The 227,490-nt window shown below is 63.9% G+C and carries 207 protein-coding genes, 2 tRNA genes and 1 pseudogene (1 of these 210 only partly in view); 96 read left to right on the top strand and 114 right to left on the bottom strand.

From position 1 onward, the window contains the following. A protein-coding gene (locus JQ591_RS09840) for a D-alanyl-D-alanine carboxypeptidase family protein (protein WP_211395810.1) crosses the window boundary here: on the bottom strand, positions 1-547 show its 5' end (the start). It extends 716 nt beyond the left edge of the window; the window shows 547 of its 1,263 coding nt (coding positions 1-547); it begins with the start codon at positions 545-547; its stop codon lies off the left edge, out of view. Between the two features lie 151 nt (positions 548-698). Here JQ591_RS09840 and JQ591_RS09835 point away from each other — a divergent pair, with 151 nt between their 5' ends. Further along, positions 699-1,649, top strand: a complete 951-nt coding sequence (locus JQ591_RS09835) for an alpha/beta fold hydrolase (RefSeq protein WP_211395809.1) — start codon at positions 699-701, stop codon at positions 1,647-1,649. A gap of 2 nt (positions 1,650-1,651) precedes the next feature. On the opposite strand, the gene JQ591_RS09830 is transcribed toward JQ591_RS09835, so the two are convergent. The 4 genes from JQ591_RS09830 to JQ591_RS09815 form a co-directional block, all read right to left on the bottom strand. Next, positions 1,652-2,176: a GNAT family N-acetyltransferase gene (locus JQ591_RS09830; RefSeq protein WP_211395808.1), complete on the bottom strand. Its 525-nt coding sequence runs from the start codon at positions 2,174-2,176 to the stop codon at positions 1,652-1,654. A 4-nt stretch (positions 2,177-2,180) separates the two neighbouring features. Then, complete coding sequence (locus tag JQ591_RS09825) at positions 2,181-2,723, bottom strand: phage tail protein (protein WP_211395807.1); 543 nt, start codon at positions 2,721-2,723, stop codon at positions 2,181-2,183. 39 nt (positions 2,724-2,762) lie between these two features. Then, positions 2,763-3,290: a phage tail protein gene (locus tag JQ591_RS09820; protein ID WP_211395806.1), complete on the bottom strand. Its 528-nt coding sequence runs from the start codon at positions 3,288-3,290 to the stop codon at positions 2,763-2,765. A 105-nt stretch (positions 3,291-3,395) separates the two neighbouring features. Then, a complete protein-coding gene (locus JQ591_RS09815; protein ID WP_211395805.1) occupies positions 3,396-3,932 on the bottom strand; it encodes a phage tail protein in 537 nt (178 codons plus the stop codon). Positions 3,933-4,546: 614 nt separating this feature from the next. On the opposite strand from JQ591_RS09815, the gene JQ591_RS09810 reads away from it, so the two are divergent. Next, positions 4,547-8,938 carry a beta strand repeat-containing protein gene (locus JQ591_RS09810; protein WP_249136734.1) on the top strand — a complete coding sequence of 1,464 codons (4,392 nt, stop codon included), beginning with the start codon at positions 4,547-4,549 and terminating at the stop codon, positions 8,936-8,938. 43 nt (positions 8,939-8,981) lie between these two features. On the opposite strand, the gene JQ591_RS09805 is transcribed toward JQ591_RS09810, so the two are convergent. Together JQ591_RS09805 and JQ591_RS09800 are read right to left on the bottom strand one after the other, a co-directional pair. Beyond that, positions 8,982-9,914, bottom strand: a complete 933-nt coding sequence (locus tag JQ591_RS09805; protein WP_211395804.1) for a septal ring lytic transglycosylase RlpA family protein — start codon at positions 9,912-9,914, stop codon at positions 8,982-8,984. A gap of 971 nt (positions 9,915-10,885) precedes the next feature. Continuing rightward, positions 10,886-11,182: a hypothetical protein gene (locus tag JQ591_RS09800; protein WP_349630375.1), complete on the bottom strand. Its 297-nt coding sequence runs from the start codon at positions 11,180-11,182 to the stop codon at positions 10,886-10,888. A 159-nt stretch (positions 11,183-11,341) separates the two neighbouring features. Between JQ591_RS09800 and JQ591_RS09795 the strand changes: the two genes are divergently transcribed. Further along, on the top strand, positions 11,342-11,932 hold the full coding sequence (locus tag JQ591_RS09795) for a TIGR00645 family protein (protein ID WP_211395803.1): 591 nt from the start codon (positions 11,342-11,344) through the stop codon (positions 11,930-11,932). Between the two features lie 21 nt (positions 11,933-11,953). On the opposite strand, the gene JQ591_RS09790 is transcribed toward JQ591_RS09795, so the two are convergent. Next, complete coding sequence (locus JQ591_RS09790) at positions 11,954-12,271, bottom strand: DUF1476 domain-containing protein (RefSeq protein WP_211395802.1); 318 nt, start codon at positions 12,269-12,271, stop codon at positions 11,954-11,956. 252 nt (positions 12,272-12,523) lie between these two features. On the opposite strand from JQ591_RS09790, the gene JQ591_RS09785 reads away from it, so the two are divergent. After that, on the top strand, positions 12,524-12,748 hold the full coding sequence (locus JQ591_RS09785) for a hypothetical protein (RefSeq protein WP_211395801.1): 225 nt from the start codon (positions 12,524-12,526) through the stop codon (positions 12,746-12,748). A 45-nt stretch (positions 12,749-12,793) separates the two neighbouring features. Here JQ591_RS09785 and JQ591_RS09780 read toward each other — a convergent pair whose 3' ends face one another. The 3 genes from JQ591_RS09780 to JQ591_RS09770 all read right to left on the bottom strand — a co-directional run bounded on the left by JQ591_RS09780 (position 12,794) and on the right by JQ591_RS09770 (position 15,050). Further along, on the bottom strand, positions 12,794-12,985 hold the full coding sequence (locus tag JQ591_RS09780; RefSeq protein WP_211395800.1) for a hypothetical protein: 192 nt from the start codon (positions 12,983-12,985) through the stop codon (positions 12,794-12,796). 117 nt (positions 12,986-13,102) lie between these two features. Further along, on the bottom strand, positions 13,103-13,768 hold the full coding sequence (locus JQ591_RS09775) for a DJ-1/PfpI family protein (RefSeq protein ID WP_211395799.1): 666 nt from the start codon (positions 13,766-13,768) through the stop codon (positions 13,103-13,105). Between the two features lie 31 nt (positions 13,769-13,799). Next, entirely contained in the window at positions 13,800-15,050 is a 1,251-nt protein-coding gene (locus tag JQ591_RS09770; protein ID WP_349630374.1) for a multicopper oxidase domain-containing protein, read from the bottom strand. A 339-nt stretch (positions 15,051-15,389) separates the two neighbouring features. Here JQ591_RS09770 and JQ591_RS35730 point away from each other — a divergent pair, with 339 nt between their 5' ends. After that, entirely contained in the window at positions 15,390-15,473 is an 84-nt protein-coding gene (locus tag JQ591_RS35730; protein WP_433995201.1) for a DUF3309 family protein, read from the top strand. A 201-nt stretch (positions 15,474-15,674) separates the two neighbouring features. Here JQ591_RS35730 and JQ591_RS09765 read toward each other — a convergent pair whose 3' ends face one another. Further along, positions 15,675-15,905, bottom strand: coding sequence for a DUF6894 family protein (locus JQ591_RS09765; RefSeq protein ID WP_211395798.1), 231 nt, complete (start codon positions 15,903-15,905; stop codon positions 15,675-15,677). 994 nt (positions 15,906-16,899) lie between these two features. Beyond that, the gene (locus JQ591_RS09760; RefSeq protein ID WP_211395797.1) at positions 16,900-17,643 is read right to left on the bottom strand and encodes a DUF7168 domain-containing protein; all 744 of its coding nucleotides are present in this window, start codon (positions 17,641-17,643) and stop codon (positions 16,900-16,902) included. A 1,376-nt stretch (positions 17,644-19,019) separates the two neighbouring features. Here JQ591_RS09760 and JQ591_RS35725 point away from each other — a divergent pair. The 7 genes from JQ591_RS35725 to JQ591_RS09725 all read left to right on the top strand — a co-directional run bounded on the left by JQ591_RS35725 (position 19,020) and on the right by JQ591_RS09725 (position 35,269). Next, positions 19,020-19,157: a hypothetical protein gene (locus JQ591_RS35725; RefSeq protein ID WP_433995199.1), complete on the top strand. Its 138-nt coding sequence runs from the start codon at positions 19,020-19,022 to the stop codon at positions 19,155-19,157. Positions 19,158-19,260: 103 nt separating this feature from the next. Further along, positions 19,261-19,473 (top strand): hypothetical protein, encoded by a 213-nt coding sequence (locus tag JQ591_RS09750; protein ID WP_211395796.1) that lies wholly within the window; start codon positions 19,261-19,263, stop codon positions 19,471-19,473. Between the two features lie 1,377 nt (positions 19,474-20,850). After that, positions 20,851-21,018 carry a hypothetical protein gene (locus JQ591_RS09745; RefSeq protein WP_211395795.1) on the top strand — a complete coding sequence of 56 codons (168 nt, stop codon included), beginning with the start codon at positions 20,851-20,853 and terminating at the stop codon, positions 21,016-21,018. Between the two features lie 176 nt (positions 21,019-21,194). Then, on the top strand, positions 21,195-21,353 hold the full coding sequence (locus tag JQ591_RS09740) for a hypothetical protein (RefSeq protein ID WP_211395794.1): 159 nt from the start codon (positions 21,195-21,197) through the stop codon (positions 21,351-21,353). 18 nt (positions 21,354-21,371) lie between these two features. Further along, positions 21,372-21,509: a hypothetical protein gene (locus tag JQ591_RS09735; protein ID WP_211395793.1), complete on the top strand. Its 138-nt coding sequence runs from the start codon at positions 21,372-21,374 to the stop codon at positions 21,507-21,509. 789 nt (positions 21,510-22,298) lie between these two features. Then, positions 22,299-34,412: a VCBS domain-containing protein gene (locus tag JQ591_RS09730; RefSeq protein ID WP_211395792.1), complete on the top strand. Its 12,114-nt coding sequence runs from the start codon at positions 22,299-22,301 to the stop codon at positions 34,410-34,412. A gap of 659 nt (positions 34,413-35,071) precedes the next feature. After that, positions 35,072-35,269, top strand: a complete 198-nt coding sequence (locus tag JQ591_RS09725) for a hypothetical protein (RefSeq protein ID WP_211395791.1) — start codon at positions 35,072-35,074, stop codon at positions 35,267-35,269. 1,036 nt (positions 35,270-36,305) lie between these two features. On the opposite strand, the gene JQ591_RS09720 is transcribed toward JQ591_RS09725, so the two are convergent. The 12 genes from JQ591_RS09720 to pncA form a co-directional block, all read right to left on the bottom strand. Beyond that, positions 36,306-36,395 (bottom strand) — tRNA-Ser (locus tag JQ591_RS09720). Positions 36,396-36,687: 292 nt separating this feature from the next. After that, positions 36,688-37,014: a hypothetical protein gene (locus JQ591_RS09715; protein WP_211395790.1), complete on the bottom strand. Its 327-nt coding sequence runs from the start codon at positions 37,012-37,014 to the stop codon at positions 36,688-36,690. A 234-nt stretch (positions 37,015-37,248) separates the two neighbouring features. Continuing rightward, positions 37,249-39,099, bottom strand: coding sequence for a dihydroxy-acid dehydratase (ilvD, locus tag JQ591_RS09710; RefSeq protein ID WP_211395789.1), 1,851 nt, complete (start codon positions 39,097-39,099; stop codon positions 37,249-37,251). Positions 39,100-39,261: 162 nt separating this feature from the next. After that, a complete protein-coding gene (locus JQ591_RS09705) occupies positions 39,262-40,185 on the bottom strand; it encodes an ABC transporter permease (RefSeq protein WP_249136727.1) in 924 nt (307 codons plus the stop codon). Next, the gene (locus JQ591_RS09700) at positions 40,182-41,111 is read right to left on the bottom strand and encodes an ABC transporter permease (protein WP_211395788.1); all 930 of its coding nucleotides are present in this window, start codon (positions 41,109-41,111) and stop codon (positions 40,182-40,184) included. The genes JQ591_RS09705 and JQ591_RS09700 overlap by 4 nt, the downstream gene beginning before the upstream one ends. Then, positions 41,111-42,103, bottom strand: coding sequence for an ABC transporter ATP-binding protein (locus tag JQ591_RS09695; RefSeq protein ID WP_211395787.1), 993 nt, complete (start codon positions 42,101-42,103; stop codon positions 41,111-41,113). The genes JQ591_RS09700 and JQ591_RS09695 overlap by 1 nt, the downstream gene beginning before the upstream one ends. Next, positions 42,100-43,083, bottom strand: coding sequence for an ABC transporter ATP-binding protein (locus tag JQ591_RS09690; RefSeq protein WP_211395786.1), 984 nt, complete (start codon positions 43,081-43,083; stop codon positions 42,100-42,102). The genes JQ591_RS09695 and JQ591_RS09690 overlap by 4 nt, the downstream gene beginning before the upstream one ends. A gap of 3 nt (positions 43,084-43,086) precedes the next feature. Further along, a complete protein-coding gene (locus JQ591_RS09685; protein WP_211395785.1) occupies positions 43,087-44,724 on the bottom strand; it encodes an ABC transporter substrate-binding protein in 1,638 nt (545 codons plus the stop codon). Positions 44,725-44,753: 29 nt separating this feature from the next. Next, positions 44,754-45,569 carry a sugar phosphate isomerase/epimerase family protein gene (locus tag JQ591_RS09680; RefSeq protein ID WP_211395784.1) on the bottom strand — a complete coding sequence of 272 codons (816 nt, stop codon included), beginning with the start codon at positions 45,567-45,569 and terminating at the stop codon, positions 44,754-44,756. A gap of 561 nt (positions 45,570-46,130) precedes the next feature. Further along, positions 46,131-48,164 (bottom strand): NAD(+) synthase, encoded by a 2,034-nt coding sequence (locus tag JQ591_RS09675; protein WP_211395783.1) that lies wholly within the window; start codon positions 48,162-48,164, stop codon positions 46,131-46,133. 150 nt (positions 48,165-48,314) lie between these two features. Further along, positions 48,315-49,430 carry an alpha/beta fold hydrolase gene (locus tag JQ591_RS09670; protein WP_211395782.1) on the bottom strand — a complete coding sequence of 372 codons (1,116 nt, stop codon included), beginning with the start codon at positions 49,428-49,430 and terminating at the stop codon, positions 48,315-48,317. Between the two features lie 16 nt (positions 49,431-49,446). Further along, the gene (gene pncA, locus JQ591_RS09665; RefSeq protein ID WP_211396417.1) at positions 49,447-50,073 is read right to left on the bottom strand and encodes a bifunctional nicotinamidase/pyrazinamidase; all 627 of its coding nucleotides are present in this window, start codon (positions 50,071-50,073) and stop codon (positions 49,447-49,449) included. Between the two features lie 271 nt (positions 50,074-50,344). Here pncA and glk point away from each other — a divergent pair, with 271 nt between their 5' ends. The 3 genes from glk to JQ591_RS09650 all read left to right on the top strand — a co-directional run bounded on the left by glk (position 50,345) and on the right by JQ591_RS09650 (position 51,958). Further along, positions 50,345-51,313, top strand: coding sequence for a glucokinase (gene glk, locus JQ591_RS09660; RefSeq protein WP_211395781.1), 969 nt, complete (start codon positions 50,345-50,347; stop codon positions 51,311-51,313). 143 nt (positions 51,314-51,456) lie between these two features. Next, positions 51,457-51,660 carry a hypothetical protein gene (locus tag JQ591_RS09655; protein ID WP_018457896.1) on the top strand — a complete coding sequence of 68 codons (204 nt, stop codon included), beginning with the start codon at positions 51,457-51,459 and terminating at the stop codon, positions 51,658-51,660. A 142-nt stretch (positions 51,661-51,802) separates the two neighbouring features. Then, a complete protein-coding gene (locus JQ591_RS09650) occupies positions 51,803-51,958 on the top strand; it encodes a hypothetical protein (protein WP_007590942.1) in 156 nt (51 codons plus the stop codon). Positions 51,959-52,040: 82 nt separating this feature from the next. Here the strand turns inward: JQ591_RS09650 and JQ591_RS09645 are convergent, their stop codons facing one another. Together JQ591_RS09645 and JQ591_RS09640 are read right to left on the bottom strand one after the other, a co-directional pair. Continuing rightward, positions 52,041-52,418 carry a response regulator gene (locus JQ591_RS09645; RefSeq protein ID WP_211395780.1) on the bottom strand — a complete coding sequence of 126 codons (378 nt, stop codon included), beginning with the start codon at positions 52,416-52,418 and terminating at the stop codon, positions 52,041-52,043. Positions 52,419-52,529: 111 nt separating this feature from the next. Continuing rightward, positions 52,530-53,321: a Spy/CpxP family protein refolding chaperone gene (locus JQ591_RS09640; RefSeq protein ID WP_211396416.1), complete on the bottom strand. Its 792-nt coding sequence runs from the start codon at positions 53,319-53,321 to the stop codon at positions 52,530-52,532. Positions 53,322-53,795: 474 nt separating this feature from the next. On the opposite strand from JQ591_RS09640, the gene JQ591_RS09635 reads away from it, so the two are divergent. The 6 genes from JQ591_RS09635 to JQ591_RS09610 all read left to right on the top strand — a co-directional run bounded on the left by JQ591_RS09635 (position 53,796) and on the right by JQ591_RS09610 (position 59,928). Beyond that, positions 53,796-55,136 (top strand): ABC transporter substrate-binding protein, encoded by a 1,341-nt coding sequence (locus JQ591_RS09635; protein ID WP_027566973.1) that lies wholly within the window; start codon positions 53,796-53,798, stop codon positions 55,134-55,136. A gap of 145 nt (positions 55,137-55,281) precedes the next feature. After that, complete coding sequence (locus JQ591_RS09630; RefSeq protein WP_211395779.1) at positions 55,282-56,220, top strand: carbohydrate ABC transporter permease; 939 nt, start codon at positions 55,282-55,284, stop codon at positions 56,218-56,220. Continuing rightward, complete coding sequence (locus JQ591_RS09625; RefSeq protein ID WP_211395778.1) at positions 56,220-57,131, top strand: carbohydrate ABC transporter permease; 912 nt, start codon at positions 56,220-56,222, stop codon at positions 57,129-57,131. Before JQ591_RS09630 ends, JQ591_RS09625 begins: the two co-directional genes overlap by 1 nt. A gap of 6 nt (positions 57,132-57,137) precedes the next feature. Beyond that, a complete protein-coding gene (locus tag JQ591_RS09620) occupies positions 57,138-58,238 on the top strand; it encodes an ABC transporter ATP-binding protein (protein ID WP_211395777.1) in 1,101 nt (366 codons plus the stop codon). A 33-nt stretch (positions 58,239-58,271) separates the two neighbouring features. Then, positions 58,272-59,261 (top strand): hydroxyacid dehydrogenase, encoded by a 990-nt coding sequence (locus JQ591_RS09615; RefSeq protein WP_211395776.1) that lies wholly within the window; start codon positions 58,272-58,274, stop codon positions 59,259-59,261. 187 nt (positions 59,262-59,448) lie between these two features. Further along, entirely contained in the window at positions 59,449-59,928 is a 480-nt protein-coding gene (locus tag JQ591_RS09610; protein WP_211395775.1) for a hypothetical protein, read from the top strand. Positions 59,929-60,030: 102 nt separating this feature from the next. On the opposite strand, the gene JQ591_RS09605 is transcribed toward JQ591_RS09610, so the two are convergent. Next, positions 60,031-60,528 carry a DUF1993 domain-containing protein gene (locus tag JQ591_RS09605; RefSeq protein WP_211396415.1) on the bottom strand — a complete coding sequence of 166 codons (498 nt, stop codon included), beginning with the start codon at positions 60,526-60,528 and terminating at the stop codon, positions 60,031-60,033. A 126-nt stretch (positions 60,529-60,654) separates the two neighbouring features. On the opposite strand from JQ591_RS09605, the gene JQ591_RS09600 reads away from it, so the two are divergent. The 6 genes from JQ591_RS09600 to JQ591_RS09575 all read left to right on the top strand — a co-directional run bounded on the left by JQ591_RS09600 (position 60,655) and on the right by JQ591_RS09575 (position 69,149). Next, the gene (locus tag JQ591_RS09600; RefSeq protein ID WP_211395774.1) at positions 60,655-61,437 is read left to right on the top strand and encodes a transporter substrate-binding domain-containing protein; all 783 of its coding nucleotides are present in this window, start codon (positions 60,655-60,657) and stop codon (positions 61,435-61,437) included. Between the two features lie 172 nt (positions 61,438-61,609). Continuing rightward, the gene (locus JQ591_RS09595; protein ID WP_211395773.1) at positions 61,610-62,509 is read left to right on the top strand and encodes a DUF2147 domain-containing protein; all 900 of its coding nucleotides are present in this window, start codon (positions 61,610-61,612) and stop codon (positions 62,507-62,509) included. 324 nt (positions 62,510-62,833) lie between these two features. Continuing rightward, a complete protein-coding gene (locus tag JQ591_RS09590) occupies positions 62,834-65,746 on the top strand; it encodes a PAS domain-containing protein (RefSeq protein WP_211395772.1) in 2,913 nt (970 codons plus the stop codon). Further along, positions 65,743-67,371 carry a CHAT domain-containing protein gene (locus JQ591_RS09585; RefSeq protein WP_211395771.1) on the top strand — a complete coding sequence of 543 codons (1,629 nt, stop codon included), beginning with the start codon at positions 65,743-65,745 and terminating at the stop codon, positions 67,369-67,371. Before JQ591_RS09590 ends, JQ591_RS09585 begins: the two co-directional genes overlap by 4 nt. Positions 67,372-67,390: 19 nt before the next feature. Further along, complete coding sequence (locus JQ591_RS09580) at positions 67,391-68,629, top strand: hypothetical protein (protein WP_211395770.1); 1,239 nt, start codon at positions 67,391-67,393, stop codon at positions 68,627-68,629. 163 nt (positions 68,630-68,792) lie between these two features. After that, positions 68,793-69,149, top strand: a complete 357-nt coding sequence (locus JQ591_RS09575) for a hypothetical protein (protein ID WP_211395769.1) — start codon at positions 68,793-68,795, stop codon at positions 69,147-69,149. Between the two features lie 63 nt (positions 69,150-69,212). Here the strand turns inward: JQ591_RS09575 and JQ591_RS09570 are convergent, their stop codons facing one another. After that, positions 69,213-69,617 carry a (R)-mandelonitrile lyase gene (locus JQ591_RS09570; RefSeq protein WP_211395768.1) on the bottom strand — a complete coding sequence of 135 codons (405 nt, stop codon included), beginning with the start codon at positions 69,615-69,617 and terminating at the stop codon, positions 69,213-69,215. A 25-nt stretch (positions 69,618-69,642) separates the two neighbouring features. After that, positions 69,643-70,341: a ribonuclease activity regulator RraA gene (locus JQ591_RS09565; protein ID WP_007590912.1), complete on the bottom strand. Its 699-nt coding sequence runs from the start codon at positions 70,339-70,341 to the stop codon at positions 69,643-69,645. Between the two features lie 247 nt (positions 70,342-70,588). On the opposite strand from JQ591_RS09565, the gene pxpB reads away from it, so the two are divergent. Genes pxpB through JQ591_RS09550 form a run of 3 tightly spaced genes read left to right on the top strand, consistent with a single transcriptional unit; the run spans position 70,589 to position 73,152 of the window. Beyond that, positions 70,589-71,320, top strand: a complete 732-nt coding sequence (gene pxpB / locus JQ591_RS09560; protein ID WP_211395767.1) for a 5-oxoprolinase subunit PxpB — start codon at positions 70,589-70,591, stop codon at positions 71,318-71,320. After that, complete coding sequence (locus tag JQ591_RS09555; protein ID WP_211395766.1) at positions 71,317-72,354, top strand: biotin-dependent carboxyltransferase family protein; 1,038 nt, start codon at positions 71,317-71,319, stop codon at positions 72,352-72,354. Before pxpB ends, JQ591_RS09555 begins: the two co-directional genes overlap by 4 nt. 30 nt (positions 72,355-72,384) lie before the next feature. After that, positions 72,385-73,152, top strand: coding sequence for a LamB/YcsF family protein (locus JQ591_RS09550; protein WP_211395765.1), 768 nt, complete (start codon positions 72,385-72,387; stop codon positions 73,150-73,152). Positions 73,153-73,268: 116 nt separating this feature from the next. Here the strand turns inward: JQ591_RS09550 and JQ591_RS09545 are convergent, their stop codons facing one another. The 5 genes from JQ591_RS09545 to JQ591_RS09525 all read right to left on the bottom strand — a co-directional run bounded on the left by JQ591_RS09545 (position 73,269) and on the right by JQ591_RS09525 (position 79,234). Continuing rightward, positions 73,269-73,421: a hypothetical protein gene (locus JQ591_RS09545; protein ID WP_211395764.1), complete on the bottom strand. Its 153-nt coding sequence runs from the start codon at positions 73,419-73,421 to the stop codon at positions 73,269-73,271. A 331-nt stretch (positions 73,422-73,752) separates the two neighbouring features. Beyond that, on the bottom strand, positions 73,753-75,372 hold the full coding sequence (locus JQ591_RS09540) for a sulfite reductase subunit alpha (RefSeq protein WP_211395763.1): 1,620 nt from the start codon (positions 75,370-75,372) through the stop codon (positions 73,753-73,755). After that, positions 75,369-77,150 carry a NirA family protein gene (locus tag JQ591_RS09535; RefSeq protein ID WP_211395762.1) on the bottom strand — a complete coding sequence of 594 codons (1,782 nt, stop codon included), beginning with the start codon at positions 77,148-77,150 and terminating at the stop codon, positions 75,369-75,371. Before JQ591_RS09535 ends, JQ591_RS09540 begins: the two co-directional genes overlap by 4 nt. Before the next feature lie 333 nt (positions 77,151-77,483). Further along, positions 77,484-78,647 (bottom strand): CmpA/NrtA family ABC transporter substrate-binding protein, encoded by a 1,164-nt coding sequence (locus JQ591_RS09530; protein WP_211395761.1) that lies wholly within the window; start codon positions 78,645-78,647, stop codon positions 77,484-77,486. Continuing rightward, positions 78,644-79,234, bottom strand: coding sequence for an ANTAR domain-containing response regulator (locus tag JQ591_RS09525; protein ID WP_211395760.1), 591 nt, complete (start codon positions 79,232-79,234; stop codon positions 78,644-78,646). The genes JQ591_RS09530 and JQ591_RS09525 overlap by 4 nt, the downstream gene beginning before the upstream one ends. A gap of 111 nt (positions 79,235-79,345) precedes the next feature. Between JQ591_RS09525 and rimO the strand changes: the two genes are divergently transcribed. Beyond that, entirely contained in the window at positions 79,346-80,671 is a 1,326-nt protein-coding gene (gene rimO, locus JQ591_RS09520; RefSeq protein ID WP_211395759.1) for a 30S ribosomal protein S12 methylthiotransferase RimO, read from the top strand. A gap of 59 nt (positions 80,672-80,730) precedes the next feature. On the opposite strand, the gene JQ591_RS09515 is transcribed toward rimO, so the two are convergent. From JQ591_RS09515 to JQ591_RS09505, 3 genes are all read right to left on the bottom strand, one after another. Beyond that, positions 80,731-81,150, bottom strand: a complete 420-nt coding sequence (locus tag JQ591_RS09515; RefSeq protein ID WP_211395758.1) for a carboxymuconolactone decarboxylase family protein — start codon at positions 81,148-81,150, stop codon at positions 80,731-80,733. Further along, positions 81,083-81,514 carry a MerR family transcriptional regulator gene (locus JQ591_RS09510; protein WP_211395757.1) on the bottom strand — a complete coding sequence of 144 codons (432 nt, stop codon included), beginning with the start codon at positions 81,512-81,514 and terminating at the stop codon, positions 81,083-81,085. Before JQ591_RS09510 ends, JQ591_RS09515 begins: the two co-directional genes overlap by 68 nt. Before the next feature lie 157 nt (positions 81,515-81,671). After that, positions 81,672-82,619, bottom strand: coding sequence for a hypothetical protein (locus JQ591_RS09505; protein WP_211395756.1), 948 nt, complete (start codon positions 82,617-82,619; stop codon positions 81,672-81,674). A 541-nt stretch (positions 82,620-83,160) separates the two neighbouring features. Between JQ591_RS09505 and JQ591_RS09500 the strand changes: the two genes are divergently transcribed. Continuing rightward, positions 83,161-84,357, top strand: a complete 1,197-nt coding sequence (locus JQ591_RS09500; protein ID WP_211395755.1) for an acetylornithine transaminase — start codon at positions 83,161-83,163, stop codon at positions 84,355-84,357. 166 nt (positions 84,358-84,523) lie between these two features. Here JQ591_RS09500 and JQ591_RS09495 read toward each other — a convergent pair whose 3' ends face one another. From JQ591_RS09495 to pcsA, 3 genes are all read right to left on the bottom strand, one after another. Next, complete coding sequence (locus tag JQ591_RS09495; RefSeq protein WP_211395754.1) at positions 84,524-85,498, bottom strand: quinone oxidoreductase family protein; 975 nt, start codon at positions 85,496-85,498, stop codon at positions 84,524-84,526. Positions 85,499-85,573: 75 nt separating this feature from the next. Further along, positions 85,574-86,308, bottom strand: a complete 735-nt coding sequence (locus JQ591_RS09490; protein ID WP_211395753.1) for a TerC family protein — start codon at positions 86,306-86,308, stop codon at positions 85,574-85,576. After that, positions 86,305-87,030, bottom strand: coding sequence for a phosphatidylcholine synthase (gene pcsA, locus JQ591_RS09485; protein WP_211395752.1), 726 nt, complete (start codon positions 87,028-87,030; stop codon positions 86,305-86,307). The genes JQ591_RS09490 and pcsA overlap by 4 nt, the downstream gene beginning before the upstream one ends. 129 nt (positions 87,031-87,159) lie before the next feature. Between pcsA and JQ591_RS09480 the strand changes: the two genes are divergently transcribed. Then, on the top strand, positions 87,160-88,344 hold the full coding sequence (locus JQ591_RS09480; RefSeq protein ID WP_211395751.1) for a UbiH/UbiF family hydroxylase: 1,185 nt from the start codon (positions 87,160-87,162) through the stop codon (positions 88,342-88,344). A 49-nt stretch (positions 88,345-88,393) separates the two neighbouring features. Here the strand turns inward: JQ591_RS09480 and JQ591_RS09475 are convergent, their stop codons facing one another. Next, on the bottom strand, positions 88,394-89,347 hold the full coding sequence (locus JQ591_RS09475) for an AEC family transporter (RefSeq protein ID WP_211395750.1): 954 nt from the start codon (positions 89,345-89,347) through the stop codon (positions 88,394-88,396). 106 nt (positions 89,348-89,453) lie between these two features. On the opposite strand from JQ591_RS09475, the gene hspQ reads away from it, so the two are divergent. Then, positions 89,454-89,786 (top strand): heat shock protein HspQ, encoded by a 333-nt coding sequence (gene hspQ, locus JQ591_RS09470; protein WP_211395749.1) that lies wholly within the window; start codon positions 89,454-89,456, stop codon positions 89,784-89,786. Between the two features lie 110 nt (positions 89,787-89,896). On the opposite strand, the gene JQ591_RS09465 is transcribed toward hspQ, so the two are convergent. Beyond that, positions 89,897-90,715, bottom strand: a complete 819-nt coding sequence (locus JQ591_RS09465; RefSeq protein ID WP_211395748.1) for an invasion associated locus B family protein — start codon at positions 90,713-90,715, stop codon at positions 89,897-89,899. 262 nt (positions 90,716-90,977) lie between these two features. Here JQ591_RS09465 and JQ591_RS09460 point away from each other — a divergent pair, with 262 nt between their 5' ends. The 3 genes from JQ591_RS09460 to JQ591_RS09450 all read left to right on the top strand — a co-directional run bounded on the left by JQ591_RS09460 (position 90,978) and on the right by JQ591_RS09450 (position 95,665). Next, entirely contained in the window at positions 90,978-92,846 is a 1,869-nt protein-coding gene (locus JQ591_RS09460) for an extracellular solute-binding protein (protein WP_211395747.1), read from the top strand. Positions 92,847-92,850: 4 nt separating this feature from the next. Beyond that, the gene (locus tag JQ591_RS09455) at positions 92,851-94,353 is read left to right on the top strand and encodes an AMP-binding protein (RefSeq protein ID WP_211395746.1); all 1,503 of its coding nucleotides are present in this window, start codon (positions 92,851-92,853) and stop codon (positions 94,351-94,353) included. A gap of 85 nt (positions 94,354-94,438) precedes the next feature. After that, a complete protein-coding gene (locus tag JQ591_RS09450; RefSeq protein WP_211395745.1) occupies positions 94,439-95,665 on the top strand; it encodes a GGDEF domain-containing protein in 1,227 nt (408 codons plus the stop codon). 38 nt (positions 95,666-95,703) lie between these two features. Here the strand turns inward: JQ591_RS09450 and JQ591_RS09445 are convergent, their stop codons facing one another. From JQ591_RS09445 to JQ591_RS09430, 4 genes are all read right to left on the bottom strand, one after another. Next, on the bottom strand, positions 95,704-95,940 hold the full coding sequence (locus JQ591_RS09445) for a hypothetical protein (RefSeq protein WP_211395744.1): 237 nt from the start codon (positions 95,938-95,940) through the stop codon (positions 95,704-95,706). A 379-nt stretch (positions 95,941-96,319) separates the two neighbouring features. Continuing rightward, on the bottom strand, positions 96,320-96,529 hold the full coding sequence (locus tag JQ591_RS09440) for a cold-shock protein (protein ID WP_211395743.1): 210 nt from the start codon (positions 96,527-96,529) through the stop codon (positions 96,320-96,322). Positions 96,530-96,777: 248 nt separating this feature from the next. Next, positions 96,778-100,296: a transcription-repair coupling factor gene (gene mfd / locus JQ591_RS09435; protein WP_211395742.1), complete on the bottom strand. Its 3,519-nt coding sequence runs from the start codon at positions 100,294-100,296 to the stop codon at positions 96,778-96,780. After that, positions 100,293-100,583 carry a succinate dehydrogenase assembly factor 2 gene (locus tag JQ591_RS09430; RefSeq protein WP_211395741.1) on the bottom strand — a complete coding sequence of 97 codons (291 nt, stop codon included), beginning with the start codon at positions 100,581-100,583 and terminating at the stop codon, positions 100,293-100,295. The genes mfd and JQ591_RS09430 overlap by 4 nt, the downstream gene beginning before the upstream one ends. A 184-nt stretch (positions 100,584-100,767) precedes the next feature. On the opposite strand from JQ591_RS09430, the gene recG reads away from it, so the two are divergent. Further along, positions 100,768-102,876 (top strand): ATP-dependent DNA helicase RecG, encoded by a 2,109-nt coding sequence (gene recG / locus JQ591_RS09425; protein ID WP_211395740.1) that lies wholly within the window; start codon positions 100,768-100,770, stop codon positions 102,874-102,876. On the opposite strand, the gene panE is transcribed toward recG, so the two are convergent. Next, on the bottom strand, positions 102,873-103,802 hold the full coding sequence (panE, locus tag JQ591_RS09420; protein WP_211395739.1) for a 2-dehydropantoate 2-reductase: 930 nt from the start codon (positions 103,800-103,802) through the stop codon (positions 102,873-102,875). The genes recG and panE overlap by 4 nt on opposite strands. A 299-nt stretch (positions 103,803-104,101) precedes the next feature. Between panE and JQ591_RS09415 the strand changes: the two genes are divergently transcribed. After that, positions 104,102-104,542, top strand: a complete 441-nt coding sequence (locus tag JQ591_RS09415; RefSeq protein WP_349630373.1) for an AAA family ATPase — start codon at positions 104,102-104,104, stop codon at positions 104,540-104,542. Here JQ591_RS09415 and JQ591_RS09410 read toward each other — a convergent pair. From JQ591_RS09410 to glmS, 3 genes are all read right to left on the bottom strand, one after another. Beyond that, on the bottom strand, positions 104,539-105,396 hold the full coding sequence (locus JQ591_RS09410; protein WP_211395737.1) for an NAD(P)-dependent oxidoreductase: 858 nt from the start codon (positions 105,394-105,396) through the stop codon (positions 104,539-104,541). The two genes, JQ591_RS09415 and JQ591_RS09410, sit on opposite strands and share 4 nt — an antisense overlap. A 104-nt stretch (positions 105,397-105,500) precedes the next feature. Beyond that, positions 105,501-106,271, bottom strand: coding sequence for a DUF502 domain-containing protein (locus JQ591_RS09405; protein ID WP_211395736.1), 771 nt, complete (start codon positions 106,269-106,271; stop codon positions 105,501-105,503). Between the two features lie 88 nt (positions 106,272-106,359). Then, positions 106,360-108,186 carry a glutamine--fructose-6-phosphate transaminase (isomerizing) gene (glmS, locus tag JQ591_RS09400; RefSeq protein ID WP_211395735.1) on the bottom strand — a complete coding sequence of 609 codons (1,827 nt, stop codon included), beginning with the start codon at positions 108,184-108,186 and terminating at the stop codon, positions 106,360-106,362. A 217-nt stretch (positions 108,187-108,403) separates the two neighbouring features. Here glmS and JQ591_RS09395 point away from each other — a divergent pair, with 217 nt between their 5' ends. Beyond that, complete coding sequence (locus tag JQ591_RS09395) at positions 108,404-108,622, top strand: hypothetical protein (protein WP_211395734.1); 219 nt, start codon at positions 108,404-108,406, stop codon at positions 108,620-108,622. A 6-nt stretch (positions 108,623-108,628) separates the two neighbouring features. On the opposite strand, the gene glmU is transcribed toward JQ591_RS09395, so the two are convergent. After that, positions 108,629-109,984: a bifunctional UDP-N-acetylglucosamine diphosphorylase/glucosamine-1-phosphate N-acetyltransferase GlmU gene (gene glmU / locus JQ591_RS09390; RefSeq protein ID WP_211395733.1), complete on the bottom strand. Its 1,356-nt coding sequence runs from the start codon at positions 109,982-109,984 to the stop codon at positions 108,629-108,631. A gap of 174 nt (positions 109,985-110,158) precedes the next feature. Here glmU and JQ591_RS09385 point away from each other — a divergent pair, with 174 nt between their 5' ends. Then, positions 110,159-111,556: a hypothetical protein gene (locus tag JQ591_RS09385; protein ID WP_211395732.1), complete on the top strand. Its 1,398-nt coding sequence runs from the start codon at positions 110,159-110,161 to the stop codon at positions 111,554-111,556. A 112-nt stretch (positions 111,557-111,668) separates the two neighbouring features. Next, positions 111,669-112,049, top strand: coding sequence for a hypothetical protein (locus JQ591_RS09380; protein WP_211395731.1), 381 nt, complete (start codon positions 111,669-111,671; stop codon positions 112,047-112,049). Here the strand turns inward: JQ591_RS09380 and JQ591_RS09375 are convergent. After that, positions 112,009-113,673, bottom strand: coding sequence for a beta-(1-6) glucans synthase (locus JQ591_RS09375; RefSeq protein ID WP_211395730.1), 1,665 nt, complete (start codon positions 113,671-113,673; stop codon positions 112,009-112,011). The genes JQ591_RS09380 and JQ591_RS09375 overlap by 41 nt on opposite strands. 223 nt (positions 113,674-113,896) lie before the next feature. On the opposite strand from JQ591_RS09375, the gene JQ591_RS09370 reads away from it, so the two are divergent. From JQ591_RS09370 to JQ591_RS09360, 3 genes are all read left to right on the top strand, one after another. Then, a complete protein-coding gene (locus JQ591_RS09370) occupies positions 113,897-114,487 on the top strand; it encodes a beta-1-3, beta-1-6-glucan biosynthesis protein (RefSeq protein WP_211396414.1) in 591 nt (196 codons plus the stop codon). 215 nt (positions 114,488-114,702) lie between these two features. Beyond that, a complete protein-coding gene (locus JQ591_RS09365) occupies positions 114,703-117,378 on the top strand; it encodes a glycosyltransferase (protein ID WP_211395729.1) in 2,676 nt (891 codons plus the stop codon). 325 nt (positions 117,379-117,703) lie between these two features. Continuing rightward, positions 117,704-117,779 (top strand) — tRNA-Lys (locus JQ591_RS09360). A gap of 396 nt (positions 117,780-118,175) precedes the next feature. On the opposite strand, the gene JQ591_RS09355 is transcribed toward JQ591_RS09360, so the two are convergent. Then, a complete protein-coding gene (locus JQ591_RS09355; protein ID WP_249136724.1) occupies positions 118,176-118,331 on the bottom strand; it encodes a hypothetical protein in 156 nt (51 codons plus the stop codon). A 444-nt stretch (positions 118,332-118,775) separates the two neighbouring features. Here JQ591_RS09355 and JQ591_RS09350 point away from each other — a divergent pair, with 444 nt between their 5' ends. After that, positions 118,776-119,159 carry a hypothetical protein gene (locus tag JQ591_RS09350; protein ID WP_211395727.1) on the top strand — a complete coding sequence of 128 codons (384 nt, stop codon included), beginning with the start codon at positions 118,776-118,778 and terminating at the stop codon, positions 119,157-119,159. Positions 119,160-120,020: 861 nt separating this feature from the next. Here the strand turns inward: JQ591_RS09350 and JQ591_RS09345 are convergent. Then, complete coding sequence (locus tag JQ591_RS09345; RefSeq protein WP_211395726.1) at positions 120,021-120,227, bottom strand: hypothetical protein; 207 nt, start codon at positions 120,225-120,227, stop codon at positions 120,021-120,023. Between the two features lie 601 nt (positions 120,228-120,828). Here JQ591_RS09345 and JQ591_RS09340 point away from each other — a divergent pair. After that, positions 120,829-123,081 (top strand): hypothetical protein, encoded by a 2,253-nt coding sequence (locus tag JQ591_RS09340; protein WP_211395725.1) that lies wholly within the window; start codon positions 120,829-120,831, stop codon positions 123,079-123,081. Between the two features lie 655 nt (positions 123,082-123,736). Here JQ591_RS09340 and JQ591_RS09335 read toward each other — a convergent pair. Next, complete coding sequence (locus JQ591_RS09335) at positions 123,737-124,399, bottom strand: hypothetical protein (RefSeq protein ID WP_211395724.1); 663 nt, start codon at positions 124,397-124,399, stop codon at positions 123,737-123,739. Positions 124,400-124,895: 496 nt separating this feature from the next. On the opposite strand from JQ591_RS09335, the gene JQ591_RS09330 reads away from it, so the two are divergent. From JQ591_RS09330 to JQ591_RS09315, 4 genes are all read left to right on the top strand, one after another. Next, positions 124,896-125,066 (top strand): hypothetical protein, encoded by a 171-nt coding sequence (locus JQ591_RS09330; RefSeq protein ID WP_211395723.1) that lies wholly within the window; start codon positions 124,896-124,898, stop codon positions 125,064-125,066. Between the two features lie 315 nt (positions 125,067-125,381). Beyond that, positions 125,382-125,624, top strand: a complete 243-nt coding sequence (locus tag JQ591_RS09325; protein WP_211395722.1) for a hypothetical protein — start codon at positions 125,382-125,384, stop codon at positions 125,622-125,624. Between the two features lie 156 nt (positions 125,625-125,780). Then, positions 125,781-126,020, top strand: a complete 240-nt coding sequence (locus JQ591_RS09320; protein ID WP_211395721.1) for a hypothetical protein — start codon at positions 125,781-125,783, stop codon at positions 126,018-126,020. Positions 126,021-126,258: 238 nt separating this feature from the next. Continuing rightward, on the top strand, positions 126,259-126,546 hold the full coding sequence (locus JQ591_RS09315; protein WP_211395720.1) for a hypothetical protein: 288 nt from the start codon (positions 126,259-126,261) through the stop codon (positions 126,544-126,546). Position 126,547: 1 nt separating this feature from the next. On the opposite strand, the gene JQ591_RS09310 is transcribed toward JQ591_RS09315, so the two are convergent. The 3 genes from JQ591_RS09310 to JQ591_RS09300 all read right to left on the bottom strand — a co-directional run bounded on the left by JQ591_RS09310 (position 126,548) and on the right by JQ591_RS09300 (position 129,049). Beyond that, positions 126,548-126,943, bottom strand: coding sequence for an NUDIX hydrolase (locus tag JQ591_RS09310; RefSeq protein ID WP_211395719.1), 396 nt, complete (start codon positions 126,941-126,943; stop codon positions 126,548-126,550). 144 nt (positions 126,944-127,087) lie between these two features. After that, positions 127,088-128,197 (bottom strand): AI-2E family transporter, encoded by a 1,110-nt coding sequence (locus JQ591_RS09305; RefSeq protein ID WP_211395718.1) that lies wholly within the window; start codon positions 128,195-128,197, stop codon positions 127,088-127,090. A gap of 132 nt (positions 128,198-128,329) precedes the next feature. Beyond that, positions 128,330-129,049, bottom strand: a complete 720-nt coding sequence (locus tag JQ591_RS09300) for an outer membrane protein (protein WP_211395717.1) — start codon at positions 129,047-129,049, stop codon at positions 128,330-128,332. Positions 129,050-129,307: 258 nt separating this feature from the next. On the opposite strand from JQ591_RS09300, the gene JQ591_RS09295 reads away from it, so the two are divergent. Together JQ591_RS09295 and JQ591_RS09290 are read left to right on the top strand one after the other, a co-directional pair. Then, positions 129,308-129,535 (top strand): hypothetical protein, encoded by a 228-nt coding sequence (locus JQ591_RS09295; protein ID WP_211395716.1) that lies wholly within the window; start codon positions 129,308-129,310, stop codon positions 129,533-129,535. Between the two features lie 331 nt (positions 129,536-129,866). After that, positions 129,867-131,900 (top strand): acetoacetate--CoA ligase, encoded by a 2,034-nt coding sequence (locus JQ591_RS09290; RefSeq protein ID WP_211395715.1) that lies wholly within the window; start codon positions 129,867-129,869, stop codon positions 131,898-131,900. A 7-nt stretch (positions 131,901-131,907) separates the two neighbouring features. Here JQ591_RS09290 and JQ591_RS09285 read toward each other — a convergent pair whose 3' ends face one another. After that, positions 131,908-132,120 carry a hypothetical protein gene (locus JQ591_RS09285; RefSeq protein WP_211395714.1) on the bottom strand — a complete coding sequence of 71 codons (213 nt, stop codon included), beginning with the start codon at positions 132,118-132,120 and terminating at the stop codon, positions 131,908-131,910. Between the two features lie 208 nt (positions 132,121-132,328). Between JQ591_RS09285 and JQ591_RS09280 the strand changes: the two genes are divergently transcribed. Continuing rightward, positions 132,329-132,631 carry a hypothetical protein gene (locus JQ591_RS09280; protein ID WP_211395713.1) on the top strand — a complete coding sequence of 101 codons (303 nt, stop codon included), beginning with the start codon at positions 132,329-132,331 and terminating at the stop codon, positions 132,629-132,631. A gap of 3 nt (positions 132,632-132,634) precedes the next feature. Here JQ591_RS09280 and JQ591_RS09275 read toward each other — a convergent pair whose 3' ends face one another. Together JQ591_RS09275 and JQ591_RS09270 are read right to left on the bottom strand one after the other, a co-directional pair. Beyond that, complete coding sequence (locus tag JQ591_RS09275; RefSeq protein ID WP_211395712.1) at positions 132,635-132,871, bottom strand: hypothetical protein; 237 nt, start codon at positions 132,869-132,871, stop codon at positions 132,635-132,637. A 337-nt stretch (positions 132,872-133,208) separates the two neighbouring features. After that, the gene (locus tag JQ591_RS09270) at positions 133,209-133,496 is read right to left on the bottom strand and encodes a hypothetical protein (RefSeq protein WP_211395711.1); all 288 of its coding nucleotides are present in this window, start codon (positions 133,494-133,496) and stop codon (positions 133,209-133,211) included. Positions 133,497-133,696: 200 nt separating this feature from the next. Here JQ591_RS09270 and JQ591_RS09265 point away from each other — a divergent pair, with 200 nt between their 5' ends. The 3 genes from JQ591_RS09265 (at position 133,697) to JQ591_RS09255 (ending at position 135,316) form a co-directional block, all read left to right on the top strand. Continuing rightward, positions 133,697-134,284, top strand: coding sequence for a formyltransferase family protein (locus JQ591_RS09265; RefSeq protein ID WP_211395710.1), 588 nt, complete (start codon positions 133,697-133,699; stop codon positions 134,282-134,284). Positions 134,285-134,481: 197 nt separating this feature from the next. Then, positions 134,482-134,826 carry a hypothetical protein gene (locus tag JQ591_RS09260; protein WP_211395709.1) on the top strand — a complete coding sequence of 115 codons (345 nt, stop codon included), beginning with the start codon at positions 134,482-134,484 and terminating at the stop codon, positions 134,824-134,826. Continuing rightward, complete coding sequence (locus JQ591_RS09255; RefSeq protein WP_211395708.1) at positions 134,771-135,316, top strand: hypothetical protein; 546 nt, start codon at positions 134,771-134,773, stop codon at positions 135,314-135,316. The genes JQ591_RS09260 and JQ591_RS09255 overlap by 56 nt, the downstream gene beginning before the upstream one ends. Positions 135,317-135,368: 52 nt before the next feature. On the opposite strand, the gene JQ591_RS09250 is transcribed toward JQ591_RS09255, so the two are convergent. Then, positions 135,369-135,767 carry a RidA family protein gene (locus JQ591_RS09250; protein ID WP_211395707.1) on the bottom strand — a complete coding sequence of 133 codons (399 nt, stop codon included), beginning with the start codon at positions 135,765-135,767 and terminating at the stop codon, positions 135,369-135,371. Positions 135,768-135,919: 152 nt separating this feature from the next. Between JQ591_RS09250 and JQ591_RS09245 the strand changes: the two genes are divergently transcribed. Further along, positions 135,920-136,795: a DMT family transporter gene (locus JQ591_RS09245; RefSeq protein ID WP_211395706.1), complete on the top strand. Its 876-nt coding sequence runs from the start codon at positions 135,920-135,922 to the stop codon at positions 136,793-136,795. 194 nt (positions 136,796-136,989) lie between these two features. Next, the gene (locus JQ591_RS09240; RefSeq protein ID WP_211395705.1) at positions 136,990-138,411 is read left to right on the top strand and encodes a caspase family protein; all 1,422 of its coding nucleotides are present in this window, start codon (positions 136,990-136,992) and stop codon (positions 138,409-138,411) included. A gap of 52 nt (positions 138,412-138,463) precedes the next feature. Here the strand turns inward: JQ591_RS09240 and JQ591_RS09235 are convergent, their stop codons facing one another. Then, complete coding sequence (locus tag JQ591_RS09235; protein ID WP_249136722.1) at positions 138,464-139,429, bottom strand: LysR family transcriptional regulator; 966 nt, start codon at positions 139,427-139,429, stop codon at positions 138,464-138,466. Positions 139,430-139,548: 119 nt separating this feature from the next. On the opposite strand from JQ591_RS09235, the gene solA reads away from it, so the two are divergent. The 5 genes from solA to JQ591_RS09210 all read left to right on the top strand — a co-directional run bounded on the left by solA (position 139,549) and on the right by JQ591_RS09210 (position 144,052). Continuing rightward, positions 139,549-140,718, top strand: coding sequence for an N-methyl-L-tryptophan oxidase (gene solA, locus JQ591_RS09230; RefSeq protein WP_211395704.1), 1,170 nt, complete (start codon positions 139,549-139,551; stop codon positions 140,716-140,718). 75 nt (positions 140,719-140,793) lie between these two features. Next, positions 140,794-141,606, top strand: a complete 813-nt coding sequence (locus JQ591_RS09225; RefSeq protein WP_211396412.1) for a transporter substrate-binding domain-containing protein — start codon at positions 140,794-140,796, stop codon at positions 141,604-141,606. A gap of 99 nt (positions 141,607-141,705) precedes the next feature. Then, entirely contained in the window at positions 141,706-142,449 is a 744-nt protein-coding gene (locus tag JQ591_RS09220) for an amino acid ABC transporter permease (protein ID WP_211395703.1), read from the top strand. Next, positions 142,446-143,288, top strand: coding sequence for an amino acid ABC transporter permease (locus JQ591_RS09215; RefSeq protein ID WP_211395702.1), 843 nt, complete (start codon positions 142,446-142,448; stop codon positions 143,286-143,288). The genes JQ591_RS09220 and JQ591_RS09215 overlap by 4 nt, the downstream gene beginning before the upstream one ends. Positions 143,289-143,299: 11 nt before the next feature. Next, positions 143,300-144,052 (top strand): amino acid ABC transporter ATP-binding protein, encoded by a 753-nt coding sequence (locus JQ591_RS09210; RefSeq protein WP_211395701.1) that lies wholly within the window; start codon positions 143,300-143,302, stop codon positions 144,050-144,052. A 68-nt stretch (positions 144,053-144,120) separates the two neighbouring features. Here the strand turns inward: JQ591_RS09210 and JQ591_RS09205 are convergent, their stop codons facing one another. Next, complete coding sequence (locus tag JQ591_RS09205) at positions 144,121-144,363, bottom strand: BrnA antitoxin family protein (RefSeq protein ID WP_211395700.1); 243 nt, start codon at positions 144,361-144,363, stop codon at positions 144,121-144,123. Between the two features lie 3 nt (positions 144,364-144,366). After that, positions 144,367-145,344 carry a cysteine synthase A gene (gene cysK, locus JQ591_RS09200; RefSeq protein WP_211395699.1) on the bottom strand — a complete coding sequence of 326 codons (978 nt, stop codon included), beginning with the start codon at positions 145,342-145,344 and terminating at the stop codon, positions 144,367-144,369. Between the two features lie 222 nt (positions 145,345-145,566). Here cysK and JQ591_RS09195 point away from each other — a divergent pair, with 222 nt between their 5' ends. After that, positions 145,567-145,785, top strand: a complete 219-nt coding sequence (locus JQ591_RS09195; RefSeq protein ID WP_211395698.1) for a hypothetical protein — start codon at positions 145,567-145,569, stop codon at positions 145,783-145,785. A 32-nt stretch (positions 145,786-145,817) separates the two neighbouring features. Here JQ591_RS09195 and tgt read toward each other — a convergent pair whose 3' ends face one another. After that, positions 145,818-146,966 carry a tRNA guanosine(34) transglycosylase Tgt gene (gene tgt / locus JQ591_RS09190; RefSeq protein WP_211395697.1) on the bottom strand — a complete coding sequence of 383 codons (1,149 nt, stop codon included), beginning with the start codon at positions 146,964-146,966 and terminating at the stop codon, positions 145,818-145,820. A gap of 205 nt (positions 146,967-147,171) precedes the next feature. Here tgt and JQ591_RS09185 point away from each other — a divergent pair, with 205 nt between their 5' ends. Together JQ591_RS09185 and JQ591_RS09180 are read left to right on the top strand one after the other, a co-directional pair. Then, positions 147,172-148,380 (top strand): patatin-like phospholipase family protein, encoded by a 1,209-nt coding sequence (locus JQ591_RS09185; protein WP_211395696.1) that lies wholly within the window; start codon positions 147,172-147,174, stop codon positions 148,378-148,380. 135 nt (positions 148,381-148,515) lie between these two features. Continuing rightward, complete coding sequence (locus JQ591_RS09180; protein ID WP_211396411.1) at positions 148,516-149,262, top strand: TetR/AcrR family transcriptional regulator; 747 nt, start codon at positions 148,516-148,518, stop codon at positions 149,260-149,262. A gap of 78 nt (positions 149,263-149,340) precedes the next feature. Here JQ591_RS09180 and JQ591_RS09175 read toward each other — a convergent pair whose 3' ends face one another. Continuing rightward, a complete protein-coding gene (locus JQ591_RS09175; protein WP_211395695.1) occupies positions 149,341-149,514 on the bottom strand; it encodes a hypothetical protein in 174 nt (57 codons plus the stop codon). On the opposite strand from JQ591_RS09175, the gene JQ591_RS09170 reads away from it, so the two are divergent. After that, complete coding sequence (locus tag JQ591_RS09170; protein ID WP_211395694.1) at positions 149,513-150,115, top strand: PepSY domain-containing protein; 603 nt, start codon at positions 149,513-149,515, stop codon at positions 150,113-150,115. The two genes, JQ591_RS09175 and JQ591_RS09170, sit on opposite strands and share 2 nt — an antisense overlap. A gap of 278 nt (positions 150,116-150,393) precedes the next feature. Further along, the gene (locus JQ591_RS09165) at positions 150,394-151,431 is read left to right on the top strand and encodes an aspartate-semialdehyde dehydrogenase (RefSeq protein ID WP_211395693.1); all 1,038 of its coding nucleotides are present in this window, start codon (positions 150,394-150,396) and stop codon (positions 151,429-151,431) included. A 173-nt stretch (positions 151,432-151,604) separates the two neighbouring features. Here JQ591_RS09165 and queA read toward each other — a convergent pair whose 3' ends face one another. From queA to coaD, 5 genes are read right to left on the bottom strand one after another with little or no spacing between them, the layout of a single operon-like run. Beyond that, entirely contained in the window at positions 151,605-152,678 is a 1,074-nt protein-coding gene (gene queA / locus JQ591_RS09160; RefSeq protein WP_211395692.1) for a tRNA preQ1(34) S-adenosylmethionine ribosyltransferase-isomerase QueA, read from the bottom strand. A gap of 48 nt (positions 152,679-152,726) precedes the next feature. Continuing rightward, positions 152,727-153,191, bottom strand: coding sequence for a peptidylprolyl isomerase (locus tag JQ591_RS09155; protein WP_018457987.1), 465 nt, complete (start codon positions 153,189-153,191; stop codon positions 152,727-152,729). Continuing rightward, a complete protein-coding gene (locus tag JQ591_RS09150; RefSeq protein ID WP_211395691.1) occupies positions 153,188-153,613 on the bottom strand; it encodes a hypothetical protein in 426 nt (141 codons plus the stop codon). The genes JQ591_RS09155 and JQ591_RS09150 overlap by 4 nt, the downstream gene beginning before the upstream one ends. Positions 153,614-153,621: 8 nt before the next feature. Further along, a complete protein-coding gene (locus JQ591_RS09145) occupies positions 153,622-154,185 on the bottom strand; it encodes a peptidylprolyl isomerase (protein WP_211395690.1) in 564 nt (187 codons plus the stop codon). 41 nt (positions 154,186-154,226) lie between these two features. Continuing rightward, on the bottom strand, positions 154,227-154,721 hold the full coding sequence (coaD, locus tag JQ591_RS09140; RefSeq protein ID WP_211395689.1) for a pantetheine-phosphate adenylyltransferase: 495 nt from the start codon (positions 154,719-154,721) through the stop codon (positions 154,227-154,229). Positions 154,722-154,970: 249 nt separating this feature from the next. Here coaD and JQ591_RS09135 point away from each other — a divergent pair, with 249 nt between their 5' ends. The 3 genes from JQ591_RS09135 to JQ591_RS09125 all read left to right on the top strand — a co-directional run bounded on the left by JQ591_RS09135 (position 154,971) and on the right by JQ591_RS09125 (position 159,830). Beyond that, positions 154,971-155,228, top strand: a complete 258-nt coding sequence (locus tag JQ591_RS09135) for a hypothetical protein (RefSeq protein ID WP_211395688.1) — start codon at positions 154,971-154,973, stop codon at positions 155,226-155,228. A 191-nt stretch (positions 155,229-155,419) separates the two neighbouring features. Further along, a complete protein-coding gene (locus tag JQ591_RS09130; protein WP_211396410.1) occupies positions 155,420-157,273 on the top strand; it encodes a potassium transporter Kup in 1,854 nt (617 codons plus the stop codon). An 808-nt stretch (positions 157,274-158,081) separates the two neighbouring features. Then, positions 158,082-159,830, top strand: coding sequence for a GAF domain-containing hybrid sensor histidine kinase/response regulator (locus JQ591_RS09125; RefSeq protein ID WP_211395687.1), 1,749 nt, complete (start codon positions 158,082-158,084; stop codon positions 159,828-159,830). A gap of 89 nt (positions 159,831-159,919) precedes the next feature. Here JQ591_RS09125 and gyrA read toward each other — a convergent pair whose 3' ends face one another. Continuing rightward, positions 159,920-162,652 (bottom strand): DNA gyrase subunit A, encoded by a 2,733-nt coding sequence (gene gyrA, locus JQ591_RS09120; RefSeq protein WP_211395686.1) that lies wholly within the window; start codon positions 162,650-162,652, stop codon positions 159,920-159,922. A gap of 378 nt (positions 162,653-163,030) precedes the next feature. Next, entirely contained in the window at positions 163,031-163,528 is a 498-nt protein-coding gene (locus JQ591_RS09115) for a single-stranded DNA-binding protein (RefSeq protein WP_045007493.1), read from the bottom strand. A gap of 202 nt (positions 163,529-163,730) precedes the next feature. Between JQ591_RS09115 and JQ591_RS09110 the strand changes: the two genes are divergently transcribed. The 6 genes from JQ591_RS09110 to JQ591_RS09085 all read left to right on the top strand — a co-directional run bounded on the left by JQ591_RS09110 (position 163,731) and on the right by JQ591_RS09085 (position 170,333). Next, on the top strand, positions 163,731-163,913 hold the full coding sequence (locus JQ591_RS09110; RefSeq protein ID WP_211396465.1) for a hypothetical protein: 183 nt from the start codon (positions 163,731-163,733) through the stop codon (positions 163,911-163,913). Positions 163,914-164,158: 245 nt separating this feature from the next. Next, the gene (locus JQ591_RS09105; protein ID WP_211395685.1) at positions 164,159-164,845 is read left to right on the top strand and encodes an outer membrane protein; all 687 of its coding nucleotides are present in this window, start codon (positions 164,159-164,161) and stop codon (positions 164,843-164,845) included. A 276-nt stretch (positions 164,846-165,121) separates the two neighbouring features. After that, entirely contained in the window at positions 165,122-168,106 is a 2,985-nt protein-coding gene (gene uvrA / locus JQ591_RS09100) for an excinuclease ABC subunit UvrA (protein ID WP_211395684.1), read from the top strand. Between the two features lie 47 nt (positions 168,107-168,153). Continuing rightward, positions 168,154-168,717 (top strand): DinB family protein, encoded by a 564-nt coding sequence (locus JQ591_RS09095; protein ID WP_211395683.1) that lies wholly within the window; start codon positions 168,154-168,156, stop codon positions 168,715-168,717. 18 nt (positions 168,718-168,735) lie between these two features. After that, positions 168,736-169,377, top strand: coding sequence for an HAD-IA family hydrolase (locus JQ591_RS09090; protein ID WP_211395682.1), 642 nt, complete (start codon positions 168,736-168,738; stop codon positions 169,375-169,377). A gap of 35 nt (positions 169,378-169,412) precedes the next feature. Next, a complete protein-coding gene (locus JQ591_RS09085; protein ID WP_211395681.1) occupies positions 169,413-170,333 on the top strand; it encodes a nucleoside hydrolase in 921 nt (306 codons plus the stop codon). A gap of 14 nt (positions 170,334-170,347) precedes the next feature. Here JQ591_RS09085 and JQ591_RS09080 read toward each other — a convergent pair whose 3' ends face one another. Beyond that, the gene (locus tag JQ591_RS09080) at positions 170,348-171,301 is read right to left on the bottom strand and encodes a cytochrome D1 domain-containing protein (RefSeq protein WP_211395680.1); all 954 of its coding nucleotides are present in this window, start codon (positions 171,299-171,301) and stop codon (positions 170,348-170,350) included. A gap of 2 nt (positions 171,302-171,303) precedes the next feature. Continuing rightward, positions 171,304-171,885, bottom strand: coding sequence for an SRPBCC family protein (locus JQ591_RS09075; protein ID WP_211395679.1), 582 nt, complete (start codon positions 171,883-171,885; stop codon positions 171,304-171,306). Positions 171,886-172,045: 160 nt separating this feature from the next. On the opposite strand from JQ591_RS09075, the gene JQ591_RS35265 reads away from it, so the two are divergent. Both JQ591_RS35265 and JQ591_RS09065 read left to right on the top strand, forming a co-directional pair. Next, positions 172,046-172,225 carry a hypothetical protein gene (locus JQ591_RS35265; protein ID WP_249136720.1) on the top strand — a complete coding sequence of 60 codons (180 nt, stop codon included), beginning with the start codon at positions 172,046-172,048 and terminating at the stop codon, positions 172,223-172,225. Between the two features lie 923 nt (positions 172,226-173,148). Then, entirely contained in the window at positions 173,149-175,215 is a 2,067-nt protein-coding gene (locus tag JQ591_RS09065; RefSeq protein ID WP_211395678.1) for a DUF1217 domain-containing protein, read from the top strand. Between the two features lie 16 nt (positions 175,216-175,231). Here the strand turns inward: JQ591_RS09065 and JQ591_RS09060 are convergent, their stop codons facing one another. The 3 genes from JQ591_RS09060 to JQ591_RS09050 all read right to left on the bottom strand — a co-directional run bounded on the left by JQ591_RS09060 (position 175,232) and on the right by JQ591_RS09050 (position 178,312). Next, positions 175,232-176,092 (bottom strand): PCC domain-containing protein, encoded by an 861-nt coding sequence (locus JQ591_RS09060; protein ID WP_211395677.1) that lies wholly within the window; start codon positions 176,090-176,092, stop codon positions 175,232-175,234. 9 nt (positions 176,093-176,101) lie between these two features. Further along, entirely contained in the window at positions 176,102-177,709 is a 1,608-nt protein-coding gene (locus JQ591_RS09055) for an acyl-CoA synthetase (protein WP_211395676.1), read from the bottom strand. Positions 177,710-177,814: 105 nt separating this feature from the next. Continuing rightward, positions 177,815-178,312, bottom strand: coding sequence for a hypothetical protein (locus JQ591_RS09050; protein ID WP_211395675.1), 498 nt, complete (start codon positions 178,310-178,312; stop codon positions 177,815-177,817). Positions 178,313-178,406: 94 nt separating this feature from the next. Between JQ591_RS09050 and JQ591_RS09045 the strand changes: the two genes are divergently transcribed. After that, positions 178,407-178,766, top strand: coding sequence for a hypothetical protein (locus tag JQ591_RS09045; RefSeq protein ID WP_211395674.1), 360 nt, complete (start codon positions 178,407-178,409; stop codon positions 178,764-178,766). 10 nt (positions 178,767-178,776) lie between these two features. Next, positions 178,777-179,052 carry a GNAT family N-acetyltransferase gene (locus JQ591_RS09040; protein WP_211395673.1) on the top strand — a complete coding sequence of 92 codons (276 nt, stop codon included), beginning with the start codon at positions 178,777-178,779 and terminating at the stop codon, positions 179,050-179,052. 49 nt (positions 179,053-179,101) lie between these two features. Here the strand turns inward: JQ591_RS09040 and JQ591_RS09035 are convergent, their stop codons facing one another. Further along, positions 179,102-179,500 (bottom strand): SPW repeat protein, encoded by a 399-nt coding sequence (locus JQ591_RS09035; protein WP_211395672.1) that lies wholly within the window; start codon positions 179,498-179,500, stop codon positions 179,102-179,104. Positions 179,501-179,867: 367 nt separating this feature from the next. Between JQ591_RS09035 and JQ591_RS09030 the strand changes: the two genes are divergently transcribed. Next, positions 179,868-180,143, top strand: a complete 276-nt coding sequence (locus JQ591_RS09030; RefSeq protein WP_211395671.1) for a GNAT family N-acetyltransferase — start codon at positions 179,868-179,870, stop codon at positions 180,141-180,143. 53 nt (positions 180,144-180,196) lie between these two features. Here JQ591_RS09030 and JQ591_RS09025 read toward each other — a convergent pair whose 3' ends face one another. After that, positions 180,197-180,580 (bottom strand): DUF3597 domain-containing protein, encoded by a 384-nt coding sequence (locus tag JQ591_RS09025; RefSeq protein ID WP_211395670.1) that lies wholly within the window; start codon positions 180,578-180,580, stop codon positions 180,197-180,199. A 333-nt stretch (positions 180,581-180,913) separates the two neighbouring features. On the opposite strand from JQ591_RS09025, the gene JQ591_RS09020 reads away from it, so the two are divergent. Together JQ591_RS09020 and JQ591_RS09015 are read left to right on the top strand one after the other, a co-directional pair. Next, entirely contained in the window at positions 180,914-181,822 is a 909-nt protein-coding gene (locus JQ591_RS09020; RefSeq protein WP_211395669.1) for a DUF2189 domain-containing protein, read from the top strand. Positions 181,823-181,952: 130 nt separating this feature from the next. Continuing rightward, a complete protein-coding gene (locus tag JQ591_RS09015; protein WP_211395668.1) occupies positions 181,953-182,777 on the top strand; it encodes a lytic murein transglycosylase in 825 nt (274 codons plus the stop codon). A gap of 72 nt (positions 182,778-182,849) precedes the next feature. On the opposite strand, the gene JQ591_RS09010 is transcribed toward JQ591_RS09015, so the two are convergent. Beyond that, entirely contained in the window at positions 182,850-183,176 is a 327-nt protein-coding gene (locus JQ591_RS09010) for a hypothetical protein (RefSeq protein WP_211396409.1), read from the bottom strand. Positions 183,177-183,812: 636 nt separating this feature from the next. Here JQ591_RS09010 and JQ591_RS09005 point away from each other — a divergent pair. From JQ591_RS09005 to JQ591_RS08985, 5 genes and pseudogenes are all read left to right on the top strand, one after another. Further along, a complete protein-coding gene (locus JQ591_RS09005) occupies positions 183,813-183,965 on the top strand; it encodes a DUF1127 domain-containing protein (RefSeq protein WP_007590701.1) in 153 nt (50 codons plus the stop codon). A 126-nt stretch (positions 183,966-184,091) separates the two neighbouring features. Beyond that, positions 184,092-185,447 (top strand): annotated as a pseudogene (gene trmFO, locus JQ591_RS09000) (methylenetetrahydrofolate--tRNA-(uracil(54)-C(5))-methyltransferase (FADH(2)-oxidizing) TrmFO); the annotation flags it as partial. Positions 185,448-185,459: 12 nt separating this feature from the next. Beyond that, complete coding sequence (locus JQ591_RS08995) at positions 185,460-186,554, top strand: serine/threonine protein kinase (RefSeq protein ID WP_211396408.1); 1,095 nt, start codon at positions 185,460-185,462, stop codon at positions 186,552-186,554. A gap of 84 nt (positions 186,555-186,638) precedes the next feature. Continuing rightward, on the top strand, positions 186,639-187,217 hold the full coding sequence (locus JQ591_RS08990) for a CAP domain-containing protein (protein WP_211395667.1): 579 nt from the start codon (positions 186,639-186,641) through the stop codon (positions 187,215-187,217). Positions 187,218-187,295: 78 nt separating this feature from the next. Further along, the gene (locus JQ591_RS08985; protein WP_211395666.1) at positions 187,296-188,474 is read left to right on the top strand and encodes an aminotransferase class V-fold PLP-dependent enzyme; all 1,179 of its coding nucleotides are present in this window, start codon (positions 187,296-187,298) and stop codon (positions 188,472-188,474) included. Between the two features lie 69 nt (positions 188,475-188,543). On the opposite strand, the gene JQ591_RS08980 is transcribed toward JQ591_RS08985, so the two are convergent. Then, complete coding sequence (locus tag JQ591_RS08980; protein ID WP_211395665.1) at positions 188,544-189,005, bottom strand: cupin domain-containing protein; 462 nt, start codon at positions 189,003-189,005, stop codon at positions 188,544-188,546. A gap of 124 nt (positions 189,006-189,129) precedes the next feature. Here JQ591_RS08980 and JQ591_RS08975 point away from each other — a divergent pair, with 124 nt between their 5' ends. Further along, positions 189,130-190,683, top strand: a complete 1,554-nt coding sequence (locus tag JQ591_RS08975; RefSeq protein ID WP_211395664.1) for a winged helix-turn-helix domain-containing tetratricopeptide repeat protein — start codon at positions 189,130-189,132, stop codon at positions 190,681-190,683. 12 nt (positions 190,684-190,695) lie between these two features. Here JQ591_RS08975 and JQ591_RS08970 read toward each other — a convergent pair whose 3' ends face one another. The 6 genes from JQ591_RS08970 to yajC are packed head-to-tail and all read right to left on the bottom strand — an operon-like array spanning position 190,696 to position 196,360. Continuing rightward, entirely contained in the window at positions 190,696-191,940 is a 1,245-nt protein-coding gene (locus JQ591_RS08970) for a threonine ammonia-lyase (RefSeq protein WP_211395663.1), read from the bottom strand. Between the two features lie 45 nt (positions 191,941-191,985). Beyond that, positions 191,986-192,849: a phytoene/squalene synthase family protein gene (locus JQ591_RS08965; RefSeq protein ID WP_211395662.1), complete on the bottom strand. Its 864-nt coding sequence runs from the start codon at positions 192,847-192,849 to the stop codon at positions 191,986-191,988. A gap of 8 nt (positions 192,850-192,857) precedes the next feature. Then, on the bottom strand, positions 192,858-193,241 hold the full coding sequence (locus tag JQ591_RS08960; protein ID WP_211395661.1) for an Mth938-like domain-containing protein: 384 nt from the start codon (positions 193,239-193,241) through the stop codon (positions 192,858-192,860). A gap of 59 nt (positions 193,242-193,300) precedes the next feature. Continuing rightward, on the bottom strand, positions 193,301-194,320 hold the full coding sequence (secF, locus tag JQ591_RS08955) for a protein translocase subunit SecF (RefSeq protein WP_211395660.1): 1,020 nt from the start codon (positions 194,318-194,320) through the stop codon (positions 193,301-193,303). Positions 194,321-194,330: 10 nt separating this feature from the next. Continuing rightward, on the bottom strand, positions 194,331-195,935 hold the full coding sequence (gene secD, locus JQ591_RS08950) for a protein translocase subunit SecD (protein WP_211395659.1): 1,605 nt from the start codon (positions 195,933-195,935) through the stop codon (positions 194,331-194,333). A gap of 47 nt (positions 195,936-195,982) precedes the next feature. Next, positions 195,983-196,360, bottom strand: a complete 378-nt coding sequence (gene yajC / locus JQ591_RS08945) for a preprotein translocase subunit YajC (protein WP_211395658.1) — start codon at positions 196,358-196,360, stop codon at positions 195,983-195,985. A gap of 180 nt (positions 196,361-196,540) precedes the next feature. Between yajC and JQ591_RS08940 the strand changes: the two genes are divergently transcribed. Continuing rightward, positions 196,541-197,557: an ATP-binding protein gene (locus JQ591_RS08940; protein WP_211395657.1), complete on the top strand. Its 1,017-nt coding sequence runs from the start codon at positions 196,541-196,543 to the stop codon at positions 197,555-197,557. A 166-nt stretch (positions 197,558-197,723) separates the two neighbouring features. Here JQ591_RS08940 and JQ591_RS08935 read toward each other — a convergent pair whose 3' ends face one another. After that, a complete protein-coding gene (locus tag JQ591_RS08935) occupies positions 197,724-199,118 on the bottom strand; it encodes a LysM peptidoglycan-binding domain-containing M23 family metallopeptidase (protein ID WP_211395656.1) in 1,395 nt (464 codons plus the stop codon). A gap of 109 nt (positions 199,119-199,227) precedes the next feature. Beyond that, the gene (locus JQ591_RS08930) at positions 199,228-199,878 is read right to left on the bottom strand and encodes a protein-L-isoaspartate(D-aspartate) O-methyltransferase (RefSeq protein ID WP_211395655.1); all 651 of its coding nucleotides are present in this window, start codon (positions 199,876-199,878) and stop codon (positions 199,228-199,230) included. Positions 199,879-200,102: 224 nt separating this feature from the next. Between JQ591_RS08930 and JQ591_RS08925 the strand changes: the two genes are divergently transcribed. Next, the gene (locus tag JQ591_RS08925; protein WP_211395654.1) at positions 200,103-200,474 is read left to right on the top strand and encodes a response regulator; all 372 of its coding nucleotides are present in this window, start codon (positions 200,103-200,105) and stop codon (positions 200,472-200,474) included. A gap of 35 nt (positions 200,475-200,509) precedes the next feature. On the opposite strand, the gene surE is transcribed toward JQ591_RS08925, so the two are convergent. From surE to JQ591_RS08865, 12 genes are all read right to left on the bottom strand, one after another. Further along, positions 200,510-201,277, bottom strand: a complete 768-nt coding sequence (gene surE, locus JQ591_RS08920) for a 5'/3'-nucleotidase SurE (protein WP_211395653.1) — start codon at positions 201,275-201,277, stop codon at positions 200,510-200,512. A gap of 103 nt (positions 201,278-201,380) precedes the next feature. After that, the gene (locus JQ591_RS08915) at positions 201,381-201,743 is read right to left on the bottom strand and encodes a hypothetical protein (protein WP_211395652.1); all 363 of its coding nucleotides are present in this window, start codon (positions 201,741-201,743) and stop codon (positions 201,381-201,383) included. A gap of 94 nt (positions 201,744-201,837) precedes the next feature. Continuing rightward, complete coding sequence (gene serS, locus JQ591_RS08910) at positions 201,838-203,169, bottom strand: serine--tRNA ligase (RefSeq protein ID WP_211395651.1); 1,332 nt, start codon at positions 203,167-203,169, stop codon at positions 201,838-201,840. 165 nt (positions 203,170-203,334) lie between these two features. After that, complete coding sequence (tatC, locus tag JQ591_RS08905; protein ID WP_211395650.1) at positions 203,335-204,147, bottom strand: twin-arginine translocase subunit TatC; 813 nt, start codon at positions 204,145-204,147, stop codon at positions 203,335-203,337. Beyond that, a complete protein-coding gene (gene tatB, locus JQ591_RS08900; RefSeq protein ID WP_211395649.1) occupies positions 204,144-204,683 on the bottom strand; it encodes a Sec-independent protein translocase protein TatB in 540 nt (179 codons plus the stop codon). Before tatB ends, tatC begins: the two co-directional genes overlap by 4 nt. A gap of 88 nt (positions 204,684-204,771) precedes the next feature. Further along, complete coding sequence (locus JQ591_RS08895) at positions 204,772-205,005, bottom strand: twin-arginine translocase TatA/TatE family subunit (protein ID WP_211395648.1); 234 nt, start codon at positions 205,003-205,005, stop codon at positions 204,772-204,774. A 165-nt stretch (positions 205,006-205,170) separates the two neighbouring features. Further along, the gene (gene scpB / locus JQ591_RS08890; RefSeq protein WP_211395647.1) at positions 205,171-205,923 is read right to left on the bottom strand and encodes an SMC-Scp complex subunit ScpB; all 753 of its coding nucleotides are present in this window, start codon (positions 205,921-205,923) and stop codon (positions 205,171-205,173) included. Between the two features lie 21 nt (positions 205,924-205,944). Then, the gene (locus JQ591_RS08885) at positions 205,945-206,784 is read right to left on the bottom strand and encodes a segregation and condensation protein A (protein ID WP_211395646.1); all 840 of its coding nucleotides are present in this window, start codon (positions 206,782-206,784) and stop codon (positions 205,945-205,947) included. Continuing rightward, positions 206,781-207,809, bottom strand: a complete 1,029-nt coding sequence (gene nagZ / locus JQ591_RS08880) for a beta-N-acetylhexosaminidase (RefSeq protein ID WP_211395645.1) — start codon at positions 207,807-207,809, stop codon at positions 206,781-206,783. Before nagZ ends, JQ591_RS08885 begins: the two co-directional genes overlap by 4 nt. 45 nt (positions 207,810-207,854) lie before the next feature. After that, positions 207,855-209,393 carry an SPOR domain-containing protein gene (locus JQ591_RS08875; protein ID WP_211395644.1) on the bottom strand — a complete coding sequence of 513 codons (1,539 nt, stop codon included), beginning with the start codon at positions 209,391-209,393 and terminating at the stop codon, positions 207,855-207,857. 140 nt (positions 209,394-209,533) lie between these two features. Beyond that, positions 209,534-211,324 (bottom strand): arginine--tRNA ligase, encoded by a 1,791-nt coding sequence (argS, locus tag JQ591_RS08870; protein ID WP_211395643.1) that lies wholly within the window; start codon positions 211,322-211,324, stop codon positions 209,534-209,536. A 9-nt stretch (positions 211,325-211,333) separates the two neighbouring features. Continuing rightward, positions 211,334-212,542 (bottom strand): deoxyguanosinetriphosphate triphosphohydrolase, encoded by a 1,209-nt coding sequence (locus tag JQ591_RS08865; RefSeq protein WP_211395642.1) that lies wholly within the window; start codon positions 212,540-212,542, stop codon positions 211,334-211,336. 134 nt (positions 212,543-212,676) lie between these two features. Here JQ591_RS08865 and erpA point away from each other — a divergent pair, with 134 nt between their 5' ends. After that, positions 212,677-213,006 carry an iron-sulfur cluster insertion protein ErpA gene (erpA, locus tag JQ591_RS08860; protein ID WP_007610737.1) on the top strand — a complete coding sequence of 110 codons (330 nt, stop codon included), beginning with the start codon at positions 212,677-212,679 and terminating at the stop codon, positions 213,004-213,006. Between the two features lie 9 nt (positions 213,007-213,015). On the opposite strand, the gene JQ591_RS08855 is transcribed toward erpA, so the two are convergent. Then, the gene (locus JQ591_RS08855) at positions 213,016-215,346 is read right to left on the bottom strand and encodes a hybrid sensor histidine kinase/response regulator (RefSeq protein WP_211395641.1); all 2,331 of its coding nucleotides are present in this window, start codon (positions 215,344-215,346) and stop codon (positions 213,016-213,018) included. A 449-nt stretch (positions 215,347-215,795) separates the two neighbouring features. Beyond that, positions 215,796-216,062, bottom strand: coding sequence for a hypothetical protein (locus JQ591_RS08850; RefSeq protein ID WP_211395640.1), 267 nt, complete (start codon positions 216,060-216,062; stop codon positions 215,796-215,798). Between the two features lie 296 nt (positions 216,063-216,358). Here JQ591_RS08850 and xth point away from each other — a divergent pair, with 296 nt between their 5' ends. After that, positions 216,359-217,156, top strand: coding sequence for an exodeoxyribonuclease III (xth, locus tag JQ591_RS08845; protein ID WP_211395639.1), 798 nt, complete (start codon positions 216,359-216,361; stop codon positions 217,154-217,156). Positions 217,157-217,171: 15 nt separating this feature from the next. Here the strand turns inward: xth and JQ591_RS08840 are convergent, their stop codons facing one another. The 8 genes from JQ591_RS08840 to JQ591_RS08805 form a co-directional block, all read right to left on the bottom strand. Further along, entirely contained in the window at positions 217,172-217,996 is an 825-nt protein-coding gene (locus JQ591_RS08840) for a tetratricopeptide repeat protein (protein WP_211395638.1), read from the bottom strand. After that, positions 217,983-219,707: a dihydroxy-acid dehydratase gene (gene ilvD / locus JQ591_RS08835; RefSeq protein WP_211395637.1), complete on the bottom strand. Its 1,725-nt coding sequence runs from the start codon at positions 219,705-219,707 to the stop codon at positions 217,983-217,985. The genes JQ591_RS08840 and ilvD (JQ591_RS08835) overlap by 14 nt, the downstream gene beginning before the upstream one ends. Before the next feature lie 1,369 nt (positions 219,708-221,076). Continuing rightward, positions 221,077-221,676: a hypothetical protein gene (locus tag JQ591_RS08830; RefSeq protein WP_211395636.1), complete on the bottom strand. Its 600-nt coding sequence runs from the start codon at positions 221,674-221,676 to the stop codon at positions 221,077-221,079. A 68-nt stretch (positions 221,677-221,744) separates the two neighbouring features. Then, positions 221,745-221,966, bottom strand: a complete 222-nt coding sequence (locus tag JQ591_RS08825; RefSeq protein ID WP_211395635.1) for a hypothetical protein — start codon at positions 221,964-221,966, stop codon at positions 221,745-221,747. A 131-nt stretch (positions 221,967-222,097) separates the two neighbouring features. Continuing rightward, the gene (locus tag JQ591_RS08820) at positions 222,098-222,355 is read right to left on the bottom strand and encodes a hypothetical protein (RefSeq protein ID WP_211395634.1); all 258 of its coding nucleotides are present in this window, start codon (positions 222,353-222,355) and stop codon (positions 222,098-222,100) included. Positions 222,356-222,475: 120 nt separating this feature from the next. Next, positions 222,476-222,688, bottom strand: a complete 213-nt coding sequence (locus JQ591_RS08815; protein WP_211395633.1) for a hypothetical protein — start codon at positions 222,686-222,688, stop codon at positions 222,476-222,478. 153 nt (positions 222,689-222,841) lie between these two features. Next, the gene (locus JQ591_RS08810) at positions 222,842-223,018 is read right to left on the bottom strand and encodes a hypothetical protein (protein ID WP_211395632.1); all 177 of its coding nucleotides are present in this window, start codon (positions 223,016-223,018) and stop codon (positions 222,842-222,844) included. Positions 223,019-223,123: 105 nt separating this feature from the next. After that, a complete protein-coding gene (locus tag JQ591_RS08805; RefSeq protein ID WP_211395631.1) occupies positions 223,124-224,860 on the bottom strand; it encodes an adenylate/guanylate cyclase domain-containing protein in 1,737 nt (578 codons plus the stop codon). Between the two features lie 329 nt (positions 224,861-225,189). On the opposite strand from JQ591_RS08805, the gene JQ591_RS08800 reads away from it, so the two are divergent. Continuing rightward, a complete protein-coding gene (locus tag JQ591_RS08800) occupies positions 225,190-227,379 on the top strand; it encodes a lytic transglycosylase domain-containing protein (RefSeq protein WP_211395630.1) in 2,190 nt (729 codons plus the stop codon). Positions 227,380-227,490 lie beyond the last annotated feature (111 nt).

The raw sequence follows: 227,490 nt of genomic DNA, 5'->3' as shown, positions 1-227,490 counted from the left end.
CAAGCTCGCGGGCACGCTTGGTCATGAAGTCGGCGGCGAAAATCCGCTCGTTGCCCGCCATGGCTTCGGCGAGCGCAATGCAGGCGTCGTTGCCGCTCTGGATGATTGCCCCATGCAGGAGGTCGTCGACCGAGACCTTGCTGTTGATCGCGGCAAACATGGTCGAGCCACCGGAGGGGGCGCCGCCCCTGCGCCAGGCGTTCTCACTGATCCGGTATTCGTCGGTCAGCTTGATGTCGCCCTTCTTGATGGCGTTGAAAACGACCTCCGCGGTCATCAGCTTCATCATGCTGGAGGGGGCGCGCAGCTCGTCGGCGTTCTTCTCGAACAGCACGCTGCCGCTGGAGGCTTCGATCAGGATCGCGGTCGGGGCGTCGCCGTCGAAGCCGGAATCGTCTGTTTTCTTGGCGCCCTGGACGCTCTGGTTGGCGGCGTAGAGCGCCCCGCCCCAGCCAATGCCCGCCACCAGAGCCGTCGCGATCAGCCCGCGCGCCAACGCTCCGGCGGTGAACCGGGTGCGACCAAACGAAGAAAGACGAAATGCCATGGCCAAGCCCTGAGAGCGGCGTTCTAACAGTTGGAACCGGTGCGAACAACACGGGGTAGCCGCTTGTCCCGAGATTGCACGATTCTCGTCCCGCCCCTATCGTGGCACCTCAGATTTTCTGACCAAACCCCTGAAACAAGGCGGAAAAGCGATGTCCTCCACCCGCATGATCAAGGCCAACGGGATCGACCTGTTCATCCGCGAAGCCGGTCAGGGTCCGCTGGTGGTGCTGTGCCATGGCTGGCCGGAACTCTCCTACTCCTGGCGCCACCAGATCCCGGCGCTGGCGCAGGCCGGGTTTCGCGTCGTCGCCCCCGATATGCGCGGCTATGGCCAAAGCTCAGCGCCGCCCGACGCGACGGCCTATTCGATCTTCGACACGGTCGGCGACGTCGTCGGCCTCGTGCAGGCACTCGGCGAGAACAAGGCCATGGTGGTCGGCCACGACTGGGGTGCACCGGTGGCCTGGCACGCGGCGCTGTTCCGGCCCGACATCTTCACGGCGGTCGCCGGCCTGAGCGTGCCGCCGCCGTTCCGCGGCCGCGGCAAGCCGCTCGACCTTCTGCGCCAGGGCGGCATCACCAATTTCTATTGGCAGTATTTCCAGGCGCCCGGCGTCGCCGAAGCCGAGTTCGAGCATGACGTCGCACGCACCATGCGCGTCGTGCTCGGCGGGCGCGGCCTTGCCGATCCTTCCGCGGCCATGTTCGTGCAGGAGGGCAAGGGCTTTCTCGGCCATGCGACCGCCGAGGAGCCGCTGCCGGACTGGCTCAGCGAGGCCGACCTCGCCTGTTTCACCGAAACCTTCCGCAAGTCCGGTTTTCGTGGCGGGCTGAACTGGTATCGCAACCTCGACCGCAATTGGGAGCTGACGGCGCCCTGGCAGGATGCGCAAATCCACCAGCCCTCGCTCTTCATTGCCGGTTCGAAAGACGCCGTCATCACCGGGCTGATCGGGGCCAAGCGCGTCAACGAGCTCGAGCGCGTGCTGCCCAATCTGAAGCGGAAGCTGATCATCGAGGGCGCCGGCCATTGGGTGCAGCAGGAGCGGCCCGAGGAGGTGAATGCGGCGCTGGTGAAGTTTCTGCGCGAACATGCGTAACGCTAGCGCGTAATGTGCTTCCGCATTTCGATATGCGCAGGACTGCTTTCGCCGTCCTCGACAAAGCCGAGCCGGGAATAGAGACGCCGCGCCGCCGTGTTGCTCGCCAGGACCATCAACGTGAGCAACACTGCGGACCGTTCTCGCGCAGCCGCTTCGACGGCGTCGATGACCTTGGTCCCGATCCCCTGACCGCGATCGGACGGCAGCAAGCCGATGTCGATCACATGCCAACGCTGACCCGCGCAATGCAGCAGTAGCCGTCCGATCGCCTCGTTCCCTCTGACAATGATGAGTGAAACGGCATCGGGATACTGCGTGGAATAACCGCTGCTCTGGGCGCGAAACTGCTGGTCGAGCACGCGATCGAGCATGGGGCCGGTCAAGCCCGCAGCGCCGAATGTGTCCCCGCGTACCCGGCCGAACAGATGGCGGAGGAAAGCCTGGTCGGCTGGCGATGCCGGTCGAAGCTGCAGGCTTGCGTCGTCGGGAAGGATGCGAAGCGCTGAGCCCTGCCCTGTCGCCATTTGCTCAACTGAAAGACGGAAAGATGCCGGAGTAGGCGATGCACCACACGATGGCCAGGGTCGGCTGCATGTTGTCGTGCGGAAGTCCTTGTCCGGTCATCGTGACGGTGCTGAACGTCAAGTTGAGAGTGGCCGGCGGAGCCACGAAACCGTTGAAGCCAGGATCGATCGCCGCCATGTTCGAACTCGTTCCGGGCCCAGCCACCGCATTCTGCGCCGTTCTGCTGCCCAGTTGCAGGGCGTGGGTATGTCTTGCCATCTGATCGCTGCTCAAGCTCACAGCGGCACTGCCGAGCGCCTCGCCGACGACCCGCTGTGTCAACCCGGGTCCTTGCCCCTGGCTGATCGTGACCGAGCCGTTCAAATTCGGCAGCGCGAAATTGGTCGTGCCGTTTCCGCCGTAAGATGTGCCGATCAGCGCGTACAGCGGGGTGAAGGCCTGGACGGCGAGCAGCTGCCCGAGGCACGGCAACCACATGTTGTTGAAGCCGCCGGTCGCCCAGGAAAATGGAAACGCCTGGATTTCCCCGATAAAGGGATCTGACATGATGTCTCTCCTTGAGACTGAAGGACTGGCGCTGGCGGACTAACCTGTCGAGGGGAAGATACCCGAATAGCAGATGCAGTAGTTGGCGACGACGGTCGGCATCATGTTGTCGTGCCCAAGGCTGCTGCCTGCCGTGGTCACGCAAGCCGCCATCGTCTCATACGGAGCAGCGTTCGCGATCGGCGCGTAAAGTGTGCCGGATGACGCAGTCGCCAGATGCACGGTCGGTCCTGGCGTTGCCATCGTGGCTGTCGTGGTCGAAGACAGCAGTGCATGACTATGCGTCGGCATTTCCGCCTCGGTCAGCGTATGGGCTTCTTCGCCCGCGATCTGGCCCAGTGGGAAATTCGGAAGATTGGGGCCAGCGCCCTGCCCGATCGGAACACGACCGCGAAGATCAGGCAGATTGAAGGTCTGCGTTCCGTCTCCGCCATAGGTTGTGCCAATCACGGCGTAAAGGACGTCGTATGACGAGATCGGCAAAGATGATCCGTCGCAGGCCAACCAGCCGTTGGGTACCCGCGGAAAACCGAACAGCCGAATCTCGCCAATAAACGGATCTGCCATCGCGTTGGATCCTTCTGTCTCGCACGCTGTGGACGAGCCGGGTGCGCAAATGCCTGAAATTTCGAGGCGTCGTATTTCGGTCGCGAAAAACTCTTCGGAGAGCGCTTAGTTTCGCGATGGATACGTTCCCTGCATCGCAATCAGATAGTTGATGACCAGGTATGGCTGAAGATTGTTGTGCGCCTGGCCGTTACCCTCGTTCGCCAGATTTGTACCCGCAGCCAACGGCGTCTCGGTGACATTGGCTGGCAGGAAAATATATCTGTCCGCCGGCGCAGTGGTCGTTGCGAAGATGTTGTTGGCGGGAGCGGCGCCACGTCCCTGTCCGTTCGCAGCCGTCGCCTGAACGAGGTGATTGTGCTGTGGGAGCTGAAGCCCCGTCATGTTGACCGACACCGAGCCGCCGGTCATGCCGACAGGATATTGCCCGCTCTGGCCGCTCGAACCGAGAACCGCGCGCCCGCGAAGATCGGGAAGCGCGAATGTCCTCATCCCGTCGCCGCCATAGTAGGTGCCAAGCAGCGAGAACAGCGCCGAATTGGTCTGGATCGCCAGCAGCGCGCCGTTACAAAGCGCCCAGCCTCTCGGCACGTTGACGCCAGCAAAGGGCATGATCTGCCCCAAAATAGGCTGGTACGGCATGGCCCCTCCCCAAGGACACGCGGCTCATCGCGTGGTGATGTGTCAAATATCCACCGCGGCGAGTCATGAAATTATAGGATGAATTCGTTTTAGTACGCGCGCACAGATTGTCAGACAATACATTGTCCGAGTCAAGCGCAACGCGAGCCATTATACTTTTGATCGCCGTTGGGTTGAACTCTGGAGGTTCTCCGTTTGCTCGCTTCGGAGTTACGCTCAAACCCAGGATTGTTGCACGTATGCAACGAGCCAGACGAAAACACGCGTGATGGTGGCACAACGGCAGGTTTCATCGGTCTTGTAGCTTGCCGCACGATAGGCCCCGTGGCTTAAGTGGTGGCACTGCAAAATAACAACCATTACGCAACAACACTTCATGCAGCATTTGAGACAGGGATTGGCGGCAAGGGCGCTCCGCAGAGCGTCCGTTGCGAGGAGGACTAGTGGCATATTTTGCCGCGATGGGTCTTGGCTGGCGTTCGAAGGGTATCCGCGCGGTTACGCGTAGTGCCTTGCAGCTGATATGCGTGGTTGCCGCCCTCGTATTTGGGGTGACGGCAGCGCAAGCAGCCTGCAATTTCACGAGCAGCTCGGCCTCTGGCGCAACGATCACGATGACCGGGACCGGCGCGGGGAACGCGGTCGGTCTCTGCGTGACCAGCTCGGCCGTGTTGTTTGGCCTCTACGGCTCCTCGAACGGCTCCAATCCGAACATCGACGCCTTCAACAACTATCCGATGACCGCCGGCAGTTTGAGTTTAACGAATCTGAGCTACACGTCGGCCAAGGCCACCTACACGCTGGTTCCCGTCAATAACGGGGATAACGCAAACCACACGGATGAATACGACATCCAGATCAACTCACTGTCGGGAGGCGGCTCCGACACGATCACACTCTGGTACGCGAGCGGGTGCAATCCAGGCAACACCTGTAATTTCACGCCGACGTTCACCGACACCTCGTTCACAATCACGGTCAACCTGCCCGCGCCTTCGGTGACGTCAATTTCACCCACGGCTGGGCCGACGGCAGGTGGCACCAGCGTCGTCATCACCGGCACCAATTTCACCGGAACGACCGGCGCCGCCGGCGTGAAATTCGGCGCCACCAATGCAACGAGCTACACGGTCAACTCCGGCACCCAGATCACCGCGACTGCACCGGCCGGCTCCGCCGGCACCGTCGATGTCACCGTCACCACCAACGGCGTGACGTCCGCACCTTCAGCGGCCGATCAATACACTTATGTCGCTCCGCCCACAGTGACCTCGATCTCGCCAACCGCCGGCCCAACCGGCGGCGGCACAACGGTGATCATCACCGGTACGAACCTCAGCACGACGACCGGTGCCGCCGGCGTGAAATTCGGCGCCACCAATGCCACCGGCTACACGGTCAATTCCAATACCCAGATTACGGCGACGTCGCCGGCAGGCACCGGCACGGTCGACGTCACGGTGACGACAGCAGGCGGGACGTCGGCAACCTCGGCTGCCGAACAATTCACTTACGTGCCCGCACCGACCGTCACCTCGATCTCGCCGACGTCAGGCCCGGGTGCGGGCGGCACGACCGTCATCATCACCGGCACGAATCTGTCGGCGGCCTCAGCCGTGACATTTGGCGCGACGCCGGCGACAGGATTTACAGTCAATTCTGTGACCCAGATCACCGCAACGTCGCCAACCGGCACCAGCACGGTCGACGTCAGGGTCACGACCACAGGCGGCACGTCCGCGACTTCGGCGGCGGACCAGTTCACCTATATCCCCGCCCCCACCGTCACCTCGATCTCGCCCACGGCCGGCCCCTCAGCCGGCGGGACTTCGGTGACAATCACGGGCACCAACTTCACCGGCGTCACGGCCGTGACATTCGGTGCGACGGCGGCCAGTTTCACGTTCAATTCCGCGACGTCGATCACCGCGACATCGCCGGCCGGGACCGGCGTCCAGGACGTCAAAGTGACAACCCCTGGAGGGACGTCCGCGACGTCGGCGGCGGATCAGTTCACCTATGTTGGCCCCCCGGCCGTCACCTCGATCTCGCCGACATCGGGTCCGCAGACCGGCGGCACGACGGTGGTGATCACCGGCACGAACCTATCCGGCGCGACTGCGGTCACGTTCGGCGCAACCGCGGCAACCGGGTTCAGCGTCAATTCGGCCACCCAGATCACGGCGACGTCGCCCGCAGGCACTGGCACGGTCGACGTCACCGTGACGACAGCAGGCGGGACGTCGGCAACCTCAGCCGCCGATCAGTTCACCTACGTCCCCGCGCCGACCGTCACCTCAATCTCACCAACGTCTGGTCCGGGTGCAGGCGGCACCGTCGTCACCATCACCGGCACCAATCTCACAAGCGCAACGGCCGTGACGTTCGGGGCAACCGCTGCAACGGGCTACACAGTGAATTCAGCCACGCAGATCACAGCCACCTCGCCGGCGGGGACTGGTACGATCGACGTCAGGGTGACGACATCAGGCGGCACTTCTGCAACATCCGCGGCGGACCAGTTCACCTATATCCCCTCGCCGACCGTCACCTCGATCTCGCCGACATCGGGCCCGGCGGTGGGCGGCACTGCGGTGACGATCACAGGGACCAATTTCACGGGCGTCACGGCCGTAACCTTTGGCGCGGCGGCTGCGACGGGCTTCACTGTCAATTCGGCGACCCAGATCACCGCGACCTCGCCGGCCGGGACCGGTGTCGTGGACGTCAAGGTGACGACGGCGGGCGGCACCTCCGCAACTTCGGGCGCGGACCAGTTCACCTATTTCGGCACGCCGACGGTGGCGTCGATCTCGCCAACGGGCGGTCCGCTCGCCGGCGGAACGTCGGTGACGGTCACCGGCACCAATTTCACCGGCGCGACGGCCGTGAAGTTCGGAGCGACCAGCGCTACGGGATTCACGGTCAATTCGGCGACCTCGATCACGGCAACCTCGCCCGCCGGAACCGGCACGGTTGACGTCACGGTGACGACGCCCGGCGGAACGACGGCCACCTCGGCCGCGGACCAGTTCAGCTACGCCGCGACGCCAGCAGTGACATCGATTGCACCGAATGCGGGTCCAGCGACGGGAGGCACATCGGTTGCGATCACCGGCACAGGGTTGTCGGGTGCGACCGTTGTGAAATTCGGGCTGACCAATGCCACCAGCTTCACAGTCAATTCGGCGACCTCGATCACCGCGACCTCGCCAGCCGGTGCCGGCACGGTCGACGTGACCGTGACGACACCAGGTGGAACATCTGCGACATCGGCATCGGATCAATTCAGCTACACGCCCGCACCGTCAGTCAGCTCGATCTCGCCGACCACCGGCCCCGCGGTTGGCGGCATGTCGGTAGCGATCACCGGTGCCGGCTTCACAGGCGCCACCGCGGTGAAATTCGGCGCCAACAATGCGACCAGCTTCACGGTGAACTCGACAACGTCGATCACGGCGATATCGCCGGCCGGCGCCGGCACGGTCGACGTGACCGTGACGACGGTCGGGGGCACGTCGCCCACTTCGGCCGCAGACAGATTCACCTATCTGTCCGCCACGACGACGACGACGCTCACCTCCTCGAAGAACCCGAGCAGCTACGGCGAGTCGGTGACGTTCACGGCCAACGTGCACAGCACCGGCGGGACGCCGACGGGCACGGTGACCTTCAATGACGGCGGCACGCCGATCGGTACCTCCGCGCTAGCGACCGGCGTCGCCACCTTTGCAACGACAATGCTCACCGTCGGCAATCACACGATCACGGCGACCTATAGCGGCAGCCCCTCCTTCAACGCCTCGACCTCGCCGGCCCTGAACCAGACGGTCGACATTCCCGCCGACAGCGCCAAGCTGCGCGCGCTCCAGGTCAACGTCACCAAGATCGTGGCGCAGAATTCGGGACAGGCGATCTCTGGTTCGATCGACACCGCGATCTCCGAAGGGTTCAGCGACGGCGGGCAATACATCACGCCGGGCGCGGGCGGCATGCGCGTCAACTTTGCCGCCGCACCCGACGGCGATGAGGGCGACAAGCCCAAATCCGATCAACAGTCCGCCTCGCAAGGCTCCAACGCCTATGTCGGCGGCCGCGGGCGCGGCTCCTCGCGGGTCGACGACGCGTTCGCCGCGATCGATCGGGCGGCACCAGCCAAGGCCCCGTCGATGGCACGCTTCAAGGAGCAGAAGGATTGGCTGTTCTGGGTCGACATGCGCGGCACCGGCATCGACCGCTGGGGCTCGTCCGGCAACATCGGTCAGGGAGCAACCCAGGCCACGCTCTACGGCCAGCAGCTCAACCTGCTCTCGGGCCTGACCTACCGGGCCCGGCCCAACCTGCTGGTCGGCGTGGTCGGCGGCTACGAGACTTTCAGCTACACCGAGACCGACATCAACGGAAAGCTGAAGGGCGACGGCTGGACCGTCGGCGCCTATCTCGGCTGGAAGATCATCCCGACGCTGCGCTACGACGCGGCGGTGACCTATTCCGGCATCGGCTATGACGGCACCGCCGGGACGGCCCAAGGCAATTTCAACGGCAATCGCTGGATGTTCGCGACCGGCTTCACCGGCAGCTACCGCTTGGCCAATTTCAGCATCGAGCCGTCGGCCAAGGTCTACGCGTTGTGGGAGCGGGAAAACGCCTATGTCGACTCGCTCGGCACCCAGCAGGCCGCCCGCACCTTCTCGAGCGGCCGCGCTTCTGCGGGCAACAGGGTCTCCTATCCCGTGCCGTGGCTCGATAGCGTGCTGCTGGCGCCCTACGCCGGCGTCTATGCCGACTACTACTTCACCCAGGACGACGCCGCCGCGATCGTCGCCGCAGGCGGTGTGCCGCTGGCCTCCACCCCACTGCTCCAGGGCTGGTCGGCGCGTGTCACCGGCGGCATCGGCGCAAGGCTTGCGGGTGGCACCACGGTCGGCTTCGGCGCCGAACTCGGCGGCATCGGTGGCAACACGCAGATTTGGACCTTCACGGGACGCGCGCGCATCCCGTTCTGAACCGCAGCGCAGCAATGCTGCGCGGCTTGCCGGATTTGCCTGCTCAGTAGAGGCCGCGGCCGCTCAGGATGCCGCGGGCCTCGGCAGCGCCGTCCGAGGCGTAGGCGCCGGACGCGCTCTCGGGCGCATAGCGGCCGTCCTCGTCATAGGACACGGCGCGCGCGTTCTGGAGCGCCCGGCCCCGGTTGCGGCTCGAGGCCGACATTTCCGAGGTCGCATTAAGCGAAGCCATGTCGGCGGAGGTGTTGCCGAGATTGTAGGGTCGTCCCTCCGGCGTCGGAACCTCGCCGCGAATGGCGCCGCGGCTCGACGACGGCAGCTCCGGCACGAAGGGTCTCGCCGAGGCGACCCGGACCATCGAGGGTGACGGCGCCGGGATCCCGGTACGCAAGGTGGCCATCAGCTGGCGGTCGTCGGAGCCTTCCAACGGCGCCCGGCCGACATATTCCACACGGACCTTGGCGACCCCATTGCCTTTGAATTCAAGGAGTTCGGCGGCTTTGTTCGAGACGTCGATGAGCCGGTTGCCGTGATAGGGCCCGCGGTCATTGACGCGGACGATCAGCGACTTGCCGTTCGATACGTTGGTCACCCGCGCATAGGACGGCATCGGCAGGGTCGGATGTGCCGCGGTCAGCGAGCCCATGTCGAACACTTCGCCATTGGCGGTCAGGCGGCCGTGGAAATCGTCGCCGTACCAGGACGCCATGCCCTCGGCACGGTAGTTGACGTCCTCTTCGGGCACATAGGTCCGGCCACCTACCACATAGGGCTTGCCGACGCGGTAGGTGCCGCCGCCCTTGGGGACCGGGTCGCCCAAGGCCACGACCCGGGGGCTCGAAGACACGCCGTACTTCGGATCGACACGGCTGGCGAATTTGTTGGAGGAGGCGCAATTGGCGAGCGCAAGGCAGGTCGCGGCCGCCGCAACACCGCGCGCGACCCGCAAAACCGAATCTGACCGTCGGATCCCCATTCGCCCCAAATACCATTCCGCCGGAGGCGCACCCAACCCGCTTTGGCTACGGGGGACGCGCCGTCCGGTCCTTTAATCCGAGGCGGCCCACCACCGCGTCGGAAGAGGTAACGATAACGCAACCCGATCACGGCGGAAATGGGGAGCACAGCGTTCACGCCGGGATGGTAAACGGGACGTTCGCTTCTGCCCGTTGAACTACGGGGCGCGGGCACCCTGCTCTGTGCCACTGCTGGACATTCTGTTGCGCCAAATCCTCACTCCACCCCATTGTCGAGCCGCTCACTGGAATTCTTTTGACTGTGCAAGGCCGCCCGCGTTTTCTCGCGTGCAGGGCGGAATGGAATGAGACGATGATCGAGACGGTTTCGGCACTGATGGGTTTGGTAAGCGCGGGGATCTTCCTGGCCCATGCGTTTGAAGGTTACCGCACGAGGGCCTGAGGCGCTCGCGCGGGCGGCAAGCATCACCTCTTTCAAGACGGCGCGTTCGGACGTTCTTAATCGATCCGATCGGGCATCGAAGACGAGAGCGGCAGGTGTCCCATGCGCAACCATGACCTCGTATCCGATGGCTTCCTGGCATTGACCGCAGGCGGTTTGGTCCTGCTGTGCTCGAGCCTCGTGGCATTGGCCTTCGGCTGATCACGACCATCACTTTCCTTTTTTCTAACTACAACTACACCGTGTTGCAGCGCGCGATCTGTTTTGGATTGCCCTGCTCCCGCTTAGTTGATTGAATTTCTGCGTTCGACGCCTCGACTAAATTTCAAGAGGCCATCACCAACGAAGGTGACGCAAATGCTTGCCGAGAAATTTTTCCTCGTTCTGGAATCGTTGATCCGTGGCGACCGCACCTATCCGGACGGAAGCCCCCGTGTCATCAGCACTTCCCCGCACGTCCCGGTGACGTTGCCGGGCCAGAAATAGCCGGCCCGCCCACAGCCCCGCCAGGTACGCTTACAGGTACGCTTAGCGCAACCCAAACAGCGAGCGGCGATAGAAGCTGTCGCGGGCTTCGCTCAGGCAGACGAAGCTGCCGTCAGGGCCCTGGCCGTACCGCTTCTGGCCTTTGCCGTAGTAGACGCCTTTGCTGAAATCGAGCCAGACGACCTGGTCGTGCGGGCAATGACGTTGCGCCTGCGCCTCGTAGCGAAACGGCGTCAGCGGCGTGGCCGACACCTCGGCGCCGCTGCAGCCGAGCAGGATCGCAGCAGCGATCGCGCCGGGCCATTTGCCGAAGCAGCTCCAAGTCACTCCGCAAGTCACTACCCGCCTCCCGATCCTGGCCGTCGCACGATGGCCGCTCGGCACGGTAGCACGAAACGGCATGGTCCTCGGAAGACGACAGGCGCCTCGCGTCTTCCGTCGGCCATCTTGTCGGGTTACATGCAAGCGAGATGATCTCGGTGCGAGGATACTGCCTGAATGTCGGTTGAGCCTGGACCCAAATCCGAACTCCGCACCGAACCCCGACCGCCCTTGCCGCGTCTGGGCTTGATCCCGATGGTCATCTTCGGTTCGCGCTGGCTGCAACTGCCGCTCTATTTCGGGCTGATCGTGGCGCAATGCGTCTACATCGTGCTGTTCCTCAAGGAGCTCTGGCATCTCTCCTGGCACGCGATCGACCTCACCGAGCAGCAGATCATGATGAGCGTGCTGGCGCTGATCGACGTCGTGATGATCTCCAACCTGCTCGTGATGGTGATCGTCGGCGGCTATGAGACATTCGTCTCGCGGCTCGATCTCCAGGGCCACCCCGACGAGCCGGAATGGCTCGGCCACGTCAACGCAAGCGTCCTGAAGATCAAGCTCGCCATGGCCATCATCGGCATCTCCTCGATCGCGCTGCTGCGCACCTTCATCGAGGCCGGCAATCTCGGCTCGAACCGAGCCGGCTACAGCGAGACTGGTGTGATGTGGCAGGTGCTGATCCACCTCACCTTCGTCGTCTCGGCGATCGGCATTGCCTACGTCGACAGACTGAGCGACTCCGGGGCGCGCAAGCATGCGGAGTGAGGCTCGAGGGCCGGCTTTCTTTCACTTGTCCGCTTCGAGCTGCTGCAACGCCTGGTGCAAGCATTCCTGAAGCTTGGCTGCGACCTGCTCGGGGGCGACGCCCCTGGCGGCAAGGTCGCCTGACACCTTGTCCAGGATCTCGTCCATCGTCTGGTTCTCCAGATGGTCCGTCACCAACGCCGTCGCGTAACTGGCCGCGGCATCGCCGCCGAGGCCGAGCTGGCCTGCGGCCCAGAGCCCGAGCAGCTTGTTGGACCGGGCCGTGGCTTTGAACATGAGCTCCTCGTCGTGGACGAATTTGGCCTCAAAGCCCTGCTCGCGCTTGTCGAACGTGGTCATGGTCAGCTCCATTCTCGTTTTCGCTGATCGGGATCGGACTGGCTGGAAGCGAACGTTCTCCGTGGTTCACGTCAGGATCATTTGAAGCTTCCGGCGGACGCCTAACGCCGTCAAGCCCGGTGGGCTACGCCCAGGCGGGCGTGTGCAGGGCACGCACCAGCTCTACGCCAGCCGGCCCGTCTAGGCAGGGACGTTTACCAATCATTAAGCAGACTCAGCGCCGCATGGCCCGGGGACATCGAGATCTGACGCATGAACAAAGAGCTGCGGGAGTTTCGACGGCTTGAACGGGTCTGCCTGGAGCAGGCAGCCCTCTCCACCATGGACCTCGCGCGAAGCGGGTTGCTCAAGGTCGCTGACGATTGTCGCGTCGCAGCCGAAGCGATCGAGGCGCAATCGCCTCGGAGACCTTTCGCAAGCGCCGTTCAGGCGCTGAAGCAGGCGTTGAGCGTGACGCGCGTCCCTAACCGGCACTAAACGCCGAAGTCGGTCGAGAAATTTTCGGCACGGTGGGAGTGCCGGTCAGCCCTTCGACTCCGCCTCCTCACGTGCGAGACGTTCGGCTCTGAGCCGCTCCCGGTTGGCGTAAAACGCCTTCTGTGCCGCTTCGTGATCGCGCATGGCTTTCTCGGCTTCGATACGGCGTGTCGCATCGCGCGCCTGGCGCTGTTCGGGGGTCAGGGGCTTGCGCCGGTAGGAAACATCTTCCGTCATGGCGAGATAACGCGAAGGCGGCCAAATTGTTCCAGAATTCGAACCGGACGGACGGCCAAACCGACTAAACTCACAAAATATCAAATAGTTAGACGAATACTCGACGGCTGACCTGACCTATTGCTTCGCCCCGACAGCTTTACCCCGACGAGAGGGCATTGCGGCGCCGGCGGAATCGCGCTGCGAACGGGCGGGTCTGGATAGTACAACGGGCGGGTCTGGATAGTACTGGGTGTTTTGCTGAACCGCACGCGCCAGCTCCGTGCCGCCGAGCAGCGTGATCAGCATCAGCGCCTCGTCCAGCCCGGCCGAGATTCCGCCGCCGGTCAGGCGATTGCGATCGAGCACGAAACGCGGGTGTCCGTCGGCAACCTTCACCTTCGGGAAGAGCGTCGGGAAGCATTCCAGAAACGCCCAGTGCGTCGTCGCAAAGTAGCCGTCGAGCAGGCCAGACGCCGCGAACAGCATCGCTCCCTCGCAGACCGAGCACATGTACTTCGCACCGGCGGCCTGCTTGGTCAGAAAATGGATGTAGGTCCGGTGCGGATCGTTGATGATCTCAGTGAGCGCGGGCGGATCGCCGCCGGGCACCCAGATGGCATCGTACTGGGTACATTCCGCGAAGGACTTTGTGACCTCAAACCGAAATCCCCCGCGAAACCGTTTCAATCCCGGCTCCGCGGCGACGATCTCGACCTCGAACTTGGCCCAGGCGAACATCTCGAAAGGGCCGGCGACGTCGAGCATGTCGACGCCATCGTAGACGGGGATGCCGATCTTCATCGCGCGCGATCCTCTCAGCTGACTTCGGCCTTCAATGCTTGTGGCTTGCCGGCGCTGCTGCCGGTGTCATCATGGGCTGCTTGGCGTGGCGCATGCCCGCCATCCCGAGGCCCCCGCCTGGCGCGTTGAGGTCGGGAACGATCGCGATGTTGGCCATCATGCCCGCATCCTCATGGTCCAGGATGTGGCAATGCAGGACGTACTCGCCGATGTAGCGGTCATACCGCGTCCTGACGCGGATCTGATAGTTGTTCTCGACGATGATCGTGTCGCGGAAGGTGTGCCACATGCCGCAATACTGGTTGGCCAGTTGCTGCTTGTCGGCATACACGATGTCGGGCTTGCAGGTGCCGTCGGCATTGTAGATCGATATCTGCTGGCCGTTGGCGTTCGTCGTAACGACGTCGACGACCTCAAACGGATTGACGTGGATATGGAAGATGTGCGGCTCGCCTTGCGCGGAAAGCAGCCAGTCGTCCGTCGTGTTGACCTCGCGCGTGAAGTTCACCACGTCGGGATCGTACGAGTTGTTATTGACGGTGAAGGCCGGGAAATTGATCGCGAATGCGGCCTGCTGCTCCTGGCTGCCGGCAGCCGGCGGCGCGAGGTTCTCGAACGGCGCCCACGGCCGCAGGTCGCCGTCACGCAGTCCGGCGCGGACGGGGTCCGGCAGCGTCGGATTGGCATCGTACAGCGCCTTGCCGACATAGGCCTGCAGATCGCCGCTCACGGGCTGGCCGCCGCGCACATGGACGTAAGCCAGCAATTGCGGCGTCGAGGGCCCCTGCCCGCCGCCGCCGTTGGAGACACGCTCGGCCCGCGGGGCGGCCTGGTTGAGCAGGCAGTAGTCGCCGTCCGAGGGGAATACCACGAGGACGTCGCTGCGATAGCCGGGCTGCATGTAGTTCGATTCAAGGACACCGCCGACCTGGGAGGCGTGCACGGTCCGCAGCCTGGTCCGGGTCAGACCATCGGATGCGATCTCGAACTGCGGGATCAGCGTCGAGGGCGAGGCATTGCAGGCGGCGAGAAGGTCGGCCTTCTGCTGCTGGCGGTTGCCGCTCAGCGCCGAAGCCGCGATCAGATTGGTTGCGCCCGCCGGCGTCGCGCGCACGATCTGAACGTTGACCGTGTCGTGAATGCCGGCATGCACGAAGCGCCAGCGCTGGATTTCACCTGCCGGCAAGGTAAGCGTCGGTTGCACGACGCCATTGACGCTTGTGAAGCGGCCGTTGGTGTCCCAGATCGACGCGTCGTCCGTTGCCCGTCCCTTGCCCGTCACTTGCCCCAAAAGGCTCGCGGACTTCGATGGCCTAGCGGAACGCGAAGGGACCAGACATCGAATTCGGCCGGCCAGCTCTTTCCGCTCGGAAAACGGCCTCCACTCTGGAGGCCGTCAAGATCCGACTACTGCCTGTCGATAACGACGGCTTGGCGATCATGGTCAACGTCTCTGTCGTGATCACCCCCTGTTGATGATGACGGCAACTGGCAGCCATCTTCGTTCCGACAGTAACGCCTCGCACAGCGGCCCTCCCGGTATCGGGAACAATACTTTCAAGACGCGGTTGAATGCTTGCTACGCGGCGACTCATGCCGTCGCCGTCAACGGAGAATTCCCATGGAAACAATCCTGATTATCGTTTTGGTCGTGCTCTTGTTCGGTGGTGGCGGATACTGGGGTCGCAGTCGAGGCCACTGGTGACGTCCAACCGTCGAAAACGCCGTTCGAGCTGGATAACCTCGTTCGCTCGCCCTTGATTTGGACAATCAGAGGAATGACCTGCCGAGCAGCCAACTTAGGCAGGCCGAGCGAGCGATCAATACAATCCGAGATCAAGCCTAGCTACCGCCTTGCCGCTTGCGGCGTCGAACTGAACGTCACTGCACTCGCGCTTGCGAGCGTCTACGTGGTGCTCATCGACGGCTTGGAATAAACCGGCACCCTGAAGATTTCCTCCCTTGAATTATTTAGAACAGCAATGTGCCGCTCCGGATCAATCGCCGGCTGGTCGAGAGACACTCCGATAGCGATCACACCTGCCTTCGCAATGGCGTCGTCATCGTCCCTGAAGTCCAGTCCCGATGGGTCGACCAGCCTGTGGCCGTCTTTGATATCAAAATAGTAATGTGGCATCGGCCGCCTCCAACTGCTTCAATGTTGGACACGCATAAGCGTTCCTCTGCGAATGAGTGCGTCTTGGTTGGTGACTCTTAGATCTTCGAGAGTGAGCACTAGTGAGCAGCGAGTCGTGATAGACCTTTCATCATGTCGACCAGCACGTGCATCTCAACAGGGCGGCGGAGGATGTAAAGGCGCAAAGGAGCGAGGCTGCGTAACTCAGGTCGTGGGCTAGGAACTTAGTTGTAGACCGGCACGTTGCCTGTTGGAGCGCGGCGCTTTCATGCTGAAAGCGCGCATGTCTCACTCGGAGTACACCATGAACATTTTCTACATCATCGGCGTCATCGTAGTCATCGTCTTTGTCGCAGGCTTTTTTGGATTGCACGCCTGAGATATTCGGCCGAGCCTGCAAGATCGCGAACTCATGTCCAAAAGCATAGGCTGCCGAAAGTCAGCATTGTCAGCAATAGATCGGATGTGCAGTTTCGCAGCACCGCATTCTGAAACCGAGGCAGGAGCGAGGTCAGCGCTGCCGAACGGCTCGGCAAGTCCTCAGCCACGACACGCTCGAAATTCTGATCCTGGCTCTTGATGCGGTACCGAGGACGCCGTCCCCCCTGCGAGAGGCAGGAGTGCCAGGGCAGGAGTGCGAGGATCGTGTAGCCATACGACAACTTCAACCTTGCGGTCCCTGCAACTGAGTGGCGACGCCGAAGTGTCGTGCACGGCGCATTGCCAGCTTGTCGATGATTGATGAATCGGTTGGGAACGACGCTGCAGCGTCTTTTCAGCGTGCGGGTTACCAAGGTTGCCAGATTTCTCCGCCCGACCTCGCCATAGCTTGATGGCCGTAGTCCACGCTGCCCGTCCGAAGCTTTTGCACAACCTCGTCGGTTGTCACAGATCCAACAGACCAATGAGACGATTGTTCCCGGCATCCTCATCGGCGACAAATCCGGCATTGATTTGCCAAACAGAGCAATGTTGGGCAGTCACGCCGATGCGCTCAGCTCCCTTTGCGCGTGGACCCTGCCCGCCCCTCGCCAAGGCCGGGATTGATGGCCAGCGACGCGCCGGCGGCGCCGCCGGCTTCATAGGCCGTCATCGACACCATCCGGCTGGTGCCGCGCTGGGTCCGGATCTTGAGGTCGAGCTTGTCGAATTCCGCATCGACCACCGAGGTCTTGAGGACCACCAGCCCGCGGCCGGTGCTTTCGTTGACCTGATCGCGACTGGCCTTGATCGCCAGCAGCCTGTCCGCGATTGACGCGACCATCCCGAGCGCGAAGGAGGCATTGGCCAGATGCCGCTCCTGGTGCCGGAACAGGGCGTAGTCGAGCGAGGTCTTGAAGCGGCCAAGTTCAGCGCGCACGGCGCCGTCGATCAATTCGGCCAGATAATGCGCGACCTCGACATCCGCGCCGAGGCCGAAGAACACATAGTGGTTCTCGCCGGCCGCGTTCCTCTCGCGCCAGACCCGACAATCGCAGAAATGAGCAATCGCGCCGATGCAGTCGTCCAGAGGAATTCGCTTCTTGCGATGGGTCTCAAAGACCCTCCGTTCGCACGGCGATGCGCGCAGTTCGACGTCGGACAGCGACAAATCGTGGCGATCCAGCAGCTCGGCGACCTTGGCGGCGGCAGACAGCGCCTCGTCCTCGGTGCAGCCATTGGCGATGGTCTTGGCACGCAACGCCTGAATGCGGAGCTTCAGCTTGTCGAGCACGGCCGGATTGGACGTCTGGTTCACTGATCACCTGCCCGGAAAAGCCTGACGGGCAGACCCGGTCGGATAGACTGGCGGAACGGGTGTCCTGTCAACCCTACTGATTTTGATCGCAGTGTTCGCCTGCGTCGCGAGCAATCCACGGTCTTAGCCATGGTCAGTTTGGCGGCCTCACGACCGTAGTTTGCGGCCATCTCCCGCAGCGCGCCGGCCTCGCCAGGCACTCTGCTTTCCTCCGCCAGATCCAAGCAGATGCGTTCCATGCGCGCGAGATCGTCGATGTCGTGCTGATGTTACCCCATGCGGCCGATCTGACTCCCGCCGCGTGGTCGCCGTCAAGTCTACGGAGTCCGCCCATGGCCCCGGGCCGCACAGGCAGTCGGCTGTCAGCGATCGATTTTCCGGAGGGTGGGCGGGGGTTTCTAAGGCGCTAGGGATGGTTTTTGGTTTGTATTTCCCTGCCACGGCTTAGAGTGCTCGTGCTCAGCAATCCACTTGACTGCGTCACCTTCGGTAATAAAGCCCTTGATTGCTTCCGTTTCGCCATCGGGCCACAGAATATCGACGCCCCAGCCAAGTCCGGGATTTTTCCGAGCCATGAAAGTTGGTCGCTGCTCGAGCATCCGCCGAATATGCGCCTATGGCGCTCAGGTTCAAGCCAGCCTTCCTGCCGCAATAAACTATCCCATACTGACCCCGCGTCCGCCTGCCAGGTCGGGCCGGTTCAAATCATGTGCACTGTCTAACCCACGACGTGCAGTAGATCGCGCGCGAGCCGGGTTCCAATACGCTTTTGCTACATGAAATAGATGCTCAAAATCGCCACCGCGATGAGCGCTACGCCACCGATAACGGCAACGCCAAAACAGATGCGTGCTAACACTGAGTAAGCGTCGAAATGAGGTTGTTCGATCACGGCACCGCCCTTGCTGGGCAAGCGGGAAGGCAGCCGATTTACCAAGCGCCGACCACACGCAACGACCCCGCCTCGCTGATAGCGTGGTAGGGCCGCCTGCCTTTCCGTGCTGAAGCTTGGAAGGGCAAAGTCAGCACGGTCGGCGACTTCAATTTATGCCGGTGAAGTGGCGGAATGAACTGCCCAAAAGGGGCACTCCGTCCGAGCCGGAGGGTCTGCGCAAACCACACGGACCCGCCTTTTGGGAGTGCAACTTGCGGCGGTGCCGACATGCCTTGATCACTGACGACGTGCCGGAGATGCCAGAGGAAAGTTTGTTCCTGACGTGACGCGGAAAGAATGACCGATCGGGGCTGGGGGCGGCCTTTCGAGGAGCCAATCGAGGTCGACGGTCGCTGCCTGCCTAGCCACGCTGCGCGAGGCCGGCGAGTACATCGCTGGGCTGCCGAAGAGAGAGCATGACGCGCCCGAGTGGCGCGCAGCGATGGAAGCCTTGCTCCTGGTGGCCGAGCGAGGCGGCCCGACGATGTTCGCCCGTATCGGGGGCATGCGGGCGCTGAACCGACATTACGCCCCGGAGCTCAATCCCAAGGGCAAGGAACCGCATTGGGGACGACGCTAACTGAAGCGGGATCAATGATCGTCTTTCTCTGGGAAGACGCCACACGATTTTCATCTTGTCGGAATCAAATTGAGCCGTAGTTTCAATTATAGGGACGTCATTCATGACTAAGGAAAATTGCCTGATCGTCCACGTTGCTGGAAAAAAGTTGGATCTGCTACGAGGAGAAGCCTCGCGCATTGCAAAGGACTGTAAAATTGATTGGTGGATCGATCGCGCGGATGTCGGCACGCGCTTCTGCTTTGAAGATGCGAAGGCGAAAGAAACCTTCGCTCTCACCTGCGACGACTTCGGCGTTCCGTGCCGCGACGGCTAGGAACTAAGCCCAATGGGAAAAGCCGCAGCGTGGTTCCAGCCCGCCTGCGGCCCATCCCGGAACAACTTAAAAATTGGTGCTCAAATCTCGCCGGTGTTCCTTCGGTAGGACACCCCGTTCCGGAAATGGCGTCCGGACAACTACCGGAGTTCGACGTCTCACGGATTGCAGCTTAAGAGCGCCGGGAGTGCTGGGCCCGACAGCGTGACGGCGGGTGATGTTCTTAGCGGCGGCGTTCGAGCGCTCAATCCGAGCAGGTGAAAGACAGTCGCAGCCGTTGCTGACGATCAATCCTGTCCAATCTCCCCCAGCCCTGCTTCGATCAGCTTGACGTCCTCCTGCAGAGCCAGAACCGCTCGCCTTGGATCGACCCCCATCCTGCTTTGAACATCAGCTAGTAGCTGGCGCCGGTGTATGCGCATGTCTTCCAATGCAGGTCTATTCTTCAACCGAACGTAGGCGGAAACAATCTGTGCAATAGACGAGGGCATGGAAACTTCCTTCGAATAAGAGTTCCAAGTCCCGGAGGAACTAGCAAAATCCCGGATGCGAACTAGCCTGCACGGTCTATGCCAAGGATCGAGGACACTTTCGCAGGGACGCGCCGCGGGCGGTTGTGCCGCTAGTCCCTAAAAGATACGCCGCCGGGCTCGAAATACAGTGTTCCGGCGACGCCCTGTTCCAAACTGGGTCCAGCAACCCAGCCACCTAGATATGAGCAACGCCCGTGCCACAGGAAACTTCCTTGGCCGCCATCAGCCGCTGCCGTCGCGCTTCCTGAGAATTCGTGTCGACGGCCTCCGGATAACGCCTTGGTGAACGAAGCCGTTTGCCGCCTCACGCGAAGCATTCCCGAAATAGTTCGGGTCCAGCCTCCTCTCACTAACGAGGGGATTTCAAGGTGATGACGCTCAAAGCAATTGCGCTTGTTCTTGGTGCCGGGTTTATCTTTGCGGTGTATTCGGGTGATCTGGGCGCCGACGTGGTTCTCGCCATCATCGCTTGCCTTTCATAACGAGAAGGCCCGCCAGCGTGAACCGGCGGGTCTCGTCGTCACCGCCGCAGCCATCGGCGCTTCATTTGCCTCCAGACGGACCAGAAACAGCGCGCTCGCGAAACGGCTGGCAGCGCGATCGACAAGATAGCCGAAGCCTCGGTCAATCCGGACGACCAAGCCAGCCGCAAGCGGCGCCTCGTCAAAGGCCCGAGGAATTCCAGAACATCCGCCGCGACCGGCCAAACCGGAAATGATCAATGGCCACTGCCTAGTGTCGAGCCCCCCCCTTTCGGGGTGCCCCAGCGCGGCAATATTGAGCCACCCCGAGCCCGCGCTGCGTGTACTACTCTGCAGGAAATAAACCATGGGGAATGCGCGCCATGATCCAAAAGCTTGTTATTACCGACGTTGTAGCTGCCGCAGAACTCGAGCCGTCGTTGGTAGAGGTGGATGTGATCCTTATGGATGACTCACGGGCAACGCTGCGAATGAATGTATTTGTTGCTCAAAAACTACTTGGGCTGCTTCATGACGCGACGGCTGCTTAGGCCAGATCGCGATCGGGGGCTCGGATCTAGGATCGCTTCGCCGATCGTGCGGAACGGTGGAGCGTAGGCCGCAGGTGCCGGCAATCTCGGTGCCTGCGGCCTTTCGGGCGCCTCCGCGCGCAGGAACGTTTGACCTCGCCCGGCGTCTTAGAGGCGACGTGCTTGTGAGGCGACCAATGGAAAAAGCGGTTGCCTATGCGATCTCATTTGGAATTATTGGCTTCGGCGCCTGCATCCTTGTTGCCGGCCTCTACTCCAGCGCACCCACTTTTTGGGTTTGCGTCGCCTTCGTCCCCCTTGCAGTCGGCGTCTGGAGCGCTTGCAGCGACATGTAAACGAGGTTGGTCCCGATCATGGACCTGACGGCGACCGAACGCGACTTCCTGAACCGCCTGGCTTCGGAATCCTGGACCAGCCCGCCGTTGTTTGACCATGAGCTCGTCGCCCGCTTGGTCGAGCTTGGGCTCGTCCGATTGCACCGGCATTCGTGAAGCTCCTTGCCGCTGCGTCGACAACAGCTGCCATCGTGTTGCGCTTCCTAATCTCCACGCCTTGCCACACCAACGAAGCAGTCGAAGAGTGTTGGAAATGAACTTGGCCGCGGGAACGCGCTTGAATAACGAACCGCGAGCTCCCGTGATCAGTCGATCTCGCAGTGCGATCCGTATTGTCGCCTGCAACGCGATCGAGGGCTGGTCTCGCGATCGACCAACGAAGTCGCTGATGAGCTGGCCGAGCGCGTCACGGGTCGCGCCGAGATCACGTCGGCCTCGCACGCCTTCATCCGAGCGAACCGAGGTGACTGAACCGCAGCCTAGGCACAGTGAAGGTGCTTACGCTGAACGCCATCCCTCCGCAGTCGCGATATTCTATAGCAGCCTCCCGAGAGGATGATCACCACGTCGGAACGTCCAAACGTCTGATATCCGTAATTCTACGGAACGAGAGTGACGTGTCTTCACGCCGGACGCTTTCGTGGCAAGCCAATGCGTTCTACCGACGACAACCAATTTCTGTTTCGCAATTGCGATGCAGCAATTAATCGTACTTCATCACGATGAATCCGATTGCGACCAACTTCGCACATGCTTCTCGTGCTTGGCGCTTGACGCGAATGTTCCGCTGCTCATACAAGCGTCGAGTACCTATTTTATAACTATCCAGTTGCGTCGCGAATTAAGTCTGGGGGAAGCCCCGATCAATCATTTCTGGTCGCTACGGCCTGTCGGCACAGCCTGCCAATAATCAGTCGACCAAGCTCTTTTTGGGGGGGATTTTTCATGCCTAATTCACCGGCCGTCATTGGTGCGCCCACGGTTCAAGTTGTTGTCGAGGATACCAGCCTGCAGACGCTCACCGCACAGGGGGCGATCTCAATTACGGATACCAATGCAGGCCAGGCCTTCTTCAAGACCTCGGTCCTCGCATCAAGCGGAGATCTCGGTTCGCTCTCCATCGCCGCGAACGGCTCCTACGTCTACTCCGTCGCCGACAGCAAGGTACAGTATCTCGGCGCCGGCGAGACCAAGGTGGACACTTTCACCGTCACCTCCCTGGACGGCACCACCAAGCAGGTCGCCTTCACGATCATCGGCGTCAACGATACTGCCGTGATCGGCGTGCCGACCGTCGTCGACGTCACCGAAGACGCCGCCAGCCCGACGCTGAAGGCCACCGGCTCCATCTCGATCACCGACGCCGACCAGAGCCAAGCCGCCTTCAAGACCGTCGTCTCCTCCGCTCCCGGAAATCTCGGCACCCTGGTGCTGCAGAGCAACGGCAGCTACACCTATTCCGTGGCCAACAGCGCGGTTCAGTATCTCGGCGCCGGCCAGGTCAAGACCGACACGTTCACCGTGACGTCCCTCGACGGCACCACCAAGCAGATTTCCTTCAACGTGCACGGCACCAACGACGCCGCCGTGATCGGTACCCCGACCCAGCGCGACGTCACCGAGGACGCATCCAGCCCGACGCTGTCGGCAACGGGATCCATCTCGATCACCGACGCCGACCAGGGCCAGGCGTTCTTCAAGGCTTCTGTCAATGCAGCCTCCGGCAATCTCGGCAGCCTCATGCTCGCCGCCAACGGCACCTACACCTATTCCGTCGCCAATTCGGCCACCCAATATCTCGGAGCCGGCGACACCAAGGTGGATACCTTCACGGTCACCTCGTTGGACGGAACGACCAAGCAGGTTTCCTTCACCATCCACGGCATCAACGACGCCGCCGTCATCGGCGTACCGACGGTCCACGACGTCACCGAGGATGCCACCAATCCGGTGATCTACGCGACCGGAACCGTCTCGATCAACGACGCCGACCAGGGAGAATCCGCCTTCCAGCCGACGATACAGGCCGGGAGCGGCAACCTTGGCGTGCTCATCATGGGCAGCAACGGCGCCTATGTCTACGCGGTGCTCGATAGTGCCGTGCAGTATCTCGGCATGGGCAACACCAAGGTCGACACCTTCACCCTGACGGCGCTTGACGGCACGCAAAAGCAGGTCACTTTCACCATCCACGGCACCAACGACGCCGCCGCCATCGGTGCCCCCGTCGTCCACGACGTCACCGAAGACGTCGGCGTTTCCATCACGGGCAATTTGACCGCGGCGGGTACCCTCTCGGTCAGCGACGCAGACCAGAACCAGTCCTCGTTCCAGACCGTTGTCACTGCGGCATCCGGTACGCTCGGGCATCTGAGCATCGCCGCAAATGGCGCCTATTCCTACACGGTCGCGAACAGCGCCGTGCAGTATCTCGGCGCCAATGACTCCAAGACTGAAACCTTCACCGTCACCTCCCTTGACGGCACGCAAAAGCAGGTCGCCTTCACCATCCACGGCACCAACGACGCCGCTGTGATCGGCACGCCAGACCAGCATGACGTGACGAAGAATGCCTCGCCGGTCACCCTGACCGCCATCGGCGTGCTCTCGATCACTGACGCCGACCAAAACCAGTCCTCGTTCCAGACGGCCGTGGGTTCGGCCGCAGGCAACCTCGGGCACCTCACCATCGCGGCGAGTGGCGCCTACAGCTATTCGGTCGCCAACTCGGCCACCCAGTACTTGGGCACTGCCGACATCAAGACCGACACCTTCACCGTGACCTCTCTCGATGGCACCCAGAAGCAGGTCACCTTCACCATCCACGGCGGCAGCGGAGCGAACACGCCGGCGACAATCGGCAATCCGAGCAACGCCGTCGTGACCGAGGACGTCGGCGGGGCCACGCTGACGGCTACCGGCACCATCCTGGTCACAGATCCGGACGCCGGCCAGGCCGCCTTCCAGACCGGTGTAACGCCGGGATCGGGCAACCTCGGCAACCTCGTCCTGCAGAGCGGCGGCAGCTACACCTATTCGGTCGCCGACAGCGCGGTTCAGTACCTCGGCCTGGGCCAAAGCAAGGTCGATACCTTCACCGTCTCCTCGATCGACGGCACCCAGAAGGTCGTCTCCTTCACCATCCAAGGCGCCAACGACACCGCGGTCATCAGCGACCCGGTCGTCCACGCGGTGACGGAGGATGCCGGCGGTGCGACACTCACCGCCACCGGCCAATTGACCGCCACGGATCCCGACGCGGGCCAGTCCTCGTTCCAGGCCGGCACGCTGACGGGCGCGGGCAACCTCGGCACGCTGTCTCTCGCCGCCGACGGTACCTACACCTATTCCGTTGCAAACTCGGCGACTCAGTCGCTGGGCGCCGGCCAGATACACACTGACACTTTCACGATCCACTCGCTGGACGGCACCCCGAAAACGGTCACCTTCGACGTCATCGGTGCCAATGACGCCGCCGTCATCAGCGATCCGATCCAGCACGATGTGACCGAAGACGGAGCCGCGACCTTGTCCGTGTCGGGCCAGATCACCGCCACCGATCCCGACCAGGGCCAGTCGCAGTTCAACACCACGACGGTCCCGACGCCGGGCAATCTCGGGCATCTGACGATCACCTCCGACGGCCATTACACCTACACCGTCGATAATGCGCTGGTGCAGAGCCTCGCCGCGGGAGAGGTGAGGATCGAGACCTTCACGGTCTCCTCGATCGACGGCACGCAGAAGCCGGTTTCCTTCACCATCCACGGCACCCAGGATGCGCCGGTCCTGACCGCAAGCAACGTGTCCGGCGCCGACGACGGCCTGATCCCGCTTTCGATCTCGGCCCACATGGTCGACGACAGCGGCGCCCTCAGCGCAGTCAGCATCACCGGGATTCCGTCCACCTACGCGCTCAACCACGGCACCCCGTTCGAAGACGGTCACTGGGAAGTGGCGGCATCCGATCTCGGCACGCTGGCCCTAGTCCCCGGCGAGCAAGCGCACGCCGACACCCTGGTTCTGCAGTTGTCGGTCGCCTCGATCGAAGGCGGACAACAGTCCGTTACCGCGACGACCGTGACGATCGACGTCACGGCGGGTCTTCACGACACCAGCAATCGCGCGGTCGACGGCTACATCGCCGGCGCCTTCGTGTTTGCCGATACCAACAATAACGGCACCTTTGACGCCGGCGAGGCCTCGGCGGTCACCAATGCCGACGGCAGCTTCACGCTGCACAACCCCTCCGGCACCCTGATCATGACAGGCGGCACGGACGTTTCCACGGGGTTGGCCTTCACCGGAACGCTCAAGGCGCCGGAAGGCTCCACCGTCGTCACCCCGCTGACCACCCTCATCACCTCGCTGGCGGTCGGCGACGTGACGGCGGCCGATGCCACCCTTCTGGTCGCAGCCGCATTCCACCTGGACGGCGTCGAGCTCACGACCTTCGACCCGGTCCCGTTCGCCATCGGCGGCGACGCGACTGCGACTGCCGTGCTTTCGGCCGGCGTCCAGGTCCAGAGCACGGTCGCACAGATTTCCGCCGTGGGCGGCTCCCAGGATGCCGTGTTCGGCGCGATCGCCGACGCCATCACCGCAGCCGGCAACAACCCGGTGGATCTAAGTGACACCGCCACCGGCGGCGCCCTGGAGACGATTGCGACCGCCTCCGGCGTCAGCCAGGACGCGCTGTCAACGGTGGTATCCGTCGTCTCCGCCTCGAATACCGTCATCCAGAATGCCGCCGACGTCACCGCCATCGCGCAGGCCGGCCAGGTCGCGCAAGGCGATGCGGCGACCTCGCTGGGCGCCATCACCGACTTCAACGATACCGCCCAGACGGGCGCGGTGACCGCCGTCTATGTCGATGACCTTCAGGCCCAAGTCGATGCCGCCCAGGTCGCCGCCCCCGGCATCGCCGTGCTCGGCACGTCGGGCAACGACGTCCTGACGGGCACGGCCGCCATCGACACCATCGACGGTCTCGAAGGCAACGACCAGATCTCGGGCGGCGACGGCGCCGACCTGCTGTTCGGTGGTGCTGGCAACGACAAGATCGCCGGAAATGCCGGCAACGACAAGATCGACGGCGGCACCGGCTTTGACCGCGCGACCTACACCGAGGCGACCGGCGGCATTACCGTCAACATGGCCGCCGGAACGGCTTCCGGCGCTGGCGTCGACAGCGACACGCTGGTCAATGTCGAAGGCATCATCGGCTCCGATTTCGCCGACACCTATGATGCGACCGGCTTTGCCGGCGTCACCGGCGTAGCCGGTGCGGTCGTCGGTTACAACGAATTCGAAGGCGGAAAAGGCGACGACCAGATCACCGGCCTTCTCAATGGACCGGGCCAGGCCCTGACCCGCGTCAGCTATCTCCACGCCACCGACAGCGTTACGGTGGATATCCAGGCCCACTCAGCGCATGCAACCAACGGAACCGTTGCGGAAGATCTCGCTTCCATCGGCCAGGATAGCTTCACCAACGTGTCCGGGGTTATTGGCTCTGCCTTCAACGACACCCTGCGCGGCAGCAACAATGGAACGGGGACATTCGAGAGCTATGAGGGACGCGCCGGCAATGATCTGATCGACGGCCGGGGCGGCTACGACATCGCCGTCTATTCGAACGATGCGGCGACCACGGCCGGCATCACCGTCAATTTGGCCGCCGGCACCGTCGTCGGCGATTCCACGGTGGGCACCGATACGCTCGTAGCAGTGGAAGCCGTTCGCGGAACCAATTTCAACGACGTGTTCGACGCGACGGGCTTCGGCGCCGGGGGCGCGAACATCGGCTCGCTGGGCACCTTCAACGACTTCCAGGGAGCCGGCGGCGACGACACCATCATCGGCAACGGCGCCACGCGTCTCAACTACACCAACGCGGCCGGCGCCGTGACCGTCGATCTTCAAGGAACGACGGTATCGACCAATCCGCTTCTGGTCGCCGGCACCGCTACGGCCCTTGGCGAAGGAATCGACAGGTTTACGGGCGTGAATGCGGTTCAGGGATCCTCTTTCGGCGACACGCTGCTGGGAAGCAATCTCAACAATACCTTCACCGGCCTCGGCGGAGACGACTACATCGATGGCCGTGGCGGCTTCGACGTGGCCAGCTACAACAGCCTGACCACGGCGACCACCGGCGTCAACGTGAATATGGCCTTGGGAACGGCGACAGGCATTAGCGACGGTTCGATCGGTCACGATACGCTGCGCTCGATCGAAGGCGTTCAAGGCACATTCTTTGCCGACAAATTCGACGCCACGGGATATGGCCAGGCGGGCGCGGCCAACATCGGCAACAACGGCAACTTCAACCAGTTCGAAGGCCTTGCCGGTGACGACCTCATCACCGGCAACGGCAACACCCGCGTCATCTACGGCAACGCGTCGGCCGCGGTCACGGTCGACCTCTCGCTCGGAACCGCCCACGGCACGGCCGCGGGAGATGCCGCGGCGATCGGCACCGACACCATCACCGGCGGCGTCAACAGCATCACGGGATCGGGCTTCGGCGACACGCTGATCGGCGACGGCAACAGCAACACCTTCACCGGCGGCGGCGGCAGCGACGCCATCGAGGGCGGCGACAAGGGCGACATCGCGATCTTCTCGGGAACGCGGGCCCAGTACACCATCACCGTCAACGGCAATCAGGTCACCGTCCAGGACAACAACGTCACAGCCCGCGACGGCACCGACACCCTCACCAACGTCGAGATCCTGCAGTTCACCAACGTCAACGTGCTGGTCGCCTCCGGCACCCAGGCAAATCCCGTCGATCTTTCCGACCCCCTCCTGTTCTTCAATGGAACGGGCGCTGCGCTGTCGTCCCTCGTGACGTCTTCAGCCAACGACTACGTCAAGATCAACCAGGCCCTTTCGGGACATCTGATCGACCTCGGGGCGGGAACGGACGACACCGTCACCCTCGGCATAACCGGCGGCTACAACCTCAACCTCGCCAATGTCGAGCATCTGGTCGGCACCGGGGGCGACGACTTCGTCGGCTTCCTCTCCAACGTCAACGGCCTGACCATCGACATGGGCGGCGGCAATGACAATGTCGTGCTCGTCAACGGCTCCAACTCGCTCAGCGTGACCGGCACCGAGATACTCACCGGCAACGACTTCACGGTCGGCGGCTTCGCCTCCAACGACACGCTGACGCTGCAGAACACTGTCAGCGGCCTCTCCGTCAATCTCGGCAACGGCAACAACACGCTCAACCTCGCCGCGGGCGCCAACTCGTTCACCAACATCTTCAGCATCGCCACCATCAACGGCACCGCGTCCGACGACACGCTCACGGTCGCCAACGGGATCGGGACCCCCGGACTGTCGATCGACCTCGGAATCGGCAACGATACGCTCGCTGTCGGATCGACCTTCCTCAACGGCGCGCTCCACGGCGTCGAGCACCTCGTCGGCAGCACCGGCAACGATTTCTACTCGCTGACCAACGACCAGACCGGCCTCACCGTCGACCTCGGCGCCGGCAACAATTCCCTGCAGATCGCCGCAGGCGCCAACACGCTCTCCGTGACCAACGTCCAGAGCATCGGAACCAGCGACTACAACGGTATCGGAGGCACTCCGGCGTCCGACGACACCCTGACCCTTCTCAGCAACGTCACCGGCGTCACGATCAACCTGCAGCAGGGCGACAACACCCTCAAACTGGCGGCCGGCACCAACTCGGTCACGACCTACCGCGTCCAGCACATCAACGGCAGCGCTTCCGACGACACCCTGACCATGCTCAACGACCCGGGTCCGGTCACGATCGACCTCGGCGGCGGAAGCGACATCCTGAACCTCACCCAGTTCACCGGCGCCGTCAGCGTCGCCAACATCGAACATGTCAACGGCAGCGCCTTTACCGACTTCATCACCGACGCCGGCGTCCTCGGCACCACGACCATCACCGGTGGCGGCGGCGCGGACATCATCACCGCAGGCGCTGCGACCGACGTCATCCGCTACACCGACGCTTCGGACTCCTCGCAGATCACCGGCCTGGATACCGTCAACAATTTCGACGCAACCCAGGACCAGTTCCTGCTCGACGGCGTCGTCGGTACGGCGGGGGCGATCCACTTCATGGCTTCCGGCGCACTCGACGGCTCTCCGTCAACGCCCCATGCCGAAGCCATCCTCGTCGATGTCGGCGGTCAGAAGCAGCTCCAGATCGACGTCAACGGCGACGGCGTGATCGGCGCGGGCGACATCACGGTCGTCATGAACGGCCTTGCCGGCACCCTGAGCGACGCCAACTTCGCGGTCGTCACGCCGAACCACGCTCCGACCGATATCGCGCTTGGTCCGATCGTCCCGGCGCTTGTCCCGGAAAACAGCGCGCCGGGTTCTGTGGTCGGCGTGCTCTCTGACATGGATCCTGACGCCGGCGACACCGCGAGCTACATGCTGACCGATGACGCCGGAGGTTTGTTTGCGATCTCGAACGGCGCCGTCGTCACCACCGCCCTGCTCGACTTCGAGCAGGCAGCTACCCATCAGATCACGGTCCAGGTCACGGACCATGCCGGCGCCACCTTCAGCAAGAACTTCCAGATCAACGTCACCAACGTCAACGAGGCGCCGACCGACGTCACGATGTCGAACGCTTCGGTGGCAGAGAACAGCGCCGCCAACACCGTCGTCGGCTTCCTCACCGCCGTCGATCCGGACGCGGGAAGCACGGCGACCTACACCCTGATCGACGATGCCGGCGGGCTGTTCAGCCTGGTCGCCAACCAGGTCGTCACCACGGCTCCCCTCGACTTCGAGCAGGCGGCCTCCCACCAGATCACGGTGCGCGCCACCGACGGTGGCGGGCTCACAGTCGACAAGATCTTCACCATCGCCACCGCCAACGTCAACGAGGCCCCGACGGCGGTCCTGCTGTCGAATTCCTCGGTCGCCGAGAACAGCGCGGCAAACACTGTCGTCGGCGCTCTTTCCGCGCTCGACCCCGACGCCAACGACACCGCGACCTTCACGCTGACCAACGACGCCGGCGGCCTGTTCACGATCTCGAACGGCAACCTGGTCACCACCGCGCCCCTGAACTTCGAGCAGGCGACGTCCCATTCCGTCACGGTGCACGCCACCGATGTCGGCGGGCTCACCCACGACACGACCTTCGCGATCGCGACCAGCAACGTCAACGAAGCCCCGACCGACATCTCGCTGTCGAACACGGTCATTCAGCAAGGGACGGCCAACGGTACCGTTGTCGGCGCCCTCTCCGCGCTCGATCCGGACACGGGAGACACCTTCACCTACACGCTCGCCGACAACGCCGGCGGACAGTTCGCCGTCAGCGGCGGCAACATCGTCGTTGCAGGCTCGCTGACCACGGGAACCGAGCAGATCACGGTCGTCGCCACCGACGCCGGCGGCCTGTCGTTCCAGAAGACCATCGGGATCACCGTCAACGGCGGCGCCCTCGTGGTCGGCACCGCCGGCCCCGACACGCTACCCGGCACCACCAGCGACGACACCATCCAGGGCCTCGCCGGCAACGACAAGCTGCAGGGCCTTGCCGGCAACGACATCATCGACGGCGGCACGGGATTCGATCGCGCGATCTACACCGATGCAACCTCCGCCATCACCGTCAATTTGGCGGCCGGCACCGTAACCGGCGGATCCGGCACGGACACCCTGCTCGGCATCGAGTCCATCGTCGGCAGCAGCTTCAACGACATCATCAATGCCGCGGGGTTTGCCGGCGATTCCGGCATTGCCGGCAATCCGATCGGCCTCAACGAGATCGAAGGCGGCGGCGGCAACGACACCATCACCAGCGCCGTGAACAGCCAAGGCGCCCTGCTCACCCGGGTCTCCTACATCAGCGCGACGGCCGGCGTCACCGTTGACCTGGCCGCACACACCGCGTCTGCCAGCGACGGCTCGGTCGGCACCGACAACCTCGTCGGCGCCGGGTTCGCCACGGTGATCGGTTCGCAGTTCGCAGACACGCTGCTCGGCACCGCCAACGCCGGCGGCACCGTCGAGATCTTTGACGGCCGTGCCGGCAACGACACGATCAATGGTCGCGGCGGCTTTGATCGCGCCGACTACGCCCTCGACCCCGCGACCAATTCGGGCATCACCGTGAATCTCCTTGCTGGCACCGTCGTCGGCGACCGGCAAGGGACCGGCGATGTTACGATCGGCACCGACACCTTGATCTCCGTCGAATCCGTGCGCGGCACCAACTTCGCCGATAGCTTCAATGCGGCCGGCTTCAACGGCGGCGGCGTCAACCCAGGCTCCAACGGCACCTTCAACGAATTCAACGGAATGGGCGGCAACGATACCATCACAGGTAACGGAAATACCCGCCTCGCATTCGTCAACGCGACCGGCGCCGTGACCGTGGATATCGCGGCCGGCACCGACTCCGGCGACGCGTCGACCGGCAACGACACCTTCTCGAACGTCAACGCCATCCAGGCCTCGATGTTCAACGACACCCTGCTCGGAAGCAACAACGCCACCGGGACCACGGAAACCTTCGCGGGCCTGGGCGGCGACGACCTCATCGACGGCCGCGGCGGGTTCGACCTCGCGACCTATAACAACATCTACTTCTCCACCGGACCGGTGACCGTCAACATGGGCGCCGGCACCGCCACCGGCGACGCCTCGATCGGCACCGACACGCTCCGCTCGATCGAGGCCGTCCAGGGCACCAACTTCAACGACGTGTTCGACGCATCGACGTTCGGCACCGGCGCCGCCCTCAACCTCGGCAACAACGGCACCTTCAGCCAGTTCGAGGGCATCGGCGGCAACGACACCATCACCGGCAACGGCAACACCCGGATCATCTATTCAAGCGCCGCTGCCGGCGTGACCATTCACATGGCCGCGGGCTCAGCCACCGGCGACGGCTCGGTCGGAACCGACAGCTTCACCGGCGTCAACAGCGCGACCGGAAGCCAGCTCGCCGACACCTACGACGCCTCAGGCTTCGTGGGCGGCGTCGGAGCCTTCAACACCGGCTCCTTCAATCTATTCGAAGGTATCGGCGGCAACGACTCCATCACCGGCAACGGCAACACGCGCATCGCCTACACCCAGGCCGCGTCCGCCGTCTCGGTCGACCTGTCGGGCGCAACTGGAAACGCCCACAGCATCGCGGCTTCGGACGGCGCCGCGATCGGCATCGACACCATCCTCGGCGGGGTCAACTCGGTGCAGGGGTCCAACTTCAACGACGTCATCACCGGCGGCACCGGCAACGAATTCTTCTTCGGCGGTGCCGGCGCCGACACGCTCAATGGTGGCGGTGGCAACGACACGCTCACCGGCCAGGGCGGTAACGACGGCCTTGACGGCGGGACGGGCACCGACATGGCGTCCTTCACCGGCGCACGGGCCGGTTACGCCGTCAATTTCAACACGCCGGGAGCAGGACAGATCCAGGTTGTCGACTCCCAGGGCGCCGCGCGCGACGGCACCGACACCCTCTCCAACATCGAGGTGCTGCAGTTCAACGACGCCACCGTTCTCCTGACCGCCGGAACGGCCTTGAACCCGGTGGACATCTCGGCCTTCAACCTCGGCGCAGGCGGGATCATCGGAACGGCCGCCGACGACTTCCTGGTGGTCGGAGGCAACGTGTTCGGCCATCAGATCGACCTCGGAGCCGGCCTCAACGACACCGTAAGCCTCGCTTCCCAGAACTTCTACCAGTTGAACCTTCTGAACGTAGAACACGTCACGGGGTCCACCGGAAATGACAATGTCAACCTGGTCAGCAATGCCGCAGGCCTCACGGTGGACCTTGGCGACGGCACCGACAACATGACGCTGGCTGGAGGCGTCAACTCGCTGAGCGTGGCGAACGTCGAAATCCTTACCACCAACGACTTCTCCGGGCTCGCCGTCAACGACACCCTGGCGCTGCAGAACAATGCCAGCGGCGGCATGAACGTCAACCTGGCCCAGGGTGACAACACCCTGAACCTCGCCGCCGGCAGCAACACGTTCGTCGACCTCTTCAACATCCAGCACATCAACGGCACGGCGTCCAACGATGTACTGACAGTGACCGACGGCATATTCACGCTCGGCAACAACGCGATCGTCGACCTCGCCGGCGGCGACAACACGCTGAATTTCGGCGGCGGCGGCTTCACCATGACCGCGCTGAACATCCAGCACGTCGTCGGCAATAGTCTCGACAACTTCGTGACCTTCAACAACAACCTTACCGGAGTCTCGATCGACCTCGGCACCGGTACCGACCACGTCAACCTCGCAGGCGGATTCAACTCGGTATCGCTCACGGGCGTCGACAGCGTCAGCGGCAGCGACTTCTCGGGTCCCGCCTCCGACGACACCTTGATGCTTCTCACCGACGTCACCGGGCTGACGATCGACCTCGGACCGGGCATCAACACCGTCACCCTGGCCGCGGGAACGAACTCGCTGGACGGCCTGTTCAACATCAACCAGATCAACGGCTCGTCGACCGGCGATGTCCTGACGCTGACCCAGCAGACGTTCAGCACCATCGACATGGGCGACGGCATCGACACCGTCAACTTTGTCGGCACCGCCGGAACGGTCACCGTAGTCAACGCCGAGACCGTCAACGGCAGCATCGGCAACGACTTCATCACCATCGGCAACACCGCGGGAACAACGACGGTAACCGGCGGAACGGGCGCGGACAACATCACGGCAAGCGCTGCGGCTGACAACTTCAACTTCAACAGCGCCGCCGAGTCGCAGACCGGCAACGGCGACACCGTCGTCAACTTCAACGCCTCAAGCGACACCTTCACGTTCACGAACATGACGGGTCTGAACGGATTCACCGGACCGGTTCATTTCGTGGACACGGCGGCATTCGACGGATCGGCCGGATCGCCGCACTCCGAGGCGAGAGTCGACGGAACAGGAACCAACGCGATGCTGCAGATTGACGTGAACGGCGATGGGCAGTTCGGCGCCGGCGACATGGAGATCAGTCTCGTCAACTACGCGGGGACGTTGACCGACAGCAACTTCCTACTCCATTGACGCGGCTCGATCCTTTCCCTCCGCCGTCTTGCTCAAGGGGGGAAGGGCCATCCCCAGTGGGTACAAAGCCCCCGCGCAGATCGCGCCCGACTAGGACTTCATTCGAGCTGCAACGGGCACTTTAAAACGGTCGAACTGAATTCCCCGCGCGACCGCGTCGTCACTACGGTGCGACCGAACCAGGGAGAACATTGTCGAACTGCCAAAGAAGCCGTTCATTGACGGGCTACCAAAATAGGCGCGGCGCCAGACTTTGCGACCACACCTGTCCACACCCACGACGCGCAGTAGCTCGCACTCTCCCGGACCTACTAGGAATCGATAATTTGCGAGGTCCTTACGATGCCGCTTTGATGCCGGCATGCGTGCTCACCGTCGATACACAAAATGGGCCGGTCACTATCCGCCCCGCAGCCCCGTGGAATGGTTGGCTGATGGCCATGTCTCCTGCAGCATCCAGTGCCTGAACGGCCGTTGCGATCGCAGGGTCGACGTGCGGCTTGACACACTCCCGCAAGATCAGCCCTGGTCGCGCGTCGGCTTGCGCCTGGTCTGCTCGGCGTGCGGCGCCGCAGGATCTGTGCATATCGTCCCGAACTGGCATGACAGTCGCGGGCAACTCAGGCCAAGCATGGGCGCTTGAGGTTTTGATCCCAGCGATGAAGCACGTCACCGAACGCCCTTTTGCCGATCCACAAGCCGCAGCCCGCAAGCTGAACGAGCTCGCCGCCAGCATCGAGCCGGTCCAGGATGGCCGCATCCACATTGAGAAGATCAACTACCCTTTCCTCTTCACGCTCGAGGGAAGCGGCACGGAGTTCCGCGCCGGCATCAGGCGCGCTGTCGAGAAGGGCTAGCTGGAGCTGCACGAGAGCGGTACCTACGTGCGACTGCTGACAACTGATGATCTGCTCGGTCAATAGATCAGCGTGAAGGAGAACCACGCCGCGAGTGACGCGCAGAGACAAATTCCGAGATAAGGCAATGCAAGGCGCATCGGGCTTCTCCCTCCGAAACGCAAATATGAATCACCATCTCATGCTGGGGCGACGACCACCAGGAATCAGAGGTTGCAATCGGGCCCCTGCGGCAAACTGTCGATGAGGACGAGGCCGAATGCGCGGACAGCAATTCCAAACCGGGCGGCGCGTTCCCATCCTGGAACGCAATGCACGATAGACACATTTCGGTTCCGCCGAACTCAACGCTTGCAATCGAGAAAAAGTAGGCGCTAAATTTTGTTACCGGGGCTGGCTGCATATTTTACTTGGTTGATTTTACCCGGGCTTGTTTTGACGGTGCGCGGGCCGCAGCGATTTAACCTCCCGCTGCGGCCCATTTCCGTCGAGCGGCCAGCAGCTTGCTGATAACGCCTTGGTGAACGAAACCGTTTACTGCCTTGCGCGAAGCGCTCCCGAAATAGTCCGGGTCCAACCTTCGGTCACTAACGAGGGGATTTGAAGATGATCACGCTTAAGGCAATTGCGCTTGTTGTTGGTGCCGGATTTATCTTCGCTGCGTATTCGGGTGATCTAGGCGCTGACGTGGTTCTTGCGATCGTGGCTTGCCTCTCATAACGGTAAGGCCCGCCAGCGTAGTCCGGCGGGCCCGTTCTTCATCTGCTCTCGTGATCGGACATCGCGATCAACCGCACGAAGGCGGCCCGGCCGTCCCCGGCCTTGTCGAGCCGGTCGCGGTCGACATCGAGTGCCTTCAGTCTGCCTGTCATGTGTTCCCCTCCGTGAAAACCATCCTCCGAACCCACGGGCGAAATCTACGGTCACGGCTCGAATTGAGGAGAACACTTGCGAACACGCAAGTATAGCACTCCGGAGCAGACCTTTGATTTTGCTGTGAATTCCGAACAGATGCGAACAATGGAGAACAGCATACTGGCGGAAGGGGTGGGATTCGAACCCACGGTACCCTTGCGGGCACGCCGGTTTTCAAGACCGGTGCCTTAAACCACTCGGCCACCCTTCCAAGTCCGGAATGGCTGTCGCTTAACGCAGTCGACGGTCCAAGGCAACGCGAAGTTGGCGCCCGACCCGAAACCGCTCCGCCGCATACGATCTGTCAGGCGAGCGTCAGCCTGTTCCCTTAGCCTGTACACCTCAGCAATCCCGAATACTGGCGACATCTCCCAGGGCGTCGCCGGTTGCGAGGCCCGGTTTGGATTCGCCTCCGTTTCCGGGCCTCGTTTGCTGCCAGCCCAAAAGAAAACGCGGCGCCCCCGACGGAGCGCCGCGCGAAGTCCGTTCTTAGCTGCGTTGGCTCAGTAGCCGCCGCAGGACGCGCAGCCCATCTGCACCGGGGCGTAATAGGAATAACCCGGCTGGACCATCTCGACGCGCTGACGCGTGGCGTATTGGGGCGGGATGCGCTCGTACTGGACGCTCGGGGGCGCCACCATCACGGTCTGCGGCACCATCACGGTGCGGTACTGCGCCGGTGCGCGATGCGCCACGACGGAGCCGGGCGAAACCATCACGGTCTCGTCGACGGTGCGGTATTGCGGCTGCACGTATTGCTGCTGGTAGCAGGTCGTGCACGGCGGCGGTGCGTAGCAATTGTAGCAGCCGGCGGAAGCCGCGCCGGTCATCGAAATCGCAGCGACGACCGTTGAGAAAACGACAGCAAGAGTGCGAGACATTATTGTGGTGCCCCAGTTGCCCGAAATGGATTTGCGAAGGTCGCAACAGTATACGCCGCAAAACCTTGCTTTGCCGAAGTTCGTCGGGGCATCCTTAACGCGAACGGCCGGCTTGCGCCGGCCGTTCAGAACCTGTTGACCATGTGCGATGCGCGACGTTTGCGACACGCGCGCAAGACGCTGTTACTTCGAGCGGCGCTTCACCTCGCGCACCGCGCCGCGCGCGGCGCTGGTGGTGAGCGCGGCGTAGGCCTGGAGCGCGGTCGAGACGTTGCGCTTGCGCCCCGTCGCCTGCCAGGCGGCATCGCCCTTCGCCTCTTCCGCGGCGCGGCGCTGGGCCAGCTCCTCGTCGGAGACCTCGAGGCTGATGCTACGGTTCGGGATGTCGATGGCGATGCGATCGCCGGTCCGGACCAGACCGATGTTGCCGCCTTCGGCCGCTTCCGGCGACAGATGACCGATCGACAGGCCAGACGAGCCGCCCGAGAAGCGACCGTCGGTGACGAGCGCGCAGGCTTTGCCGAGGCCCATCGATTTCAGATAGCTGGTCGGATACAGCATCTCCTGCATGCCCGGGCCGCCGCGCGGGCCTTCATAGATGATGACGACGATCTCGCCGGCCACGACCTTGCCGCCCAAAATGCCTTCCACCGCCGCGTCCTGGCTTTCGAACACGCGGGCGGGGCCTGCGAATTTCAGGATCGAGGCGTCGACGCCGGCGGTCTTCACGATGCAGCCGTCCTGCGCGAGATTGCCGTAGAGCACGGCGAGGCCGCCGTCCTTGCTGAAGGCGTGCTCGAGGTTGCGGACCACACCCTTCTCGCGGTCGGTATCGAGCTCCTCGTAGCGGCGCTCCTGGCTGAACGCGACCTGGGTCGGGATGCCACCGGGCGAAGCGCGGAAGAAGGTGCGGACAGACTCGCTCTTGGAGCGCTTGATGTCCCAGCGTTCCAGCGCGTCGCTCATGGTCGGCGCGTGCACGGTCGAGACCGACGTGTCGATCAGGCCGGCGCGATCGAGCTCGCCCAGGATGCCCATGATGCCGCCGGCGCGATGCACGTCCTCGACATGCACGTCGGCGACCGACGGCGCGACCTTGCACAGCACGGGCACGCGGCGCGACAGCCGGTCGATGTCCTGCATGGTGAACTCGACCTGCCCTTCATGGGCGGCGGCGAGCAGATGCAGCACCGTGTTGGTCGAGCCGCCCATCGCGATATCCAGCGTCATCGCGTTCTCGAACGCCTTGAAGTTGGCGACGTTGCGCGGCAGCACGGAGGCGTCGTCCTGTTCGTAATAGCGGCGCACGATATCGACGATGGTGTGGCCGGCCTCGACGAACAGTCGCTTGCGATCGGCATGGGTCGCGACCACCGTGCCGTTGCCGGGGAGCGCAAGTCCAAGTGCTTCAGTGAGGCAGTTCATCGAATTGGCCGTGAACATGCCCGAGCACGAGCCGCAGGTCGGGCACGCCGAGCGCTCGATCACCTTGACGTCCTCGTCGCTGACCTTGGAGTCGGCGGCTGCGACCATGGCATCGATCAGGTCGACCGCCTTGGTCTTGCCCTGCAGCGTGACCTTGCCGGCCTCCATCGGTCCGCCCGAGACGAACACGGCGGGGATGTTGAGCCGTAGCGCGGCCATCAGCATGCCGGGCGTGATCTTGTCGCAATTCGAGATGCAGACCATGCCGTCGGCGCAATGCGCGTTGACCATATATTCGACGCTGTCGGCGATCAGCTCGCGCGACGGCAGGCTGTAGAGCATGCCGTCATGGCCCATCGCGATACCGTCGTCGACCGCGATGGTGTTGAACTCCTTGGCGACGCCGCCGGCCTGCTCGATCTCGCGGGCGACGAGCTGGCCGAGGTCCTTCAGATGGACGTGGCCGGGCACGAACTGGGTGAAGGAATTGACCACCGCGATGATCGGCTTGCCGAAATCGCCGTCCTTCATCCCGGTCGCGCGCCAGAGGCCGCGGGCGCCGGCCATGTTGCGGCCGTGGGTGGTGGTGCGGGAGCGATAGGCTGGCATGGCGGTTTCCGTCCTCGGGTTTGACTGGCCGGGCGGCAAAATTCGGAAGCCGGCTCAGGCCTTTCCGGCCGGATAGCGCACGGGGGGAACGCGCGCAACGGGAACTTGGGCCGGAAGCGGCCGGATCGGCCTTTCGCAGGCCTCCCCTGCTCCGGGCGCGGTCTATTGCAGGGTCGGATCGAGCCGGTCGCGCAGCCAGTCGCCGATCACGGAGACCGCCAGCGTGGTCACCACGATGGTGGTGGCCGGCGCCAGCATGATCCAGGGTGCCCGGGTCAGGTACTCGCGGCCATAGCCGACCATGTTGCCGAGGCTGGTCATCGGCGGCTGCACGCCGAGGCCGAGGAAAGACAGGCCGGATTCCATCAGGATCACCTCGGGAAAGACCAGCGTGGTCGAGACGATCAGGGTCGAGGCGATGTTGGGCAGGATATGCCGGAGGTAAATTCGCGCCGGCGTCGCGCCGAGCTGGCGGACCGCGGCCGCGTAGCCTTGCGCATTGGCCGAGATGGCAAGGCCCCGCGCGATGCGGGCGTAGCGCTCCCAGCCGAAAAATCCCATCAGGCCGATCAGGAGCGGCAGCGAATTGCCGAAGAAGGCGAGCACCGCGAGCGCCATGATCAGGAAGGGCATGCTGGCTTGGAAGTCGGACAGCATCAGGACAAGCTGCTCGACGGGCCCGCGGAAATGCGCGGCGAGGAAGCCGAGCGTGGTGCCGACGATGGCTGAAATGGCCGTCGCGCCGAAGGCGATCAGGAGCGAGATGCGGATCGAGACGAGCAGCCGCGACAGCACGTCGCGGCCGAGCTCGTCGGTGCCGAGCCAGTGCGCGACATTGCCGGGCGCCGCCAGCCGGTTGCGCAGGTCGAGCTGGGTATAGCCGTAGGGGGCGATCTTCTCGGCGAAGGCCGCGATCATCAGCATCGCGACGATCCAGCCGATCGCGAGCACGACCGACACCGGGATCGCCGGGAGGCTGACGCGGCGGCGGACGTTAGATTCTAGTTTTAACGCGTTTTCTTTACGCGAACCGGAATCCGCTTCGCTTGAAAACGCTTTGGTGTCCTTCAGCGTCGCGTCGGTCATGCATGCGCTCCTTTGGCGCGCAGGCGCGGGTCGAGGAAGCCGTAGAGGAAGTCGACGATCAGGTTGGATGTCACCATGGTCAGCGCGACCAGCAGAAGAATGCATTGCACGACGGCGAGGTCGCGGTTGGCGACGGCGACGACGAGCAGGCGCCCTACCCCGGGCCACGAAAACACACTCTCGACGACCACTGCGCCCGCGATCAGCGTGCCCACCATGAAGCCCAGTATGGTGACTGTCGGGATCGCCGCGTTCGGCAGCGCATGCGACGTCACGACTTTTCGCCACGGCACGCCCTTCGCCGAGGCGGTGCGGATATAGGGCTGGCCGAGCACCTCCAGCATCGCGCTGCGGGTGAAGCGCGCCAGCACCGCGGCGCCGCCAAGGCTGAGTGTCGCGATCGGCAGGATGGCGTGACGCCAGCTGTCCTGCCCGCCCGACGGCAGCCAGCCGAGCTGCACGGCGAAGACGAGGACAAGGATCAGCGCAAGCACAAAGCTCGGCACGGTGAAGCCGGCGACCGCCGTCACCATCACCGCGCGATCGATTCCCGAGCCCCGGTGCAGCGCCGCGTAGATGCCGGCGGGAATGCCGAGCGCGACCTTGAATGCGAAGGCCGGCAGCGTCAGCGCCAGGGTTGCCGGAATCCGTTCCAGCACCAGCTCGATCGCAGGCCGCCCGTCACGCATGGAACGGCCGAGTTCGCCTTTGGCGATGGCGCCAAAATAATCGAGATACTGAAACCAGATGGGATCATCGAGGCCCCACGCCTTGCGGAACGCGGCGAGGACTTCCGGCGGCGCTTCCGGTCCCAAAATCATCAGCGCGGGATCGCCCGAGAGACGCAGCACCACGAAGGCGAAGGTGACGACGAGCACGATCGTCAGGGCTGCGCGTCCGATGCGAATGGCGAAATAGCGTCCCATCAGGCCGCGTCCCGCGTCTCGGCCTGCGGCCCGGTCACGAGGTGGCAGGCGACTTGCCTGTTGCCGCCGACGTGCGACAGCGCCGGCACCTCGCTTGCACAACGCGCGACCGCGCGCGGGCAGCGCGGATGGAAGGCGCAGCCTTGGGGACGGGCTGCCGGGTTCGGCGGATCGCCTGCCAGCACGATGCGGCCTGCGCTGCGGCGACCCGGCGCGGGCGATGCAGAAACCAGTGCCTGGGTATACGGGTGCTCCGGCCGCGCGAACAGATCATCGGCGCTCCCGATCTCGACTATGCGGCCGAGATACATCACGGCCACCACATTGCTGATCTGCCGGACCACCCGCAAATCGTGGCTGATGAACAGCAAGGTCAGCGCAAGCTGCGCCTGGAGGTCGGCGAGCAAATTCACCACCTGCGCCTGGATCGAGACGTCGAGCGCGCTGACCGGCTCGTCGCAGACGAGGAAATCCGGCTTTGTCGCCAGCGCTCGCGCCAGCACGATGCGCTGGCGCTGTCCGCCGGAGAGCGCGCCCGGATAGCGCACACCATGTGCGGGTGTCAGTTCGACCGCGCGCAGCAATTCGCGGACACGCTCCTCGCGCTCGAGGGGCGTACCGAGGCCGTGAATGTCCAGGGGCTCGCGGATTTGAGCGGCGACCGGCAACCGCCGGTCCAGCGCCCCCAGCGGATCCTGAAAGATCATCTGCATGTGCGCGCGTTGCGCACGCCATGCGGGCGTTCCGGGCGTGGCCATCGGCTTGCCGTCGAACCGTACTTCGCCGTGGTCCGGCGGCTCGAGGCCAAGCACGATGCGGCCGGTGGTCGACTTTCCCGAGCCGGATTCGCCGACGAGGCCCAGCGTCTCTCCCTTGCGCATCGTCAGCGACACGCGATCGACCGCATGAACGGCGGTGCTTCGGCCGAACATCCCGGAGCGCATGCTATAACTGCGCGAGATCGAGGACACTTCGACGAGAGGACCGCTCATTCGGCAGCGATCCCGAGCAGCGCGCGACGCGAAGCCTCGGCGCGGACGCAGGCGACAGCGCGATCCTCCGCGATCGGCGCGAGGGTTGGGGCCATACGGCCGCACGGCTCTTCTGCCAGCGCGCAACGCGGCGCGAACGCGCAGCCGCTGGGCATCCTCGCGGAATCGGGGACCGTTCCGGGAATGGCGGTCAGGCGGCGCCTCGGCCCGTCGAGCGGCGGCAGCGCGCCGATCAGACCCTGCGCATAGGGATGGACGGGATCGGCGAAGAGCTGGTTCGCCGGCGCCTCCTCGACAATGCGGCCGGCATACATCACGGCCACGCGGTCGCAGTTTTCCGCGACCACGCCGAGATCGTGGCTGATCAGGACCATCGCCATGCTCATCTCGCGACGGATGGTCGAGAGCAGTTCCAGGATCTGCGCCTGAATGGTAGCGTCCAGCGCCGTGGTCGGTTCATCCGCGATCAGCAGGTCGGGATTTCCGGCGAGCGCCATCGCGATCATGATGCGCTGGACCTGGCCGCCGGAAAATTCGTGCGGATAGGCGGAGAGCCGGCGCGCCGCGTCGGGGATGCCGACGAGATCAAGCAGCCGCCGCGCTTCGGCTTTCACCGCGTCGCCCGAGAGATGGCGATGCAGCGCCAAGGCCTCGCAGAGCTGCCTGCGGATGGTCAGCACGGGATTCAGTGCGCTCGCAGGATCCTGGAAGATCATGGCGACGCGCCCGCCCCTGATACGGTCGAGTTCGGCGGCCGGCGCACCAAGGAGCTCGCGACCGTCGAGACGAACGGAGCCCGAGACGCGGGCATTCCGCGGCAAGAGGCCGAGTGCCGCAAGCCACGTCACCGACTTGCCCGACCCGGACTCGCCGACGAGGCCGAGGGCCTCGCCCTTCCGCAAGGCGAGATCGACACCGCGCACGACCGGCACGCCGTGGAAGGCGACGCCGAGGTCCTTGATGGTGATCAGCGGCGCCACCGATCAAGCCTCGAAATTGCCGGCGCGGAAATCCATCGCGAAGGCCGGCGACGCCTTCCACTTGATCGACTTCGGCTTGGCCGTGAAGGTCGCGTTCTGGTGCAGCACCGTATAGGCCGGGTCTTCGCGCTCGGCGATCTCCAGCATGCGGCGGAACGCCTTCTTGCGGGCGGCGCGGTCGATCGAGGTTTCCAGGAACTCCGAGAGCGTGTTCAGCTCGGCATTGGTCCACTCGCCGATCTGCTGCTGCTGGCCGTTCGGGCCGTGCTGGGCAACCAGCGACGACACCGGATCGTTGAAGGCGGCCGAGTTCGACCAGTCGCGCACCGCGCGGGTCGGCGCACGCTCCATGATCTGCGACCAGTTCTCCTTGGTTTCGATCTGGACGTTGAGGCCGACCGACTTCCACATCTCGACCAGCACCTGCGCGGTCGCGACCTGGTTGGTGTAGTAATTGTTGAGCAGGCGATAGGGAATGGGATCGCCCTTGTAGTTGGCCTGCTTCAGCAGGTCCTGCGCAAGCTTGGGATCGTAGGCCGGCACGTTCCAGTCGGCATTGAACATGTCGCCGTAGAACTCCCACTGCAGGCCCTTCGGGACGCGGGTGCGGCCGGCCCACAGGCTGTCGACGATCGCCTGGCGGTCGATCGCGTGGGTGAAGGCGCGCCTTACCAGCGGATTGGCGAGCTGGGCGTGGTTCTTGTCGAATACGGTCAGGCGATGATTGAGGATGGTGCCGCCCTGCACTTCGAAGGCTGAATTCTTCTCGATGCCGGCGATCTGGTCTGGCGGGATGTCGCAGGCGAACTGGTATTCGCCCGACAACAGGCCGTTGATGCGGCTCGCGACCTCCGGGACTTCGAGGAAGCGAATGCGCTTGAGCGGTGGACGGCCGCCCCAATATTCGTCATGCGCTTCGAGCGTCAGCGACACGTCGGGCTTGAGTTCGACGACCTTGTAGGGGCCGGTGGTCACAGGCTTGCGCGCCCAGTCGAGATAGCTCGCGGATTCAGCCCAGGCGCGACGGTTCGCGATGTCGGAGCCGTAGCGCGACAGCCGGCCCTCGATCGTGACGTCGGGCGTCGCGTTGTAGAAGCGCACCGTGTACTTGTCGACGGCATCGACGCGGACGAGATCCGGCCAGATCCGGCGCGCGACCGCGGGAACGTCCGGCGGCAACTCCTTGCCCGGCCGCGGCGTCGGGATCTTCTCGAAAGCCTGGATGGTGCTGCGGCTCTTGGCTTCGGTGTCGCCGAACATGCGCTCGCGGCTGAAGGTGAAGACGACGTCTTCAGCAGTGAGTTCGTCGCCATTGTGGAATTTGACGCCCTGGCGCAGCTTCACCTCGACGGTCTGGTCGTCGATGCGGCGCCACTCGGTGGCAAGCCCCGGCACAGCTTCAAGGCTGCCACGCCAGTTCTTCGAGATCAGGCCTTCCCAGATCGAGGAGAAGAACACCCGCTCGCCGACATTGGACTGCTCGCGCAGCACGTCGAGCACGTTCGCATTGGTCACCTTCTGGACGGCAATCGTCACCGAAGGACGGTTGTCGGACTGCGCGATGGCAAAGCGCGGCAGAAGCAGTGTGCTTGCGGCAACGCCGCCGGATTTCAGGATGGTGCGACGGGTAAGCTTGCTCATGACGGGAACCCCTGCCCTGGATGATGCGGTTATTCGGCGAGACCAAGCGCGGCGAGATGGGCTGCACCGGCGCGGACGTTGTCGTGGTTGCGAAGTTCGAGGATCAGCCGGGGATTGGACGTCAGCCGGCCCAGCGCGCGGAACACGGCGACCCACGGGATATTGCCTTCGCCCGGGGCCCAGTGCCGGTCGGCAAAGCCGTCGGTGTCCTGCAGGTGGACGTGCGTCAGCATGTCGCCGGCGGTTTCGACATAGTAGTCGACCGGCGGCGCGCCGGTGGAGATGTGAGCGTAGTTGGCGTGGCCAGCGTCGAGGGAGACGCGCACCTTGCTGCTTTCGAGCGCCTTGGCGAGACGCACGCGATCGCGCGGATCCTTGTCCTCGATGTTCTCGATGACGATCTCGCAGCCGATGGTTTCAGCGCGCACAATCACCTCGGCGAGTGTCGCCTTGACGCGTTCGACGAGATTGCCGCGATTATCGGGATAGAGGTCGAGATTGTTGTGGTCCCAGGTCGTGAACGGCGAGTGGATCACCATCTGCGTCGCGCCGAGGAATTCGGCGGCATCCAACCCCTGAAGCAGGCGCCTGGTCACCGCCTGACGGATCATGGGATCGTGGCTGTCGATCGTGAAGCCCCAAAACGGGCCGTGAATGCCGAGCCGACCGGTATGGCCCGAAAGCATCTGCTTGATCTCGCCGGCCGTGCTCCGCCAATCGCTGTCGAGAAGATCCGCGCGAAAGAAATCCTGGATTTCGAGATCACGCTGCCGTTCGAGAAGCCAGTCGCGATGCGCAGGGATCGATTTGATGGACAATGCGGCGCCCAGTACCGGCTTCGACATGGCTTGCTCCTCGGCCGTCAACAATGACGGGAGCAGCGCTAGACCAATTCAATGACAGGCCGGTGAAAGGCAGGTTCCGAAGCGCTGACGAGATGTGGACATCCCAAGTGCGCTGCCAAGTGCGCGACCAAGCGCGCTACCAAGAGCGCTGCACATGAGCGCGTGCATCGAATTCAGGCAGCAACGATCGAAGCGAATGCGAACGAACGCATGAGCCTGCAGAATCAAGCACGTTCGTCTCCGTAGTGACCCGGAATGGAATCCTATTCCGATCTCGCGTACATCGCGGGACATCGATCGGCGGCCACTTCCAAGGGCATCACCCTCTGATCGCGCTACATGGGGTTGGGGGACCACATGGGGCGGGGGATTGAAGGCTGGGGCAAGGTGACGAGGTCCGGACTCCTAGGCACTCCGGACCTCGGTACTTTCTAGATTGAACGCAATTTCGCGCCGCCGGCTTTCTGAGCCGCGCGGCGCGAAGTCGTTTTGGGCACCTGCCCGATCAGCCCTTGCCCATCAGCCCTTGTCGGTCGGCCCTGGCCCATCAGCCCTTGCCGATCAGTTCGGCACATTCCGTTCGAGATCTTCCAGCCACGCCGCCGCGCTCGAATCCGACGGTGCGCGCCAGTCGCCGCGCGGCGACAACGAGCCGCCGGCCGAAACCTTGGGTCCGTTCGGCATCGCCGAGCGCTTGAACTGGCTGAAAGCGAAGAAGCGGCGCAGGAACACCTCCAGCCAGCGGCGGATCTCCTTGAGATCATAGGCCTTGCGCTTATCGGTCGGAAATGCCGGCGGCCATTCGCCCTTGGCGACGTCCTTCCAGGCCTGCAGCGCCATGAAGGCGATCTTGGACGGCCGCATGCCGAACCGCAGGGTGTAGAACAGGTTGAAATCCTGCAGCTCGTAGGGACCGACCGAGGCTTCCGTGCTCTGCGGCTTCTCGCCCGGCTTGACTGGAACCAGCTCCGGCGAGATTTCGGCCGACAGGATCGATCCAAGCGTTTGGTTGACGTCGTCGCTGAACTGCTTCGAGGCGATCACCCAGCGGATCAGATGCTGGATCAGCGTCTTCGGCACCCCGGCGTTGACATTGTAATGCGCCATCTGGTCGCCGACGCCGTAGGTGCACCAGCCCAGTGCGAGCTCCGAGAGATCGCCGGTTCCGATGACGATGCCGCCGTGATGGTTGGCGAGCCGGAACAGATAGTCCGTACGCAGGCCCGCCTGCACATTCTCGAATGTGATGTCGTAGACCTTCTCGCCCTTGCCGAAGGGATGGCCGATGTCCTTCAGCATTTGCGTCGCCGTGGTGCGAATGTCGAGTTCCTGCCAGTTCGTCTGCAACGCCTTCATCAGCGCCAGCGCATTGGTCTTGCTCTCGCTGCCGGTGGCAAAGCCGGGCATGGTGTAGGCGAGAATGTTCTCGCGCGGCAGGCCGAGCAGATCGACCGCCTTGGCGGCGACGATCAGGGCGTGGGTGGAATCGAGCCCGCCCGATACGCCGATGACGACGCGCTTGGTGCCGGTTGCGCGCATGCGCTGGACGAGGCCCGCGACCTGAATGTTGTAGGCCTCGTAGCAGTCCTGCTCGAGCAGGCTCTCGTCGCTCGGCACGAACGGAAAGCGCTCGACCTTGCGCAGGAAGCCGATATCGGCAGTCGGCGGGTTCAGGACGAAAGTCACCTTGCGGAAGAAGGCCTCACGCTGGCGGCGATTGTCGTCGAACGTCCCCATCGAGGCGCGTTCCTGCCTGAGCAGGTCGAGATCGACGTCGGCCAGCGTGATCTGGCCGCCTTGGCGGAACCGCTCGCCTTCGGCCAGCAACACCCCGTTCTCGTAGATCGAGGTCTGGCCGTCCCAGGCAAGATCGGTCGTCGATTCCCCTGCCCCGGCCGCGGAATAGACGTAGGCCGCCAGGCAGCGCGCCGAAGTCGATTGGCACAAGAGGGCGCGCGAGCGGGCTCGGCCGATTGTGATCGGGCTGCCCGAAAGGTTGAACAGCACGCTCGCGCCGGCGAGCGCGAGCTCGGAGGCCGGGGTCACAGGGATCCACATGTCCTCGCAGATCTCGACGCCGATGGTCAGGCCCGGAACGTCCTCGGCTGCGAACAAGAGGTCGACGCCGAACGGGACATGCAGTCCGCCAAAGGCGACCATCTCTCCGACGATGCCGGCGCCGGAGGCGAAATGCCGTCCCTCGTAGAATTCGCGATAGGTCGGCAGGTAGCTCTTGGGCACGACGCCGAGAACTTTGCCGCGATGGATGACGACCGCGCAATTGTAGATGCGATTGCCAAAGCGCAGCGGCGCGCCAACGATCAGGACGGTCATCAGGGCCGAGGATGCCTCAACGATGGCCGCGAGCCCGCGCTCGACCGCATCGAGCAGCGGATCCTGCTTCACGAGATCTTCGATCGCATAGCCGGACAGGCACAGCTCGGGAAACACGGCAACCGCCACCGACTGCTCGTGGCAGTCCTTCGCCGCCGCCAGAACCGCTTTCGCATTGGCCGTGGGATCGGCCACATGAGAAGTGGTGACGCAGGCCGCCACGCGCGCAAATCCGTGGGCATAGATCGAGTGGAAACTCATCGAGCGCAGTACCTTTATCTGGCCGCGACCGGCCGCCGCCGGCTCCGGGCCCTGTTTAACCCATCGACATACCCCGGTGCAGGCCATTCAACGTCATGCATAACGGATTTGCAGCTTCGCTGCCCGGCCTTGCCCGGCCCCTTGGCGGCGTCAGGCTCGGCGCGCCAGCACGCCGGTCAGATCGTCGCGCAGCCATTCGGCGATCCGGGGCCAGGCATGGGCGTGGGTCCGCGCGCCCATGAACAAGCCGAGATGGTTGCAGGGCTCGGAGGCCGCCGCAATGAAGGCCGGTGGCGTGCCGAGCAAACCGGCGGTGGCGAGCGCCTGCGCAGCCGGCACGACGTCATCATCGAGCCCGGCCAGCAGGAAGACCGGCGCCTTGACGTCCTTCAGATCAATCACGCGGCCGAGTGCCGTGAATTGGCCGCTCGCGATCCGGTTCTCCCGGAAAATCCAGTTGACGATCTCGAGATAATAGGTGCCGGGCAGATTGAGAGTCTCGGCGTTCCAGCGCTCGAAGCGTGCCAGCAGCGCCGCACCCTCCTCGCCGGAGAGTTCGCTTTGCAGCGCCGTCGCGATGTCGTCGCGACTCGGCGCCTTGGACCAGACACGCAGCATCTCCTCGCCGCTGACATTGCCGCCGCCGCGCGCGACGAGCTGGTCGTAGACCATTTCGGGCGTGTTGCGGGCGAGCTGCGACAGCGTGGAGTCGATCGAGAGGTCGACGGGCGCGCCGACCAGGACCAGCCGCCGCACCTTGGCTGGAAAGCGCGCCGCATAGAGCAGCGACAGCCAGCCGCCCTGGCACAGGCCGACGAGGTCGACCGGCGCGCCGATCTCGTCGATGGCGACGTTGAGATCACCGAGATAGCTGTCGATCGAGAGATAGCGCATGTTAGGTGCAGCCGAGCGCCAGTCGGCGAGATAGATCCGGTCGATGCCGCCATCTTGCAGGGACTGCACCACGCTGTGGCCGGGGGCGAAGTCGGCGATCAGGGCCCGATGCAGCGCATAGGGCGCGCAGACCAGTGCCGGCTGGCCGGACCCCGTCCGCGTGCAATCGCGCAGCCGCATGGTCGCAAGCTCCAGCGCGACGGAGTTGGGCGTGGTCCACGGCAGGCTGCTGTCGGCCTGCTCCGGCGGACCGCGCTCAAGCCATCCGAAACAGGCGTCCATGGCAAGCCGAGCCGCCGCGAACGGCCACAGCAGCGGGTCATCCGGGACCGGCCCCGGTGTGCGCGACTGTTTGCCGGTCTTCTCCGCCATGGCTATCTCACGATCCTCACAGCAATGCCTCGAGGCTGACGCCTGAAATGCCGCGCTCCCGAAAACTCTGATGGGCCGTGGCTACCGAGCCGTCGAGGTCGATGCCGCGGCAGGCGTCCTCGATGACGGCAACCTCGAACCCCGCCTTGCGCGCATCCTCCGCCGAAAAGCGCACGCAGAAGTCGAACGCGAGGCCAGCGACGAAGACGGTGTTCAACTCGCGTTCGCGCAAATACCCGAGCAGGCCGGTCGGCGTTTTCCTGTCGTTTTCGAACAGCGCCGAATAGGAATCGATGCCGCGCCGAAACCCCTTCCGCACCACCAGACTTGCGCGGGTGACGTCGAGCTCGCGATGAAATTCCGCGCCCGCCGTACCCTGCACGCAATGGCTCGGCCAGAGCACCTGCGCGCCGTAGTCAAGCGCGATGGTCTGGAACGGCTGTTTGCCCGCATGGTTCGGGGCAAAGGAGACATGATCCCGGGGATGCCAGTCCTGGGTCAGCACCACATTGGCGAATTTTTGGGCGATTTGATTGATGGCCGGGACGACCTTCTCGCCCCCGGGAACGGCGAGCGCTCCGCCGGTGCAAAAATCGTTCTGCACGTCGATGACCAGCAGCACGTCGCGGTCGGAAATCTTCATCGCAGGTCCCGTTCCATCGGCCTGGCGCGACAGACGCCGGCCGTTCTCTTCAGTGTCGATCTTCCCGCGCTGCTTCGCAACCACCGACATCCTGCAACAATGTCGCGCAAATCGCGCGCCCCTCGTCCCCAGCATGCAACGCTTTGGCGTCGACCGTGTTGACTAGCGGCATCCAAGGGCGGATTCTGGGATATCCGCGACATGCGGATCGGATCGAAGGAGCGGAGGAAAAGGTTCCCGCAGCCGGCAAGGCCGCGGTAGCCAGATGGTCATGAGTATCGGCAAGACAGGAACGATTCTTCTCGCCGACATCGGCGGTACCAATGCGCGCTTCGCGCTGAGCCAGGACGATCAGATCGGACCGATCGACTATGTGAAGGTCGCCGATCACCCGACAGTTCGGGAGGCCATCACTGACGTCCTCCAACGGGCCGGCCATGAGAAGCCTGTGAGGGCCGTGCTGGCCGTCGCGGGTCCGGTGACCAACAACCGCTGCGTCATGACCAACAGCCCGTGGGTCATCGACGGCAACGAGCTTCAGCCGGCCCTCGGCTTCGACAGCGTTCATGTTCTCAACGATTTCGAGGTGGTGGCCTGGTCCCTGCCCGCCCTGCAGCCCGCCGACCTGATCCCGCTCGGCGGACAAGATGGCCTTCCCGGAGAGCCGTTGCTGGTGGTCGGGCCTGGAACCGGCTTTGGCGTTTCCTGCCTGGTCGAGCGCCATGGCGCGCGGCTGGCCGTCGTCACCGAGGCCGGCCACGCAACCCTGCCGGCGGAGAACGAGCGCGAGGACCGCGTGATCGCGTCTATGCGCCGACGCCTCGGCCATGTCTCCATTGAGCGCGGCGCGCTGTCCGGTTCCGGCCTGCAAAGCCTGTACGAGGCGCTGGCCGAGGTAGACGGCGCTCAGGTGCCGCATCGCGATGCTGCCGCCATCACGAAGGCGGCTTTGGAGGGCAGTTGCGAGGTCAGCCACGCGACGCTGGACATGTTTTGCGCCATCCTCGGCTCGATCGCGGGCAATCTCGCGGTGACCTTCGGCGCCCGCGGCGGCGTGTATATTGCCGGCGGAATCGTGCCGCGCTTTCCGAAGTTCCTCGCAGCCTCCGCATTCCGGGCGCGTTTCGAAGCCAAAGGACGCTTCCAGGACTATCTGCGCAACATCCCAACCAGGCTGGTCACGAAACCTGATGCGAGTTTCGTCGGCCTGAAGATGTTTGCCGAGCACATCCAGCCATAAGGTGCGCCCCTCGCTCCGCGCGGGTGCCGTAATTCACAGCTGATTGCACCGCACGCGCGGTTCCATGCGGGATCGTGCTTGCGCGCATGTTTCGGATGAGAAACAATCCAGGCTTGTGTGTGGCGTAGTTGCGGGGGCGTGACATGCGTAAACAGGATTTGGGTTTCGACTATCACCGCTATCACCGCCTGCTGCTCGAGGCGGACGACGAGGGCAAGCGGCTGGCCCTGATCGAGCTCCTGATCGAGGAAAAGGCGCGGGACCGGCTCGCCGCCCAGCGTGCTTCGGACCGCGCCGCCATGACAGCCCATACCATCGCCACGGTGCTGAAGAACGGGCGCCACTGAGGCACGTGATCCCGCTTCGGCACGCGCAAACGCGGGATCAATCGCGATTCGTTAACGATCCCTCGAAAGCTCGTGTCAAACTTTTTGCTCTATGAGTTCCCTCACCTGATGCAATTCAGGGGCAACAAAGGGGGGAATGAACATGAGCATGATTTCGATCGCCGCGATGCCGGCCACCATCGAAACGCGTTTGGCCGATTCTTCGTTCAAGACCATCTTGCTGTTTTGCTGCACGGGCCTCGTTGCCTCGTTCGGCCTGATGGCGCGCGGCATCGATCTCGGCGCCGGCCTGATGTGAGACCACGGCGAATTCCGTTGCCAAATGGCCGCCCCTGACGGCGGCCATTTTCGTTGGGATCTCGGCGCGGCTTCGCCGTCGCTCAGTGCGGCGTCTTCGCCGCCGCTTCCGGAAACAGCGAATCGATCATCGCCTTGAGCTGATCGATCGAAATCGGCTTGCGCAGGATCGGCCGGCGCCGGAGCAAGGACGGCAGCAGCTCCGGACCGTACCCCGTCGCAAACAGAAACGGCTTGCCGCGGCGCTCGATCAGGTCGGCGACTGGATCGACGTAGACGCCCTTGAGATTGATGTCGAGGATCGCAAGATCGTACTGCGCGGTCATGGCGAAAGCGCTGGCGTCCCGGACATTGTCCGCTTCCGCGACGACGTGGTGGCCGAGTTCCTCCACCATGTCCGCCATCATCATCCGGATCAACGTCTCGTCTTCGACCAGGAAAACGGAGAGTCCGTCCGCCATATCAACCCCGCAATCAGCTTACGAAGCTAATCATAACCGAATTGCGAAGAGGATTCACGAATTCGTGGCGGGCGCCGTTAATTCAGACGCGACCGATCCGATTCAACTTGATCAATCCAATCCTCGTTCGTGGCTGAGCCGCACCATCTCCTGTACGAAGACCTGCTTCTGCTTGTCATCGAGGCTCGAATAGAGTGGCTCGGCGGCGTCGGCGACATTGCGCTGGTCGGCGGCGCGGTCGATCAGGAATTGCGCCTCGTTGCGCATCTGCTCGACGATGTCGTCCGGCGGATCCCGCTTGGCGCGTGCAACCCGCAGGTTGAGTCGCTCGGCACCGTTATGCCCGAGGTAGTGCATGGCGCTCGAGAAGCCGTACCAATGCTTCTCCTGGTCGGGCGTGAGGTTCAGTTCGGTCTTGATCCGCTCGATATAGGAATCGCTGTTGGTGACGATCTGGTCGGCGGTCAGCTGCGGCGCGCCGCTCTGGGTGAGGACCGTGACATCCTTGTCCTGCGGCGCGTTCTTCGCCTCCTTGCTCGCCTTGGCGCCCTTGCCTGCCTTGGCGCTCTTGGCATCCTTGTCCTTGCCGGAGCCCTGCTTGGCGTCCTTGGCCGCATCCTTGCTTGCGTCCTTGCTTCCATCCTTGGCGGCTGGCGCCTGATTGCCATTATTGCCAACGCCGAGCACGCCGGTGAAGACGCCGACCACACCGCCGATCGCGCCGCCGAGCACGCCACCGACCGGACCTGCCGCCTTGTTCCCGGCCGCCGCTCCTTCCTGAACCCCTTTGACCAGACCTTGAGCGTTCGCCACCGCGGCTGCGCCGAGCAGCAACACGAAAACGGATCCCAGCGCGAACCATCGTCGCAGGTAAAGCCGCGCGGGCGGCGCCGGGTTGATCATTCTGGTCTCCATGCTCGATCTCATTGGCCTGTTGGGGTGAGAGCCACCTGCCAGCTGCAACTCTATCGTTTTCACCGCTTCGAGGTCTAGGCGCCGACAAATGCTATCCACGCCCGAAAAGTGTTTGGCGCGAGGTGCTTATGCAGGCTCATTGGAAACTGCGGCGTAATTGCGCACATATCGGGCCGGCAGGTCTGCGCAAAGTGTGCATCGCAAAACGACCGACCGTGGTTCACGGCCGGCGCATGACATCGAGGCACTGCCGCGTTCCCGGACACAACGTTAGTTCTAGGCGCAAGCCGTTCGGTTTTCTCGACAGACGCGGTCAATCATGATCTGATCGCGCTACCAATTTGCAAGAACGTCCCTACAAGAACGTCCTACAAGAAACTCCCAACAAGAAAATCAAAAGCAAAACTCGGAAGAGTTCAGAGGAAACACCAGAACAATAAAACACCCAAGCGAGGAAACGAGATGTCACGCAAGACACTGACGCGACGTCAATTTGTGGCTGCCACTGCAATGTCCTCCGCGGCGCTGATCACGGCGCCCTATGTCCGAGGCGCCTACGCCGCCGGCAAGCTCTCGATCGGCTTCTGGGACCACTGGGTGCCCGGCGCCAACGATGCCTCCACCGCCCTCGTCAAGGAATGGGGCGAGAAGGAGAAGGTCGAGGTCTCGATCGACTACATCACCAGCAACAACAAAAAGATCGAGCTGACGGCGGCGGCCGAAGCCCAGGCCAAGTCCGGCCACGACATTCTCCAGATGCCGAGCTGGTGGCCGCACGCCTATTCCGAGAATCTCGAACCGCTCAACGACGTCATGGAGCCGCTCATCAAGCAGAACGGCGAGGTGAACGACACCGTCAAATATCTCGGGCGGTCGGGCGGCAAATGGCTCGCAGTGCCGGCGACGCCGGGAAGCCAGATCAAAGGCCCCTGCTCCCGCATAGACCTGATGAAGAAGCACGCCGGCATCGACGTGCAGGAGATGTATCCGGCCGGTGGCCCGCCAAAGGCGGACAACTGGACCATGGAGACGTTCCTGAAGGCAGCCGAGGCCTGCCACAAGGCCGGCTTCCCCTTCGGCATCGGTCTCGGCGAGACCACCGACAGCGTCGACACCGCCGGCGCGATCTTCCAGTCATTCGGCGCCGAGCTCGTCAACGCCAAGGGCGATATCACCGTCAAGACCGACGCGGTGCGGCAGGCGCTCGAATTCTACAAGAAGCTGATCGCCGTTCTGCCCACCGACGCACCGTCGTGGGACGATGCGTCCAACAACAAATGGCTGATCTCGGGCCGCGGCGCGATGATCCTGAATCCGCCGAGTGCCTGGGCGGTCGCCAAGCGCGACGCACCGCAGGTCGCCGAACAGTGCTGGACGCACGGCTTCCCGTCCGGTCCGAAGGGACGTTTTGCGCCCTTCTTGCCGTACTTCTGGGGCGTCTGGGCCTTTGGCAAGAACAAGGAAGCGGCCAAGAGCTTGCTCGTTCACCTGTCCTCGCCGGCGGCGATCGAGAAGTTCGTCGCGGCGAGCGGCGGGTACGATCTCCCGGCCTACGCGAACATGACGAAGTTCAAGACCTGGGCCGAGGAAGGGCCGCCGAAGGGCACGCTCTTCCACTATCCGGATCCCTACAAGCAGCAGACGATGTCGATCGCCGCGTCTCCAGCGCCGCCGAAGATCGCCCAGCAGATCTACTTCCAGGCGACGCTGACCAAGATGGCGCTGCGCTTTGCGCAAGGAGAGAAGCTGGAAACGGCGCTCGCCTGGGCCGAGGGCGAGTGCGAGGGCTTCATGCGGACCTGAGCCGGGCATGTGCCATGGCGGTTCACGCTTCGCGTGAGCCGCCATGGCACCCCTCGATCGATCCGCGTGCCGAATGGAGCCGACTGCTGCGCCGGCTTCGGCGTTTTACATGTCCTGCTACATGTCCTGCAAAGAGGCTCACGTCATGGCCGATGTCGTCGTAGAGCAAGGCCGTCTCGCTCGTGCTGCGAGCCCGCGCAAACGGGCGAGTCTGCGCCATGCAATGGGGCGAAAATCGACCGTGGCGTTCTTCCTGACGCTGCCGCTGATCCTCCTGATCGCCCTGCTCGTGCTCTACCCCGCCTTCTATTCGGTCTACCTGGCGACGCTGAACAAGGCGATGACGAAGTTCGTCGGCCTCAGCAATTTCACCTTTCTGTTCAAGCGCGAGACGTTCTGGATGGTGGTGAGACAGTCCTGCATTTTTGCGATTACCGCCGTCGTCTTCAAGGCTCTGATCGGCTTCATCGTCGCGCATTTCGTCCACAACATTCCCGGCAAAAAGCAACGTAAATGGCGCGGCATGCTGCTGGTGCCCTGGGTGATCCCGCCGGCGATGAGCACGCTGGCATGGCTATGGCTGTTCGACCCCTCCTACAGCGCCTTCAACTATACGCTCTCGTTCTTCGGCATCGGGCCCATCCCGTGGCTCGGTGATACCTTCTGGGCGCGTTTCTCCGTCATCCTCGTCAATGTCTGGTACGGCGCGCCGTTCTTCCTGATCATGTACCTGGCCGCGCTGAAATCCGTACCCGACCAGCTCTACGAAGCCGCAGCGATCGACGGCGCCAATTGGTGGCAGAAGATCTGGCACATCACCTTGCCGATGATGCGCAACATCATCGCCATCACCACGCTGTTCTCGCTGATCGTCACTTTCGCCAATTTCGACATCGTGCGTATCCTCACCTCCGGCGGTCCGCTGGACCGGACGCATCTGTTCGCTACCTGGGCGTTCCAGGTCGGCATCCAGAGCAGCGACATTCCGCTCGGCGCCTGCGTCTCGCTGTTCATGGTGCCGATCCTCGCCGTCGCAGCGGTCTTCATCCTGCGTGATGTCAACAAACGCGGGAACGAAGCCTGATGAGCACGCTTGCGATCGACAAGACCGGACCGACACGTAAGGTCAAGCTTGGCAGCATGAGCCGCGACCGTACCTGGGCGCTGCGCTGGTCCTACTTCTTCCTGGTGCTGTTTGCGATCTTCTTCCTGATACCGCCGGTCTACATGCTGATCACCTCGCTCAAGAGCAGCGCGGAGATCTCGGCCGCCACCAATCCGTGGTGGGTATTTCATCCGACCCTGTCGAACTATGTCGAGCTATTGACCTCGAACCAGTTCCTGCGATTCTTCTGGAATTCGTCGATGATCTCGATCGTGGTCGTGATCGTGACGATGCTGATCAGCATTCCGGCGGCGTTTGCATTGGCGCGGATGAAGTTCTGGGGCTCGGCAACGCTCGCGACCGGCGTCTTTCTCACCTATTTGATCCCGGACAGCCTCCTGTTCATTCCCTTGTTCAAGATGCTCGCGGTGGTTCAGGAGTTCACCGGCATCACTCTTCTCAACCGCTGGTACGTGCTGGTGTTCATTTATCCGACGCTGACCGTGCCGTTCTGCACCTGGATCATGATCGGTTATTTCGCCTCGATCCCGAAGGAGCTGGACGAGGCTGCTCTCATCGACGGCGCCTCCTGGCTCCAGACCCTGACGCGGATTTTCATCCCCGTAGCGCTGCCCGGCCTGATTGCAGCGACCATCTTCGCCTTCACCGTGTCCTGGGCGCAGTTCCTCTATCCCCTGGTGTTCACGACATCCATCGACCAGCTCGTGCTGCCGGTCGGCATCACCACAACGCTGATCAAGGGCGACGTCTTCAACTGGGGTCAGATCATGACCGGCGCGCTGCTTGGCGCAGCCCCGCCGCTGGTGATCTACGCATTCCTGATGGACTATTACATTGCCGGCCTGACCGCCGGCGCGACGAAGGGTTGATGGCTTATGGCTGAGGTTGCGTTGCGGAAGGTGATCAAGCGTTACGACGACGTCGAGGCGGTGCGCGGCATCGATCTCGACATCTCCGACCATGAGTTCATCGTGCTGGTGGGGCCATCGGGCTGCGGCAAGTCGACGACGTTGCGGATGATCGCAGGGCTCGAGGACATCACCGACGGCGACATCATGATCGGCGGCGACGTCGTCAACGACGTGCCGCCGAAGGACCGCGACATCGCGATGGTGTTTCAGAACTACGCGCTCTATCCGCACATGACGGTCGCGGAGAACATGTCGTTCGGGCTGCGGCTGAAACACTACCCGAAGGCCGAGATCAAGGCGCGGGTGACGGAAGCCGCCCGCCTCCTCGACATCACCGACCTGATCGATCGCAAGCCGAAGCAGCTCTCCGGCGGGCAGCGCCAGCGCGTCGCCATGGGGCGGGCCATCGTGCGCAACCCAAAAGTCTTCCTGTTCGACGAGCCGTTGTCCAATCTCGATGCCAAGCTGCGCGTGCAGATGCGGATCGAGATCAAGAAGGTGCACCAGAAGGTGCGCACCACGACGGTCTACGTCACCCACGACCAGGTCGAGGCGATGACGCTGGCCGATCGCGTGGTGGTGATGAACAAGGGCCGCATCGAGCAGATCGGCACGCCGAACGAACTCTACCACAAGCCGGCGACGCGCTTCGTCGCGGGCTTCATCGGGTCGCCCGCGATGAACTTCATTCCGTGCCGGCTCGAGGACGTCGGCGGCAAGCTCAACGTCCGCCTGACGGACCGCATCTCATTCCCGTTGCCGCCGGCCCGCGCCGCCCGTTACAGCGTGCTGCCCCGGACTGAAAACCTGTTGCTCGGCATCCGTCCCGAACATCTGACAGAATCGAATGCGCATCTGGAGCCGGGTGTCGAGACCTTCGACACCGTGCTTGATGTCACCGAGCCGATGGGAATGGAGACGCTGGTCTATTTCGGCCTGGAAGGCACGCCGATCTGCGGCCGTGTCGATCCCAATGCGGGCGCCAAGGACGGGGCACCCATGCGTTTGGCGATGGACCTCAACAATATGCACCTGCTAAACGAGGCGACCGGCGCCGTATTGTGACGGCCGGGCAAGAAACTCGCGCAGGTAGGGACGATGTCGACCAACAAGAAGAAAATCTTTGTCACGCAAACTTTGTCGCAAGGGGCGCGCGCCCTCCTCACCCAGCGAGATGACATCGAGCTCATCGAGTTTCCGAACCTGATCTCCGCCAAGGATTTCGAGGCCTTGCTCGCGAGCCATGCGCCGGTCCACGGCGTGGCGCTTGGTGCCACCGCCTTCGGCGAGACCGAGCTCGAAGCGTCGAAGGACATGAAAGTGGTGACGCGGATCGGCGTCGGCTACGACGCCGTCGACGTCCCCGCTCTTTCCCGCCGCAAGGTGCCGCTGATGGTCGCGGGCAGCGCGAACTCGCCCTCGGTCGCAGAGCACGCGCTATTCATGATGCTGACACTGGCAAAACGCGCGCAGGAGATGCACGCCTGCGTCAAGGACGGCAAATGGGCCGACCGGCTCGGCATGCTGCCGTTCGATCTCTACGGCAAGACCGTCCTTGTCATCGGCTTCGGCCGCATCGGCACCCGTACCGCCAAGCGCTGCCTGGCAATGGACATGAATGTGCAGGTCTACGATCCCTACAAGGGAGCCGCAGATATCAAAGCTGCAGGCTGCGAGCCGGTCGCCGACCTCGATGCCGCGCTGCCTCACGCCGATTTCGTCACCATCCACTGCCCGAAGACGCCGGAAACGGTCGGCCTGTTCGACGCGGCGCGGATTGGCCGGATGAAGCCGAAATCCTATCTCATCAACACCGCCCGCGGCGGCATCGTGAAGGAAACGGCGCTGTACGATGCACTGGTCTCGGGCAAGCTCGCCGGTGCCGGCATCGACGTGTTCGAGGTAGAACCGCCGCCGGTCAGCAACGCGTTGTTCGCGCTGCCCAACGTCATCATGGCCCCGCATGTCGCCGGCGTCACGGTCGAGGCGGTGAGCCGGATGAGCGAGCAGACCGCGCGCAACATCCTGAGTGTGCTGGACGGCGATCCCATCCGGCAGAACATCATCAATCAGGATGTCCTGGGCTGAGCCGATCTCGTGGGCGGGCGGTCCTCCTGGCCGGGCGGTCGACCCGCCCGCCTCCGGAAGGACAGAATGCGTCCCATTTTGGTGCAGATCGAGCCCAAACTCAGCCTTAATCAAACCCGCGTAATAAGCTTGGCCGCGGCGGCAGTGGGACAGACTTGCCGGCCGCGGCGAGTTGGAGGATGGACCCTTGTCAGAGATCGACCCGACCGACCACGCGCTGGCGACCATCGCCAGCATTTTGGAGCACCCCGAGCCCGTTCTCGTGGTCCGCGAGACCGAGACCGTGACCGTGACGGAAATGGTGGTTGCTGGTGAGCATGGGGTCGCCGACGAGCCCCCTGTTGTCGACGAGCATCCGGTGGTCGAGGAGCAGCCGCTGGTGCCGGAGCACACCGACGCCGACGGCTATAGCAAGGTCGGTCCGGGGCCAATGGTGGCGATCCGCCTGAAATGGACGGTCCATCGCGGCGACGACGGCCAGTTCTACGTCCACGAAACCATCGGCGAACAGTCCGTGCCGGTGGTCAACGGCCCGATGACGAGCGAAGCCGCGGTGCATTTCGTCGACGCGCACGAGGACGAGGCACATCGGCGCTTCGAAGAGCTGCGCAGCGAGATCGCCGGCCGCAGCTCGCTCGCCGATTACGAGCGCAGGGGCGAAGCCTAGCGCGTTTTCGAGCGAAGTGGATACCAGTTCGCGTGAAGAAAACGCGTCAAAACAACAATCTAGAGTATCGGTTCTGATTCAATCAGAACCGATACTCTAGGCTTATCGTCGCCCGAGATAATCCTTCTTCACGAGCTCGACGCCTGCGTGCCGCAGCAGGTCGTAGGTCGTCGTCACGTGAAAGAAGAACTGCGGGACACTGAAGGTCAGCAGCAGCGTCCGCCCGGTGAAGGGTAACTCGGTCCCGTTCTTCAGCCTGAAGAAGACATTCCGTTCCGCCGCAGCGTCGATCTCCGCGCGCGGCAGGCTCTCGATGAACTCGATGGACGTCGCAATGCGGGCCTGGAGCCCCGCCATGTCGTGCTCCAGTACCGGCAGCGTCACCGGCTCGCGCTCGGCCAGCAAGGCTGATGCGACCGTGGCATGGCGGCAGGCCTCCCCGATCTGCTGCGCCAGATCGTACATGTCGGGCGCCATGCGCATGCCGAGCAGGACGGCCGGATTGAACTTCCGGGTTTCGGCATAGGCGACGCCCTTGTCGAGCAATGCGGACAGGTTGCGCAGATACGGCACGAAGACTCCGACCGAGGCGTCATACATCGAGATCGTCACTTCAAAATTCCCTTCAATTCCGCCTCGCCAGCGACGGGCATCTGGTCTAAATCCAACCCTCACGAGCTGCACAATGACAGCTCGGACATGGGTGGAAAAGAGATGATCGTTCGAATGACCATTCGAATTTTGGCGACTTTGGCCGTGGTCCTGCTGGCAAACCTTTCGGCTCACGCCCAGCAGGCGGCGCCGTCCCGCCTCGACGAGATCGTCAAGCGCGGCACTTTGCGCGTCGGCATGACCGGCGACTACAAGCCCTTCACCTATCTCGACAAGACGACGCAGCAGTTCAACGGCTTCGATGTCGACATGGCGGAGGCACTCGGCAAGGCGCTCGGCGTCAAGGTTGAATTCGTGCCGACGGCCTGGCCGAAGCTGATGAAGGATTTCGAGGCCGATCAGTTCGACATCGCCATGGGCGGCGTCTCGGTCACGCTCGACCGGCAGAGGAAGGGCTTCTTCTCCACGCCGATCATGCGCGAGGGCAAGACGCCGATCGCGCGCTGTGCCGATGTCGGCAAATACCAGAGCATCACCGACATCGACAAGAAGGGCACCCGCGTGATCGTCAATCCCGGCGGCACCAACGAGCGCTTCGCGCGCGCCAACATCAAGGACGCCGACATCACCGTCTTCCCGGACAACACCGTGATCTTCGACGAGATCGCCAAGGGCAATGCCGACCTGATGATGACGGACGCCTCCGAGACGCGCTACCAGCAAAAGCAGCATCAAGGCGTACTCTGCGCGGTGCATCCAGAAAAGCCGTTCGACTTCTCCGAGAAGGCGTATTGGCTCCAGCGGGACATGGCGCTGAAGGCGTTCGTCGACCAATGGCTCCACATTTCCATGGAGGACGGCAGCTACAAGAAGATCTACGCCGCCTGGTTCGATTAGGGCCGCGTCCTCCTGTCGCTTGCCTCGGCCAAACTTTGGACCGGCTCCGGCGTTATTGAACCCGGAACCGCCGAAGCACGACTCATACGGTGACAGTGATCTAGATCACTTTTTGCGATCGAACCGGGGCGTAAGCGTCGGTGCGGGGACCACCTGTTTCAGGAGATGCGAAATGAGGAAGCTGTTGGCCACGGCCGCATTCCTTTTGGCGAGCACCGCTGCGCAGGCGCAGTACACCTTCGACTATGGCGGGCGTACCATCCGCATCGATCCCGACCGCGGCACGGTGCAAATCCCCGGCGTCTACGACAACACCGGCCAGGGCAAGGCGAAGAAGGCCAAGAACGATGCCAAGGGGGCTCCCAAAGCGGACCCGCAGGCACCGCAACAAGCCAAGGCTGACCCGCAGCCGCCAGCCAATCCAGCGCCGGCCCCCGCACCTGTCGCGGCGCCGCCGGCGGCCGAGCAGGCCCCTGTCCAAGCTCCCATCCAAGCTCCAGCGGCCGTGGCGCCTCCTGCTCCTCCCGCCACGACGGCTAACAATGCTCCGCCCGAAGAGGCGCTTGTGCCGCCGCCTCAGCCGGCTCCAAGCGCTGCCCCAACGGCGGCCGCAGTACCACCCGCACCGCCTCCACCGCCCGCCCCGACCGTCGCAGCCGTGCCTCCGGCGCCGTCTCCGCCTCCCGTCCCGGCGCCTGCCCCCGTTCAGGCCGCTGCCGTCGCGCCGCCAGCTCCCGCAGCCGCGCCCGCGCGCGATCTCAATTCACCGCTCGGCGTCTGGCTCACCGAGGAGAAGGAAGGCAAGGTCCGGATCGAGCAATGCGGCAACAATCTCTGCGGCTACTCGGTCGATTCGAAATCGAACCAGAATGGTGAGCAGGTTCTGATTAACATGAAGCCCGGCAAGGACCAGAACAAGGACCAGAAATGGTCCGGCCGCATCCTCGATCCGAACTCCGGCTCGACCTACGATTCAACCATCGCGCTGAAGGGCACCGATCGCCTGCGCGTGCAGGGCTGCGCCTTCGGCGGCATGCTCTGCGGCGGCCAGACCTGGACGCGTGCGAACTGAGGGTCCTATCACGCGCGCGTGATGCGGTGGGATTGAGCGTTACCCTGCTCCAGCGGGCAACGGCGATTGCCGCTGCGCCCGTGCTTGCCCGGCAAAGCCACAGCGTCGGATCCGATCGCTGAAATTCAGGGCGTTTCTGTGAACTAGTTAATACTAGGACGGCCGCGATCGCCTCTAGCTTAGGTTGAACGACGAATTTGCGCGGTCAAAAGTCGCCTTGGCGCCTCTCGTCCCGCCGATGCGCTCAGACCGGCAGCACTCGAATTTTTGTGCCGGCTCAAGCACCTTAGCGTTTCGCTCCACAGTTGCGTTAGCGAGGTTGTTATGGAGGAACTCCGTGCAGCGCCATCGCTCATCTCAGGTGACTGGGACCAGGATTTCTTGAAGACTGAGCGAGGCATCCGGCGCCATGTGATCGGCGCGCTCAGGAGCAGGCAGAACGGCCTGAAGACCGCGCTCAAGCCCCTCGTCGACGAGCTGGCCCGAATGCTCGTTTCGGAGTTTGGTCTGGCTGCCGAAGCCGTCGACAAGATCCTTCAATCGCAAACCGCGCTCCTGAGTGTGCTTTCCGATCGGTACGACGCGCTCGACGAGGCCGCGCATCACAGCGACATCCCGTTCGTCGAACTGGCAGGCGATGGCCGCATCGTCTATGCGAATGCGGCGTTCGACAAGCTCATTCCCGACGGTCGCAACGCTCCGTTTCCCCGGCTGTTCGGGTCCCGTGCGGCCGACGTGGGCGCTGCCCTCAAGGCAAACCACAACACAAGCCTGCGCGTAGACATCCGGACCAATAAGTTGATCCGCCAGGTCAGGGTCGAGATCGGCCCGCTGCGCGACGAAGACGGGCAGCAAGGCAATTACGCCCTCCTCCTGGATCAGAGCGCCGAACGGAGCCGCCTTGACGCCTTGCAGGACGGCGTGCTCAGGACCGATCGGGCGGGCAAGATCCGGTTCGCAAACGAGCGGGCCGTGCAGATTCTCGGCTTCGCCGAGGCGACCCTCAAGGAGATGTCGCTGTCCGATGTCTTCGCGCCCGACGACGAAGGCACGACGAGCCGGTTTGACGAATGGATCGGCACACAAACGGGATTTACGGATTTCGTGCGGCTTCGTCCGATGGATGGCCGCTCCGTCCTGGCGAGAGTCAGTGCAGCGCCGTACATGGAGGAACAGAATAGCTCGACCGGGCTGTTGTTGTTGTTCGCTCCCCTCAACGAGGATTTGGCGCGCCAGCAGCTGAAGACCGTTCTTGCCGAGCACGCAGACCCGCAAGAGATCATCGAGGCCATGCTGCGGGTCGTCGAAAAGGTCATTCCGTTCGAGATGTCCGCATTCGGGGTCTACAACGACCTCAGCGACTATTGGCGAGCGCTCACCGTCTTTCCTAAACCTCGCTGGGAGTGGAGTACACGCTGGTTCAAGGTAACGGCTGATGTGATTCAATGGCTCGAACAGGGCAAGACGTGGAATAACGACCTGAGCAAATTCGTCGAGCAGCTCAACCCGGAGGAAAAGGACAACCCCGTCAGCAAGGCGATCCTCTCCGACGATTTCAAATCGATGGTTGTGTTGCCGATTCGGAAGGCGGGCGGCCGGTTCGGAAGCTCGCTGGCTCTCATGTCCCGTAACCACAAATATACGGCCGCCGACCTCCGGACCCTGCAGAATCTCGGAGTCGAGGAAATCTTGCAGGCTGCGGACGCGGCCATCGAGCACGCTCAGGCGCGCGCCTTGCGCGAGCTCAAGGACAATTTGAACAAGGCGCCGAGCGCCCGCACCATTGCCACACTGCTGGCGACAGGCACCACACAATGCTTCGGCTGGGAGTACGTCGGTGTATTCCGGGTGGACCGCGCGCGCGGCAAGTTCGTGCTGGTCGCCGAGCACGTCAAGAACGACCGAAACCTGCTCGTGAAGTCCGCCGCCCAGAAGTCCGAATACACCCAGGACCTATCCAGCGGAATGCTCGGCAGCTGTCTCGCCCAGCGGTCCATTCTTGTCGTTCCAGACATCAGCGATTCCAAGCGGAACTACGGCTTCATTCAGACCGCGCCGGATCAGCGATCCGCGATGACCGTCCCCCTCTTCGTGAATGGCAAGATCGAGATGATCCTCGATATGGAATCTTCGGAATCCAACGCCTTTCTCGGACCCGATCGCGAAGCGGCCCGCGGACTCGCCGCCGACTGCGAGCAGATTTTTGCGGCGCGCTGGCACGAAGCGATCGAGTTGGCGCTCATGAACAGGATTGAGCAGGCGGCCGTCATCGTCGACGCGGTCGGCAAGATCTGTCACATGAATGGCGCGGCCGAGAGTATTTTCGGTCAGGCACGAGACCGCGAACTCGTGTCGTTCGGGGCACGAGACGAAGATATCGAGGAACTGTCCCAATCCGGTATCCAGCACCGACTTCACATTCACCTGACGATCGGCGACGCACCGCGCACCGAGGTGACCACCCTTGCAAACCGCGAGCCGTTGAATGACGACTATGGCCACCACCTGTGGCTGTTCACGAGCCTCGCCGATCAAAGCCGAGAAAGCGACTGGGGATATCTGGAGGAGACGGTCACGGCTGTTGCGCGCGAGACCCGGGCTCCCCTGCTCATGGCCGATGGTTTGTTGCGCAGCGCCCAGTCCCTTCTAAGCAAACCCGAACTGATGAGAAATTGCGCCAACATGCTGGAGCAGGCGGCCAATCATCTCCTGAAGGCTGATCTCACCTTCGAACGTCTGTCCGAACGTTTGACCGTGCAGCAGACGCCGCAGGAAGCACCGACCCCATTCAACGTATTGGAAGCGCTCTATCACGAGATCGAGGGACTTCCCGTCGAAGATCGTGACGCGATCGATATAGAGGACGAAATCACGGACGCAGCTCGTCTGATCGTCAGCGGCTGGTTGGAGCGATTGAGCTTCGCATTTCGCTCGGCGCTCAGCTCGCTTCTATCGCTCCGCGTCACCCCGACCGATCGGCTCACGGTGACCGTCGCGGAACGACCACCGCATCGTCTGTTCGTATCCATGCGCATCCCTGCGGTCACCGCGCAGCCGCTGGATCCGTCGGCCGCCGATCTGATCGAGCGGAGTCAGTCCCGGGCCCGGCAAATGGCCAGCGTTGCCGTAGAGGCGATACAGAAAGCCGTCGAGCAGCATGATGGGAGCTTGACCGAACTGGACGGCATGGGATTCGAATTCGACTTGCCATTATGTGCGCAGGAGGCATCAGCATGACCGCAAGGATAGCGATAGCCACGGCCGAACCGGGCATGTTCGAAACACTGCGCACGCATCTGCTCGCGGCAGGCGTCGATCCGGAGAACCTGCACGACAAGCAGCTGATGACGACGGACCAGACCAACGAGTGGCTCATTGCGAACGACACCGAGTTGCTCGTCCTCGATGCCGGATTGCCGATGGACCCGCGCGTCCATCGCGACACGCGAACGACGGTCGCCGCGCAGGATTTGCTCAGCACCGTCGTGCAGGCCCGAGACCCTCACACGTCCGTCCTCGTCATCGCTCCGTCGTTCGGGGCCTGCCCTGATCTCGAGCAGGAGTGCAGCAGAGCCGACAACGCCCTGATCCTGCCCATGGACGCCCTGCAGCTCCACCGGCATCGAATCCTTAAGCCGTTCATTGCGATGCTGACCGGGCATCCCGATGAGAAGGGCGCCATTCCTGGCGCGTTCCGGGTGATCGAAACGGAAATCCATAGCGCCAAGGTGGAATGCCGTCTCGGAACCGGCGACGACGGCTCTCCAATGCTGCGCTGGAACACAGTCAGCGATCTGGATGATCTGAAGTCTGCCGCCCGGGATTATGGGCGGGACGAGATACCCCAGGACCGCGCGGATGCGGATCACTGGATCGGCACCAGCCTGCCCAAGAACTGGCTCGCCCAGACGCGGGGTGTCGGAACACGGCTGTTCAAGAGCTTCGTCGTCAAGGCGATCGGCGAGCACCTGTTTTCGCAGATCGAGAGGGCGGCCGGTGGGCTGGCAGGACTATCGTTCCGCTTCGTGATCAACGATGCCGGATACTATCCTGTGCCCTTCGAGGCGAGCGTACGATATCTCGCTGAAGAGAACGGGCCATTCGTGCTTCTTCACGCCCCTATCGTCCGACGCGTGCCGTCGGCTATTCGGCTGCAGAGAGGGGCGAGAGCCGAGCGCGGGCGCATCGAGCCAGGCTCGAGGCTCATGTTCGTTCGCTCGCAGGTCGGCGAGCACCCGGACCGCAAGCTCGAACGGGTGATCTGCGACGGCAAGACGTTCGATAAGCTCGGCAATATCGACGTTGAACTGCAATACCTGAAGGAATTGGCCGGCGCCGGCTGCTTCGAGCTGGAGGTTGTCGACCTATCCGGCACCCCCAGCAACGAGGCCGTGCCCCATTTGCTGCAGCGGCTTGCTCATTTTCGGCCGTCGATCCTCCACTACGCCGGCCATGCCTGGAGTGACGGCCAGAAAACCGTGTCTCTCGTCCTTCCCGGCACAAGGCCGGAAGAAGCGATCGGGCTGAAGCTCGACAGAATGGTCGCATCCGAAGGTCTTTCGACGGCTACGCTGGTCTATCTCTCCGCTTGCCGCGGCATCTCCAGGGGCAGCGTGCAACAGCTGGTGATGAACGGAATCCCCTATGCCTTGGGATTCCGCTGGAACGTGGAGGATGACCGCGCCCCTCATTTCGCCAAGGCGTTCTACAGCGAACTGCATGAAACGCGGTCCGTTTGCCTTGCGTTCCGGAAGGCCTGCCGAGCTTCTTGGGAGCGTCTGGCCGACGACGAGGACAGCCCGATCTGGCTTTCGCCCATCTTGCTCGCGCAGTCCACGGATTGGGCAACACGCTGCAATTGAGCCGGGATCGGATCCTGTCATGACTGTCTGGACCACATTCAAGAATACTGTCGAACATTGGGCGAGCCGCGAATTGAAGCGTCCCTATGTCGGCTATGTGCCGGCTTCCGGCGACAACGCGATTTCGACCGGAGCAGCCTTCATTCCCGAAGCAAGCTACTTCGGACTCCGCATGGTCGAGATGGGCCTGAGCGAAGGCGGCCAGTTCTTCAGTTCATTCCTGCCGCTTGGCGTCGTCCTGACGGAGTTCAGCTTCGGCGACGGCCGGCAGCGCAAGCCGACGATCTTGAGCAATGACGAGATCGCCGCCCAACTCAAGTCCGCAGGGGCAGCTGCTCCGGGCTATATCGAGTTCAGGAATATCTACGCCGTCAGGCGCGCGCCCATGAAGGAGGACAATCTGTCCCTGTTCGTGGGCTTGTTCCGCCTGCCCTACCATGACGTCGCCCAGCAAATCCTGCAGCTTGCGGCCGACCTGACGACGCAGACCGGGCTGGTGCCCGGCGTGTCGGAGGGCGTGCGTGTCGCGGAAAAAGTCTACGACCGCATCGCCGGCTTGTTCGGACTCAACATCGTCACGCCACTGTTGTCCTATGCGGACGGAAACGCGCTCGGCCGCAGCGGCTATCTCCTGGTCGCAGGCCCCGAACTCGACGAGGCCACGGCAAAGCGATTGGTCGTCACCGACGACCAGCTGTTATCGGACGGCAAGCGTGTCGCCGGATTGAACTACTGTCTGCTCGCCGTCGAGTTTACGGGCACTCTGTTCGCCGACGGACCGGACACGATCAATCCGCTGACGCAGCTGGGCTTCCATCGGCGCTGGCAAGACGTCGCGCGCGTCGTCATGACGCGAGATTTCGACCGTGCAGAGGAGCAGATGCTGGCGCTGCGCTCCGAAGTCATCACGTCGCCCGAATTGGCTGAAAACGATCGCCTCATCGCCATCGGCGCCTACCAGACGAGCTTCGACAAGCTCGTTGAGCGAATGACGCCGAAAAGCGCCCACCGCGGTTCGCGGGGACCTCTCTTGAACGGAGCCCTCGGCAAGAGCGCAACGCCGGCCGTGGCGCAGGTTCTGGGAGGGATGCAGCTCAGCCTCCTCTCCGGCGTCACCGGAGCCCCGGACGACCCGGACAGACTTTTCGCATCCGAGGCGTCCGAATTGAGGAAAACGATCGCCAAGGTGGCGCGGGTCGATGCGAACTCCGCCGTTGCGCTAGCGCGCGTGCTCGATCGCACTTCGACGTCGAAATGACCGTTCATGGCAGGCCCGTCCGGGCTTGCCATCGCGGAGAGGAACCCTAGCAAAACACTTCCGACACGCCGGAGCGGTGCTCCGGTGAGGTGCGTGACCCCCCTCACATCGTCCGCCCGCCGCGTCTGCCATGGTGCCCCCGGATCAACCCAAGGGGCGTGTCATGAACGGATTTCGCAAGGGTCTCTTCGTCACCATTGTCGCCATCGCCTTCCCGCTGACGCAGGCAGGCGCGGCCACCTCCACCTTTGACGGCGCATGGAATGTCCGCATCTCGTCATCGAGCGAGACCTGCGGCAACGGCGCAACGGTCGCGATCGGGATCAGCAACGGCCAGATCGCATCGAGCAGCGCCGTGGTGTCGGCGTCCGGCCGCGTCGCGGACGCCGGCAGCATCAACGTCACCTTGAGCACCGGCATCAAGCGCGCAGTCGGCTTCGGCCGGCTCAGCGGTACATCGGGCTCCGGCACATGGCGCGGCACAATGTGCACGGGCACCTGGACGGCGGAGCGGATGTAGGGTGTCGTGTCCCGGACAAGCAGCGACGCATCGCGGTACGCGATGCGTCTTGTCGGGGCGGAGCTAGCCGATCGCCGCCCCGTACTCCGCGTCGGTCACCGGCTCCAGCCAGGTCGAGAACACGCCGTCGAGCGCTTCCTGCATGGCGATATGGGTCATGCCGTTGGTCGGCGAAGCCCCGTGCCAGTGCAACTCGCCCGGCGGAATCCACACGGTGTCGCCTGGACGGATCTCCCTGACAGGGCCGCCCTTGGACTGGACCTGGCCGACTCCGGAAATCACATAGAGCGTCTGCCCGAGCGGATGGTGATGCCAGTTGGTGCGCGCGCCGGGCTCGAACGAGACGCGCGAGCAGTTCAGCCGCGCCGGCGCGGGCGCCATGATCACGGGGTCCTGCCACACGGTGCCGGTGAAGTGTTCCTTGGGCGCACGGCGTGTCGGCCGCGTGCCCGCAATAGTGATCTCCATTGGATTTACCTCGTTTCCTTCCCGGTTACTTCTTGCTTGCGGCGTAGCGCGCCTTGGTCTCGGCATTCATGGGATAGAGGCCCGGGAGCACCGCGCCATTGTTCACCTCGTTGACGATCCAGGCTTCCATCCGCTCCTGCTCGACACCCTCATTGAGCACGTGTTCGAGCATTGCCTGCGGGATCAGCACGCAGCCGTCCTGGTCGGCGACCACGATGTCGTTCGGGAACACCGCAACGCCGCCGCAGCCGATCGGCTCGCCCCAGCCGACGAAGGTCAGACCGGCAACCGACGGCGGTGCGGCATAGCCGTCGCACCAGACCGGCAGGTTGGTGCCGAGCACGCCCTCGACGTCGCGCACGACGCCGTCGGTGACGAGTGCGGTGACGCCGCGCTTCATCATGCGCGCGCACAGGATGTCGCCGAAGATGCCGGCGTCGGTGATGCCCATGGCATCGACCACGGCGATGCAACCCTCCGGCATTGCCTCGATCGCGGTGCGGGTCGAGATCGGCGACGACCAGGATTCCGGCGTCGCCAGATCCTCCCGCGCCGGCACGAAGCGCAGCGTGAAGGCCGGTCCCACCAGGCGCGGCAAACCCGGGCGCAGCGGACGCGCGCCGCGCATCCAGATGTTGCGCAGGCCTTTCTTGAGCAGGACCGTGGTGATGGTGGCAGTGGTGATGCCGGCGAGGGTCTTGCGGGCTTCGGGGGACAGCGACATGGAAACAGACGAGCTCCGGGATGGGCGGGAAAGAACGCGCGCATCTTGCGGGGTGCGGGCCTTGCGTCAAGGGCCAAGGAGATACCAATAATGCAGGGCCGAAGCGCTGTTATGCGTCGCGATAACAAGGCTTTATCGTCTCCCCCTGCATTAATTTATTGGACTTGCGGGCGCATTTACGCGAAGCAGGGACAGCGGAACTCAAGGCCGAGCCCGCGTATCTCCAGAAGCCCGATTTCGACAGCCCATGTCCGCGACGCTTCCCCCGCCCCGCCTGCTGCCCAGTGGCGACAGCGCCGTCACGGTCGAGTTCAGCCGCACCATCGACGACGACGCCAACCAGCGCGTGCTGGCGCTCGACAAGGTGCTCGCAGCAAGCCCGATCGATGGCATCACCGAGTCCGTGCCGACCTATCGCTCGCTGCTGGTGCATTACGATCCCGGCAAGATCGGCTTCGACGCACTTGGCGAAAAGCTGCTCGCGCTCGCCAGCCAGCCGCTGCCGCCGGCCACCAGGGCGCGCCGCTGGCGCATTCCCGTCGCCTATGGCGGCGAGCACGGCATCGACCTCGAGGACGTCGCGAAGACGCTGAACACCACACCCGAGGACATCGTCGCGCGCCACGTCGCCGGCGACTATAAGGTCGCCATGATCGGCTTCACGCCGGGCTGGTCCTATCTCAGCGGCCTCGACAAATCCCTGCAGATGTCGCGGCGGCAGAATCCGCGGCTGCTGACGCCTGCCGGCACCATCTCGATCGGCGGCATCCAGGCCGGAATCCAGTGCCTGGCAGCCCCGAGCGGCTGGCACCTGCTCGGCCGCACGCCGGTGCGGACCTATCAGCTCCACCGCAATCCGACCTTCCTCACCGAACCCGGCGATCGCGTGACGTTTTTCGCCATCGACCACAAGACGTTCGAGGAACAGGACCGCGCCGCCGAGGCCGGCGAGATCGTCGCCGAGCAGGTGGTCGCATGAGCCGGCTCGTGATCGCCAGCATCGGACCCGCAAGCTCCGTCCAGGACGGCGGGCGCCACGGAGCACAACGCTATGGCCTGACGGTCAGCGGTGCGATGGACCGCCTGTCGCTCGCGGCAGCGAACACGCTTGTCGGCAACGAACCGTTCGCAGCGGTCGTCGAGGTCGGCCCGTTCGGCGCCGCGTTCAAAGCGCGCGATGGCGCCGTGCGCGTCGCGATTTCAGGCGCGCCCCGCAATGCGGACATCGCCGGCAGTCCGGTCGCCATGGACACATCGGTGACGCTGAAAGACGGCGAGACGCTGACGCTGGGCTTCGCCCGCGGCGGTGCGTTCACTTATCTGGCGATCGAAGGCGGGATCAAGGGCGAGCCGGTGTTCGGCAGTCTCGCGGTCAACGCCCGTGCCGGTCTCGGCAGCCCCTACCCGCGCCCGCTGCAGGCCGGCGACGAATTCACCGTCGATGCCGCAAGCTGTGCACCGGAACTGCGCATCGAACTACCGAAGCCGTCGAGCGGTCCGATCCGCGTCCTGCTGGGACCGCAGGACGACGAGTTCGACGACGCCAACAAGGCGCTGTTCCTCGACAGCGAGTGGAAGATCTCGGCGACCTCCGACCGCATGGGCTACCGGCTCGAGGGCCCCGCGATCAAGCATCTGCATGGCCACAACATCGTCTCCGACGGCACCGTCAACGGCAGCATCCAGGTGCCCGGCAACGGCGCGCCGATCGCGCTGATGATGGACCGCGGCACCTCCGGCGGCTACCCGAAGATCGCGACCGTGATTACGGCCGATGTCGGCCGCCTGGCGCAGACCTCGGCAGGAACGGCGTTCCGCTTCGAGGCCGTCAGCATGGCCGAGGCGCAGGACGAGGCGAGGAAATTCGCGCAACTGATCCGCAACCTGCCCGATCGCCTGCGCTCCGCCGACACCGTCGCGCTCAACATCGAAGCGCTCAGCGATGCCAACGTCGCGGGCCATGCCGTAAGTGCCGTCGATGCCGGGACCTGGCAGGTCGCGGTGGAACCGTAAGCGATAAATCGACCAGAGGCGGAGAGCACCATGAAGACGATCGATCTCAATTGCGATCTCGGCGAAGGTTTTGGCGCGTGGGAGATGGGCAACGATGCCGCGATGATCGAACTGGCGAGCTCGGTCAACGTCGCCTGCGGCTTCCACGCCGGCGACCCCGACATCATGCGCCGGACGGTCGAGCTGGCGAAAGCGCGGGGCGTCTCGGTCGGTGCGCACCCTGGATATCGCGACCTGCACGGTTTTGGACGGCATCCGATCGCGGGCCTGAAGGCGTCCGAGATCGAGAACCTCGTCGCCTACCAGATCGGCGCGCTGCAGGCGATCGCGACGGCGGCCGGCCACAAGGTGACCCACGTGAAGGCGCATGGCGCGCTCTCCAACGTCGCCTGCGAGGACGACATGACGGCGAAGGCGATCGCCGCCGGCATCAAGGCGGTCGACCCCAGCCTGATCTTCGTCGTGCTCGCCAATTCGAAGCTGGTGAAGGCTGGCGAAGACGCCAATCTGCCGATGGTGCACGAGGTGTTCGCCGACCGCGCCTATGAGGACGATGGCAACCTTGTCTCGCGCAAGAAGCAAGGCGCGGTGCTGCACGACGCCAAGGCGATCGCCGACCGCGTGGTGCGCATGGTGCAGGACGGCGCGGTGGTCTCGGTCACGGGCAAGGTCATCAAGATGCGCACCGACACGGTGTGCATCCACGGCGACACGCCCGGCGCAGTCGACATCGCGCGCGGCCTGCGGCAGGCTTTGAAGGATGCAGGGATCGAGGTCGCGCCGTTCAAGCGCGGGTGAGTCTTGTTCGTAGGGTGGATTAGCGAAGCGTAATCCACCATGCTTCAGCGAATGACGGACGAAGTTGGTGGGTTACGCCTTCGGCTAACCAACCCTACGAGAGCCGTGAAGCCTCGTTAGAACGGGTGCACCGAGAGCGTCCCGAAAACGATGGCGGCGATGACCGCAAACGCGCTGTAGATCGCGGCGTGATGTACGCTCGCCCCGGTCCGCCGCGAGAGCGAACGCGCGTACAAGTGCAGCCTGGCTTCCGCCGATAGTTCGCGCATGGTCGATCTCCAACGCCCCATTTGCGGGATTATGAAGGATCGACCGGGGTGGCGGGCAAGACACCCGCGGAAATAGCAATGCGGGTTCTCCCGGACGGCCCCATCGCAGGTGCAAATTCTCTTCGTTCGCGGGTTCCGAGAATCTTATTCGTTAAAGTCCGAGCCAGCTGGAACCGGCTCGGATGACGATGGGATGACGGTGGGGACTCAGGCGCCACAGGCCGCCAAAACAAAACAGTCGAAAACAACCCCATGCACGGTGGACGACGGCTGCCAGCGTGACGCCTGGCGCCTGCGCCGCCAGGACGATTCACGCTGATGCCATCGCGCCTCAGTACACGTCAGCCTGGAAGCGGCCCGTCTTCTTGAGCTCGGCGACAAAACTGACGGCTTCATCAGTCGAACGCGCCCCGAACTGCGCGACGATATCGACCAGAGCGCGCTCGACGTCCTTGGCCATGCGCTTGGCATCGCCGCAGATGTAGAGATGCGCACCCTCGGCGAGCCACGTCCACACCTCGCGGCCGACCTCGCGCATGCGGTCCTGCACGTAGAACTTCTTCTCGCCGTCGCGCGACCAGGCCAGCGACATGCGCGTGAGCAGGCCCGAGGTCTTCATCGCGTTGAGCTCCTCCTGGTAGAAGAAGTCGCAATCGCTGCGCTGATGGCCGAAGAACAGCCAGTTCTTGCCGGGCGCACCGGTCGCCTTGCGGTCGAACAGGAAGGCACGGAACGGCGCAATGCCGGTGCCGGGGCCGATCATGATGACGGGCGTCTTCGGATCCTGCGGCAGGCCGAAACCGTGCGCCTTCTGCACATAGACCTTGAGCTTCTCGCCCTCGGCGATGCGCTCGCCGAGGAAGGTCGAGGCAACGCCGATACGCTTGCGCTTGCCGATCACGTAGCGCACGGAATCGACCGTCAGCGACAGCTTTCCAGGCGTCGCATTGTGCGACGAGGAGATCGAATAGAGCCGCGGCTGGAGCGGCTCCAGCGCCTCGACGAAGGCTTCGGGATGCGGTCGCGTGCCCGAAAACTTCTGGAGCGCCGCCATGACGTCGAGCGTGGCGGCATCGCCATCGGGATCCTCGCCCTGCGCCAGCGCCCGCGCCTTCTCGCGCTGCGCGCCGCCGGTGATGAAGGAGAGCAGTTCGAACAGGGTGTCGGGCGCCGGCGACAGCGAGACGTCGTCGATCAGCACCTCGCGCAGCGTCTTGCCATTGACCTTCGTGGTGTGGGAGGCGCCGAGCAACGCGATGATCTGGTCGACGAGGCCGACCTCGTTGCGCGCGAACACGCCAAAACTGTCACCGACGACATAGTCGAGCTTGCTCTCGGATAGATCGAACTCGACGTGATAGGTTTCCTTCTCCGACTTTCCCTTGTTGAGAAGACGGCGCGACAGGAAGGTCGCCGCAACAGGGTTGTCGCGCGAGCGGCCAGGCTCGGCGATCGTCACGGTCACGGCGGGGGCCGCCACCGCGTCTGCCTTGTCGGACGCCTTGTCGCCAGCGTTGGCCGCCGGCGCCTTGTCCAGCTCTTCGTGCAGCGACTTCAGCATCCGCGCGGTCTCCTTGCCGCCGGGGACGCAAAGGTTGAGCCGCGCTTCACTGCGGCCCGCGATCGCCTCCGAATAGTCGTGGCAATTGTAGCCGCACTGCCCGCAATCCTGCTGCGCCATCGCCGCCATCATCTTGCGCCGCACGGGACGGCCTTCGGCGAGCTTCATCCGATCGGCGATCGGCATGGTCTGGTCGTGCCATGGCGCTTCACCGTCGTCACCATCACCAGCCTGCATGACAGCGGCGCCCTGCTCGGCCGACAGCGGCGCGGCCGCCTCCGGCGACAGAAGCCCGGCAAAGAAGCCGTTCAGCCAGGAGCGTTGCGCGTCGGAGAACGGGGCGCTCGTGGGAATGATATCGAGTTTCGGCGGAGGGCTGATCTGGTTCATGCGGACACCTGTGCATCGGCAAGCTTGCGCAGCGTTTCGCCGTCATGGCGGCGCGCAAAGGACAGGAACGTTTCGTCCGGAGACGAGCGATTGGCGATATAGGCCTTGAGCAGTCCCTCGACGGTCTTCGGCGCATCTTCGGCCTTGAGGTCGTGGTAGACCTCCTGCCCGACGTCGGCGTCAGGGCCGAACCCGCCGCCGGTGAAGAGATGATAGCCCTCCACCGTGTCCTCTTCGTTGACAGGCACGCGAGCTCCGATCAGGCCGATGTCGCTGATGTAATGCTGGGCACAGGAATGGTGGCAGCCGGTGACGTGGATGTTGACCGGCTTGTCCATCTCGACGCGCGGCTCGCACCAGTCGCCGATCTCGGCGGCGTGGCGCTTGGTGTTGGACGCAGCGAAGCGGCAACCGGCATTGCCGGTGCAGGCGATCAGGCCGGCGCGGATGTGCGACGCCTCGACCGCGAGCCCGATCTGCTTGATCGCCGCGATGGCAAGCTCGACATTCTCGTCGCGCACCCCTGATATCAGCAGGTTCTGCCAGACGGTCAGACGGATCTCGCCGTCACCGAGGTCCCGCGCCACCTTGGCCAGGCCCCGCATCTGATCGCAGCTGATCTTGCCGAGCGTCAGCGACACGCCGATCCAGTTCAAGCCGTCCTGCTTCTGCTTGTGCACGCCGATATGCGCCATGCGGTCCGCGGCCGGCCGTGGCGCAAACGCCTCTTCCGGCACGCGCGTAAACGGCTTCTTCAGCCGCTCTTCGACGATCTTGAGAAAGCCGTCATGGCCCATGGCGTCGAGCACGTATTTCAGCCGCGCCTTGTTGCGGTTGGTGCGGTCGCCGTGCTCGATGAACACGCGCACGATGGCGTCGGCAACGGCCGTGGCTTCTTCAGGCTTGACGACGATGCCGGAATATTTGGCGAAATCCTTGTGACCGGTGATGCCGCCGAGGCCGAGGCGAAACCAGACCCCGGGCTCGACGCCGAAACCGTCCTTCACGTCCACGGCCGTGAATGCGATGTCGTTGGTCTCCTCGAGCACGGCGATCCTGCCGGCGCCGTCGAAGGCGACGTTGAACTTGCGCGGCAAGCCATACAACGAGCGATCGTTCAGGATGTGGTAGTGCCACTCGCGCACATAAGGCCGCGTGTCGATCAGTTCCTGCGGATCGATGCCCGCCGTCGGCGTTCCCGTCACGTTGCGGATGTTGTCGGCGCCTGAGCCGCGCGAGCACAGGCCGAGGTCCTGAATGCCCTCGATCAGCTTCACGGCGTTCTTCGGCGGGATCTCGCGAAGCTGGAGATTGGCGCGCGTCGTGACATGGCTGTAAGGCCCGCACGTTTCATCGGCGAGATCGGCAAGGCCGGACAGCTGCCAGTACTTCATGATGCCGTTCGGAATGCGCAAACGGCACATGTAGGAGTCCTGCGTCGGCGCGACGTAGAAGATGCCGTAATAACGCCAGCGGAAATTGTCCGCCGGGCTTGGCGGCGTATTGTCGAGCGCCTGCTGGCGGAGACGCGGGTAAGCATCGAAGGGATGCTCGTCGCGCTTGACCTTCTCCTGGTCGGCGAGCTTCTTGCCCGCGGCGATGACCTTGTCCTGCGCCTTGATGTGCACGGCATCGGGGCCGGTAGGCTCGGCGCTCGCCTTGCCGGCGGCGCCACCGAGACCGCGACCGACCCGGCTGATCTGCAGACCGGTCGTGAAGCCTTCGAGATAGCGCTTCTGGTCGTCGGTAAAGTCGACTGAGACGGTGTCGATTTTCATGGTCAGTAACGAAGCTCCTGCGGCCACCTGAGTGGTATCGACGGAAAAGTGCACGACCCGCGAGGAGCTCGGCTGGCTCGAGAGCCGGCTCTGCACCCAACGGTCCGACCAGCTTCGTTGCTGCGGGACTTGGCTCAGCAGGCATCTGTGACAGGCTGGCCGCACTGCAACATTCAAGTTGCGTGCCAGCTTGGATCGATTGGAAGATTGTGTAATTTCATATGGTTACGTGGATCCCGGAAGATCCCGGCGCTGGAACTCTCCCGAAATTCGAGCACTCGGCTCAAAATTTAGCCGATGATGCCGCGCGCCCAAAAACGATGCAGACCCGAATCAGGCCTTCCAACGACCCACCTCGAAGGCCTCGAGATGCCCTCGAATATTGGCCGGATCGAAGGCGGGGCCGGCGAAGGCGCCGAATGGCGCCGGGGCTTCGGCGGGCGGGCGTTGGCCGAGGGCCGCGTCGTAGAGGTCGGGCCTGAACACGGCCATGGCCGTCTTGACGCCGTCGGGCGTCAGCGTGGTCTGACCCCAGCGCACCATCTGCGCATAGAGCCAGGCGGCCTGGACGGGATCGGGGCGCCCTGCTTCCTCGCGTCCCACCAGAAGATAGCTGCCGCTCTCGCGAAAGGTGCCGTCCGGCGAAATCTTGAGACGTCCCGTGAGGGTGCGCTGGATGACTTCGGCATCGACGCCGATCCGCTCGGGCTGCGCCAGAATCTGGGCCGCTTCGGTCCGGTTTTCCGGATGCTCGATGAACTCGGCGGCTTTCACCGCCGCGCGCACCAGGCTAGCGACCACGTCCGGATTCTTGTCGGCCCAGACCTGGCGGACCGCCAGCACCTTCTCAGCCGCGCGGGCCAGGATGTCGGAGACGAAATGCAGGATGTGGCCGATGCCGAGATCGACCGCGATCGAATTCCAGGGCGCGCCGACGCAGAACGCATCGACATGACCATTGGCGAGACTGTCGACCATATAGGGCGGCGGCAGCACCACCAGTCGCACATCCTCGTCGGGATCGACGCCGGCCGCCGCCATCCAGAACCGCAATTGGTAATTGTGGGTCGAGAACGGGAAGGTCATGCCGAAGGTCAACGGATCGGCCCCCGCCTTGCGCCGTTTGGCGACCACGCGTGCCAACGCTTTTGCCGTGGCGAGCGGATCGAAGCGGTCGCCGTCGATCTCCTCCATCAGCGCGGCATGAAGCGCCGGCGAGACCGTGATCGCGTTGCCGTTGATGCCGAGATTGAAGGGCGCCGCGATCGGCACCTTGACGTGGCCGAGACCGAGCGAGGACGCAATCGCGACGGGCGCGAGCAGATGCGCGGCGTCGAACAAGCCGATATTGAGCTTGTCGCGGACGTTGGACCAGGAGACCTCGCGCACCAGCTCGACCTCGAGCCCTTCGGCCGCGGCAAATCCCTTGTCGACGGCAACGATCAGCGCCGCGGCATCGACCAGCGGAATGAACCCGATGCGGAGGGGAGCGGTCATTTCAGCATCTCCGACGCGGTGATGATCGACTGGGCGATCTCGCCGATTTTCTTCTTCTCGCGCATCGCGGTGGAGCGCAGCAGCACATAGGCCTCGTCCTCGGTGAGGCCCTTCACCTTCATCAAGATGCCCTTGGCGCGCTCGATGATCTTGCGGTCCTCGAGCTGCGATTTGGTGCGCTCCAGCTCCTCCTGGAGTTTTGCGAAGGCATTGAAGCGCGACACGCAGAGGTCGAGGATCGGCTTGATGCGCTCCTTCCTCAGCCCGTCGACGATGTAGGCGGAGACTCCCGCTTCCACGGAGGCCTGGATCGAGGATGAATCGCTCTGGTCCACGAACATCGCGATCGGCCGCTTCACGGCGCGGCTGACCTGGAACATCGCTTCCAGCACGTCGCGGCTGGGGTTTTCCAGATCGATCAGGATGATGTCAGGGTCGACCGCATAAATACGGGCGAGCAGGCTCTGCATCTCGCGGATATGGACGATCTGCGTGAATCCGGCCTCGCGCAACCCTTCCTCGAGGATCGCAGCCCGGATCGGGCTTTCGTCGACGATCACGATTTTGGGCGACTGTTCGGCGCTCATTGCTCACTCACCACCAGTGATTCATCCATAGCATGCCCGCGGGCCATGCAAAGGGTTGTAATTATGGGCAATTGGGACTAGCTCAACCCTGTCAATCAGGCAGATTTGGATATGGATCAGACGGCTGCGCCCAAGGTCAGCTTCGTGTCGCTCGGATGCCCCAAGGCTTTGGTGGATTCCGAGCGCATCATCACGCGTCTGCGCGCCGAGGGCTACGAGCTCGCCCGCAAGCATGACGGGGCCGACATCGTCATCGTCAACACCTGCGGCTTCCTCGACAGCGCCAAGCAGGAATCGCTCTCGGCGATCGGCGAGGCCATGGCCGAGAACGGCAAGGTGATCGTGACCGGCTGCATGGGTGCGGAACCCGAGCAGATCGAGCAGGCCTATCCCGGCGTGCTCTCCATCACCGGCCCGCAGCAATATGAGAGCGTGCTGGACGCCGTGCATCGCGCGCTGCCGCCCGCCCACAATCCGCATCGCGATCTGGTGCCGCCGCAAGGCATCAAGCTGACGCCGCGGCACTACGCCTATCTGAAGATTTCCGAAGGCTGCAACAACCGCTGCACCTTCTGCATCATCCCGAAGCTGCGCGGCGACCTCGTCTCACGCCCGGCCAATGACGTGCTGCGCGAGGCCGAGCGCCTGGTCGGCGCCGGCGTGAAAGAGCTGCTGGTGATTTCGCAGGACACCTCGGCCTACGGCGTCGATCTCAAATACGCCGAGAGCCCGTGGAAGGATCGCCAGGTCCGCGCCAAATTCATCGACCTCGCGCGCGAGCTCGGCGAGTTGGGGGCCTGGGTCCGCTTGCAATACGTCTACCCCTACCCGCATGTCGACGAGGTCATTGCGCTGATGAACGAGGGCAAGGTGCTGCCCTATCTCGATATCCCGTTCCAGCACGCGAGCCCCGAAGTGCTGAAGGCGATGAAGCGCCCGGCGGCGCAGGACAAGACGCTGGCGCGGATCAAGCGCTGGCGCGAGCAATGTCCTGATCTCGCCCTGCGCTCGACCTTCATCGTCGGCTTCCCCGGCGAGACCGATGCCGACTTCGCCTATCTGCTCGACTGGCTCGACGAGGCCGAGATCGATCGGCTCGGCTGCTTCAAATACGAGCCCGTCGCCGGCGCGACCGCGAACGCGATCGAGAACCCCGTGCCGGAAGAGATCAAGCAGGAGCGCTACAATGCGCTGATGGCGCGCCAGCAGAAAATCTCTGCGCGCAGGCTCAAGCGCAAGGTCGGCACGCGCCAGCAGATCATCATCGACGAGGTCGGCCCGACCGTCTCAAAAGGCCGCTCCAAGGCCGATGCTCCGGAGATCGACGGCGCGGTCTATCTATCGAGCCGCCGTCCCCTGCGCGTTGGCGAGATCGTCACCGCGAAGATCGAGCGCGCCGACCAATACGATCTGCACGGCACCGTCGCGGGATTCTGACGCACTAACTCTTTGCTGTGTCGACAGCGATTTGCGTCATCCCCGCGCTCGCGATGACGTCATGCCGCTTCTCCCGACGCCTGCCGTCCGTCATGCTCGGAAAACACCTCCTTGGCTGCGAACAGCCCGTTCAGCGCTGCCGGGAAGCCCGCATAGACCGCCATCTGCATGATGATCTCCACGATCTCGTCGCGAGAGAGCCCGACATTCAGCCCCGCCTCGATATGCACTTTGAGCTGAGGCGCGGCATTTCCGAGCGCCGTCAGCGCGGCGATCGTCGCGATCTCTCGATCGCGCAGGCCGAGGCCCGGGCGGCAATAGATGTCGCCGAAGGGAAACTCGATCACGTATCGTGCGAAATCCGGAGCGATGTCGGCGAGTGAAGCAACGACCTTTTCGCCGGCACTGCCGTCAATGCGCGACAGGGCCCGCTGGCCGCGATCGAAGCGGCTTTCGTCTTGTGTTTGGGCGTGCGTCATTTTTCTTCATCCTCTGTTCGTCGCCGGCGTAACCGGCGATCTTGGTATCGAGGACGAGCAGGCATTCCTGGAGTTCGGCAATCTGCGTGCGAACCTGTTCCCGGTGGATTTCCAGCATCTGCCGCCGGGTTGGCCCGGTGGTATCGCCTTCGTCACGAAGCGCCGCATAACGCAACATGTCCCGGATCGGCATTCCCGTGGTCTTGAGCCGACCGAGGAATGCGATCCATGTGAGGATCGATGCGTCAAAGTCACGCTGGCCGGAACGATCCCGGTCTGCGTATGGCAGCAGCCCGATGCGCTCATAATAACGCAACGTGTGAGTCGACAGGCCGGTTCGCTTTGCGAGGTCGCCGATCTTCATGTGTGCCCGTTCTCGTACTGACGCACTTACAGATACCCCTTCGAGCGCGCTCTAAGTCAAGGGGGATCGAAGGTGCAGTTCCCGCGAGGTCACGATGGCACGACAGCAGAAGATTTCGGCGCGCCGGCTGGACGGCAGCATCGCGGGATTCCGAGCTTCAGGCTGCCGTCAGCCATTTCGGCACCCAGCGCTCCGGCCGCGGTGCGCGGGCAAGATCAGCCTGCGCCTCGGACAGATCCGCAGGCTCGCCGTCGATGCTCGGACGCACATCGTATTCGAAGTTCGGCATGACCCGGCCGTCGGCATAGATCCCGAATTTCATGGCGTGCCACAGCCCGAGCGCGGGCTGCGCGCGGCGCATCTCCTCACGCAGATCGCGCAGCAGGGATTCGATCGAGGCGGCTTCCTCGAACGGCTGCGGCCCGCGCGTCAGGACGCGCGCCTCGTATTGCCTGCCGACGATCGCGATCTCGAAGTTCGTCTTGTCCCAGGCGTTCTTGCCCTTCGGCAGATGCGCGGCGAGGCGCCAGCCGAGTTCGGCCATCAAGCGATGATTGGCCCAGTAGTCCTCGCGATCCCGGCTCCATTTTTCCACGAAGCCGCGAAAGTCAGGCAACTCCGACGAATTGTCATCGGGCGCCGCCGCCTCCCCGGTCGGCCGTCCGGCGAGCCACTGCGCGAGTTCAACCGTCTGGCATTCGACCTCGTCATGCGGCAGCAGATCGTGCCACGCCTTGTCGAATTGCTGCGACGTCAGTTTTGCGAGCAGGCCATCGAGGCTCGGCGCCAGCAACTCGTAGTCGCCCTCGGAGCCAAGCCCCACGATCGGCGGATCGTCGCGGTCAAGACCCGCGCCATACCAGCCGCCGACAGCCGAGCCATCCGGCAGCCGCATGAACAGCGAAAACCTGTCGCGCAAGGGACTGCCGTCAAAGATCGGCGCCTGATCGGAAAACTGGCCCTGCAGCGCGAAGCACCCGACGCTGCCCCAGGGGCGCCCCTTCAGCCAGCTGGCGAAGTCGACCAACAAAGACGGTGCCTCGACACCCGGCGGAAACGCGCCGCGAATACTGTCGAGGTCGATCGGATAAGGCGTGTCGGACAAGGCTTTAAGACTATCTGGTTGGTCCCGCCCCTCTTGGTCTGAACCGTGATGCGTTCGGTTCGAACCAATTCGCGTTCGTCGATCACAAACGCGCTAGAGACGTGATGGTTTCTAGGCGGACGATCAATGAAATTCAACCATACGAGTGACATCCGGCGCACCGCGCCGCGCGCAACCGCACACGCGCTGCGCCGCTTCGTCACCCGCAACGTCGCAACCGCAATACCCCGAGAAGGCCACGCGTCTCGCAGCTGCTCCATGCACGCTGGGCGGGAGTTCTGTAAAACGCCCGCTTGACAAGCCCCACCATTCGCCTGTATTGCCGCGCCCCATGATCAACGCTCGGACCCATCAGCGCACCGAAATGCTCCGCCGTCGCTTCCGCGACGACGAGAGGGTGCGCCATGTCCGACGACGCCGCTGAACCACTGAGTTCAGCCCAGTTTTCGAAAAGGCTGCACCCGCAAGGTGCGGCCTTTTTGCTTTTCGCGCGCCTTTTTCACCCGCCTCCCAGATCTTCCTGCCCCAAGAGGAGTTCGACATGACCAACGCCACCCATCCGTATGACGCGTTGATGGACATCACCGCCCGGCCCAAGGCCGTGTTCGTCCGCGGCGCCGGCTCCTACCTCTGGGACGACAGCCGCAAGCGCTATCTCGATTTCGTGCAGGGCTGGGCCGTCAACTGCCTCGGCCACTCCCCGCCGGCGATCGCCGACGCGCTTGCCGCGCAAGCCAAGCGGCTGCTGACGCCAAGCCCGGCCTTCTACAACGAGCCGAGTCTGAAGCTCGCTGAGCAGCTTGTCGCAAACAGCGCGTTCGACCAGGTGTTCTTCGCCAATTCCGGCGCGGAGGCCAACGAGGGCGCGATCAAGCTCGCGCGCAAATATGGCAGCATCCACAGAGGCGGCGCGTTCGAGATCATCAGCTTCGAGGGCGGCTTCCACGGCCGCACGCTGGCGACGATGTCGGCCTCGGGCAAGAAGGCCTTTGAGCCGCTGTTCGAGCCGAAGGTCGCCGGCTTCAAGAAGGCGAAGCTCAACGACATCGCTTCGGTCGAAAAGCTGATCAACGACAACACCGTCGCCGTGATGCTCGAGCCGATCCAGGGCGAGTCCGGCGTATGGCCGGCGACCGATCAATTCTTGCAGGAGTTGCGCGCCCTCACCGACGCACACGGTCTCTTGCTGATCTTCGACGAGATCCAGACCGGGATGGGCCGGACCGGCAAGCTCTTCCACTACGAGCACACCGGCATCGCGCCCGATATCATGACGCTCGGCAAGGGCATCGGCGGCGGCGTGCCGCTCGCGGCGCTGCTCGCGGCCGAACGGGCGGCCTGCTTCGAGCACGGCGACCAGGGCGGCACGTTCAACGGCAACCCGATCATGTGCGCGGCGGGACTTGCGGTGCTCGACGAGGTCAGCAAGCCGGATTTCCTCAAGGCGGTCGCCGAGACCGGCCTGCTGCTCGAAAGCGAATTGCAGAAGGTCTCGGCCCGGCACGGCCTCGGTGGCGTCCGCGGCCGTGGCCTCCTGCTCGCGCTCGACCTCAAGCTGCCGATCGCACCCGGCATCGTCGCGCAGGCGTTCGAGGCGGGTATTCTTCTCAACGCGCCGCAGGTCGACACGCTGCGCTTCATGCCGGCGCTGAATGTCAGGCGTGCCGAGATCGCCGAGATGATCGATTGTCTCGACGGGATCTTGACCAGAGCCGGCGCGGCACGGCGCGTGGCGTAAGGTCTGTCTCGTGCCCCGGACGCAGCGCAGCGCCCCTTCGGCGGTGCGCTGCAGAGCCGGGGCCCATCTCTCCACATCATGTGCCGCATCTGGGTCCCGGTTCTGCGCCGCAACGCTTACGCGTTGCAGCTTGACCGGGACACGGGAGCGGATGATGGCGGACGAGTTACGGCTTCAAGATCGACGCGCCCGTGGTCTTGCGGCTTTCGAGATCGATATGCGCCTTGGCGGCGTCCTTGAGCGCGTAGGCATGGTTGATCGGCACGTGCAGCTTGCCGTTGATGACGGCGGCGAACAGCGTATCGGCGCCTTCCAGCAGCTCCTTGCGCGTGCCGATATAGTCGTTGAGCTTCGGCCGGGTCGCAAACAGCGAGCCGTGAGTGTTGAGCTCGGCGATCGAGAATGGCGGCACGGGGCCTGACGCATTGCCGAAGGAGACGAACATGCCGCGCGGCTTGAGGCAGGACAGCGAGCCCGGGAACGTCGCCTTGCCGACGCCGTCATAGACCACATCGCAGCCCTCGTTGCGGCTGATCTGTTTGACGCGCGCGACGAAGTCTTCCTCGTTGTAGAGGATGACATGGTCGCAGCCATTGGCTTCGGCAAGCTCGGCCTTTTCGCGCGAGCCGACGGTGCCGATGACATGGGCGCCCATTGCCCTCGCCCATTGGCAGGCGAGCAGGCCGATGCCGCCGGCCGCGGCATGGATCAGCACGCGATGATGCGGCTCGACCTTGAAGGTCTTGTGCAGGAGATACCAGACTGTCAGCCCCTTCAGCATCAGCACGGCGCCCTGCTCGTAGGTGATGTGGTCGGGCAGCTTGACCAGCCGCTCCCAGGGGATGTTGCGCTCCCCGGTATAGGCGCCGAGATTGTGGTAGTAAGCGACGCGATCGCCGGGGTGGAAATTCGTCACGCCCGGCCCGACCGCGACGACCTCGCCCGAGGCCTCGTTGCCGGCGATGAAGGGCAGCCCCGGCGCCTTGTAGAGGCCGGTGCGGTAATAGACGTCGATGAAGTTCAGGCCGACAGCATGCTGGCGGATGCGCACCTCGCCGGGACCGGGCGCCGGAACATCGACGCTCTCATAGACCAGGGCTTCGGGGCCTCCGACCTTGTGCACACGGACGGCTTTGGTCATCACCTGACCTCCTCTTCTCGCGGGCCAGCGAAAGACATCGCGCCCGCCTTGTCAACTCGACGCTGGCTGGAACGGTTAGACCGACGGCTTGCCGGTTTTCCTGCGGTTGCGCTTCGCCACCACGTTGAAGAACTCGACCGCCGCCGAGAACGCAATCGCGAAATAGATGTAGCCGCGCGGGATGTGGAATTGGAATCCGTCCGCAACCAACGCGACGCCGATCAGCACCAGGAAGGCCAGCGCCAGCATTTTCGTGGTCGGATGCTCCGCGACGAATCGCGACACCGGCCCGGACGAAATGTACATGATCAGGCAGGCGATCACGACGGCCGCGATCATGATCTCGATGTCCTGCGCCATGCCGATCGCCGTGATGATCGAATCCAGCGAGAACACGATGTCGACGATCACGATCTGGACGATCACCCAGAAGAAGGCGTTACGAGGGGACTTCTCGTCGCCCTCGCCGTCATCGGCTTCGACCTCGCCATGAATCTCGTGCGTCGCCTTCGCGATCAGGAACAGGCCGCCGCCGATCAGGATGAGGTCGCGCCAGGAGAAGCCGTAACCCGAAAACGAAAACACCGGCGCGGTCAGGCCGATCAGCCAGACCAGGAGGCTGAGCAGGATGATGCGGAAGATCAGCGCCAGCGCGAGCCCGATCTGGCGGGCGCGGTTCGCCTGCTTCTCGGGAATGCGCGAGACGATCACCGACAGGAAGATGACGTTGTCGATGCCGAGCACGATCTCGAGCGACGTCAAGGTGAGGAGCGCGGCCCAGGCTTCGGGGCTGGTCAACAGGTGCATCATGCGAAGGATCTTGTCAGCCGTATCAATGCGTCGCTGAAGCTGATCCAGAGCGCGATCGCGCAGAGCGCGACAGTCACGCCGGTGCCGACGCGAAAGTCCATCTGCAGCGTGTAGAGGGAGAGCAGAGCCCAGATGGCGATCAGCGACATCGTCAGCCAGCGCAGCCGCACGACGCGCACCGGATGCAGCACGTGGAACGGCACGAAGGTCAGCACGACCAGGCTTGCTACCAGCAACGTCGACAGCAGCGGCGGCCAGTGCAGCAGGAACAGGTAGAACGCCGCCGCATTCCACAGCGCCGGAAAACCGCGGAAATGATTGTCGTCCGCCTTCATGCGCAGATCGGCGAAATAGAGTGCGCTGGTGACGATGATGGCGACGCCGAGCAAGGGAGCAGCGACCGGCAGCAGCAAGCCGCTGGCCACGATCGCATAGGCCGGCACGAAGACATAGGTGACGAAATCGACCACGAGATCGAGCACGTCGCCCGACCAGTTCGGCTGCACGTCCTTGACGTTGAGCCGGCGCGCAATCGGCCCGTCGATCGCGTCGATGATGAGGGCGACGCCCAGCCATTGAAACATCGCCGCCCAGTGCTCGCGCACGGCCTCAAGCATCGCCAGCAGCGCGATCGCCGCGCCGAACGCGGTGAAGATGTGCACCGAGAAGGCAGCGGCACGGATCGCGGGCGTGGGCTTCAGGGAATCCTCTTGGCTGTCCATGGCTTCTGCTATCAGAATGGCACCGGTTTGCACATAAGCCTTTGCGGCGCTCGGTCGCACAATTCGTCATAAAATCAGGGAAATATAGGTGGGCTTGAATTTGCCGCGCAGCGTGTCAAATGTCGTTCCATGACAGATGCATCGACACTCTTTGACGCGGCCGTGATCGGCGGCGGACCGGCGGGACTTAGCGCGGCCATCGCACTGGCGCAGGCGGGCGCACGGACCGCGCTGGTGGCGCGTCGCGTGCCCTATGCCGACAACCGCACGACCGCCCTGCTCGGTGCCTCCGTCGATCTCCTGGAGAGCCTCGACGTCTGGCCGCGCTGCAAGGACAAGGCGGCCGCGCTCGAAATCATGCGGCTCGTCGACGACACCGGCCGGCTGTTCCGCAGCCCGGAAGTCCGGTTCTCCTGCCACGAAATCGGCCTCGATGCCTTCGGCTACAACATCGACAACCGCTCGCTGATGCTGGCGCTGGAAGCGCGCGCGGCCGAACTGTCCGGTCTCGTCCGTTTCGACGACGAGGCCGAAACTGTCGTCATCGAAGCCGATGACGTCGCGATCCGCACGGCCGCTGCGCAATTTCTCTCGGCCCGCCTGGTGGTCGGCGCCGACGGCCGGCAGTCGCTTTGCCGCGAAGCTTCCGGCATCGCGGTGACGCGGCGCGAGCTGACCCAGACGGCGCTGACCTTCAACGTCGCCCACGCGCGGCCCCATCGCAACGTCTCGACCGAGTTCCACACGCCGCATGGCCCTTGCGTGTTCGTGCCCCTGCCCGGCGATCGCTCCAGCATCGTCTGGGTCTCGGCGCCTGCGGACGCCGAACGGCTTCGCGGCCTGAGCGACGAGGAATTGTCCACCGCGATCGAGAAGCAATCCCATTCCATTTTGGGGCGTATGACGGTGGAGCCGGGGCGCAACCTGTTCCCGCTGGCGATCGAACGTCCCAAATCCTTTGGCCGCGACCGCATCGCACTGGTCGGCGAAGCCGCCCATGTGGTTCCTCCGATCGGCGCCCAGGGTCTCAATCTCGGCCTGCGCGATGCCGCCGACATTGCGAGGCTTGCAGGCGAAGCCATCGCGGCCGGTCAGGATCCTGGCGCAGCAGACGTGCTCAAGCGTTACGACCGGGCCCGGCGTCCGGACATCCTGAGCCGGACCTTTGCGATCGACATCGCCAACCGCTCGCTGCTGAACGATTTCCTGCCGCTCCAGCCGGTCCGCGCCGTCGGCATGCACCTGCTCGGCGCGATCGGCCCGCTCCGGCGTTTTGCGATGCGCGAAGGCCTGACGCCAACGTGGCGGAAGTAGGTTGGCGCAGGTAATCTGGCGCAGGTAGGTTGGCGGAAGTAGCTGCCGCTCAGGGAAACGCCAGCCGGCCGGTCTGGATCGCCCACATCACACTGGTCAGCGTGACCACGGACGCAAAGGTCCCGAGCAACACCGCGACGGAGGCGGATTCGATCCAGGCGTCGTTCTGCCGGGCGATGACGAACACGTTCAACGCCGGCGGCAGCGAGGCCATCAGCACGGCGGTCGCGGCCCAGGGCTGCGCGAAGGGACCGAACGCCAGCATCAGGCCGAACGCTGCGAGCGGATGGAACAGCAGCTTGACGGCGATCACGCCCGGCACTTCCCACGGGACCCGGTCGAATGGGCGCAGCGCCACGGTCACGCCGAGCACGAACAGCGCGGTCGGGGCCGCCGCATTCTGGAGGAACGTGATGGTGCGATCGAGCGCGACGGGCATCTCGATATGCAGCGATGCGAAGGCCGCGCCAAAACAGGCCGACATGATCAACGGGTTGAGCACGATCTGCTTCAGCACGACACCGAAGGCATGCACGATCGAGGGATGGTCGCGGTCGGAGAGCTCGATCAGCAGCGGCACGATCGTGAACAGGAAGATGCTGTCGCAGCAGAAGATCAACGCGGTCGGCGCCGACGCCTTGGTCCCGAGCACGGCGAGCGCCAGCCCCGGCCCCATATAGCCGATATTGCCGTAGCCACCGGAGAGACCCGCGAGCGTCGCCTCGCGCAGTGTCAGCCGGCCGAAAACCTTGCCGAGAACCAGCGCCAGGGTGAACGCGGCGACCGTCGACAGCGTGGTCGCAACCAGGAACGGCGGGTTGTTCAATTCCGAGAACGGCGTCTTGGACATGATTGCAAACAGCAGTGCCGGCAGCGACACGTAGAGCAGGAAGAAGTTCATCCAGGCGAGGCCCGATTCCGGCAGGGCTTTGACCTTGCCGCAGGCAAAACCGACGAAGATCAAGCCGAAATAAGGTAGAGCCAGATTGAGGATATCGACCATTGATGAAGTGTTTTCTGAAGACCTTGGAGCTATCTGCCCCTTAAGCGAGGGGTAATTCCAAAAGAGGGCACTAGCATCGGCCACAATCCTGGTCTATCGACGGGAAATGATTAAAGCGCGGACCGCCAAATTCCAGATCGGACAGGTCGTGCGCCACCGGATCTTCTCGTTCCGGGGCGTGGTCTTCGACATCGATCCGGAATTCAACAACACCGAGGAGTGGTGGCTGTCGATCCCCGAGGAGGTGCGGCCCCACAAGGACCAGCCATTCTATCACCTGCTCGCCGAGAACGCGGAATCGGAATACGTCGCCTATGTCTCCGAGCAGAACCTGGTGCCGGACGATTCCGGCGAGCCGATCCGTCATTCCCAGGTCGCCGAGATCTTCATCAAGGACAAGACCGGCGGCTACCGCCCGCGGAACCCGTCACTGAACTGAGTCTCGCACGCACGCATCTTCGCTCAGACACATCTTCGCTCAGACACAATGGGCAAGAAAAAAAGGCGCTCGAACCGAGCGCCTTTTTCATGTCCGGGATTTGACCCCGATTACTTCTGACCGGCCGGCGGCGTGCCGGGAGGCGTGCCCTGCTGCTCGAGCTTCTTGCGCTGCTCGTCAGCCTTCTTCTGAAGCTCTTCCTGGAGCTTCTTCTGGGTTTCCTCGAACACCTTCGGATCGGTCGGCGGGCCGTCATAGGCCTTCTGGAATTCGCCGGCGAGCGGCAGCGGCAGCGTCAGCGGCGCGCCGTTGGCATTGATCGCCTGAACAACGAGGTTCTGGCCCTTCTTCATGCTGGCGATGAACTCGGGCGTGGCCTCGTAGTCGGACATGCAGCCGTTCTGGAAGCAGATCACATAGGGGCTCTGCAACGGCGCATTGTTGTCCACGATGATGCGGGTACCGTGCACAAGCTGCATTCCGAGCGGCAGCGTCACGCGCAGGATCTTCTTCGGCTCGCCTTCCGGCTCGATAATGACGGCCGCGATGACCGGCTGGCCCGACTCGATACGACCATCCTTGCCGGTGAAGCAGACCTGCTTGGCATTGGCGTCCTGGCCCTTGAGGCAGAACTTGGTCCAGGGGGCGTAGATCAGCTGGATCTGCTGATCGGCCGGCTGGGCCGCACCCTGCTGCGCCGGAGCGCCCTGAGCGGGAGCCGGCTGGGCGGGCGCCTGCGCGGCGGGCGCCGGAGCCTTGGGAGCAGCCTTCGGAGCCGCTTTCGGGGCCGCCTTGGGCGCGGGTGCGCCCGGAGCCGGCGCGGGAGCCTGGGCCTCGGCGGCAACCGGGACGGCCAACGCCGCCGCCGTCAACAAGACGAGAAGTCGCCCGCGCGGCCGGACGGACGCGGCCAAGTAACGGAAATTCATTGCGGAAAACCCTTTCTGAACGGGAAGTGCCCGAACCGCTTCGACGCACCGAACCAGGCCGCGTTGGGCGCGGCTCTCTCCCCGTCAAATGAGGCGGATAAGTGACGGGCTCGGCGCTGTTGCGCGATTGCCCGCCTTCTTAACGTGGCCGCCGAAAAGATCAATGCCGACAAGCGTCTTTGACCGTGCGCCGGCGTGCGCCCCGGGGAAAATCCCTGTGATAGGATTCAGGCCCGCCCGGTCCTCGAATCAACGTGTCCCGATGTTCATGTTCCAGCGCCTTCTCGAGGGCCGCCCCGAGGGTCTTTGCGTCCGCCTCTGCATCCTGGCTTTCGCCATGGGGCTCCCGTTCGCCGTGGGGCTCGGGGCAAGCGGCGCAGGGGCCGAGGAAGCCCACGCTATTGCCATGCACGGCATGCCGGCGATGCCTGCCGATTTCACCCACATGCCATACGTCAACCCTGACGCGCCCAAGGGCGGCCGGCTGACCTGGGGCGCACTCGGCACCTTCGACAGCCTCAATCCCTTCATCGTCAAGGGACTGGCCGTGCAGCAGATCCGGAACTACGTGGTCGAGAGCCTGCTCGCGCGCGGCAATGACGAACCGTTCACGCTCTACGGCTTGCTCGCCAGATCGGTCGAGACCGATGACGAGCGGAGCTTTGTCACGTTCCGCATCGATCCCCGCGCCCGCTTCTCCGACGGCAAGCCGGTCCGCGCCGAGGACGTGCTGTTCTCCTGGCAGCTGTTGCGCGACCACGGCCGCCCCAACCACCGGCAATATTACAGCAAGGTCGCAAGTGCCGAGGCGCCGGATCCCCTCACCGTCCGCTTCGACCTCGCGGGAGCCAACGACCGCGAACTGCCGCTAATCCTCGGCCTGATGCCGATCCTGCCGAAACATGCGGTCGACGTCGCGGCTTTCGAGGAGACGACGCTGACGGGCCCGGTCGGCTCCGGCCCCTATCGCGTCACCGCGGTGAGGCCCGGCGCCAGCGTGACGCTCACCCGCAATCCCGACTATTGGGGCCGCGACCTCGCCATCAATCGCGGGCTCTACAATTTCGACGAGATCAGGCTCGACTATTTTCGCGAGGCCAACGGCCAGTTCGAAGCTTTCAAGCGCGGCCTCTATGATTTCCGCATCGAGCACGAGCCGCTGCGCTGGCACGACGGCTATGACTTTCCGGCGGCGAAGAACGGCGAGGTGATCCGCGACACCATCAAGCCGGGCATGCCGCAACCTTCCGAATTTCTGGTGTTCAACACGAGGCGTCCCATCTTCGCCGACATCCGCGTGCGCCAGGCCTTGACGCTGCTGTTCGATTTCGAGCTCGTCAATCGCAACTACTTCTTCAACCTCTACGCGCGCGTCGCCGGCTATTTTGCCGGCTCGGACCTGTCAGCGTATGGCCATCCCGCGGATGCGCGCGAGCGCGAGCTGCTCAAGCCGTTCGCCGCGCAGATCCCGCCTGACATCCTGGACGGCAGCTATCGCCTGCCGGTGACCGACGGTTCGGGGCGCGACCGGACCACGCTGCGCGCGGCCCTGAAGCTGTTGTCGGAGGCCGGCTACGATCTCGACGGCACCGTGCTACGCAACCGCGCGACCAAGGCGCCCTTCACCTTCGAGATTTTGGTCACGACCCGCGACCAGGAACGCGTCGCGCTTGCCTTCCAGCGCGACCTTAAGCGCGCCGGCATCGAGCCGAGCGTGCGATCGGTCGATCCCGTGCAGTTCGACCAGCGCCGGCTCGCTTACGAGTTCGACATGATCCAGAACCGCTGGGATCAGTCGCTGTCGCCCGGCAACGAGCAATATTTCTACTGGGGCAGCGCTGCCGCCGACAATCCGGGCACCCGCAACTACATGGGTGCCAGGGATCCCGCGGTCGATGCGATGATCGCCGCACTGCTGGAAGCCCGTGAACATACGGCTTTCGTCTCAGCGGTGCGGGCGCTCGATCGCGCTTTGATCTCCGGTTTCTATACAATCCCCCTGTTTAACGTATCCGAGCAATGGATCGCGCGCTGGAATCGGATAGAACGGCCAAAGGCCACCTCGCTGTCCGGCTATTTGCCGGAGACCTGGTGGTCGAAGGGGCCGCCGCAAGCTCATCAAGCAAAGTGACGCCGTGAACCAGCCAGCCGTATCGCCGACGCTCGACACGCTGTTTCAGCGCACGCTGATACGGCAGCCGCACGCGCCCGCTCTGCTCGACCCCCTCAACAAGTTCCGGGTGACCGGGCACGAGCCGCGGCGGATGAGCTACGCCGAGGCTGACACGGCCATCGAGGCGCTGTCGGCCTATTTCGTCGAATCGGGCCTGCCGGCCAATTCCGTCATCGCCATCCAGCTGCCGAATACGGTCGAGTTCGTGCTCACCGTGCTCGCCGCCCATCGCGCCGGCCTCGTCGTCGCCGTGCTGCCGCTGCTCTGGCGCCATGCCGAACTGACCGCCGCTCTGAACCGCACCGCGGCGCGCGCCATCGTCACCATGAGGACGGTCGACGGCGTCAGCTATGCCGATCTCGCAATGCATGCGGCCGCGGAAGCCTTCTCGATCCGCCATGTCTGCGGCTTCGGCACCGACCTGCCCGAAGGCATGGCCTCGCTCGACGAGGTGCTGGCACGCCCGCCCGGGACCACGCGCGCCGTGATCCAGGACGGCCGCAAGGCGGCGATGATCTCGTTCGACGTCACCGCGGAAGGCTTTCGCCCTGTGCCGCGGCCGCATTTCAGCCTGATCGCGGGCGGCCTTGCGATGTCGCTGGAAGCCGACATCCGGCAGGGCGCGACCGTGATGACGGCGTTCACGCCGATGTCGTTCGCAGGGCTCGCCTCCTCGCTTGCGGTGTGGCTGCTGTGCGGCGGCACGCTGGCGCTGCATCATCCGTTCGAGAACGACGTGCTGGAGCAGCAGATCAACGAGCACGAATGCGACGTGCTGATCGCGCCGGCGCAGTTTGCCCAGCGGCTCGGCGATTCCGATCTGGCGGCGCGGATGCCGACCTTGCGCAACGTCATCGGCCTGTGGCGCGCCCCCGAGCAGGTGGCGGCGAGCGAGGCCTGGATCGCGCCGCATGCGCCGTTCACGGACGTCTATCTGTTCGGCGAGGCCGGATTGTTCGGCGCCCGGCGTGGCGAGGACGGCATGCCGGTGCCGGTGATGCCGGGACCGCACGGTGCGCCGCGCGAGCAGTCGGGTTCGTCGATCGCCGGCGAGATTCTGCTGACGCCGAAAGGCACGCTCGGCCTGCGCGGCCCGATGGTGCCGATCGCGGCCTACGCCCCGCCGCAGCCGGTCGGCGACACCCTGACCGCGCAGCCGCCACGCGACTATGTCGACACCGGCTATGCCGCGCGGCTCGACCGTCCCAGCGGCGCGATCTGCATCACCGCGCCGCCCTCCGGGATCATGGCCGTCGGCGGCTACCGCTTCCTCTCCAACGACCTCCAGGAATGGGCGCGCCGGCTCGGCCAGGGCGCCCTGCTGACCGCGCTGCCCGATCGGCTCTCCGGTCACCGGCTCGCGGGCCGGGCCCAAGACAATGCCCGCGCCCGCGAGGCGCTCAGCGAACTCGGGCTTAACCCCCTGATGGTCGAAGCTTTTCGCGACCGTTCCGGACCGGTTTGAGGGTAGTTTCGGCCGATCCATTGACGCTGCATTAAGGCGGCCGGACTAGATTGCGCGGCACCTGTTGCGTGATCAGAGTGTCTCGATGTCCCAGGCTGGCCCGATCCTGTTTGTGTCCAATGCCGAGCGGCCGGCCTTCATTGCGGCGCTGGACGAAGCCCGATTCTTCCCCGTGGTCGACACCGGCTGGGCTGGCGCTGCGCGCGCGGTCGAAGAGATACAGCCGGCCGTGGTTCTCGCCGTGATGCATGCCGGGCACGAGCCGCATCTGGCGCCGCTCGCCAAGAAGATCGCGGAGCAATCGCCTTACCTTCCCTTCGTGGCGCTGGATGCGGAGGGCGCGCTCCCGCACAACGCCCTGCCTTTCTCCTCCTCGCGCGCCGGCCATTCCGACCGCCTGATCGCGCGGCTTCGCGCCGCGCTGCGCATCCGCACGCTTCATGCCACGGTGCTGCGCCGGCTGCCCGAGGTGAAAGTCGCGCTGCCGGAGGCTGATCCCATTCGCGATGCCACGGTGCTTCTGATCGGGCGTGGCGCGGCTTACCCTGCGCTTTCCGTTGCACTCGGCGAGCGCGTCGGCGTCGTCGGCGCGCTCTCGATCGAGGCCGCGGCCAAGCATCTCAACACCCGCGACCTCGACGGCGTCGTGCTGGCCGAGGGTTTCACGGCCCGCGTGACCGATGCCTTCCTCACGGTGCTCGCCGAGGACACCCGCTTCCGCAGCCTGCCCGTGGTCGTCACCGCGCATCAGTTGACGCAGACTTACGACCTGCCCAATCTCGAGCTGATCCCGGGCGAGCCGGCGAAAGTCGCCGCCAATGCGCTGCCCTTGATCCGCCAGCACGCGATGGAAGCGCAACTGAGCCGCACGCTGCGCTCGATCGATGCCGGCGGCTGGCTCGACCCGCGCAGCGGCCTGCTCACGGTGGAAGCTTTTGCGCGCGATTTTGCCAAGGCTGTCGAGCAGGCACTCGCCCGCGGCGGCGGCCTCTCGGTCGCGCGCTTCGCCTTCGACCCCGGCAATTCCCGCGCCCAGCTCGATGCCGCGCGCATTCTCAGCCGCCTGATGCGACAGATGGATTTTGGCGTGGCGCAGAAGGACGGTTCGGTCATCGTCGTGTTCGCGGAGACCGACTTCCGCACCGCCCACATGATCGCCCGCCGTCTCTCGGCTGTGATGCGGCACACCTCGAACGGCAAGCACGAGATGCGCAGCGATCCCGTCGTCAGCGTGGACTCGCTGTCGCCATCGGATACGGCAAGGTCGCTGCTCGGGCGTCTTTCGGCGGACGCGTCGCGGGCGGCGTCGTAGCCATCCGCCAGCGTTCGCTGCCGTCGGAGCTCGAGCGCTCAAATCATCATGAGCTTGATCTGGCCGTCCTCAACGGTTCCCATCGCGAGAGCGTCGCGAGCCATCTTCTCGACGGCCGGCCAATTCACCAGAAGGTATCTGTGCGCCTGCACTTTGGTGGGGAAATTGGTTTGCAGAATACAGCTCTGCCGCGCGTTCCCATTCGCGATCAGAAAGGAAATTGCCTGGGGCCCCTCTCTAAGCTCTTGCTCAGTGGGCTGGGGAAGCTTGCGCATGCTGCTCCTTCTCGTGGCTCAACGAACCGATGCGGCGTCCCCGGACGCTGGATCGGCGGGAGCCGTCCCGGCCGCGATCTTCCTGGATTTCGACAGCCGCTGCGGCTCAAGGCCCGGCTGCGTATTGCGGACCGCCTCAGTCAGCATCAGGCGGAGCTCTGCCTTGGTCTTGGGTGCTTGTCGCGTGGTCGACTTCTGCCAATTGCTCATAGAGTCCATATGGGGATCTTTGCGCGAATTGCGACCATTGGCATTCTCATTCGCGGTGGGCGGCAGCCGGCGCAAAAAACCCGCGGCCGATGAACGGTCGCGGGTCCGGAAATCAGAAGCTCTGCCAGTACATCCGTGGTCAAAGCAACGTCATGGCGATTGCGGCAGCCTATGCGGCGCGCAGATCCTCAGCAGCAGACTTGCCGGTCCGGCTGTCTGCAACGATTTCGAAAGAAACCTTCTGCCCCTCGTTGAGGGTACTCATGCCGGCGCGTTCAACGGCGCTGATATGAACGAACACATCCTGGCTTCCCTGGTCCGGCTGAATGAAGCCGAAACCCTTTTGGCTGTTAAACCACTTCACAGTTCCCGTCGTCATGGGGTCGTCCTTTAAGATAGATAGGCGTTTGGCCGCGCTCAAAAGCGCGGTCGGTGTCGTCGAGATCTGGAGGGAGGGTCGTCAGTCAGGCGCGCTTGAAAGCGGCGAGGCCAAGTCATTCGGCCGAAACTCGATGAGTCCAATATGGCTACTGCCCGGTCATTCCGCAAGTAGCCATAAGTCGTTGTTTTCGGATCCAGGAGCGGCGCATCGTTTCGTGCTGCGCCGCGTCTGAAGCACCATAGCGCCTACGCCGCCTTCTTGCTCTGTGCGAGCTGCGCCAGCTGGCGCATGATCTCGGTGGTGCCGGCGAGACGCTCTTCCGGCGTTTCCCAGTCCTGCAGGAACACCACCTTCATGTCGGGCCGCACCTTGGCGGCCTGGCCGTGGCTGCGGATGAACGACACCAGGCGGTCGGGATGCGCGAAGGAATTGTCGCGGAAGGCGATGACGGCGCCCTTCGGGCCGGCATCGATCTTCCCGACATTGGCCTGACGGCAGAACGCCTTGATCGCGGCGACCTTGAACAGGTAGCGCACCTCGTCCGGCAGCACGCCGAAACGATCGCGCATCTCGGCGCCAAAATTCTCGATCTCCTCCTCGCTGTCGAGATCGGCCAGCCGCCGGTACAGCGACAGCCGCACCGAGAGATCGCCGACATAGTCGTCCGGAATCAGCACGGGCATGCCGATCGTGATCGACGGCGACCAGCGGTCGGCAGCGGGCTCGGAGACACCGGCCTTGAGGTTGACGATCGCCTCCTCCAGCATCGACTGGTAAAGTTCGAAGCCGACCTCCTTGATGTGGCCGGACTGCTGCTCGCCCAGGATGTTGCCGGCGCCGCGGATGTCGAGGTCGTGCGAGGCGAGCTGGAAGCCCGCGCCCAGCGTCTCCAGCGATTGCAGCACGGTGAGCCGGCGCTCGGCCTGCGCCGTGATCTTCTGCTGCGCCGGCAGCGTGAACAGCGCATAGGCCCGCAGCTTGGAGCGGCCGACGCGGCCGCGGAGCTGATAGAGCTGGGCGAGGCCGAACATGTCCGCGCGATGCACGATCAACGTGTTGGCGTTGGGGATGTCGAGGCCGGATTCCACGATCGTGGTCGACAGCAGGATGTCGAACTTGCCGTCGTAGAACGCGGTCATGATGTCCTCGATCACGGCGGGCGGCATCTGCCCGTGCGCGACCGCGACCTTCATCTCCGGCACGTTCTTGTCGAGGAAGTCCTTGACCTCGGTGAGGTCGTCGATGCGCGGCACCACGTAGAACGCCTGGCCGCCGCGATAGCGCTCGCGCAGCAGCGCCTCGCGGATCATCAGGAGATCGTGCGGGGCGACGAAGGTGCGGACCGCAAGGCGATCGACCGGGGGCGATGCGATGATCGAGAGCTCGCGCACGCCGGTGAGCGCGAGCTGGAGCGTACGCGGGATCGGCGTCGCCGACAGCGTCAGCACGTGCACCTCGGCGCGGAGCTGCTTCAGCCGCTCCTTGTGGGTGACGCCGAAGTGCTGCTCCTCGTCCACGATCAGCAGGCCGAGGTCGCGGAACTTGATCGACTTGCTGAGCAGCGCATGGGTGCCGACGACGATATCGACCGAGCCGTCGGCAAGACCGTTCTTGACCAGATTGAGCTGCTTGGTCGGCACCAGCCGAGAGGCCTGCGCGACCTGCACCGGAAAGCCCTTGAAACGCTCGGTGAACGTCCTGTGGTGCTGGCGAGCGAGCAGCGTGGTCGGCACCACGACCGCGACCTGCTTGCCTTCGAGCGCGACGGCAAAGGCCGCGCGCAGCGCCACCTCGGTCTTGCCGAAGCCGACGTCGCCGCAGATCAGCCGGTCCATGGGACGGCCGAGCTCGAGGTCCTTCAGCGTGGACTCGATCGCACCAAGCTGATCCTCGGTCTCGTCATAGGGGAAGCGCGCGCAGAATTCGTCATAGAGGCCCGGCTGCACCGGCAGCTTTGGCGCCTCATGAAGGTGCCGCTCGGCGGCGATCTTGATCAGCTCGCCAGCGATCTCGCGGATGCGGTTCTTGAGCTTGGCCTTGCGCGTCTGCCAGCCTGAGCCACCGAGACGGTCGAGTTCGACCGTGGTCTGGTCGGAGCCATAGCGCGACAGCAGCTCGATGTTCTCGACCGGCAGGAACAGCTTGGTCTCGGCGGCATAATGCAGCTCGAGGCAGTCGTGGGGCGCGCCGGCGACGTCCAGCGTCTGCAGGCCGATGAAGCGGCCGATGCCGTGATCGACATGGACCACGATGTCGCCGGCGGCAAGGCTCGTCACCTCCGAGATGAAATTGTCGAGCTTGCGGCTCGCCTTGCGCGGCCGGACCAGGCGATCGCCAAGGATGTCCTGCTCGCTGATGACAGCGATCTCGTCGGTCTCGAAACCGCTTTCGAGGCCGAGCACGGCAAGCATGGTTTCGTTGCGCGGGGTCGCCTGCACCGTGCGCCAGCTGTTGACGCTGGTCACAGGGGTGAGCTTGTGATCGCGCAGCATCGAGGTCATGCGATCGCGCGAGCCCTCCGTCCAGAGCGCGATGACCACCTTCTTGCGGCTTGTCAGCAGCCCATGCACATGTGCGACGACGGCTTCGAAGACGTTGACCTTGCTGTCGTTGCGCTCGGGCGCGAAGTCGCGGCCCTTGCGTGCCCCGGCATCGACGATTGTCGCTCCATCAGCCGGAACCGAAAACTGCGTCAGCCGCACCAGCGGCATCTCGCTCTCGCGCTTGCCCCACTCCGCCTCGGTCAGATAGAGCCTGTCAGGCGGCAGGGGCTTGTAGATGGCGCCGCCGCCCGGATGCTCCATCGCATCGCGGCGGGCCTGGTAATAGTCGAGGATCTGCTTGAAGCGCTCGCGGACGGCGTCCTCGGCCTGCGGCTCGATCGCGACGGCCGCGCCTTGCAGATAGTCGAACAGCGTGTCCATCCGGTCCTGGAACAGCGGCAGCCAATGCTCCATGCCGGGATGGCGGCGGCCCTCGCTGACGGCCTCGTAGAGCCCATCGTCGCGCTCGGGCGCGCCGAACTCGGCGACATAGCCCATACGAAAACGGCGGATGGTGTCGGTGACGAGCTGGAACTCGGAGATCGGAACGAGATCGAGCGCGCGCATGTCGAGCAGCGTGCGCTGGGTCTCGGCATCGAAGGTGCGGATCGATTCCAGGCTGTCGCCGAAGAAGTCGAAGCGGACGGGCTGGACGAGGCCGGCCGGAAACAAGTCCAGAATGCCGCCGCGCACGGCATATTCGCCGGGCTCGCGCACGGTCGAGGAGCGGTTGTAGCCGTTGTGCTCGAGCCAGGCGATGATGGTGTTCATCGGCACGACGTTGCCGGGAGCGACCGACAGCGCCTGCGCCGCGACGAGGTCGCGGGAGGGCACGCGCTGTACGGCGGCGTTCACCGTGGTCAGCACGATCAGCGGCTTGTCGCTGCCGGTCAGGGACGCAAGCCGTGCCAGCGTCGTCAGGCGCTGCGCGAGGACGCCGCCATGCGGCGAGACGCGGTCATAGGGCTGGCAATCCCAGGCCGGGAAGGTCAGCACGGGCAAATCGGGCGCGAAGAATTGCAGGGCACGTTCGAGGTGCTGCATCCGTGGCCCGTCGCGGCAGATCACCGCGAGGCTGACAGCCGGCTTCTTCGGCCGCGCCGCGATGGCGCGCGCGAGATCGGAGACGACGAGGCCCTCGGCGCCCTCGGCGACATTGGCAAGCGTCAGCGCGCGGCCGGGCGTGAGCAGCTCGGCCGGCGATTTCATCCCCTGCTTCATACGTCGCGGTCCGCGATCGGAAACGCCTTGATGCGCGCAAACAGCGGGCCGACGACTTCGGCGGGAAGCACCTTGTCGCCGGTGATGGCGGCATAGAGGTCGGGATCGGCCTCTTCGAGCAGGCGCTCGAGCTCGTCGAGCTCGTCATCGGACAAATTGCCGATCTCGGCGTCCGCGAAGCGGCCGAGGATCAGGTCCATCTCGCGCGTGCCGCGGTGCCAGCAACGGAACAGAAGCCGCTTGCGGCGGTCGTCCAGCCCGTTGCTCGATCGTGTCGTTCCCGTCATGTCTCAATTCCAGTCAAACGCCAAAAGCCCGGACGTGCCGGGCCGGCGTGATATAGCCACTCGGGCGGGCCCTGTCAGCCCTCGATTTGTCATGGCTCGTCACCCGGCGTTACCTCCGAAAAAAGACGTGGATGCCCGGCACAAAGCCGGGCATGACGGGCCGAAACGATCCTAGGTTCGCGTGATGCGCCCCAGCCTGCTCAATCCGCTGTTTGCCCCCGTGACCAGCCTGTCCGGCGTCGGTCCGAAGCAGGACAAGCTGCTGCAATACCTGCTCAGCCGCAATGAGACGCCGCGGCTGGTCGATCTGTTGCTGCATTTGCCGAGCCAGGTCATCGACCGCCGCGCGCGGCCGAAGATCCGCGACGCCGTGCAGGGAACCATGGTCACGCTGGAGGTCACCGTCGACCGCCACCGCCCGCCCCCGCCGCGCAATGCCCGCGCGCCGTATCTGGTCTATGCCAGCGATGATACCGGGGACGTCGTGCTGACGTTCTTCCGCGCAAAGCCCGGCTATGTCGAGAAGCTGCTGCCGATCGGCGAGAAGCGCTTCGTCTCCGGCACGCTCCAGATGTACGACGGCATCCCGCAGATCGTGCATCCCGATCGGGTGCTGGACGAGGAGGCGATCTCAAAACTCTCCGGCATCGATCCCGTCTATCCCTTGACCGAAGGCCTTGCGCTCGGCTCGCTGCGCCGCGCAGTCGCGCAGGCGCTGCAAAAGCTGCCCGCGCTGCCGGAATGGATCAGCCCGGAGGTGCTGCGCCGCTGCAGCTTCCCGCCGATCACCGAGGCGCTCACCCGCGTGCACCAGCCGGTCGAGCTCACCGACATTCTGCCTGACCAGCCGTTCTGGTCGCGCCTCGCCTTCGACGAACTCCTGGCCGGGCAACTTGCGCTTGGCCTGATTCGCGCGCAATTGCGCCGCCCGGCCGGTGTGCGCAACGCCGGCGACGGGCACCTCCGCAACAAGATCATCGATGCCCTGCCCTATGCGCTAACGATCTCCCAGCGCGATGCCGCGGCGGCCATTGCCAATGACCTGACGCAACCCGTGCGCATGTTGCGCCTGCTCCAGGGCGACGTCGGCTCCGGCAAGACCGTGGTCGCGCTGCTCGCCGCCGCTGCCGTCAGCGAGGTCGGCAAGCAGGCCGCCCTGATGGCGCCGACCGAAATTTTGGCCCGTCAGCACATCAAGACCATCGCGCCGCTCGCCGAGCGCGCGGGAATGCGGGTCGCGATCCTCACCGGCCGCGAAAAGGGCAAGGAGCGCCGCGAACTGCTGGCACAGCTCGAAGCCGGCGAGATCGACCTGCTCGTCGGCACCCATGCGCTGATCCAGGACGACGTGATCTTCAACGACCTCGCCCTCGCCGTCGTCGACGAGCAGCATCGTTTTGGCGTGCGCGAGCGGCTGGCGCTGACGTCAAAGGGCGAGGCCGTCGACGTGCTGGTGCTGAGCGCAACGCCGATCCCGCGCACGCTGGTGCTGACCTATTTCGGCGACATGGACATCTCCGAGCTGCGCGAAAAGCCCGCCGGCCGCCAGCCGATCGAAACCCGCACCATATCGATGAGCCGGCTCGGCGAGGTCACGGACAGCATCGGCCGCGCTCTCGAATCCGGCAAGCTGGTTTACTGGATCTGCCCGCTGGTCGAGGAATCCGAGGCTGAGGGCACCGAGCACCTCACCAATGCGACCAAACGTTTCGAGAGCCTGCAAAAGCATTTCGGCGAGCGCGTCGGCCTCGTCCACGGCCAGATGAAGGGCACCGAGAAAGACCGCGTGATGGGCCAGTTCGCCGCCCACGAGATCGGGCTGCTGGTCGCAACCACCGTGGTCGAGGTCGGCGTCGACGTGCCGGCAGCCACCATCATGGTGATCGAGAACGCCGAGCGCTTCGGCCTCGCCCAGCTGCACCAGTTGCGGGGCCGCATCGGGCGCGGCTCGGAGGCCTCGACCTGTCTGCTGCTCTACTCCGAGCCGCTCGGCGAGATGTCGAAGGCGCGGCTGAAGGTGATCCGCGAGACCACCGACGGCTTTCGCATCGCCGAGGAAGACCTGAAGCTGCGCGGCGAAGGCGATGTGCTCGGCGTGCGCCAGAGCGGCCTGCCCGGCTACCGCATCGCCCGTTCGGAGGTCCACGGCCAGCTCATCACGCAGGCCCGCGACGAGGCGCTGCGCATCCTGAAGGACGATCCCAAGCTGAAGGGCGAGCGCGGCGAGGCGCTGCGATGCCTGCTGTATCTCTACGAGCGGGACGAGGCGATTCCGCTGATCGGGGCGGGTTAGCTGGCCGCTCTCTGTCGCCCAACCTCATAGGCCGCCACATGCGCGCGAGCCAGATCCAGCAGCGGCGTGTCGATGCCCAGCGTACGGGCACGATTGGCCATATCGCCGAGGATGTGCTCGGCCTCGGTGACCGAGCCGCGCTCGATATCGCGCAGCATCGAGGCCTTGAGCGGGGAGTCCCGGGTTGTGAACAGCTTTCGGTCGAATTCGATGAACGGCGCTCGCGGCTCAAAACCCGAGGCCGTCGCAACGGCGCAGCATTCCGCGAACAGGCGGAAGATCGATTGTTCGCCGTTCGGCACGGCCAGGATGTCGCCGATGCTCGCGCGCATCAGGCAGGTGATGCCGGCCAGCGTGCTGAGCTGGACGAATTTCTCCCACATGTCCTGCATGATCGCCTCGCTGGCGCGCACGTCGATGCCGGGGACATTGAGCAGTTTCTCCAGCGCGAGCACACGCTCGCTCAACGGCCCCTTGGTCTCGCCGAAGACAATCGTCTGATTGGCCATGAACTGAACCACACGACCATCCGCGTCGAGCCCGGCACTGACGTTCGCGAGCCCGCCGAGGACCTGCGCGGCGCCGAACCGCGCAGTCAGGGCGTCGATATGTTTCAACCCGTTGAGGATCGGCAAAATCATCGTGCTAGCGCCGACGGCCGGGGCAAACTGGGCCATCGCATCGTCGAGCGAGTAGGATTTCACCCCGACGAGCACGACGTCGAACGTCTCCTTGAGATCGTCTGCCAGCATGATCTTCGGCCGCACGGCAAAGTCGCCGTGTGGGCTCACGATCCTCAATCCATCCCGCCGCAATTGCTCCGCCCGCCCAGGCCGCACCAGAAAGGTCACGTCGCCGCCCGCTCGGACCAGGCAAGCTCCGTAATAGCCTCCGAGCGCGCCCGCGCCGATCACCAGCACTCTCATTCGAACTCCCATTGCATGCGTCTGCTTCCGCAAAAAGAGTAACAGATCGACCTCGCGACGTCTCCTCCTCGTCATTGCGAGCGTAGCGAAGCAATCCAGAGTCTTTCCGCAGAGATAGACTAGATTGCTTCGCTACGCTCGCAATGACGAGGAGGATAGATCGGCTCAGAAGAGTGCCCTTTCGCCGCGGCTGACTTTATGAAAACCTTCCGACCATGCGCCGGATCATCGTCGTTGGCTCCCAGGGAAGCGGAAAGACGAGCCTCTCCCGGAATCTCGGGCGAAAGCTCGGATTGCCCGTGGTACATCTCGACGTGCTGTACTGGCGGCCAGGCTGGCAGCCATCCGACAAGCCGAGCTTTCGAACGCGCGTCACTGAAGCGATCGCGGGCGACGAATGGATCGTCGACGGCAGCTTCTCGGGACTTGTCTTCGATCTCACGCTCGCGCGCGCCGATATTCTCGTCGCCATCGACCGCCCGCGCTGGCTCTGCCAGTGGCGCATTCTCTGGCGCTCGGCCTTCGATCGCGACAGGTCGCGGCCCGACCTGCCTGAGGGATGTCCGGAACAGTTCGACTGGAAACTGATGAAGGAGGCGTGGCGTTACGACACCGAGCGCGCGCCTGTCATCGAGGCCGAACGCCTGCAATATGGCCCTGATGTCCCGGTCGTGCGCTTGAGACGCGACCGCGACATCCAGGGTTTTCTGGATTCTGTTTCCGCAGGTTCGGACGATTAGGCCTTCTTCTGCGCGATCTGCGCGGCGAATGCCTTCATCAGATCTGCGTCCACCGCCTCGCCTTTCGCATCTTCCGCGAGATGCTCGAACCAGCGCGCAAAGCCCTCGTAAATCTGGCTGGCCGGATGATCGGGCCCGAGGAAGCCGGAAATCTCCCGCATCTCCGCGACCCAGCGATAGGCCTTCGGGATCATGTCCGGCAGCGCGACTTCGAGCCGGGCCAGAACGGCCGGCTGGCTCAGCGCGAGCTCGTCGCGGAGCGCATCCGCCGCGCCTGCCTTCGTCGCCGCGATCACCATGGCCGAACCGATGCCGGCAAGGCCCTTGACGATGCCGGCGTAGGACATCTTGAGCGCCGAGGCCGCGCCGACCGGCCCCTCGACGATCCGCAAATCGAGGCCGAAATCCCCGAGCACCGCGACGTCCTTGGCGTGCTCGCCGGACACATAGAACGCCGGGCTCTTGCCGCCGGGCTGCGGCGGGAAACCGATGATGCCGCCGTCCACGAACGGCGCCTGCGCCGAGCCGATGATCTCCTCGATCCGCAACACGGTATCGACATTGACGGCGTTGCAGTCGACCACGACCGGCTTCTTCTCGCGCCGGACGATCAACGCCGCCAGACGTTCAGCAAGTGCGACGGCCTCGCCCGGTGGCACGATGGAGAGGATGATGTCGGCGTCTGCGATCGCGTCATCCTCGGCACCGACCATGCCGGCGTCCGCCGCGCGTTTGCGCGTCGCCTCGCTCCGCCCTTTCAACGACGTCAGCACACGCGCACCGTGCTCGCTGAGGCGGCGGGCCACCGCACTGCCCATGGCACCGGGCGCGAGGATCGCAATGGTTTTGGACATCGTGCACTCCAGATCGAATTCCGAGCAACGCGCTCAGTTCAACCGGAGACTAGCAGAGGACGGGGCGCCCGCGTGAACGGCGGCCATCCCGCAGAGGAATGGCCCTACTCCACCTTCGCAGGCTGGGGCTTGAGCGCCGAGGCGTTGGCGATACGCGCGGCATTCGCCATGCCTGCGAGCGCCGCCGCCTTCTTCGGGTCGGGCGCCGAGCCCGGCTGCACGACGCCGGCCGACATGATCAGCGTGGCTGCGTCTTCGGTACTGAGGTCGACCTCGATGACCTTGCTCTTGGGGACGTAGAAGAAGAAGCCGGTGGTCGGGTTCGGCGAGCACGGCAGGAACACCGAGACGTGCTCCTCCTGACCCGGCAGGCTGCGGGAGAGGTCCTCGTTCGGCGATTGCGAGATCAGCACGATCGACCACATGCCCGGCGAGGGAAACTCGACCAGGCCGACTTTGCGGAAGCTCGAGCCCTTGCCCGAGAACAGCGTCTCGAACACCTGCTTCAGGCCGCGATAGATGGCACGCACCGCCGGGATCCGGCCGAGGAAGGTCTCGCCGACATCGACCAGCGTCCGGCCGATCAAATTGGCCGCGAGGAAGCCGACCAGCGTCAGAGTGAAAAATGCGACGATCAGCCCCCAGCCGGGAATGACGTAGGGCAGATAAGTCTCGGGCCGATAGGCCAGCGGCACGAATGGTCGAACCACGCCATCAACCCAGGTGACGAACCACCAGACCAGGTACAGCGTGATCGCAATCGGCCCCGTCACGATGAGGCCGGTGAGGAAATAGTTGCGGAAGCGGCCTATCAGGCCGGTATGCGGCTCCGGCACGGGATCAAGAGGCGCAGGCGCGTCGTCACGGGGGTTCATTCGGGTTCCAGGTCGGTCGCTTCGTTCAAGCTAGGGTCTTCTAGCAGGTTTTGGAAGACCACGAAGCGTTCCGGCCGGATCCGTCTGCCTATTCCACGGTCACCGATTTCGCGAGGTTGCGCGGCTGGTCGACGTCGGTACCCATGATGACCGCCGTATGATAGGCGAGCAGCTGAACGGGGACGGCATAGACCATCGGCGTGAACGCCGCCGCCATATCAGGCATGACGATGGTGACGAGAGATTCGACGGTCGCCTCCTCCGCGCCTTTGGCGTCGGTCATCAGGATGATCTTGCCGCCGCGGGCAGCGACCTCCTGCATGTTGGAGACGGTCTTTTCGAACACCCGGTCGTAGGGCGCGATGACGACGACCGGCATGGTCTCGTCGATCAGCGCGATCGGGCCGTGCTTGAGCTCGCCGGCGGCATAGCCCTCGGCGTGGATGTAGGAGATCTCCTTCAGCTTCAACGCGCCTTCGAGGGCGAGCGGGAAGCTGGTGCCGCGGCCGAGATAGAGCACGTCACGCGACTTCGCGATCTCGCGGGCGAGCTTCTCGATCTGGAGCTCGGTGGTGAGCGCATCCGACATCAAACGTGGAATCTCGACGAGCCCATGGACGAGCTTGGTTTCGTCCTCGTCGGACAGTTCGCCACGCGCCTTGCCGGCCGCGATCGCAAGATTTGCCAGTACCATGAGCTGGCAGGTGAAGGCCTTGGTCGAGGCGACGCCGATCTCGGGGCCGGCCAGCGTTGGCAGCACGGTCTCGCTTTCGCGCGCGATCGTCGAGGTCGGAACGTTGACGACGGCGATCGTGTGCACGCCCTGGTCCTTGGCATAACGCAACGCGGCCAACGTGTCGGCGGTCTCGCCCGATTGCGAGATGAAGATGGCGAGATCGCCCTTGCGAAGCGGCGCTTCGCGGTAGCGGAATTCGGAGGCGACGTCGACCTCGACCGGCACGCGCGCAAAACGCTCGAACCAGTATTTTGCGACGAAGCCGGCGTAACTCGCGGTGCCGCAAGCGGTGATGTTGATGCGCTGGATGTTCTTGAAGTCGAACGGCAGCTTGACCGGCAGCGAGACCCGCTCGGTCGCCATGTCGACATAGCGTGCAAGCGTGTGGCCAACCACTTCCGGCTGCTCGTGGATCTCCTTGGCCATGAAGTGGCGGTAGTTGGCCTTGTCGACCAGCGAGGTCGAGGCGGCGTGCTTGATCTTGTCGCGCTGGACGGCGTGGCCGTCCTTGTCGAAGATCGTCGCGTTCTTGTGGGTCAGCACGACCCAGTCGCCGTCCTCGAGATAGCTGATCGTGTCGGTGAACGGCCCGAGCGCGATGGCGTCGGAGCCGAGATACATCTCGCCGTCACCATAGCCGATCGCGAGCGGCGGACCGTTGCGGGCGCCGATCATCAGGTCGTCCTCGCCGGCGAAGATGAAGCCGAGCGCGAACGCGCCGCGCAGCCGCGCCAGCGTCAATTTCACCGCTTCCACGGGCTTGTTGCCGCGCGTGAGCAGATCGTCGACGAGATGCAGCACGATCTCGGTGTCGGTCTGGGTGTGGAACACCGTGCCTTTCTTCTCGAGCTCCTCGCGCAGCTCGCGGAAATTCTCGATGATGCCGTTGTGAACGACGGCGACGCGCTCGGTCGCATGCGGATGGGCGTTGTTCACGGTCGGCTTGCCGTGAGTGGCCCAGCGGGTATGACCGATTCCGGTCGTGCCCTTGAGCGGCTCGGCTTCCAGCCGCTTCTCCAGATTCTTCAGCTTGCCCTCGGCGCGGCGGCGCTCGAGATGCTTGCCTTCGAGCGTGGCGACGCCCGCGGAGTCATAGCCGCGATATTCAAGACGTTTGAGCGAATCCACCAATTGCTCTGCAACCGGCTCGCGCCCGAGAATGCCGACAATCCCGCACATGCGGATCAATATCCCCCAAATCGTCGAAAAATCGCCTAAACGACCCGCTCGGTTCTTAGCGAAGTTCGTAAGGAACCAGATACTCAATAATTATTGCTGATTGAGACAGCACCGGTGGCAGCGAGCCTCGCCTGCGTCGAATTGGCCGGCCTTAAACCGCGCGTATTAACTTGTTGTCAACAAGTTTGGCCAACGCTCCCATTCGGGAGATCTGGCCATGAAAGGCTCATCCAACCGCAAAGGTCTGTCGTCGATGTCGGTGCGCGCCAGCGAGACCACCGGCACGCACCTTGCACATTGGCCGCCGCCCCAGCGCGGCAAGGAAAGCAAGCCCGTCTTCATCAAGCACGCCGCCGGCGAACCGGCAAAGCGTGCTAAACCGCGCGGCTGGCGCCTGACGCGCGCGATCTTCTCGGAATTCGCCGACGACGAATAGCGCCGCTCACTTCTCCGGCTTCTTCCCTCGCGTCTTCATCTCGCGATAGCGCGCGGCACCACCTTCGCGGATGGTCTGCGGGCTGCGCTCCAGCGCCATCGCGTCGTCAGGCACGTCGCGCGTGATCACCGAGCCCGAGCCGATATAGGCGCCGTTGCCGATTGTCACCGGTGCGACCAGCGAGGAGTTGGTGCCGACGAAGGCGCCCTGCCCGATGATCGTCTTGTGCTTCTTGAAGCCATCGTAGTTGCAGGTGATGGTGCCGGCGCCGATGTTGGAATTGGCGCCGACGGTGGCGTCGCCAATGTAGGACAGATGGTTGACCTTGACGCCGGCCTCCAGCGTCGCGGCCTTGGTCTCCACGAAATTGCCGATGCGCGCGCCGTCGCCGAGCGAAGTGCCGGGCCGAAGCCGCGCATAGGGGCCGATGGAGACCTTCTTGCCGAGCGACGTCTCGACGACATGCGAGAAGGAATGGACCACCGTGCCGTCGCCGATCGAAACGCCGGGGCCGATCACCACGAAGGGCTCGATCGTCACGTCCTTGCCGAACACGGTATCGGCGGCGAGATAGACGGTTTCAGGCGCAATCAGCGTGACGCCGGCTTCCATCGCGGCCTTGCGCAGCCGCGCCTGCATCACGCTTTCGGCCTCGGCGAGCTGCGCCTTGGTGTTGATGCCGCGCACTTCGTCCTCGCTGGTTTCGATCACCACGGCATCCCATCCCTGCTCGCTGACAATGCCGACCGCGTCGGTCAGATAGTATTCGCCCTTGGAATTCGCATTGCCGATCTTGTCGAGGATCGCGAGTGCGCGGCGCCCGTCGATCGCCATCACGCCCGCATTGCACAGGTCGATCTTGCGCTCCTCGGTGCTCGCGTCGGCCTGCTCGCGGATCGCGACCAGGCGGTCGCCCGCGACGATGAAGCGGCCATAGCCGGTGGGATCGGCGGCGCGGAAGCCGAGCGCCGCAATCGCGGCGCCTTTGGCGAGCGGCGCGCGCAGCCGCGCAAAGGTCTCGGCCGAGATCAGCGGCGTGTCGCCGAACGCGATCAGCAGATCATCCACGCCCCGCGCAATGGCGTCACGCGCCGCCAGCACCGCATGCGCGGTGCCGAGCCGTTCATGCTGCACGAAGGTGAGCGCGTCGGGGCGGATGCGCTTTGCTTCGTCCGCCACCGCCTGGTGGTCGGGTCCGATCACGACCGCGAGCGAGGTGCCGGTTCCCTTGGGCGCCGCGGCGAGCACGTGGGCGAGCAGGCTCTGGTGCGCGACGGGGTGTAGCACTTTCGGCAGGCTCGATCGCATGCGCGTGCCTTCGCCGGCGGCGAGCACGATCGTGAGGCTGGAACGGGCGGTCATCGAAATCCTGTCAATCCGGCCGAATCAATCGGCGCTAGCGGGCGACGGCCGCCCTCATGAGCCATCGCCTTGCTACCCCCGCAAACGCCCGGAGTTCAAGTGCGACGCAGTTTTCCTGTTAATGTTCCCTGATTGATTCGGGGAAGCCGGACAGGGGTTGGGCACTTAACGTTCATGGCAAAGGATTCCGACCCACTGGCGGATGCCTTCGGCGCCAAGGAGACCGGCGGGCTGTTCTCCGGACTTGTAGCCGAGGAGAGGTCTTTCGATCGCGGCATGATGTGGCGGCTGGGCTCGTGGGGCGTGGCGGCCGTCGGCGCCGTGGTGATTGCCGTGTTGGCCAACCAGGCCCAGCTCGGCTGGCGGCGCGATCAGGTTGCGTCCGCCGATCTCGCGCGCCAGGCCGACCGGCTCCAGATTCTGACCAAGGAGAGCCAGAACGAGGCTCGCCGCCTTGCCTCCGCCATCGAGACGCTGAACACCGATCGTGACCGGCTCTATTCGCGCGTCACCGTGGTGGAGCAAGGGCTCGAATCCGTCACCGGCGCCATCGCCAAGCAGACGACAACGCCGCCGCAGGCGTCCGTTGCGAAGCCGCAGGACGCGCCAATTTTGATCGGGCCACCGGCGCCCAGCATCGCGCCGGTCGCCTCGACCCCGGCTCCGGCCAACGACAAGCCGCGCGCCGAGGCCGCAAAGGACACGAAGGAGTCCGCAAAGGAGCCGTTGAGTCCGCCGCCGCAGAGCGCGGCAGCGGCCTCGCTCGTGGCGCAGTCGCCGGTGACGACGTCGGCCCTGCCGATGCTTCCGTTGGTCCCGTCCAAATCGATCATGGCGCCGCCCGATCCGGCCGCCTCGAAACTGGTTCAGCCCGAGACCACTGAGAAGGCTGTCGAGAAGAAGCCAGATCCGGCGCCCGCCCCGGTCGAAGTCGCCGCTGCATCCGCCAAGCCGCCGGAGGCCGCCGAAAGCGAGGCTCCCGCGATCGCGGTCCAGCAGACCCGTTTCGCGATCGATCTCGGTGGCGCCAACTCGCTCGACGGCCTGCGCGCGCTGTGGCGCGGGCTCACCAAATCCAATCCCGAGATCGCAGCGCTGCGGCCGATCATCATGATCAAGGAAGGCAACACCGGGCTCGGCATGCAGCTCCGGCTCGGTGCCGGCCCGCTGATCAATGCAGCGGCTGCAGCAAAGCTCTGCGCCGGCCTCGCCGAAAACGATCGCCACTGCGAGACCACCGTGTTCGACGGCCAGCGGCTGTCAATGCGCGGCGGCCAGGACAAGGGCCAAGACAAGGGACAAGAGAAGGGACAAGAGAAGACGCAAGAAAAATCTCAAGACAGGGTTCAGGAGAAGAACTCCGACAAGACCCAGGACTCGGTGCCGCAAGCCGAGACCGCCCCGGCGCCCGCGCCCGCCGCCAAACCGGACAAGCGCCGCCGCAGCTATTCCTCCAAGCGCTCATCGAAGCGCGAGGAGCCCGCGCCTGCTCCTGCGGCGCAACCGGCAGCGCCGGCCAAGCCGGAGACGGCGTCCGCGGGATCAACGCTGTCGTCGTTCTTCAGACGGTAGCTTTTACCTCGCGGCAGTTCATCAGCGTCATGGGTGAAGGTTCTCACGCAGGTCGCGAGAAACTTGCGCCTCCCCTGTTGCCCCGTTCCCTCTTCCCGACCATATTGCCGCCATGACCAAAAAGCCCTTCCGCCTCACGCCCTACCAGGTGCAGTTCCTGATCGTCGTCGGCTTCGCCAGCGTCGGCTATGCGCTCTATCTGCGCTACCTCGGAATCGAAAACTCGCAGGTCGGTCTCGCTTGCGACGCCGGACTTCAGACCCTGGTCTGCAAGGCCCGCTCGGTCTCGACCGTGCTGTTCAAGAATTCGGTGTTCGGCATCGTCGCGCTGGTGGTGGCGACGCTGAACCTGATGCGGCCGTCGATCGTGCTGCTCACCGTTGGCATCATCGCCGCCGGCCTCGGCATCGTGCTCTACAATGTCGTGCTGTCGGGCCTGGCGATCGGCCTGTTCATTCTTGGATTTGCTCGGCCCGCGCCCGCCACAGCGTGAGCGCGAACAAGAGGTAGATCGCGCAGGTCCACAGCGACTGCCAATTGTCGCGGCCCTCGTTGAAGAGCACATAGGCCGCCGACAGCGTCAGCACGCCGGCAAAAACAGACTCCGCGATCGGACGCTGGCCGATCTGCGGCCGGTTCAGCATCAACAGCGCGAACGGCACCACCGCCATCGTCAGCGAGGCGTAGGGAAAGTCGTGGTAGCGCGGGTCGAACACGAAGGCGAGCGCGGTCTGCGCCGCGATCACCGCGGTCACCGCCAGCGTCAGGCCGAGCACGGCGGTGAGCTTCGACCATTTCCGGCCCTCGCGCGGACCGAGCAGATCGAGGAAGGTCGGAAGGCTGCGGCCAATCACCATCGCCTGCGCGCAGAAGATCGGCGACAGGATGCCGGCGGCGAGCAGCGTGCCCCAGAGCAGCCAGCCGCCGATGCCGTAGCTCTCGTAGTACATCTTGTCGGCGCCGATCCCGAGCAGGATGCCCGCCGAGGTCGCCGAGATCGCCACGCCGAGCCAGGCCGAGAAGCGCGGCGTCCAGGGCCTGCGCCGCAACGTCAGACCGGCGACCGCGAACACCAGCACGCAGAGGCCCATGCCGGCGCCCATGTACCATTTCCAGTAAGGGAAATTGCTGATCGGCTCACCCGGCGGATATTTCAGGCTCCGGCGCACCGAGTCGTAGAGGCCCCAATAGCCGCCGACGGTGCCTTCCAGCTTGCGCTTCCACGGCTGGTCGTAGGACTCGATCAGATTGACGCGGAATTTCTGCGCTTTCGCGAGGCCCAGGATCTCGGAGACGACGCGTGCCTGGTTGGCCCGCGACGGCAGCGCGCCCTCGCGCATGCGCCCTTCGCTCGGCCAGCCGGTTTCGCCGATCAGGATCTCCTTGCCCGGAAATGCAGCCGCCATGCGCTCGCGGATCTGTTCGACATGGGCGGCCGCGAATTTCGCCTTGACCGGAAAATCCTCCCAATAGGGCAGGATGTGGATCGTGACGAAGTCGACGGCGTCGTAGACCTCGCGGTTCCTGAGCCAGAACTCCCAGACATCGGCATAGGTGACGGGCACGCTGACCTGCGCCTTCACCAAGCGGATGATGGAGACGAGGTCGGCGGTGGTCATCTCGCCGCGCAGCAGCACTTCGTTGCCGACGATGATGCTGGTGACGATGCCGGGGAAATCCTTGGAAAGACGGATGGCGAGCGCGGCCTGCTCAAAATTCTTGGTGCGGTTGCTGGAGAGCCAGATGCCCTGGAGCACCTTCAGCCCGCCGATCCTGGCGGCGATCGCCGGCACCTGGTCGAGGCCGTTCTCCATCGAATAGGTGCGGACGCAGTCGGTGATCTCCTTGAGCTGGCGCAGGTCCTGCTCGATCTGGTCGGCCTCGATATGGGTCCATGCGTTCAACGGCGACTGCTCGCCGCGGAACGGCGCGTACGAGACGCACTGGACCTTGTCGGCGGGATCGATCGGGGCGCGCGCGAGCGTGATCGGCGTGGCAAGCCACCACCACACCGCAGCAATTGCACCCAGTGAAACGAGCAGCAGCGCCAGTGGCGTACGAAGAGAAATCGGTTCCGTCCTCCGCGAAGGGCCGTCGATTACCTGCTCGCACGCCATCTGCCAAGGGGTGACCCCGATATGGATCCATCCCTCCCCTGAGGAATTTACCTGCGGCCGATCGACCGAGGTCTAGAATCGTGACTTTGCTGGACAAAATTCGAGATTCAGGTCATGGACTCGGGAGGACTTTTCCGCCGCATTGGAGACCCATTTGGACGCCATCACCGGGCGCGTCCGCGAGGTCCTGGCGCGGACGGTCAGTGAATATATTGGGGAATTCATGCGGCAACGGGTGTTCGAGTTACGAAATGCGGTCCTGCGGCAGTTCGCCGCCACCTTGGCCGTTTCTTCCCTTCTCGTCCTGGTCGGCATCAACGCCGCCTCCGCCCAGAGCGGCACGCCCGCCCCGGACCAGAGCAAGGCAGCCGCCCAGCCCGCCGACGCCGCCAAGGATGCCGCCCAGAACCAGCGCCGCACCGACGAGTTCGCCGAGGCGGCCCAGGTCATCAGCGGTCCGGCCGGCAACCCCGAATGCGTCTGGCTCGGCCGGCGCGTGGTGCGGCTGATGTGGCGGGATGACCTCGATACCGCATTCCGCCATCTCGACCTCTACGACCGCTTCGGCTGTCCCGGCGGCCACATCCAGGCCGCCTTCCGCTGCCTGACCCGCTTCGGCGGCCAGATCGATCCCAAGGTCGCCGAGACCCTGGACAGCCGTGTGCACGCTTGCTGGATCAACCCGGCGTCGCAGCCGCAGCAGGCGGCGGCCGCGGCCTCGCAGCCGGCCGCGCCGACATCAGGCAATGCGCAGCCGCAGCCGGCCGCGAGCCCCTCGCCGGCGGCAAGCCCGTCACCGGCGCCCCCGAAATAGCCGCGATCGTTTCAGCCTGCGTTCAGGAACGGTCGGCGATAGAAGCCATTGGCACTGCCGCGCACTTCGAAACTGGCCATGCCCTCATACGGTCATGAGGCCATGGCAGTTGTGAAACCGCGCGGCAGAGGTATGCTCCATTTGCCGCGGACTTGGTCGGATCTCGGGGTCGGATCCGCTTCCCTGCCCCCTCAGCCCCTTTTGGTTTAGCCGCGATGCGCGTTGTCGCCGCCGTTCTGTTGCTTGTGTCCGCGCTCCACGCCGGCCTCTGGGGAGTCTTGCGCGACAAGGAACCCGCGCCGGACTTCAAGGGCCTGCTGCCCAGTGTCTCCTACGCGCCGTTCGAGGGCTCGGCTCACCCCGACATCGACAACATCCCGTCGGTGGAGAAGATCCGCGCCGACCTGAAGACGCTGTCGACGATGACGCGCGCGATCCGGCTCTATTCGTCCACGGGCGGCGTGGAACTGGTGCCGCCGATCGCCGCCGAGTTCGGCCTCAAGGTTACCGTCGGCGCCTGGGTCGACAAGGACGCGAATCGCAACAAGCGCGAGATCGACGCCGCCATCGAGCTCGCCCGCAAGAACAGCAACGTCAACGGCGTCGTCGTCGGCAACGAGGTGATCTACCGCGGCGAGCAGAAGGTCGAAGACCTCATCGAGATGATCAAGAGGGTGAAGGGCGCGGTCCGCGTGCCCGTCACCACCGGTGAGATCTGGAACATCTGGCGCGACAATCCCGACCTCGGCTCCAATGTCGACTTCATTGCCGCCCACGTGCTGCCCTACTGGGAAAACTTCCGCTCGGACCAGGCGGTCGACCAGGCCGTCGACCGCTACAATCTGTTGCGTAACCTGTTCCCCGGCAAGCGCATCGTGATCGCCGAATTCGGCTGGCCGAGCGCGGGTTACAATTTGCGCAACGCCGACCCCGGTCCGTTCCAGCAGGCACTGACCTTGCGCAATTTCGTCAGCCGCGCCGACGCCATCGGCATGGAATACAATATCGTCGAGGCGATCGATCAGCCCTGGAAATACTTCGAAGGCGGCGTCGGTCCGTACTGGGGCATCCTCAACGCCAGCCGCGAGCCGAAATTCGCCTGGACCGGCCCGGTGGAGAATCCCGACTATTGGAAGCTGATGGGTGTAGCACTCCTGGTCGGTGTCCTGCTGTCGCTGCCGATCCTGCGGCTACAGCAGCCGACGGCGAAGCAGGCGTTCTTGCTGTCGGCCACCGCCAATGGCGTCGGCGCCTGGGCCGCCACCGTGTTCGCGTTCTGGAACGGGCACTATTTCATCTTCGGATCGGCCTTCGCGTTGACGCTCGGCATGATCCTGCTCGTTCCCCTCGTCCTCATTGCGATGGCGCGCATCGACGAGATCGCCGCGGTCGCGTTCGGCCGGCCGCCGCAGCGGCTGCTCACGAAGGGCAAGCCGGTCGACAACGTGCCCGAGAATTATTGCCCGAAGGTCTCGATCCACATCCCGGCCTATTTCGAGCCGGTCGAGATGCTCAAGCAGACGCTCGATGCGCTGTCGCGGCTGAACTATCCGAACTACGAATGCGTCGTCATCATCAACAACACGCCGGACCCTGCCTTCTGGCAGCCGATCCAGGATCATTGCCGCACGCTCGGTGAACGCTTCAAGTTCATCAACGCCGAGAAGGTGCAGGGCTTCAAGGCCGGTGCGCTGCGCATCGCGATGGACCGCACCGCCGTCGACGCCGAGATCATCGGCATCCTCGATGCCGACTACGTCGTCGACCCCGACTGGCTGAAGGACCTCGTGCCGGCGTTCGCCGACCCCAGCGTCGGCCTGGTGCAGGCGCCGCAGGAGCATCGCGACGGCGACCTGTCGATCATGCACTACATCATGAACGGCGAATATGCCGGCTTCTTCGACATCGGCATGGTCCAGCGCAACGAGACCAACGCCATCATCGTGCACGGCACGATGTGCCTGATCCGCCGCGCCGCGATGGACATGGCCGGCGGCTGGTCGTCCGATACGATCTGCGAGGACAGTGATCTCGGCCTTTCGATCCAGCAACTCGGCTGGACCACCCACTACACCAACCACCGCTATGGTCAGGGCCTGCTGCCCGACACCTACGAGGCCTTCAAGAAGCAGCGTCACCGCTGGGCCTATGGCGGCCTCCAGATCGTCAAGAAGCACTGGCGGAATTTCCTGCCCGGACGGAGCCGGCTGACGCCCGACCAGAAGCGCGAATATGGCCTCGGCTGGCTGAACTGGTTAGGCGCCGAAAGCCTCGGCGTGGTCGTCGCGCTGCTCAACCTCGTCTGGGTGCCGATCGTCGCCTTCGCCGACATCGCCATCCCCGACAAGATTTTGACTCTGCCGATCATCGGCGCCTTCATCGTCTCGCTCGCGCACTTCTTGTCGATGTACCGTGCGCGCGTCGCGATCAAGCCCGGCCAGATGCTGGGCGCCATGATCGCGGCGATGAGCGTGCAGTGGACGGTGTCGCGCGCGGTGGCGCAGGGACTGATCACCGAGCACATCGCATTCGCGCGCACCTCCAAGGGCGGCCTGTCCAGGATGTCGATCGAGTTCCAGGCGTTCTGGGAGGCCGTGATCGGTGCCCTGCTCCTGATCGGCGCCGGCGTGCTGGTTGCCTCCAACAGCTATCGCCAGATCACCGAGATCTACATCTTCGCCGGCGTGCTGGTGCTGCAGAGCCTGCCGTTCCTGGCTGCGGTCGCCATCGCCATCCTCGAGCTCAGCCGCATCAACTCGTTCCAGTTCTGGCGCGACAGCGCGATCCGCACCGCCGAGCTGATCGGCCTGCGCCCGGTCGCGCTGCCGACCCCCGCCGGCACGCCGCAGCAGTTGCCGGTGCCGAACGAGGTCCGGCGGGAGGCGAACTGACGGCGAGACGACCTCGCGGCGCGGGAGGCACGTCCGTGGCGCGAAGCATCCTCGCTGTTCGGCGTGGATGACAGCCCGCCAATCGAGTCGAGAATCCAGGCCTAAGCTGTGGATACGGCGAGCGAATTCCCGCTTCTGCTAAGAGTTTCGGCAATCCCCCGCGCTATTGACCTCAGCGCCCCATCCCCCTACACAGCGCGGGCCGAAAGCATGATCCGGAAACAGCCGGTTTTTCCCCGCGACGCGAATTAAACGTAGCGGCAAGACATGCTTCTCGAATGTCCGAAGACGGTGGCGATATCTTCAAAGCCATCAGCGGCCATGGGAGCGCGTAGCTCAGCCGGTAGAGCACGTGACTTTTAATCACGGGGTCCTGGGTTCGAGCCCCAGCGCGCTCACCAAAAAACCCTTCTCTCGCAAGCACTCGTTTAAATCCTTGTCCCACAGCCATTCCGGCAACTGCCTTATGGGACAAGCACGGGACGAGCAAAAATAAAGATGCGGATAGGCGGCCGGTTCACGCTAGCGAGGCGCCTAGCACTCCCGGCGCTCTAATCCGCAATTGAATCGGCAGCCGGGAGCATTGGGGCTGGAAGAGCGAGCCGTGCCATGTTCCGCCGTTAATGACAACTGGTGGAACAGCGGACTCCGGTAGTTGTACGGAGTCCTTATTCGGAACGGGGTGTTCTACTGTGAGAACACCGGCGAGATTTAAGCACTCATCAATTTCAAGTTGCCCGGGATGAGCCGCAGTGGGGCTGGAACCGCGCTGCGGCTTTTCCCGATTCTGAAAACCATCATTCATCCCTCTTCAGCTTGCGCCGGCCCCAGTGCGGTTCTTTGCCCTTGGGGTTGAGCTCCGGGACGTAGTGTCGGTTCAAAGCCCGCATGACGCCGATCCGCGCGAACAGCGTCGGTCCGCCGCGCTCGACGACCGGCAGCAAGGCTTCCATGGCCGCCCGCCATTCTGGCAGATCGTGCTCCTTCTTCGGGAGCGCCGCGATGAATTCTCCTGCTTCCAAGAGCGTTGGTCAGCGAGTGGCCGTCCGCCTCGATCGGCTCGTCGAAATGCCGTCTCCATCCCCGCTCGGTCACGGCTGCCCCCGGCTATCGATAGCCCATACCACCGATAGGCCCTTTGACGTTCCAGTTGACGTCCGGCCGCACGTCGGCGCCGCGCCTGCAACGTAGACTTCTGATCCGCCAACCATCCTCTGTGACACCCGATAACTTCGGAAAAACATCGGCATACGAAGTTTTTGTTTTGCCGAATCTGTCAATGGAGCCGACACAGATACGGAGGGCGCCTTTTGCACCGGTGTTTCAATGCACTAAACAGGCACAGTTATCGGAAGTTCGCACTTCCCCTTGGCTTGATTTTTTGGTACCAAAATAAAATGAAACCAGCAAAAAAGATTGGTACCAAAAAACATCGCGGCCGCCCCGCTACTGGTCAGGGCGTCCAGATCGGCACGCGCTGGCCGGAATCGACTGTCGCTCAGATCGATGAATGGGCGTCGCGGCAGGAGGACACTCCGGCTCGCTCTGAATCCATCCGTCGGCTGGTAGATATCGGCTTGGGCAAACCCGCCCCCGCCCTCGCGGTTACGTTTGCCGCCAAGGCCTCGTCCGAGCGGGCTCGGGAAATGGCGGGCAACGCGATCGACAAGCTCAAAGACAACAAAGCAAGCCCGGATGACCAGGCCAGCCGCAAGCGGCGGCTCGTCAAGGGGCCCGAGGAATTCCAGAACGTTCGACGCGACCGGCCAAATCGAAAATGAATTGACCGTCGCCCGCTTAATCAATCTCGGCCTGAAGGCAAACAGCAAATGATCAAACCCAAACGGTCGGCCGAGCAACAAGTTGCGGACGAAGCCGATCGAAGGACCCTCAATCCGATAGGATCGAGACAGACAATAGCGGACAGTCAAGCCACTCCGGAGTTTCAGGAAAACCTCAAACGCCTGAAGTCCGAGCGGCTGGAGCGTGAGGCTAGACTGAATCCGAAGCGCAAGGCCTGATTTGAGCTAATCAACCTTTCGCCTGGTTGGGCCGGTCAGGCGAACGGGCCGCGTCGGATGGAGGGTGCAGAAGGTCATGGGAATGTTGAATCGACGGTGGATGATCTTCCTGCTGGTTTCCGTGGTGATTGTTTGCTCGCTCTTCGCAGGCGCTCGGTACTATCTAAGCAAATGTCATGGCATGGATGCGTGCGCGGCCGCCGAAGCGGAGAGCCATGAGCGAGATAAGCCAACCGAGCCACAATAGTTGCCGGATAAAATACCCGCTGCGAAGGCGAGATGACGGTGACAGTGCACCAAACAGGGCATGGTTATGGACGGCCTTCCCTGTGAAGGGCCATGGACTGCACCCTGGAATGAGCCACAGCATCTGCGGTGACAGGCTCATTTCGGGATGATCTGTGGCAGCAATAGCAAAGAACCGTCGGTTTCCAGCGCCGCATAAATTGCAGGCGATCGAGCGTGCCGAGCGAGGCGAAGACGCTCTGCCTGTGGCCTGCAGGCTGGAGATACCTTGCAGGATCCGAGCAGATCACCGGACAGAGCTCACATCCCACAGAATCGCTGCGGATGAATCGCCGGCTACTTCGCGAATGAAAGTCAGAAGACCGCGATGACGGACTACACCACGCCGCCGAAGTCGATGCCTTCCCTGGCGAGCGCCTCAGCTTCCTCGGCGGACGCTGTCGGCTTCGTATCGAGGTACGGGAGCTCAGACGCCGGCAGAATCGTGCGGATGTTCTGACCGTCTGTCCGCGTGATGCGAGCAACCCAGCGCTTGGGCCCGTGCTCAAATCGTTCGATATGGTACTGCTTGTACGTAATCATGACCTTCGGACGCAACTGACGCTGACACAGGCATTGTTCTATCCAACGTGGCGCCGCCGTACAATTGTTTCTTAAAATTAGGTTAAGGCCGGTGCGCCTGGATCGGCGGGCTGCCGATCGCCCTTTCGGTGGTTCTGCGCCTTTGCTTCGTTAGCCGAGTTCCTGGCGGACACCTGCGGACGGTTGGAGCAAACTACATCCTGAAGTGAATGTTGGATGAGGTTGCTAATTGCTGCGCCCCCGTCCGGCTCGCGTTGATCTCGTTCTGGGCCTCGCTGCGGGGTCGCCCCAGCGCCTCGAGGACTGGTCGGGGAGAATGTCTGCTCGACGCCAAAACTCGCCAGCGGAGTCCGCCAGGCGTCTTGGGGGGCATGCTCGTGCTCTCAGATTAGGCGTTCTATGGCCGTGGCCGGTGGCGGGCCGGCAGCCGGGAGGTAGAAGCCACCCTGAGCGACTGGCGGCAGCGCCTTTAAGGGTTGCCCCTCTGGACAAGCGGCAATCTCCGCTCAACGCACATGCCCTGAATGCAGGGCAAAATATCTAAAGGGATTGTACAACTGCAGGCTGATGGTAGAGGTGCTCGTGTTAATGGGGCACCTGAATGATTTTTGAAAATTTCATCGTTCCGCTCTTCTACGCAATCCCATTGGGTCTGGGCATTCTGCTCTTGTGGTGTTGGCGTTCGTGGCTGCCGACCATGGTGTTACCGGCGGCATTCCTTCTCGGGGCGGTCGTCATCGCGAGAACTTTCGAGATAGCCGAACGGTGGTACGTCCTCGATCATATCTACGGAGCGCTGGTTGGAGCGATCATACTGCTTTCGACCTTAGGGCTCCTGCTTGGACTCGCCTCCCTGAGAGGTTTCCGACTGCCGCGCGCTCCGCTGATATTGGGCGCGCTTGTTGCTACGCCTGCGTATCTATACGTATTCTTTTGGCTATCCAGTTTCCCTTTCACCGACTTATTCGCCGACATTCATTCGATGAAAATCGCGGTTGAGCTCGCTCGGTCTCACGTGCTCAACAACATTGATGGCGCATCATACATACAGGTGAAGCCGATTCTGAGCAGCATTCTGATCAGCGCGTTCGGCCACGATCCGCTGGCAGGAGCTTGGGCGATTGCTCCGTGGACGGCGGCATTCAAAGTGCTGGTAGCCTGGCAGGCCTCGCAACTGGTCGACCGCGCTGGAAACAGGATGCTTGCATTCGCGCTTTTGAGCAGCACGCTGCTCGGTTTCGAGCTTGGAAACGGCACGCTGTGTACGTTCGGCTCCATTGTGCTCTTGGTCGCGCTCGGTGATTTCGGAGCAAAGATCGAAAACTCGCGGACTGCCGTAGGGTCCATCTTAGTGTTGAGCACCGGAGCGCTCCTGTTTTGGCGAGCTTTAAACCCTTACGCGCTTCCAAGTGTCGCCATCCTGGTCGGCATCCCGGTCTTTGCAGCGATCGTTGGCGCTTCGACACGAGCCAGCGCCGAAAAATCCATATGGCTTTTCGCTCTCCTCATCTTTGTCCTGATTGGGTGCCTGGTCCCGCTGCATCGAGTCAGCGCGCTCTACATTCTTATCGCAGCGGCTGCTGCTGCAACGTGGCGGTTGCGCGACTGGCCTTGGCTGGTCACTACAATGGCTTGGATGGGGCGCGCTAGCACTCTCGCGGCGGGCATAATTCCGCTGTTGGCTCTGGGAATCTGGATCCTTGGCACCAACAGCTCGCTTTCACTTGATGATGCGTTTTTCAAGATCACGAAGCTGTTTGGCGGTAGCGTGGGCGCGGAGTTGCTGCTCGGACTCGGCGTAAAGAACGCTGTGATTGAGTGGGGCGCGGCAACGGGCGCACTGTTCGCCATGCTTGTCTCTGTCGTTTTTCTTTATTCAATCCTGTCGCCCGATGGCCGAGCACTTTGGAAAGAACCGCTGTTTGCTCTGTATTGGACGCTGGCGGCAGGCCTGACGTGCTTCATTCTCACGGGATTTCCCTTTGCTTATCGGGCAATGCCGTTCGTCTGTGTATTCTTCGCGCTCGCGCTGAGCACGGCGTTGCCGCGGCTTTGGATCCGTGTCGGGGAGCCGTACCGGGTGGCAGCGGTTCTACCGGCCCTTTTCGGTCTCGCATACGCGGCTGTCATGACGCTTCCGCCCCTTGCTACCTATTTGCGTTTCTATATTCCGCTCGCCGCCGGCCTCGTCTTAGCCGGAATCGCTACCCTCATTGCTGCGAGGCGGCCGGCATGGAGGGCCGGTAGCTTGGTCGCGCTGCTGGCATTCACGTTGATGGCCGATCGACTGAGCGCAAGAGCGATTTTGTTTCCGCATTCCTACGGCAAGCCGACAAATACGATCTCGGCCATCACTCATTACAGCGCTGACGAGATCGAACTCGCAAATTACATGAGGAAGCTGCCGCTCGGCACAATAATTGTGTCTGATCCTTTCACGACGAGCATTATCCGCGCGCGGACTGGTCTCAATTCTCCATATCCATACTCGAACCTCGACACCTTGAACGAGTCATCTGAGCGTTCTCTGCGAATAGTGCTCAGAGCGGCCTCATCTGGCGATCGGGATGATTTCTGTCACGCCCTGGCCGAAATGCTGCCGAGTGCGACCGAATACGCCTACCTGGTGAACCGGATGCATCAGGAAGTGCATACGGTCGCCGCGGTGATCGTTTATTCATCGCGCACAAAAGCGTGGCAAGATTCCGCGCAAGGCCAGCGGGGAAGTTACTTTCCCGCTACGGCCGCACTCGACGAACCTACCGTCCGCAGGATCGAGCAACTGGCCGAGGGGGAGGTTCATTGGAGCGGGGAAATCGCCCTCGCACGTTTGAGCTGCGCTCCGGAAGGCTAGCTGCGGGAACTTGAGCAATGGTAACGTGTTTAGCTGGGCCACATCAACGGGACTGAGATGGATTCTGATCACCTCAAGGTCGTCGCGGCGTCGCCTTCGAGTACGAGGTTCTGGAGTGAACGGCATCCCACTGTGAACGATCGATGAATGCCACGTTCAGGTTGAATTACGCGGTTCAAGCGTATGGTCTGGCTGTGGCGCTTAAAGGGAGGACCTGACTGTGGCGCCCTTAGGGAGGACATAGAAATGCTTGCAGCTATCGCCGGTGCGGCCCTCGCTCTCCAGGTTGGCGTGGCCGCTCCCCAGCCAGCCCCGCTTCAACAGGTCCAGTTTCGCGGCAGTCCAGAAGGCGGCTGTCCGCACGGATATGACTTCAACTACTCCAACGGCCGTTGCTATCCCAACGCGTACAAGGCGCCCGGCGTCTACGCCAGGCCAATTCCTGACGAACCTCCGCGGGGCTATGGCTACTATCGATCTCAGAGGTATGGCGATCCAAGGTACGCGCCGGGCTATTACCCACGCTACTAGCGTCGCGTCATTCGTCCCGGGAACTGCGGAGGGCCCTCATCAGCGGCCCGCCAGCATGAGCGGCGGAATTGCGCGACAGTGCACTGGCGCGCGCACAACCCCAAGTGACTGGCTTGACCTACCTTCAGCTTTCCGGGGCTGAAATTGTAGCAGGCACGCTCAGCGGAGCTCCTCCAACCGAAACGGGCCCGATAGATTTCGACTGCCGCGCGATCCGTTTGCGCATCGCTGCGGACAGTCCGTAGCGAGCGTGCGCTCTTCGAATGGACGACGTGACGTCCGACATCATTGTGTTTTGCAGCGTGTCGATCTTCGCGATCAGCGTGGACAGCTGCGAAGATACCTTCTTCACATCGACCCGTTCGTCCGTGATGCTCTGGCGCAGAGAAAGGAGCAACGTTGAATCCTGCTGCCCTCGAGCCGCATTTTGCTGCAATGCTTGGTTGTTCTCCTGCAGCGAGGCCGCGTGTTGCTGCTGGGCCGACTGAATATCCTTCAGGGCAGCCATAACAGGATCCGGTTTTGGTGCGGACCCTTCCCGGCGCGGAAGCAGTTCGGCCAGACTGCCGACACTCAGCGACGAAAAATCAGACGGCAATGTGTAGATGGCCGCCGCGCCATTGATGGCCAGGGCGCACACCGACAAGGCCAGGACCGATTTCCGGCTGGACCGCTCGAGCGGTGCCGGAGCTTCCGAGGCTGCGGGTTCGGGTGCTGCAGCTGCGAGCGCGAGTGCTGCGGGGTCGAATTGTTCGACGAGGCCTTGCGTTTCGAAAGTCGCGGTCATGGCATTGACCCCAAAATGAGCGAGCAACAGGAAGCCGTCGCCGGAACGTCCTCGCGACGGCTCCTCTACGCAGCACCCATCTACAACTGCTTAAAATTGTGAGCTTTTCAGCTTAATTCCACGTTAGCGGCCGCGGCCTGCCGCAGGCCCCGCCACCCCGGCCGACTACGGGGTCTGTGCGACGGATATGACTCGCATGCCGGGGGGCAACCGCGGCTCTCCATGATTCCGGGAAGCCACTTTGCCCCGAAGCGGATTTTCCGAAGTTGGCAGAATACCCCTGTTTTGCCCGACGGGTCAAACGGCGTCTCCGCCGGATGCAAGACGGCCTTGCGCCAAAAAGAAAACGTTGTGCCAGCAGGACTTAGCTACTGTGCATGAGGTTGTTTTCGCGTTTTTAGCCAGTGCCCGATCGTGCGCCGGGCATCCCCTGTCTCAAAAGCCGGGAGACAACCCGCTCAAAAAGTGTAGGATTCGACAAAACAGGAGGAGCGGCATGTTTGAAATCAACGGTTTCGACACGGCAGGCGTGGTCAGTCTCAAGCGGCTGTCACTCGCCGCCGCCCTCAAGAAAGCCAAAGAGCTGATCGCGGACGGGTGCTGGGACGTTCGGGTGGTTGATCCAGGTGGCCGGGTATACACCTCGTTTGAGGAGCAAGCCGCGTAGTCGCCTTGTTAGTCGCCTTGCCTTCGGCTTTTCAGATAGCCCCCCATCCGATCGCGCGCCCTGGCCGTGGCAGTGATCGACGTGAAAACCCCGGCACCTGGTGGAGCGCCGGGGCGTTTTCAAACTATCAATCGGTAAGGCAATGAGGTCTTCATAGCAGCGGTCCCGACCATCGCTTGTGAGCCGCTTCACACGGCCCGGCCGATCTTTCCACACCTTGACGATGCTCAACTGCCGCGCGCCCTGCCGTTGCCAATCAACTCGTTTGGGAGCACGCTCTCTCCAGGCGCGCAGACGCCGCTCAGGGAGAAGCACATGAAGGAATCGGGCCTGGATGGTCGCCACCGGGACAAGGATGGCGCCATCAGCAAGAAGCACGGCAACACGTTGGTCGGCACGTTGCGCAAGATCTACGGCAAGGGTTTTGCCGCCGGTTATCCGGATGCGACTGAACTCAACGAGGTCTTGCACCAGTTGAACGAGACGTCGCTGAGCCAGCTGCGTCGCGATCACGACACCGGGCATCTCGGGCACAAGATCGACCACGTCCCGAAGTGACGGACTTCACCAGTCCCAACTTCAGGTAGTTGAAATCAACTCCACCAGCCGCTAGCGACCCTGCGCGGACAGGCTGCGCTATCGGTCGTCTCACCGAACTTGCCGTTTGAGCCATCGCTGCCCGAGTTCTATAATGAGCCTTTTACGGAGGCTCATTTGAAACGGCTCATTATCATCACCGCCATTGCTCTCGCCGTGACGGCTCCCGCCCGCTCGCAGGCCCTGGTCGATCCCAACAAGGTTGCTCCCGAATATCGCGAGGCGGCCGAGAAGCGACGGGCCGAGCAGATGCGGCAGCGCGAATGCGCGCTGAAGGCCGATCTCGAGAAGGTGCTGCCCAGGGATCGCACCGTCTATCTCAACCATTGCCTGGACACGATAGCGGCCAAGCAATAGCGGCAGATCAAGCGGTTTGACGACCTCAGCCTGCCGCCTGTCACGACGGACCGATGACGCTTGGCCGTGCGGGTTTTTGCGAGCACCGCCAGCGCATTCGCGGCGGCAGAGGCAGGATCTTCCTTTGAAGTCCCTGCCCTCGAAGTCCCTGCCGGTGAAGTCCCGGACGCATTCAAGCTTTCTTCAGACATTTGGGATCACCTGACGATCCATTTCCATCAGTCATTGTCGAGTGCGCATGAGTTTCGTCCAGATTCAGTGCACGCGCTGCAAGACCGTATTCCGCGACCGCGCCGGACGGTTGCAGGACGGCTATACCAGGCAATGTCCGAGCTGCGAGGTGGTGCTGTTCTTCGCGGAGGACTCGCCGAACCCTCAGGTCAAGCAGGCCATGAAGCGCGCGCGCAGGGCCCGCAAGGAGCAGCGCGAGACCGAAATGGCCAGGGTAGCCGCGCCGCAAGCGGGTGCCAATTTTTCGCGGTCCCACATCGGACGGACGCAGCAGTCGTCGGAGGACGAGGACTAGCTCACCCGCGCCGCCGCGACTTCCGCGGAAACAGGCGGTCGCGGATATAGCGCGAGGTCGGCGTCAGGCGGATGCCGCGCGGCTTCTGCCAGACGGCGCGGTCGATCTCGTTCTTGTCGCCGATCGCGAGCCTGCCTTTGGCGCCCTTGGCGATGAAGATCGCGTCGCTCATCTTGCGGCCGGAGCGCTTGTTCCTCGTCGTCACTTCCTTCCAGAGGCTGATCCGGCCGAGCTTCAGCTTGGGCAGCTCTTCCTTGATTTCCCGCCGCAGGCAGTCCTTGTCGGACTCGCGCGCGCGCTTGCGGCCGCCCGGGAACATCCACAGGCCGTCCGACCGGCGTCTGACCAACAATACCTTGCCGCGCTTGGCGGCAACCAGCTTGGAAGACTTCGCCATTTCCGCCGTGATCGAAATAGAATCGACCCAATGGTAACTTGTCTAGTCGAATAGACAAGTTCGGGACGCATCTTGATCACAGGCGGCAAGGCCGTTAGTTCCGGTGGAACACGGCAGGCCGATCTCGCCGTTCGAGGCGGGAGATCAGGCCTCGCCCGCCGATGTCCCTGCCCTTGACCCCGCCTCTGCCCGGTCCTCCGTCCTGATCCAGGCCATCATCATCTCCCAGGCCACCGACAGGATGATCGGCCCGATGAACAGGCCGACGATGCCGTGGGCGAGCGTGCCGCCGATCACACCGACGAAGATGACGATGGTGGGCGTGGTCAGGCCGCGCCCCATCACGAGCGGCTTCAACATGGTGTCGAGGAAGCCAACGAGGACGAGAAACACGGTGAGCAGCAGCGCGGTGGTGACGTCCTTGGCGGTCCAGATCCAGATTATCACCGGCAGCAGCACCAGGAAGGCGCCGATCTGCACGATCGAGAGCAGCAGCACGATGAAGGCGAGCAGGCCTGCGCTCGGCACGGCGGCGAGCTTGAAGCCAATGCCGGCGAGCAGCGCCTGCACGATCGCGACGCCGATCACGCCCTGCGCCACGGCGCGGATGGTCGCGCCTGCGAGCCCCAGGAAATGCTCGCTCTGTTCGGGCACGATGCGAAACAGGAAACCGCGGCCGGCCGCAACCAGCCTCGGCCCGTGCGGAAACAGGAAGCCGGCCACGAACACCGAGACCAGGAACTGGAGCGTGCCGACGCCGGCATCGCCCGCGAGCGACAGCATCGGTCCCGCCAGTGGCTGGAGATAGGGCGCCACCTCGCGCAGCACAGCGCGGATGTTGTTGTAGGCCTGCTCCCAGAGGTCATAGAGCCAGGGACCAATGAGCGGCCACGATTTGAGCTGCTCCGGCGCCGACTGAAGCGCGAGGTCGCCGGTGCCGAGCTGGCGCGCCAGCTCGCGCACGCCGTCCACGGCGCTGATGCCGAGCCAGGTCGCCGGGCCGATGACGATGCCGAGCGTGATCAGGGTCAGGATCGCCGCAGCGGTCTTGGGCCGCCCACCGAGCATCTTGGCGACCCAGCTGAAGGCCGGGTAGAACGCGACCGCGAGCACGCCGCTCCAGGCAAGGATCGGCACGAAGGGGCGGATGATCAGGAAGGTCCAGATGATCAGCAGGCCGAGCAGGCCGACCCGGATCACGAGCTGGATGATGTCCTCGCCCGTCAGGAGCTGACGGAGACTTTTCACGGGCACGGCTTTCCTTGCGGCATTGACGCGGGTTCCGGCACTTGCGCGGCCCAGCGTTATTGCCACCCGCGCACCCGGCGTCAAGACGACGGGGCCAGCCCAAGCCCGGCGATTGATCTTGCGGCGACGCCGGCGCTGCTAGAAGTGGTAATTCACGCCGACCGTGCCGGTCTGGATGTTCAGCTTCACGTTGGCCGGCGTGGCCACCAGATTGCCCGTCGTCACCGGCTGCTCCGTGATCGCACCGAAACCCATGTAATTGTACTCGGCCTTCACCGACCAGTTCGGCAGGAACATCCATTCCACGCCGCCGCCGGCGAGCCAGCCGGTGCGGTTGAAGCTGCCCGAGGCCGAGCCGGCGAGCGCGGCGGCAAGGCCGTTATTGGCGCTGTACCTGTCGCGCGTGAAGGCCGCGCCGCCCTTGGCGTAGAGCAGCACGCGGTCGAAGGCGACGCCGAAGCGTCCGGCAACCGTCGCGATGTAGTCGTTCTTCAGCGTCAAGGCGAAGCCGGCACCGCCGCCGAAGGGCCCACCGGCGTTGACCGTGACGCTCGACCACGCGCCGCTGCCCTCGAGGCCCACCACGAAATTGCTGATCTGGTAATTGCCGCCGAGCTGGCCGCCGACCATACCGCCGCTGGCCGTGACGGAGCTCCAGACGGCTAACGGATCGGTCGGGTCCATGCCGCTCCACTTGCTCCAGGCGCCGCCGCCATGGGCACCGATATAGAAACCGGTCCATGTGAAGATTTGAGGCGGTACCTGAGCCTTCACCGGCACCGGCGCGATGATATCCGCGGCAAATGCCGGCGTTGCCAGCGACAACAGCGCAGCCGTCAAAAACAGCTTCTTCCCCATGATCTCACCCCCACAGACGCGCCTTCAAACCGAGGCGACGGAGTGAAATCTAACTGCCGGATCGGGAACGCGCTTGGACCTGTCGGCGGAGCAGCTTGGACTGACGGGCGCTGCACATATCGGGAAAAGCCTGCAAGGTCCGCGACCGGAGGCCGGTTTGGCTAACAACGATTAACCGGATTTCGGCCGACCGGTTTACGCCGTTGCAAAGGCGTGCACCTACGCTTCCGTCGAGGTCCCCCAACCACTTTCGGTGCAATGGCCAATAGCATCTGGACGATCGAAGAATTCACCTGCGCGGGTTGCAGCATGACCTACACCGCGACAAGGGAGGAGCACGCCGAAGCGCATTCCGGCAGCTTCAAGTGCAGCATCTGCAGCGGCACAGTGCACACGTGGTCCGGCAAGCATCATTTCTTCGGCTGGGAAGCGGTGAAGACCAAGCCACCCGTGTTCGGAAGGCGATGGGCCGGCGCCGGATGGTAGGCTGAAACGACGTTTCTCGGAAAGTCGCGCCAGATATCCCGGACGTCGCTTCGTTTGTCCGGCTACGTGGCTCGTGTCGCACGAGCGCGCTCACACCCCGCCCTTGCGAGCGTAGCGAAGCAATTCAGACGATCCTCGCGGAAAATTTCCGGATTGCTTCGCTGCGCTCGCAACGACGACCCCGTTGAAGCAGTCGCATTGCACCACTCCAACTTGCTGCTGGCGGACGCAGACCCGCTACTGCCGTCAACGCTGCCTGCGTGAAGTGCGGCTTCTGGTAGGCAGCGGCAGCAGATAAACTCCCCTTCCCTGCAACTGAAGTCGACACGCAATGACCGCAGCTTTCGTTCCCCAGATCGCTCTCTACCGCACCTGGCTCGCCGAACAGCGCGGCCTCACCTTCGCCAGCTACGAGGACATGCGGCAATGGTCGGTGCGCGATCTCCACGGCTTCTGGCGCAGCATCTGGGACTATTACGATCTGCAATCGCCGACGCCGTTTGCGGCCGTGATCACCGAGCGCAAGATGCCCGGCGCGGTCTGGTTTCCCGGCGCCCAGGTCAACTATGCCCGGCAGGTGTTCCGCCATGTGGACGCGGCCGACGCTGCCGGCCTGCCCGCGATCGTCAGCTGTGGCGAGGACGGCAGGCTTTGCGAGACGAGTTGGCCGGAGCTGCGGCGCAAGGCGGCTGCCCTCGCGCTGCATCTGAAGGAAAAAGGCATCAAGCCCGGCGACCGCATCGCCGCCTATCTGCCCAACATCCCCGAGACCATCATCGCATTCCTGGCGAGCGCCAGCATCGGCGCGATCTGGAGCGTCTGCGCACCCGACATGGCCGCACCCGCCGTGATCGACCGCTTCAAACAGATCGAACCGAAAGTGCTGATCGCCTGCGACGCAGTCACCTATGCCGGCCGCCGGCACGATCGCAAAGACGTCCTCGCCGAGCTGCGGCGATCGCTGCCGACGGTCGAGCACGTCATCCTGCACAGCGAGGCCGCCGCGCCTGACGCCCTGCTCTCCGACATTGTCGCAACGACGGGCGCCGCGATCGACGCGTTCGAGCCAGCGTGGCTGCCGTTCGATCATCCGCTCTGGATCGTCTATTCCAGCGGCACCACCGGACTGCCGAAGCCGATTGTGCACGGCCATGGCGGCATCGTCATCGTGGTGCTGGCACTGCTGGGACTGCACAACGATCTCGGCTGCTCCTACCACGAGAACTCGTTCGGCGAGCGCTATCACTGGTACAGCTCGACGGGCTGGATCATGTGGAATTCGCAGGTCGGCGGCCTGCTCAGCGGCACCACTTGCTGCATCTTCGACGGCAGCCCCGGCGGGACCAAGGACAAGCCGGACTGGACCACGCTGTGGCGCTTCGTCGCGCAGTCGAAAGCCACCTTCTTCGGTGCGGGCGCCGCGTTCTTCGCCAACTGCGCCAAGGCCGAGGTCGATCTCGCCGCCGTCGATCTCTCGCGATTGCGTTGTCTCGGCTCGACCGGCTCTCCGCTGAGTGCCGACACGCAGGCCTGGTTCAACAACCGCTTCGCGGCGCTCTCGAAGACCAACGGCAGCAAGGCGCAGGCCGATATCTGGTGGGCCAACATCTCCGGCGGCACGGATTTCGCCGGCGCCTTCATTGGCGGCAACCGCGAACTGCCGCAGGCGCCGGGCGCGATGCAGTGCCGTCTGCTGGGTGCTGCCGTGGAAGCCTTCAGCGAACAGGGCCGCGCCGTTATCGACGAGGTCGGCGAGCTCGTCTGCACCGAGCCGATGCCGTCGATGCCGCTCTATTTCTGGAACGACAAGGGCGATGCGCGCTATCGCGCGAGCTATTTCGAGACCTATCCGGACAATTTCGACGGCAGCGGCCGCGGGCCGGTGTGGCGGCATGGCGACTGGCTCAAGGTCGCCCCGGACGGCTCCTGCATCATCTATGGCCGCAGCGATGCCACCATCAACCGGCATGGCCTGCGCATGGGCACGAGCGAACTCTATTCCGCGATCGAGGCCTTGCCGGAAGTGCTCGATTCCCTCGTCGTCGATCTCGAATATCTCGGCCGCGACAGCTACATGCCGCTGTTCGTGGTGCTGCGCGAAGGCACCCCCTTCGACGACGCGATGAGAGCGAAGATCAACAAGGCGATCGAGGCCGGCCTGTCACGCCGCTTCCTGCCGAACGAGATTTTTGCCGTCGCCGAGATTCCGCGCACGCTCTCGGGCAAGAAGCAGGAGCTCCCGATCAAGAAGCTGTTGCTCGGCCAAGCGGTCGAGAAGGTCATCAACAAGGAGGCGATGGCCAACCCCGCCTGCCTCGACTGGTATCTCGCGTTTGCGCGCGACTATCTGGCGCGGACCGCATGATTGGCCGCTAGCCGCCGCCGAAATTGGAGGGGTCCAGATTTCGGTTCTCCGATGGCGGGATCGGTGGATAGCCCGGAAACTTGTACCAGCCGGGCGGCACGGGCGCGTCCTCAGGCAGACGGACGATGACGTGACGGTGCTGCCGGGCATGATGAACCGGCGCAGCCGCCACCGGCGCGCACGCTGAAATCAAAAGAACCACGGCCAGAACAGATCGCATTGAACGTCCTCCAGACGTCCACCCGTCTCCTGATGTGGTGCGGGAACCACGCAGAGCCCACGGTCCTGTGGGGTCACGATCGGTCACATCGGCGGCATTGCGCCTGCCGCCGGTCCAGCCGATCGGCCGAATTGCGCCGATGCTGTTTGGACTCCGTTCACCGATCGCCGATAGATCAGGATGAATCCTTTTGCGACGAACAGCTGACATGGCCGACCTCAACGCCGTCCTCACCAGGCTCAACGACCGTCTGCTCCGCCTCGAGGGCGAGCTGTTCGTGCTGCGCTCGCTGGCCCGCGCGACGCTGACGGCGGGCGATGAGCATGCGGCACGGATGCGCAAGCTGGTCGAGGCCGCAAAGGTCGCGCTCGACGACGAGGCCACGCGTCCTCTCGACAAGCCGACGCGCAAATATGTCGATGCGGCGACCGCGCTGGTGGAGGAGTTGCTGGTCGAGCCGACCCCGGCACGACCGTTGTTCACCGTCATCGACGGCGGTCGGCGCGACTGAGCGTCAAAATGGCTGGCCGTTGCCGGTCCCGGCGATATCGCCTGCCTTGAGCCGGCTGAGGCCGGCTTCGATGATCGCGATCTCCTCGTCGATCTGGCCGATCGGCAGGCTGAAGTCGTAGCCGGATCGGCTCTTCAGATCGACCGCAAGCCGCTGTCTGTGCATCATCAGCTCGTCGAGGCCGCGCCGGTTCTTCAGTCGGACATAGATGTCGACGATCTGCTCAATCGCGCTCGGCATGAAATCGGTCCCGGCGAAAAAGCCGCACGGCGTACCCACGCCGGCGGGACAATTTCGGTGTCGCGGTACGCAATACAAATCCGCAACGGATTCGTCGATACGCCAGGCTGGTTGAGATCGTGTTACCGTCGGATGATTTCGTGATTGCCGAGCACGAAAAAGCCGCTGGCGATCACGCCAGCGGCCAGATCCGGGTTCGAAAACGGATACGGGTTGAAATGTCGCCAGCCCCAGTTGGTCCACGTTCTAACGGCAAACCGGGGATATCTCTGTTAAAAACGAAACACAGGAACCGGCCTGTCCCCACTTGCCGCCCGACCGTGGCGGCGCGGCAACGCTAGTCCGTGACGCAAAAATATTTGCGCGGCAGCCTGCGGTAGGCGCTGTAGCGGTAATGCGGCCGGTACGCGTAGCCGCGATAGAGTGCAGGCGGCTCCTCGCCGTAATAGGCGCCGTGATAGAAATTGGTGACCGGCCCTTCCGCGCAGCGATAGGTGTCCCAGGTCGGGCCGATGAAGGGCGCCACCCCAACCTCTGGCGGAACCGCCGGATAGGGCGGTCCGCCGGCACGCGCCGGGGTGGTCGCGATCAGTGCCGCGAGAAGGATAAACCACACGCTCCGCATGCGCTCGCTCCAGGCCGGTGCCAGGCGCGCATGGAAACACCGGACCGGCCGGCTCCGCAATCGCGGAATTCGTCGCGCACCCTCGGCGCACCCTCGCCCCGTGCATTGTTGATAACCGGCGCAAACGCAGCGCGGGTGGTGACAGGACGTCCGGACGTGTTATCGGGGGATGACGCAGTTGCGAGACGGATCGGACACCCATGCGCATTACCCTCGTCGGCTCCCGCCATTTCGGCGTGACCACCCTGAACATGCTCCGGGAGCACGGTGTCTCGATCGTGCGGGTCGTGGTGGCCGACGCCGAGGATCGCCTCGCCGCGACAGCCAAGGCGGCGGGCATCGACGTCGTGGTCCAGGCCAATCCCAAGCTGGTGGTGGCCTCCGAGATCGCCCCCGACACCGATCTGATCGTCACCGCGCACAGCCACGCCCGGATCGGCAAGGACGCGCTCGACGCAGCGAAGTTGGGCGGGATCGGCTATCATCCCTCGCTGCTGCCGCGTCATCGCGGCAAGGCGGCCGTGGAATGGACCATCAAGGAAGGCGATCCGATCGCCGGCGGCACGATCTATCACCTCGCCGACCGCATGGACGCCGGCGCCATCGCCGCCCAGGAGTGGTGCTTCGTCAAGAAGGGCGAGACGGCGCGGGAGCTGTGGGAGCGCGCGCTCGCCCCGCTCGGGCTCAAATTGCTGGCCGACGTGATCGACTATGCCAAGGTCCACAAGGCGCTGCCGTCCAAGATTCAGGACGAGCAGTTCGCGACCTCGGCGCCAAGTCTTTCTTGAGTCCTTTCCTGAGTCGCGCTCCTGACGTTTACCCTTAACGTGAGGGGCCGTTGATTCTGCTTCGAAAATTGCAGCCGGAAACCCAAATAAACCATTGTTTCCACAGGAACAATTTTCGATTTGGCACCGCACCAAATTTCCGTCACATTTTGTCCGAATAAGCGTCTCCATATCAGACAGATTCAAGGACGGATTTTATGCGTTTTGATCGCATTGCGGCGTTCTGTGCCGCTTCAGTTATCACCCTCGCCGCTCCCGCCTTCGCCCAGACCCCCTATGACGGCAACTGGCACGTCACCATCGTCACCAAGAGCGGCACCTGCGAGCCGACCGCAAGCTCCTTGCTGACGGTTGCCGACGGCAAGATCACCGCGCCCGGCGCTAACGTTTCCGGCACCATCGGCAGCGGGGGACTTGTGAAAGTTTCGATCAATGGTGCATATGCCAACGGTCAACTCAGCGGCAACGCCGGATCGGGGAAGTGGAATGGAGCATCTGCAGGCATACCGTGCAGCGGGCGATGGGAAGCATCGCGCCAATAGGAATTTCGTGACTAGCGGTCTAAGCCGGCGGCTGCTGATCGCGGCCGCCGTTTTGTTTGCGGCGGGAATTGCCAACTCCGAGAGCAAGGCCCAGTCCGGCCCGTTCGCCCCGCTCGCGGGCAGCTGGAGCGGCTCAGGCACGGTCACCTTGGATGACGGCTCGACCGAGCGGATCCGCTGCCGGGCCAAATACACTCCGATCGGACCGACCATGGAGTTGTCGCTGACCTGCGCCAGCGACGCCTACAAGTTCAACCTCGGCGCCAACCTCAAGGCTGAAGGCAGCGCCATCGCGGGCAGCTGGTCCGAGGCCAGCCGCAATATCAGCGGTTCCCTTTCGGGCCGTGGCGCCGGCGGAAACTATGAGCTGCTCGCCGCCACCGCCGGCTTCAACGCCAACATCTCGCTGAAGACGTCCGGCAACAAGCAGAACGTCACGATGCGCGCGGACAGCCAGTTCCGCGGCGCCAACATCTCGCTGTCGCGTTAAGGCGGACCGCGCTTGAGGACAATCGACCCGGCGATCTCGCCTGGTCGATTTTTCATGTGCCCGGCACGTACGCCGTAACCTCGATCTCGACCTTGGCCCGGTCGTCCACGAGACCGCCGATGTAGAGCAAGGTCGAGGGCGGAAAATTGCGCCCCAGTGTTTCCTTCCAGGCCGCGCCGATGCCCGCCCCGGCCGTCTCATAATCACTGCGGCTGGTCAGGTACCAGGTCAGGCGGACGATATGCTCGGGGCCGGCACCGGCCTCGCCCAGGAGCTTGATGATCCGCTTCAGCGCGGCCCCGACCTGCGTTGCCATGTCAGGCGCGTAATTGCCGGTCTCGTCGCCGCCGGTCTGGCCGGCCAGCATCACCCAGCGGCCCGGCCCCTCGACCACGACACCATGGGAAAAGCCGCGCGGTTTTTTCCATTCGGCCGGCTGCAATATCTGCATGAGCGAAGATCTCCCGATTTTTCTCGTTGTTCACTGATGGCTTAGCACGCCGCCACGCATCGCTGCACCGGCAGATTTGGCCGTTGCAAACGGTGACGATGTCGCCGATACCGGCCCTCCCTCAGGACCCCTCGCCTCCCACACCCGCGCCGATGAACACGACACCGTCCAAAACGATGGCTGCCCTGTGGATGGCAGGCTGGCTGTCGCTGATGCTGGTCATGGCGGTCGCCGGGCGCGAGACCACGCGCGAGCTCAACGTCTTCGAGATCATGGAAGTGCGCTCGGTGATCGGGTTCACGCTCCTCCTGCCGATCATCTACCGGGCCGGTGGCTTCAAGGCGATCGCGACCAAGCGCCTGCCCCAGCACCTCGCGCGCAACGGGGTGCATTATTTCGCACAGCTCGGCTGGTTCTACGCACTGACGCTGATCGGGATCGGCCAGGTCGTCGCAATCGAATTCACCATGCCGATCTGGACGGCGCTGCTGGCCGCAACTTTCCTCTCCGAACGCATGACCGTCTGGAAGATCGCCGCGATCGTGCTCGGCATCGTCGGCGTGGTCATGATCGTGCGGCCCGCCACTGGCGAGATCAATCCGGGCCAGCTGATCGCGCTGGGAGCAGCGATCGGCTTCAGCATCTCCATGATATTGGCGAAATCGCTGACCCGGACCGAGAGCGCATTGTCGATCCTGTTCTGGATGATCGTCGTGCAGATGGTGGTGGGCCTGCTCCCGACGCTCTATGTCTGGACCTGGCCGTCCCCCTCCCTGTGGGGCTGGCTCTTCGTCATCGGGGTCTGCGGCACATTCTCGCACTACTGCCTCGCCAGCGCGCTCCGGTATGCGGATGCGACCATCGTGGTGCCGATGGACTTTTTGCGGGTTCCACTCACGGCAACCGTCGGCTGGCTGCTCTATTCCGAGCGGCTCGATGCCTGGACCGTGCTCGGCGCGGCGCTGATCCTGTGCGGCAATCTCCTGAATTTGAAGCCGGCTTCGCCGGTTCCCGCCCGCGCGCAGTGAACCTCGCGTCTCCTCGCGCGACAAAACGAAGTGGCCGTGTGATTTGGATCACGCTGGAGGGGTATTCCATCGTGCAACACTTGGCCGCCAAGCAACGGGTTGCAGTCGTTTTGCTTGCACGGAGCCGGGCAATTTCGTGTAGGTTTGCTGCCAATTAGTTGCTGCCTGCAATTCGATTCTGTTGGGGATTTCAGATGCGCACTCTCACCCTCCTCGCTTCGCTGATGTGCATGGCACTGTCGGTCAGTGCCGCGAAGGCCGACCGCCGTGTTGCTTTCGTCGTCGGCAACGGCACCTACAAGAACGTCGCGCAATTGCCGAACCCGCCGATCGACGCCAAGGCGATGGCGGCAACGCTGCGCAATGTCGGCTTCGATGTGATCGAAGGTTCGAACCTCTCGCGCGACCAGATGACGGAGAAGCTGCTGGACTTCGGCCGCAAGGCGCAGGGCTCCGATGTCGCAGTGTTCTATTATGCCGGTCACGGCATCGCGGTCGGCGGCTCAAACTATCTTCTGCCTGTCGACGCCGACATCAAGTCGGAGATGGACGTCAAGCTCGGTGCCGCCATCAACATCGATCTGACGCTCGAGCAGACCATGGGCGACGCCAAGGTCAAGCTGGTCTTCCTTGACGCCTGCCGCGACAATCCGTTCGCCGCCAAGATCAAGTCGAACTCCGCAACCCGCAGCGTCAACGTGCAGAGCGGTCTTGCCGAGATGAAATCCGGCGAAGGCACGCTGATCGCGTTCGCCACCGGCCCGGGCCAGACCGCGCTCGACGGCCAGGAGGGCAACAACAGCCCGTTCACCCGTGCGCTCATCGACAACATCACCAAGCCTGGTATCGAGATCCAGCAGGCGATGACGTCGGTACGCGCCCAGGTCAACGAGGAGACCCACAAGGGTCAGCTGCCCTGGGGCCACACCAACTTGATCGGCGCGGTCTATCTCAACCAGGCTCCGACGACCCAGGTCGCCAATGCGGCACCGACGGCTGCCGGCATCGCGCCGGCGGCAACCGGCGGCAGTTCGGACGGTGTCGAGCTCGAATACTGGCGCTCGGTCAAGGAGAGCAACAAGCCGGAAGAGCTCAACGCCTACCTCTCTGCCTACCCCAACGGCCAGTTCAAGGCGTTGGCGCTGGCGCGGCTCGCGGCGATCAAGAGCGGCCCGTCAACGACGACCCGCAACCTCAACGCCGGTGTCGATCCCGCAACCTTCACCGACGACGCCAGCCAGCTCACCGAGGACCAGATCGGCCTCGACAAGGGCCAGCGCCGCGACGTGCAGCGCCGCCTGACCGGACTTGGGTTCGACACCAAGGTCACCGGCGCCTTCAGCGAGGACACCCGTACGGTGCTCAAGCGCTGGCAGGCGGCACGTGGTTATCCGTCGAGCGGCTATCTCAACAAGCTCCAGCACAAGGCCCTGCTCTCCGAGATCGTGGCGGCCACGCCGACGGCGAGCGACGACAGCGCGAAGCCGGCCCGGCGTGCCAGCAGCGCTCCCTCCCAGAGTGCTCCCGCACAGCATCGCAGCGGCGGCGGCGATCCCGGTGCGGCCTTCGTCGGCGGTGTCGTCGGCGGCATGATGGGCGGCATGTTCCGCCGCTGAGACAGACGAGTTACGACATACAAAGCCCGGCTCACGCCGGGCTTTTTTCTTGCTAATAATCCTCGGTGAACCAGGGCACGAGCGTCCGGATACGCGGCATCGCTTGCGTCGTAATGCTCGTTCGCGCCATCTCTGAGATCCGCGGCGCCAATGACGAGAGATCTCCGCGGCGGGTCACCAGAAGCAGCTCACGAAAGAATCCAGGGCCCGGCAGAGGGAGGGCGCTGACTTGCGCCGCGTGAGCAAGCCCCTGCAACAGACACAGCGGCGTGGTGATCGCCACGCCCATGCCGGTCGCGACCATGGCGACCAGACTGTCTGAGGTGTCAAACTCGAAAGCCCGCGGCGGGCGAATGCCCAGGCGGCTCAGATGGCGCTCGACCTGAGCCCCTGCCCAGGAACGCTCGCTGTACCGAACCAGGCGATGTCGAGCGAGTATCTCCCGCAGATCAAGGCCGGCAAATTCGGCCTCCATGCCGCGCGGCACCACCAACAGATTTGGCTCGCGATAGAATGGGAAGCGTTCGACATCATACAGGTCATCCATCGCGTCGCATGTGATCGCGGCGTCGATCTTGCGATTCATCAGCGCCTCGGCATGTGAGTGAGCGAGGCCCGACCATACGGACAGACTCAGTGCGATCTCGCCCGTCATGAGTTCCTTGACGAGGTGCGCGCCGACCGTGGCAGCATAGGAGTCGACGAGACCGAGCCTCAGATCAACCCGTTCAGACTGTTCCGCCGCGACCCGGAGCGCGCTGAGAAGCGCATCAAAGTCGCGGTTCAGATCGAGAACTCGGCCTGCGAGGATGCGCCCCGCCCGAGTCGGCGTGAGCGGCCTGCGGGTCCGGTTGAAGAACGCGACGCCGACCGCCGCTTCAGCACGCCGGACCGCCTGAGACACGGCGGATTGCGTCATCCCGAATTGGCGTGACGCTTCCAACATGCTGCCGGAGTCTGCGACAGCGGCGACGATCTGCAGGCTTCGCAGGTCTGGAACAGGTGACTGCATCTCCATGACTTAAGCAAAAGTCATCTGAACATGCAAATTTTCTTCATTTCATGAATTATCCTTGTCCAAGAGCCGCATTTGAAAGCAGACTTCGTGCCGTCCTAACAATTAAGCAGTCCCGATCGATGCGCGAGAAAGCGGATATTCTGGTGATCGGCCTCGGTGCCATGGGCAGCGCGGCGCTCTATCAACTGGCCAAGCGAGGGGTGAAGGCGATCGGCCTCGATCGCTTTGCCCCTCCCCACACGATGGGGTCCAGCCACGGCGAAACCCGCATCACCCGGCAGGCGGTCGGCGAAGGCCGCGATTACGTGCCCCTGGTGTTGGATACTCACCGGATCTGGCGTGAGCTCGAAGCCGAGACGTCCGCCGAGCTGCTGAACCCGTGCGGCGTCCTCGTCATGGCGCCCGGTGTCGGCGAGACGTCGCACCACGGCAAGCCGGATTTCGTCGCACGTTCGATTGCGGCAGCCCGCGACTTCAGCATCGCGCATGAAGTGATCGACGGGCGAGAGGTGGCTCACCGCTTCCCGCAGTTCCTGAACCTCGAGGGCAACGAGAAGGCCTATTACGAGCCCGGCGGGGGCTACGTTTTTCCAGAGCGTTGCATCAAGGCGCAACTGACACGCGCCGAGCAGCTTGGCGCAACGATACGCTCGGGAGTCGAAGTTCTCTCGATCGCCCAGAGAGGCTCCGCCGTTCGGGTGGAAACGTCCTCAGGCACGTTCGAGGCGGACCAGGTGGTGGTGTCGGCAGGCGCCTGGAACGCTCACCTGCTCGGCGCGCCGTTTGACCGTGTGCTCACGGTGAAACGTCAGGTACTCCATTGGTACGAACTTGAGGACATGAGCGCGTATCGCGCCAACGCGCCTGTGTTCATCTGGATGCACGGCGCGACGGATATCGACTACTTCTACGGCTTCCCGCCACTGCCGGGCGACCGTCGCGTCAAGGTGGCGACCGAGCAGTACGAGACCAGCACAACGGCCGATACCGTCGATCGCACCGTTGATCCGGCGGAGTCGGCCAAGATGTACCGGGTGCACGTCAAGGGGCGCCTCGCGGGCGCCACGCCCCGTGCCGCGCAGGCGGCCGCCTGTCTCTACACGACAACACCCGATCGGGGATTCATCATCGACCGGCATCCTGACCAGGACAGAGTCTTTGTCGTCTCGGCGTGCTCCGGTCACGGCTTCAAGCACTCGGCCGGCATTGGAAACGTCGTCGCCGAGATGATGGCCGATGGTCGAAGCTCGATCGACCTTGCTCCATTCTCCGTGTCCCGTTTTTCGTGACGTTTGGCACGAACCTTGTAACGCAAAGAGTACCTGCTGCGCGTGTCGTGGTTGCAATCCTGGAGGTGTCACCCAATGAGAAATATGCTCCGTTCCATGATGGCAGGTGCCACGGTGCTGCTGATGCTTGGCAGCGCTCAAGCCGCCGATGGCGTCGACGCCATCAAACAGCGCGGCACGTTGAATGTCGGCGTCAAGGCTGACTACAAACCCTTCGGATATCGCGATCCCACGGGAAACGTGGTCGGCATCGAGCCGGATCTTGCCGCCGACATTGCCAAGCGCCTCGGCGTCAAACTCGAGCTCGTTCCAGTCGGAGCCTCAAACAGAATCGAATTTCTTCAGCAGGGAAAGATCGACCTGCTGATCGCGACCATGTCGGACAGGCCGGAACGTCGTCGCGTCGTTCAAGCCATCGAACCGCTGTATTATTCCGACTATGTGAACATCCTTCTCAACAAGAAGGCCGGCATCAAGGACTGGGCTGACCTCAAGGGAAAGCCCGTCTGTGCAACGTCGGGGGCCTGGTACAACAAGGACGTCGCCAAATCCTACGGCCCCGAAATTGTTGCGTTTGACGGCTCGGAGAAGCCCCTGTTCGCGATGAAGCAGGGCAACTGCATCGGCTACGTCTACGATCAGACCTTCCTGCAAGGCAAACTGCTGGAGGACGAGTGGAAGACGGACTACGACCTGCCCCTGAAAGGCGTTCTGCCCTCGCCATGGATGATCGCCGTTGCGCTCGAGAATGCCAGTCTTCAGAAGCTGCTCGAAGACACGACAAAGGACTGGATGAAGACCGGCTTCATCGTGGCAGCGGAAAAGAAGTGGGGCATTACGCCAACCGAGTATTCGCTCTCCATGCACGAGCAATACAAGGACAAATAGGCGCGCAAAGCGGAGCGCCAGACCCATCTTGCGCTCCGAACAGGTCGAGCCAATGCACTGATACGAGGCATCGCCCTCCACAGTTCGGTGTCGAGCAACATGCAAGCAATCGCCAACTGGTTTCAACAGCTCTACGAGACGACGGGGCTGAACTTCTCCGTGTTCTACGATGCGTACGACTGGGATCGCTATTTCGGCGGCCTCAGGATGACGCTGCTTCTGAGTATCACGACCATCCTGCTGAGCCTGATCATCGGTGCGGTGGGCGCCTTGCTGCAGGGCAGTCCGTCGGTGTTGCTGCGGCTGCCTGTCAATGCTTTCGTGGTGGTGTTCCGCAACACGCCACCGCTGGTCCAGCTCTTCTTTTTCTATTTCGGCCTCGGCACCATGCTTCCGGCCGTCGAGGCGGCGGGCATGCGCGTTCCGCTGCTGAGCAACGTTCAGTGGGCCATCATTTCGCTGTCACTGTTCGCGGCCGCCTTCAACGTCGAAATCTTCCGCTCCGGAATTGAGGCGGTGCCGAGGACGACGCTGGAAGCCGCGGAGGCGCTCGGATACACACGCCTCAAGGCTTACATCCACATCGTCCTTCCGCTGGCCGTGCGCGTCTGCCTTCCCGCACTGAACAACAACCTCGTCAACCTGCTCAAGACGACCACCCTCGCCTACGCGATCGCCGTTCCCGAAACATTGTATGCGGTCAAGCAGATCTGGTCGGAATCGCAGAACGTTTTCGAAATGATGGTCGTGTTGCTGGCGACCTACGGCATCCTTGTCGGCGTCCTTGTCTGGCTGATGCATCGCTGGGAACGGGCGATGCGCATCCCCGGTTATGCGCGATGAAGACTGCCGGGTCCGGAAACAGGCTTGCCGTCCTTCTGCCGTATCGTCCCGCGCCGGCCAGGATGTCCGTCCGGATCGGCCCGCTGCCCGCTGCGATCCTCTGTTTCTGCGCCATCATGGCCGCATCCACCGCGTGGGCGCAGGCCGGACCGACGATGCTCTCCCCACTTCAGGTCATCGTGAAGTGGTCACCGCTCCTGCTGCGCGGCTTCGTCTTCAACATCGCGATCTCCCTGCTGGCCATGCTGCTGGGGACCGTCGCCGGGCTTGGCCTGGGCCTCGCCCTGTTGTCGGAGTCCCGGCTGCTCGCCGCTGTCAGCTGGCTCATCACTCAATTCTTCCGCAACGCGCCCTGGCTGGTGCTGCTGTTCTTCGTCATGTTTCTGGTGCCCTTCCAGGTCACCCTGTTCAAGACGACCATTCCCTTGCCGGACTGGATCAAGGCGACCGTGGGCTTCGCCCTGCCCGTCATGGCGAATGTCGCCGAGGTCGTGCGCGGGGCCGTCCGCTCCATTCCGTCGACGCAGTGGGAGGCCGCGGAATCGCTGTCCTTCACGCGCCGCCAGACCATGTGGCTGATCATGCTGCCACAATGCATCAAGCGCATGCTGCCGCCCTGGATGAACATCTATGCGCTGGTCGCGATGTCGACGGTGCTGGCATCGATCGTCGGCGTTTCGGAAATGCTCACGCTGACAGCACAGGTGCACGCCGCCGAAGGCGGGAGACCGGAGCTGTTCGCGCCGCTCTACGGTTTCGCGCTGCTGTGTTTCTTTCTCTACTGTTATCCGATCAACCTGTGGACCGCTCGTCTCGAGCGTCGATTCCGCGTACGCTGAGGGAGCAGAGCATGGCCGCGACCTGGACGCCGGATCAGCCCATCGTCCAATGTGTCGACGTCAGAAAGTCTTTCGGAGCTCTCGAGGTTCTGAAAGGAATCAGCCTTTCGGTCAGGAAGGGCGAGGTGATCTGTATCATCGGCCCGTCCGGATCAGGGAAATCCACGCTGATCCGCTGCATCAATGCCCTTCAACCGATCTCGTCCGGCAGCATTCAAATCGAAGGCATCGAAGTGTCCGACCCCAGGCTCGACAAACTGGCGCTTCGTCGCAAGGTCGGGATGGTCTTTCAACAATACAACCTTTTCCCGCACAAGACCGCGCTCCAGAACGTGATGATGGCGCCAATCCATGTTCTCGGCCAGAAGCGTCCCGAGGTCGAAGCGCGCGCCCGAGCGCTGCTCGCCAAGGTGCGCCTTGCGGGGAAGGAGGACACCTATCCCGGTGAACTCTCCGGCGGACAGCAGCAGCGCGTGGCCATCGCCCGTTCGCTGGCGATGCGACCGGACATCATGCTGTTCGACGAAGTCACCGCCGCCCTCGATCCGGAAACGGTCAAGGAGGTCCTGGTCACCATCCGGGAGCTTGCCGAAGACGGGATGACATGCCTCCTGGTGACCCACGAAATGAACTTCGCCCGTGAGGTCGCCGATCACGTCTACTTCACCGATCGCGGTGTGATCGTCGAGCACGGCCCGCCGGAAACATTATTCACGGCGGCCACGGACGAACGAACGCAGCGGTTTCTGTCGCAGGTCCTTTGAGTTCGCCACCAGGATCCCGCCGGGCGCGCCAGTTTCGGACGACCGCCCCCGGATCCGGCAGTTGGCGCCTACTTCCCCGCGGCCTTTCGCAGCGCCTCGTTGATGCGGTCCTGCCAGCCGGGCCCACCGGCCTGGAAATGCTCCAGCACGTCCTGGTCGATCCGCAGCGTGACCTGCTCCTTGATCCCCGGCATCACATTCTGCTTTGGCGGCGCCGCGGCGACCTTCGCCGTCACCTTCTTGAACGCCGCCTCGGCCTCCGTCCTGGCATCGCCCAACGTCCGCGGCCGCCTCGGTGGTTGATCCGCCATGTCCTAGATTCCCTCAAACAGAGCCGTCGAAAGATACCGCTCGGAGAAGGACGGCACTATAGCCAGGATGGTCTTTCCCGCAGCTTCCGGCCGCTTGCCGATCTGGAGGGCCGCGGCGATCGCGGCGCCCGAGGAGATGCCGCCGGGAATGCCCTCATGCCGCGCCAGCGCCCGCGAGGTCTCGATCGCCGTGGTCGAGTTGATCTTCACGATCTCGTCGATCACCGAGCGGTCGAGGATGTCAGGGACGAAGCCCGCACCGATGCCCTGGATCTTGTGCGGCGTGTGCTGGCCGCCGGACAGCACCGGGCTCTCCTCGGGCTCGACCGCGACCACGCGCAGCGAGGGCTTGCGCGGCTTCAGCACCTGGCCGACGCCGGTGATGGTGCCGCCGGTGCCGACGCCGGCGACGAAGAAGTCGATGTTGCCGCCGGTGTCGTTCCAGATCTCCTCCGCGGTGGTGCGGCGGTGCACCTCGGGATTGGCAAGGTTCTTGAACTGTTGCGGCATCACCGAATTCGGCGTCGTCTTCAACAGCTCTTCGGCCGTCGCGATCGCGCCCTTCATGCCCTGTGCTGCCGGTGTCAGCACCAGCTCCGCGCCCAGAAAGGCCAGCATCTTGCGCCGTTCGATCGACATCGACTCCGGCATGACCAGCTTGAGCCGATAGCCGCGCGAGGCGGCGACGAGGGCCAGCGCGATGCCGGTATTGCCGGAGGTCGGCTCGATCAGCACGGTGTCGGGCTTGACGATGCCGGCCTTCTCCATGGCGATGATCATGGCCGCGCCGATGCGATCCTTCACGCTTGCGGCGGGATTGAAATATTCAAGTTTTGCCAAAATGGTCGCGTTCACGCCGTGCATGCCCGGCAGCCGGCGCAGGCGGACGATCGGCGTGTCGCCAAAAGCATCGACGATCGAATCATAGATCCGGCCGCGGCCGGGTTGGTGCGCTGCACCCGTGGTGGACGATGCGTCCATGATGAACTCCCTGTGGCGACAATTTGCGCTTCTGTTGCAGTTCTTGCGCAGTTACAGACAGCCTGCGGCGACACGCAAGCGACATTGCGGCACATGTTAAATACGCTGCATCGCAAAATCGCGTGAGCTGTAATTATCAGAAAACCAACGCATTTGTGTTGCGACCTCGTCAACTGATTCTGCTTATGTTAGACTTAGGTCTCAAAGCAGGAGGTCACCACGATGTCAGCAGTCGCTGAAGTGTTGTCGACCGTCGCACCGAACCGCGCTCCGCGTTGCAGTGAGTTGCCCACCTGTCCGGTCTGCGCCGACTCCATGGTCGCCGCCGAAGGTTCTGCATATGTGTCGGAACACCTGATCAGCTATCTCTGGACCTGCGACAATTGCGGCTACGGCTTCGTGACCAAGCACGCCGTCAAGCAGCGCTTCATCTGCAACTGACGCTTCCTCTCAACTGACCATGTGCAATTGACCTAGCGCGGGGCGATGTCGCCCCTCGCCCAGTCCTCGCGCGTCCGCTGATAGAACTCCTCGAATGTGCCCTGTGCGATCGCGTCCCTGATGCCCTGCATCAGGAACTGGTAGTAAGCGATATTGATCTCGGACAGCAGCATCGCACCCAGCGTCTCGCCCGCCTTGACGAGATGGTGCAAATAGGCGCGCGCGTAGCTGCGCGCCGACGGCCAGGAGCTCTCTTCGTCGAGTGGACGCGGATCGTCGGCGTGGCGCGCATTGCGCAAATTCACCTGGCCAAAGCGTGTGAAGGCGACGCCATGCCGGCCATTGCGGGTCGGCATCACGCAATCGAACATGTCGATGCCGCGCTTGACTGCCTCGACGATGTCGTCCGGTGTGCCGACGCCCATCAGATAGCGCGGCCGTTCTCTCGGCAGCAGCGGCGCTGTCTCGTCGATCATCGCCAGCATCACGGCCTGCGGCTCACCGACGGCGAGGCCGCCGATCGCATAACCATGGAAACCGATCTCGATGAGGCCTTGCGCGCTGGCATGGCGAAGCTGGGGTATGTCGCCGCCCTGCACGATGCCGAACAGCATGTAGCCGTCGGGTGCGCTCTCGAAGGCGCGCTTGCTTCGCTCGGCCCAGCGCAGCGACAATTGCATCGCGCGGTCGATGTCGGCGCGCTCGGCAGGCAGTCGCACGCATTCGTCCATCTGCATGGCGATATCGGAGCCGAGGAAACGCTGCACCTCGATCGAGCGCTCCGGCGACAGCTCGACCTTGGCGCCGTCGATATGCGAACGGAACGTCACGGCGTGCTCGCTGACCTTGCGTAAATCCGCCAGCGACATCACCTGGAAGCCGCCGGAATCCGTCAGCATCGGCCCGTTCCAGCCGGTGAATTTCTGCAAGCCGCCCAGCGCCGCGATCCGCTCGGCGCCGGGACGCAGCATCAGATGATAGGTGTTGCCGAGCACGATGTCGGCACCGGCCTCGCGCACCTCGCGCCAGTGCATGCCCTTCATGGCGCCGGCGGTGCCGACCGGCATGAAGGCGGGCGTGCGCACCACGCCGTGCGGCGTGGTCAGGCGCCCGGTGCGCGCGGCGCCATCGGTGGCGAGCAATTCGAAATGATTGGGCAGACCGGTATCGGGACGATTCATGACGGTGCTTATTACGTGTCGGAGAGGGCCGATCAACCCGCTGAGGCGATGCTTCGGCCGGCTTATGCATCAGACTGGGACAATGGACACCAATATTTGGGACACGGAAAGTTGCGCCTGCAGCGCTTGTTAAACAAAACGATACAGTGTAGTTTTATCTCGGGGGCTGGACGAGATGCCGCGGCGATGTTGCCGGCGGCGGTAGATGCGTGATCGCCAGCCACCGACAATGCCCTTCTTTTCAAGTTCGACTGACCTGTCCGGCCGTTCGCAAGGCTGGACAAGGCAGACAGGCGCCCGCCTGATCGGATTGCTGGCCCTGACGTGCAGCCTGGCGCTCGGCGCCTGCACCTCCCTGCCCCGCACGCCCTATACGGCCGCCGAAGCCAGCACATCGCGCGTGCTCGATATCGACGGCCTCCGGCGCTACGCCGACGATCCCGTCACGAAATTCAGCTTCGAGAAGGACACCAGCACCGCGACGAAGTCCTACCTGGCGCTGTCAGGCGGCGGCGCAGACGGCGCCTACGGCGTCGGCGTGCTCAACGGCTGGACCGCGGCCAGAACCCGCCCCGCCTTCTCGGTCGTCTCGGGCGTGAGCACCGGCGGCCTGATTGCACCCTTTGCGTTTCTCGGCTCGCAATATGACGACACGCTGAAGGAGGTCTACACCAGCGGTATCGCGGAGAGCCTGTTGAGCGATCCCAGCATCATGCGCGTGCTGTTCGGATCCGGCCTGTTCGGCAACACGCGGCTGCGCGAGCTCGTCGCCCGCTATGTCGGGCAGGAGATCATGGCGCAGGTCGCGCGTGAAAACGCCAAGGGGCGGAAGTTGCTGGTGGTGACGACCGATCTCGACACCCAGCGGACCGCCATCTGGGACATGGGCAAGATCGCCGCGGTCGGCACGCCCGAGGCGCTGAAGCTGTTTCGCGACGTGATGGCGGCCTCCGCCAGCATACCCCTGGTGTTTCCGCCGATCATGATCGACGCCGAAGGCCAGGGCCGAAGGTTTCAGGAGATGCACGTCGACGGCGGCGTGACCGCCCCGGTGCTGACGCTGCCGGAAGCCCTGCTTTTCCAGGGCAGTCGCCTGCCCGGCACCGCGAGGATGGACATCTACATCCTCGTCAACAAGAAGATCGAACGCAACTTCGAGCTCGTGTCCAACGGCACCATCGACGTCGCCTCACGCAGCCTGTCGTCGATCACCCAGTCGCAGACCCGTTCGATCATCCTCTCGACCTATGATTTTGCCAAGCGCAACCGCCTGGGCTTCCATCTCTCCTATATCGCGCGCGACTATCCGGCGCCTCCCTCCGAAGGGTTCGACACCGCCTATATGCGGGCGCTGTATCAGTACGGATATGAGAAGGCGGCTTCAGGCCAAGCCTGGACTTCGACGCTTCCGTGAGACCCTCACTGAGGAACGAGGCCGCGTCGAGACCGTTGACGATGCGGCCAATTCGGCCAGATTAGCCATGACGCACCCGTTGCTGCGCGTTATAGAGCAATGACTGATGTCACGACCGCGCAGGAATCATTGGGCATGGGATTGACTGCGACCAGGACAAGACCGGCAGCGCCGCGGCGCGAGGTGCCGAAATCGCGCGGCGGCCGGCCAACGAAAAGCGCCGCGATCGAGCGTGATCAGCGGCTGATCGAGGTCGCCACCCGCCTGTTCCTGGATCGCGGCTTCGACGCGACCTCGCTCGATGCGGTCGCGGAAGCGGCCCGGGTGAGCAAGCCGACCGTCTATTCCCGCTATGGCGACAAGCGTGGCCTGTTTGCAGCCGTGCTGAGGCGCGAGATCGCGCGATGGCTCGCACCGCTGTCCGCTGCCGCCGAGACGCAGCTCGGCAGCGCCTCGGACATCTCGGTCGAGCAGCGGCTGGTCGAGATCGGGCGCGAGATGCTGACATTCACCTGCGGTCCCGATGCCGTCGCCTTCAGCCGCATGATGACGTCGCAGGCCATCAACTTTCCCGACATCGCCAAGCTCGGCAAGGAGGAAGGCTGGCTCAAGGCCGTCGCCACCACGGCACGCTTCTTCGACCATCTGGTGGCGCAGGGCGCGCTCGACGTGGACGACACCACCATTGCAGCCGAGGTGTTTCTCGACGTCGTCGTCGGCCACAACCATCGCCTGGCGACGTTTGGAACGCCGCCGGAGATGAAGGCTGCGGAAAAGCGCATGCGCGCTGCGATCAAGCTGTTCCTGGCCGGCGCGCTGGGATCTGCGGACCGCGTCCAGAATGCTGCCAAGGGCACGCAGCGGCGGCGCCCGTCGCGCTGACAATTCCGTGAGGTTGCGATCTTTCCAAGGGGACCCCGCGCCCGCGCCGTTGACCAAAACAAAACGATACGGTATGGTTTAATTATAGGGCGATGCGGATCGCTTTTTCACCAGCCCCAAAGAGATCCGCACCGCTTCGATCGCCGCGGCGGTACAGCCCGTCACGACGCTCAGCGGCCGACCGATGCCCAAGGTCGGCCGCAAATTCTTTACGATCATCCGGCACACTCGCTGGCCGAGGGTTTCGAGCATGACGACAGCCAAACGATGGACCTCGGGATTGCTTGCGATCGCCCTGTCCGCACTCCTCCCCGCAGCGCCGGCGCGGGCGATCGTGAGCACGGGCACGCCGACCACCCTTCACAGCGACACAGATGGTGACACTGAGGCCGACCGCCAAGCGGTCAGTCGCGAGATCGAGCGCTTCCGCAGCTCGTCAATCTCGATCAACCAGGCCATGGCGATTGCGGAAGCCCGCCACGCCGGTGCCACGACGGCGGATGTGAGCTTCGACGGGGCCTCCGGCGTGCCGGTCTACCGGGTCAAGACGCTGCACAATGACCGGATCTGGCGCCACACCATCAATGCCGCGACCGGCGAGCTCGTCGGCGGGGAAGCCGCCCTCCCCCTCGCCGAGCTCGACCTCGACGACCGCAGCAACCTCGCAGCGCTCGGTGCCATCAAGCACCGCCTTGCGGATGCCGTGCACGTCGCCGAACGCGCGGCCTCCGGCAAGGCGATCAGCGGCGGGCTGGTGCGCGAACGCGGCCGGCTGAATTTCGCGATCGTCGTCATCAGTGGCGACAACCTCAAGGAGGTCATCCTCGAACCGCCGGGCGCCCGGACCAAATAGCGGCGGCCCCAATCCCGCCGAAAAGCCATTGACGGCCGCAAAACTCTCGCGCATAAGCTGCCGCCATGTTCACGACCACCAAAAAATGCACGACCAAAACCACCACGGCCTTCGGGGCCCGGGGAGGCGTGCGCGTGTAGTCGTCGACTAGAACGCAATCCACTCTACCGAAGCCCCGCCCTCGTTGGTCCGGGGCTTTTTTGTTGTCTGCAACTCACCAGCATGATCCGGAAAAGTGAAATCCGGTTTTCCGGCAGAATCATGCCAACTGAAACGGAATGGAGGACAAAGTGAGTAACGATCCCGTCGTCGCGATTGTCGGCGTCACCGGTGCGGTGGGCGCCGAATTCATCGCCACCATGGACAAGCGCGGCTTTCGCGTCGGCAAGCTCAAGGCGCTGGCCAGCGCCCGCTCCGCCGGCAAGACGGTGTTGTTCCGCGGGCAAAATGTCGTCATCGAGGAGCTGACCGAACGCGCCTTCGAAGGCGTCGACATCGCCCTGTTCTCCGCAGGCGGCAGCATTTCGAAGAAGTATGCCCCGATCGCGGTCAAGGTGGGCGCCGTCGTGGTCGACAACTCCTCCGCCTTCCGCATGGATCCGAACGTGCCGCTGGTGATCCCCGAGGTCAACGCGAACCGCATCCGCGATCACAAGGGCATCATCGCCAACCCGAACTGCGCCGCCATCACCGCGCTGGTGCCGCTGTGGCCGATCCACCAGAGCAACCGCATCAAGCGCGTGATCATCTCGACCTATCAGGCGGCCTCCGGCGCCGGCGCCGCCGCGATGGACGAGCTGGTTGAGTCCACCCGCGCCAACCTCAACGGGCAGGTTTATACGCCGAAGGTGATGCCGCATCCCTACGCCTTCAACCTCTTCAACCACAACACGGCGATCGACCCCGACACCGGCTACAACGACGAAGAGACCAAGGTCATCAACGAGACCCGCAAGATCTTCGAGGACGACAACATCGCGATTGGCGTCACCTGCGTGCGCGTGCCGGTGCTGCGGGCTCATTGCGAGGCCATCACCTTCGAATGCGAGAAGCCGATCAGCGAGGACCAGGTCCGCGCCATCATGGCGCGAGCGCCCGGCGTCAAGATTGTCGACGACCGCACCAGGAACTACTTCCCGATGCCGATCGACGCCTCGGGCCAGGACGACGTCCTGGTCGGCCGCATCCGCAAGGACCTCAGCGACCCCAGCGGGCATTCGATCTCGATGTTCGTGGCGGCGGATCAGCTGCTCAAGGGCGCAGCGCTGAACGCGGTCCAGATCGCCGAGCTGCTGCCGCAGCGGGTGATGGCGTAGGCCTTCGCACGTATTGCCCCGTCATCCTGAGGTGCGAACCCAGCGGTGCAAAGCACCGCTGGGCGAGCCTCGAAGGATGCACGGCCGAAATGCAGCAGTCGGGCCGTCGCCCTTCGAGGCTCGCCGAAGGGGCGAGCACCTCAGGGTGACGGAGATACGATTGCGCGCGCAGCCTACCGCGTTGCCCGAAACAACAAGCACGCATCGCCATACGAATAGAACCGATAGCCTTGCGCGATCGCGTGCGCATAGGCCTGCTGCATCGCCTCCAGCCCCGAGAATGCCGACACCAGCATGAACAGCGTCGACTTCGGCAAATGGAAATTGGTCATCAGGATATCGACCGCGCGGAAGCTATAGCCGGGGGTGATGAAGATGGCCGTCTCGGCAGCGAATGGCTCAATGGTGCCGTCCTCGCTGGCTGCGCTTTCGAGCAAGCGCAACGACGTGGTGCCGACCGCGATGATGCGGCCGCCGTTCTTGCGCGCGGTGTTGAGCCGCTCCGCCGTCTCGGCCGAGATCGTGCCCCATTCGGCATGCATCCTGTGGCCTTCGGTGTCGTCCACCTTCACCGGCAGGAACGTCCCTGCCCCGACATGCAGCGTGACGCGGTTGATGCCGACGCCGCGCGCGTGCAGCGCCTGCTCCAGCGCCGGCGTGAAATGCAGGCCGGCTGTCGGCGCGGCAACGGCGCCTTCGTTCGCCGCGAACATGGTCTGGTAGTCGGCGAGGTCCTGATCGTCAGGCGTGCGTTTCGAGGCAATGTAGGGCGGCAGCGGCGGGCTGCCGAGATCGGCGATGGCCTGATCCAGCGCGGGGCCGTGGAACGAGAACGACAGCGTCACCTCGCCTTCGCTGCCCTTGGCCTCGACCTCGGCGTCGAGATGACCGAGCAGGCAGACCTTGCCTTCATTGCCGAAGCGGATGCGGTCGCCGGCTGTGAGTTTCTTGGCCGGCTTCACCAGCGCCTGCCAGCGCGAGCCGTCGAGCCGCTTGATCAGCGTCGCCTCGATCTTCGGCTCGGTCTCGCGGCCGATGCGACGGCCTTTCAATTGCGCCGCGATCACCTTGGTGTCGTTGACGACGAGCTGGTCGCCCGGCTTCAGCCATTGCGGCAGGTCGGCGATGAATTGGTCGCGCAGCGTGCCGTTATCGACAACCAGCATCTTCGCGGAGTCGCGCGGGCTCGCCGGGCGCAGTGCGATGCGCTCGGCGGGCAGGTCGAAATCGAAGAGATCGGTGCGCACGTTGGGTACCTTGTCGTGCCCCACCCAAGCGGGGCACGACGGTCGTCGTTACGCCGCGTCAGCCGCCATCCGCGCCTTGACGATCTTGTCGGGGTTCTGCACTGGCTCGCCGCGCTTGATCTTGTCGACGTTCTCCATGCCCTCGGTGACCTTGCCCCACACCGTGTACTGGTTGTCGAGGAAGCGGGCGTCGTCGAAGCAGATGAAGAACTGGCTGTCGCCGGAATCCGGGCTGGCGGCGCGCGCCATCGAGGTGGTGCCACGCACATGCGGCTCCTTGTTGAACTCGGCCTTCAGCTTCTGGCCGGAGCCGCCGGTGCCGGTGCCCTGCGGGCAGCCGGTCTGCGCCATGAAGCCGTCGATCACGCGATGGAACACGATGCCGTCGTAGAAGCCTTCGCGCACCAGCTCCTTGATGCGCGCGACGTGGCCGGGCGCCAGGTCAGGCCGCATCTCGATGGTGACGGGGCCCTGCGTGGTCTCGAGGATCAGGGTGTTTTCGGTGGCGCTCATGCTCGTCTCTCTTGGGTTGGAGGTGAAGTCTTGTCAGGTGAAGATTTGCGGTTGCGAAACTGGATCGCGAATGGACGCCCCGCAGCGGCGCCGGCCATCGCATCGGTAAATGGCATCGGCGTGCAGCGTTGCAATGCCTCCATCACCGCGACCCGGTATTGCAGCCGGTCATCGTCGGAGGCCTCCGCGGATTCATAGGTAATCCTCGGATGGCCCAGAATGTTTCCGGCCCGGTTAAAGCTCACGACGACGGTGATGTCGATCGGGCGGGCCCTGGCGGCGGGCGGCGGCTTCCAGCAGGTGCGCAGATGCCGGAAGACGTCCTGGATGGTGTTGACCTGCGCGTCCCCGGCGACCACGCCGGAGACGGCGAGCAGCAGCATCGCCGCAATCAGCAGGAGCTTGCCACCGCAGCGCGCCATCGCCTCTCCTACTTGATGTCGGAAGCGACCTGCACCTTCACCATCTTGTCGGGGTCGGTGACGGTGCCGCCGCTTGATCCGGGAGGCGCCTTCTTCAGCTTGTCGACGACGTCCATGCCCTGCACGACCTCGCCGATCACGGTGTACTGGTTGTCGAGGCTGCCGCCGTCGGCGAACATGATGAAGAACTGCGAATTGGCGGTGTCGACGCTGTCACCGCGCCGGGCCATGCCGACGATGCCGCGGGCAAAATGCACCTTGGAGAATTCCTGCTTCAGGTTCGGATATTTCGAGCCGCCGGTGCCGTTGAAGTTCTGACCGTCGCCGGTCTGCGCCATGAAGCCGTCCATGACACGGTGGAACGGCACGTTGTTGTAATAGCCCTCGCGCGCGAGCTGCTTGATACGCTCGGCGTGCTGGGGCGCTAGGTCCGTCCGCAGCTTGATGACGATGCGGCCCTTGGTGGTGTCGATGACGATGGCGTTGGCCTTGTCGAGGCCGGCCGGCAAGGTTTGCGCGAAGGCCGGCACCGCGAACAGAACCGCGGCAAGAACTGCGAGAATTCGGATCATGACAACTCCGGATCAGAGATGAGAGAGGAAACGCGCCGCTATCAGGCGAATTTTGCCTTGAGCTGGGCCGCAACCTGCGGCGGGACGAAGGCCGAGACGTCCCCGCCCATGGCGGCGATCTGGCGCACCAAAGTGGCGGTGATCGGGCGGACCATGGGAGAGGCCGGCAGGAAGACCGTATGCACCTCGGGCGCCATGGCCTCGTTCATGCCGGCGAGCTGCATCTCGTAGTCGAGGTCGGTGCCGTCGCGCAGGCCCCGAATCATGATCGTGGCACCGTGCTTGCGCGCCGAGGTCACCGACAGATCGTCAAACGTCACGGCCTCGAGCACGCAGCCGGCCTGGGTCGCCACCGGCCCGCAGACGTCATGAAGCATCTTCAGCCGCTCCTCGGTCGAGAACAGCGGCTTCTTGCCGGGGTGGACCCCGATCGCGACAACGAGCCTGTCGCACAGCGACGCGCTGTGCCGGACCACGTCCAGATGGCCGTTGGTGATGGGGTCGAAGGAACCTGGATAGAAGGCAATGCGCGGCATGGCCACGTCCTACCGCGCCCGGCCCGGCCCGGCAAGCCGGTCAGGTTCCCTGGCGGTTTTTCCGCAAAAACGTGTCGGAATGCCCCGAATTGTTTCGTCCTGAGGGCGGCCACGACACAAAACCGGGCGCGAACGAAACCATTTCCCGCGTCCGCGAAGACGTCCGGAAACTGGCCATGGTTACTAATCCAGCCAACGAACAACGGGCCGCACACAAGGCGCAGGCGGCCGCATCACAGGGGACTGTCAATGATCAAGGCTCTTTCAGCGATCGCGATCTCTGCGTGCGTTGCCGCCGCCCTCACCCTCCTGCCCGGCTTCGCCCCCACCGTCGAGGCGAGCGTGCCGCAGCCCCTCGCCAAGAGCGACCGGCTCGATATCCGCACCATCGGCAAGGACTGCTCGCTGCAGGCCTGGCCGAACTTCGAGGCGTCCTGCCTCCGCCAGGCCGGCACCAAGGCCAACATCCGCGAGGCTCGCCTCGTGACCGCCGATCGCACCCCGTAGTGGGTCTGTCAGTTTCGCGTCAGGTTACCCTCAAGATAAACCCCATGGATATTTGCGACGTCCCGTCGCAGACTGCCTGATGCTCGCGCCCGTCGGAATGACCCGTCGGGCGCGATCCCATCGGGGGGTCGCCATTGTCCAGTACGCCCGCAGTCGCCTCCGGCCATCAACCTGATCCACTGCCGCTTGCCATGACCATGGGCGCCCTCGGGGTGGTCTATGGCGATATCGGCACCAGCCCCCTCTACGCCCTGAAGGAAGCCGCCAAGGCCGCCGCCCACGGCGGCATGGTGACCAACGATGCTGTTCTGGGCGTTGCCTCGCTGATCCTCTGGGCGCTGTTGCTGATCATCTCGCTGAAATATGCGCTGTTGATCCTGCGTGCGGACAACCGCGGCGAAGGCGGCATCGTCGCGCTGCTGGCGTTGCTGCATGCGCGCCACGCCCAACCCGGCACCTGGCGCGCGCATCTGCTCGTCATTGGCCTCATCGGCGCCGCGCTACTGTACGGCGACGGCGCGATCACGCCGGCGATCTCCGTGCTCAGCGCCATCGAGGGCCTCAAGGTCGACGCCCCCTCGCTCGCGCCTGCGGTAGTCCCCGTGACCGTCGTCATCCTGATCGGACTGTTCATGATGCAGAAGCAGGGCACCGGCTTCATCGGCCGCATCTTCGGACCGGTGATGCTGGCCTGGTTCTTCGTGCTGGCAGCGCTCGGCATCCACGGCATCGTCAAGGCGCCGGCGGTGCTGGCGGCGCTCAGCCCGCTCTATGCGTTCGACTTCCTGATCCACCAGGATTTCCACGTCTCCTTCGCGATCCTGGGGGCCGCCTTCCTTGCGGTGACCGGCGGCGAAGCCATGTATGCCGACATGGGTCATTTCGGCCGCCTGCCGATCCGGCTGGCCTGGTTCGCGATCTGCCTGCCCGCGCTGGTGCTGAACTATTTCGGCCAGGCCGCGCTGCTGATCACCGACCCCACCATGATCGAAAATCCGTTCTTCCAGCTCTGCCCTGACGCCCTGCACTATCCGCTGGTGGCGTTCTCGGCGGTCGCGACCGTGATCGCCTCGCAGGCCATCATCTCCGGCGTGTTCTCGCTGACGCAGCAGTCGATCCAGCTCGGCTTCCTGCCGCGCATGCAGATCCGTCACACCACGAGCGACGCGATCGGCCAGATCTACGTGCCCTTGGTGAACTGGCTGCTCGCCGCCGCAACGCTCGGCGCCGTCCTGAGCTTCGGCAGCTCGGAGGCGCTGGCTGGCGCCTACGGCATCGCGGTGTCGCTGTTGATGGCGATCACCACGCTGCTCGCAGCCCTGGTCGCGATCCAATGGGGCTATTCGCCGTGGCTCGTGGTTGCCGTGAACGGCTTCTTCTTCGTGATCGACGCGATCTTCTTCTCGGCCAATTCGATCAAGCTGTTCGAGGGCGGCTGGTTTCCGCTGATGCTCGCGGGCTTCGTCGCGTTCCTGATGCTGACCTGGCGAAGCGGCGTGAAGCTCGTCGAAGCGGCACGCGCGAAGCTGCGCCAGCCCGAGGAGGATCTGATCGAGACCGCGGTCAACAAGTGCAGCGCCAGGCTCCCCGGGACCGCCGTGTTCCTGGCGTCGGCGCCGCGCGGCGTGCCGCTGGCGCTGACCCAGTTCGTCAAGCACAACCACGTGCTGCACGAGCGCATCGTCCTGGTCACCGTGCTGATCGAGGAGCTTCCTCACATCGCCGACGAAGACCGCATCGAGGTCATCGAGATCATTCCCGGCATTACCCGCGTCGTCCTGCATTACGGCTTCATGCAGAACCCGACGATCTACGAAGGGCTGACCCTCGCCTGCCGCCACGGCAAGCTGCCCGGCATCGACCTCTCCGACATCACCTATTATGTCGGCCGCGAGACCATCATCCCGCGCGAGGACGTCCCGGGCATGTGGGTCTGGCGCGAAAGCCTGTTCGCCTTCCTCCAGCGCAACGCCGAACGCTCGGCCGCGTTCTTCGGCGTGCCGACCAAGCAGGTGGTGGAGTTCGGCACGGAGCTGGAGATCTGACGTCGGGCGTAGGCAGGCCCCGGAGCCAACAGGTCCAGGCTCCCCAGTGTTCAGCTGAGGCCGCCGCGAGCAAAGCCCCATAATTCGCGCCGGAGCATAATCTGCCCGAACTCGACCCTCGTCGGCTCCGATCCAAAAACGTGTATAATATTGATCAGACAACCGTCCCAAGGGGGTGATACCTGCGTAACGGTCACCGTCTGACAACGAGACGATCAATACGGTGACAGAGAGTGTGTGTTCCCGCCTTTATCGGAGGGGTACAGCATGCCCCAATTCAGGAAACTGGTTCCGCCTTTCCCCCCGGTGCCTGGGATTGGCGCAATCGCCACCGCTTTGGTTCTGTGGTCGTTGTTGCTCTGGTGCGTCTGGCGGGTCTCCGTTGGCTTATTTTGATCCTCATCGAGAAATGCACGAAGCAAGTCGGTGCCGGACGCAGGCCGAGGAATGTCATCGCCTCATGCTTCTGGCTCGGAGCGGAGCCGAAGCCACGATCCTGACAAGCCTTGCGCGAAGCTGGAAGATGATTGCGAACCAGACCGACCGATATATTGCGATCATGAAAAAGGACGCCGCTCAAAAGAGCTAATGCCGGGCGGTCGAAGGTGCAGGGCAACAAATCTCCCCAGGTGAGCAAAAGTGAACAGCGCCGTCGATTCGGCTGTGGTCCGCTTGCAACCAGGACTTGCGAGACTCCCGATGTTCTCTTGGCAGCCCCAACGCGCCACGAGCCCCTGCGCCAGGCCTGCCCGAATGAACCAGGGGAACTCCGAGTGCCCCATATCCGCTCACGAGGTCGATTCTGCCTATGCCCAATGCGGCTGCTAACGTGGAAAGATTGCTCCGCCAGCAAGCTGCCATCGCCCGATTTGGCAGCTTCGCACTGCGCGAGCGGGATCTGGACACGATTCTGACGAAAGGGATTCAGGTCTGTGCGGAGGGCCTCGGCGTGCCCTTCGGCAAAGTGTGTCGCTATCGGCCCGAGCAGAACGACCTTCTGATCGTCGCCGGATTCGGATGGCAGCGTGGCGTGGTCGGTCATGCGCTGTCGCGCGCCGATATGAGTTCGCCGCAGGGGCGCGCGTTTGTCACGGGCGAGCCGTTGATCTGCCGTGATTTGCGCGCGGACGCTGGTTTGGATCTGCCGCCATTCTATGCCGTACACGGCATCATTTCGACGGTGGACGTGATCATCAAGGGCAGCGATGAGCAGCCGTTCGGGATTCTCGAGATCGACAGCAACAGGCAGCACGACTACGATCAGTACGACATTAATTTTCTCACCGCTTTCGCCAACATATTGGCAGAGGCCGTTTCGACCGCCGCCCGGGGCGCTTCCCTGCAGTTCAGCGTCGACCGGATGAAGGCCCTGGTCGAGGAAAAAGACCAACTGCTGGCCGAGAAGAGCATCGCGGATCTGCATCTCCGGCAAGCGCAGAAGATGGAGGCCGTCGGTCAACTGACCGGCGGCGTCGCGCACGACATCAACAACATCCTCACGGTGATCATTGGAAACGTCGAAATCCTGGCCGAAAGCGTCGCAGACCGGCCGGAACTGGTGGCAATCACCCAATTGATCGATGAAGCTGCCGCGCGTGGCTCCGATCTGACCAAGCGCCTGCTGGCGTTCGCGCGCAAGCAACCGCTGCAACCGCAGAATATCGACGTCAACTCGTTGGTGATGGAATCGGCAGGGCTGCTGAGCTCGACGCTTGGAGAGCGCATCGAGGTCCACACCAAGCTGGCAGCCGATGCGTCACACGCGCTGATCGACGCCAGTCAGCTCACCAACGCGATCTTGAATCTCGCGCTCAACGCCCGCGACGCGATGCCGGACGGTGGCAAGCTCACCATCGAGACCCGCAACGTCGTGCTCGACGACAGTTACGTCGGCACCAACAGTGAGGCGACCGCGGGAAACTACGTGCTTGTGGAAGTCACCGATTCCGGACACGGCATTCCTGCCAGCGAATTGGGCAAGGTATTCGAGCCCTTTTTCACGACCAAGGGCATCGACAAGGGCTCCGGCCTCGGCCTCAGCATGATCTACGGTTTTGTCAAACAGTCTGGAGGACATATCAAAATTTACAGCGAAGAAGGCCACGGTACCGCGATAAAAATCTATCTACCCGAGGCGACGGGAGCCGTTCAGCCCACCGTGTTGGCAAGCCCTCCACGAATCGAAAAGGGCCATGAGACCGTACTGGTTGTCGAGGACGATCCTCTGGTGCGAAGGTTCGTCGAAAGCCTGATCCAAAGTCTGGGATACGTTACGTTGACGACGGTCAATGCCGCAGAAGCCATGGTGGAAATCGAGAGCCCTCGGAAGATTGACCTGCTGTTCACCGACGTCATCATGCCGGGACCGATGAACGGGCCGCAGTTGGCGGAACTGGCCCGACAACGCAGGGCGTCGCTGAAAGTATTGTTCACGTCCGGCTATTCCAACGAAGCGATCATCCACCATGGTCATCTCGACCCCGGTGTATTGCTGCTGGCCAAGCCGTATCGGAGATCGGATCTTGCGCGGGAGATACGCGCGGCGCTCGATGGCTAGCGCAAGACCTTGGCCAACCCCGAGGTCAGCAGCCCTTTCTCCATGCGGGGCACAGCAATCTACGATGCCTGGAAAGTAAACCGGCCGATCTACTCTCCATTCGTCCCATTGCCGCTTTCCGCCTCTTCCGTGATGTGCTCGACCGACACCACATGCTCGTCCTCGGCGGTGTCGAACACGATCACGCCCTGGGTCGAGCGGCCGGCGACGCGGATGCCTTCGACCGGGCAGCGGATCAGCTGGCCCTTGTCGGTGACCAGCATGATTTGATCAGCATCTTCCACGGGGAAGGACGCGACCAGATTGCCGTTGCGGTTGTTGACGCTCATGGCGACGATGCCTTTGCCGCCGCGGCCCGTGGTGCGGTACTCGTAGGACGAGGTTCGCTTGCCGTAGCCGTTGACGGAGACGGTCAGCACGACCTGCTCGGCCGCCGACAACTCGACATAGCGCTCCTGGGCGAGCTGGAAGCTGCCCGACGTCTCCTCGGCCTCGGCATCCACTGCGGCTTCCTCAGTCGCAGCTTCGCCGGCGACCGCACGACGCATCTTCAGGTACGCCGAGCGCTCGTCGGACGTCGTCTCGACGTGGCGCAGGATCGCCAGCGAGATCACTTTGTCGCCCTCGCCAAGCGCAATGCCGCGCACGCCCATCGAGGTGCGCCCGGTGAACACGCGCACGTCGGTAACGGGGAAGCGGATGCACTGGCCGCCGGCGCCGGTCAAAAGCACGTCGTCGTGCTCGGTGCAGATCTGCACGTCGACGATAGCTTCATTGTCGTCGAGCTTCATGGCGATGATGCCGGAGCGGCGGACATCGACGAAGTCGGACAGCTTGTTGCGCCGGACGTTGCCGCCTGTCGTGGCGAACATCACGTCGAGGTTGCCCCAGGTGGACTCGTCCTCCGGCAGCGGCATGATGGTGGTGATGCGCTCGCCCTGCTCCAGCGGCAGGATGTTGATCAGCGCCTTGCCGCGCGCATTCGGCGCGGCCATCGGCAGGCGCCAGACCTTGATCTTGTAGACCTGGCCGCGCGAGGAGAAGAACAGCATCGGAGTATGCGTGGATGCCACGAACAGTCGGCTGACAAAATCCTCGTCACGGGTCTGCATGCCGGCGCGGCCCTTGCCGCCGCGGCGCTGGGCCCGGTAGGCCGACAGCGGCACGCGCTTGACGTAGCCGGCGTGGGAGACGGTGACGACCATGTCCTCGCGCTGGATCAGGTCCTCGTCCTCGACCTCGCCTTCCTGCTCGATGATGACGGTGCGGCGCGGGGTCGCGAACTCGGCCTTCACCTCGGCGAGCTCGGACTTGATGATGCCCAGCACGCGGTCGCGCGAGCGCAGGATGGCGAGATAGTCGGCGATCTCGCCGGCGAGCTTGTCGAGCTCCTCGCGGATTTCGTCGCGGCCGAGTGCGGTGAGGCGTTGCAGGCGCAGGTCGAGAATGGCCCTCGCCTGCTCCATCGACAGCCGGATCGTGCCGTCCTCGCTGATGCGGTGGCGCGGATCGTCGATCAGCGTCAGCATGTCCTCGACGTCCCGGGCCGGCCAGTCGCGCGACATCAGGGTGTCGCGGGCGGTGGTCGGGTCGGGCGAGGTCCGGATGACGCGGATCATCTCGTCGATATTGGCGACCGCGATCGCCAGGCCGACCAGGATATGGGCGCGATCGCGCGCCTTGGCGAGCAGGAACTTGGTGCGCCGGGTGACGACCCGCTCACGGAAGTCGACGAAGATCGCCAGCAGGTCCTTCAGATGCATGATCCGCGGACGGCCGCTGTCGAGCGCCACCATGTTGACGCCGAAGCTCGTCTGCAGCGGCGTGAACCTGTACAGCTGATTCAGCACCACATCCGGCACGGCGTCGCGCTTCAATTCGATGACGACGCGGTAGCCGTCGCGATCCGATTCATCGCGCAGGTCGCCGATGCCCTCGATCTTCTTTTCCTTGACCAGCTCGGCGATGCGCTCGACCATCGTCGCCTTGTTCACCTGGTACGGAATCTCGGTGATGATGATCGCCTCGCGCTCCTTGCGGATGGTCTCGATCGCGACCTTGCCGCGCATCATGACCGAGCCACGGCCGAGGTGATAGGCGGCGCGGATGCCCGCACGTCCGAGAATGACGCCGCCGGTCGGGAAATCCGGTCCCGGCACGATGTTGATGAGCTCGTCGATGGTGAGCGCGGGGTTGTCGATCAACGCGACGCAGGCGTCGATGACCTCGCCGAGATTGTGCGGCGGGATGTTGGTCGCCATGCCGACCGCGATGCCGCCGGCGCCGTTGACGAGAAGGTTCGGGAACTTGGCCGGCAGGACCGATGGTTCGGTCTCGTTGTTGTCGTAGTTCGGCTGGAAGTCGACGGTGTCCTTGTCGATGTCGGCCAGCAGAGCCAGCGCCACCTTCGTCAATCGGGCTTCGGTGTAACGATAGGCAGCCGGGGGATCGCCGTCGACCGAGCCGAAATTGCCCTGGCCGTCGATCAGCGGCACGCGCATGGAGAAGTCCTGCGCCATCCGGACCATGGCGTCGTAGATCGACTGGTCGCCGTGCGGATGATATTTACCGATGACGTCACCGACCACGCGGGCGGACTTGACGTACTTCTTGTCGGGCGTGTGCCCCTGCTCGTTCATCGAGTACAGGATGCGGCGATGCACCGGCTTCAGACCGTCACGGGCGTCAGGCAGCGCCCGCGCCACGATCACGCTCATGGCGTAGTCGAGATAGGACTTCTTCATCTCCTCGAAGATGGAGACGGGGCGAATATCCGAGGGTTGCGCCGGCTGGTCGCCGGGCTTGTCGTCGTCGTCAGCCAAGGGGAAATCCGGTGAGGTTTTATCTGGGAATCATATAGCGCATCGAGCCCCTGATAACCACCCTCGCGGGGGTCTGGGAAGCGCTTTTTCCGCCTATTTTTCCAACAACTTAAGCCCTTGCGGGCCGTGCCTCTGACAGCCCCCGCATCGCCCCTGCAAAATCGCCGGTAACACGTGGAAAATCGCGCGGCGAGCTTCCCCCGTCAGCGCGTTTTGCCGAGACGCAATCCGAGCTCAACTCAAACATGAAGCGGGCCCGGAAATCCCGAGCCCGTCCTGCCGATTAGTCGGATTTGCTGACGCGGCGTGAGAAACGCCGCCCCATCCGGCCAGCGCGTCCGCATCGTGTGATACGCCACGTTCTTGGAACGGGATCGCTCAGAACGGGATATCGTCGTCCATGTCGCTGTTGCGGCCACCGCCGCCGGCGGCAACGGGACGGCGCGGCGCGCTGCTGACCGGACCGGAGGAGCCGAAATCGCCGCCCGGCTCGTCGCCGAAGCTGCCGCCTCCCCCGCCACCGCTACGACCGTCCAGCATCGTCAGCGTCGAGTTGAAGCCCTGGAGCACGACCTCGGTCGAGTACTTCTCGACGCCCGCCTGGTCGGTCCATTTGCGGGTCTGGAGCGCACCCTCGATGTAAACCTTGGCGCCCTTCTTCAGGTACTGCTCGGCGACCTTGCAGAGCCCTTCATTGAAGATCACGACGCGATGCCACTCGGTCTTTTCCTTGCGCTCGCCGCTGTTCTTGTCGCGCCAAGTCTCCGACGTGGCGATGCTCAAATTCGCGATCGGCCGCCCGTCCTGAGTGCGGCGGATTTCGGGATCCTTGCCGAGATTTCCAACCAGAATGACCTTGTTGACGCTTCCCGCCATCGCCGCTCTCCACTCCGAATGCCACTGAATTTAAGAAGGCCGGTCCGCTCCCCGCGTTCCGCCGCACCCCTGTTGAGGCGACCCTATACGCTCGCCGAACGCTTGCGGACGCCGATCAGTCCGTCACCCCTCAGGTTATCCCCAAATATAGCATCGACGTTCGGTTCGTTCCAGATTTGTTCTTGATGAATGACAGCGCCGCATGTGTGCGATCAATCGGCCAATTTGCTGCGGAAAGGCACGTGCCGGATGGAACCTTTCAGGCAACTTCGTGCTCGCCCCGCTCGGTGCTGCCACACGCTCCGAGCGCATCAGCCAGGACGTCCAGATCGGCCTAATCCGCGTGAACTATCGCTGGGGCGGCCCGATCCTCGCGAAGTACTGAGAAGTACTGAACCGACTGATATGGTTCAAGGAATTGAAGGCCCGCCTCGTGCCGGCCTTTGCGTATTGTGTGCCATGGGCGAATAATAGGTCAGCATCTGCACCATTTTCAGGCTGCTGTGGCCTTTGAGTGACACAACTTGCAGCTTTGCTGGTGTAGCTACGACATCAGTTGGACCACAGCGTCCGCTACCCTTCCCGAACAGGGAAGGCAACAACAGAAACTGGGACTGGGATTAGTTGAAAATGAAAAAGGTTTTGTTGGCTTCGGCCTGCTTGTTCGCACTCGCTGCCCCGGCTTCGGCCGCTGATCTCGCGGCGCGCCCCTACACGAAGGCTCCGGTGGCCATGGCTTCGGTCTACAACTGGACCGGCTTCTATCTCGGTATCGTCGGTGGCGGCGCCTGGGAAGATTCGAACAGCCCGCGGATGCAGGGTGGCTTCGTCGGCGGCACCGCCGGCTACAACTGGCAGACCAGCAACGTCGTGTTCGGCGTCGAGGCCGATGGCGCCTGGGCTGACGTCAGCGCCTCGGCAGCTGGTACGGTTTTCGTCCCCGGCATCGGTGGGATTCCCGCCTCGGTGAGCTCGAAGACGGACGCCATGGGCACCGTGCGCGGCCGTATCGGCTGGGCCGTCAATAACGTCCTGCTCTACGGCACCGGCGGCTACGCCTGGATCGACAACAAGGTCACGGCGACCCTGGGCCCGCTCTCGGTTTCCGACAGCAAGTTCCACTCGGGCTGGACCGTCGGCGCGGGCGTCGAAGCGTTTATCGCTCCGCAGTGGTCGGTCAAGGGCGAGTATCTGTATCGCAGCCTCGGCGGCGAGACCTACTTCTCGGGCGCCGTGCCCAGCGGCTCGCTCAACTTCCACACCGTGCAGGTCGGCGTGAACTATCACTTCGGGGGCCCGGTGGTCGCGAAGTACTGATCTTTGCTTCCAACGCCATCCGCGTTACGAAAGGCCGGCCTTGCGCCGGCCTTTTTGTTTGACCGACCGTTCCTGCCGTTCGGCAAGCCGTGCTCCTGCCAGATGCCGCCAGCGCGCCAACAATCCGTTGACGATTCGCAAACGCCACTGGAAATCCGTCCCCGTTCTTCCTACGTTCGCTCACATACCCATCGGCGCCGATCCCGGTTCCGGGCGAAGCGCGCCTTTTTTGCTGGCGCGGTCGCGCACCCATGGGATTCCTTGAGGGCAACTCGGATGGATGAAGTGATCAAGGCGAAGCGCCAACAACAGAACGCGGGATCACACCTGCGCGCAATTACGATCCGTGGCGCGCGCGAGCACAACCTCAAGAATATCGACGTCGAGATTCCCCGCGACAAGCTGGTGGTGTTCACGGGGCTATCAGGCTCCGGCAAATCCTCGCTCGCCTTCGACACCATCTATGCGGAAGGCCAGCGCCGCTACGTCGAATCGCTGTCGGCCTATGCACGCCAGTTCCTGGAGATGATGCAGAAGCCTGACGTCGACCAGATCGACGGCCTGTCGCCGGCGATCTCGATCGAGCAGAAGACGACGTCGAAGAACCCGCGCTCCACCGTCGGCACCGTGACCGAAATCTACGACTACATGCGCCTGCTGTGGGCGCGCGTCGGCGTGCCCTATTCGCCCGCCACCGGCCTGCCGATCGAGAGCCAGACCGTCTCGCAGATGGTCGATCGCGTGCTGGCGCTGCCCGAGGGCTCGCGCCTCTATCTGCTCGCGCCAGTGGTGCGCGGCCGCAAGGGCGAGTACCGCAAAGAGCTCGCCGAATGGCTCAAGAAGGGCTTTCAGCGCGTCAAGATCGACGGCACCTTCCACGAGCTCGCGGAAGCGCCGACGCTCGACAAGAAATTCCCGCACGACATCGACGTCGTCGTCGATCGCATCGTGGTGCGCGCCGACATCGGCCAGCGCCTCGCCGAAAGTTTTGAGACCGCGCTGAAGCTCGCCGAAGGTCTCGCCGTCATCGAGTTCGCCGACGCGCCGGCGGCCGCGCCTGCGGAAGAGAAAGAGAAAAAGAAGACCGCGAAGATCCACGACAAGAGCGGACCCGAGCGCATGTTGTTCTCGGAAAAGTTCGCCTGCCCGGTCTCCGGCTTCACCATCCCCGAGATCGAGCCCAGGCTGTTTTCCTTCAACAATCCCTATGGCGCGTGCCCCGCCTGCGGCGGCCTCGGCGTCGAGCAGCATGTCGACGAAGACCTCGTCATCCCCGACAAGGAGCTCGCCATCGGCAAGGGTGCGATCGCGCCCTGGGCCAAGTCCTCATCGCCCTATTACATTCAGACGCTGACTGCGCTCGGCAAGCACTACAAGTTCACGCTGACCACCAAATGGAAGGATCTGCCCAAGAAGACGCAGAACGCGATCCTCCATGGCTCCGGCGAGGACGAGATCAAGTTCTCCTATGAGGACGGCGTCCGCTCCTACGACACCAAGAAGCCGTTCGAGGGCGTGATCACCAACATCAACCGCCGCTATCGCGAGACCGAGAGTGAGTGGGCGCGCGAAGAACTGGCGAAATATTTCCACGACGTGCCCTGCGAGGCGTGCCACGGCTTTCGGCTCAAGCCCGAGGCGCTCTGCGTCAAGATCGGCGGCAAGCATATCGGCGATATCTCCGAGATGTCGGTGAAGGGCGCCGGCGCGTGGTTCGAGACCGTGCCGGAGGCGCTGAACACCCAGCAGAACGAGATCGCCGGCCGCATCCTCAAGGAGATCCGCGAGCGTCTCACCTTCCTGCTCGACGTCGGCCTCAACTACCTCACGCTCTCCCGCTCCTCCGGCACGCTGTCCGGCGGCGAGAGCCAGCGCATCCGCCTGGCCTCGCAGATCGGCTCGGGGCTAACTGGCGTGCTCTACGTGCTCGACGAGCCCTCGATCGGCCTGCACCAGCGCGACAATGCGCGCCTGCTCGACACCCTCAAGAGACTTCGTGACCTCGGCAACACCGTCATCGTGGTCGAGCACGACGAGGACGCCATCCTCCTGGCCGACTACGTCCTCGACATCGGCCCCGGCGCCGGCATGCATGGCGGCAACATCATCGCCGAAGGCACGCCCGCCGAGATCATGCGCAACCCGAACTCGCTGACCGGCAAATATCTCACCGGCGAGCTCGAGGTCGAGGTGCCGGAGCGGCGTCCGCCGAACCATCGCCGCACCATCAAGGTGGTGAACGCGCGCGGCAATAACCTCAAGAACGTCACCGCCGAAATTCCGCTCGGCCTGTTCACCTGCGTCACCGGCGTCTCCGGCGGCGGCAAGTCGACGCTGCTGATCGACACGCTCTACAAGGCGATCGCCCGCAAGCTGAACAATGCCAGCGAAGGCGCCGCGCCGCACGACCGCATCGAGGGCCTCGAGCACATCGACAAGATCATCGACATCGACCAGTCGCCGATCGGCCGCACGCCACGTTCGAACCCCGCGACCTATACCGGCGCCTTCACGCCGATCCGCGAATGGTTCGCCGGCCTGCCCGAATCCAAGGCGCGCGGCTACGAGCCCGGCCGCTTCTCCTTCAACGTCAAGGGCGGCCGCTGCGAGGCCTGCCAGGGCGACGGCGTCATCAAGATCGAGATGCACTTCCTGCCCGACGTCTACGTCACCTGCGACGTCTGCAAGGGCAAGCGCTACAACCGCGAGACGCTCGAAGTCCTGTTCAAGGGCAAGAGCATCGCCGACGTGCTCGACATGACCGTCGAGGAAGCCGCCGACTTCTTCAAGGCGGTGCCGCGCGTGCGCGAGACCTTCCAGACCCTGCACCGCGTCGGCCTCGATTACATCCATGTCGGCCAGCAGGCGACGACGCTGTCCGGCGGCGAAGCCCAGCGCGTCAAGCTCGCCAAGGAGCTGTCCAAGCGCGCCACCGGCCGCACGCTCTACATCCTGGACGAGCCGACCACCGGCCTGCATTTCCACGACGTCAAGAAGCTGCTGGAGGTGCTGCACGAGCTGGTCGCGCAGGGCAACACGGTCGTCGTCATCGAGCACAATCTCGAAGTCATCAAGACCGCCGACTGGGTCATCGACCTCGGCCCCGAAGGCGGCGACGGCGGCGGCGAGATCGTCGCCTGGGGCCCGCCGGAAGACATCGCGAAAGCGCCGCGGAGCTACACGGGGAAGTTCCTGGCGCCGGTGCTGGCGAAGGCACGGAAGCCGAAGCGGCGGCGCGCGGCGAGCGAGGCGGCGGAGTAGGTACGCACCTGGAATGTATCGACGCATTTGTCTGAGGGAGACCGAGTTTGCCTGCCGGACTTGTGCAAACCTATCGCGCGTTCGCCCACAATAATACTTGGGCAAACCACCGGCTGCTCACCGCTTGCGCGGCGCTGTCTCAGGCCGACTTCGAGGCCGAACGGACCGGCTTCTTTCCGAGCCTGCAACGCACGCTGAACCACATCCATGTCATCGACCTCTTCTATGTCGATGCACTGGAGGCCGGATGGCTGGGACCGGCGGCTTGGAAGAACGAAGTGCCGCACCCCTCCCTTGCCACGTTGAAGGCTGCGCAGGCCGCGATCGACAAGCGCTTGATTGCCGTCTGCGATGCACTGACGCCCGAGAATCTCGACGGCATTGTGCGGATCAACCGCGACACGCGGGTCCAGACCGAACGCCGTGATCGGCTACTCATGCATCTGTTTCAGCACCAGATCCATCACCGCGGACAGGCGCACGCGATGCTCTCTGCAACAAGTATCGCGCCGCCTCAGCTCGACGAATTCTTCGCTGAGGGAGAAGCACCGCTCCGGGCCGCCGAGTTCGCCGGGCTCGGATGGACCGAAGAGACCGTGTGGAAAGCCTAGCGGTGTAACTTCGTCTCCATGCCCTACTCCCTCGTCATCTTCGATCTCGACGGCACGCTGGCCGACAGCTTTCCGTGGTTCCTGCGCACCATCAACGACGTCGCCGACCGCTTCGGCTTTCGCCGTGTGCGGGATGAGGATGTCGAGGCGCTGCGGCACGCCTCGACGCGGGAGATCCTCAGCCGGCTCGAGGTACCGCTGTGGAAGCTGCCGGCAATCGCGCGGCATGCGCGGCGGCTGAAGGCGGAGGCGGCGGCGGAAATTTCGCTGTTTGCGGGCGTCGAGGCGATGTTGCGGACGCTGGCCGAAAACGGCGTGCAGCTGGCGCTGGTGACGTCGGACAGCGAGGCCAATGCGCGCGAGAAGCTCGGCGAGGCCGCGAGCTTATTCACGCATTTCGACTGCGCGGCGTCGCTGTTCGGCAAGCCGGCGAAATTCCGCCGGATCATCCGGCGCGCCGGCGTGGAGCCGGGCAAGGTCATCTCGATCGGCGACGAGGTGCGTGACATCGAGGCGGCGCGGACCGTCGGGATTGCCTGCGGGGCGGTCAGTTGGGGCTATGCCGCGCCGGCGGCGTTGCAGGCGCTTGCGCCCGACCGGATGTTCGCGCAGATGGATGAGATCACGGACGCGGTTTGTCGAACACCGCGCAAAACCTGATCTGCAATCGCCACGCACGGCCCGAGGAGACGGTGATGACACTCACGGACGCAGCCCGCCTGAAGCTCCTTGAACCGCCGGTCGGCAAGGTGCGCGTCGTGCTCGACACCGACACCTATAACGAAATCGACGACCAGTTCGCGCTCGCGCAGATGCTGCTGTCGAAGGACCGCTTGGACGTCGAAGCCATCTACGCCGCGCCGTTCTTCAATGCGCGCGCCGACAGTCCCGGCCACGGCACGGAGCTGAGCTATCAGGAAATCCTTCGCTTGCTGGAGCGCCTGAATGTCGCGCCGGATGGCCTGGTACATCGCGGCGTCACCGACTATGTCGGTCCCGCCATGACGGCGCAGGCGGCACCCGCCGTCGAAGACCTCGTGGCCCGGGCGCGCGCGGGCTCCCCTGACAATCCGCTCTACGTCATCGCCATCGGCGCCATCAGCAACGTCGCCTCCGCGCTCCTCAAAGCCCCCGACATCATCGACCGAATCGTGGTGGTCTGGCTCGGCGGCCATGCGCTCGAATGGCCGCACACGGTCGAGTTCAATCTCAAGCAGGACGTCGGCGGCGCGCAAGTGCTGTTCGACAGCGGCGTGCCGCTCGTGCTGGTGCCGTGCAAGGGCGTCACCTCCCACCTTCACAGCACGGTGCCGGAGATCGAGCGCTATGTCGAACCGCACGGCAGCATCGGCGCGTTCCTCGCTCAGAGATTCAAGGAATATTCGTCCGATCATCTGGGCTGGGCGAAGGAGATCTGGGACATGGCGCCGGTCGGCTGGCTGCTGAACCCCGATTGGGCGCCGAGCGTGATCGTGCCGGCGCCGGTTCTCACCGATCAGATCACGTGGAGCATCGATCGCCGGCGGCATGCGATCCGCTACGTGACCTACGTGGATCGCAACCCTATCCTGCGAGATTTCTTCCTGAAGCTGAAGGCGTTTGCCGAATTGAAATAGGCACGACGCATCCCCTACTCCGTCCTGCGCAGGAACGCCCCGAACGCGCGCGGGCCGTCGCCGGTCTTGACCTCGCCCACGACCTTCAGCTCGGCAGCGTCGATGATATCAAGCGTGTTGCTCTCCCAGCAGGCGACGATGACGCGTTTGCCGTCCGCGGTCGCGGCGATGCCTTCGGGGTAGTCGCCGACGTTGATCCGCTTGATCGGCTTCAGCGTCGCCAGGTCGAACACGCTGACGGTGCCGCCATATTGGTCGGTGACGAAGCCGCGGCCCAGCGTCAGCGCCACCGCATAGGGCCGCATCCCGACCGGCACGCGGCCGATCTCGTTACCCGCGGCGATATCGATCACCGAAACGTCGTTGGAGCCGACATTGGCGGTGTAGGCGCGCTTGCCCTCGGCATCGATGGTGACGCCGAACGGGCGGGTGCCGACCTTGATGGTCGCCTTGCGCTGCCGCGTCGCGGTGTCCACCACCGAGACGCTGTCGTCGTCGCGGTCGGCCGAGAGCAGCAGCTTGCCATCCGGCGTCACCGCGAGGCCCGACGGCGAGGCGCCGACCGCGATGCTGGCGGTGACGCTGCGGCTCGCCGCGTCGATCACCCGCACGGCCGCCGCGTACCAGTCCGCGACATAGACGGTGCGGCCATCAGGCGCGACCGCAATGCCAAGCGGCCCGCCGCCGACCTCGATCCGCCCAATAACCTGCCGCGTTGCTGCGTCCACCACCGTCACGGCCTTGGCATCCGGGCTCGTCACATAGGCAAAACGCCCGTCCGCGCTGACGGCGATGCCGGCCGGCTTGCCGCCGATCGGGATCGTCGCAACGCTGCGCGCCGTGGCGAGGTCCACGACCATCAGATCGTCGCTGAGCTGGTTGGTGACGAACGCCTCTTCGGCGGACGCGTGCGCGATGCCGGCAAGGCAAAGGCTGGCGGCGAGCGCCGCCAGGACCAGCGCCCGCACCGTCAGCTTCCGCTCTCGATCTTCTTCTTCAGGGATTCGAGGCCGGCCTGGTACAGCCCCTTCACCGCCTTGACCGCAGCCTCGTCGCTCAGCTCCGGCGGCGGCTCGTTGTTGGGGAAGCCGCGATAGAACGCGCCGGCCCATTCCAGCGTCGAGCCCTTGCCGTCAGCGCTCGGCGTCACCGTCAACGTCGAGGAGTAATTGGTCACCGGCAGCACCTTCACGTCCACATTGGTGATCCGGTAGGAATAGGTCATGGCGGCGGCGTCGAACTTGTAGAGCTCCTCGTCGACGGTCGCTCCGCCCGTCAGCGTCAGCTTCCGCGTCGCGCCGATCTCGTTGCCCTTCTCGCCCTCGGTCTTGGTGACCGGCGGCAGCCAGCTCATGTCCTGGAAATTGCCCATTGCGGCCCACACCTTGGCTGGGGCCGCGTTGATCTCGATGGATTCGCGCACCTTCTGCCGGGTCGGCCCGTGGGCCCAGGCCGATGTCGAGGCTGGCCCAAACGCCGCCGTCAAAGCCACCGCGCCAGCGGCAGTCAACACTGCCGCCAAGGCCGTGCGCCGTCCAATCGTCACCCTCATCTCGTTTCCTCATCGGTCTCGTTGATCGTGCGCGACTTCAGGCGCGCTCCGATCATCCTAGCGCATTTTGGGGCCGAGGGGAGACCGGTTCATGGCGCCGTTACGGCGGATGCCTCGCAGGCGCACAACTCCTTGCGCCGCCCTGCGGGCAAAACACCCAATGGAAGGTCAATCGCACCGAGCAAAAATATTTCTCTTTATCCGTATTTCGGATTATCATATAGAGAACCATCCCAACCCGGCCGAGGGGCGGATCGCGATCGTCACGAACGCGGGATGGGACGTGGTGGACGCAGGCGGCGTCGGCGCGAAGGTGGTTGCAGGGCGGGTCACTCCGTGAGCAGCAATCCGCGCGCACACGACCGGTGCAGCCTGCGTACGGCAAAATCGTGTGGTCCTGGCGCCCGGGGTCTGTGCGTCAAGTCTTGCGGTGATGTGACGGCCCGACCGGGCACGCGCATCAGCCATCCGCAAGGCGACGGGGGCAATAGTGCATCGCTCCCCGGGGAGATCACGACATAAGCCGTAAAACCACTGCGCAGGGAAGGCCGGATGTTTGGCTTCACCTGTATGCCGCTGTGCAGATTTTTGTAGCGCAACCTTCGCACAGTGGACCGTGGGTGCCAGCCGGCACCCGGCCTTCCCTGCGCCCTCGGCATTTTTGGGGGCTGTGATGACTCAAAGCTCGGGCAGGATGTGCCGCGAGAATGCGAAACCGCGCGTGCAATTTGGATTGGAATGCGAAGATTGATTCCGCTCTCGTGCCCCGGACGCAGCGCAGCGCCCCTTCGGCGGTGCGCTGCAGCTTGTCCGGGACACGGGAGTGGGCACGCTGTTGCCTTCCGCTCCGTCATTGCGAGCGCAGCGAAGCAATCCAGAATCTTTCCGCGGCGGCAGTCTGGATTGCTTCACTACGCTCCAATGACGACGGAGAGCATGAGCGTCGATCGCGATCCTCGATTATTCCCCCAGCGTCGCTTCCACACTCCACCGTTGCTACTCAGCTTCCAATCCATTCCGATCGACCGGAACATATCAGGAACGCAATCCTCGCGAAAGCTGCATCTGAGAAACATACAGCAACACACAGAAACAAACTCGATATGCGTCAGCTGGACGCCAATTAAACCCTAAGATTGTGGGCAGGAATCGCCCCAGGAAGACGTAGCTGAGACAGTTCGCTGGCATGAGGCCGGCCCCACCTCGCGACCCCGCAATGATTGACGGACGTCCGGGACCGTAAGAAGCCGCGAGGAGTGCGCGATGGTATCAACGTATTTCGGTTACAGCTACATCACGCGCAATCTCAAGCAGTCCCTCACACGGGTCGAACAGCAACAGGACGTCGCGCGAGAGGCCGCCTATTACAAGGCCAACATCGGCAAGGTGAAAACCGTCGACGACTTCATGAAAGACTATCGCCTGTATCATTATGCGATGAAGGCATATGGCCTGGAAGACATGGCCTACGCCAAGGCTTTCATGAAAAAGGTGCTGGAGAGCGATCTCTCGGACTCCAAGAGCTTCGTCAACAAGCTGGTCGACAAGCGTTACCGGGAGTTTGCCGCGGCATTTTCCTTCAATGGCAGTGCGACGCCGGTTGCGCAATCGGAGAACCAGACCGACGAGATGATCGGTCTGTACACGGCGACCAGGAAGAACGAGGTCGATGCGCTCGCTGCCGACTCGAATTACTACAGCGCCCAAATCGGCAACATCAGCAGTGCAGACCAGCTCCTGGCCAACGACCGTCTTCGCAACTACGTCTATTCGGCGTACGGGATCGATCAGAGCAAGTGGCCGGCTGACACGATCAGCCAGGTCCTGCGCAGCGATCCATCCGATCCAAACAGCTACGTCAACACCACTTTCGCGTCTCAGCTGACTGGCCTCAACACCCAGCTTGCTCAGGCCCAATCAGATGTCAGCACCGCCAAATTGAATATTGCCAATTACACCGCCCAACTCTCGCAACCGGGCGCCAACGTGACCCAGTTGAACGTCCAGATCCTGGTCGAAAAGCATCACCTGGAATTATCTACGAACAGCATCTCCAGCCTCAGCGGCCAGATAGCGACGATTAACGGGTTTGTAGACCTGGCCGGCGCATTCGAGTTTTCGCCCGACGGGTCACTTCCGTCGGGTGTACCTGCGCAGACGGCTGCAAATATCACGCTCACGAAAAAGCAGTTCGACGACAGCAAGTCCGCGGTCTATTCGGCGGCAAGCCCGTTGAACGAAGCTTTTGCAATCAGGCAATTCAGGACAGCCATCCTCAATATCAATTCGGTCCAGGCCTTCGTATCGACACCAGGCGTGTATGATTTTGCGCTGGGAGCCGTCGGCCTCGATGCCGGAAACGTCTCGCCGGCTACTGTCAAGGCTGTGCTCGAAAGCGACCTCAACGACCCCAAGAGCTACGTCTATACCCTCAAGGACGATCGATATTTAGAGCTGGCACGCGCCTTCAACTTCGACGCAAAAGGCAATCTGACGACCCCCTTGGTGGCGCAGGACTCGGCTGAAGTCCTTGAGATCGCGAAGGACTACGTGACTGCGGCGGTGAAGCAGGCAAGCACCACTCAGCAGCAGGCGGCCGCTCGGGCACAAGCCACGAAAGATGCGACGGCGTATCAAGAGGCAATCGCAGGCATCGACAGCGTTTCCGATCTTCTCGCAAACAGGCCGATGGTCGATTTCGTCCTCTTGGCCAAGGGTCTTGACCCTAAGAAGGTCAGTACCGAATTTCTCAAGAAGATCTTCAGCTCCGACCTGAACGATCCAAAGAGCTTCGCGAACACGCAGAGCGATCCTCGCTTTGCCGACATCGTGGCGTCGTTCAATTTCGACAGCAACGGCAACGTCGCGCGCCTCCCGATGATGGGTCCGCAGAAGCGCGATCAATTCCGGGAAACACAGACGAACTATCTCGAGCAAAGCCTGGAGCAGCAGCAGGGGGATACGAATCCCGGCGTGCGCCTGGCGCTGTATTTCCAGCGAAAGGCGGGGGAAATCACGTCCCCATACGACATCCTGGCCGACAAGGCTCTTTCGGAGGTGTTCAGGACCACTTTCAATTTGCCTGATTCAATGGCTGCGATGCCGATCGATCAGCAAGCCAAGTTCGTGGACAGATTCATGAAGATCAAGGATCTGTCCGATCCCGCGAAAGTTGCAAAGCTGCTGAGCCGGTTCTCCGCCATGTATGACGTCAAAAACAGCCAGAGCACCGGTCAGGGTCAGTCTCCCTTGCTCAACCTCTTTCAGGGATCGAGCTCGGGGATAAGTGACTCTACGTATTTGGCCATTGCCAAGCTACGCACTCACTGATGACGGCTCGCCGGGCCTAACCCAACACCTCGAGCACCAGCTCCATGGTCATCAGCACGGGATTGTCGCCACGGACCAGGCGCCCTTCCGCCATGCCGCCGGTGTAATCGATCAGGGCAACGTCGAGCGCGGCTTCGAGCGCGCCGGAGGAGCCGGCCGCAATCGTACCGGCTGTTACCGCAAGCTCGGTCGCGAAAGGCTCGATCACTCCGCCATGGGCAAATCGGGCGCCGATGGTCGAACCAACACCGCCATGGATCTTGGCACGCGCGATGCCCTGCGCGCGGCAGAAGTCTTCGAGACCGCCGGCAAAATCCTGATTGGGGCGCAGCCGCAGCACGAAAGCGCGGCTGGTCGTGCGTGCGCCGGTGCTCGGAGCCGGCACCGGCCCGAACAGCTTGAAGTTGGTCTCGGGATCGGGCTCGGCGGTGTACATCGCATCATCGATACCGAAGGCCTCGACCTCGAACGGCTCGGCGACATCAGTCTCGTCCGGCAGCATGTGACCGCCACTGGCGCGGCCATCGGCCTCCGTCCACAGCCCATGGCAATGAAAGAACGGCGCGCCATCGCGCGTGCCCAGCGTCATGCTGCCGAGCCTGGTGCGCGTCACGCCGCCCGGCCGATACGTCTCGCTGTAGAACGCGGCGTTCTCGCTCGTCTTCGACAGCGCCGGCATGACATAGCCGAACGGCCCGAGCGCGCCGCGCTCGAAGCCGAGCACGCCGCCGGCAAATCCCTCCGCGGCAAACCCGCGCCGCGCGGCTTCCAGCAGCGGCAGACCTGCTTGAAGCGTGAAGGAGAAACTGCGTCCCCTCGCCTCCACCCATTGGATGCGCTCGGCGACCGGCGCGCCTGGCTGCTTGATGCTGCGCATGACCTTCGCTCAGCCCGCCCGTGTCTTGTCGAGATCGAGCAGCCCGCGCGCCTCGAGCTCGTCGCGAACCATCCGTTTTGGAATTTTGCCGTAGCCGGATTTCGGCAAGGCCTCCCAAAAAAAGAACCGCTTCGGCATCTTGTAGCGCGGCACCTTGGGGCCGAGGAATGCCGCCATCTCCGCTTCGCTCACCGGCTTCGCGCCTTCGCGGGCGACGCAGACGGCAACGCCGACCTCGCCCCAGGTCGCATCGGGCACGCCGAGCACCGCGACCTCGCCGACGCAAGGATGGGTCAAGATCTTCTCCTCGATCTCGCGCGGATAGATGTTGGAGCCGCCGGAGATGTACATGTCGGAGGCTCGTCCCGTGATGTAGACGAACCCCTCCTCGTCCATGTGGCCGAGATCGCCGGTGCGGAACCAGCCGTTGCGGAACGCCTTCGCATTGGCTTCGGGATTATCGTAGTAGCCGGCAAGTACCGCGGGGCCGATCACGCAGATCTCGCCGCTCTGGTTGGCGCCGAGTTCGCGACCCTCGTCGTCCTGGATCGAGACCTGCATGCCGGTACGCTCGAAGCCACAGGTGCCGATCTTCGCATGCGGCCCGTCCTCGGGATCATGCAGCGCCGCCGGCAGCACCGTGATGTTGCCGGTAACCTCGCCCAGACCGAAATACTGCACGATGACCTTGCCGAGCTTCTTCAGCGCGGCCTTCTGGTCCTCGCGATACATCGGCGCCCCCGCATAGATCACCTGGCGCAGCGAGGAATGATCGTATTTGTCGGCGGCGGGATGCTCGACCATCATCTTCAGAATGGTCGGCACCACGAAGAGATTGCCGACCCGATGCGCCTCGATCAGGCGGAACGCCTCGTCGATATCGAATTTCTCCGTCGGCAGCAGCACGGTGCACACGCCGCGCGCGGTCTGAACCAGCTGATGCACGCCGGCGCCATGCGACAGCGGCGCCACCACCAGCGAGGCATCCGCTTCGGTGACGCCGGGCGTGAGATCGGCGAGATGGTTGGTGACGACAAAGCCCATCTGACCGTGGGTGAGCACCGCAGCCTTGGAGCGGCCGGTGGTCCCCGATGTGAAGAAGAACCAGCAGGGATCGTCGTGCTCGACCGCGACGTTCTCGACCTTTGTGCCGGCACACGACGCGACGGCATCCGCCACCGACGTCTCGGCAAATGGCGCCCGACCGTCGATGCTCCAGGTGAATTCCAGCGCTCCACCCTTCACCGCCGCGGCGTGCTCGGGAAAATCGACGTGGCACAGAAACGCCTTCGCGCCGGAGGCCTGCGCGAGATAGGCGACCTCGTCCGGCATCAGGCGGAAATTGGTCGGCACCCAGACGGCACCGAGCCGAAACGCTGCGAACATCGAAAAGAACATCTCGTCGCCGTTCTTGGAATGGACGAGGACGCGGTCACCCTTCGCGATGCCGCGCGCCGCGAGGGCTGCCGCCAGCGCCGAGACCTGCGCATCGATCTCCCGCCAGGTCCAGGATCTGTCACCCCAGACGAAACCGGGACGCGATCCATGCCGCCGCGCATTCTGGGTCAGCATGTGAGCGAGATTCATGACGCGGCGGGACATGCGCAGGTGCTGCATCGGGCTTCCTCTTCGACGGCGGACGGCACGCGAGCCGCCCGCTCATTGCAGCCCATTTATCGCCATAGCCAGTGCCCCTGCAAGGCCACCAGCCGCGAACCTGCCTTAAGGCTGCTTGAACGCGAACGGCGCCACCGAGATGACCCTCTCCTTGACGCAAGCCTGCGCGCCAAAGCCCCCGCAATAGCTGCCATGCAGATCGAAGCGGATGGTGCGCGCCGCACCCCGCTTCGTTGGCTTCGGCTTGATCTCGTAGCTGCGGACATAGCCATCGAAGACGGGTTGCACGCTGCCATCCGGCAACGTGACCAGGATGTTCATGACGCAGCCGCCGGTTCCGCAATAGGTCGTCTCGCGATCGCTGCATTTGGTGTCGCGGAAATCGACGATGTAGTCGTCGCGGCCGTCGCCGGTCAGGTCGATCCTGCGCACCGTATCGGGCGCAAAAGTCACCGTGCCGCCGCCCTGGCTCTCGCATTCCTCGTTGGCGTAGCGCACAGCCTTCTGCACGCCGGGCGGATAGTCGGCGGGATTGAACGGCTTTGCGTTGTCGGCGCGCGCAGCGGTTGCGAACAGTACGAGCAGGAGGATCAGATATCGCATTGGCATTGGTCGTCAGCGCAGCCGCGATCGTTCAGGGAATTTTAAACATGATCGGCGCAACCTTCGTCAGTTCTCGCGTACAGAGTGCCGCATCATGGTCAAAGCGCCCGCCCTCCTCCTGTTGTCGCTGGCGCTTGCCGGATGTGCCGTGGGCCCGCAAGCGCATCTCGCCTCCGATCCCGCGTTCAAGCCTGCGCGCTATGCCTGGGACGGCGCCGGCGAGGACCCCAATCACCCGCGTGCTGCCTCAGACCCAACACGGACCGCCGCCCGATCCGAGCGCAACAGGTCGCAAGCCGGGCTTCAGCCCTATTCGAAGGAATGGTGGCAGGCGCAGGACGGCATCGAGGCTGAACAGGACGCCAGGGTCAACCGTTCCCTCGTCATCTGCCAGGGATGCCTGCGCCCGCAGCCGCAGCCCGAGGATTCCAGGCTCGCCAAAGCGACCGATTGAATCGGACGACATGAACGAAATCATCAACAACAAGACTCATCAGCGCTATGAGCTGGAGGTCGAGGGTCATCTCGCGACCGAACACTACAAGCTCGACGGCGATGTCATCACGTTCGAGCATACTGACGTGCCGAAGGAACTCGGCGGCAAGGGCGTTGGCTCGAAGCTGGTGCAAGGCGCCCTCGATCAGGTCCGCGCGGCCGGATTGAAGCTGATCCCACAATGCCCCTTCGTGAAAGCGTGGATCGAGAAGCACCCGGCGTACGCGGATCTGGTGAAGGGATGAGCGAGAGCAGACCCGCCGATCGCGCGGCGGGCCTGCTGACATCTACAGCCTATTGCCCGTGCCTCAGCATATCCTGGTCACTCAGATCCCAGTCCTGCCACAGCTGGAGGACGCCGAGGACCAGCGCCACCGCTCCGAGACTCGTATGGTAGACCCGGAGAAAACCTTCACCGGAATAGCCAACCATGTAGGGCGAGACGATGAGCCACGCCCCAACCACGATCGTTGCCACCTCCTGCCAGCGCTGCAAGGCGACATATTCAAGTTGGCTGAGCCCAAATACGACGAGGCCGACCGCGACCGTGTTCACGATCATCATCTGCTGTCCGCCGATCGCCGAGTGCTCCTGGATGGGGAACCATGGCGACGCGACAATCAGCGCGCCCAGCACCATTCCGCACCAGTCTTCCCATGTTCGATGAGTATTCAAGAAACCAAAGTCCGACATAGTACCCTCCTACAAAAGAGGCATACGTCGGCGGCTGGCAATCATGACACTCCGAATGTCTAGCGACCTGCCGGCCGCATTCGGGCGTATGTCCTGTAGGGGACGTGGGAATCGTCGTGGAACTTGCAAGAGCGATGTCGAGGATTATTTGCGGTCGCCGCGCGATGTTCAAACTCAGATCGCACTGCGACTACGAGGCCCCAAGCTTCTGCGCGCCAGACCAGCGCGGCGAGCAGCGCCATGGGGCCGATCGGGACACGCATTTTTCAGATATCTCCCCTGCGGTAGCCTTCTTTGGTCGCGGCTTGGCAAAGGCGGGGTTAGGCGCCTAGTTCAGAGAACAGGCAGCACTTCGGAAGGACCCGGCATGGCGCCATCGGTACGGGACAACAAGGACGGAAGCCGCTTCGAGCTCGATGTCGGCGGCGAAATCGCCTTCGCCAATTACCGGCTGACGCCGTCGGCGGTGATCATCACCCACACCGAGACGCCGCGCCCGCTGCGCGGCCGCGGCATCGGCTCCGAGCTGGTCAAGGGCGCGCTGGAATTGATCCGCCGCGACGGCAGGAAGGTGATCGCCGGTTGCGGCTTCGTCGTCGACTATCTCGACAAGCATCCGGAGGATGCGGATCTCGTCGCCTGAATGCAAAAGGGCCCGCGCGATCGCGGGCCCTTGGGTTACGACCGAGCGATCGGTCAGTGCTTGATCTCCGGCGGCAGCTTGCCGCCATTGGCGGCGAGCTTGGACATCACCTGCTTGTGCAGCCAGACGTTCATGCTCGCGGAATCGTTGGTGTCGCCGCTGTAGCCAAGCTCCTTGGCGAGGTCCTTGCGCGCAGCGAGGCTGGAATCGATGTCGAGCGCCTTCATGAGGTCGACGATCGAGGTGCGCCATTCCAGCTTCTCGCCCTTGTGCGCGGCGACCGCAGCGTCGACGATCGAAGCAACGTCCACCGCTGGCGCCGATCCGCTCGGCGCGGCCCCTGCGGGCGCGCTGCCCGACGGTGCGCTGCCTGCGGGCGCGGCGGAAGCTGGCTGGCTACCGAAGATCGCGCCCATAATTTTCCCGAAAATGCTCATGTCTGCTCCCCGAAAAGGACCCGTGGAAGGGCCTTGAGTGGCACTTATAGACCAAGTTGCGTCGTTGCGCCCGCGAAGTTCCGCGAACCAACACGCAGCATCAGCTTATCTGCGGCGAAATGACGGCCGAATGACATCGGTGAGGTTGCATTGCGGCATCGAATCTCACCCAAGCGTGAGGGACAGGACTCGCAAATGGGCGTACGCTTGATGTTCAGTTCGCGATGCCATCCAGAATTCGCGTCTGGTCGGGATCGCGAAACTCAGAAATAGCGGCCGCTCGCGCCGTTTGCTGGCGCCGGATTCGGCTGCATGGCAAGGGAGCTAGCGATCATGGCCACACTCTACCAGGGCAATGTCCCCACCATGGCCCAGACCGCCGAAGCGGCTGGACCGGTGATCCGAACCATCCAACTCTCCGATCTGCACGATGCGCTCAAGCGCGGCTGGGAAGATTTCAAGGCGGTTCCGAGCCACGCCATCATCCTCTGCGTGATCTATCCTGTGCTGGGCCTCGTGCTCGCCCGCGTGGTGATGGGCTATTCAGTGCTGCCGCTGTTGTTTCCGCTGGCCGCGGGCTTCGCGCTGATCGGCCCATTCGCCGCTCTCGGTCTCTACGAGCTCTCCAGCCGGCGCGAGCGCTACGAAGAGGCCAGCGCCTGGGACGCCATGGAAGTGCTGCGTTCGCCCTCCTTCGGCGCCATGCTCGGTCTCGGCGCGCTGCTGCTGGCCCTGTTCGTGACCTGGGTTGCGACCGCGCAGGCGATCTACGTCGCGGCGTTCGGCTATGAGGGCGCGTCCGGGATCTCGGATTTTCTGACGCGCGTTCTCACGAGCCGGCAAGGCTGGTGGCTGATCGTGGTCGGCTGCGGCACCGGCTTCCTGTTCGCCCTTGCCGCGCTCTGCATCAGTGCCGTGTCGTTCCCGCTGATGCTCGACCGCCATGCCGGCTCGTTCGAGGCAATGGTGACGTCGCTGCGCGTCGTCGCGAAAAACCCGGTGCCGATGGCGGCCTGGGGCCTGATCGTGGCCGTCCTGCTGGCGCTGGGCACGATTCCGGCCTTCCTCGGCCTTGCCGTGGTGATCCCCCTGCTCGGCCACGCCACCTGGCATCTCTACCGCAAGGTGATCGTGTCGGATCCGGCCACGCGTCCGGCGCCGCCTCCGCCGCATCGTCCACGCAAGCCGGCCGCCGACTTCCCCGCCAACCTCTTCCCCTGGCGCAATCGGACCGACGCCTGACGATATCGTGACATGCGATCCTGCCCCGGTCCGGGCAGGATCGCGCACTGTTAAACGCCTTGCTTTGGCCGCGGTTACCATCGAGATTGCGCCCGCCGGTCAGATCACTTCACGGAATTTATTTGCTCGAATGACCCCGACGATTTCTCGTCTCGCCCTCGCAGCCTTAGCCATCACCGCGTCCATCCTCTCCGCTCAGCCAGCGTTCGCTGCTGTTGCCTGCGGCTCGGGCAATTTCGACGCGTGGCTTGCAGACTTCAAAACCGACGCCGCGGCCAAAGGCGTCTCGCAACAGGCCATTTCCGCCGGGCTCGCCGGTGTGACGCTCGATCAGAGCGTGCTCAACCGCGACCGCTCGCAGAAGGTCTTCACCCAGACCTTCGAGGAGTTTTCCGGCCGCATGGTGCCGCCGCGCATGACGCGCGGCTCCAACATGATGAAGCAATACGGCTCGGTGCTGTCGCGCATTGAGCAGACTTACGGCGTGCCTGGCGAGGTGCTGGTCGCAATCTGGGGTCTCGAGACCGATTTCGGCGTCAACACCGGCAAGTTTGCGACCATCCGCTCGCTGGCGACGCTGGCGTATGACTGCCGCCGCGCCGAGCAGTTTCGCGCCGAGCTGCTGGACGCGCTGCGCATCGTCCAGCGCGGCGACCTCGCACCGGCCGACATGAAGGGCGCCTGGGCCGGCGAGCTCGGCCAGACCCAGTTCATGCCGTCGTCCTGGATGAAATATGCCGTCGATTTCGACGGCAATGGCAAGCGCGATCTCCTGCACAACGCCCCCGACGTGCTCGCCTCCACCGCGAACTATCTTGCCGGTTACGGCTGGCAGCGCGGCAAGGACTGGCAGCCCGGCAGTCCGAATTTTACCGTGCTCCAGCAGTGGAATAAGAGCGAGGTCTACTCCAGGACCGTCGCCCATTTCGCGACCCAGCTCGCGCACGCCCCATAGATGCTTGCTGGACAAAACGCGTAGGGCCGATCGCCCGGCGACCGGCCCTCCCCTGGTGCGTTCCTGAAGCTCCTATTTGCCCATGGTGGCGTGCATCGCCTTGTTCAGATGCGCGCCGCACGCACCCATTTTGCCGTTGAGCAGCGAGTCCTGCGCGGCCGCGATCTCCTTCTGCGCGACGAACTTGCCGTCACCATCGGCCATGTTCTCGATCGCGGTCTCGGTCTTCTCCAGATTGGCCGAGCTGCAGCCGCCGGCGGCGTGCTTGGCGGCCTGGGCCGGCGCGACGGCGAATGCGACGGCGGCAATTGCGATAACCCCGAGTAACTTCGTCATGACGTTACCTTCCTTCTCTTGTTCTTGAGCCAGAGCCAGCGACATTGCCGGAATCTGCGAGATGACTTTCCTCCGGGCGCGGCAACTTGACGCAATGAATTTCCCGCGAGAATTGCGTGATGTTGCGCGCCACGCAGTGCCGCATGCGAAATTTCTGATTTTCATTACACGCTTGTAATGAACTCTACACGTTCGGCGTGTGTGCGCTGCGCCAGCGCGACGGTTGGGCAGACGTGGCGGGATGAATCGGTCCCTTGCTGCCCTTCGTCACATCGATCCGCCGCAGTCGGGCGAATCGCTGACCCCGCCATCGCAAATGCGTCCGTTCGCGCGACTAAAAATGATTTTATATTCATTTCTAAGCCTCCGCCATCATGCGATTCACGCATGCGAGACTTGGGTATAGGCGCTGATCAATCGCCTTGCGAACAACCGGAACGCAACTTATTTCGTCTTCGAATGGAACCGGCCAATCCGCTTTAAACCCGTGAATTCACGGACATTTATAGCATCCTCTTCGCTATTTCGCCTACCCTTTGGGCGGAAGTGCTCTCGGGTTAATCGTCCGTTACCAATGCTATGCACCCATCGCTTAGCTGCATCGCAACATCGGAACTTTCGCACTGCACCACTCTCACCTATATTCATTCCAACGATCCGGCCCGGGCAAGGGCTGAATCGAACTACAGGAGACTACCAATGCTGCTCTCGCTCATCCGCATGATCCAGGCTTTCCGGGACTATCAGCGCAATGTTGCCGAGCTGTCCCAGCTCAGCGATCGCGAACTGGCCGATATCGGCCTCGATCGCTCGGACATCCCGCGCGTTGCCGCCGGTCAGTATCAGGGCTGATATCGTTCAGCCCTTAACCGGACGAACCGATAGCGCCCGCCTCGTGCGGGCGTTGTCGTATCTGAAGGCAGAAAACTCGATCTCGGCGATTCCACTGATCGCCGAAAAGCGCTACCTGTCCGCCCCATGACAGGACCCCTATCCAATACCGTGCACGTCATCGGCGCAGGCCTTGCCGGCTCCGAAGCCGCCTGGCAGGTGGCCAAATCCGGCGTGCCCGTAGTGCTGCACGAGATGCGGCCGACCCGCATGACCGAGGCACACCGCACCGACGGGCTTGCCGAGCTCGTCTGCTCCAATTCGTTCCGCTCGGACGATGCCGCCAACAACGCCGTCGGCCTGCTGCATGCCGAGATGCGCCGCCTCGATTCGCTGATCATGCGCGCAGCCGACGCCAACCAGGTGCCCGCCGGCGGCGCGCTGGCGGTCGACCGCGACGGCTTCTCAGCAGCCGTCACCAAGGCGCTGAACGACCATCCCCTGATCGAGATCGCCCGCGACGAGGTTGCAGGCCTGCCACCGGCCGAGTGGAGCAACGTCATCGTTGCGACCGGCCCCCTCACCTCGGCGCCGCTGGCCGACGCGATCCGCGAACTGACCGACGAGAACGCGCTCGCCTTCTTCGACGCGATCGCGCCGATCGTGCACCGCGAATCCATCGACATGTCGGTGGCCTGGTTCCAGTCGCGCTACGACAAGGTCGGCCCTGGCGGCACCGGCGCCGACTACATCAACTGCCCGATGACCAAGGAGCAGTATGACGGGTTCGTCGCCGCGCTGGTCGCCGGCGAGAAGACCGAGTTCAAGGAATGGGAGAGCAACACGCCCTATTTCGACGGCTGCCTGCCGATCGAGGTCATGGCGGAACGCGGCCCCGAGACTTTGCGCCACGGGCCGATGAAGCCGGTCGGCCTCACCAATCCGCACGATCCCACGACCAAGGCCTACGCGATCGTGCAGCTGCGCCAGGACAACAAGCTCGGCACGCTCTACAACATCGTCGGCTTCCAGACGAAGCTGAAATACGGCGAGCAGCAGCGCATCTTCCGCACCATTCCGGGGCTGGAGAAGGCCGAATTCGCTCGCCTCGGCGGCCTGCATCGCAACACCTTTCTCAACTCGCCAAAGCTGCTCGACGGCCAGTTGCGCCTGCGTGCGCAGCCACGGCTGCGTTTTGCCGGCCAGATGACGGGCTGCGAGGGCTATGTTGAATCCGCCAGCATCGGCCTGATCGCCGGCCTCTATGCGGCAGCGGACGTGCGCGGCGAGACGCTTGCGAGTCCGCCGGGCACCACCGCGCTCGGATCCCTGCTCGGCCACATCACCGGCGGCCATATCGAGACCATCGAGCCCGGCACCCGCTCGTTCCAGCCGATGAACATCAATTTCGGCCTGTTCCCGCCGCTTGCCAGCGCACCGACGAAGAAGCCCGACGGAAGCCGGCTGCGCGGGAACGAGAAGACGGTGGCCAAGAAGCAGGCGCGTGAGTTTTCGATGAACCTTCCCAAAGACGACGCCGCAACACTGTCGGCGCGCTGGACCGAGGGCGTGCTGCTCAAGCGCGACGTGTTCTCGACCGTCGAGCGCGGCCGTTTCCGTGGCGATAACGGCGAAGTCGACGCGGTGCTGCGCCGCCTCGACGAGGTGCCGTGGTGGTCATTTGCTTTGGCGCGCCATCTGTTCGCCCGCGAAAAGCATGCGCTGGTGCTCGCCAAGGGGCTGAACGTCGGCCCCGAGCTGCTGTGGGCCGGACGCCGCGCGCTGGTGCGCGGCTTCGTCGATGGTGTCGCGCTGCATCTGGCCAAACCGCATGGCGACCTCGCCTATTTTCACTCGGCCAAGGCTGCGCTGCGCCGGCTGCGCCGCGCCGGCATCTGCCACAACGACCTTGCCAAGGAACAGAACTGGCTGGTCGGCCGCGACGGGCGCGCTTATGTGACCGACTTTCAGCTCGCGGCCTGCTTCGACCGTCGCGGCCGGCTTTACCGCATCCTGGCCTATGAAGATCTCCGGCATCTGCTCAAGCACAAGCGCTCCTACGCGCCTGAGGCGCTGACGCCGCGCGAGCGCAAGATCCTGGCGAAGAAGTCGTTTGCCGCCAGCCTGTGGCTCGCCACCGGCAAGAAGGTCTATCGGGCAATCACGCGCGGCCTGTTCAACTTCACCGACCGAGAAGGCGGCGGCCGCCGGCTTGTCAACGACGCGCCGGTGCTGGCGGAACTGATCCGCAAGAACCCCGCGGTGCGCGACACCGCCATCGTCGCCTTTGCCGACCGCCGCTCCGGTGTAGGGCTCTATGCCTTCGTCGAAGCCGATCAGCCCGCGCTCGAAGGCCAATTGCGGAACGAGCTCACCGCCGCCAAGGGGCCGAAGCCCCCGGAACACATCCAGGTCGTGCACGCGCTGCCACGCAATCCGGACGGCAAGCCGCGCACGGAGATCCTGCAATTGGTCGCCATGAACCAGCTCGACCTGATCGAGCCGATGATGAAGAACGACCAGGACCGCGCCTTCCTCAAGGACATCCTGGAGCAGCGCAAGAACCTGCGCGACCGCTTCAATTTCGAGGCCGACCTGCCGGCGGGCTAGCGTGGATCACGCCTTGAAGCGTCCACATTGGCGATAGAGAAGCGATCCGATCATTCGGGCTTGGCGGGGGGACTTGGCGGGAACATGGGCACTCGGGGGACGATGATTCATCGTGTGGTTGGCGGCCTGATCGCCGTCCTTCTGCTGATAGCCGCTGCGCCCGCATTGGCCGAGTCCCCGGCCGAGCTGATCTCGAGCTTCCGGCTCAAGCATGGCGAGGTCCGCGTCATCCGCGATTCGACCCTCGACCGCATCGCCATGGACCAGGCGCGCGCGATGGCGACGAAGGACGACCTCAGTCACGACGCCCTCGGCCCGTTCAACCGCCGCGTTGCGCCAGCCGGCGCAGGCCGCGCCGCCGAGAACATCGCCTACGGCTACGACAATTTCGAGAAGACCCTCGGCCAGTGGATCGACTCGTCCGGGCACCGCAAGAACCTGCTGCTGCACAACGCTTCCCGCGTCGGGATCGCGAGCGCGAAAAACGCCAGCGGCAAACGCACCTATTGGGCGATGGTGATCGCCGGCGACTACGAGCCGAAGGGCAAAGGCAAAGGCAAGAAAGACGGGGAGCCTCTGGTTGCCGTGAAGCGCGAGGCCGCGCCCGCGAGCAAGCCGAAATCCAGCGGCTGCCACATCAAGCTGCTCGGCCTCTGCATCTGAGACCAAGCCCGGCCATCTTGCCCGCATCCCTCGACGCGTTTAATCCATGCACGAGGATCGCGAGACGCGGAGGCATGGATGATGCACATCGACCGAATTCGTCGCGACACTCCAGCCACCTCCCGGCTTGCGTACCTGCACAACGCGGGCGCGGCGCTGATGCCGGCGCCGGTTGTTGCGGCGATGAAGGAACACATCGATCTGGAGAGCGAGATCGGAGGCTATGCCGCCGCCGACCGTGAGGCGCCCCGGCTTGAATCCGTCTACGGCTCCGTGGCGCGCCTGCTGAATGCCGCGCCCGATGAGATCGCCCTCATGGAGAATGCGACGGTTGCCTGGCAGATGGCGTTCTACGCGCTTCCATTTCGTCAGGGTGACCGGATCCTGACCGCCGAGGCGGAGTACGCTGCCAACTATGTCGCCTTTCTTCAGGTTGCCAAGCGAACAGGCGTCGCGATCGACATCGTGCCGAGCGATGCCAGCGGCGAGCTCGACGTTGGCGCGCTCGAACGCATGATCGATGAGCGCGTGAAACTGGTTGCGATCACTTGGGTTCCGACCAATGGCGGACTGGTCAATCCCGCTGCGGCCGTCGGCAAGATCGCGCGAGCGCGAGGCATTCCTTATCTGCTCGACGCCTGCCAGGCGGTCGGACAAATGGCGGTCGACGTCGAGGCGATTGGCTGTGACATGTTGTCGGCGACCGGTCGCAAATTCCTCCGCGGCCCGCGCGGCACCGGCTTTCTCTACGTCCGCCGCGCGATGCTGCAGCGGCTCGAACCGCCAATGATCGACCACTTCGCCGCACCCTGGGTCTCCCGGGACGCTTATCGGCTGCGTGACGATGCGCGCCGTTTCGAGACCTGGGAGAACAACTACGCAGCCCGGCTTGGGCTGGGCGCGGCGGTCGATTATGCCCTCGATATCGGGATAGCCCCCATCGAGCAGCGTTGCCGCATGCTGGCGGACCGCCTCCGGGGCGGCCTTGCGTCCATTCGCGGCATCAGAATTCGCGACCTCGGACGCGCTCCGGGAGCCATCGTCAGCTTCACGGTGGAAGGGTACGAGGCGGAAGCGGTCGTCAGCGGCGCGGCCGCGGCCGGCATCACGATCGGTGGCTCAGATCCGTCGAGCACGCGCATCGATGCCGAAATTCGCTCGCTGCCGCCGGTGGTGCGCGCCTCCCCGCATTACTACAATACGGAAGCCGAGATCGATCGGCTGATCGCCCACCTGGAAGCTTTGACGCCGCGATAGCAAGGCGCAAGAACCTGCTCGACCGAATCGAGTTCGAAGCCTATCCGCCGTCGCCCCAGCACATGGCCTTCAACCTTTCGTTGTCAGCGCCGACAGCTGGTCGGTGTCGAAACGGGCGCGCAATTCACTGATGGCTTTCGCGTCCGGGGCTCCGCTTGCGGTCAGCTTGGCCAATTCTTCGAAGTAGCGTTCGTGTCCCGGTGGAGAGACCGTCATGAGCACGCGCGCTGGCTTCTCGCTGACGTTGGTGATGTTGTGCGGGACGCCGGGGGGAATGAAGAGATAGGTCCCCGGTGCCGCTCGGACGACTTCGTCACCGACATGCCATTCGCACTCGCCCTCCAGCATGTAGAAGGTCTCTTCCTGCACGCGATGAACGTGCCGGCCTGTGGCGAACCCTGCCGGTATCGTCCAGTCGAACATGCTGGTGTGCTTTGTATCTTCGCCGGTTACCAGGAAGGCCATCGGTTGATCGCGCAGCATGATTCCCTTGGTCTCGCCGGACCTGCGGATGAGCGGTTTGGCGTTCATGTGACCCTCCATGGCGGTGCGGCTCTGCTGAAAACCACGCCATGGTGATCCAGCGGCTCCTGAAAGTGGTGAAGCCGTTCGGAAAACATTGCAAAAAACCTCCGAAATGTGCCCTTCTTTGGCAATGGCCATGATCCTTGAATTTGGTCCATTCCGTCTCGACGCCGATGCAGGAATCCTTTTCCACGGTGCCGAGCCGATCCCCCTCGGCCAGCGAGCCGTCCTGCTCTTGGCCCTGCTCGTGCAACGGGCCGGCGCGCCGGTGTCCAAGGAAGCCTTGATCGAGGCGGCGTGGCCTGCCCAGGCAATCGAGGACAGTAATTTGACCGTCCAAATCGCTGCTGTGCGGCGCATTTTGGCGGATATCTCTGGAGAGGCCCGCTGGATCGAGACCCTGCCGCGGCGTGGCTATCGCTATGTGGGTCCCTCCGTTACGACGCCCCATCGGGATCACGCATCCGCCGCCTCCGCAGCGCCATCGCTGATGTTGCCTGACAGGCCGTCAATCGCGGTCTTGCCCTTCGCGAACCTGAGCGGTGATGCAGAGCAAGACTACTTTGCCGAAGGGATGGTCGACGACATCATCACCGGACTGTCGCGCATCAACTGGCTGTTCGTAATCGCGCGGAATTCGACGTTCATTTACAAGGGCCGTGCGGTGGACTTGAAACAGGTCGGCCGCGAGCTTGGCGTCCGGTATGTGCTGGAAGGCAGCGTCCGGAAGACCGGCACAACGGTCCGCATCACGGGTCAGTTGATCGATACGTCGACCGGCGGGCACGTGTGGGCCGAGCGCTACGACCGCGGGTCCGAGGACGTTTTCGCCCTCCAGGATGACATCGCCCTATCGGTCGTCGGCGCCATTGCGCCGAGCCTGCGGCGCGCCGAATTCAACAGGGTCAAGCGCCAACGGCCCGACAGCCTCGATGCCTATGATCTTGTCCTGCGGGCCCAGCCGGATGTCGATTCCGGAATGCCAGAGCAGGTCACGCAAGCCCTTGTGCTGCTCGCACGTTCGATCGCGCTTGAGCCCACTTATGCGCTAGCGCACGGCAATGCCGCAATGTGCCACCATTGCCTGTTCCTTCGAGCCGGTTTGCAGGAGGTCAATCGGGCCGCGTCGATCCATCATGCACGGTCGGCTCTGATCCACGGACAGGATGACGCGCTTGCTCTCACCCTTGCGGCTTTTTCGATCGGCATGGATGGGCACGATCGTTCCGCAGCATTCACTGCACTCGACGCCGCACTCGCCATCAGCCCATCATCGGCGCTGACCTACATCCTCGGCAGCGTCATGCTCGGTTGGAGCGGCGAAGCCGACCGCGCCATCGAGTGGAGCGAAAGGGGCGTGCGGCTCAGTCCGTTCGATCCCTGGGCCTTTGCTGCGTTCGACGCGCAGGCCATGGGTCACTTCCACCGCGGTCGATATGAAGAAGCCTGCCGTGCGGCCTACCGGTCGGTTCAGGCCAATCCTCGACACAGCATTACCTACGTGCAACTGGCCGCGGCGCTCGCAAAGCTCGGGCGTCTGGAAGAAGCGAGGGCGGCGGCCGCCCGGGTGCTCGAGTTGCACCCGACGTTTCGCTACAGCCGGCAGTTCTCAGGCGTTAACTGTTCCCCGTCGCTTGCGTCGTCCCTTGGCGAGGCGCTTCGTGCCGCCGGCCTGCCGGAATAACGGTCGCGCCAATCAGGTACAGCGCGCACTCAATCCGGATGCGCCAAGCTTCGCCATGACCTCGTCGAGATGGGCGCTGTCGCGGGTCTCGATCACCAGTTGCAGCAGCGTCGCCTTGGCCGGAAGATCCGAGAACGTGCGCTGGTGCGAGACCTCGATGATGTTGGCGCCGGCCTCGGCCAGCAGTGCCGCGACCGCAGCCAGTTGGCCGGGCCTGTCGGGGATGTCGAGCGACAGCTGGGTCAGCCGCCCCTCGCGCGCCAACTCGCGGGTCAGGACCGATGCGATCAGCCGTGTGTCGATATTGCCGCCGCTCAGCACCAACCCGACCTTCTGGCCGGCGAAACGAGACGGGTCGGACATCAGCGCGGCGAGACCGGCGGCGCCGGCGCCCTCGACGACCGTCTTCTCGATCGAGATCAGGGTCGCGACCGCGCGCTCGAGCTCGGCTTCGTTCACCAGCGCGATGTCGTCGACGAGGCGGCGGACGATTTCGGTCGTGATCTTGCCGGGCGATTTCACCGCGATGCCTTCGGCGAGCGTGTCGCCGCGCGCCGGCAGATTGCCGCCGTGGATGGCGTTGTACATCGAGGGATAGAGCCAGGCCTCGACGCCCACGATTCGCAGTGACGGATTGATCGATTTCGCGGCGACGGCGATCCCACTGATCAGGCCACCGCCGCCGATCGGGACGACCAGTGTATCGAGCTCCGGCACGGCCTTGAGTATTTCCAGCCCGACGGTGCCCTGCCCCGCGATGACAAGCGGATCGTCATAGGGATGGACGAAGATCATGCCGCGGGCTTCGCCGTGGCTGCGCGCATACGCGGCCGCCTCCTCCAGCGTGGCGCCCGTCACCACCACCTCGGCACCGTGATGCCTGGTGTTCTCGACCTTCACCATGGGCGTGCCGACCGGCATGACGATGGTTGCGGGAATGCCGAGCCGCTTGGCGTGATAGGCGACGCCCTGCGCATGGTTACCCGCCGACATCGCGACAACGCCCCGCGCGCGCTCCTCCGGCGTGAGCGCAGTGAGGCGGTTGAGCGCGCCGCGCTCCTTGAACGAGGAGGTGAACTGGAGGTTCTCGAACTTCAGCCAGATGTCGCAGCCGCAGATATTGCTCAGCGTGCGACTATAGCTACAGGGCGTCTCCACGACGGCGCCGCGGATGGTCTCGGCGGCGGCATGGATGTCGCTCAGCGAGACCGGAAGGGCGCTGAGATCAGAGGAGGTGCTTTGGGACAACTCGGCCATGGGACAGCATAGAGCATTTGGCAGTTTGAGGCGATAAGCCAACCGCTATTTGGTAAACTCCCGGGAACGCGAGGCTCGCCACAGCGTCCACAGCGTGCGCAGCCGCGACGACTGTTGCGGCGTAAACGGATTGCGCCCGGGCTGCGACAGGCGCTTGAGGTCGGCCCGCACCTGGCTCAGAGGCAGAAACGCCGGCCGTGCCGACACCGGCACCTCGGCCAACAGCGACAAGGCCGTGGTCAAATGCTGCCCGGCCTCGCCCGCGAGTTGGTCCAGCACGGCGCACAAATTCGGCGTCTCCTTGCCGGCGAACACATCCTCCATGTTGCAATTATGGCTCGCCAGAACCTGCTGCGGCAGGAACAATTGCCGGTGGGCCGCATCACGCGGCAAGTTCGCGATGACCTGCGCGATGCCCTGAGCCAACCCGGCATGCCGCGCGAGATGCTCGGCCGGATCCAAAGGTGACGCCATGATCCGCGCCGCGAGGGCGAACAACGCCGAGCACGTCGCGGCGAGATAGCCTTCGAGAGCCGTCATGGTCGGCATTGGATCATTGTAGAGATCGAACTGATGCTCGTCGGCGAGCAGCGACAGCGGCTCGACCGGCAGGTCGAAATCACGGATTGCGCGGAGCAGCTCCGCTGCCACCGGATTGCCCTCGGCGCTGCCATGGACCTGCCCCGACAGCATGTCGGTCCACCATTGCAGCCGGATTTCACCGGGCAAGGGCTGGCTCACCTGGTCGCGGACGCGGACGATCTCGACATTGAAGGCATAGAGCGCCAGCAGCGCGCGGCGCTCGGCAGCGGGCGCGAACAGGGTCGCGGCATAGCGCGGGAAATCGTGACTGCGCACGAGGTCAGCGCAGAACGCGGCAGAATCCGGCGGCGGCGCGGAGCCACTCATGGCACGACTCATGGCACGGCGATCAGCGCGGCCGCGACGCGCCGCCGTTCGCCGATCATGATGTTGTAGGTGCGCACGGCGGGACCAGTCTGCATCGTGTCCAGAACCACCCTCGCCGCTTTGAGCACCTGGCGCAGTTCCGGCGGCGGCAGCCAGACCTCGGTTCCAGTGCCGATCAGGAGCGTGTCGATGCTGTTGGCGGACTTGAAGACCCGATCCAGCGAATAGCGGTCGATTTTGGCTGGGTCCGTCACGTCCCAGGCCCAGATCGCGTCGGGCAGGCAAAGCAGCGATCCCCGATGCGACATGCCGGCAAAGGCAAAGCCGCCCTTGCCATAAGCTTCGATCGGCGCCGAGCGGGGGAAATGCGGTGCGTTGGGATCGCCGGCCATGAGCTTCGTCCGAATGGGCTACTGCCCTCGCAAACTCATGCGAGGGCATGCGGTTCGGATCATGCCTTGCTTTTCTTCGCCGGCGTAGCCTTATCGACCGCATCTTCGCGATGCTCGCCGACGCCGAGATAGATCAGGATCGGGGCCGCGATGAAGATCGAGGTATAGGTGCCGACCAGCACCACGCCGAACATCATGACCGCGGTGAAGCTGTGGATGGCATGGCCGCCGAACAGGAGCAGAGCCAGCAGCGCCAGCGTCACGGTGAAGTGGGTGATGATCGAGCGCGACAGCGTCGAGTTGATCGATTCGTTGAGCAGCTGCGGCATCGGCATTTTCTTGTAGCGCCGCAGCATTTCGCGAATACGGTCGTAGATGACGACGGTGTCGTTGAGCGAATAGCCCAAAATGGTCAGAAGTGCCGCGATGCTGGTCAGGTCGAAATCGACCTGACTGACCGACATGAATCCGATCGTCAGCACGATGTCGTGCACGTTGGCGATCATGGCGCCGAGCGCGAACTGCCATTCGAAACGGAACCAGAGATAGATCAGGATCGAGACGATCGCAAGCATCAGGCCGAGCATGCCGTAGGCGAGCAATTCACCCGATACGCGCGGTCCCACCACCTCGACGCGGCGATAGTCGACGGAATCGCCGAGCGCGGAACGAACCTTCTGCACGGCCTCCTGCTGCGCGGCGTCGCCGCCCGGCTGCTCCGCGACGCGGATCAGGACGTCGGCGGGACCGCCGAATTGCTGCAACTGGACTTCGCCGAGACGCAAGCCATCCAGCGTCGTACGCATCGCCGCGATGTCGGCGGTGCCGGACTTGGCCTGCACCTCCAGCAGCGTGCCGCCGCGGAAGTCGATGCCGAAATTCAGGCCATGGGTGAAGAACAGCGTGATCGCGACGATCGACAACGCCGCCGAGATCGGGAAGCTGATGCGGCGAAACCGCGTGAAGTCGAAATGGGTATCGTCGGGGACGATGCGCAGCGACGGCAGCAAACCGAATGCCGCAACCACGGTGAGGACGGCAATAAGGATGCCGAGCCCGATGAGAACAGTCTGAGTCACGGTCAGGCTCCTAGATCGGCACGCTCTGCGGCCGCTTCCACCGCACCCACCCGGCCACGATCAGCCGGGTCAGCGTAAAGGCGGTGAATACCGTGGTGATGATGCCGATGCCGAGCGTCACGGCGAAGCCGCGCACCGGACCGGTGCCGATGTAGAACAGCACCGCGGCGGCAATGAATGTGGTGATGTTGGAATCGAGGATGGTCGCAAGCGCCCGCTTGAAGCCGGCGTCGATCGCCGAGATCGCGTTACGGCCGCCACGCAATTCCTCGCGGATGCGCTCGTAGATCAGCACGTTGGAATCGACCGCGATGCCGACAGTGAGCACGATGCCGGCGATGCCGGGCAGCGTCAGCGTGGCGTTGAGCAGCGACAAGAGGCCGAAGATCATGGCGACGTTGATGGCCACCGCGATGTTGGCGAACACGCCGAACAGGCGGTAGGTCAAAAGCATGAAGATGATGACGAGGATCGAGCCGACGTAAGCCGCAAGCTCACCCTTCTCGATCGAATCCTGGCCGAGGCCCGGACCGACGGTGCGCTCCTCGACCACGGTGAGCGGCGCCGGCAGCGCGCCGGCGCGCAGCAGGATCGCGAGATCGTTGGCCGATTGCACGGTGAAATTGCCCGAGATCTGGCCCTGGCCGCCGGTGATGGGCTCGCGGATCACGGGAGCCGAGATGACCTTGTTGTCGAGCACGATCGCGAAGGGCAGCCCGACGTTCTCTTGCGTCGCCTGCGAGAACTTGCGCGCGCCTGACGTATTGAACTTGAAGCTGACGACGGGCTCACTCGTGCGCTGGTCAAAGCTCGCCTGGGCGTCGGTCAGATCGCCGCCGGCAACCAGCACCTGCTTCTTGACCACATAGGGTGTGGGCGGCGGCGACGCGCTCATCAGAAGCTCGGATTCCGGCGGCAAACGTCCCTGCTGCGCCTGATCGGGCGGCACGGACGCATCGACCATGCGGAATTCCATCTTCGCGGTCTTGCCCAGCAATTCCTTCAGACGGGTCGGGTCCTGGAGGCCGGGGACCTGCACCAGGATGCGATCGTTGCCCTGGCGCTGGATGACAGGTTCGACGGTGCCGAGCTCGTTGACGCGGCGTTCGACGATCTGGATCGACTGCTCGATAGTCTTGCGCATGCGGTCGAGCATCGCGGCCTGCGGGATAGCGAGCCGGATCAAGCCGCCCCCGGCGTCAGTCACATCGAGGTCGCGCTGACCGCTGGACCCCACCAGTCCGCCCAGCGGCTGAGACAGCTCGCGCAGCTTGGCAAGCGCGGGCTGCTGGTCGGATTCCTTGGTGATCCGAACCTCGGCCGCATCATTGCGCACGGTGACGCCGCCAGTGAAGCCGATCTTGGCATCGCGCAGCGTCCGGCGAACGTCGTCGCGGACCTGGTCGAGCCTCTCTTTCTTCACATAGTTGCCGTCGACCTCGAGCAGCAGATAGGAGCCGCCCTGGAGATCGAGGCCAAGCACGAGCCGGCGTTGCGCCCAGGCGGGCCAGGTCTTGACCTGCGCTTCAGGGAAGAAGTTCGGGACCGCGCAAAGGCACACGATCAGCGCCGTCAGGATAATCCCGAGCGCCTTCCACCGCGTGAAATACAACATCGACTGGACCTGTCAGATCGGGAGATTTGAGAGACTCGCGGAAGCGCTCACTTCGCCGCGGTGTCGTCCTTGGCGCTTTCCTTGGCGCTTTCCTTGGATTCTTTGGCCGGCTCGCCCTTGGCGCGCACGCCGGAGACCATCGAGCGCATCTGCCGCACGCGCACGCCATCGGCGATCTCGAACTCGATCTGGTCGTCGTCGACGACCTTGGTGACCTTGCCGACGAGGCCGCCCGAGGTCACGACGGTGTCGCCGCGGCGGATGTTCTTCACGAGGTCGGCGTGGTCACGGACCTTCTTCTGCTGCGGACGCAGAATCAGGAAGTACATGATCACGAAGATCAGGGCGAACGGCAGCAGCGACATCAACATGCCGCTGGTGTCGCCGGCGCCCGCAGCCTGGGCATACGCAGGGGTAATCAGCATTCGGACGATCCTCGTGAGAACGGGGGAAAACCGGTCAGGCCCAAATGGCGACCGGTTCGGTCAAATTCGCGCGGACTATAGCGGCCATTGCCCCAATTGCAACGCTGCCAGACCGCCCTTTTGGCCACCTTGCGGAGCGCCGTCAGGCCCGATAAGGCTGCATTCTCAGGAACTTCGGACATGCCCAAAAAACCAAGCAAAAGCCCGGCCGGCAAAGGCCCCCGCACCCCTGCCACGAAGCCTGCCCGCGTCGCGGCAAAACGTCCCAAGGCCGCCCTCAAAGCAGCTTCCAAGGTGACTTCGAACGGGATTTCGAAGGCGACCCGGAACGTCTCCCAGGAGCGCATCGTTCGCGCGCTGGAGACGATCGCGGCGCACCTCTCCGCCCAAGGCAAGCCCACCGCCGAACGCGAGTCGTTCAAGCAGGCGGATGCTTTCGTCTGGCACCCGGACGGCCGCCTTGCGGCGGTGCCGCGGGTCAGCCGCGTCGAACTGTTCCTGCTCAAGGGCGTCGACCGGATGCGCGACATCCTGATGGAGAACACCGAGCGTTTCGCCAACGGCTTGCCCGCCAACAACGCGCTGCTCTGGGGCGCGCGCGGCATGGGCAAGTCGTCGCTGGTGAAGGCGGCGCATGCCAGCATCAACGCGGAGCGCAAACCGGCCGACAAGCTGAAGCTGATCGAGATTCATCGCGAGGACATCGAGAGCCTGCCGGCGCTGATGGAGCAGCTTCGCGCCTCGTCCTTCCGCTTCATCGTGTTCTGCGACGATCTCTCCTTCGACGGCAATGATGCGTCCTACAAATCGCTCAAGGCGGTGCTCGAAGGCGGCATCGAGGGCCGGCCGGAGAACGTCATCCTCTACGCCACCTCCAACCGGCGCCATCTGCTGGCGCGCGAGATGATCGAGAACGAACGCTCGACCGCGATCAATCCCGGCGAAGCCGTCGAGGAGAAGGTCTCGCTGTCGGATCGCTTCGGCCTCTGGCTCGGCTTCCACCGCTGCAGCCAGGACGAATATCTCGCCATGGTGCGGGGCTATTGCAGCCATTTCGGCGTCAAGGTCGACGACGAGGCGCTGGAGCGCGAGGCACTCGAATGGTCGACGACGCGCGGCTCGCGCTCGGGCCGCGTCGCCTGGCAGTTCGTGCAGGAGCTTGCGGGACGGCTCGGCGTGAAGCTGGCGGCGACGTAGCGGAGCCGCACTCACAACTGTCATTCCCCGCGCAGGCGGGGAATCCAGTACGCCGCGCCTTCTCGGCTCAACTATGACTGTCTCTGGAATACTGGATCGCCCGCTTTCGCGGGCGATGACAGCTTGTATTTGGTAACGGCGCGCCCCTGCTCTACAGGCCCGCGCCTCACGCCCCGTTCAGGAATTGAAGCGGGTCAACCGGGCTCGATCCCTTACGGATCTCGAAGTGGAGCTGCGGCGACGCCACCTCCCCGGATTGACCCGACTTGGCAATGACCTGACCGCGCTTGATGGTATCGCCGCGCTTCACCATCAGCTCACTCGCATGGGCATATGCGGTGACGTAGCCGTTGGAGTGCCGAACCAGGACCAGATTGCCATAACCCTTCAGCTCGTTGCCGGAATAGGCAACGACACCGTCTTCAGCCGCCTTGACCGGCGTACCCTCGGGCACCGCGAGATTGATGCCGTCGTTGGACTTGCCATTGGTCTTGGCGCCGTAGCTCGTGACCACCTTGCCGCGCACCGGCCAGCGGAAGGTCGGCAGCGCGCTGGTGGTCTCCGCAGCTTTCGCCGGAGCTTCCGCGGCTTTCTCTTCGACATTGGCCGTGGCCTGGGCCAGGCGCGCGCTCTGCACCGGCGCGGCGACGGCCGCCATCTTGGTAGCGGGCGCAGGTGCGGCCGCAACGGGCTGCAGTGTACCCACGACGGGGGCAGCTCCGACCGGAGCCGCGGCAACCGGCGCCGCGACGGCGGCGGTCTTGGCGCCGGGCACGGCCAGTCTGGTGCCGAGCTTGAGTTTTGCAGAGGGATCGAGGCTGTTGGCGCGGGCCAGTTCAGCCGCCGAGATATGGTTCTTGCGGGCAATGCTGGCGAGCGTGTCGCCGTGGTTGACGAAGTGGGTGCTCGACGGGGCAGCAACGGCCGCAACCGGCTTTGCAGCAGGCGCCAGCGCGGGGGCCGCGGCAACGGGAGCCATGAGCGGCGCGGACGCAGCGGCCGTGGCCTGATGCGGGATGATCAGTTGCTGGCCGGGCGAGAGCGCGCGCGGTCCCTTATAGCCGTTGGCGGCGAGGATCGCCTGCGGCGTGACGCGATAGCGTTTGGCGAGCAGGTCGAGCGTATCGCTGGTGCCGACGATGATCTTGGTTCCACCGACCGGCTGGGCGGCGGCAACCGAGCGCGGCGGCACGGTGGCCGTCGTCTCAAGATGCGGCTGCGCCGGGGGGGCGTAGGAGCCGACGCCGCGGCCGCCTCCGGACACGCCACCTGCCGCAACGGGATAGGATTGCGGCGCGGACACTGCCGGCGGCGGCAAGGGCTGCGATTGATAATAGCCGGACTGCGTCTGCGGCCGCGAATATTGCGGCAGCTCACGCTGCGGCGGCGGTGCCTGCTGCACCGAACCGGTCGATTCCTGCGCGAAGGGATTGGAGAAGTTCGACTGGGACATGCGCGACGACATGTCGGCGCTGCACCCTGCGAAGCTGAAGGAGATCAGCGCCAGCACCGCGACCTGCGGTACGCGGCGCGAGTAAAGCAACTCGGCGGCAACGGACATGGTTACTCACTCGTACGCAACAGAACTGGTCTTTTAAGTAAACACGCGCCGAGTAAATAACGGCTTAACCCTCCCAATAAGATGTTGGCAGCACAGCCAATCCGGAAATCTACAGCTCCCGCGCCACGCCGGGCAGCGCCGGCACGAACCGGACCTCGACGAGTTCCTTGCGCTCGATCCCGGCTTCGGTCCGGCTCAGGCGGATCAGCGTCTGCACGCCCTGATGCGGGCCGACGGGCGCGATCAGGATGCCGCCCACCTCCAGCCGCTCGACCAGGTTCTCCGGAAGCTGCTCCAACGCGGCCGTGACGATGATGCGGTCGAATGGGCCGATATTGGGAGGCAGATTGAGTCCGTCGCCCAGCATCACCTCGACGTTGTGACAGTTGAGCTTCTCAAGCCTGAGACGTGCGGCATCCGCAAGCTTGCGGTAGCGCTCGACCGTCAACACCTGGCCGGCGAGCCGCGATAGCACCGCGGCCTGGTAGCCCGAGCCGGCGCCGATCTCGAGCACGCGGTGCTTCTTCTGGAGCTGGAGCTGCTCGGTCATGTAGGCGACGACGAAGGGTTGGCTGATGGTCTGGCCGCAGGCGATCGGCAGCGCGGTGTCGCGATAGGCGCCGTCGCGATTGGCTTCGTCGACGAATTGCTCGCGCGGCACCTCCTCCATGGCCCGCAGGACCGCCTGGTCGCTGATCCCCCGACGCCTCAGCGTGAGCTGAAACATCATCTTTTCCGGCGGGTGCTGATGGGAGGTCATTGCCTGCTTGTGCTGTCTTTGGGTCCGGGACGCCAACCTGGGGCGCGCGATTCTTGTTCCGGCTCAGGGAACCCATGATACGCTTGGGACGGCGTACTTGACCACAAATCGGCTTGCAACGGGCGAGCGTCGATGGCCATTTTCAGGCATCCGTTCGTCGAAACGCGCATTGCGTCGATTCATGTTATCTGCGAACGTTTTTGGCAATGGGCAAGGACTCAACGATGACCGCTACGGGGCTTTCCGGCCGCTCTGTATTCCTCGTCGAAGACGAGGTGATGATCAGGATGATGGTCGCGGACATGCTCGAAGAGCTGGGCTACAAGATCGCAGCCGAGGCGGGCGACATCACCGAAGCCATGCGGCTCGCCCAGGCAACCGAGTTCGACATCGCCATTCTCGACGTCAACGTCAACGGCAAGGTCATCTCGCCGGTCGCCGATCTCATCAAGGCGAAGGGCTGCCCGTTCATCTTCGCCACCGGATACGGCTCCTCCGGCCTGCCCGAGCAGTACCGCGATCGGCCGGCGCTTCAGAAGCCATTTCAGCTCGACGCCCTCGGCAAGACCATCGAAGCCGCGCTTCGCGGCGGCTAGGCCGCGTTCCAGGTCGGATTACTTCAGCGTCGGACTTACTTCAGCGTCGCACTCAGCGCGTCGGAAAACGCCTCGTTGGTCCGGTCGAGCCTGAGCGGCGTGACGGAGACATAGCGTTCGCGCAGCGCCGCGAGATCGGTGCCCTCGGCGGGCATATCCATCATCGCGGTGCGCTCGAAGCCGATCCAGAAATAGGGATTGCCACGGCCGTCCCTGCGCTCGTCGATCCTGAGGAAGCCGAGATTGCGCTTGCCCTGTCGCGTCACGCGAACGCCCAGCACGTCTTCCGGCGCACAGGACGGGAAGTTGACGTTGATGACGGTGTCCTTCGGGATGCCGGCGGCGATCACCTTGCGCAGGATGTCGGGCCCGAATTTGCGCGCGGTGTCCCACGGCGGCCGCTCGCGCGTCTCGACGCTGAACTCCTGCGACAGGGCGAACGACGGCAGCCCCAGGATGGTGCCTTCCAGCGCGCCGGCGATGGTGCCGGAATAGACCACGTCTTCGGCGACGTTGCGGCCCTTGTTGACGCCGGACAGCACGAGGTCGGGCAGCTTGGCGCCGAGGATATGGCGCGCGCCCATGATCACGCAGTCGGTCGGCGTGCCGCGCACCGCGAAGTGCCGCGGGCCGACCTCGCGCAGGCGCAGGGGATCGTTCAGCGACAGCGAATGCGACACGCCGGACTGGTCGAGCTCGGGCGCGACCACCCAGACGTCATCGGACAATGCGCGCGCGATCTCCTCCAGGACCTTGAGGCCGGGAGCGTGGATGCCGTCGTCATTGGTGCAGAGAATGCGCATGCGAAAGGTCTTTTCTGAAGCGGGTCTGAGCCGTCTTATCCGGCCGGGGCCGATCAGGCAAACCGGCCTAAGGGGCCGGCGGCCGGTTCCCGGCTTGGTCCGGCTACCGGCGAACGCGCCATTGCGGCAGGAAACGCGCGAGCCGGCCTTCCGCGTGCAACTTCATCGCCGGCACGACCGGGCTCACGATTGGAGTCTCGATCACGCCGAGTGCCTCCAGCTGCGCGACGAACGGGTTCGGCACCGGCGCCTGCGGAAAGCGGTCACGTGCCAGCGTCAGCGCCTTGTCGAAATCCGCGGCATTCACACCGGGCTTGGCCCGCCGGCTCTGGACCAGATCGTCGTCCCAGAGCCGCGTGATCTCGATGTCGAGCACGCCACGCAGCCGCTGATCGACAGCCTGGATGCCGGCACCTGTCACCGCCCATTGTCTGCCGACCCAGAAGATGTCGCGGTGCAAAGCCATGAACGATCGGTTCGCGTTGTCGGGTGGCCGGCAGGATAACCGGCCGCCCGATCTTCGCAACCAAACGTTTCTGCGTTTCAGATTGGCAACACGCCTAGTCGCGTCCGACCACCTTGAGCCCGCCCATATAGGGCTGGAGCACGCTGGGGACCGCGATCGAGCCGTCCTCCTGCTGATAGGTCTCCATCACGGCGATCAGCGCACGGCCAACTGCCGTGCCGGAGCCGTTGAGCGTGTGCACGAAGCGCGGCTTGCCGTCGGGGCCGCGCGAGCGCGCGTCCATCCGGCGGGCCTGGAAATCGCCGCATACCGAGCAGCTCGAGATCTCGCGAAACATGCCGCCGTCGCCCTGCCCCGGCATCCAGACCTCGATGTCATAGGTTTTTTGCGACGAAAAACCCATATCTCCTGCGCAGAGCGTCATCACGCGATAATGCAGGTCGAGCTTCTGCAACACCTGCTCGGCGCAGGACAGCATCCGCTCCAGCTCGTCCTTGCTGGTCTCGGGCGTCGTGATCGAGACCAGCTCGACCTTGGTGAACTGGTGCTGGCGGATCATGCCGCGGGTGTCGCGCCCCGCTGCGCCCGCCTCCGCGCGGAAGCACGGCGTCAATGCGGTGAGCCGCATCGGCAACTGCTTCTCGTCGAGAATGGATTCGCGGACGAGGTTGGTGAGGGCAACCTCGGCGGTCGGAATGAGACCGAGGCGCTCGGTCATCAGCCGCTCTGGGTCCGGCGCGGCCAGGAGCTCGCCCTTGATCGCCCAGAACTGATCGTCCTCGAATTTCGGCAACTGCCCGGTGCCGAACATCACCTCGTTGCGCACCAGCAGCGGCGGATTGATCTCGGTGTAGCCGTGCTCGTTGGTATGCAGGTCGAGCATGAACTGGCCGAGCGCGCGCTCCAGTCTCGCCAACCCCTTCTTCAGCACGACGAAGCGCGCACCCGAGAGCTTTGCCGCCGCCTCGAAATCCATGTAGCCGAGCGCGGTGCCGAGATCGTCATGTAGCTTCGGCGCGAAGCCGTAGTTGCGCTTGTTGCCGAACACATGGTGTTGCACGTTGCCGTGCTCGTCGACGCCATCGGGCACTTCGTCGAACGGGATGTTCGGAATCGCGGACAGCTCTTTCGTCAGCTCCTCGTCGGCAGCCTTCGCGGTTGCCTCGAGCTCCGGCATCGTGGTCTTGAGCTCGGCGACCTCAGCCATCAGCTTGGCCGCGCGCGCCTCGTCCTTGGCCTTCTTGGCATCGCCGATTTCCTTGGAGGCCGCATTGCGCCGCGCCTGCGCCTGCTCCGAGGCCAGGATGGCCGCTCGGCGCTTCTCGTCGATCGCGAGCAGCGACGCCGACAACGGCTTCAGGCCCCGTCGTGCGAGGCCGGCGTCGAAGGCTTGCGGGTTGTCGCGGATTGATTTGATGTCGTGCATGGCGGCGGTCCTGGGGCAGCGCGTAAACATACAACGGCAAACGTTGTACGTCAGCGCGTCTCCCTAGCACTCTGTCATCGCCCGCGAAAGCGGGCGATCCAGTATTCCAGAGACGTCAGTGATTCCCCGATAAGCCGCGGCGGAATGACAGGGGAGCTAGAGCCCCTACTCCGCCGGATTAACCGGCGTCGACACGTCAGTGCCGGTACTGGCCTTTGAACCTGCCGCCTTCTTCTCCACGATCCCCACCGCGATGATCGAGCCCTCGTAGAGCAGGAGCAAGGGGATCGCGAGCGAGCACTGGCTGAGCACGTCGGGCGGGGTCAGAACGGCGGCGATGACGAAGGCGACGACGATGAAATAGCGGCGCTTCTCGCGCAGCATCTTTGACGTGACGATGCCGATGCGGCCGAGCAGCGTCAGGATCACCGGAAGCTGGAAGGCGATGCCGAAGGCGAAGATCAGCGACATCATCAGGGATAGATATTCGCCAACCTTGGGCAGCAGCTGGATCTGCGCGGTCTCGTCGCTGCCAGCCTGCTGCATGCCGAGCGAGAAGCGGACCAGCATCGGCAGCACGACGAAATAGACCAGCGCCGCGCCAAGCACGAAGAAGAACGGGGTCGCGACCAGATACGGCAGGAAGGCCTGCTTCTCGTGCTTGTAGAGGCCCGGGGCGACGAACTTGTAGATCTGCGTGGCGACGATCGGAAACGAGATGAAGCCGGCGCCGAACAGCGCGAGCTTGAGCTGGGTGATGAAATATTCGAGCAGCGCCGTGTAGATGAATTTCGAGTTCTCGGGACCGGCGACCCACACGAACGGCCAGACCAGCACGTTGTAGATCTGCTTGGCGAAGAAGAAGCAGAAAATGAAGGCAATGCCGAAGCCGAGCAGCGCTTTGATCAGCCGCGAACGCAGCTCGATCAAATGGTCCATCAGAGGAGCTTTGCTGGCCTCGATATCGGCGGCGCTCATGACGCTTTGGCGTCCTTGATCGCCTCGGCCGGCGCCGTGTCCTGGGTGACCGAACCTTGATTGATCTGCGCCTGCTCGACCTCACGGGTGATGGCGAGCGGCTCGTTCACGGCCGCATGTGCCTCGGCTTCCACGAAGGTCTCGGGCGTCGGCGCTTCCGGCGTGGTGGGCGTCGCCGGCGCTTCGCTTGAAGTCGCCAGCGGTTCGACAGCGGTGGAGGTCGAGGTCTCGGCCGGCTTGTCCAGCGCATCGACGCGGAGCGCGTCGCTGACGTCCTTCTGGAGCGAGGTCATCAGATTGTTGCCGGCGAAGCCGGAAGCCGCTTCCTTGACCTCGTCGAAGCTCTTCTTGAGGTCGGCCATTTCGGCCTCGCGCATCGCTTCCTGGAACTGGCCCTGGAATTCGGCGGCCATCTTGCGCGCCTTGCCCATCCACTGTCCGACCATGCGCAGCACGCCCGGCAGCTCTTTCGGGCCGATGGCGATCAGGGCCACGACCCCGATCAGGACCAGTTCACTCCACCCGATGTCGAACATGAGGTCTTCCGTTCACGCCAGCCGCAGCCGGCCCAATCCCTCGCGCGCAGGATCGGGACCGCTACCCGCGTCTCGCGTGCTCTCTGGCTCAGACGGCCTTGCTGCCGACGTCGGACCGTGCCGCGGTCGGCGCGGCAGTGTGCTCGATGGACTTGGCCGGCTCGGGCTTGTCGGCGACTTTGTCGTCGTCCTGCATGCCCTTCTTGAACGCCTTGATGCCCTGCGCCACGTCGCCCATCAGATCCGAAATCTTGCCGCGGCCGAACAGAAGCAGGACCACTGCGATCACCAGGACCCAGTGCCAAATGCTGAGTGAACCCATCCTGCAAACCTCCAAACGCGCATGGCCGGGGACCGGCCGATCTTCACCGAAACCTAGGCTTGGCAGGTGCCAAAAACAAGGACCAAGGCAGCGCCAATTCGCTGTTGGCGCTACGTAATCTTGCTAGTGTTAACTGGTCGCAGGGGCCGGTAAGAGGCCGGCACGTCAGCCCTCGCTGCCACCCTCGCCATCCTCATTGCCGCCTTCCGGCGGCGTCTCGGGCTCGACCGCAGGCGCCAGCGCCAGATCGAGGTCCTCGCCCGGTTCCAGCGGATCCTCGTCCTCCCGCAACGCCGGGTCATCCGACGGCGTCGGCACGCTGAATCCGGTCGGCAGGCGCGAATCCAGCAGCCCCGTGCCCTTCAGCTCCTCCAGGCCCGGCAGATCGCCGAGCTGTTCCAGCGTGAACTGCGACAGGAAGTCCTCGGTGGTTCCGAAGGTCAAGGGACGGCCCGGCGTTTTGCGACGGCCGCGCGGCTTGATCCAGCCGGTTTCCAGCAGCACGTCCAGCGTGCCCTTCGAGGTGACGACGCCGCGGATCTCCTCGATCTCGGCGCGCGTCACGGGCTGGTGATAGGCGATGATTGCCAACACCTCGATCGCGGCGCGCGACAGGCGGCGGGTCTCGGTGCTCTCGCGGGTCATCAACCAGGCGAGATCACCCGCGGTGCGGAAGGTCCATTTGTTGGCAACCCGCACGAGATTCACGCCGCGCAAGGAATAGTCGGCCTGCAACTGCTCGAGCGCGGCCTTCACGTCAACGCCCTCGGGCATGCGCTTGGCCAGCGTCGCGGTGTCCAGCGGTTCATTCGAAGCGAACAGCAGCGCTTCCAGCAGCCGCAATTCTTCGGGACGCGCCTGGGACTCGTTCTCCATCGGCTCGGCCTCTTCTACCCGCACTTCAGCCAGGCTTGCCATGGCAGATTCTCCTTGTTGCACTTAAGCGACCGGCGCATCGGGCGCAGGAGCTGCGTCCATGACCGGCTTGGGGCGCCCCTTCCGGAAATAGATGGGCGCAAACGCCTCTTTCTGGTTCAGTTCGAGCTGACCTTCGCGAACCAGCTCGAGCGCAGCCGCAAAACTCGAGGCAAGCACTGTCGCGCGCTGCGTCGGATCGGCGACGTGCTGGAGCAGAAAATCGTCGAGAACGCCCCAATCGTCCTGCTCGGTGATGCTGCCGACCAGCCGCTCCAGCGTGGCGCGCGCCTCGGCGAGCGACCACACCGTGCGCTTGGCCAGATGCACGCTCGCCAGCACGCGCGACTGGCGCTGCGCGGCATAGGCGGTGAGCAAATCGTACAGCGTCGCGGTGTATTTCGGATGCTTGATCTCGGCGATCTGCTCGGGCTCGCCGCGCGGGAAGATGTCGCGCAGCAATTGCTGCCGGTTCATCAGGCGGTTGGCGGCTTCGCGAATGGCCTCCAGCCGGCGCAGGCGGTTGGCGAGCGCCGTCGCCATCTGCTCCGCGCTCGGGCCTTCCGCACTCGGCGGCTCCGGCAGCAGCAGGCGCGATTTCAGGAAGGCGAGCCAGGCCGCCATGACGAGATAGTCGGCAGCAAGCTCGAGCCGGATCTTTCGCGCGGCTTCGATGAAGTGGAGATACTGGTCGGCGAGCGCCAGGATCGAAATCTTGGCGAGATCGACCTTCTGCTGCCGCGCCAGTGCGAGCAGCAGGTCGAGCGGCCCCTCATAGCCCTCGACGTCCACCACCAACGCCGGCTCACCCTCGGCGAGCTCTGCGGGCCGCCCGGTTTCAAACGATAGGATTTCTGCGGTCATGCCGATGCCGTATTTGCCCGTGCGATCAATGCGTCCAGTTCGGCGCGTGCGGCCGCGCGGTCGAGCGGCTGCGGTCCTTTACGCGCCGCGAGTGCGGCGTTCGCCCGCTCCAGCGCCCTGCCCGCCAATTCCGGTGTCTGGCCGGCGACCTCGCGCATCTCCTCGATGTTGCCGTTGCAATGCAGGGCCATATCGCAACCGGCCGCGAAGATGGCGCGGGTCCGTTCGGCGATATTCCCCGACAGCGCGTTCATCGACACGTCATCACTCATTAACAAACCCTGGAACCCGATTGCGCCGCGAATCACGTCAGCGATCATTGTCGCAGAAGTCGTCGCCGGATGGGCGGGGTCGACCGCGCTAAACACAACATGTGCAGTCATGGCCATCGGCAAATCCGCCAGCGGCTTGAATGCCGCAAAGTCGGTCCGTTCCAGCTCGTCCCGGGGCGTATCGACCGTCGGCAGCTTGAAATGGGTATCGGCGGTGGCCCTGCCGTGGCCGGGAATGTGCTTGAGGATCGGCAGCACGCCGCCCTCCTCCAGGCCCTCGGTGACCGCGCGGGCAATCGCCGCGACCTTGTCCGGCGAGGTGCCGTAAGCCCTGTTCCCAATGACGGCATCGGCGCCCGCCACCGGCACGTCGGCCAGCGGCAAGCAATCCACGGTAATACCGAGATCGGCGAGATCGGCCGCGATCAGCCGGGCGCTGAGGCGCGCCGCGGTCAGCCCGAGCGCCGAATCAGTGTCGTAGAGACCTGCGAAAATGGCCCCCGGCGGATAGACCGGCCAATGCGGCGGTCCCAGCCGCTGCACCCGACCGCCCTCCTGGTCGATCAGGACAGGAGCATCAGCAGAGCCTGCAACCGTCCGCAATTCAGCAACAAGTGCAGCAACTTGAGCTGGCGTATCGACATTGCGCTTGAAGAGGATGAAGCCCCATGGGCGTTCGCTGCGGATAAACTCCCGCTCGGCGGCGGTCAGTTCCGTTCCGGATACGCCGGTAATGAAGGCCCGCGTGCTCATACGGCCGATTAACCCTGACCCGCGAGGGGGTCAAGGAAACGGCCGTTAATTCCTCTGGACGAAGCAGGCAGACAGGCCAGCGGATTTCAAACTGTTGCAGGCCTGGTTCGCCTCTTCGAGCGAACCGTACGGCCCCGCGAAGGCGCGGTAGACGATTCCCTTGCCCTTGTCGGTCAGATCGACCCGCTTGACCACGGGTGCGCGGGAGCCAAGCACGCTGCCGTACTTGCTCTGAAGCACCCGGTAGGAGGCGTGGGCGCTATCCTCCGTCTGCTGCGAAGAGACCTGCACGACGTAGCCACCGCCACCGCTGCTTCCGGGCGCAATTTGCGTCGGATTGGTCGCAGCCATCCGCTGCGGCGGCTCCGCAGCAGGCGCCGATTGCGGCGACAGCGACAGCGGCTGATTTGCACTGGCATTGGCCGAGGTCGGCGGCGTGCGTGGCGCAGCCGGTGCCGCCAATGGCTTCGGCGCAGCTGCCGGCTTGGCCACAGCGGATTGCGGCGCCGTGCTATCGGTCTGATCGCCTTTCACGGCCACGGTCCTGATCGGGCGCGGCGAATTGTTCGGCAGCGTACCGTTGCTTGGATTCGGCCCCGCACTCGACGGCGGAATGTTGGACGGCGACACGCTCGCGACCGGCGGCGGGTTCGCGTTCTGGTTCAGTGGCGGGAACACCACGCGGGGGCCTCCCGCCTTGGCGTTGACGTCGACAGGCGCTTCCTCGCGCGGCACGATCTTCTCGGAGCCATCGCCGATGACCATGCGGTCGGGCACCTTGGCCGAGGAGTCCGACGGCGCCGGCACGACCTTGGTCGGCGTGTTGTCGGCCTTGATGATCGGCGGCTCGCCGCTGCGGGGCGAGCCCACATAGGTCTTGTAGGCGAAGGCCGCGCCGGTCCCGACCACGGCAAGCGCCAGGATCGCCGCGACCGTCATCATGCCGCCGCGCTGCTTCTTCGGCTCGTCGAGATCGGCCTCGGGATAGTCGCTCTGGAACGCGTAAGGATCGTCGGGATAGGCCGGGTCGCGCTGATAGTCCTGCTCGCCCGCCTCCAGCCGTCCGTAGAGCGCATCGTCGTAGCGCGCCGGATCGGGCTGCTGATACGGCTCCTGATAGGCTTGCTCCTGGTAAGCCTGGTCGGGCTGCGGATAGGCCTGATCCTGATAGGCCTGAGGCTGATGAAAATCAGGTTCGGGCTCGGGCGCAGTCGGCTGGGCTGAATAACGATGCAACGGATGAACCGGGTTTACGGAAGCGGGATAGGCAGGCTCAGCTGGCGCCGTCTGCGGCTGCACATTGGCGCGCCGCATCCATGAGGGCGGCCCGGGCGGCGCTGGGGCCTGCTCGGCATAGTCCTGCTGGTAATCGTCCTGCCGATAGTCGTCGTCCTGATAGCTCTGGGCAGGCGCAGGCGCCGCCGGGTGCGCGCCCGGCCGCCCTTGCGCTGCGAACGGATCGGTCTGCCCGATCAGGCGGGCGAGTTCGGCCAAGGGATCGCCGCTCTCTGTCCTCCCATGCTGATCGCCACCGCGACCATAGTCATCGGAAGGAAACGGTCTGTCCTGATATCGTTCGGCCATCGTGATGATGCGTCCCTTCGGGAAAGCCGCGCGCCCCTCGACCAAGGCACGGCTTTCGACCCACAAGGCTTTCAACCAAGTCTAAGCGATCCGGCTTCTGCCGGTTACCCCCGAAATCCCCTTAAGTAGTTCGCCCCAAACTACCGCATCTCGTCCGGAGCATGGACGCCGAGGATGGCGAGGCCCGATGCCAGGACAGAGACGACGCCCTGGACCATGGCCAGCCGCGCCTTCGTTAGATCTGCATCATTATTGATAATGAAGCGTAAATAGGGCAAATCGCGCCCCTTCGTCCAAAGTGCGTGAAATTCGCTCGCTAAGTCATAGAGATAGAAGGCAATTCGGTGCGGCTCGTGGGCGCTTGCAGCCGCTTCCAGCATGCGCGGAAAAATTGCGAGCCGCTTGAGAAGGTCGAGCTCAGCCGGGTCCGACAGCCGTTCTACGGCCGACTCACCGAGCCAGGCGATGCGCTTTTCCGTATCGTCCGGGAGTTCCGGGAACACCTCGGTGCGCGCGTTGCGGAAGATCGAGTGGCCGCGGGCGTGGCCGTACTGGACGTAGAACACCGGGTTGTCGCGCGACTGTTCCATGACCTTGGCGAGGTCGAAGTCGAGCACGGCGTCGTTCTTGCGGTAGAGCATCATGAAGCGGACGGCGTCCTGGCCGACTTCATCCACCACCTCGCGCAGGGTGACGAAGTCCCCGCTCCGCTTGGACATTTTCACCGGTTCGCCGTTGCGCAGCAACTTCACGAGCTGGACGATCTTGACGTCGAGGGCCCCCTTGCCGGAGGTCGTCGCCTTCACCGCCGCCTGCATGCGCTTGATGTAGCCGCCATGGTCGGCGCCCCAGACGTCGATCATCTCGGCAAAGCCGCGGTCGAACTTGTTCTTGTGGTAGGCGATGTCGGCGGCGAAGTAGGTGTAGGAATTGTCCGACTTGATCAGCGGGCGATCGACGTCGTCGCCATAGGCGGTCGCCTTGAACAGCAACTGCTCGCGATCTTCCCAATCCTCGGCCGGGGCCCCCTTTGGCGGCGGCAGACGGCCCTGGTAGATGTCGCCCTTGGCGCGCAGGAAATCGATGGTCTCGGCGACCTTGTTGTTGCCGGCGTCCAGCAGCGAGCGCTCCGAGAAGAACACGTCGTGGCGGATGTTGAGCGCGGCGAGATCGTCCTTGATCTCGTCCATCATCATCGCGATCGCCTTGGCGCGCACCGTCGGCAGCCACGCGCCCTCGCTCATGGCGAGGAGCTTGTCGCCATGCTCCTTCACCAGCGCCTGCCCGACCGGCTTCAGATAGTCGCCGGGATAAAGGCCTTCCGGGATCGCGCCGATGTCCTCGCCGAGCGCCTCGCGATACCTGAGGAACGCGGAGCGTGCGAGCACGTCGACCTGGGCGCCGGCGTCGTTGATATAATATTCGCGGGTGACGTCACGGCCTGCGAACTCAAGCAGGCTCGCCAGCGCGTCGCCGAACACGGCGCCACGGCAATGGCCGACATGCATCGGTCCGGTCGGATTGGCCGAGACGTATTCGACGTTGACCTTGGAGCCGCCGCGGGCGCGGCCGTAATCTGCGCCCTCGCGCAGCACGGTCCGCAGCGCCTCGGCCCATGCCGTCGGCTGCAGCGTCAGGTTGATGAAGCCTGGGCCGGCGACGTCCACCTTGGCGATCAGCGCGTCCGCGCGCAGCCGCTCGGCGATCTGCTCGGCGAGATCGCGCGGCTTTGCCTTTGCCTCTTTCGCAAGCACCATGGCCGCGTTGGTCGCCATGTCGCCATGGGAGGCATCGCGCGGCGGCTCGACCACCACGCGCGAGAAATCGATGCCCTCGGGCCAGTTGGCTTCCGCCGCGAGCGCGCGGCAGACGGCGTGCACGCGTGCGAGCACGTCGGCGAACAGGTGCAGTGCTGATGATGTGTCGGGCATGGCCGCCGCCTAACGCAAATCCGGGGTCGAGTCAAAGAGCCGCTGGTGCTCGGTCAGGGCGAAGCGGTCGGTCATTCCGGCAATGAAATTGCCGATCCGGCGAGCCCGGTCGCCCTCATCATCCGCCTCCGCCCCGACCAGCCATTCCGGCGGCAGCTCGGCCGGCGATTTGAGGTATTTTGCGAACAGGTCGAACAGGATCTGTTCCGCCTCCCCCATCACCCGCATCACCCGCTTGTGGCGGTACATGTGCTGATAGAGAAAGCGCTTGATGGCGGCCTCCTCCTCGGCGACCTCGGCGGGGAACGCGATCAGTGCACGGCTCTGCTGGCGCACGTCCTGAGCGGATTGCGGTTTCACGGCGGCAAGGCTCTTCTGCGCCTCGGCGAACACCGCGCCGATCAGGTGTGAGATCAGTTCGCGCACCAGCTCGGCGCCGCGCCTGACGTCTTCGAGATCGGGATAGTGCGCCGAGGTCTCGGCGATGATCTCCGCGGTCAGCGGCATGACCTTGAGGTCGTCGAGGTGAAACAGGCCGGCGCGCAGGCCGTCGTCGATGTCGTGGGCATCATAGGCGATGTCGTCGGCGATCGCGGCGACCTGTGCCTCCAGCGCGGCGAAACTCCACAATTCGAGATCGTAGGTCTTGATGTAGTCGGCGATGCCGACGGGAATGCCGTGCTCGCGATAACGCCCGACCGGCGCACCGCTGCGATCGGTCAGCGGGCCGTTGTGCTTGACGATGCCCTCCAGCGATTCCCAGGTCAGGTTGAGCCCGTCGAATTCGGGATAGCGGTGTTCCAGCGCCGCAACGACGCGGAGCGTCTGGGCGTTGTGGTCGAAGCCGCCAAAATCCTTCAGGCAGGCGTCCAGCGCCCGCTCGCCGGCGTGCCCGAACGGCGGATGGCCGAGATCGTGGGCGAGCGCGAGGGTTTCCGTGAGGTCCTCGTCCAGCCCAAGTTGCCGGGCCAGCGCGCGGGCGATCTGCGCCACCTCCAGCGAATGGGTCAGCCGGGTGCGGTAGTGGTCGCCCTCATGGAACACGAACACCTGGGTCTTGTACTTCAGCCGGCGGAACGCGGTGGAATGGATCACCCGGTCGCAATCCCGCCGGAACGGGCTGCGGGTCCGGCTCGGCGGCTCCGCGACCAGCCGGCCGCGGCTGCGCTCGGGATCGCAGGCATAGGGCGCGCGGGGGGCTGCCATTCCGACGGACACGGCGAATTTAGTCCCTATCCATTTGATTCTGCGTATGGTGGTACTTAACTATGCCGGATCCGGGATACCAAATGAATTGGGCAAGTGACCTTCAAGTGACCTCGGTGTGACCGCGGGACTATCGGAGACGAACGATGACGACTGACGTGACCATCAGTGACAAGGCCGCACGCCGGATTGGGGAGATCCTCAAGGGTGAAGGGTCTGGCGCGATGCTGCGGATCTCGGTCGAGGGCGGCGGCTGCTCCGGCTTCCAGTACAAATTCGACATTGACCGTGCCCGCACCGACGACGATCTCGTGATCGAGCAGGACAATGCGGTCGTGCTGGTCGATTCCGCCTCGCAGCCGTTCCTGGCGGGGTCGCAGGTCGATTTCGTCGACGACCTGATCGGCGCCTCGTTCCGCGTCAACAATCCGAACGCCACCGCGTCCTGCGGCTGCGGGACCAGCTTCTCGATCTGACGTCGCCGGCTAAGCGCCGGTGATCTGCCTTTCCTCGTCCGTCCAGTCCGCCTCGACCGGCATCTGCTCGGGCTGAAGCGGTGCGTACTCCGACACCACCTGGCCGTCCAGCGCGCGCAGCAATGCCGCGACCAGCGCCGGCTTGCGCAGCGGTTTGGCCAAGAAGTCGGACATGCCCGCCTCGCGGCAGATCTTGACGTCCTCGGGGAAGGCGTTGGCGGTTAGCGCGATGATCGGCAAGCCCGCGAAGCGTCCGCCCTCGGCGCGGATAGCGCGGGTCGCGGCAAGGCCGTCCATCTCGGGCATGCGCACGTCCATCAGCACGACATCGTAGTTGCTCTCGGCAACCGCCTCGACGGCCTCGACGCCGTCGGTCACGACGCGCAGCTCGACGTCGAAGGCGCCGAGCATCTTGCTGACGACCATGCGGTTGACTGCATCGTCCTCGGCAACCAGCACCTTCAGCGGTCGATCGAGATTTGCGATGCGGGCCTTGAGGTCGTCGGCTTCGTCGCGGTCTGCATTGTGGTCGGATGCCTGCGCCTGGCTCCAGGGCAGCACCAGCGTGAAGCGGAAAGTCGAGCCTTCGCCCGGCGTCGAGGTGACACCGATGGTGCCGCCCATCTGCTCGATGATGCGCCGGGAGATCGCAAGCCCAAGCCCGGTGCCGCCGAAGCGGCGGCTGATCGAGGCGTCGGCCTGGGCGAAGTCAGAGAAGAGCTGGCCGAGCTTATCGGGGGCGATGCCGATACCGCTGTCGGTCACGCTCCATTCGACGGTGGCGAGCAGATCGCGGCGGGCCTGACAGATAGCTGCGATCGTGACTTCGCCTTCGTCGGTGAACTTCACCGCGTTGGAGGCGAGATTGAGCAGCACCTGGCGGATACGCGCGACGTCGCCGCGCAGCGTCGGCGGCAGGTTGGGATCGAGCTCGACCTTGACCGCAAGCCCCTTGCTCTTGGTGCTCGCGCGCACGACGGTCGCCACTGCTTCGACCAGCGCCTGCGGCGCGAAGTCGATCACCTCGAACGCAAAGCGTCCGGCCTCGAGCTTGGAGAGGTCCAGGATGTCGTTGAGGATACGCTGGAGATTGTCGCCGGACTCGCGGATCGTGGTGACGGCCTCGTGCTGCTCCGGATCGAGTTTTGTCTCCAGCAGCATGCTGGCAAGCCCGAGCACGCCGTTCATCGGCGTGCGGATCTCGTGGCTCATCACCGCGAGGAAATCCGATTTGGCACGGCTCTCGGCCTCGGCCTTTTCCGCGCGCCAGCGCTCGGTGACGTCGCGGCCGAAGCCGCGATAGCCGAGGAATTGACCGTCGCGGTCGTAGGCCGGCTTCGCAGTGAGCGACCACAGCCGCGCCTCGCCGCCGGCGACCACCTTGAGGTTCATCTCGTGCAGCGGTTCGGCATGCTCCATCAGGCCGACGACGTTGTAGGCAGCGCTCTTGTCTTCGGGGCACAGCATGTCGAGCACGTCGGCGAAATGCGAGCCCTTCAGCAGCGGCAGTGGCAGCTGTGCGACGGCGGCGAAGCGCTCCGGCACGTCGACCAGATGCCCTTCGGCGTCGGTCTGCCACAGCCAGTCGCTGGCGTTCTCCTGAAAATCCTTCAGCAGCAGCGAAATGATCTCGGTCTGGCGCTCGAGCTCGAGCTGGGCCTTGAGATTGCCGAGGAACAGATTGCCTTGCGAGACGATGTTGCGCGCCATGAAGAACGCGAACAGCAGCAGGAACACCGCGGTCACGAGGTAAGGCCCGGTGCCGCACAACAGCAACGCTCCGGCGCAGGCGATCGTCGTCGTCGCGAGATAGACGAGGCCCGCGCGCGGGAAGGTCGAGAGCGTGAAGGCACCGCCGGACATCATGCCGACCATCAGGCAGGCCAGAATGAGCTGGCTGGTCGGCTCGATGCGGCTGAACAGCGCGAGCGGCAGCGTGCCCCAGATCGCGGCGAGGAAAAACGCCTGCCGCAACATCTCCCGCGCGGCCCGGGGCGAGGCTTCCTGCGGCGGGCTCTGGCGGGAGCGCCGCCACGCGCGCACCGCGAGCGAGGCGGCGGTCGCGAGGGTCATGCCCCAGATCGCGAGAAAGTCGTTCCAGCCCCTGCCCCAAAACAAGATCAGCACAACGGCGACGTTGAGCATGGTGACGGCCATCGTCACGGGAATCAGCTGTATCACCGCGTCGATCTGCTTGGCACGGATGCGGCTCAGCTCGCGCTCGCTGAGACCGGCGGTCAGGCCGTCCTCGATCTCGTAGCCGCCGAGCCAGTACAGGAACGCGCCGATCAAGCCGTCGCGGGCCTCGGTTCGCTTCATGGATTTGTCCGGCCATCCCATTCGAAAAACCTTTTCACGATCAATGGCCCAGGCCCGACTTAAGCCGGGTTAATTTTGTGGGAGATTTCGCAGCGTCCTTGACGGGCGCGTTTGCATTTTGTTCTAACCATGGCCCCTGCCCGGAGCCGCCACGATGCCCATCAGAATAGCCACCTGAAATGTAGGGCAGCTTATCGCCAGATAACGAGACTTCACGACAGTTAGTCGCAAGCCATTGAAGATAAAGACGTTTTCTCCTCCGATTTAGCCAAGCTGCTGATTTTGCTGTGAGTTGCACCGAAGGGGATTGGGGGTATCGCTGGGGGTATTGAAGGTGCTTCGGAGCGTTGGAATCCGGCGTGCGCATCATGTTGGACAGCAACGTCCACGACCATCCCAACACAGGTCAGCTTAAGCGAAAATCTTCCACCTTCATCGACGACTTGTAACCCGAAGCGGACACGAGGCGCTTAGTTCTGTGCTCGAATTTCGTGACCAAACGTATCGACAAAGCGCTGGCGAATTTGCGCGAACCACCGCTTTTCATATTCTGCGACGAAGCCCTCGGCCGTCAGCACTGCGTGCGCAAATTGGTCGGCCGTAAGAGTCTTCGTTGATGCAATTCGTTGGGCGTCAGCTGGCGGAATGCAGAAGCCCCAATCAACGCAAAGTTCGGACAGCAGGTGGGACAGGCGGTCTTCCAACGACGAATCCTGCTTGAGCGGCCGAACACCCATGGTTTGTATCCTTCGCCTGACCGGTATGACGGATAGCACAAATAAGACGCCCCCTCAGCCGACCAGTTTGCGGCCAACTGGCTGTGATCGGTTTCGAAGGCTGACCGGACTCAGCCGGCGTCCGCGGGCTCAACAATAACCCACATCACGCGAGGTCATCGCCAAGAGCCGCCACAAGATGTTGCGTTCGCACAACGCTAGGCCTACCGGACGGAATGGGGGGTGTTTTTGGGGGTATCTTTTGAGCGCTGTGTGAGTCAAATCTGCGCATCCACGATGATTAGCGGTGATTTGGAATGACGATCCGTGTGGCCACCTGGAACGTGAACTCGGTCCGGCAGCGGATCGACCTCCTGCTGACCTGGCTGAAGGAGTGCCAGCCGGACATCGTCTGCCTCCAGGAGATCAAATGCGTCGACGAGGCCTTCCCGCGGCTGGAGATCGAGGCGCTCGGCTACAACGTGGTCACCCATGGGCAGAAGACGTTCAACGGTGTCGCCCTGCTCTCGAAGCTCCGGTTCGACGAGACCAAATCGGGGTTGGCCGGCGACGACGAGGACGCCCATGCCCGCTTCCTCGAAGGCGTGGTCACCCTGAAGCGCGGGGTGCTGCGCATCGCCTGCCTCTATCTGCCCAACGGCAATCCGGTCGGGACCGAGAAATATCCCTACAAGCTCAAATGGATGTCGCGGCTTCTTGAGTATTCGAAGGAGCGTCTCAAGACCGAGGAGCCGCTGATCCTCGCGGGCGACTTCAACGTCATCCCGCATGCCCGGGACGTCCATAATCCCGCCGCCTGGACCGAGGACGCCCTGTTCAAGGCCGAGACGCGGGAGAGTTTTCAGTCCCTGCTCGGCCTCGGCCTGACCGATGCGCTTCGGGCCGTCACCGACGAGCCCGGGCTCTACACCTTCTGGGACTACCAGGCCGGCGCCTGGCAGAAGAACCATGGCCTGCGGATCGACCATCTGCTGCTGTCGCCACAGGCCAGCGACCGGCTCGCCAATGTCGGTATCGACAGCTATGTGCGCAGCTGGGAGAAGCCGTCGGACCACGTGCCGGTGTGGGCGGATCTCGATCTCGAGGCGGCGTAAGGCCGCCTCAGCCAATCACTCCCGGCGGCCCTGCACCCACTGCTCCAGCATTTGCAGGCACATGGCGCGATCGTCGTCGGAGGCCTTTGCCAGGGCGCGGTTGTAGTTTTCCTTGATCCAGGTCTCGTCGCTACCTGCGCTGTCGCGCGCCAGCGTCAGCCACATCAGGCCGCGCGCGGCCTGCCGCGGCAGGCGGTCGCCGTTGAACAGCATCTGGCCGAGCAGCGCCTGGGCCTCGTGCTGACCCTTCTGCGCGGCGAGCCCAAGCCAGCGCGCGCCGTAGCGGAAATCCTCGCGCGAAGCGTCCGGCGTCTTCAGGTACAGGCGGGCGAGATCGTATTGCGCATCCGCATTGCCGAAATAGGACGCGGCATAGGAGAACATCTCCCGCGCCCGCTCCTGGTCCGCCTTGACCTTCGAATTCGGGATACCGCTCAGATAATAGCGGCCGAGCGCGACGAAGGCGTTGGCGACGATCTGCGCCTGCGGCGCCGACGGGCTGTCCTCGGCATGCGCGTTGGCGATGCGGCTGAAATACTCGAACGCACGCACATCGTCCTGGGCGACGCCGTCGCCATTGGCGTACATGCGGCCGAGCTTCCACTGCGCGATGGGGTGGCCGCCCTCCGCGGCATATTGCAGGGCGCTGAGCGAGGTTTCCTGGGTCACGACCGCCGGCGGCACATTGCGCACCTTGCCCGCCGCGCCCGGCAAGGTCGTGACCACCGGGATGGTCGCATCCTTCGGGCTGACGGGCGCGCCGTCGAAGGCGAGCGCCGGCGCGGCCAGCGCGGTAGCCCCCAACACAAACGCAACTATGGTACGCCTAGATATCCGCATAGCACTGTTTCTCGTGCGCGCCGCCCGGATGGGTCACTGCCCCACCGACCGCTGGTCCAACCTGCTGAGCATATTTCCAGAGCGCGCCCGTCGTGTGGTTAGTCGCGCGAGCGCTCCATTTGGTCTTGCGTTGGGCAAGCTCCTGGTCGCTCAATTTTACGTTAAGGGTCCCGGCGACCGCGTCGATCTCGATGATATCGCCGTCCTCGAGCAGCCCAATCGGGCCTCCGATGGCGGCTTCCGGCCCGACATGGCCGATGCAGAAGCCGCGGGTGGCGCCGGAGAAGCGGCCGTCGGTGATGAGCGCGATCTTGCCGCCCATGCCCTGGCCGGTGAGCGCCGCGGTGGTCTGGAGCATTTCCCGCATGCCGGGACCGCCCTTCGGCCCCTCGTAGCGGATCACGATGACTTCGCCCTCGCGGTAGGTCCGCTTCTGGACGGCCTCGAATGCATCCTCCTCACGGTCGAAGCACCTGGCCGGACCGGTAAACCTGAGGTTGGACATTCCCGCGACTTTCACGATCGCACCTTCTGGCGCCAGATTGCCCTTCAGACCGACCACACCGCCGGTGACGGTGATGGGCTTGTCTGCCGGGTGCACCACGTCCTGGTGCGGATTCCATTTCACGCTCTTGAGGTTTTCGGCGATGGTTCGACCGGTGACCGTAATGCAGTCGCCGTGGAGAAATCCGTTGTCGAGCAGCGTCTTCATCAGAAGCGGTATGCCACCTACTTCAAACATGTCTTTGGCGACATAACGGCCGCCCGGCTTCAAATCCGCGACGTATGGTGTCTTTTTGAAGATTTCGGCGACGTCGAACAGGTCGAACTTGATGCCAGCCTCGTGCGCGATCGCCGGTAGGTGCAATGCAGCATTTGTCGAGCCGCCGGACGCGGCAACCACCGCGGCGGCATTCTCCAGCGCCTTGCGGGTGACGATGTCGCGTGGCCGGATGTTTTGGGCGATCAGCTCCATGACCTGCTCGCCCGCGGTCATGCAGAAGGCGTCACGAATTTCATAGGGTGCCGGAGCACCGGCCGAGTACGGCAGCGCCAGCCCGATCGCCTCGGAGACGGTCGCCATCGTGTTGGCGGTGAACTGCGCGCCGCAGGCACCCGCCGAGGGGCACGCCACGCGCTCGATCTCGTCGAGGTCCTCGTCCGACATCGCGCCAACCGAGTGCTTGCCGACGGCTTCGAACATGTCCTGCACGGTGACCTGCTGGCCCCGGAAATTGCCGGGCAGGATCGAGCCGCCATAGATGAAGATCGAGGGCACGTTGAGGCGGACCATCGCCATCATCATGCCCGGCAGCGACTTGTCGCAGCCGGCCAGGCCGACGAGGGCGTCGTAGGCGTGACCGCGGATGGTCAATTCGACGGAATCGGCGATGCATTCGCGTGACGGCAGCGAGGAGCGCATGCCGTCATGACCCATGGCGATGCCGTCGGTCACGGTGATGGTGCAGAACTCGCGCGGCGTACCGCCGGCGGATGCGACGCCCTTCTTCACCGCCTGCGCCTGGCGCATCAGGGAGATGTTGCATGGCGCGGCCTCGTTCCAGCACGAGGCGACGCCGACGAAGGGCTGGTGGATCTGCTGGGTGGTCAGACCCATGGCGTAGAGGTAGGAGCGATGGGGCGCGCGCGCAGGTCCTTCCGTCACGTGACGGCTCGGCAGCCTCTGCTTGATGTCGGTCTTTGCGTCCATCGCAAACCAGTTTCCCCGGCCAACCCTTTCAGACCCGAAAAATCAGAGCCAAGATTTGAATCGACCTTTCGAATCGACCTTGGGATTTCCCGTCGCCTTCCAGGACCACCGCTGCCGCTAAAACATTAGAGTGATTTTATTCATGTTCGGGTGTGGCCAAAAAGCGGCGTTGATGCGAACGGACGGAGATGAGGGTTAAATCCGCGATGAGTGTTGCATGGACGGCACAATCGTGGCCCGAAGGACACGGGTGAGCTTACTGTGATACCCTCGATGGGAGGACAATCCACAACTCCAGATTTGCCAGTACACGCCCTGCGCCTAGCTTCGGCGCGATGACGAGACGCAGCCGGGGGGTGAGTCGGCGCTTTCATCATCACCCACCGCGTATCCCGGACGCGCTGCAGAGCCTCGGCTCTGCAGCGTGCCGCAAGGGCGCTGTGCTACGTCCGGGGCACGAGAGCGGAGTGTGGCGTACACTCTCTCAAATCGTCATTATCCAACGGGCATCTCACGTGCACTCGTAGGATGGGTAGAGCGAAGCGAAACCCATCAGGTCTCATCCACGCGGAAGCATGATGGGTTTCGCAAGTGCTCTACCCATCCTACGCTTCCAGACACAGCTTCTCATTCTCGCGGCGCGTTTCGCCCGAGCTTTGCTCGTCGCTCCACCCTCTTGAGCCAAGAGGGCGCAGGGAAGGCCGGGTGCCGGCTGGCACCCGCGGTCCGCTGCGCAAAAGCACACGCAGAAAAACCGCACAGCAGCATACAGGTGTAGCCAAATCACTCGGCCTTCCCTGCGCAGTGGGTTTACGGCTTATGCCGTGCTCTCCCGGGAGCCGAGTTCGTTCTGGCCTCCCTCGCCCTCGCGAAAGTCGCGGACATCGCGCCGGTTGACGCGAATGCCGCCTCCGCAAAGGCTTGACCGTAGCAACGACGGCCAGGACCACACGGTTTTGCCGTACGCACGGTCCGCCATTTCGCCGCAGTTTTTCCAGCCCTGTCGACGGAGCCGGAAACTTACAGACGAGACAAACCTGACAACGTCGCTCGTCGGCACGAAGTTTTGGGCTCACGGAGAGCAATCCGCCCTGCCCGCACCTCTCGCGCCCGAACGCTGCCGCGTCCACCGCAAGCCCGGCTCGCGAACATGACGACCACAAGATCGCCCCTCAAGGATGAGCCGGGATGGGCGACACATACGCCAATTCCGAATTTCGGTAAAGCGGAATATTTTTGCGTGAGCGGATTGACACGGACATGTCGAGAAATGGTCGGGTGTTTTGCCCGACGGGTAACCGCGACGGCATTGTAAGAGTCACATCAAGCCGCTATCCGGGATCACGCGGCCCGCATCCCGGCTGCAGGATCACGCGATCCGGCGCGGCGCTGCCGCAGCACGTCGTCTCATCACGAACGGATCGACCAGACGAACGATCTCACAGGCGGCAACGAGGCCGGCGAGCCAGACGGCGCTGGTCAGCCCGATGCGCGCAACGATAGCGGCGGTGAACGCACCCTCGCCGCCCAGGACTGGCGTCGCGGCAAGCAGCGCGAACTCACAGACCGCGTATGCGGCAACCAACGTGACAGCCAGCATCAGCGGCGTGCGGCCTTGCGGCAGCATGCGGAGGACCGTCGATGCTGCTGCGGTCGACAGAAGCGCAGCCGCGCCGATGACAAAGCCCCAGGCGATGGTGCTGGCGTCAACCGGATAGTGCAGCACGCCGAAGCCGATGGTCTGGTTGACCAGCCAGGCGCCGGTGACGACGAGCAGCGCCGGACGCAGCGGCAGCATCGCGGCGGCGACAACCGCAAAAGCCGCGAACGGCGTGGCGCAGGCGAATGCAAAGCTTGCCAGTGCGCATGACACCGTCAGCAGCGCGAAGCCGAACATCGGCGCGAGGCGCGGCGCGACCGGGTGAAGGCGGAAACGGTCGCCGTGAGACGGGGAGATTTCGGAAGCCATGGGTGATCTCTAGGGCAATCTCTTGGCTGCCATCCTACCACATATGGAGGTGGATTCCTCCAACGGCGTCAGGCCGGCTCGCCCTCGAAGTGCGTCCGCACTACCGCCCGCTCGCCCGCATCGACGAGCTGGCCGAGGCCCGTACGGCCCGTCAGCGCGCAGCGGACGATCTTTTCGGCGACCGACCTACGGAAGCCATGGTCCTCGCCACCGGGCCGATTGCGGCAGATCCGGTCCAGCGCCAGCTTCATGTTGATCCGTGTGCGGGTGTCGAAATGCTCGCTGATCATTCGCGCGGCCTCGATGCCTTGATGTCGGGGATGTCGGAGCGAAAACGCGCGACGGTCGGCCGGGTTCCAAAACGGGATCGCGCACCATGCCTGCGGGCTACGCCCGCCCTCTTGTTCTTAAAACGGGCGGGCTACGCCCGCCCTCTTGGACGCTGGGCCTGAGCCCAGGCCGCAGTGACGTCGCGCGGCGTGACATCGACGCGCCGGATCGGCGTCAGCTCGCCGGAGGCGGAGACGATCGCAGTCTCCTCGCGGCGGCAGCGCGGACACACGAAGCGGACCTCGTTCGGGGAAGCCGACCAGCTCGAACGTTTCACATTGGCCGCCATCGGCCAGGCCGCGCAATGCGAGCATGACACCAGGAACCGACCGGGATCGAGCATACCCATTCCAAAGGACTCCGCGTCCTGCCATCCCTTCAATGATTAATCCATGTGAATCGTTCCGGTGCCAAGACACCGTCGAGACCGTCGAGACACCGTCGGCCCCCAACCGGGAGGCGGAACGGATCAGTGGGCGCCCTTGAGGGTGCAGGACGTGGTGCAGGTGACGGTGTTGCCGTGGTCGCAGGCCTTGCAGGCGGCAACGCACTGGTTCATGTCGCGGGGATTGAAGGAGGTGTAGTTCCGCATCGCGCAGACCGGGGTCGAGCCGGTGATGTCCTGCTCCTGGTTGCAGGCTGCCGTCATGAGTCCAAACATGATGACTGCAAGGAGGCGCATGGGATCGCCCTGTGAGGCACGACAAAACAACGATCACAAGGCGCGCTGCACTGCAACGTGCCTCGGCATTCCCGCAGCGGAGAAGCACAGCAAGCGTCCCCGCATCCGCATATAGGATGCGCGCCAAGTGTTAAGAACGGATTGCAGCCGGCGTCAGGCCGCAGCCTTGCTCGCGATCGCCTGCCGCATATCCACCGCCAACTGGCGGTACTGCTCCGAAAGCTTCAGATAAAACTCGCGCTTGGTGCTGTCGGTGGCGAGCTTGGCGATCAGCTCGCATTCGGCGGTGAGCGTCTCGAAGCGCTCGAGCCTGTTCTCAAGTTCTGTCATCGGCGTGTCCCCGTCAAACGCCTCAAGGACACCAAACCTAAGCCCGGGAAATAGGTCACGGCGAACATCGTTATCGAGTAGAAACAATTTTTCCCGCGCGGCCGGCTATTTCTGCTCCAACCGCCAGGCGCCGTCCCACCCCTCGTCCGGCGGACTGGCCTCGAACCGCGTGATGCGGGCGAGCAGTGTGCGCGAGGGTCCGTCGCCGGGGACGGCCTCGAGCGCCGCGTTGAAGGCGGCACGGGCCTCGTCGAAGCGGCGGGCGCGATAGGCGCCGAGGCCTTCGGCGTAGTGCGACCGCAGGCTCTCATGCGCGGCAGTGAGCGCGCCTGCCCGGCCCATCACCTCGAAGATCGTTTGCGGCGCGCTCTGGCCGGCCACCGCAAGACGATCGACCTCGCGCAATTCGAGGTGCGGGCCGATCGCGTCCGCCGTCGCCTGTGAGATCAGGATACGGGTGCCATAGGTCTTGTTGACGGCCTCCAGGCGCGAGGCGAGGTTCACGGCATCGCCCATCACGGTGAAGCTCATCATCAGCTCGGAGCCGATGCTGCCGGTCAGGACCTCGCCGGTCGCGATGCCGATCCGCAAATCGCACAGTGCCGGCATGGCGCGGATGCCCAGCAGATCCGGCAACTGCTTCTGCAGCGCGGGCACCTGGTCGGCCATGTCGATCGCGGCAAGGCCTGCGAGCAGTGCCGGCTCGTCCTCCTCGATGAAGGGGGGGCCCCAATAGGCCATGATGGCGTCGCCGATATATTTGTCGATGACGCCGCGGTTGCTCCTGATCGGGCCGGACATCACCGTGAAATAGTGGTTCATCACCTTGACGAGGCCGCGCGGGGTCATGCCCTCGCTCATCGAAGTGAAGCCGCTCATGTCGCAGAACATGATGGTCATCACCCGGCGCTGGCCGTCGATGGCGACTTCCGGCCGGTCGATCAGGCCCTGCACCACCTTGGGATCGATGTAGCGGCCAAAGGTCTCGCGGATGCGCTCGTTGTGCCGCAACTGCTCGATCATGCGGTTGAAGGCCGCTGCGAGCTCACCGATCTCGTCCTGGGTCGAGACAGTGATGGTCTTGTCGAACCGGCCCGCCTCGACCTCGCGGGTGCCGGCCAGCAACAGCCGCACCGGCCGCGTGATGCCGCCACTGACCAGGAGCGCAAAGGCGAATCCGACGATCGCCGCGAGCAGGGTCACGATGCCCGAAATGATCATCGCCTGGCGCTGATGGCCGACCACCTGCGATGTGCTGGCAAATACCTGCTTCAGCATGTCGGCGCGGACCGCATCGATCTTCTGATTGAACTGGTCGCGCAGCAGATCGAGATGCTCCAGGGTGCCGCGCGCTTCCGTCATCTGTTTGCCATCGACCTGCTTGAGGAGTTTGGCGTGGTCCTCGTCCAGGTCACGGCGCAGCTCGGCGACGGCGGTCTCGATGCGGATATCGATCCGCGCCAGCGCGGCATTGTCGGAAACCGTTCTGGTATCGTCGATGATCGCGTTGATGAGCTTGCGCGCGCTCTCGGCCTCCTCCTCGATCCTGCGGTCGCTTTCCGCGAACTCGCGAAGGCGCGCCGCATAGGCCTCTTCGTCCGACGGCGACTGCATCTTGGTCATGACCATGCGCCGCAATGCCAGCGCCCGCTCCAGCGAGCGGATATTGGCCCGCGCCAGATGGCCATAGGCCGGGATGTAGCGGTTGGTCAGTTCGTCAAGGAGGACGCCGACCTGGCTCGACATCACCATCGACAGGATCGAGGTGACGAGCATCAGGACGATCAATCCGAGGGCGATGCCGACGATTTTGCGCCGGATCGACTGGTTGAAAAGCGGCATGGGTGTGAGGCAAAGGCTGAAAGAATGGCTTGAGGGAACTCAATACACCGGATTTGACCGAGGGAACACGCGCAATCTGGCCCTTCGAGGCGCCCTAAACCGTGCGCAACCGTCGCGCGAGCCCAATTCGTTAATCAAAGGTAAAGAGCCAGCCCTTTTCTCCTTTGCGAAAGTTCCAGTGTTCCCCATCCGTATTTTGCCGCATTGTTGAACCAGCGTGACGAATGCGAAACGATGTCGTGGCATCGTTTTGGTGTCGTCGTTGATTCTCGAGCCGCATGTCGCCGCGGACCTTGGTTTGTAGTGGTTTCGCAGGGGGGGACCATCGAATGAACCAGTGCCTACGCTCGCTCGCGTGTGTCGTTGCCATGGCCGCTTTGGCCTTCATCCCTACCGAGCTGGCAGCGAAGAGCGGTCACAAATCGTCCGCGCCGAAGAAGGCGCATGAGGCGAAAGCCGGCAAGCAGCGCCATGCCTCTGCGGGCAAGGCGCGGCACGGCAAGCATGCCGAGGCCAAGCGCAAGTCGAAGCAGCAGGACGACGCGCCTTCGGACAAGCCGGCAGCCCCGCCGCTGACCGGCGATCTCGCCGCGCTGAAGGACGCCATCGATCTCGCGCGGAAGGGCAAGACCGAGGATGCGAGCGCGGCGCGCGACCGCATTGCTGACCCTGCCGGGCAGAAACTCGCCGACTGGTTCATGCTGCGCCATTCCGAAAGCACGGCGAATTTCAAGCGCTACGCCGCCTTCCTCGCCGCCAATCCGGAATGGCCGAGCAGCGCCCTGCTCCGCCGCCGCGCCGAGGCGCGGCTGTGGCAGGAGAAGGCCGACGCAGCGACCGTACACAAATTCACGATGGACCGGCCGACCAGCGCCAAGGGCAAGTTCGCGCTCGCCCGCGTGCTGCTGACTGAGGGCGACAGCGACAGGGCCGCCCGTCTGGTGCGCGAGGCCTGGCGCACGGACGAATTGTCCGAGCGCAGCGAGGAAGATTCCGACGAAGCGTTCCGCGATCTTCTGACCGCGGACGATCATCGCGCCCGCATGGACAAGCGCCTCGGCGCCAAGGACTATGCGGGGGCGCGGCGCGCAGCCAAGCGGCTCGGTGAGGATGCGCTCGCGATCGTCAAGGCCTGCGCCGCCGTCACCGGCAAGGCCAGCAAGGCCAAGGACTATCTCGAGGACGTCTCAGCCGAGGCGCGCCGCGACCTCGGCTATGTGCTGTGCCGCGCGCAATGGCATCTCCAGAATGACCGCATCGACGACGCGGCCGAGGTGATCCTGGCCGCCGCGCCCGATACGATGGCGGCGCAAGACACCGACGCCTGGTGGCGCGAGCGCCGCCTTCTCGCGCGAAAGCTGCTCGACCAGGGCAAGTTCAAAACGGCTTACGACGTGGTGCGCTCGGCGGCCGTGCCCGCGATGGAGGTCTATCGCGTCGACCATCACTTCATGTGCGGCTGGATCGCGCTGCGCTATCTCGACGATCCCAAGGCGGCGATGACGCACTTCGCCGCGATCGACGAAGGCTCGGCCAATCCGATCGCGCTGTCGCGCGCGCATTACTGGCGCGGCCGCGCGGCCGAGGCGATGAACGCAACGGCCGATGCGCGCCTGAGCTACCAGGCGGCGGCGCGCTATCCGACCGCCTATTACGGCCAGCTCGCCCGCGCCAGGCTCGGCCTCGACCGCATCGAGCTGCGCGCGCCCTCGCCCGTGCTGGCCGCGGCCGACACGCCGCCCGCGGACGAGCGCGTGCGCGCCGCCGACATGCTCTACGGCGTCAGTGAGCGCGACATGGTGTTCTACTACGCCGAGGATTTCGCCAAGGAGAGTACCGACGTCGCGGCGCTCGAGGCGCTCGGCGAGCTCGCGGGCCGGCGCAACGATGCGCGCGTGATGCTGGAGGTCGGCAAGTCGGCGCTGGCGCGCGGGCTCGCGCTCGATCACTACGCCTTCCCGACCATCGGCATTCCCGAGCACAAGCAGGTCGCGCCCGCGATCGAGCCCAGCGTGATCTATTCGGTGGCGCGCACCGAAAGCTCGTTCGACCAGCGCGACAGATCGGCCGCCAATGCAGTCGGGCTGATGCAGGTGACGCCGGAAGCGGGCCGCGACACCGCCAAGCGCTTCGGCCTGACCTATGACTGGGACAAGATGGTCTCCGATCCCGTCTACAACACGCAGATGGGCGCGGCCGAGCTCAGCGCCCTTCTGTCGGAATATCGCGGCAACCAGATCATGACCTTCGCCGGCTACAATGCCGGCCGTGGCCGCGTGCGCGAATGGGTGCAGGCGCGCGGCGATCCCCGCGACCCCAAGGTCGATCCGGTCGACTGGGTCGAGCGCATCCCGCTGTCGGAGACGCGCAACTACGTCCAGCGCGTGATCGAGAACGTGCTGGTCTACCGCGCCCGGTTCGAGGGCAGCGGCATGATCGCCGGCAAGAGCGATCAGCGCGTGGTGACGAAGGACGCGGCGGCTGTGGCGACACCGGTAGGCTTTACGGGAACGGAGTAGAATACGTCTGCATCCACTCTATCCCCTCATCCTGAGAGCCTGACCGAAAAAAGGTGAGCGGCATTGGCGGGCCTGTGATTCCTTCGGATTTGCAAAGATTCGAGGGAGGAC

This window comes from Bradyrhizobium canariense (genome assembly GCF_018130465.1).
Taxonomy (GTDB): domain Bacteria; phylum Pseudomonadota; class Alphaproteobacteria; order Rhizobiales; family Xanthobacteraceae; genus Bradyrhizobium; species Bradyrhizobium canariense_C.
This window is presented reverse-complemented; position numbering and strand designations above follow the sequence as displayed.

What these genes read in the sequence shown, in the direction of transcription:
- JQ591_RS09825 (WP_211395807.1), bottom strand. Translation starts at nt 2,723, where the DNA reads ATGTCAGATCCCTTTATCGGGGAAATCCAGGCGTTTCCATTTTCCTGG.
- JQ591_RS09640 (WP_211396416.1), bottom strand. Translation starts at nt 53,321, where the DNA reads ATGATCAACCCGGCGCCGCCCGCGCGGCTTTACCTGCGACGATGGTTC.
- JQ591_RS09395 (WP_211395734.1), top strand. Translation starts at nt 108,404, where the DNA reads ATGAAAGGCTCATCCAACCGCAAAGGTCTGTCGTCGATGTCGGTGCGC.
- JQ591_RS09250 (WP_211395707.1), bottom strand. Translation starts at nt 135,767, where the DNA reads ATGCAGATATTGCAGCCGGCCGAATGGAAAAAACCGCGCGGCTTTTCC.
- JQ591_RS09210 (WP_211395701.1), top strand. Translation starts at nt 143,300, where the DNA reads ATGGCCGCGACCTGGACGCCGGATCAGCCCATCGTCCAATGTGTCGAC.
- JQ591_RS09050 (WP_211395675.1), bottom strand. Translation starts at nt 178,312, where the DNA reads ATGCGATATCTGATCCTCCTGCTCGTACTGTTCGCAACCGCTGCGCGC.
- JQ591_RS09130 (WP_211396410.1), top strand. Translation starts at nt 155,420, where the DNA reads ATGACCATGGGCGCCCTCGGGGTGGTCTATGGCGATATCGGCACCAGC.
- JQ591_RS09605 (WP_211396415.1), bottom strand. Translation starts at nt 60,528, where the DNA reads ATGTATGACGCCTCGGTCGGAGTCTTCGTGCCGTATCTGCGCAACCTG.
- JQ591_RS09795 (WP_211395803.1), top strand. Translation starts at nt 11,342, where the DNA reads ATGTCGGTTGAGCCTGGACCCAAATCCGAACTCCGCACCGAACCCCGA.
- erpA (WP_007610737.1), top strand. Translation starts at nt 212,677, where the DNA reads ATGACGACTGACGTGACCATCAGTGACAAGGCCGCACGCCGGATTGGG.
- JQ591_RS09835 (WP_211395809.1), top strand. Translation starts at nt 699, where the DNA reads ATGTCCTCCACCCGCATGATCAAGGCCAACGGGATCGACCTGTTCATC.
- JQ591_RS08885 (WP_211395646.1), bottom strand. Translation starts at nt 206,784, where the DNA reads ATGACCGCAGAAATCCTATCGTTTGAAACCGGGCGGCCCGCAGAGCTC.
- JQ591_RS09045 (WP_211395674.1), top strand. Translation starts at nt 178,407, where the DNA reads ATGGTCAAAGCGCCCGCCCTCCTCCTGTTGTCGCTGGCGCTTGCCGGA.
- ilvD (WP_211395789.1), bottom strand. Translation starts at nt 39,099, where the DNA reads ATGCCAGCCTATCGCTCCCGCACCACCACCCACGGCCGCAACATGGCC.
- surE (WP_211395653.1), bottom strand. Translation starts at nt 201,277, where the DNA reads ATGCGCATTCTCTGCACCAATGACGACGGCATCCACGCTCCCGGCCTC.
- JQ591_RS09235 (WP_249136722.1), bottom strand. Translation starts at nt 139,429, where the DNA reads ATGGAGATGCAGTCACCTGTTCCAGACCTGCGAAGCCTGCAGATCGTC.
- JQ591_RS09040 (WP_211395673.1), top strand. Translation starts at nt 178,777, where the DNA reads ATGAACGAAATCATCAACAACAAGACTCATCAGCGCTATGAGCTGGAG.
- JQ591_RS08815 (WP_211395633.1), bottom strand. Translation starts at nt 222,688, where the DNA reads ATGCGCCTCCTTGCAGTCATCATGTTTGGACTCATGACGGCAGCCTGC.
- JQ591_RS09330 (WP_211395723.1), top strand. Translation starts at nt 124,896, where the DNA reads ATGTTTGAAATCAACGGTTTCGACACGGCAGGCGTGGTCAGTCTCAAG.
- JQ591_RS09325 (WP_211395722.1), top strand. Translation starts at nt 125,382, where the DNA reads ATGAAGGAATCGGGCCTGGATGGTCGCCACCGGGACAAGGATGGCGCC.
- JQ591_RS09785 (WP_211395801.1), top strand. Translation starts at nt 12,524, where the DNA reads ATGAACAAAGAGCTGCGGGAGTTTCGACGGCTTGAACGGGTCTGCCTG.
- JQ591_RS09310 (WP_211395719.1), bottom strand. Translation starts at nt 126,943, where the DNA reads ATGGCGAAGTCTTCCAAGCTGGTTGCCGCCAAGCGCGGCAAGGTATTG.
- JQ591_RS09635 (WP_027566973.1), top strand. Translation starts at nt 53,796, where the DNA reads ATGTCACGCAAGACACTGACGCGACGTCAATTTGTGGCTGCCACTGCA.
- JQ591_RS09405 (WP_211395736.1), bottom strand. Translation starts at nt 106,271, where the DNA reads ATGAACCCCCGTGACGACGCGCCTGCGCCTCTTGATCCCGTGCCGGAG.
- tgt (WP_211395697.1), bottom strand. Translation starts at nt 146,966, where the DNA reads ATGAATCGTCCCGATACCGGTCTGCCCAATCATTTCGAATTGCTCGCC.
- JQ591_RS09655 (WP_018457896.1), top strand. Translation starts at nt 51,457, where the DNA reads ATGCGTAAACAGGATTTGGGTTTCGACTATCACCGCTATCACCGCCTG.
- JQ591_RS09535 (WP_211395762.1), bottom strand. Translation starts at nt 77,150, where the DNA reads ATGAAAATCGACACCGTCTCAGTCGACTTTACCGACGACCAGAAGCGC.
- JQ591_RS09350 (WP_211395727.1), top strand. Translation starts at nt 118,776, where the DNA reads ATGAAACCAGCAAAAAAGATTGGTACCAAAAAACATCGCGGCCGCCCC.
- JQ591_RS09630 (WP_211395779.1), top strand. Translation starts at nt 55,282, where the DNA reads ATGGCCGATGTCGTCGTAGAGCAAGGCCGTCTCGCTCGTGCTGCGAGC.
- JQ591_RS08975 (WP_211395664.1), top strand. Translation starts at nt 189,130, where the DNA reads ATGGCCATGATCCTTGAATTTGGTCCATTCCGTCTCGACGCCGATGCA.
- JQ591_RS09685 (WP_211395785.1), bottom strand. Translation starts at nt 44,724, where the DNA reads ATGAGCAAGCTTACCCGTCGCACCATCCTGAAATCCGGCGGCGTTGCC.
- JQ591_RS08830 (WP_211395636.1), bottom strand. Translation starts at nt 221,676, where the DNA reads ATGGCTTCCGAAATCTCCCCGTCTCACGGCGACCGTTTCCGCCTTCAC.
- JQ591_RS09245 (WP_211395706.1), top strand. Translation starts at nt 135,920, where the DNA reads ATGAACACGACACCGTCCAAAACGATGGCTGCCCTGTGGATGGCAGGC.
- JQ591_RS09060 (WP_211395677.1), bottom strand. Translation starts at nt 176,092, where the DNA reads ATGCGCAGCATCAAGCAGCCAGGCGCGCCGGTCGCCGAGCGCATCCAA.
- JQ591_RS08965 (WP_211395662.1), bottom strand. Translation starts at nt 192,849, where the DNA reads ATGAGTGGCTCCGCGCCGCCGCCGGATTCTGCCGCGTTCTGCGCTGAC.
- scpB (WP_211395647.1), bottom strand. Translation starts at nt 205,923, where the DNA reads ATGGCAAGCCTGGCTGAAGTGCGGGTAGAAGAGGCCGAGCCGATGGAG.
- JQ591_RS09385 (WP_211395732.1), top strand. Translation starts at nt 110,159, where the DNA reads ATGGCAAAGGATTCCGACCCACTGGCGGATGCCTTCGGCGCCAAGGAG.
- JQ591_RS09585 (WP_211395771.1), top strand. Translation starts at nt 65,743, where the DNA reads ATGACCGCAAGGATAGCGATAGCCACGGCCGAACCGGGCATGTTCGAA.
- glk (WP_211395781.1), top strand. Translation starts at nt 50,345, where the DNA reads ATGAGTATCGGCAAGACAGGAACGATTCTTCTCGCCGACATCGGCGGT.
- JQ591_RS09150 (WP_211395691.1), bottom strand. Translation starts at nt 153,613, where the DNA reads ATGGCGCGCTGCGGTGGCAAGCTCCTGCTGATTGCGGCGATGCTGCTG.
- JQ591_RS09530 (WP_211395761.1), bottom strand. Translation starts at nt 78,647, where the DNA reads ATGACCGCTCCCCTCCGCATCGGGTTCATTCCGCTGGTCGATGCCGCG.
- hspQ (WP_211395749.1), top strand. Translation starts at nt 89,454, where the DNA reads ATGATTAAAGCGCGGACCGCCAAATTCCAGATCGGACAGGTCGTGCGC.
- JQ591_RS08960 (WP_211395661.1), bottom strand. Translation starts at nt 193,241, where the DNA reads ATGGCCGGCGATCCCAACGCACCGCATTTCCCCCGCTCGGCGCCGATC.
- JQ591_RS09030 (WP_211395671.1), top strand. Translation starts at nt 179,868, where the DNA reads ATGGCGCCATCGGTACGGGACAACAAGGACGGAAGCCGCTTCGAGCTC.
- JQ591_RS09780 (WP_211395800.1), bottom strand. Translation starts at nt 12,985, where the DNA reads ATGACGGAAGATGTTTCCTACCGGCGCAAGCCCCTGACCCCCGAACAG.
- JQ591_RS08915 (WP_211395652.1), bottom strand. Translation starts at nt 201,743, where the DNA reads ATGGCTTTGCACCGCGACATCTTCTGGGTCGGCAGACAATGGGCGGTG.
- JQ591_RS09645 (WP_211395780.1), bottom strand. Translation starts at nt 52,418, where the DNA reads ATGGCGGACGGACTCTCCGTTTTCCTGGTCGAAGACGAGACGTTGATC.
- JQ591_RS09175 (WP_211395695.1), bottom strand. Translation starts at nt 149,514, where the DNA reads ATGCTCGAAACCCTCGGCCAGCGAGTGTGCCGGATGATCGTAAAGAAT.
- JQ591_RS09125 (WP_211395687.1), top strand. Translation starts at nt 158,082, where the DNA reads ATGCCCAATGCGGCTGCTAACGTGGAAAGATTGCTCCGCCAGCAAGCT.
- JQ591_RS09430 (WP_211395741.1), bottom strand. Translation starts at nt 100,583, where the DNA reads ATGACGGGAACGACACGATCGAGCAACGGGCTGGACGACCGCCGCAAG.
- panE (WP_211395739.1), bottom strand. Translation starts at nt 103,802, where the DNA reads ATGAGAGTGCTGGTGATCGGCGCGGGCGCGCTCGGAGGCTATTACGGA.
- JQ591_RS09275 (WP_211395712.1), bottom strand. Translation starts at nt 132,871, where the DNA reads ATGCCGAGCGCGATTGAGCAGATCGTCGACATCTATGTCCGACTGAAG.
- JQ591_RS09375 (WP_211395730.1), bottom strand. Translation starts at nt 113,673, where the DNA reads ATGGCGTGCGAGCAGGTAATCGACGGCCCTTCGCGGAGGACGGAACCG.
- JQ591_RS09280 (WP_211395713.1), top strand. Translation starts at nt 132,329, where the DNA reads ATGGCCGACCTCAACGCCGTCCTCACCAGGCTCAACGACCGTCTGCTC.
- JQ591_RS09735 (WP_211395793.1), top strand. Translation starts at nt 21,372, where the DNA reads ATGGACCTGACGGCGACCGAACGCGACTTCCTGAACCGCCTGGCTTCG.
- JQ591_RS09005 (WP_007590701.1), top strand. Translation starts at nt 183,813, where the DNA reads ATGCTGCTCTCGCTCATCCGCATGATCCAGGCTTTCCGGGACTATCAG.
- JQ591_RS09300 (WP_211395717.1), bottom strand. Translation starts at nt 129,049, where the DNA reads ATGGGGAAGAAGCTGTTTTTGACGGCTGCGCTGTTGTCGCTGGCAACG.
- JQ591_RS09495 (WP_211395754.1), bottom strand. Translation starts at nt 85,498, where the DNA reads ATGACCAAAGCCGTCCGTGTGCACAAGGTCGGAGGCCCCGAAGCCCTG.
- JQ591_RS09215 (WP_211395702.1), top strand. Translation starts at nt 142,446, where the DNA reads ATGAAGACTGCCGGGTCCGGAAACAGGCTTGCCGTCCTTCTGCCGTAT.
- JQ591_RS08985 (WP_211395666.1), top strand. Translation starts at nt 187,296, where the DNA reads ATGATGCACATCGACCGAATTCGTCGCGACACTCCAGCCACCTCCCGG.
- JQ591_RS09355 (WP_249136724.1), bottom strand. Translation starts at nt 118,331, where the DNA reads ATGGAAGCCTTGCTGCCGGTCGTCGAGCGCGGCGGACCGACGCTGTTC.
- JQ591_RS09240 (WP_211395705.1), top strand. Translation starts at nt 136,990, where the DNA reads ATGCGCACTCTCACCCTCCTCGCTTCGCTGATGTGCATGGCACTGTCG.
- JQ591_RS09165 (WP_211395693.1), top strand. Translation starts at nt 150,394, where the DNA reads ATGGAGGACAAAGTGAGTAACGATCCCGTCGTCGCGATTGTCGGCGTC.
- cysK (WP_211395699.1), bottom strand. Translation starts at nt 145,344, where the DNA reads ATGGACGCATCGTCCACCACGGGTGCAGCGCACCAACCCGGCCGCGGC.
- JQ591_RS09205 (WP_211395700.1), bottom strand. Translation starts at nt 144,363, where the DNA reads ATGGCGGATCAACCACCGAGGCGGCCGCGGACGTTGGGCGATGCCAGG.
- JQ591_RS09595 (WP_211395773.1), top strand. Translation starts at nt 61,610, where the DNA reads ATGAGGAAGCTGTTGGCCACGGCCGCATTCCTTTTGGCGAGCACCGCT.
- JQ591_RS08855 (WP_211395641.1), bottom strand. Translation starts at nt 215,346, where the DNA reads ATGGGATGGCCGGACAAATCCATGAAGCGAACCGAGGCCCGCGACGGC.
- glmS (WP_211395735.1), bottom strand. Translation starts at nt 108,186, where the DNA reads ATGTGCGGGATTGTCGGCATTCTCGGGCGCGAGCCGGTTGCAGAGCAA.
- JQ591_RS09730 (WP_211395792.1), top strand. Translation starts at nt 22,299, where the DNA reads ATGCCTAATTCACCGGCCGTCATTGGTGCGCCCACGGTTCAAGTTGTT.
- JQ591_RS09650 (WP_007590942.1), top strand. Translation starts at nt 51,803, where the DNA reads ATGAGCATGATTTCGATCGCCGCGATGCCGGCCACCATCGAAACGCGT.
- JQ591_RS08805 (WP_211395631.1), bottom strand. Translation starts at nt 224,860, where the DNA reads ATGCCGCTTTTCAACCAGTCGATCCGGCGCAAAATCGTCGGCATCGCC.
- JQ591_RS08995 (WP_211396408.1), top strand. Translation starts at nt 185,460, where the DNA reads ATGAACCTTCCCAAAGACGACGCCGCAACACTGTCGGCGCGCTGGACC.
- JQ591_RS08895 (WP_211395648.1), bottom strand. Translation starts at nt 205,005, where the DNA reads ATGGGTTCACTCAGCATTTGGCACTGGGTCCTGGTGATCGCAGTGGTC.
- JQ591_RS08930 (WP_211395655.1), bottom strand. Translation starts at nt 199,878, where the DNA reads ATGACCTCCCATCAGCACCCGCCGGAAAAGATGATGTTTCAGCTCACG.
- glmU (WP_211395733.1), bottom strand. Translation starts at nt 109,984, where the DNA reads ATGACCGCCCGTTCCAGCCTCACGATCGTGCTCGCCGCCGGCGAAGGC.
- JQ591_RS09285 (WP_211395714.1), bottom strand. Translation starts at nt 132,120, where the DNA reads ATGCGATCTGTTCTGGCCGTGGTTCTTTTGATTTCAGCGTGCGCGCCG.
- JQ591_RS09810 (WP_249136734.1), top strand. Translation starts at nt 4,547, where the DNA reads ATGACCGGGACCGGCGCGGGGAACGCGGTCGGTCTCTGCGTGACCAGC.
- JQ591_RS09340 (WP_211395725.1), top strand. Translation starts at nt 120,829, where the DNA reads ATGATTTTTGAAAATTTCATCGTTCCGCTCTTCTACGCAATCCCATTG.
- JQ591_RS09265 (WP_211395710.1), top strand. Translation starts at nt 133,697, where the DNA reads ATGCGCATTACCCTCGTCGGCTCCCGCCATTTCGGCGTGACCACCCTG.
- JQ591_RS09315 (WP_211395720.1), top strand. Translation starts at nt 126,259, where the DNA reads ATGAGTTTCGTCCAGATTCAGTGCACGCGCTGCAAGACCGTATTCCGC.
- JQ591_RS09465 (WP_211395748.1), bottom strand. Translation starts at nt 90,715, where the DNA reads ATGAATTTCCGTTACTTGGCCGCGTCCGTCCGGCCGCGCGGGCGACTT.
- ilvD (WP_211395637.1), bottom strand. Translation starts at nt 219,707, where the DNA reads ATGGACGCAAAGACCGACATCAAGCAGAGGCTGCCGAGCCGTCACGTG.
- JQ591_RS09670 (WP_211395782.1), bottom strand. Translation starts at nt 49,430, where the DNA reads ATGGCGGAGAAGACCGGCAAACAGTCGCGCACACCGGGGCCGGTCCCG.
- JQ591_RS09805 (WP_211395804.1), bottom strand. Translation starts at nt 9,914, where the DNA reads ATGGGGATCCGACGGTCAGATTCGGTTTTGCGGGTCGCGCGCGGTGTT.
- JQ591_RS09255 (WP_211395708.1), top strand. Translation starts at nt 134,771, where the DNA reads ATGGAGCATCTGCAGGCATACCGTGCAGCGGGCGATGGGAAGCATCGC.
- JQ591_RS09155 (WP_018457987.1), bottom strand. Translation starts at nt 153,191, where the DNA reads ATGAGCGCCACCGAAAACACCCTGATCCTCGAGACCACGCAGGGCCCC.
- JQ591_RS09740 (WP_211395794.1), top strand. Translation starts at nt 21,195, where the DNA reads ATGGAAAAAGCGGTTGCCTATGCGATCTCATTTGGAATTATTGGCTTC.
- JQ591_RS09590 (WP_211395772.1), top strand. Translation starts at nt 62,834, where the DNA reads ATGGAGGAACTCCGTGCAGCGCCATCGCTCATCTCAGGTGACTGGGAC.
- JQ591_RS09475 (WP_211395750.1), bottom strand. Translation starts at nt 89,347, where the DNA reads ATGGTCGATATCCTCAATCTGGCTCTACCTTATTTCGGCTTGATCTTC.
- serS (WP_211395651.1), bottom strand. Translation starts at nt 203,169, where the DNA reads ATGCACGACATCAAATCAATCCGCGACAACCCGCAAGCCTTCGACGCC.
- JQ591_RS09615 (WP_211395776.1), top strand. Translation starts at nt 58,272, where the DNA reads ATGTCGACCAACAAGAAGAAAATCTTTGTCACGCAAACTTTGTCGCAA.
- JQ591_RS09225 (WP_211396412.1), top strand. Translation starts at nt 140,794, where the DNA reads ATGAGAAATATGCTCCGTTCCATGATGGCAGGTGCCACGGTGCTGCTG.
- nagZ (WP_211395645.1), bottom strand. Translation starts at nt 207,809, where the DNA reads ATGAGCACGCGGGCCTTCATTACCGGCGTATCCGGAACGGAACTGACC.
- JQ591_RS09115 (WP_045007493.1), bottom strand. Translation starts at nt 163,528, where the DNA reads ATGGCGGGAAGCGTCAACAAGGTCATTCTGGTTGGAAATCTCGGCAAG.
- JQ591_RS09600 (WP_211395774.1), top strand. Translation starts at nt 60,655, where the DNA reads ATGACCATTCGAATTTTGGCGACTTTGGCCGTGGTCCTGCTGGCAAAC.
- JQ591_RS09020 (WP_211395669.1), top strand. Translation starts at nt 180,914, where the DNA reads ATGGCCACACTCTACCAGGGCAATGTCCCCACCATGGCCCAGACCGCC.
- JQ591_RS09055 (WP_211395676.1), bottom strand. Translation starts at nt 177,709, where the DNA reads ATGCAGCACCTGCGCATGTCCCGCCGCGTCATGAATCTCGCTCACATG.
- pcsA (WP_211395752.1), bottom strand. Translation starts at nt 87,030, where the DNA reads ATGGACAGCCAAGAGGATTCCCTGAAGCCCACGCCCGCGATCCGTGCC.
- JQ591_RS09380 (WP_211395731.1), top strand. Translation starts at nt 111,669, where the DNA reads ATGACCAAAAAGCCCTTCCGCCTCACGCCCTACCAGGTGCAGTTCCTG.
- JQ591_RS09290 (WP_211395715.1), top strand. Translation starts at nt 129,867, where the DNA reads ATGACCGCAGCTTTCGTTCCCCAGATCGCTCTCTACCGCACCTGGCTC.
- JQ591_RS08940 (WP_211395657.1), top strand. Translation starts at nt 196,541, where the DNA reads ATGCCCAAAAAACCAAGCAAAAGCCCGGCCGGCAAAGGCCCCCGCACC.
- JQ591_RS09135 (WP_211395688.1), top strand. Translation starts at nt 154,971, where the DNA reads ATGATCAAGGCTCTTTCAGCGATCGCGATCTCTGCGTGCGTTGCCGCC.
- JQ591_RS08970 (WP_211395663.1), bottom strand. Translation starts at nt 191,940, where the DNA reads ATGGCCGAGTTGTCCCAAAGCACCTCCTCTGATCTCAGCGCCCTTCCG.
- JQ591_RS09565 (WP_007590912.1), bottom strand. Translation starts at nt 70,341, where the DNA reads ATGTCGCTGTCCCCCGAAGCCCGCAAGACCCTCGCCGGCATCACCACT.
- JQ591_RS09035 (WP_211395672.1), bottom strand. Translation starts at nt 179,500, where the DNA reads ATGTCGGACTTTGGTTTCTTGAATACTCATCGAACATGGGAAGACTGG.
- JQ591_RS09620 (WP_211395777.1), top strand. Translation starts at nt 57,138, where the DNA reads ATGGCTGAGGTTGCGTTGCGGAAGGTGATCAAGCGTTACGACGACGTC.
- JQ591_RS09765 (WP_211395798.1), bottom strand. Translation starts at nt 15,905, where the DNA reads ATGCCACATTACTATTTTGATATCAAAGACGGCCACAGGCTGGTCGAC.
- JQ591_RS09220 (WP_211395703.1), top strand. Translation starts at nt 141,706, where the DNA reads ATGCAAGCAATCGCCAACTGGTTTCAACAGCTCTACGAGACGACGGGG.
- JQ591_RS09025 (WP_211395670.1), bottom strand. Translation starts at nt 180,580, where the DNA reads ATGAGCATTTTCGGGAAAATTATGGGCGCGATCTTCGGTAGCCAGCCA.
- JQ591_RS09440 (WP_211395743.1), bottom strand. Translation starts at nt 96,529, where the DNA reads ATGACGACGGGAACTGTGAAGTGGTTTAACAGCCAAAAGGGTTTCGGC.
- JQ591_RS09260 (WP_211395709.1), top strand. Translation starts at nt 134,482, where the DNA reads ATGCGTTTTGATCGCATTGCGGCGTTCTGTGCCGCTTCAGTTATCACC.
- JQ591_RS09725 (WP_211395791.1), top strand. Translation starts at nt 35,072, where the DNA reads ATGAAGCACGTCACCGAACGCCCTTTTGCCGATCCACAAGCCGCAGCC.
- JQ591_RS09830 (WP_211395808.1), bottom strand. Translation starts at nt 2,176, where the DNA reads ATGGCGACAGGGCAGGGCTCAGCGCTTCGCATCCTTCCCGACGACGCA.
- JQ591_RS09015 (WP_211395668.1), top strand. Translation starts at nt 181,953, where the DNA reads ATGACCCCGACGATTTCTCGTCTCGCCCTCGCAGCCTTAGCCATCACC.
- JQ591_RS09745 (WP_211395795.1), top strand. Translation starts at nt 20,851, where the DNA reads ATGATCCAAAAGCTTGTTATTACCGACGTTGTAGCTGCCGCAGAACTC.
- JQ591_RS08850 (WP_211395640.1), bottom strand. Translation starts at nt 216,062, where the DNA reads ATGGGTGTTCGGCCGCTCAAGCAGGATTCGTCGTTGGAAGACCGCCTG.
- JQ591_RS09705 (WP_249136727.1), bottom strand. Translation starts at nt 40,185, where the DNA reads ATGACCGACGCGACGCTGAAGGACACCAAAGCGTTTTCAAGCGAAGCG.
- yajC (WP_211395658.1), bottom strand. Translation starts at nt 196,360, where the DNA reads ATGCTGATTACCCCTGCGTATGCCCAGGCTGCGGGCGCCGGCGACACC.
- JQ591_RS08800 (WP_211395630.1), top strand. Translation starts at nt 225,190, where the DNA reads ATGAACCAGTGCCTACGCTCGCTCGCGTGTGTCGTTGCCATGGCCGCT.
- JQ591_RS09295 (WP_211395716.1), top strand. Translation starts at nt 129,308, where the DNA reads ATGGCCAATAGCATCTGGACGATCGAAGAATTCACCTGCGCGGGTTGC.
- JQ591_RS09145 (WP_211395690.1), bottom strand. Translation starts at nt 154,185, where the DNA reads ATGATCCGAATTCTCGCAGTTCTTGCCGCGGTTCTGTTCGCGGTGCCG.
- JQ591_RS08925 (WP_211395654.1), top strand. Translation starts at nt 200,103, where the DNA reads ATGACCGCTACGGGGCTTTCCGGCCGCTCTGTATTCCTCGTCGAAGAC.
- JQ591_RS09790 (WP_211395802.1), bottom strand. Translation starts at nt 12,271, where the DNA reads ATGACCACGTTCGACAAGCGCGAGCAGGGCTTTGAGGCCAAATTCGTC.
- coaD (WP_211395689.1), bottom strand. Translation starts at nt 154,721, where the DNA reads ATGCCGCGCATTGCCTTCTATCCAGGTTCCTTCGACCCCATCACCAAC.
- JQ591_RS09110 (WP_211396465.1), top strand. Translation starts at nt 163,731, where the DNA reads ATGTGTGCGATCAATCGGCCAATTTGCTGCGGAAAGGCACGTGCCGGA.
- JQ591_RS09750 (WP_211395796.1), top strand. Translation starts at nt 19,261, where the DNA reads ATGACTAAGGAAAATTGCCTGATCGTCCACGTTGCTGGAAAAAAGTTG.
- JQ591_RS09075 (WP_211395679.1), bottom strand. Translation starts at nt 171,885, where the DNA reads ATGAGGGTGACGATTGGACGGCGCACGGCCTTGGCGGCAGTGTTGACT.
- JQ591_RS09695 (WP_211395787.1), bottom strand. Translation starts at nt 42,103, where the DNA reads ATGAGCGGTCCTCTCGTCGAAGTGTCCTCGATCTCGCGCAGTTATAGC.
- JQ591_RS09460 (WP_211395747.1), top strand. Translation starts at nt 90,978, where the DNA reads ATGTTCATGTTCCAGCGCCTTCTCGAGGGCCGCCCCGAGGGTCTTTGC.
- JQ591_RS09625 (WP_211395778.1), top strand. Translation starts at nt 56,220, where the DNA reads ATGAGCACGCTTGCGATCGACAAGACCGGACCGACACGTAAGGTCAAG.
- tatC (WP_211395650.1), bottom strand. Translation starts at nt 204,147, where the DNA reads ATGAGCGCCGCCGATATCGAGGCCAGCAAAGCTCCTCTGATGGACCAT.
- JQ591_RS08875 (WP_211395644.1), bottom strand. Translation starts at nt 209,393, where the DNA reads ATGGCCGAACGATATCAGGACAGACCGTTTCCTTCCGATGACTATGGT.
- argS (WP_211395643.1), bottom strand. Translation starts at nt 211,324, where the DNA reads ATGCCCGACACATCATCAGCACTGCACCTGTTCGCCGACGTGCTCGCA.
- JQ591_RS08990 (WP_211395667.1), top strand. Translation starts at nt 186,639, where the DNA reads ATGGGCACTCGGGGGACGATGATTCATCGTGTGGTTGGCGGCCTGATC.
- JQ591_RS09170 (WP_211395694.1), top strand. Translation starts at nt 149,513, where the DNA reads ATGACGACAGCCAAACGATGGACCTCGGGATTGCTTGCGATCGCCCTG.
- JQ591_RS09185 (WP_211395696.1), top strand. Translation starts at nt 147,172, where the DNA reads ATGCGTGATCGCCAGCCACCGACAATGCCCTTCTTTTCAAGTTCGACT.
- JQ591_RS09335 (WP_211395724.1), bottom strand. Translation starts at nt 124,399, where the DNA reads ATGACCGCGACTTTCGAAACGCAAGGCCTCGTCGAACAATTCGACCCC.
- JQ591_RS09570 (WP_211395768.1), bottom strand. Translation starts at nt 69,617, where the DNA reads ATGGAGATCACTATTGCGGGCACGCGGCCGACACGCCGTGCGCCCAAG.
- JQ591_RS09700 (WP_211395788.1), bottom strand. Translation starts at nt 41,111, where the DNA reads ATGGGACGCTATTTCGCCATTCGCATCGGACGCGCAGCCCTGACGATC.
- JQ591_RS08825 (WP_211395635.1), bottom strand. Translation starts at nt 221,966, where the DNA reads ATGATCAGCGAGCATTTCGACACCCGCACACGGATCAACATGAAGCTG.
- solA (WP_211395704.1), top strand. Translation starts at nt 139,549, where the DNA reads ATGCGCGAGAAAGCGGATATTCTGGTGATCGGCCTCGGTGCCATGGGC.
- JQ591_RS09500 (WP_211395755.1), top strand. Translation starts at nt 83,161, where the DNA reads ATGACCAACGCCACCCATCCGTATGACGCGTTGATGGACATCACCGCC.
- JQ591_RS08820 (WP_211395634.1), bottom strand. Translation starts at nt 222,355, where the DNA reads ATGGGTATGCTCGATCCCGGTCGGTTCCTGGTGTCATGCTCGCATTGC.
- rimO (WP_211395759.1), top strand. Translation starts at nt 79,346, where the DNA reads ATGGATCAGACGGCTGCGCCCAAGGTCAGCTTCGTGTCGCTCGGATGC.
- JQ591_RS09365 (WP_211395729.1), top strand. Translation starts at nt 114,703, where the DNA reads ATGCGCGTTGTCGCCGCCGTTCTGTTGCTTGTGTCCGCGCTCCACGCC.
- JQ591_RS09065 (WP_211395678.1), top strand. Translation starts at nt 173,149, where the DNA reads ATGGTATCAACGTATTTCGGTTACAGCTACATCACGCGCAATCTCAAG.
- JQ591_RS09815 (WP_211395805.1), bottom strand. Translation starts at nt 3,932, where the DNA reads ATGCCGTACCAGCCTATTTTGGGGCAGATCATGCCCTTTGCTGGCGTC.
- pncA (WP_211396417.1), bottom strand. Translation starts at nt 50,073, where the DNA reads ATGAAGATTTCCGACCGCGACGTGCTGCTGGTCATCGACGTGCAGAAC.
- JQ591_RS09680 (WP_211395784.1), bottom strand. Translation starts at nt 45,569, where the DNA reads ATGTCGAAGCCGGTACTGGGCGCCGCATTGTCCATCAAATCGATCCCT.
- JQ591_RS09525 (WP_211395760.1), bottom strand. Translation starts at nt 79,234, where the DNA reads ATGAGCGCCGAACAGTCGCCCAAAATCGTGATCGTCGACGAAAGCCCG.
- JQ591_RS09580 (WP_211395770.1), top strand. Translation starts at nt 67,391, where the DNA reads ATGACTGTCTGGACCACATTCAAGAATACTGTCGAACATTGGGCGAGC.
- uvrA (WP_211395684.1), top strand. Translation starts at nt 165,122, where the DNA reads ATGGATGAAGTGATCAAGGCGAAGCGCCAACAACAGAACGCGGGATCA.
- secD (WP_211395659.1), bottom strand. Translation starts at nt 195,935, where the DNA reads ATGTTGTATTTCACGCGGTGGAAGGCGCTCGGGATTATCCTGACGGCG.
- JQ591_RS09090 (WP_211395682.1), top strand. Translation starts at nt 168,736, where the DNA reads ATGCCCTACTCCCTCGTCATCTTCGATCTCGACGGCACGCTGGCCGAC.
- JQ591_RS09540 (WP_211395763.1), bottom strand. Translation starts at nt 75,372, where the DNA reads ATGAACCAGATCAGCCCTCCGCCGAAACTCGATATCATTCCCACGAGC.
- JQ591_RS09345 (WP_211395726.1), bottom strand. Translation starts at nt 120,227, where the DNA reads ATGATTACGTACAAGCAGTACCATATCGAACGATTTGAGCACGGGCCC.
- JQ591_RS09445 (WP_211395744.1), bottom strand. Translation starts at nt 95,940, where the DNA reads ATGCGCAAGCTTCCCCAGCCCACTGAGCAAGAGCTTAGAGAGGGGCCC.
- JQ591_RS09450 (WP_211395745.1), top strand. Translation starts at nt 94,439, where the DNA reads ATGTCCCAGGCTGGCCCGATCCTGTTTGTGTCCAATGCCGAGCGGCCG.
- JQ591_RS09180 (WP_211396411.1), top strand. Translation starts at nt 148,516, where the DNA reads ATGGGATTGACTGCGACCAGGACAAGACCGGCAGCGCCGCGGCGCGAG.
- JQ591_RS09575 (WP_211395769.1), top strand. Translation starts at nt 68,793, where the DNA reads ATGAACGGATTTCGCAAGGGTCTCTTCGTCACCATTGTCGCCATCGCC.
- JQ591_RS08840 (WP_211395638.1), bottom strand. Translation starts at nt 217,996, where the DNA reads ATGCGGATATCTAGGCGTACCATAGTTGCGTTTGTGTTGGGGGCTACC.
- JQ591_RS09270 (WP_211395711.1), bottom strand. Translation starts at nt 133,496, where the DNA reads ATGCGGAGCGTGTGGTTTATCCTTCTCGCGGCACTGATCGCGACCACC.
- JQ591_RS09105 (WP_211395685.1), top strand. Translation starts at nt 164,159, where the DNA reads ATGAAAAAGGTTTTGTTGGCTTCGGCCTGCTTGTTCGCACTCGCTGCC.
- JQ591_RS09085 (WP_211395681.1), top strand. Translation starts at nt 169,413, where the DNA reads ATGACACTCACGGACGCAGCCCGCCTGAAGCTCCTTGAACCGCCGGTC.
- JQ591_RS09545 (WP_211395764.1), bottom strand. Translation starts at nt 73,421, where the DNA reads ATGCGCGAACTATCGGCGGAAGCCAGGCTGCACTTGTACGCGCGTTCG.
- JQ591_RS35725 (WP_433995199.1), top strand. Translation starts at nt 19,020, where the DNA reads ATGGAAGCCTTGCTCCTGGTGGCCGAGCGAGGCGGCCCGACGATGTTC.
- JQ591_RS35265 (WP_249136720.1), top strand. Translation starts at nt 172,046, where the DNA reads ATGGAAGGTCAATCGCACCGAGCAAAAATATTTCTCTTTATCCGTATT.
- JQ591_RS09550 (WP_211395765.1), top strand. Translation starts at nt 72,385, where the DNA reads ATGAAGACGATCGATCTCAATTGCGATCTCGGCGAAGGTTTTGGCGCG.
- JQ591_RS09515 (WP_211395758.1), bottom strand. Translation starts at nt 81,150, where the DNA reads ATGACGCACGCCCAAACACAAGACGAAAGCCGCTTCGATCGCGGCCAG.
- JQ591_RS09555 (WP_211395766.1), top strand. Translation starts at nt 71,317, where the DNA reads ATGAGCCGGCTCGTGATCGCCAGCATCGGACCCGCAAGCTCCGTCCAG.
- JQ591_RS09195 (WP_211395698.1), top strand. Translation starts at nt 145,567, where the DNA reads ATGTCAGCAGTCGCTGAAGTGTTGTCGACCGTCGCACCGAACCGCGCT.
- mfd (WP_211395742.1), bottom strand. Translation starts at nt 100,296, where the DNA reads ATGAAGCAGGGGATGAAATCGCCGGCCGAGCTGCTCACGCCCGGCCGC.
- JQ591_RS08810 (WP_211395632.1), bottom strand. Translation starts at nt 223,018, where the DNA reads ATGACAGAACTTGAGAACAGGCTCGAGCGCTTCGAGACGCTCACCGCC.
- JQ591_RS09715 (WP_211395790.1), bottom strand. Translation starts at nt 37,014, where the DNA reads ATGACCGGCGCGGCTTCCGCCGGCTGCTACAATTGCTACGCACCGCCG.
- JQ591_RS09820 (WP_211395806.1), bottom strand. Translation starts at nt 3,290, where the DNA reads ATGGCAGATCCGTTTATTGGCGAGATTCGGCTGTTCGGTTTTCCGCGG.
- JQ591_RS09490 (WP_211395753.1), bottom strand. Translation starts at nt 86,308, where the DNA reads ATGATGCACCTGTTGACCAGCCCCGAAGCCTGGGCCGCGCTCCTCACC.
- JQ591_RS08980 (WP_211395665.1), bottom strand. Translation starts at nt 189,005, where the DNA reads ATGAACGCCAAACCGCTCATCCGCAGGTCCGGCGAGACCAAGGGAATC.
- JQ591_RS09370 (WP_211396414.1), top strand. Translation starts at nt 113,897, where the DNA reads ATGCGGCAACGGGTGTTCGAGTTACGAAATGCGGTCCTGCGGCAGTTC.
- recG (WP_211395740.1), top strand. Translation starts at nt 100,768, where the DNA reads ATGCGCCCCAGCCTGCTCAATCCGCTGTTTGCCCCCGTGACCAGCCTG.
- xth (WP_211395639.1), top strand. Translation starts at nt 216,359, where the DNA reads ATGACGATCCGTGTGGCCACCTGGAACGTGAACTCGGTCCGGCAGCGG.
- JQ591_RS09675 (WP_211395783.1), bottom strand. Translation starts at nt 48,164, where the DNA reads ATGAGTTTCCACTCGATCTATGCCCACGGATTTGCGCGCGTGGCGGCC.
- JQ591_RS35730 (WP_433995201.1), top strand. Translation starts at nt 15,390, where the DNA reads ATGGAAACAATCCTGATTATCGTTTTGGTCGTGCTCTTGTTCGGTGGT.
- JQ591_RS09510 (WP_211395757.1), bottom strand. Translation starts at nt 81,514, where the DNA reads ATGAAGATCGGCGACCTCGCAAAGCGAACCGGCCTGTCGACTCACACG.
- JQ591_RS09775 (WP_211395799.1), bottom strand. Translation starts at nt 13,768, where the DNA reads ATGAAGATCGGCATCCCCGTCTACGATGGCGTCGACATGCTCGACGTC.
- tatB (WP_211395649.1), bottom strand. Translation starts at nt 204,683, where the DNA reads ATGTTCGACATCGGGTGGAGTGAACTGGTCCTGATCGGGGTCGTGGCC.
- JQ591_RS09410 (WP_211395737.1), bottom strand. Translation starts at nt 105,396, where the DNA reads ATGTCCAAAACCATTGCGATCCTCGCGCCCGGTGCCATGGGCAGTGCG.
- JQ591_RS08935 (WP_211395656.1), bottom strand. Translation starts at nt 199,118, where the DNA reads ATGTCCGTTGCCGCCGAGTTGCTTTACTCGCGCCGCGTACCGCAGGTC.
- JQ591_RS09480 (WP_211395751.1), top strand. Translation starts at nt 87,160, where the DNA reads ATGACAGATGCATCGACACTCTTTGACGCGGCCGTGATCGGCGGCGGA.
- pxpB (WP_211395767.1), top strand. Translation starts at nt 70,589, where the DNA reads ATGTCCGCGACGCTTCCCCCGCCCCGCCTGCTGCCCAGTGGCGACAGC.